Origin of the sequence: Micromonospora sp. WMMD882 (genome assembly GCF_027497255.1) — a bacterium.
Lineage (GTDB): Bacteria > Actinomycetota > Actinomycetes > Mycobacteriales > Micromonosporaceae > Micromonospora.
Map to the genome: position 1 here is coordinate 5,002,596 of NZ_CP114903.1, position 230,686 is coordinate 5,233,281.

Sequence of the window (230,686 nt, forward strand, 5' to 3'; positions counted from 1 at the left end):
GTCCGCCACCGGGGCACGGCGAGCCCGACCCGACGGCGCGGCTGCCGGCCGCTCCCGGCGGGCAGCGCGTCGGACAGCCGACGCCAGCCCGCCGCCACGTCCACGGCCAGGTCGACGTCCAGGGCCGCGCCGGTCAGCGCCGCGTCCGCCTGCACGGTGGCCAGCCTCGACCGGCACGTCGGGCAGTCGACGACGTGGGCGCGGTCGGTGTCGGCGACGCCGGCCGGTTCGTCGAGCAGCCGACGCAGCGTGCCGTCAGTGGGATGACGCATGACGGTTCAACTCCTCTCGCAGGGCGGATTCGGCGCGTCGTACGGTGGTGCCGACGCTGCCGGGGGAGAGGCCGAGGGCGGCGGCGACCTCGGCGTAGCTGAGGCCGCTGTGCCGCAGCACCAGGGCGACGGCCTGTCGGCGGGGGAGCCGGGCCAGCGCCGTGCGCACCCGGCGGCGTTCCTCCCGGGTCACCACGGCGTCGGCGACGTCGGGCGCCTCGATCCGGTCGTTGCCGGCGGCGCCCTCCCGCGAGGCGCGGCGTCTACCGGCCCGGAGGTGGTTCAGCGCGGTGTGCGCGGCGGCCACGGAGAGCCACCCGGATGCCGCCCCGGCCGGCACCGACGAGCGCCCGAACGTCAGGAACACCTCCTGGGCCACGTCCTCGGCCCCCTCGCGGGAACCGAGCACCCGGGCGGCGACCGCGACCACCCGGGGGTACGAGGTACGGAAGATCTGCTCCAGGTCGGCGCGGACGCCGTCGGGTCCTGACCGGGCCGGCGCCTCCGTCGCCGCGGTCGCGGCCGGTCCGGGCGGGTCTACGAGGTCCACGTCTTTCCCCACACCCTCTACAGCACCGCCGGAGCCCCGGATGTGACAACGGGCCGTCCCGCCGTCCGGTGGGGCGGGACGCGGTGGCCGCGGGGACCAGCCTCAGCCGTCGGGGCGGGTCTGCCGGTCCCTTCCGGCGGATCCGGTCCGACCGGTCACCCGTTCGGGTGGCTGCGGCGGTGAGATCCAGGTGACCAGGACCACCGAGATGATCATGAGGAGGAACCAGGAGGTGAGTTTCGCCAGCGAGACCGGATGCCAGCCGTCCACCTGGCTGGGGTAGAGCCAGGCCTGCGACCAGGTGGCGATGTTCTCCGCGAGCCAGATGAAGAACGCGACGAGCAGGAACGCCAGCAGCAGCGGCATCCGCCACCGGAACCGGAACACCCGGAAGTGCATCACACAGCGGCCGAACACCAGCGCGACGGCCCCGAGCAGCAGCCAACGGACGTCGTACACGTAGTGGTTGGTGAAGAAGTTGACGTAGACCGCCACGGCCACCAGCGCGGTCACCCACCGCCTCGGGTAGCGGGTGAACCGCAGGTCGAACAGCCGGTGCACCCGGACCAGGTACGAGCCGACCGCGGCGTACATGAAGCCGCTGAACAGCGGCACCCCGCCGAGCCGCAGCACCCCCTCGGACGCGTAGGTCCACGAGCCCACCTCGGTCTTGAACACCTCCATGGCGGTGCCCACCACATGGAACAGGAGCACCACCCGCAGCTCGCGCAGGGTTTCCAGCCGGGTGGTCACCATGGCGACCTGGATGGCCACCGCGGCGAGGGTCAGGGCGTCGTTGCGGGCCAGCGCCGCGTCGTCCGGGTACCACAGCCGGGCGGCGAGGATGACCGCCAGCATCGCCGCGCCGAACACGCACGCCCACGCCTGTTTGAGCCCGAACACCAGGAACTCGGTCAGCCAGCCGGCCGGCCCGCGTCGGGGCAGCCGGGCCAGGAGCGTCCGGAAACGGACGTCGATCGCGTGCTCGGCCGTGGTCAGGTCCGCCGGCCCCGCGGAAGGGGTACGCATCCGCCCGACGCTAGCCGGCCGGCGGGATCGCCGTGGTGAACGTTCTCATCTACCCTCGTGGGGCACAGTGGACACCAGTCGGTACGGAGGATCGAGGCGTTGACGAACGAGCGGCGGGTACCACCGGGGGTGGACACCACCCATCCCAGCATCGCCCGGGTGTACGACTACTACCTCGGCGGCAAGGACAACTTCGCGGTCGACCGGCAGGCGGCGCAGTTGGCGTTGCAGGTGACCCCGGACGGTCAGGAGGCCGGTCTGGCCTGCCGGGCCTTCCTCCGCCGGTCGGTCCGTTACCTGGCCGAGGAGGCCGGCATCCGGCAGTTCCTCGACCTCGGCTCGGGGTTGCCCACGCAGGGCAACGTGCACGAGATCGCCCACCTGACCGACCCGGACGCCCGGGTGGTCTACGTGGACAACGACCCGATGGCGGTGGCGCACGGCCGGGCCCTGCTGGCGGACGCCCGGACGACCACCGTGATCGCCGCCGACGTCCGTGAGCCGGAGCAGATCCTGGCCCACCCCGACGTACGGAAGATGATCGACTTCGACCAGCCGGTCGGGTTGCTGCTCCTGGCGATCCTGCACCACCTGCACGACGAGGACGACCCGGCGGGCGTCACCCGACGGCTCCTCGCCGCCCTCCCGTCCGGCAGCTACCTGGCGATCTCGCACTTCCACGACCCGGAGCAGGCGCAGCCCGAGGCGTCCCGGCGGGCGCGCGCGGTGGAGAAGGTCTTCAACGAGACCCTCGGCACCGGCCGGTGGCGCACCCGGCAGGAGATCATGACCTTCTTCGACGGGCTGGAGCTCGTGCCGCCGGGCCTGGTGCCGCTGGCCGAGTGGCACCCGGCCGGCGAGACGGACCCCCACCAGACCGACACGTACCACATCATCGCCGGCGGGGTGGCCCGCAAGCCCTGACCCGCCGCCCCCGCCCTCTGTGAGTACGTCTCACGACAGTTTTCTTGACGGGTCGGGGGGCGTCGGGTGGGCTGCCGACCATGACGGCGATCGTGGGGCTCGCGCAGGACGGCACGGTGCACATCGGCGGTGACAGCGCCGGGGTCAGCGGGCTGAGCCTGTCGGTGCGGGCCGACAGCAAGGTGTTCCACACCGGTCGGTACCTCTTCGGCTTCACCACCTCCTTCCGGATGGGTCAGCTCATCCGGTACTCCTTCGACCCGCCCAAACCGAAGAAGGGCGACCTGGCGGCGTTCATGTCCACCACGTTCGTCGACGCGCTGCGGGACTGCCTCAAGGCGGGCGGTTGGGCGCGCAAGGAGAACGACCGTGAGGAGGGCGGCACCTTCCTGGTCGGCGTACGCGGCCGGCTCTTCACCGTCTACGACGACTACCAGGTGGCCCAGGCCGCGGACGGGTTCGCCGCCGTGGGCTGCGGCGAGGACATCGCCCTCGGCGCGCTGTACGCCACCGCCGGCACCGGGCTGAAGCCGGGCCGGCGGGTCAAGGTGGCCCTGCGCGCCGCCGAACGGTTCAGCGCCGGGGTGCGGGGCCCCTTCGTCTGCCTCTCGCTGCGCCGCTGACGCCGACCGGGACGCGTCACCGGGTCGGGCTGGGCAGCGGCGGCGGCGGGTCGACGGCGATGCCGATGACCGTCGGCGCGGAGAGGTTCCCCGAGCTGTCGAACGCCCGCACCTCGAACAGGTACGTCCCGTACCCCCGGTACGCCCCGTACGCGAAGGTGCCGCCGACCTGGGTGACCGCCGAGACGGCGCCGGTCTGGACGACCCGGTACCCGGCGACGACGTAGTTGTCCCGCGAGGCGTCCCAGGTGAGGCGGTAGTGGCCGTCCTGGGGGCCGCTGAGCCGCAGGTTGGTCGGCGCGGTCGGCGGCTCGGTCTCCTGCGGCGCGCCGAGCTTGACGATCGCGAACGGGGACGAGTTGCCGGCGGCGTCGACCGCCCGGATGCCGAAGGTGAAGATCATCGGCGGGGGGACCGGCATCGTGTAGCTGGTGTCGGTGGTGGCGAACCGGCTGCCGTTGGAGAAGATCTCGTAGCCGGTCACGCCCCGGTCGTCGGTCGAGGCGTCCCAGTGCAGGGTGAGCGTCTGGCTGGTGTAGCTGGTGCGCGGGTTCCCCGGGACGGCGGGCGGGCTGACGTCCGGGCCGGGGTCGGTGCCGCCGGCGCACGGCCCGCCGTCGACCAGGCAGTTCTGCGGGACGGCGGCGCCGGCGGCGGTCCAGCCGAAGCTGGTCGACGCTCCGGCGGCGAGGCTGCCGTTCCACGCCAGGTTGGTGAAGACGTGCCGGGTGCCCACCCGGGTCAGGTTCGCGTTCCAGTGGCTGCCGACGCTGGTGCCGGCGGGCAGGTCGAACTCCACCCGCCAGGCGTTCGTCGCGGTCGACGTGTCGTTACGTACGGTGATCTTCCCGACGTAGCCGGAGGACCACTCGCTCTCCTTCTCGAAGGCCGCCACAGCGGCCCGGGCGGGCGCGGCCGGAAGCCCGACCGTCGCGCTGCCGAAGGCCGCCACCGCCACCAGACCGACCACGGCCGTCCGCCGTAGCAGCAACGTTCTCATGGGTGAATACATTAATGTATTTCAATGTCAAGGGCAATCGTGGTTTTCGGTGGCCCGGTCACGCCCCGGTGTAGGCGAACGCTGCCCAGTAGCGCGGGTCCCGGTAGGGGCACGGTCCACCGTCACCGCCCGGGACGGTGCCCGGCAGCAGCCCGGTCAGGTCGGCCGGGGTCGCGGTCCGCAACCAGCGTTGCGCCAAATTCAACGCGAGGGCCGGCTCGTGGCCGCCTCCGCGCCACTGCTGGTGGAACGCGGTCATCAGGTACGCGGTAGCCAGGTCGTCGACCCGCCAGGAGCTGGCGACCACCCCGGCGAAGCCGACCTGCAACAGCGCGGACGGCAGCCCGAGCACCTCGTTCGGCAACGCCGTCGCGGTCAGGTTGGTCTCGCAGGCGGAGAGCACCGCCAGACGTCGACGGCCCGGTCGCAGCGCCTGCCGCAACTCGCCCAGGGTGACCTCCCGGTCGGCGAAGTACAGCCGACTGTCCAGGATGGCCCGGGGCCTCGCCGAACCGTGACAGGCCAGGTGCCAGACGGTGTGCTCCTCGGCGGCGTCCCGGAACTCGGCCCAGGTGCAGTCGTGCCGGAGGGTCCCGTCCGGACTCCACCTACGGGTCACCTCGGTCGTCTCCCGGGCGACGTGCCACAGGTACGCCTCCGCCCCCGCGCCCCCGGGCACGTCGACGGCGAGCAGCCGGTCGGGCCCGGCCGACAGGTCCCGCGCCGTCTCCCGGCAGCGGCGCAGGCCCCGGGCGTTCGGCGCGTACCGGATCGCCGAGTGGTCCCCCGCGTGCCACCAGTCGGGATGGCCGTCGCCGAGCCCGGTCGCCCGGCCGGCGGCGTGCAACGGCAACATGCTCAGCAACCCGACCGGCACCAGGGTCACCGTCCGACCCCGGGCGAAGCCCAGCAGCAGGTCCCGCAGGCAGTGCTCCCACAGCTCGCCGAGCACGGCGGTCAGCGGATCGACCCAGGGACGCATCGGCGCGAGGTCGCGTGCCACGCCCCGGCCACGTCCCCCCTCCCGCCCGCCACCACCCTGGTTGTCGCCGCCGCGCGGAGCGCCGTCGCCGTCACCAGGTGCGTCGCCGTTGCTGTCGCCGTCACCAGGGCCGGGAAGCAGCGTGTCGACGAGCCCGGCGACCCGGGCCCGGTCGAACGTGGGCAGCATGACCAGCTGCGGGTCGTGCCGGGCGGCGACGACGAGGGCGTACCCGCCGCCCCGGGCCGCGGCGAGGTAGACGATCGCGCCGTCGCCGGTCACCGCGGTCACGTCGTCGTACGTGACGTCGAGCGCGAGCGGGTCGACGCCGGTCACCGCGGCCACCTCCCGGGCGACCGTCCGCGCCTGCGTCCAGGCCCGTCGCAGGCGGGGCCCCGGGGTCCGTTCCTGCTCGTCGAGTTCGGCAAGCGCGTTCCGGTACGCCTCGGCCAGCTCGGCCCGCCCGGCGGCCCGCAGCCGCTCCACCACGGCGGTGCCGTCCCGCCCGGTCACCTCGCTGAGCCCCACCGCCCGGCCGGTCTCCAGGGCGACGGCCGCCTCCCGGTACCGCCCGGCCCGGGCCAGCCAGTACCCGGCCTCCTCGGTGTGCTCCTGGGCGGCGGCGAGCACCCGCTGCTTCGCGCCGGGCCCGTACCGCGCGGCGGCGTCCAGCGGCACCAGACCCACCAGGTGCTGGTACGCGTCGGCCGCCAGTTCCTGGTCACCGGTGCCGACCGCCCACTCCGCCCAGGCGGCGGCCAACCGGGCCCGCTCGGTGGTGCTCCGTGGCGCATCGACCGCCCGCATCCAGGCCCGGTGCCGGTCGGCGATCGGGCGCTGCCCGCTCAGCGCGTCCCGGGTTGCCAGCGCGTCGTGCCGGACCACCTGGTCCTCCGCGCCCGGGTGGTGCCAGGGGCGGCACCGCCGGCGGGCCAACCGCACCGCCTCCCGCACGTCGGCCTCCCGCCGGCCGGCGGGACGGTCGGCACGCAGCGCCCGCCACAGCAGCAACCGGGCCAGGCTGGCGTCGGCGGCGGTGGCCCGTCGCCACCAGCGCAGCCCGAGTCGCCGCCCGGCGCGGCAGTCCGCGATCCCCGCGTTCAGCGCCGCCGGGTCGGCGAGCACCCGGAGCATGCCGAGGGTGGCGTACAGTTGCGGCCCCAGCCCTGGCCGGAGCGGATCGTCCCTCGTCTCGGTGGCCGTCTCCAACGCGGCCAGGGCGGCCGGCAGCTCCCCGGCCGCCGCGTGGCGGTGGGCGAGCAGCAGACGCCGCAGGTCCGACGTCTCCCCGGCCGCGGGCAACCGGCCGACCAGCGCGTCGAGCGGACCCGGATCGTCGTGCACCGTCAGGGCGGTGAGCGCCTCGACGGCGACGCCCGGCAGGCCGGCGGTCGGCAGACCGCCCCGGATCACGGCGTCCGACCGGCGGTTGTCGGCGATCACCGTCCGCGAGTGGCGCAGCGCGCGCTGCTCACGGATCCGCCGGAACCCCTCGTGGTGGGCGGGGTTGAGGACGTCCCGGATCCGGTCCGCGACGTCCCGCATGGCGGCGTTTACCGCCGCCTCCCGGGCGTGACCGACCGATGCCTCGTTCACCAACCACTCGATGCACACCGCCACGAAGACGCGGGCCTCGGTACGCTGCTCGTTGTCGTTCTCGACGTCCCGGGTCTCGACGAGCGGGTGCCATGCCAGCAGCTTCCGCGCCGCGCGGTCGAGGTCGCCGAAGGTCGCCGCGTTCGTCAGGATCATGCCCGTCGCGGTCACGGCGTACCAGTCCTCGCCGCGGTCCCGTTGCCGTCGTCGGGTCTGCCAGAAGGACCGCCAGGCGGCCTCCGCCGCCGGCCGGTCGCCCCGGAACCAGGCGTCCCGGTACGCCCACACGGGCAGACGCAACTCGGCGACGGTACGGCGACGCCAGTCGGGGGAGGCCAGGTCGTGCCGGTGCTTGTGCCCCTCGGCCTGGTGCGCCCAGGGCTGGTCGAACACCGGATCGGCCGGACGGTGGCACACCGCGCACGGGTGCGGCCACCACCGGGGCGCGGGAACATCCCCGGTGCCGCAGCCGTCGCGTCGGCACTCCCAGCCCACCACCACGGCCCCCGGCGGCGCGAGATAGCCGTAGGAGGTGCGGGGCGGGCGACGGCCGGGCACGCGACACCTCCGATGCGCTTCCATCCTGGTCGGTGTCCTCCTGACGGACGGGCTGTCCGTCAGGGCGGGGCATGGGATTCTTCAGGAGGGCCCGGCGGCCCCGATTCCCCCACGACATGCTGCGTCGGCTGGAGCTGCTGGGGCGGTTCACCCTCGACCCGCAGGGCAGTGGCATCGACGTCGACGACGCGATCTCCTGCATCATGCCGTTCTGGGAGGACGTCCGGGCGGACCGGGACGGCTTCCTCACCGACCTGCGCACCCTGACAGCTCCGGAACCGGAGGGGTTCGCGACGCTCGGCGCCGCCCACCTGGTCTGGGAGTTGGTCGGCGAGGAGGCGCTGCGCGTCCCCGCCGCCTGGCCGTTGATCGACGGGGGCATCGACTTCAAGCTCTCCCGTGGTCTGTCGACGGCCAGCCTCACCGGCTACGAGATGCAGCGGCTCGTCCAGCGGCGCATGGCGAACGACTGACCCACCGATCAGCCGTCCCTGTCGTCACCGGGCGGCCGGCGACCGGCTGCCCCACCCGCGCCGAGACAGCCGTAACGCACGCCCGGGTCAGTGCTCGTGGTCGAGGTCGTGCGCCGCGCGGATCGCGGCCGCCTCCTCCGGGCGGCCCGTCCCGTCCAGCGCCTGGGCCAGCAGCCAGGCGGCCTGCTTCGCCGGACGGGAGCCGGCGGGCAGCCCGCCGAGCGCCGGCCGCAGCACGCGTTCCGCCTCGGCGGGCCGGTCGAGCTGGAGCAACAGGTCGCCGGTGAGCACCTCCACCTGGGTCGCCTCGCCGAACGCCTCGATCGACCGGAGCCGGTCGGGCACCCCGGCCAGCCGGCCGAGCGCCACCTCCGGCCGACCCGCGTCGGAGAACACCCGGGCGCCCGCCTCGGCCGCCAAACCCACCTCGTACGTCACCGGCGGCGCCGGGTCCGGCTCGCCGGCGAGGGTCGCGGCGAGACCGTCCAGCACCTCGACCGTCCGCTCCGCCGCCGCGCCGTCACCGGACCAGAGCCAGGCGTACGTCTCCCGGCGGCGGGCCCGCAACTCGTCGACCGCCAGCCCGGCCAACCGGTACGCGTCGGCCGCCCCGGCGAACCGTCGCGCGGCCAGGGCGTCCCGGTCGGCGTCGTAGAGGACGTCGCCGGCCTCCTCCAGCACCCGGGCCCGGCGCGGCAGATTGTCCGGTCCGTCCAGATTCTCCGCGAGCTGCGCCAGCAGCGCCAACGCCGGCTCGATCTCACCCAGCCCCCGGTAGACGCCGGCCAGCAGATGCCGGCACCGGTCCGCCTCGGCCTGCGCGCCGAGCCGGTCCAGGCCCAGCACGGCCTCCTCCGCGACCTCGGCGGCCTCGCCCAGCCGGCCGGCGACCCGGTACGCGTTGGCCAGCTCCCAACGCAGGAAGGCGTCCCCCGGGGCGTCGCGCTCCACGCAGAGCGTCACCGCCTCGGCGAAGTCGTCGACCGCCTCGTCGGCGCGTCCGGCCGCCATCAGCGCCCGGGCCCGGGTCACCCGGGCCGGCACCAGCAGATCCTCCGGCGCCGCCCCGAGCGCCTCGTCGCCGGCCGCCACCGCCTCCGCCGGATCGTCCGTCGTCTGCGCGACCACCAGGCAGGCCGCCGTCAACAACTCCGCGACCCCCAGCTCGCGACCGAGGTGACGGGCCTGCTCCGCCGCTTCCCGGCACTCCGGCGCACGGTCCAGCTCGCCGAGGATCTGGGCCCGGTGCAGCGCCACCCGGGCCACCAGGTACGGGTCACCGCCCCCGTCGGTCGGCACCCGGTCCAGCGCGGCGAGCGCCTCCGTCCAGCGGCCCCCGTGCACCAGCGCCAGGGCGACCCGGTCGTGCGCGGCGGACCGCCGCTGGTCGTCCCCGATCCGGTCGAGCGCCTCGGCGGCGGCCGTCGCCAGCGTCAGCCCCTCCTCGACGTGCTCCTCCCCGCTCGCGGCGAGCAGCACGCCCAGCCGGCCGGCCAGCACCTGGGCCCGGACCTCGTCGCCCAGCTCCCGGTACGCGGCCAGCGCGGCCCGGCTGGCGGTGATCGCGGCCGGGACGTCGTCGGCGTCGCTCAGCTCGGCCGCGCGCAGCTCCAGTCGGCGCGCCGCCGTCGCCGGGGTCGCCTCGACCGCGCCGAACCGCCTGTCGTACGCGGCCAGCGCGGCGTGGAAGGTGACCTGGTCGTGCCGCCGCCAGCGCTGTTCGGCGAAGGCCAGCAGCTCGTCCGGCCCGGCGTCGGCGGGCACCTCGACCGACGCCCCGCCCGTGCCGGTGGCCGCCGCGCCGCTCGCCGCCGCGCCGCCCGACGTCGCCGGCCCGCCCGCGCCGGTGGCCGGCGCGCCGTCGGGCCCGTTTGCGGGCGTGGCGACGGCCGGGGCGACGGCCGTGACCGGGGCGACCGGGCGGCGGCGCAGACTCGCCGACAGCGGCAGGTGCGGGCCGGTCGGTCGGGCCGCGAGCCGGGCGGCGACCAGCTCGGACTGCCGGGTGCTGCCGTTGCGGGCGTCGAACCGGTCGGCCAGCCCGGTGGCGGTCGCCGCGAGCTCGTCGGCGAGCCGGGCCGCCGGGACGTCGACCGCCGGCCGGTCCCCGGCGGCCCGCCGGTACACGGCCGTCGCGCCGTCCACCTGGCGCAGGGCGGCCGACGCGGCGGCCGCGAAGTGCATGGCGGCGGCCGGTGACGGGGCCTGGTCCAGCCAGTCCAGGTGCCGCTCGACCAGCTCCAGGGCCTGGGGCGCGTTGCCGGTGACCGTCCGGAACTCGACGTGGTCGGCGATGTCCCACAGGTCGGCGAGGTTGCCGCGCTGCCGGCGGTACGCCTCCCGGTGCGCGGTCCGCGCCTCCTCGTGCCGCCCGGTGCGCAGGTACGGCGTCAGCAACGCGGTCAGGATCGTCTGCGGCTGCTCGGTGCAGCTCAACCGGCCGGCGAGCACCGGCTCGGCCAGGGCCACCGCCTCCTCGTGCCGTCCGGTGTCGGCCAGGTGGTTGACCTGGGTGGTGGGGTCGCAGCCGGCGCAGTCGGAGAGGTCGTCGCGCGGGGTGGTCTGCCACTGCGCGTACCAGTGCGCCGCCGCCTCGTCGTCACCGACGTGCGCGGCCACCAGGTACCGGTGCTTGTGGACGGTCTGCAGGCTGTGCCCGCCCGCGCGGTAGCGGCGTTCCATGTCGTCGAGCACCGCCAGCGTGCGGTCCAACGGCACCTCGGGCACCTTCAGCAGGCCGTTGACCATGTACTTGAAGTGCCAGAGCAGCATGCGGGCGTGCTGGGCGTGGTACGGCTGCGGATCCCGGTCGAACTCGGCCAGGCACCAGGAGAACGTCACGAACGACTTGGCCGGCTCGCCGCCGTACACGTAGCCGGTGGTCGCCTGCATCCGGGTGGCGAAGGCGAGCTCCCGGTCCTCGGCGGCGTCGACCCGCCGCAGGAGCTGCTCCAGCGCGGCGATCTGACCCGAGCCGTACGGCATGCCGCTGATCTCGCGCAGCACCCGCCACAGCTCCTCGTCGGTGCTGGACACCACTCACTCCCGTCCCGGTACGGCCCGGCCGAGCAGGCCGAGGAAGGAACTGTTCAGCAGCGCGGCGTCGGCCGCGCGGATCGGATGGTGCCCGAGCAGCAGCGCCTGCCCGTACAGGGCCTCGACGGCGAGCCCGACCAGCTCCGGGTCGGTGAGCGCGGTGACCCGGCGGACCAGCGGGTTGCGGTGGTTGAGCACCAGTTGCGGGCGGTCCGGCGGGGCGGACGCGGCCAGCGCGTCGAGCACCCCGCCCCACAGCTCGTCGGCCCGGTCCCGGCTGGCGGTGAGCTGGTCGTGGAACGCCGCCGACCGGCTGACCAGGTAGAGCGCCGGCAGCGACACCGGGTCGTACGCCCGGATCACCACCTCGCAGCCGGTCCGCTCCAGAGCGCGTTGGGCGGCGGCGCGGAACGGCCGCAGGGCCAGCTCGGTCGCCGGGTCGAGGGCGTCGAAACGGGTGGTCAGGTCGCTCGGCTCCAGCCGCTCGACGAGCACCGACCGGTCCACCGTGGGCAGTCGCTCGATCAGCTCGGTGTCGTACGTGTAGCCGGCGTTGACCACCGCCAGGTCCTGCGCGGCGGCGACCGCGGCCAACTGGCGGAACTCGTCCAGACTGGCGGCGTACCGGACCAGCCCGTGCCGCTGCCGGAACTCGGCCAGGGTCAGCGTGCCGACGTTGGTGTCCATCGGCCACCACTGGTCGACCAGCCGGAGCATCTCGTCGTCGTGCAACGCCAGCGCCTTCACGCCGAGGTGGTGCGCCTGGAGGAACCGGGCCAACCGGCGCGGATCGTGTTTCGCCAACCGCACCAGCCAGCCACGCACCTGGTCGCCGAGCGCCTCCCGGGTGGCGGCGAGCAGGCTGTCCTCGTAGAGCGACTCCCGGCTGGCGGTCGGCCGCAGCTCGCTGGTGTCCACCGCGCACTGCACGAAGAACGCCCACTCCGGCAGCAGCCCCTCGGCGTGCTCGGTGAGCAGCATCCGTTTGAGGTGCACCCGGTGACCGGCCCGGGCCGCCGGGTTCACCGCGTCGGGCCGGACGAACGCCACCCCGGTCAACCCGGCCGCCGGCACCGACAGCGGCAGCACGTCGAACGGGTCGAAGCCGAACGTCTCCCGCGCGTACCGGACCAGGGCGGGACGGTCCAGCGGCTCGCCGGGGCGGGTCGGCCAGGGCGGCGGACCGGCGCTGGTGACCACGTCGCCGACCCGGACGGTGACCGGCAGCAGCGCGCCGAAGAGCCGGGCCAGCCCGGTGACGGTCGGCGTGCTGAGCCACTGCCCGGAGTCGCGCCGAGGCACCAGCGTGACGGTGGTGCCCGGCTCGCCGCGGCCGGCGCCCGGCGGGGCCGGCTCGACGGTGTAGCGGCCGTCGGAGTGCCCCGTCCAGCGCACGGTGGGCTGGTCGCCGTGCCGGGTCAGCACCCGGATCTCGTCGGCCACCAGGAAGCAGGAGAGCAGGCCGATGCCGAACTGGCCGAGGAACTCGTGGCGGGAGAAGCCCAGCTCGTCCCGTTTGGAGCTGCGACCGATGGTGGCCAGCAGCTCGTGCACCTGCGCCTCGGTGAGGCCGATGCCGGTGTCGTGCACCCGCAGCGTCCCGTCACCGGTCAGCTCGGGTGGCTCGATGCGGACCAGCGCGGGGGCGTCGGGCTCGACCGCGCGCCGGGCGGTGATCGCGTCCACCGCGTTCTGCATCAGCTCCCGCACGTACACCCGTGGGCTGCCGTAAAGGTGATGACTGAGCAGGTCGACCACGCCACGGAGGTCGACCTGGAAGGTGTGATCCAAGCTTGCGTGCTCCCGGTCCGGATGGGTGCCCCACCGTACCCGGGCCCACCGACAACCCGCCTCCCCCTTTCCGGCGCGTCCGGGGCGTCCCCACGCCGGCCGGCCCGGTCGGACCCCCGGGCGGCTGTCGTGTCGTTCAGCCCGCGCCGAAACAGACGAACGCCGCGGCGGTCGCGTGCTCGGCCCCCGCGTCCGGCCCGGCCGCGAACGCCCGCTGGGCCCCGGCGAGCGCCACCGCCGGCCCCGCCCCGGCCCGCATCCGCCGTTGCAGGTCCAGCATCAGCGTGGTGGTCAGGTCGGCCGGCACCGGCAGCACCGTCGCGATCAGACTGCGGGCGCCCAACGCCAGCAGCACGGCGCTGAACCCCATCACCTCGTCGCCGGGCCGCACCCCGGAACGGCCCGAGTCGCACGCCGACAGCACCACGCAGCCCGGCGGGCTGGTCAGCCGCTCCAACTCGTACGCGGTCAACGGCCCGTCGGCCAGCTCCAGCGTGGAGAAGAGCGGATTGTCCGCCCGGAACCGGCCGTGCGCGGCGATGTGCGCCATCCCGGCCCCGTTCAACGCCCCGGTCACCGCGTCGGCGGTGGCGTCGGCCCCCAGGAACGAGCGGGAACCGGGCAGGACCGCGCCGAGCTGACGTACCTCGGTCTCGGCCGCGGGCAGCCGGGGCCCGGCCACCAGCACCGGCGGCCCGGCCGGCGACTCCCGGCGCGCGGCGCGCAGCCAGGCCGTCGCCGAGGGCGCCACGGTCACCGCCCGGCCCGCGCAGGTCGGCAGACCCGACCACGGTACGGCGTGCAGCGCGCCGATCGGCGCGAGCACCAGGGGACGGTCGCCGAGCAGCGGGCGTACCGGGTCGAAGAGCTGCGCGTCCAGGGCGGCGGCGGTGTGCGCGACCCCGGCCCGGGCGTCCACGCCGTCACCGGTGGTGACCAGCCGGCGCAACCCGAACCGGTGCAGCCGGGCGACCCGTACCGCCCCGTCCAGCGACCCCAGGTCGTGCAGCGTGGCCCGGCCGTCCCGGACCAGCACCGCTCGCAACCGGCTGCCGTGGGCGACCAGCTCCAGCAGCACGGCGTCGCCGAGCGCGGCGGACAGCGCCGACACCCGGGGCGGGGCGGGCGGCCCGTCCGTCCGGCCGGTGACCGCCGTGCCCGGCCCGCCGGCCACCCCCCGGGTCAGCTCCCGGATCCGCTGCTCCAGTCGGGCCTGGCTGCGCCGCAACGCCTGGGCCGGGTGCCCGGTCAGCAGCGCGTCCTCCAGCGCCGCGCTGACCATCCGCAACTCGGCCAGGGCGGTGGCCAGTCCCGGATCCGACGGCGGGGACACCGGCCGCATCCGCAGCGCGTTGGCCCGCCAGCGTTCCGCCCAGGCCAGCACCTGGTGCGCCGCGCCCCGCCGGACGGCGATGTCCAGCCCCTCGGCGGCCAGCTCGTGGCCGTACGCCCCGCTGTGCGCGCGTAGCTCGGTCGCGCCGAGCGAGGCCCGGTGCCCGTCCAGCACGGCCAGGCCGCGCCGCAGCGCCCGGGTCGCGCCGGGCAGGTCGCCGTCCAGCCGCAGCCGCAACGCCAGGGCGTGCCACCCCTGCGCGCGGCGGGGCGCGGTGCCCCGCCGCCGGGCCGCCGCCGCCACGGTGAGCAGCTCGGTGGCCCGCCCGGCCCGGCCCAGCGCGACGGCCAGCCGGGCCGCCTCGATCCGGGTGGTCAACGCCGGTCCGGGCCAGCCGGTCGCGTCGAGCTGGTCGGCGGTACGCGCCATCGCGGCGAGCAGGGCCGGCGACCGGTCCCCCCGGGCGTACCCGGCGCGCAGCTCGACGTGCCGGGCGAAGGTGGCCCAGGTGCGGCGGCCCTGCCGGCGGAACCGGGTCCGGGCCGCGGCGGCGGCCTCGGTGGCGGTGGCCAGGTCACCGGCGAGCAACGCCGCCCGGGCCTGCGCCAGCAGCGCCTCGGCCAGGTCCGAGGCCATGCCCCGGCGGCGCAGCTCGGCGACGGCGTCGGCGGCCACCCCGACCGCCTCGTCGATCAGCGGCACCGACAGCAGCAGCTCGAAGCGGTCCAGCAGCAGCGCCGGCCGGGGCACCGCGAGCCGACGGTACTCGGCGTCGACGGTCGCGAAGCAGCGCAACGCCCCGGCCACGTCCCCACGCTGGCCGGTGGCGATGCCGCTGTTCCAGCGGGCGTCGGCGGCGGCCAGGTCCAGCCCGAGCCGACCGAACGCGGCGGCTGCCCGGTGCAGGTCGTCGTCGGGGCCCCGCCCGGACCCCCGGTGCGCGTTGAGCAGCCCCCGGTTGTTGCGGGCCCGCGCCTCCAGCAGCAGGTCACCCTCGCGTTGGGCGATCTCCACCGCGACGTCGTAGTCCCGGACCGCCTCGTCGAAGCGGCCCCGGTAGTGCAGCACCACGCCCCGCTGCATCCGGGCCCGCCCCGCGTCCGCCCCGGTCAGCAGGGGCAGGGCCAGGGTCACCGCGCGCAGCGCGGCGGTGGTGCGGCCGGCGTTGGCGAGCACGTACCCGAGACTCATCCGGGCCAGCGCCCGCAGCCGGGGATCGTCGGCGGCCCGCACCGCCCGGCGCAGGTGCCGCAACGCGCCCGGCAGGTCGTTGAGCTCCCGCAGGGCCAGGCCGATCGCGCGTTCCGCGGTGGACCGCTCGGCGGCCTCCGCCGGGCCGGCGAGCACCTGACGGGCCAGGGTGATCGCCTCACGCGGATAACGCTGGACGGCGTCCAGAGCCCGCTGGGCGGGGCCGGCACCGGCAACGGCGCGCTCGGCCATGGGAGACAGAATCCCCCGCCGGGCGCTCCCCGGTCAACGGCCCGGTGCCGGTCTCGTCAGGTGAGGCCGATCGTGTCGTTGATCAACAATTGACACGGAACTATCTTCTGAAATAATCGTCCTGCTTGGATAGCGCTTCCGTGGCTGCTCCGGCCGTCGTCGGCCACGCATCTTCCACCTTCTGGAGGGCTGGTGTCGCCTGACCGCACCGCGCCACGTCCGCCTGGCCGGGTCTCTCGTCGCCGCCTCGTCGGCTGGTCCGCGATGGCCGCCGCCGCCCTGCCGCTCGGCGGGGCCGGGCGCGCGGTCGCCGCCACCACCCGCGAACCGGTCGCCGCCAGCACGGCGGACCCGGTCGCCGTCACGACGGCGGACCGTCCCGGGGCGACCGGCGCGGACCCGATCGAGGCGAGCTACCAGCAGGCGTTCCAGCAGGCGGTCGCCGCCGACCAGACCGTCCGCCAGCACACCGTACGCGGCCGGGAGTTCCTCTACCGCGCCCGGCAGCTCCTGGTGGCCCCGGCGGACTTCCCGCGGGTGCTGACCGTGCTGCGCTCCTGGGGCCACCCCGTCACCGAGGGCGTCGGCTTCGCCGGGGTGCGCCGGCTGCTCTTCACCCAGGAGACCGACGTCCCCGCCGTGGTGACCAAGCTCCGCAGCCCGCAGCAGTGGCCCGGCCAGCCGGTCCCCCTGGTGCAGCCGCACCACGTGCTCGTCGGCTTCGGCAACATCATGGGCAACCCGGGCGCGCCGCCCCTGGCCGCCCCGGCCCTGCCGGCCCCCGACCCGACCCGGCTCGGCGAGGGCGCCGGAGTGACCGTGGGCGTCTGCGACACCGGCATCTGGCGACGGGCCGGCGCCGTCCACCCGCAGTGGCTGGGCGGCAGCTACCTGCCCGAGACCGACGACGAGGACCCGCTCTACGTCAGCGGCAACCTGCTCGCCCTCCAGGGCGGCCACGGCACCTTCGTCGCCGGAGTCGTCCGGCAGGCCGCGCCCGGCGTCCGGTTCGACCCCGAGGCCGCGCTGAGCCCGACCGGCGTCGGCGACGAGCAGACCCTGACCGCCGCGCTGGCCCGCCTCGGCACGGGTACGGCGATCGTCAACCTCTCGCTGGGCTACTTCACGCAGGACGACCTCCCCCCGCTGCCGGTGGCCAACGCCCTTGCCGGGCTGCGCCCCCCGGTCGCCGTGGTCGCCGCCGCCGGCAACGCCGGCAGCGCCCGCAAGTCCTGGCCGGCCGCGCTGGACGGCGTCCTGGCCGTCGCGGCGGTGACCCGGGACGGCGCCGCCCTCACGCCCGCCGCCTACAGCAGCTTCGGCTCCTGGGTGGACGTCTGCGCCATCGGTGACCATGTCAGCACCTACGTCGACGGAGAGCTGCGGCTGCCCGGCCAGCCGGCCCTGCTGTTCAACGGGTTCGCGGCCTGGAGCGGCACCTCCTTCGCCACCGCCCACGTCTCCGGCCGGCTCGCCGCGCTGATGACCAGCACCGGCCTGGGCCCGGTCGCGGCCCGGGACGCGTTGGCCGCCGGGCCACGCTGGCACCCCGACTACGGTGTGCTGGTCGGATGAGGGCCCCCGGCGCGGCGGGGCGCGGACCGGTGCCGGAGCCCGGCCCCGGCGCCCTGGTCGGCGCCGCCGCCTCCGGCGACGAGGCGGCCTGGGCGGAGCTGGTCCGGCGGTACACTCCGCTCGTGTTGTCGGTGATCCGGGCGCACCACCTCGACCGGGCCGACGCCGCCGACGTCAACCAGACCGTCTGGCTGCGGCTGGTCGAGCAGTTGGGGCGGCTGCGCGAGTCCGACGCGCTACCGGCCTGGCTGGCGACCACCACCCGGCGCGAGTGCTGGCGGCTGCTGCGGCTCGGCCGGCGCACCCAGCCGTTCGACCCGCACGACGACTCGGTCGACGGGCACGTCGGCGTCTTCCTCCTGGTCGATCCGGCCGGGCCGGACGAGGACCTGCTGCGGGCGGAGCGACGGCAGGCGCTGCGGGACGCGTTCGCCCAGCTCCCGTCCCGCTGTCAGGAGCTGCTCGCGCTGCTCACCGCGGATCCGCCGGCCAGCTACCGGGAGATCGGCGAACGACTCGGCATGCCGACCGGAAGCGTCGGCCCCACCCAGGCCCGTTGTCTGGCGAAGCTACGCGACTGCCCGGCACTGGCCCAGTACGTCCGATCGTCCCCGGACAGGACGGAGGGGACCGGAGGTGAGCGTGATGGCGCAGTGGCCGCCCGCCGGTGACGACGCGCTGCTCGTCGAGCTGGGCGCCGCCCTGCACGACTCGGGGCCGGTGCCGGAGGAGTTCCTGAACGCGGCCCTCGCGGCGTTCAGTTGGCGCACCGTCGACGCCGAGCTCGCCGTGGCCGAGCTGACCTTCGACTCGGCCTGTGACCTGGAGCCCGCCGGGCTGATCCGGTCCGCCGGCACGGACCGGACGCTGACCTTCCGCACCGGCCGCGTGGTCGTCGAGATCGAGGTGACCGCGACCGGCGTCGTCGGGCAGATCTCCCCGGCCCGTGGTGGTCAGATCAGCGCCCGCACCGCCGCCGGCCGGTACGAGGAGGTCCCGGTGGACGCGGTGGGCTACTTCTCGATGGGCGTGCCGCCGACCGGCCCGGTGCAGTTCCGGGCCAGCACCGCCGAGTACGCGGTGGTCACCGACTGGGTCACCCTGCGCTGAGCCACCGACGAGCCCCGCCCCCGCGCGCCGGGGGCGGGGCTCCTCATTTCCCGGATGTAGCGGTGTCGCGGATGCGGGATGGCCCGATATCACCGAAAGCGGGGACGCTACTCGTGGACGGACGACGCGGAACGGAGGCCGCGGGTCCCGACGCGGCCTCCGTTCCTCCCCTCCACCCCGGGTCAGCGACGCGGCGCGACGACCGTCACGTTGTAGTGGACACCGCCGCGGTCAGCGAACTGGGCGCCGGTGCTGTCCGGGCCGAACTGCGCCACCCGGATGCCGATGGTCTCCTTGATCGGCGTGGTGGCGTTGAAGGTCAACGAGAACGGCAGCTTCTCCTTGGGCTGCAACGTCAGGTTGTCCAGTCGCGCGGTCGCCGGGTCGACGATCTCGATCTGGTACCGGCCCAGGTCACGGATGCTCTTACCGACCTTGCCGCCGGCCACCCAACGCTCGTAGAGCGCCGGCCCCAGGTTGGCGACGAGCCGACCACCGGCGGCGCGCAGCGGCGTGCCCACCTCGGTGAAGACGAGGGTGTTGCGGTTCGCCCGGTCCAGCGGGTTGCCGATCGTGTACGGCAGCGTCCGGCCGGACCCGCCGGCCTCCACCACCACCGTGTCGACGTTCCGCCACGCGATGTTGTTGTTGTACTGGGTGTTGACGCTGGTCTCCGGACCCTCGAAGTTGAACGGGTCGTTCGGGGAGACCCAGCGGGCCAGCAGGCAGAAGTGGCCGGGGCCGGGGACGTTGTCCCACGGGATGATCACCTTGGTGACGCCCGGGGAGACCGGGACGGTCTTCCAGCCGATCTCGTTCCAGTCGCTGTCCCACGCCGTGCCGGCGCCCGGGTTGGACCAGTAGACGTAGATCTGACCGGTCTCCGTGACGTTGGACCCGTACGGGCCGGGGTTGCGGAGGGTGACGAAGACGTAGTTCCGGGCCCCGACGATCGGCGAGTGGCCGGGCCAGGCGCACTCGACGGCCGTGTTGCAGACCTTGATGTCGGGGCTCATCCAGATGGTGGGGTTGCCGTGCGGCTCCAGACCGGTGTCGGTGTCGAAGTCCTTCATCCAGACGTCGGCCCGGACGGTGGCGCCGACGTCGGAGGTGTCGGCGGCGCTGGTCAGGGGGGCCGCGGCGGCCGCGGTGACCGACATCAGCGTCGCCAGGGCGGCGCCGGTGAGCAGGGCGAGGGTGGACCTACGTGCGCGGTGCGTCAGACGCGTGGACACTTTTCCTCCCGGAGATGGGGTCGCCGCGGGCCGCCGGGACGGTGGCGGTCGCGGATGGACACCCTTCCCGAGCGACATCGACAACGAAAAATACCTCTGCCGACCGGAGGTGTTGTCAGATAGTGGAAGTTGGCCGGAAAGCCCGCGAATCACGTCCGCGCGGCGAGCTTCCGGCAGGCGCCAGAGCAGCCGGCCCGGACGGTGTGCCGGCGGGGCGCTCTGTGCCGCCGCCGACCTGCGGCGACCCCGGCCAGGTCCGGGTCAGTCGTCGTCCGGCTCGGCCACCGGCTCGCCGCCCACGCAGCGCAGCTTCAGCTCGTGCTCGCCGCCCGGGCCGACGAAGCTCACCTCGACGTCGTCGTCCGGGCCCCGGTCGGCCTCACCGACCCGGTAACCCTGGGCGGGCGCCCAGGAGACCAGCCGTACGCCGGTCGGCCCGCACTCGGCCACCGCGGTCCCGCCGGCGCTCGCGAAGACCCGGCGCGCTCCCGCCCCGGCGCTCGGCGACCCGACGCCGGCGGAGGGCGTCGGAGCACCGGACGCCACCGGCCCGGACGGCGCTGCGGACGGCCCGGGGCTGGTCGGTGCCGGGCTGGCCAGGGCGCGTTCCACCTCGTCCTGACTGCGCACACCCCCGGGAGTGCCGGTGATGCTCTCCCCGACCAACCGGATCGCGGCCACCCCGACCAGGGTGACCAGCACGGCGGTGACCAGCCAGCCGGCCACGGCGAGAAGCGGACGACGCATGCCCCCGACTATCCCCGATCGATGGTTGGTCGCGGCACCGGACGACGCTAAGGGACGGTTAACGCGGCGGCCGACCCGGGCCGGTGCGGTTAGCCTGCACCGTGTGGCCCGGCTGCTGCTCGTCGAGGACGACCTGACCATCCGTACCCCGCTGGTCCGGGCGCTGCGGGACCGGGGGCACGCGGTGGCGTCCGCCTCGACCGCCCTGGACGGGCTGCGCGACGCCCTCGACAACCGCCCGGACCTGGTCGTGCTCGATCTCGGCCTGCCCGACCTCGACGGCCGGGAGCTGCTGCGGATGCTCCGCGCGGTCAGCCAGGTGCCGGTGATCGTGGCCACCGCCCGGGACGACGAGACGGAGATCGTCCGGGTCCTCGACGCGGGCGCCGACGACTACGTGGTGAAGCCGTTCACCGCCGCCCAGCTCGACGCCCGGATCCGGGCGGTGCTGCGCCGCGGGCCGGCCGGCGGCGGCGCGGACGATCCGACGCTGGTGGTGGGTGGGCTGCGGGTCGACCCCCGCGCCCGGCAGGTCACCCTGGACGGCGAGCCCGTCGAGCTGACCCCACGCGAGTTCGACCTGCTGCGTCACCTCGCCACCCGGCCCGGCGAGGTGGTCACCAAACGGGAGCTGCTGACCGAGGTCTGGCAGATCCCGTACGGCGGCGCGGACAAGACCGTCGACGTGCACCTGTCGTGGCTACGCCGCAAGCTCGGCGAGAACGCCCAGCAACCCCGCTACCTGCACACCGTACGGGGAGTGGGCGTCCGGCTCGACGCGCCGGGGAACCCGGGGTGAGAGCCCGACTGGCGCTGCTCGCCGCCGCGGTCAGCGTGCTCACCCTGGTCGCTTTCCTGGTGCCGCTGGCCTTGCTGGTCCGCGCGGTCGCCGCGGACCGGGCCACCGTCCGGGCCACCGCCGACGCGCAGAGCCTGGTCCCGGTGGTCGGCACGGCCGACCCGGCGACCATCCGGCTCACCGTGGAGCAGCTCGCCGTCGACTCGGGTCGCCCGGTCAGCGTCTTCCTGCCCGACGGCACGGTGCTCGGCACGCTCGCCCCCCGTACCCCGGCGGTGGCCCTGGCGGCGCGCGGGCAGAGCCTCACCGCGGAGTCCGCCGAGGGACGCGAGGTGGTGATCGCCGTCCAGGGCCGCGCCGACGGCACCGGAGTGATCCGGACGGTGGTGCCGCGCGCCGAGCTGTCCGCCGGGGTGGGCCGGGCCTGGCTGGTGCTGGCCCTGCTCGGGGTGGTGCTGGTGGTGATCGGGCTGGCGGTGGCCGACCGGCTGGCCCGGACCCTGGTCCGGCCGATCAGCGAGCTGTCCGTGGTGTCGCACCGGCTCGCCAACGCCGAGCTGGACGCCCGGGTGACGCCGGCCGGGCCGACCGAGCTACGCGAGGTGGCCGGCGCGCTCAACCACCTGGCGGGCCGGATCCAGGTGCTGCTCGCCCAGGAACGCGAGCAGGTGGCCGACCTGTCGCACCGGCTGCGGACCCCGCTCACCGCCCTGCGGCTGGAGGCCGAGTCGCTGCGCGACCCGCAGGACGCGGCCCGGATCGCCGCCGCGGTGGACGGCCTGGAGCGGGTGGTGACCGGGCTGATCCGGCAGGCCCGCCGGGACCGTACCGCGGCGGTCGGCCCGGTCGGCTGCGACGCGGCGGCGGTGCTCGCGGACCGGGTGGCGTTCTGGTCGGTGCTGGCCGAGGACACCGGCCGGGCGGTGCGCTGCGACCTGGCGGCCGGGCCGTTGCCGGTCGGCGTGCCCGCCGACGACCTGGCGGCGGCGGTCGACGCGCTGCTCGGCAACGTGTTCGCGCACACCCCGGACGGCACCCCGTTCACCGTCCGGCTGACCCGCGACGGGGAGCAGGCGGTGCTCGCCGTGACCGACCAGGGGCCGGGGATGCCGGCCGTCACGACGCCGGCCGGCACGGTGCGCCGGGGCGCCAGCGGGGCCGGCTCGACCGGGCTCGGTCTGGACATCGCCCGCCGGGTGGCGGAGGCCGGCGGGGGCCGGCTGGACCTGCGGGCCGGGCCCGGCGGTGGGGCCGAGGTGCTGCTCCGGCTCAGGTCGCCGTCCTGACCGCAGTGGTACCGACCGGCCGGAATGTCTTAACCGGGGCTTAGGGTCCGGGCAGCGCGCCACTATCCCGTTTCGTCTGATCCTGGCAGCCACAACCGAGGAAAGGTGAGCAAGATGAACCGCAAGACCCTGATCGTGGCGTCGGCGGGCGGCGTGGCGGCGCTCGCGCTGGTCGGTTCGGCCATCGGTGTCGCCGCCGCCGAGGAGCGGACCGGCCGGACCACGTTGGCCGCCGCCACCACGGCCCCGGCGGCCCCGACCACCACCCCGGACGACAGCGCCGCCGTGCCGACCAGCCCGGGAGCCACCGACGCCCCGACCACCGCCGCCCCGACCAGCGCCGCGCCGAGCGCGACCGGCTCGCCGTCCGGCGGCGTGGGCCCGGCCGCCGGTGACGCCGCTGTGGACCTGCAGCGGGCCGGTGAGATCGCCCTGGCCCGCGTCGGCGGCGGCGAGATCGTCGGGATCGAGGCCGAACGCGAGGATGGCCGGGACGTGTGGAGCGTGGAGATCGTCGACGGGCAGACCGAGCACGAGATCGACGTGGACCGCAAGGACGGCGCGGTGGTCAAGGCCGAGCAGGAGCCGGTCGACGATGACGATGACGATGACGACGACGGCGATGACGACGGCGATGACGACTGACCCGGGCCGGCACGCACCGGCCCGGCGTCGCGCTGGGGAACCGCCGGACCCGGTGGCTACGCCGGGTCGGTGACCCGCCGGGCCCGCTCGGCCCGCCGACGGATCCGCTGGTACGCGCCCGTCAGGCCCATCGCCCGGCGTACCTCGGTCACGGTCTGCCGCACCTCGTCGCGGGTCCGTTCGGTGCCCTCGACGATCAGGCGGTCGACCAGCCCACGCTCGGCAGCGAACCGGGCCCGGCGTTCCCGGATCGGGTCCAGGAAGTGGTTGACCGCGACGGCCAGCCGCTCCTTGACCTCGACGTCGCCGATCCGTCCGGCCCGGTAGCGGTCGGCCAGCTCGGCCACCTCGGCCCGGTCCGGGTTGAACACGTCGTGGTAGACGAAGACCGGGTTGCCGTCGACCCGACCCGGCACGTCGGCCCGGATCCGGTTCGGGTCGGTGTACATCCCCAGCACCTTGCGCCGGACCACGGCCGGCTCGTCGGCCAGGTCGATCGCGTTGCCCAGGCTCTTGCTCATCTTGGCCCGCCCGTCCGTGCCGACCAGCGCGGGCGTCTCGGCCTGGATCAGCTCCGGTACGGGGAAGACGTCCCCGTAGAGGTGGTTGAACCGGCGGGCGATCTCCCGGGTGACCTCGACGTGGGCCGCGTTGTCCTTGCCGACCGGCACCACCCCGGCGCGTACGCAGAGGATGTCCGCCGCCTGGAGGACCGGATAGCCGAGCAGCCCGTACGGCATCTCCTCCTTGCCGGCGGCCCGGGCCATCTCCTTGAGCGACGGCACCCGTTCCAGCCTCGGCACGGTGACCAGGTTCTGGAGGAGGGTGAACAGGTCACCGACCTCCGGCACGGCGGACTGGAGGTAGAACGTCGCCTGGTCCGGCTCGACCCCGGCGGCGAGGACGTCGAGGACCATCTCCCGGGCGTTGTCGGTGATCCGGGAGATGTCCTCCCGGGTGTTCCTGGTGGTGAGCATGTGCAGGTCGGCGATGATGAAGAAGCTCTCGTAACGCTTGTGCAGTCGGACCCGGTTGGCGATGCTGCCGACGTAGTGGCCGAGGTGCAGCCGCCCGGTCGGGCGGTCGCCGGTGAGCATCCGTGCAGCGGACATGGTGGGACGCCTTTCGTGTCGTACCGGTGGAAGGGCGCGCGGACGTGCGCGTCCCCGGGCGGTCCCGCCCGGGGGATCAGCAGGGTCGGCTCAGCGAGCCGGTTGCCATCGCGCGCCGTCGCGGAACCGCAGCCCGCGGGCACGAAGGAGGTCCAGGAGGCCGTCCCGGTCGTCGCCGGATCCGACCACCGGCACGTGCGGCACGACGTCGGCCGGAAGCTCGTCGCCCGTGTCGACGGCTTCCGGCGCGAGACTGCTCGCCCGGATCATGTGTCCACGGTAACCCCGGGGACCGCCGCCCGGGTGCCGGCGCGTGCCGGGAGGGCACCCGCCGGCCCGGCCGTTCCGGGGGTGCGGCCGCTCCGTCGGCGCGGCCGTTGCGGGACGCCGACGGTGGTGGCGTGCCGCCGAGGCTGGACGCGGGGTGAGGTGGCGGCGTCCGCTGGCATACTCGGCGGGCATGGTGCTGTCACGGGGCTGGGCCCTGTTCCTGGTCGGCGTCGGGGTGTGGACCTGGGCGATCTGGCCGAGGTTCGCCGTCGCGATCTGGAACGACCCGCGCTCCTGGGCCGGCGGGTCGGTCGGCGGGGGCGGAGGCACCGGCTTCCTGTGGATCCACGCGCTGCTGATCGCCGCTTCGTTGACCGTCGGTACGACCGTCGGGGTGCTCGGCGTCCGGGGCCTGCTCGCCGCCCGACGCTCCGGCCAGCGCCCGTGACCAGGCGGGATAGCAGGCCATCAACGATGTGACGCAGGCCGCTACCCACCCGATTTGACGTCCAAACCCTCGGACGCGTAACTTTCTCTCTGCCAGCGCGGAACGGACGAAACAGGGCAAAGGTCCTGGGAGGCCGGAGCGGGTGGTGTCGGGTGGTGTTCGGTTGGGTCGGCCTGGGGGTCGATTTGGCGGGGCGGAACTGGCCGGGTATGGTTGACGATCGGTAGGGAACCGGGCGTGCTTGCGGGTGACTGCGGCGGCCGGCCTGCCAAATCCGATGATCTCAGTGTGGTGGTTTGCTGCTGTCTGGGGTTGTGGGTGCTGAACCGGGTGAAGTCGGGTCAGATCGGGTCAGACCGGTTTGACGGGGTGGAAACGGTGAGGTAACGTAGTAGAAGTGCCCGGCGCGGGAGCGGCGGGGATGGGAACGGTTTGCCCCGGATGGGTCTCCACGGTGGTGGGGGTTGCTGATGGTGTGTGGTTGTTCTTTGAGAACTCAACAGGGTGCTTGATAAGCCAGTGCCAATTAGTTATACCGCCGTGCTGGCGCAGACCTTTGTGGTTTGTGTTGGTGGGGATTCCTTTGGCAACACTTTTTGTTGCCGGGATGGATTTTTCGACAGGTTTTTGTTGGAGAGTTTGATCCTGGCTCAGGACGAACGCTGGCGGCGTGCTTAACACATGCAAGTCGAGCGGAAAGGCCCTTCGGGGTACTCGAGCGGCGAACGGGTGAGTAACACGTGAGCAACCTGCCCCAGGCTTTGGGATAACCCTCGGAAACGGGGGCTAATACCGAATATGACCTTCGGTCGCATGATTGTTGGTGGAAAGTTTTTCGGCTTGGGATGGGCTCGCGGCCTATCAGCTTGTTGGTGGGGTGATGGCCTACCAAGGCGACGACGGGTAGCCGGCCTGAGAGGGCGACCGGCCACACTGGGACTGAGACACGGCCCAGACTCCTACGGGAGGCAGCAGTGGGGAATATTGCACAATGGGCGGAAGCCTGATGCAGCGACGCCGCGTGAGGGATGACGGCCTTCGGGTTGTAAACCTCTTTCAGCAGGGACGAAGCGCAAGTGACGGTACCTGCAGAAGAAGCACCGGCCAACTACGTGCCAGCAGCCGCGGTAAGACGTAGGGTGCGAGCGTTGTCCGGATTTATTGGGCGTAAAGAGCTCGTAGGCGGCTTGTCGCGTCGACTGTGAAAACCCGCGGCTCAACTGCGGGCCTGCAGTCGATACGGGCAGGCTAGAGTTCGGTAGGGGAGACTGGAATTCCTGGTGTAGCGGTGAAATGCGCAGATATCAGGAGGAACACCGGTGGCGAAGGCGGGTCTCTGGGCCGATACTGACGCTGAGGAGCGAAAGCGTGGGGAGCGAACAGGATTAGATACCCTGGTAGTCCACGCTGTAAACGTTGGGCGCTAGGTGTGGGGGGCCTCTCCGGTTTCCTGTGCCGCAGCTAACGCATTAAGCGCCCCGCCTGGGGAGTACGGCCGCAAGGCTAAAACTCAAAGGAATTGACGGGGGCCCGCACAAGCGGCGGAGCATGCGGATTAATTCGATGCAACGCGAAGAACCTTACCTGGGTTTGACATGGCCGCAAAACCTCCAGAGATGGGGGGTCCTTCGGGGGCGGTCACAGGTGGTGCATGGCTGTCGTCAGCTCGTGTCGTGAGATGTTGGGTTAAGTCCCGCAACGAGCGCAACCCTCGTTCGATGTTGCCAGCGCGTTATGGCGGGGACTCATCGAAGACTGCCGGGGTCAACTCGGAGGAAGGTGGGGATGACGTCAAGTCATCATGCCCCTTATGTCCAGGGCTTCACGCATGCTACAATGGCCGGTACAATGGGCTGCGATACCGTGAGGTGGAGCGAATCCCAAAAAGCCGGTCTCAGTTCGGATCGGGGTCTGCAACTCGACCCCGTGAAGTCGGAGTCGCTAGTAATCGCAGATCAGCAACGCTGCGGTGAATACGTTCCCGGGCCTTGTACACACCGCCCGTCACGTCACGAAAGTCGGCAACACCCGAAGCCGGTGGCCCAACCCTTGTGGAGGGAGCCGTCGAAGGTGGGGCTGGCGATTGGGACGAAGTCGTAACAAGGTAGCCGTACCGGAAGGTGCGGCTGGATCACCTCCTTTCTAAGGAGCACCATCCGGCGAAAGCTGGTATGGGGCCCGCGGCCTGCGAATGTTGGGTCGGGGTGCTCGAATGGCGGAGACACTGGTGAGTTTTTGCTGGGCAACGGCCTGAGATTCTAGTACAGCTGCCTTGTGGGGTGGTGGGAACGGGTTGATGGTGCGGCTTGGTGGGAATGTAGGGCACCCTGTTGGGTCCTGAAGGAACAACCCTGTGTGGTGGGTTTCTTCTGGATGTGACTGCCAGGCATGGCCTGGTTTCTCATACCGTCGGCGGTTGTCGGGTCTGGTGGGAGACTGTGGGTTGTGGGTTGGTCGTTTGTTGAGAATTGCACAGTGGACGCGAGCATCTTTGTGGTCAAGTTGTCAAGGGCGAACGGTGGATGCCTTGGCACCAGGAGCCGATGAAGGACGTGGGAGGCCGCGATAGGCCTGGGGGAGCTGTCAACCAAGCTGTGATCCCAGGGTGTCCGAATGGGGAAACCTGGCATCAGTCATGTGATGTCACCTGCACCTGAACACATAGGGTGTATGGGGGGAACGCGGGGAAGTGAAACATCTCAGTACCCGTAGGAAGAGAAAACAATTTAGTGATTCCGTGAGTAGTGGCGAGCGAAAGCGGATTTAGGCTAAACCGGTTGCGTGTGATACCTGTCAGGGGTTGCGTGGTCGGGGTTGTGGGACCCTGCTCAACATGCTGACACGTGTTGGAGAAGTTACAAAGTCAGTGGCTAGTCGAACAGTCTGGGAAGGCTGACCGTAGACGGTGATAGTCCGGTAGGTGAAAGTTGCTGACCTTCTGTGGGTGTTCCCGAGTAGCGGCGGACTCCTGAAATCTGCCGTGAATCTGCCAGGACCACCTGGTAAGCCTGAATACTTCCTGGTGACCGATAGCGGACGAGTACCGTGAGGGAATGGTGAAAAGTACCCCGGGAGGGGAGTGAAATAGTACCTGAAACCGTTCGCCTACAATCCGTCGGAGCCTTGCGGGGTGACGGCGTGCCTTTTGAAGAATGAGCCTGCGAGTTAGTGGCATGTGGCGAGGTTAACCCGTGTGGGGGAGCCGTAGCGAAAGCGAGTCTGAATAGGGCGTTTTAGTCGCATGCTCTAGACCCGAAGCGGAGTGATCTAGCCATGGGCAGGCTGAAGCGCGGGTAAGACCGTGTGGAGGGCCGAACCCACCAACGTTGAAAAGTTGGGGGATGACCTGTGGTTAGGGGTGAAAGGCCAATCAAACTCCGTGATAGCTGGTTCTCCCCGAAATGCATTTAGGTGCAGCGTCGTGTGTTTCTTGCCGGAGGTAGAGCACTGGATGGTCTAGGGGGCCCACAAGCTTACCGAAATCAGCCAAACTCCGAATGCCGGTAAGTGAGAGCGCGGCAGTGAGACTGCGGGGGATAAGCTTCGTAGTCGAGAGGGAAACAGCCCAGATCACCAGCTAAGGCCCCTAAGCGTGTGCTAAGTGGAAAAGGATGTGGGGTCGCATAGACAACCAGGAGGTTGGCTTAGAAGCAGCCACCCTTTAAAGAGTGCGTAATAGCTCACTGGTCAAGTGGTTCCGCGCCGACAATGTAGCGGGGCTCAAGCACACCGCCGAAGCTGTGGCATTCACATGGTACTTCGCGGCGCCTTGATGTGCCGTGCAGGTGTGTGGATGGGTAGGGGAGCGTCGTGCCGGGGGTGAAGCGACGGGGTGACCTAGTCGTGGACGCGGCACGAGTGAGAATGCAGGCATGAGTAGCGAATGAAGGGTGAGAAACCCTTCCGCCGGATGACCAAGGGTTCCAGGGCCAGGCTAATCCGCCCTGGGTGAGTCGGGACCTAAGGCGAGGCCGAGAGGCGTAGTCGATGGACAACGGGTTGATATTCCCGTACCCGCGAAGGAGCGCCCGTGATGAACCTCGTTGTGCTAACCATCCGAGCTGCAGGTGGTCTTCGGATCATGTGTGGTGAGCGTGGGAACCTGGCGGGTAGTAGTCAAGCGATGGGGTGACGCAGGAAGGTAGCTGAGCCCGGCCGGTGGTTGTGCCGGGGTAAGCGTGTAGGCCGTGCCATAGGCAAATCCGTGGCGCACAGGGCTGAGACGTGATGCCGAGCCGATTCAGGTGAAGTCAGTGATCCTATGCTGCCGAGAAAAGCCTCTAGCGAGTTCCGAGCGGCCCGTACCCCAAACCGACACAGGTGGTCAGGTAGAGAATACCGAGGCGATCGGGTGAACTGTGGTTAAGGAACTCGGCAAATTGCCCCCGTAACTTAGGGAGAAGGGGGGCCGGAGACGTGAAGCCCCGCGCGGGTGGAGCGTTGTATGGCCGCAGAGAGCAGGGGGAAGCGACTGTTTACTAAAAACACAGGTCCATGCGAAGAAGTAATTCGATGTATATGGACTGACGCCTGCCCGGTGCTGGAACGTTAAGGGGACCTGTTAGCTCTTCGGGGCGAAGCGGAGAACTTAAGCGCCAGTAAACGGCGGTGGTAACTATAACCATCCTAAGGTAGCGAAATTCCTTGTCGGGTAAGTTCCGACCTGCACGAATGGCGTAACGACTTCCCCACTGTCTCAACCACAGGCCCGGCGAAATTGCAGTACGAGTAAAGATGCTCGTTACGCGCGGCAGGACGGAAAGACCCCGGGACCTTTACTATAGCTTGACATTGGTATCCGAATTAGCTTGTGTAGGATAGGTGGGAGCCGGTGAAGTCCATACGCCAGTATGGGTGGAGGCAATCTTGAAATACCACTCTGGTTGATTTGGGTATCTAACTTCGGACCGTTATCCGGTTCAGGGACAGTGTCTGGTGGGTAGTTTAACTGGGGCGGTTGCCTCCTAAAGGGTAACGGAGGCGCCCAAAGGTTCCCTCAGCCTGGTTGGCAATCAGGTGTTGAGTGCAAGTGCACAAGGGAGCTTGACTGTGAGACTGACAGGTCGAGCAGGGACGAAAGTCGGGACTAGTGATCCGGCACTTGCGTGTGGAAGCGGTGTCGCTCAACGGATAAAAGGTACCCCGGGGATAACAGGCTGATCTTCCCCAAGAGTCCATATCGACGGGATGGTTTGGCACCTCGATGTCGGCTCGTCGCATCCTGGGGCTGTAGCAGGTCCCAAGGGTTGGGCTGTTCGCCCATTAAAGCGGTACGCGAGCTGGGTTTAGAACGTCGTGAGACAGTTCGGTCCCTATCCGCCGTGCGCGTAGGATACTTGAGAAGGGCTGTCCCTAGTACGAGAGGACCGGGACGGACGAACCTCTGGTGTGCCAGTTGTCCCGCCAGGGGCACGGCTGGTTGGCTACGTTCGGAAGGGATAACCGCTGAAAGCATCTAAGCGGGAAGCTCGCTTCAAGATGAGGTATCCCACCCTGGTGACAGGGGTAAGGCCCCCAGCTAGACGACTGGGTTGATAGGCCGGAGATGTAAGCTCGGTAACGGGTTCAGTCGACCGGTACTAATAGGCCGAGGACTTGACTACAAAGATTCTGCTCGCGTCCACTGTGCAACTCACGACAAACGAACACCACGCTCGTGTGTGTTTGATAAGTCGATAGTGTTACGGCGGTCATGGCGGAGGGGAAACGCCCGGTTACATTCCGAACCCGGAAGCTAAGCCCTCCAGCGCCGATGGTACTGCACTCGGGAGGGTGTGGGAGAGTAGGACACCGCCGGACAATCTTTCAACGAGGGTCACCCCAGCTGGGGTGACCCTCGTTGCGTTTCCCGGGGGAATTCTTCCGATCTTGCGGGGTATCTGCCTGGTGGTCCGACCGGACCGCCGACAGGCGGAGGCAGGAGAGAACCCTCATGAGAATCGGGATCATCGGCTCAGGGCACATCGGTGGCACCCTCACCCGACGGCTGACCGCCCTCGGGCACGAGGTGACCGTCGCCAACTCCCGGGGCCCCGAGTCGCTGCGTGACCTGGCCACGGAGACCGGCGCGGCAGCCGGGACCGTCGAACAGGCTGCCGCCGCCGACGATCTCGTGGTGCTGGCCGTACCGCTGGCCGCCGTACCGGCGCTGCCCGGCGACGCGTTCAGCGGTCGGGTCGTCGTCGACGCGAACAACTACTACCCCCAGCGGGACGGTGAGATCCCGGAGCTCGCCGACCGGAGCCTCACGTCGAGCCGGTGGACCGCCGACCGGCTGCCCGGCGCCCGGGTGGTGAAGACGTTCAACACCATCCAGGCGCAGCATCTGCTGGAGAACGGCCGCCCGGCCGGCGAGGCCGAGCGGATCGCGCTGCCCGTCGCCGCCGACGACGCGGACGCCAAACAGCTCGTGATGAATGTGGTCGAGTCGCTCGGCTTCGACCCGGTGGACGCCGGGACGTTGGACGAGAGCTGGCGGCAGCAGCCGGACACCGCCGTCTACGGCACCGACCGGGACGCCGACGGGGTGCGCCGCGGTCTGGCCGAGGCGCGCCCCTGAGGGGATGCGACAGGCAGGACGGGAACGCCCCCGCCGGCCGGGTGGCCGACGGGGGCGTCACGGCGCCGGCGGAGGTCAGGGTTGTGTCGGTCCGCAGACGAAGCGCGGCTCGGCCTGGTAGGTCCAACTGAACTTCTCCCGCTTGACCACCTGGCCGTTCTTGCGGATGACCCGGAAGGCGTCCTGGGTGAAGCCGTCGATGCCGTTGGTGGCGATGCAGGACGGGCCGGGCTCCAGGTGGATCACCTTCGGCCTGGTGATGTTGCGGCGTGGGCCGTACTCGGTTTTCACGCTGTCGTAGATCTTCGTGCTCCAGATGGAGACGGTCACCGAACTCGACGTGTACGAGGTGTCGATCATGACGCCGTACGGGGTGTCGTTGCGGAACTTGAAGTCGAGATTCGGGTAGAAGATCGTCGACTCGATCACCGCCGGGTACCGGCTGAACCAGTACGAGTGCGGCTTGTGCTCGACGTCCTCCAGACCGGCGTAGTAGGTGGCGTTGAACAGGGTGGTGGTGAACTGCGACGTGCCACCGCCGACGCCCGGCACCAGCTTGCCGTCGAGGATGACCGGGGCGTCGTGGTAGCCCTGCTGGTAGTTGCGTTCGCCGGTGTGGCCGTTCAGCGAGAACGTCTCCCCGGGTTGGACCACCGTGCCGTCCACGTCCTTGGCGATCTGCACGATGTTCTTGCTGCGCGGGGCGGACAGACCGCCGGTGAACCGGGTGGTGAAGCTGGAGACCTTCTCCTTGATGCCGAGCGTGCCGACCTTCTCGGTGGTCAGCTTCGCGTCGACCGGCTTGAGCTCGCCGGTGACGGTACGGTCGGTGGTCCTCGGCAGGACGGCGAGGAGGTCCCGGGCGAGCGCGGTGTCGTCGAGGCGCTGCCCGGGGCGGCTCGCGACGACCTTCGGCGTGCGGCCGACGACGGTCATCGTGGCGTCCTTCGGCTCGACCTCGATCGCGGCCAGCTTGCCGCCGAGGGCGGCGCGCAGCTTCTTAACGTCGAGTTTCGGGGTCAGCTTGCCGGCCTTGTCCACCGGGAAGCTGAGGCTGCGGGCGATCGCGCTCGGCGGGATGCTCACCGAGCCCCTGGCGGTGGTCAGTTTGACCGGCGCGGCGACCGCCGGCCCGGCCAGCTCGGCCACCAGGCGGTCGACCTCCTCGGCGCTGGTCGCCGGGTGCTTCTCGACCAGCGGCACGACGACCGGTTGGCCGCCGAGCCAGCCCGCCCGCAGCGCGTCGGCCGCGGTCTGGGCGTCCACCGTCAGGCTGGGGCGGGGGTGGACCTTCTTCGGCGTGGTGCCGCTGTAGGTGATCTTCGGCATGGTCATCTTCCGCCCCTGCGGGCCGACCGCCGGCTCCAGGGCGGCCGCCAACCGGACCGGATCCACCACCACGACCGGCTCGACCGACCGGGAGCCGAACAGCCGGCTGACCGGGGCGGCCTGCGCCTCGGCGGCTGCCGCGACGGTCGCGTCCACGTCCACCGTCAGCCCGACGTCGGCGGGCGTGAGCTGGACGGTCCGGTCGCCGACGCGTACCTCGACGGGGGTGGTGAGGGTCGCGGCCCGGCGCTCCAGCTCGGCGCGGAGCTCCCGGGCGGCGTCCTCCCGGCTCTTTCCGCCCACCTCGGTCCCGAGGACCGACGTGCCGCGGGGAATCTCACCGGCGTAGGTGTAGCCGCCGACGCCCGCGCCGACCGCGAGCACCGCGACGGCCACCCCGGCGGCGAGCGCCAGCCGGCCGCGCCGCCGGGCTCGGGGCGCCGGGGCCGGCGGCTGCGGCTGCGGCTGCGGCTGCGGCGCGGGACCGGGGGGTGGCGGCGCGTCGTCCACCGCGGGCCAGGTGACCGCGGTGACCTGGACGGTGGGCCGGTCGTCGCCGGGCGGGAGCTTGTCGCCGTACAGAGTCACTGGCAGAACCTCGATCGAACGTACCCGGGGAGAGGGGGACTCCCCGACGAACGACTACGTTAGCCAACGCGACCGGCTCCCCGGGAGTGCGCGTCGCGTCACCTCCGGGGAGCCGGGGGCGGCTCAGAGCCGGCCGAGCGCCTGACGCAGCGGATCGAGACCGAGCGCGCCCAGGTTGAGCGCCTCGCGGTGGAACTCCTTCAGGTCGAAGTCGGGCCCCTTGCGGATCTTCGCGTCGTCCCGGGCCTGGAGCCAGATCCGCTCCCCGACCTTGTACGAGGGGGCCTGCCCCGGCCAACCCAGGTAGCGGTTGAGCTCGAACCGCAGCATCTCGTCCGGCACCCGGCAGTGCGCGCGCATGAACTCCCAGCCCAGCTCCGGCGTCCAACGCTCGCCCGGGTGGAAGTCGAACGCGTTGCCCTTCGGGATCTCCAGCTCCAGGTGCATGCCGATGTCCACGATCACCCGGGCCGCCCGGAACGCCTGGCCGTCGAGCATGCCGAGCCGGTCACCCGGATCCTCCAGGTAGCCGAGCTCGTCCATCAGCCGCTCGGCGTACAGGGCCCAGCCCTCACCGTGCCCGGAGACCCAGCAGAGCAGCCGCTGCCAGCGGTTGAGCAGCTCCGCCCGGACGGCCGTCTGCGCCACCTGGAGGTGATGGCCGGGCACGCCCTCGTGGTAGACCGTGGTCACCTCGCGCCAGGTGGAGAAGTCGGTCATGCCCTGCGGCACCGCCCACCACATCCGCCCCGGGCGGGCGAAATCCTCGCTCGGGCCGGTGTAGTAGATGCCGCCGTCGCTGGTCGGGGCGAGGCAGCACTCCAGCCGGCGGACCTGCTCCGGGATGTCGAAGTGGGTCCCGTGCAGCTCGTCGACCGCCCGGTCGGAGAGCGCCTGCATCCAGTCCCGGAACGCCTCCTTGCCCCGGATGGTGCGCGCCGGGTCGGCGTCCAGCGCGGCCACCGCGTCGTCGATCGTCGCGCCGGGCCCGACGATCTGCGCGGACACCGTCCGCATGTCGGCCTCCAGCCGGGCCAGCTCCTCGAAACCCCACGCGTACGTCTCGTCCAGGTCGATCCGCGCGCCGAGGAAGTAACGGGACGCCAGCTCGTAGCGGTCCCGCCCGACGGCCTGCTTGTCGCGGCCCCGGGCGGCCAGCTCGTCGCGCAGGAACCGGCCGAACTCGGCGGTCGCCGCGGTGGCCGCCGACGCGCCCCGGCGCAGCTCCGCGCCGAGCGTGCCGTCGACCCCGAGCCGCTCGACCAGGCCGTGGAAGAAGTCGTCGCCGTCCGGGTCCGTCCAGATGTCGCACTGCTTGGCGACCTCGACGATCTGGACGCGGGACGAGACGTGGCCGGCGTCGGCGGCCCCGCGCAGCGTGGTCTTGTAGCTCTCCAGGGCGCCGGCGAACGCGTTGAGCCGGGTCGCGACGTTCGCCACCGCGTCGTCGCCGTCGGTCGGCATCAGGTCGAAGACCGAACGCAGCTCGTGCAGCCCGCTGGCGATCACGTTCAGCTCGCTGGTCTCCTCGCCGGCTTCGTAGCGGGCCAGGGAGAGCCCGAGGCGCTCCTGCATGGCCTCCTGGGCGGTCCGTTCCGCCGCCGACGCCGGCTCGGCGGCGTCCAGCTCGGCGAGGGTACGGCGGGTCAGCTCGGCGCGGGCGGCGTACCCGTCGGGCGACAGGTCGTCGAGCTGGTCGTCATGGCCGGCGATGCCGGCGTAGGTGGCGCCGGCCGGGTTGAGCGCTGCCCACTCCACCACGTACCGGTTCGCGAGGTCGTCGATTCGTCCCACGGGGGAACCCTACGTGAGCGTCGGCCTTTTCCGCGTGGCTCAGGGCAGCAGGTCGGCCGGGTCGAGATCGATCGGGAACGGCGCGTCCACCCGGAGCCGTTCCCCGTTGACCACCTTGGCGACCGGGACGTGCCCGCCGCCGTCGAGGGCGAAGAGCTCGACGGCGGCGCTGCGCAGCCGCCGGACGATGGTCACCCGCATGAAGTACGGCACGCCGCCCTCGGCGCAGCGGCGCGGCTTGTCGACGAAGTCCTGTCGGCGGCTGCCGGGGGAGACGAACTCCACCGCGAGGGCGCACAGCCGGGCCGGCACCCAACGGTCCTCCTCGTCGGTGGCCGGCAGGGTGTGCAGGATGGTCACGTCCGGCTGGATCCAGCGCTGCGGCCCGAAGGTGAGATTGACCTGCCCGTACACGTAGAAGCCGGCGGCTTCGGCAGCCGGCCCGAGTAGCCGGGCGAGTCTCATCTCGCCGAAGCTGTTGCTGCCAACTTCCGCAGGGGTCATGACCAGCCTTCCGTCGACGCACTCGTAGCGCACGGGGGGTAGCTCCGGGAGGGGGAGGTACCGGTCGGCGAGCTGGGTGGTCCAGCTCCCGGCGAAGTCGACGAGCGGGTCGAATTCCATCGGCATGGCCATTGGCGCCACCTCCTGTGCTGGTCAACGCCACCAATGGTAGGTGGGTCACGGTGACGCCGGACACGGTGACCGGGTGGTGCGCGGCCCCGCCGGTACGGCAGAGTGTCAGGAGTGATACCGCGCCTCACCCCTGACAAGCCGGCGCTGCGGAGCTGGCTGCCCGGCTTCGTGCTGCTCGCCGCGATCTGGGGCTCCAGTTTCCTGTTCATCAAGATCGGCGTACGGGAGCTGCACCCGCTGTACGTCACCCTCGGCCGGGCGGCCACCGGCGCGGCGACCCTGCTGGTGGTGCTCGCCGTGCTGCGTGACCGACTGCCCCGCGACCCGCGGCTCTGGCTGCACCTGAGCGTGGTGGCCGCGTTCGGCGTGGCCGTCCCGTTCACCCTCTTCGGGTACGGCGAGGAACGCATCCCGTCGCTGCTGGCGGGCATCTGGAACGCCACCACCCCGCTGGTCGCCCTGCCGATGGCGGTGCTGGTGTTCCGAACCGAGCGGCTGACCGTACGGCGGGCGGTCGGGTTGGGGCTGGGCTTCGTCGGGGTGCTGGTGGTGCTGGGCGTCTGGCAGGGCCTCGGTGGGGCCACCTTCACCGGGCAACTCCTCTGCTTCGGCGCCGCCGCCTGCTACGGCTTCTCCATCCCGTACCAGAAGCGGTTCGTCGCGGGCCGGGCCGAGTCGGGCCTGTCGCTGTCGGCGGCGCAGTTGCTGATCGCGACCGCCCAGCTCGCCGTGGTGGCGCCGTTGATCGCGGGAGCGCCGCCCGCGCCCACCGGGCTGTCGGTCGACGTGCTGGCCAGCGTGCTGGCCCTGGGCGCGTTCGGCACCGGACTGGCCTTCGTGATCAACCTGCGCAACATCCGGAAGATCGGGGCGAGCGCGGCGTCCACCGTGACGTACCTGATCCCGGTCTTCGCGGTGCTGGTCGGCGCGGTGGTCCTCGGCGAGACGCTGACCTGGCACCAGCCGGTCGGGGCGTCGATCGTGCTGCTCGGCGTGGCGGTGTCGCAGGGCTTCCCGCGCCGCCGCCGGCCCGGCGTCCGCGACGCCGGGCCGTCCGCCGCGCCCCCGACCCCCGATCCGACCCGCCGCCCGCCGGCCACCGGGGCCCGCGTCGAGCAACCCGCCCGACCCGGCCGGTGACGGCCCGACCGGTCCCGGGCGACGCAGCGCGCCCACGGACGTCCGTGCCGGCCGGAGGGTCACGGTCGGTGGTCGGCGTCGGCTCACGGTCGGTGGTCGGCGTCGGCGTGGGACGCCGTCCAGGCCAGCAGGTCGTCGGCCGGCCAGGTGTTCACCACCCGGTCGGCGGGCACCCCGCAGCGGGCCGCGCGCTCACACCCGAACCGCTGCCAGTCGAGCTGCCCGGGCGCGTGCGCGTCGGTGTTCACGGCGAACAGGCAACCGGCCTCCAACGCCCGCCGGATCAGCCGTTTCGGCGGATCCTGCCGCTCCGGACGGGAGTTGATCTCGACGGCCTTGCCGTGCTCGGCGCAGGCGGCGAAGACGGCGTCCGCGTCGAAGTCGCTCTCGGCCCGGGTACGCGGGCGACGCGCCCCGCCCCCGGACCCCCGCCCGCCGCGCCCCCGGTCGTCGCCGTCCTTCCCGGCGTGCGCCCGGTCGCCGGGCCCGGTCACCCCGGGCGGGCGGGCGGAGACCATCCGGCCGGTGCAGTGGCCGAGCACGTCCAGGTGCGGGTTGGCGATCGCGGTGAGCATCCGCCGGGTCATCCGGGCGCGCTCGTCGTTCAGGCCGCTGTGCACCGAGCCGACCACCACGTCCAGCCGGGCGAGCAGGTCGTCGTCCTGGTCGAGTGAGCCGTCGGCGAGGATGTCCACCTCGATCCCGGTGAGGATCCGGAAACCCTCCGGCAGCGCGTCGTTGAGCCGCGCCACGTGGTCGAGCTGGCGGCGCAGCCGGTCCGCGGTCAGCCCGCGCGCCACCCTCAGCCGCGGCGAGTGGTCGGTCAGCGCCAGGTACTCGTGCCCCAGCTCGACCGCCGCGAGCGCCATCTCCTCGATCGGCGAGCCGCCGTCGGACCAGTCCGAGTGGGTGTGACAGTCGCCGCGCAACGCCGCACGCAGGGCGGCGGCCCCGGCGTCCAGGTCGACGCCCTCGGTCGCCGTCAACCGGCGCAGGTAGACCGGCTCCTCGCCGGCCAGCGACTCGACGACGCAGCGGGCGGTGACGTCACCGACCCCGGACAGCTCGGTGAGCCGGCCGGACCGTGCCCGTTCGGCGACCTCGGTGGCGGGCAGCGCGCCGAGCGTGGCGGCGGCCGACCGGAAGGCGCGCACCCGGTAGGTGGCCTCGTTGGCCCGTTCCAGCAGGAACGCGATCCGACGCAGGTCGGCGATGGGATCCCGGCGGCTCACGGGTCGAACCTACGGCCCGGGACGGTCGGGCGCAGCCCGTCAGGCGTGCCGACTCCCCGGGTCCGCTCCGCCGCCCGCCGGTCCCCGCCGCCCGGGTCCGTTCCGCCGCCCGCCGCCCGGGTCCGTTCCGCCGCCCGGCGCGGGCACGCCGGTCCGGCCCGGCCGCCCGGCCCGCGAGCGGGTGGGGTGACCGGGCCGGGCACGGGTGGGTCTCCGTCGCGCCGGACGTCAGGAGCGTCAGGCGTGCGGGAGACGGAGCAGGGACTTGTCGCCGACGCCGAGGGTGCTCGGGCTGCCGCCGATGGCCGACCAGACCTCCAGCTTCACGGTGCCGTTGCGCAGGTTGCCGTGGCTGCCGGTGGCCGAGAACAGGCCCTGGTTCTGGGTGTAGTGCTCGTAGCCGGGAACCGGGTCGGTGGCGAAGTAGCGGTACGTCTCCACCCGTTCGAACGTGCCGTTGCCGGTCAGGTCGTACGAGACGCGGAGCTGCACCCCGTTGCCCACCGCCTGAGCGGCGTCGACGAACAGGTCGAAGGCGGTGGCGCCACCGGAGTAGTTCAGGTTCAGGCCGGTGGCGGTGAAGACGACCGGGTTGGTCGGGGTGCCGTCGTGGTTGCCGTTGGCGGCGGCGACCGTGACGGTGGCCGCGCCGCCGGCCGAGGCGAGACCGCCGCCGGGGAGCAGGTAGCGGGTCGGGGAACTCGGCGTGCCGGTCGGAGTCGGGGTCGGGGTGGGCGTCGGCGAGGCGGTCGGCGTGGGTGACGGCGTACCCGTCGGGGTGGGTGACGGGCTCGGGTTCACCCCGCCGGCGGCGTTGCCGCCGCTCCACGTGTACGCGCCGCTGGTGGCGGTCTTCCCGGCCGCGACGGTGAGCGTGGTCCCGTTGGAGAACCGGACGGTGATCGGCGCGGCGGTGATGTTGCTCGCCACGTAGGTGCGGGCGCCGTTACGGGTGAACACCGCCGCCAGCGGGTGGCTGGCGGTGACCGTGGTGTCCACGTTGCCGAGGGCCGCCAGGTTCCGGATCCAGTGGAAGGTGTGCGCCCGGCTCTCGCCCTCCTCGGGCGTGTAGCCGGGGTTGGCGCGCAGCTTGGTCAGCGCGGCGGCCGGGTCGCCGAGCGCCAGGAACTGCCAGTGGATGTCCTGCCACACGGTGGGCTCGCCGCCGTTGTTGCGGACCAGCTCGGCGTAGTTGGTGGAGTTGTACGCCGGGCGGTAGCCCATGTACAGGTGCCCGCCGGTGACGGGCAGCATGTTGATGCCCTGGATCATCTCCGGCTCGGCGCTGAACCAGGTGGCGTACGCGCCGCCGTCGCCCCAGACCATGCCGACCGTGGAGTGCCCGAACGCGGCCGGGAAGTTGTCGTTGTCGACGTCGAACCAGTACTGGTTGATCGCCGCCGCCTGGGTGGTGTACATCCAGACGCCCGCGTCCCGGACGGCGGTGTTGCCGGTGGCCTGGCCCCACTGGATCAGCGCGTTGGCGAAGTTCATCCCCTCGGACGAGGACTCCTGGTTGTTGCCGGACGCGAACGACCCGTGCCCGGAGGCCCAGTCGTGGCCGGCGTAGATGTCGAAGTCGCGCAGGTAGGGGAAGCGGGTGTCGGTGCGGACGTAGTTGTTCGCGTCCCGGATCAGCAGGTCGACCATACCGCCGTACTGGCTGTTGGTGGCCCACTGCGGGTCGAACTTGGCCAGGGTCGCGGCGGCGGCGATGTAGTAGCCGTAGTGGAAGTGGTGGTCGTTGAGCTCCTGGTCGGAGCCGTACGAGGCGGGGTAGCCGATGAGCGTGCCCCAGTTGCGGTCGTAGTAGAACAGCTTCGACGCCTCACCGGCCGAGGCGGTGAACCAGTCGTTGAGCGTGCCGCGGATGGCGTTGAGCGCGGCGGTACGGGTCTCGGTGTCCCCGACCAGGTCGGCGATCTCGGCGATCCGGGCCGCCCGGCCCAGGCCCTTGCCGGTCCAGTAGGTGTCGCCGCCGCGGATGTCCATCGGGTTGCCCCGGACGGCGGCCAGGTGGTTGCGCAGGGTGGTCAGGTCCTCGCCGCTGCCGGTGGCGACGGCGGGCAGCTCGGGCAGCACCCCGTGGAACTTCATCGAGGTCTGGAACTGGTTGACCCCGGTGAGGACCTTCATCCGGCCCCGGGCCGACGGGTAGGTCGGGGTGACCGGGGTGGCGCCGGTCAGCGACTTCCACTGGTGCGGGTAGAGGCTGACCACGGTGCGGTTGGCGCTGCCCTCCCGGTTGGTGGTGGTGAACGCGTACGTGGTGCGGACCGTCGCGGCGGCCTGGTCGTACACGTAGGACACCTGGGTGCCGGTGACGTGGGCGTGCGCGTACTGGCCGTAGGTGCTGGCCAGGGCGGACCGGGCCGCCGCGTCGCTGGTCTGCGGCAGCAGGGCCACCGAGAAGTAGCCCTTGCCGGCCAGGGTGGAGGTGATCCGACCGCCGCTGACCGTCCAGGCCGCCCCGGTCGGGGCGTACGCGACGTAGTCGTGGCCACGGACGGTGAAGCCGAGCGTGGCGCCGCTGTTCGACCAGACGGTGGGGCTGCCGGCGGTCATGTTGAGCAGCGCGTCGCCGCCGCCGGTCTGGAAGTACGCGAAGGGCAGGCCGTGGCCGATGGTGGCCCGCATGGTCCGGGCCCCGTCGGTCCAGTGCGGGCTGACCGTCCAGTCCGTCCAGCCGTCGACCTTGACGTTCGGCGCGCCGAGTCCGGCCACGCCGACCCGGAAGTCCTCCTGGTAGGGGTACTTGAACTCGCCGACGCCGGTGGCCGTGCCGGTGATGGTCGGGGTGGAGGTGGCCGAGAAGCCGAGGCCGTCGGTGTAGGTGTTGAACGAGATCGGGTGCGCGTGCAGGGGCTCGCTGAACGCGCAGTTGGTCTTCTTCCACAGCAGCGACGACCACCAGTCGTTGGTGGGCACCGGGCCGGTGGGGGCGTTGGCGGTGACGAACTGGCGCGGGTTGGTGGACATCTGTCCGCAGCCTGCGGGCAGCGGGCCGACCGGGTCGGTGGTGTAGCTGCCCGCGCCGACGGTGGCGGCCTGCGCGGTGCCGGTGACGGCCACGGTCAGCCCGCCGACGGCGACGGCCAGGGCGGTGGCGGCGGCCAGGGCCAGTGAACGGTGGGGGACGGGAGGTTTCATCGGGCCTCCATCGCGCGTCCGACGCCGGATTGATCCGGGTCGACGCCGCTTGTCGGAAAAGGGGGGTAAGGGAGTCGTGAGAGCGCTCTCTCGCTCGGACGTTAGCCGACAACGGAATCCTCGTCAATGTGTCGACGTGGTTAACCGACCCCGTCGGTCGAGGTGGGATCCGGTTTGCGGCACCCGGTCGGCCAGGGGCGGGAGCCGCCTCGCGGCGCCCAGCCGGTCAGCCGGCCGGGGACGGCGCCGCCGGACAGCCGTTCTTCCGATGCCATGCCCGCACCTCGGCGGCCGGCTCCCGGTTGACCCCCCGCCGCCACGCGTCGAGATACTTCGCCGGCCACACCACGCCCCGCCGGATCCACCAGCCGTCCCGCCCCGGACACGGAGGCGAGATGCCGAAGTGCAGATGACACACGTCGTTCGCGTTGCCCGTCCGCCCCACCAGGCCGAGCTGCTGCCCGGCCCGCACCCGCACCCCCGGGTCCACCCCGGTCGCCACCACGCTCAGGTGCGAACCGTAGTAGCGCACCCCGTCGTCACCGAGCACCGAAACCGACAACCCGCCGTTGTACGGCCCCTTCGGCCCGTCCCTCGTGAACCGGTCCACCCGGCTGACCTCGTGGACCACGCCGTCCGTCACCGACACCACCGGCTCACCGCAGTCGGCGAAGATGTCCGTCCCCGGGTACGCCGAATGGGTCGGGTGGTAGTCGGCCTTCGAGGCGCGTACCGGAAAGACGTGCGGCAGGCCGGCGCGCGGCGACGCCACGGCGGCCGACGGAGACGCCGCCGACGCGGACGGCGCGCCGGCCGGCGCCGGCTGGGCGGCCGACTCCGGCCCGCCCGGCGACGACCACGACGCCGCCGCCGACGGCCCGACGGCCGTCGGCCTGGACGTCGCGCACCCGCCGGCCACCAGAGCCGGGACGAGCAGCAGCAGAACCGGCCGCCGGCGGCCATACCCGATCAGTCGCGGCAACACCCGCCCATCCTGACAGACCACTACGGTGGAGAGGGGGCCGCCGGGCCCCACGAGGGAGGAGACCACGGCGATGACCTGGAATCCCGGCCCGCCGCCCCCGCCCGGCCCGGGCCACCTCGGCGGACGCGCCCCCTCCGGGCTGTTCCCCTCCGGCCGGCCGGCCCGCCCCACGTACCGGGAACCGCACCCGATCACCGGCGGCGCGGTCGCCGTCGGCGGCGCGACCGCCGCCGCCTGGCTGGCCTTCTTCGGGCTGCTCGGCGCGGACCTGCGCGGCTACCTCTGGTGGACGGCCGCCGCCGGGACGGCAGCCTGGCTCGGCGCGCTGGCGCTGGTCAGGTACGGCGACCGGGGAGTCGGCACCGGCGTCGCGATCGTCACCGCCGGAGGCTGGAGCATCGCCGCCGCCGTGCTGGCGTCACGCTGGGCGGCCACCGGCGACTGGCCGCTCTGGTGAGGACCGCCGCGACCCGACCTGCGGGCGCGGGAGCCTAGGCCTGGTTGCTGCGCCGGATCGACGACGAGCCGGTGGCAGGCGGCCCGACCCGGTGGACGGCGGTGGGTGTCTCCGGTGAGCGCTCGGTGCTCACCCCGCTGCGCAGTGAAGCGCGGCTTGACGAGCGTGGCAGGACGGTTCACTCTCGGTTTCATGGCCTGGACCACGCCGCGACCCGACCCCGAACGCAGTCGCCGTCGCCTCCAGCTTCTCGCGGAACTCGCCGGGGCCAGAGCGGTCCGGCAGCGGGAACGACCACAGCGGCAACGCAGTGAGCGGCTGCGCGAGCTCATCGCCACCCGCCGTCGGGTCACCGGCTGACCTCGACCGCCCGGCTCCCGGTCCGCCCGGCTCCCGGTCCGCGCGGCTCCCGGTCCGCGCGGCTCCCGGTCCGCGCGGCTCCCGGTCCGCCCGGTGGGGGCGCCGCCCGACGTGGCGGCCGTGCCGCAGGGCCGCTCGATTTTCCCCCGGATTGCGTCGTCCGCATCGGGGCGTTGACAGGTCTCCTGCCGATGAGACCGGATACCGTGCACGCGTAACGAGTCGGCACGCTGTGCTGAGCAGGTCAGGGGGGACAGTGTCGTACTTCGCTGCGGCCGTGGTGCGCGACGACGGTGGCTGGACCGCCGCGGAGGTGAGTCTGCGGGGCGTCACCGATCTCGACGAGGTGGCCGAACGCCTCCGCGACGTCGAGCCGGACGCCGAGCTGTCGCTGCTGTTCGTCGAGGCCGACGACACGTACCTGGTGGTCATGCGGCTCGACGACGGCGAGGACCTGCGGGTGTTCGGCTCCGATTCGGCGTACGCGGAGGAGTCCCGGCTCGGCTCCGTGCTGGTCGGCGACCTGAAGGCGCCCGACCTGGACGATCCCGGCGAGCCCCGCCGCGCCACCGGCGGCGACGAGGAGAGCGACCAGCCGGCGGTGGACCCGGAAGCCGACCCGGTCGGCGACGCCGACCTCCTCGCCGACCTGGGCATCCCCGCGCAACGCCTGGCCGCCCTCTGCGCCCGGGAGGGCATGCTCCCCGCCGACGTCACCGCCGAGGTGTGCCAGGTGCTCGGCTGCGTCGACGAGGTCGAGGAGCTCCGCGAGGTGTGAACGAGCCGTTTCCGGGCAGCGGGGGGCCGGCGGACGTCACCGATCCCGCCCTGGAGACCGTCCGGCCCGGCCAACCGACCCCCGGACGGACGGGCCGCGCCGGGCCGGGCGCGGACGAGCGGCTGATCGACCCGGACGGGGCCGGTCGCCGCCAGCGGCACGAGCGGTGGATGCGCCGCGCGCTGGAGGTCGCCGTCACGGGTCCCGACCTGCCCGTGGCGCCCGGCGGCGCGGCCGAGCCGGCCGCTGGTGGCGTCGACGTGCCGGTCGGCGCGGTGCTCTACGGCCCGGATGGCACCGAGCTGGCCGTGGGCCGCAACGAGCGGGAACTCACCGGCGACCCCACCGCGCACGCCGAGGTGCTCGCCCTGCGGCAGGCGGCGCGACGCCTCGGCCGCTGGCGGCTGGACGGTTGCACGCTCGTGGTGACCCTGGAACCGTGCACCATGTGCGCGGGCGCGCTGGTGCTGGCCCGGGTCGCCACCGTGGTCTTCGGCGCGTGGGAGCCCAAGACCGGCGCGGCCGGATCCCTCTGGGACGTGCTGCGCGACCGTCGGCTCAACCACCGTCCCGAGGTGTACGGCGGCGTCCTCGAAACCGAGTCCGCCGCTCTCCTCCGCGCGTTCTTCCGCTGACCGGTCCGGACGGCGGGCCGCCCGTCGTGGCGACCGTCGATATTTTTGGTCCTCTTCCTATGGTGGATCCAGGGGTTCGGCCGGTCGGGACGGACCCGACGGCGGCGAGAGGGGCCCGATGCGTCCTGAGGAAGAGCTCGAAGTGGCCCGCGACCTGGCCCGCCCACTCGTCGCCCGGTTCTCACCGGCCGAGGAGGGTGAGATCTTCGTCGTGCTGGGTGAGGCGTACCTCGCGGATCCTGTCGGCGTGACCCGGCCGGGCCGGAGCCCCGGGCCACTGGCCTTCGGACTCCCCGATGTGGTGGTGCTGCTGACCCCGATCGCCCTGACCGCGATGACCGAGGTGGTGCGCTACGTCGTGGAGGCGGGGCTGCGGCGCGGTCACCGGGCCACGGGTACGCTGGTCCGCCGGTTGTTCCGGCCGTCCGGCCAGGACCCGGCCGACTCCACCACCGACGCCGGCCCGGAGGAGCGTTCGTCCGCCGACGGGCCCCTGGAACTCACCGCCGCCGAGTGGAACGAGATCCACCGGATCGTCGAGCGGACGGCGGTCCAGGGCGGTGTGGCGCCTCCCCGGGCCGCGCTGATCGCCGACGCCGTGGTCGGGGCCGGTCGGCGGAAGGAATGAGCACGGCCGCGGTACCGGTCGGACCGGTCGGACCCACCGCCTTCGGCATCCGGTTCGTCCTGCTCATCGGGGCAGTGCTCGCCACCAGCCTGGTGCTCCTGTTCACCATCGAGGCGCACCTTCCCGGGCGCGCGCAGTCCGCCCTGGAGCAGGTGGCCGGCTGCGCCTCGGCCTTCGAGGCCGGTCAGTCGGCGGCCGGGGACGACCCGGTCCGTCGGCGCGATCTCGCGGCGGAGCAGCGGGCCTGTCTCCGGCCCGTCCTCACCGCCCAACTGGCCTTCGCCGGGGCCGGTCTGGGGCTGCTCGCCGGAGTCGTCGCCCTGGGCTACCTCACCCACCCCCGGTGGCTGGTCCGTCGGGGACGGCTGCGCCGGTTGTCCGCGACGACCTCTCCCCGAACCGTCACGGACCTCGACGAGCTGGCCGGGGTCGCGGGTCTCGTCCGCCCGCCCGAGTGGTGGCTGGCGCCGCGCCGGCGCACGACCAGCGGTCAGGTCTTCGGCCTCCCCGGCCGGCGGTACGTACGGCTCGACGCCGGCCTGCTGTTGTCCCGGGTCACCGATCCACCCGCGTTCCGGGCGGTGGTGCTGCACGAGCTGGCCCACCTGCGCAACGGTGACGTCGACCTGACCTACCTGACCATCTGGGTCTGGCGGGCGTTCGTCGCGGTCGTGGCCGCGCCGACCCTGGTGCTCCTGGTCCACCCGCTGCTGCTCGTCGACGCCACCCGGTGGAGCTGGCGGTCGACCATCCTGGGGGGCGGATCCAGGACCGCGTTGCTCGTGGTGCTGCTCACCCTCACCTGCCTGGTCTACGCGCTGCGCAACGCGGTGCTCCGGGGGCGGGAGCTGCACGCCGACGCGGTCGCCGCCCGACTCGACGGACCGACGGGCGGCCTGGTCCGGGTCCTGGCGAGTCTGCCGCCGGCCCGCCGTCTCGTCGACCGTTGGGGCACCCATCCGAGCGGGCCGGACCGGTGGCACGCGGTCCGGAACCCGGCGGTGCTGCTCCGGACCCGGCATGCCGAGCTGGTCGCTGTCGGGCTGCCGGTCGGTGTCCTCACCACCAACCTGAACCTGCTGTTCGGGCTCCGGCTCGGCGTGGACCCGATCCTGGGTCTGGGGCTACTGGGTCTGCCGGTCGGCGCCGTGCTCGCGGTGGGACTGACGCTGACGGTCTGGCGCTCCGCCGCCCACGCGTCAGTCGCCGGCCCGGACGTGGCGTCGGGCGTCCGGCGGTGGCCCGGGACGGGACAGGCGTCGCTGTGGTGGTCCGGGCCGCTGGTTCTGGTCGGCTCGTTCCTGGCCGGCGCCCTGCTGTCGGTGCAGCTGCGAGACGGCGGTATCGGACCGCCCGGTTCCGCCGGACCGGCGCACCGGCTGGCCAGCATGCTGGTGCTGGTCGCCGGCGGGATGCTGCTCGCGGCCTGGGCGACAGCGGTGTCCCGGGCCGCGTACGCCGCCGGGCCGCCACCGCGCTGGGCGCTGCCCGCCATCCTGGCCGTCGCCGCGCTGGTCGGGGGAAGCGCCGGCACAGTATGGCTGACCTACGGTCTCGGCGGCATCGACCTGCGTCCGATCCCGGGCGTCGCGCCGGCCACCGGCGCGGGTCCGACCTGGTACGCATACCTCGCCGCGATCGGTGGCGGTAGCCTCGACCAGCTCCACCGGCTGGTCTACCACCCGTTCGTGCTCCCGGCGGCGATCCTGGTGTGGCTCGTGCCGCTGCCGCTGCTGACCCGGCGGGCCGGCGGCCGTCCGGCCATCCGGCGGGCGGTCACCGTCGGTCTCGGCGGGGGCGCGCTGGCCACCGTGGTCGGCGTCCTGCTGCCGCTGGCCGCCCGGCTCGCCCTCCCCACCGAGGTACGACGGACACCTCCGACGGACCAGGCGGGCGCGCCCTTCGCCCAGGTCCTCGACGGCGTCACCCTGATGGCCGCCGTGCTGGTCGTCGCCGTGGTGACGACCGTGGTCGTGGCCGGTCGGGGGCCGGGCCGGCCGATCGTCGCCCCGCTCGCGGCGATGATCGTGGCGGTGGTGGCCGCCGGCGGCTTCTACACCGTGGTGACCCCCGTGCAGTGCGGGATCGACGTGTGGGCGGCCGGGACGCTGCCGGCGTACTGCTCGTCGTTGCCGACCGCGGCCCCCCTGGCCCGCACCACCGGTTGGGTGCTGGTGCAGGGCTTCGTGCTCGCCGTGCCGTTCCTGCTGACGGTCGCGCTGCTGCCCGGTCTCCGGGCGCGTTCCGCGCGGCCCGAGGCCAACGCCGCCGAACGGGACGAGCCGCGCTGGGCCCGTGCCGTACGGGCTCTGCCCGTCGCCGTCACCGCGCTCGTGGCCGCCTGGCTCTCGTGGCAGCTCCTGCCGGCCGCGTACGAGACGTGGCTGTGGAACACGTTCGGGTGACCGGCCCAGGGAAGGGGCGGTCAGGCGACGATGGTGTCCAGGGCGATCTCGACCATCTGGGAGAAGGTCTGTTGGCGTTCTTCGGCGGTGGTCCGCTCGCCGGTCTTGAGGTGGTCGCTGACGGTCAGGACGGTGAGGGCGCGGGCCTTGAACCGGGCGGCGATCGTGTAGAGGGCCGCCGACTCCATCTCCACCGCGAGCACGCCGTAGTCGGCGAGCCGGTCGTAGAGGTCCGGACGGTCGGTGTAGAAGGCGTCCGCCGCCAGGATCGGGCCGACCCGCATGTCGACGCCGCGCCGCTGGGCCACCTCCACCGAGGTACGCAGCAGCCCGAAGTCGGCCACCGGCGCGTAGTCGATCAGGCCGTCGAACCGGACGCGGTTCATGTTCGAGTCGGTGGCCGACCCGATCGCCGCGATCACGTCCCGCAGTCGCAGGTCCTCGGTGAGCGCCCCGCAGGAGCCGACCCGGATCAGGGATTTCACGCCGTACTCGTTGACCAGCTCGTGCGCGTAGATGGAGGCCGACGGCATGCCCATGCCGGAGCCCTGGACGGAGACGTCGACGCCGTTCCAGCGGCCGGTGAAGCCCAGCATGCCCCGGACCGTCGAGTAGCACTCGGCGTCCTCCAGGTAGGTCTCCGCGATCCACTTGGCCCGCAGCGGGTCGCCCGGCATCAGGACCCGCTCGGCGATCTCGCCCGGCTTCGCGCCGATGTGCGTACTCATGGCAGAGATCCTGCCAGGCCGGCTGGCGGGATACCGGTTCGGCGTCCGGGGCGGGGGTCCTGTAGCCTACTCGGCGGTGGCGTGTCCGAGTGGCCTAAGGAGCACGCCTCGAAAGCGTGTGAGGGTTTACGCCCTCCGCGGGTTCAAATCCCGCCGCCACCGCTCGTGCACAGCGAGAACGCCCGGTCGATCCGCGAGGATCGCGCCGGGCGTTCCGCTTTCGGTCACCACCGGGCAGCGGGACGAGGACCCGCCACGCGCGCCCGAGCCGACTGACCGGGGACTGCGGGACCGCCGGGTCGGCGTCTAGGCTGGCCCGGCGCGGGCGGCGGGGGCCGGTCGCAGGGCGGGGGTCGGGGTGCGGGTCAAGCAGGTCTCACGTCTCCTGATCACGGTGCTGCTGGGGACCGTGGTCGCTGTCGTGCCGCCGGTCGGTCCCGGCATGGCGGACGGCGGCAGCCCGGTCGGGCTGGGCATCGATTCGTACGCGGACCTGGTGGTCGACTCCGCGCACGGCCGGATCTTCGTCAGCTCCGGCCGCAATGGGTCCGGGGTGCGGGTGACGGACCTGTCCGGCGGCTCGCAGACGACGATCCCGGATCTGCCGGGCGCGGCCGGCATGGCGTTGAGCCCGGACGGTTCGACGCTGCACGTGGCGCTCATCGGCGCGGGCGTCATCGCGGCGATCGACACGACGACGCTCACCGAGACCCGTCGTCACAGCATCGGCTCGGGCACCTGCCCGACCTGGTTGACCCCGGCCGGCGGGAAGCTCTACTTCGGGTACGGCTGCGTGTTCGGCAAGGGCATGCTGGGCTCGCTGGACGTCAGCGGGCAGACGCCGGTGGTGGCCCTGGGCCTGCCGCTCGACCGGGTGCCCGTGTCGCCCCCGTTGCTGCGCAGCAGCCCGGCGGCCCCGAACCTCCTCGTCGTGGCGGACCGGTCCACCTCCTCGTCTCCGCTGTCGGGCTCACCGGCGGTGTACGACGTCTCGTCCGGCACGCCGGCCAGGGTGGCGGCGCTGTCCAGTGAGACGTGCAGCGGCCTCAACGACGTGGCGTTGACGTCCGACGCCGGCAGGGTGATCCTGGCCTGCAACTTCCTGACCGACCGGACGGCGCCCGCGACCGAGCACGCCGCCTTCGCGACGACGGATCTCTCGGCGGCGGGCCGGTATCCGTCCGGTTCGTGGCCGACGGCCGTGACCGCCTCCCCGGACGGCGCGTTCGTCGTCGTCGGCGCCACCGACCGCACCGGCGACCCGAAGGCGTCGGCGGTGCACGTCCGGCGGCCGGACGGGAGTCTGGTGCACCGGTACGACCTGCCGGCAGGGCGCTACCTGGAGCGGCAGGGCCTCGCCGTCACCGCCGACGGCAGCAGGCTCGTCGCGGTCACCACCGACGAGGGCGGGCGGCAGCCGGCGCTGCACGTGTTCACCGACTTCGACCTGTTCGGCGCTTCGCTGGCGCTCTCCGCGCCGTCGTCCATCGCGGCCGGTCCGGTCACGGTCAGCGGACGGCTCTCGTTCCACGGCGGTACGGTGTCGCATCCGCAGGTGCTCCAGGTGTCGAGGCGGGACTCCGCCGGCACCCGTCGCCTGCCGGACGTGACCACCGCCGCCGACGGCGCCTTCTCGCTGTCGGACCTGCCGACGGCCCCGTGGGCGAACACGTACACGGTCTCCCGGCCCGGTGACACGACGCACGCCGCCGTCAGCCGGTCGGTAACGGTCTCGGTGCTCCCGGTCGCCTCGTCGATCACGCTGACCGTGCGCCCGGCGAGCGCGCCCGGCGGGCGGCACATGATCACCGGTGTCCTGTCGTTCACCGACGCGGCGGTGTCGACGCCGTGGACGCTGCAACTGGTCCGGCAGGACTCCGCCGGCGCCCACGCCCTGCCCGCCGTCGTCACCGGCCCGACCGGCGCGTTCTCGTTTCCCGTCACCGACCCGTCGAGCACCTATGTGGTCACCTTTCCCGGCGACGCGGTCCGGCTGGGGTCGAGCCGGTCGGTGACGGTGCGGTTCGTCCGTACCCTCAAGGCGACCAGGGTCGGCGTTGGCCCGGCGGCGTTCCGCGCCCGCTTCGTCTGGTAAAGATCCGTTGCCGCCGGCATCGATCGGTGTCATCTTTGAACCCACGCCCGTGCTACCGAACGTCATGATCGGGGCACGCTCCGAGAGGGGTTCGACGCTGATGACCATGGCCCGCGAGGAGACCGTCACCCGACTTCGTCACCCCTTCCACGCCGACGCCGACGGGGTCACCCGGCCCCCCGGCCCGGAGAAACACCCCTACTACGGGCGCTTCGCCGCCTCCGGTTCCGGGGTGGTGCCGATCGTCCGTCAGGTCAACGGCGAGCCCGTGCCGGCATTGCTGATCTGCCGGTACGCGGACGTCAAGGAGGTGCTGCGCCGGCAGGACGTCTTCTCCCGGGCCGCCGCCCGGCACGCGGACCCGATCGACCTGACCGGGATCATGCTCGGCATGGACGGAGCCGAGCACGCCCGGATCCGCGGCACGGTGAAGGAGCACTTCACCCGGCCGGCGGTGCACGCCCTGGCCGCGCGCGTCGGAGCCGAGGCCGCCGCCCAGCTCGCCGCGATGGTCGCCCAAGGCCGGCCGGTCGACCTGCTCGGCGAGTTCGCGGTTCCGTTCACCCTGCACGCCATCTGTGACCTGCTGGGCCTGCCGCCCGCCGACCGGGCGCGGTTCCGTCGGTGGGGCGAGGCGTACCTGGCCGACAGCGAGCTGACCCGGGACGAGGCGGCCCGCGCCGCGCAGGAGATGGGCGCGTACCTCTGGGAGCAGATCGAGCGGCGGCGTGGCTGCCCGGCCGGCGACCTGCTCACCCAGATCGCCGAGGCCGCCGCCGCCGAGACGGTCGACACCCAGGTCAAGCTGCCGATGTCGCTGGTGGTGGGCGGTTGGGAGACCACCGCCAACTCCATCGCCACCTTCGTGCACGTGCTGCTGAGTCGGCCCTACCGGGGGTACGCGACGGCGTGGGGCTACCTGCGCGACCATCCGGGGAAGCTGGACGGGGCGGTCGGCGAGCTGGAACGCCTGTACTCCACCGCGAACGCCGACAACATGCCCCGTCGGGCGGTGGCGGACGTGACGCTGCCCAGCGGGGCCCGGCTGCGCGCCGGGGACGTCGTGATCCCGTCGCACGACGCGGCGAACCGCGACCCGGAGGTCTTCCCGGATCCGGAGCGGATGGATTTCGACCGGGACCCCAATCCGCATCTCTCCTTCGGGTACGGCCCGCACTACTGTCTGGGCGCGCACCTGGGCGCCCTGGAGGTGCGGATCGCCCTCGGGCTGCTTCTGCGTGAGCTGCCCGGACTGCGGCTGGCGGTGCCCGCCGAGCAGGTGCGCTGGCGGTCCGGGCATTCGATCCTCGGCCCGGAGGAGCTGCCGGTGCGGTGGTGACGACCGGTCAGCAGGGGCCGTAGCCCTCGTCGAAGAGGCGTTCGGCGTAGTCGGCGTACCCGGCGATGGTCTTGCGCACCGTCCGCCCGTCGTGCAGGAAGAGGTAGGCGCGGTCGCCGCGCCGGGCGAGCAGACCGTCGAACCGGTACGTCCCCTGCGGCGCGGTGAGCCGGGTCAGCGCGGGGAAGCGGGACGACACTTCGCTGACCGGCGTGCCGACGGTGATGCCTTCCGGGGTGCGGACCGGCGGGCTCACCCAGAGCAGCACCAGCCGGTCGTCGTAGAAGATCGGGCTGGCCGTGTCGTGTCCGGTCAGCGTCGGACCGCAGGACTCGGCGGACGTCCGCAGCATCCCGCGTTCGGTGAGCTCCTGCTCGGTGTCGCCGAACTCGACGCCGGGCAGCCCGGCGAGGTCGATCACCGCGTCGGTGGCCGGTTCCGCCGGCTCGACAGGTGGTTGTGGACGGACGCCGCTGCCGGCGACCGAGGCGGCCGTCAACAGCGCCGCGATGAACAAGAATTGCCGCAATGTCATGAAATCCCCCAGTCCCCAACGGAGCGGGGCCTGCGAGGTTGCTGCTCTGCGGCGTTTTGCCGGTATTCCCACTCTTCGGCCAGCTCGTCCCAATAATCGGCGGAGAGTCGACGACGTCCCTGCGCCAGCCAGCCCTCGTTGCTGCCCGCCTGGTGCAGGCCCAGCTCGGCGAAGGGATCGATCCACCGGCCGGGCTCCGCGCCGATCCGGGCCAGCGCGGCGTTGATCGGCCACCCCGCCCGGGGCCCGTCGAGGGCCGTGTCGGAGCAGGGCCCCCAGCTCACCGCGCCGTCCAGCCACACCACCGCCGCCTGGCGTCGGCCGCCGCCGGCGAACTCCGCCTCCAGGTACGCCACCGGAGCGTGCCGCGACCAGCGCGCCAGCAGGTCGCTCAACGCCGGGGAGAACACCAGGTGGAACGGGTGCTCCGGGGTCGGCGGCCCGGGGACGAAATCGGGCCGGGCGCCGGTCAGCTCCTCGACGAGTTGCGGGGTGACGGGCAACAGGGCGAAGTCCTGGCGGAGCGCGGCGAGGACCGCGTGATCGAGGTCGGTGGTCTGCTCCCCGAGCAGCTCGACGTCGGCCACGATCGCGCTGAGCTGGTAGCTCATCCGGTGCGCGGGCGGCCCGGCCCGCAGGCGTCGACAGTCACGCCGGCCATTGAACCGCATTTCGACGTACCCCGTGACCCAGCGTGAGGCACGCACGGAGCGGAAGGGCCGGACCATGGCCGGGTGGCGGCCGGGTGGCGGCCCGGTCGGGATGGCGGCGCGGGGTGAGGGCACGGGGTGGCGGCACGGGGTGGCGTGGCACGGGGTAAGGGGTGCCGGAGCGGGCGCTTTGGAGCTGCCCCGGCTGCGCTACCGCCGCCGGCGCGGGTGGGCCGACGAACGAGGCCGGCCGCGGGTGGGCCGACGAACGAGGCCGGCCGTGGGCGACCACGACCAGCCTCGCTGACGTCACCCGCTCAGCAGGTGGTGTTGCGGCCCGGCACCCAGCCGTCCTGGGACGGGGCCTCGGCGCCGTGGCCGTACAGCCAGACGTCGTCGTCGAGCGCCCAGACCTGGCCGTGCCAGCGGAACCCGCGCCCGGCGGTCAGGGTCCGCAGGACGTGGCTGTGCGGCGCGGCCCGCAGCCAGGTGTTCTCCTTCAGGTTGCAGACGATGCCCCACGCGTCGCTCGCCGAGGCCGGCGTGGCGACCGCCATCGAGCCGGCCAGAACGACGGTCATGGCCGTCATTACGTGCAGAAGTCGGCGTTTCACCGGTGTCCTTTCGGTGTGACCTATGACGATCTCCGATTGTGGTGGAGACCTTCCCGGGGCGGTACGGAGGCCTCCCCAACGCGTCAGCTCGACGTGAAACGCCTGGTGACCGTCACGCCGGGGTCCGCACCGCGACGACGACGGTCTTCGAGGCCGTCCGGCCGTCGACGGTCGTCGCCGTGAGCTTCACCGGGTAGTCGCCGTCGGCGGCGTACTGGTGGGTGGGCTCGTAGCTGGTCGACGTCGTGCCGTCACCGAACTCCCACAGGTACGACATCGGGCCGGTGCGCCCGGGGTCGGCCGACAGGTTGCCGAAGCTGACGACGTCGTGGACGGTGGGGTTGGGGGTCCGGACGACGAAGTCCGCCACCGGGTCCGGCGCGACCGCCAGGTCGAAACCGACCTTCCCGTTGGACGGCTCCGCGGTGCAGCACCCGCTCTCGGTGACCTGGAAGTGGTACGTCGTGCCCGCCTCGGCCCGGAAGGTGAGCCGGGACGAGCAGCCGATCGGGGTCAGGTCGGTAAGCGACGTGCCGGTGTGGACGACCACGCCGCCCCAGTAGTTCATCGACGCGGTGAGCGACCGGGTGACCGTCGGGGTGTACGAGAACCAGACCGTCTTCCTCATCGGGCCGCAGGAGGCGGTGGGCTCGCCGGCCTCCATGCTCGCGGCGTCCAGAGCCGCCAGGTACGAGAAGGGCACCCGTCCGATGGTGGTCGCGTCGGCGAAGTTGTCGTTCGCGGGCGCGGTCGCCTCGTCGACGGACAGCTTCAGCCGGCCCACCTCGTCGTCGAAGTACGCGACGACCAGGAGGTAGTAGGTGGTGCCGGCGGTCGCCGGGAAGGTGATCCGGGAGTTGATCCGGTCCCTTCCGTCGTCGTAGTCGTAGTTGCAGGCCTGCTGGGTCAGCGCCCCCCGGGCGCCGGTCCAGGCGGAGAGCACCGTCGAGTACCCGCTCCCGGCGGTGGTCGCCCGGATCAGCATGTCCCGGTCCGGGGTGAAGGCGAACCAGACCGACCGGTTGGCGTGGCACCCCTGCGGGTCGCTCGGGTCGGCGGTCGCGGCCTTGGTGGCCTGGGCCGTGCTGAACGGCAGGCTGCTGATCGTCGTGGCGTTGGCGAAGTCGTCGTTGGAAGGCGCCGCGAAGGCTGCTGCCGGCCGGACGCCGACCAGAGCCACCAGAACGGCCAGGGCTACGGCACATCGGATCAGCACCCGTTCGACCATGAGCTCTCCTCGTCGTGATCCTATGTGGACGGACATGAGCGTAGCAATACGACCACTGAAAGTGATGGCCGTTGAGGGTCGTTCGTGTTCCGGCGAACGGCGGATACCGCCGACCCCCACCTACGGCTACGGCGTGCCCTGCCCTGCCCGGCACCCCTTGATCGACTCCAGATCCAGGATGTGGGGCTGTCAAAGCAGCCCCAGGGGCTCCACTTCCAGGAAGTGAAGTCAGGCAGGGACGCCGGACGCCGCCGTGCGGGTGTTCGGCCACGACAGGCCGGACCCTGGCCCACCCCGTACCGGGGTATCCCCTCCCACCTGGCTCCACAGCGTGACGCCCTGCTCCGGACCGTCTCCCTACCGTCTGCCCCGTCACCACGGACGAGACGGAGGGAGACGGACGGATGCCCCACAGGAGCACCACCAGGTCCAGGCCCGGGACTGCCACCATCGCCCCGGCCAGCGAGTTCACGCCCCTGCTGCACGCCGTACGGGAACGGGGACTGCTCGGCCGGCGCACCGGCTGGTACGCGCGAACCATCGTGACCAACGCGCTCGGCCTGGCCGCCGTCGTCGCCGCCATGGCGGTGATCGGCGACTCGTGGTGGGTGCTCGGGCTCGCTCCCGTCCTGGCCGTCCTCACCGCCCGGACGGCGTTCGTCGGACACGACGCGGGCCACGCCCAGATCAGCGGCGACCGGGCCACCAACCGCCGCATCGGGCTCGTCCACGGCAACCTGCTGCTCGGCATGAGCTACGCCTGGTGGAACGACAAACACAACCGCCACCACGCCAACCCCAACCACGTCGACAAGGACCCGGACGTCGTCGCGGACGTCCTCGTCTTCACCGGCCGGCAGGCCGCCGACCGCACCGGCTTCCGGGCCTGGCTGACCCGCCGCCAGGCGTGGCTGTTCTTCCCGCTCACCCTCCTCGAAGGGCTCGCCCTGAAAGTGAACGGGATCCGGTACCTGCGCCGGCAGACCGGCCGCGAACGCCTGGTGGAGGGCACGCTCATCGTGGCCCACCTGGTCGGCTACGTCACCCTGCTGCTGACCACCATGCCGCCCGCGCACGCCCTCGCCTTCGCCGCCATCCACCAGGCCCTGTTCGGGCTGCACCTGGGCCTGGCCTTCGCGCCCAACCACAAGGGGATGGAGATGCCCGACCCGGACGGCGAGAAGTGGGGACACCTGCGCCGCCAGGTGCTCACCTCCCGCAACGTGCGGGGTGGCGTCCTCACCGACTGGTTCCTCGGCGGCCTGAACTACCAGATCGAGCACCACCTGTTCCCCAGCATGCCCCGCCCGCACCTGAGGCTCGCGCAGCCTTTGGTGCGGGCCCACTGCCGCGACCTGGGCATCCCGTACGCGGAGACCGGCCCGGTCGACTCCTACCGGCAGGCGCTGCGGCACCTGCACGAGGTCGGAGAGCCGCTGCGCGACCCGTCGCCCGTAGGGTGAGGCCCATGACCTCGACGGTGGGGGAGCGCGGGCGCGCGCTGCTCGCGGGGGCGTCCCGCCGGTGGGTACGGCCGCTGCCGTGGGTGGTGGCGTTCGCGCTGTCCGTCTCCCTGCTGCCCGTCACCATCCACGTGCTCAGCGTCGACTACGGCCTGAACGGCGGCGTCGCGAGCGGGCTGGCCGTCGCGCAGACCGCGCCGCTGCTGCTGGCCGTCGTCCGCCCGCTGCCGGCCTGGTACGTGATCCTCGGCGCGGACGTGGTCGGGGCGCTCCTCGTGCTCGCCGTCGGCTTCGACGAGCAACACGTCTGGCCGTTCCCGCCCCCGCAGATCGTCGGGTACGTCGGCCTCTGCCTCGCGCTGGGCCTGCGCGAGCCGCGCCGGACCCTGCTGCGGGTGTGGCTGGCGACGGTGGCCGCCGGCGTCGGCCTGGGCCTCGTCGCGCCCGGCGGCACGGGCAGCAGCACCCTGATGGTCATCCTCGGCGGCGTCGCGCTGCTGCTCGCCGGAGCGCTCCGCGAGTGGTACGACGTGCAGCGCGAACTGACCGAACAGAAGACCATCAGCGAGACCGAGCGTGGTCGGCGCACCCTGCTGGAGGAACGCGCCCGGATCGCCCGTGAGCTGCACGACGTCGTCGCGCACCATATGTCCGTGATCACCGTGCAGGCCGACACCGCCGCGTACCGCCTGCCCGGGCTGCCGCCGGACGTGCGGGACGAGTTCACGTCGATCGCGACCACCGCCCGCCAGTCGCTCGGTGAGATGCGGCGGCTCCTCGGCGTACTGCGGAACGAGGAGACGCAGGGCGAGCTCGCCCCCCAGCCGGACCTGACGCGGCTCGGCAAACTGGTGGAGGCGACGGCGCGGGCCGGCGTACCGGTGGAGTTCACCCCCGGCGGCGCTGACGTGCCCGAGGCGCACGGGCTCGCCGCGTACCGCATCGTCCAGGAGGCCCTGGCCAACGTCGTACGGCACGCGCCCGGCGCGCCGACCCGGGTGTCGGTGACGGCGGACGGGGAGCTGCTCACCGTCCTCGTCGTCAACGGGCCGTCGCCCGTGCCGCCCGCCGCGCCGCTGGAGGTGGGCGACACCGGGCACGGCCTGGTCGGCATGCGTGAGCGGGTACGCATCCTCGGCGGCGCCCTCGACGCGGGGCCGCTGCCGGACGGCGGGTTCCGGGTCGCCGCCCGACTGCCCCTGACCGTTCCGCTTGACGTTCCCCTGGACGGGAGGGACCGCACGTGACGACGCGCGTGATCATCGTGGACGACCAGGCGATGGTGCGGGCCGGCTTCGCCGCGCTGCTCGCCGCCCAGACCGACATCGACGTGGTGGGCGAGGCCCCCGACGGCGCGCAGGGCGTCGACCTCAGCCGCCGCACCCGCCCCGACGTGGTGCTGATGGACGTCCGGATGCCCGAGATGGACGGCCTGGAGGCGACCCGCCGGCTGCTGTCGCCCCCGCCGGGCGTGGCGCACCGGCCGCGCGTGCTGATGCTCACCACGTTCGACATCGACGACTACGTCTACGAGGCGCTGCGGGCCGGCGCGAGCGGATTTCTGCTCAAGGACGCGCCGCCGGTCGACCTCATCGCCGCCGTACGCATCGTGGCCGCCGGCGACGCGCTGCTCGCCCCGTCGGTGACCCGCCGGCTCATCGCCGACTTCGTCCGGCAGCGACCGGTGACCCGGGGACGGCCCGCGCTGCGGCTCAAGGCCCTGACCGAACGCGAGACCGAGGTGCTCGTCCTGGTGGCGCGCGGCCGGTCCAACGCGGAGATCGCGGAGACGCTGATCCTGGCCGAGCAGACGGTGAAGACGCACGTGAGCAGGATCTTCACCAAGCTCGACCTGCGCGACCGCGCCCAGGCGGTGGTGTTCGCGTACGAGTCGGGCCTGGTCGCCCCGGGCGAGTAGACCCCCAACTTCTCCGGGCGGCTGGCGGCTACTCCTCGTCGGCCCTGGGACGGATCAAACGGTCCCGCCCGTACCGAGACCCTCTGGGACCCAGCCCACCACTTCGGTGCCACCGGGAGGAAGCCTTGACAACCGCCGACCGAAACCGAGACCAACAGCGCAAACGCCCGGTCGATCCGTACGGATCGACCGGGCGTTTGCGCTGTTCCCGAGCGGTGGCGGCCTGATTTGAACCCGCAGAAGGCGTACATCCCTCACATGCTTTCGTTGTCTGTCTACCAGCGTCCGACAACGAACAACCGCGTCTGGCCAGTAGGGATGCAGACCTGTTGCAGCCCCAAGCGAACGGTCAGGTACGTCTACGAACTAGACTGCAATCGAGACGAGTGGCCATGGCGAAGCGGCACGTAGGGCCCACTCCGCGTTCGGCAGCGATTCCACACGATGAGCCCAGAGGCAGGGCAGCTGGCAGCCCGGCCTGGTCCAACAGAACCCGACTAATGCGCGGCATACTCTAACGTCAGATAGCTATCAGCGGCATAGAATCCTACTTCGAACCACCGGAAAAAACCCTCATGGCCAAGCAGTGGGAATTCGCCTTGCCAGTCCGGCACAAAGCAGACAGGGGCGTACCACGAAAGCTCTCCAATTGACAAATTTACTTGAGTCATGAATCCGGTATAAAGATGCGAGCCAGCATAGAATGGCGTAACTGGATCACAGTCGCCAAGATCGATTCCCAGCAGCTCGGCCACGCTTGCATCAAATCGGTTATGTATCGCACCCGAATCAACGAGGCATAAGAAATTCGTGTTAGAAATTCCTTCAATCGTAACCGGCACAACGGGACGTGGATATTGGTCGGGCAATACGAAGTAGTCGAACTTCACAGACGGTCAGACCGTCCGTTTCCGATGGGGACCGGAAATGTTAGATCCACCGTCAAATTATTATCGCGTAGATACTTTATCACTTCGGCCGGAGTGTTCCCCGAATAAACAACTACCGATCCTCGAACCGCGACCCACTTACCGCGGTAGGCGCGAAGGCCCTGGCCAAGGGTCCGCAGATCAACGTTCCCGGCAGGTCGCGGCGAATCAGAATGGCTCTCACCAGACCTCCGCGCGGAATACTGTGCAACCACAGAGGTTTGCAGTGCCCAATCCCAGTCAACCCCGCCCTTCCCGGCACCAGAACGCCGGGCAGCACCTAAGGGAACGCCGCTCCAACCCTTGTTTCCAACAACAGGAGATCGCCGCACACTCCCACCGGGAGTCGACTCCCGCGCCACACTGGACCAGGACTTTTCGGGTCGAGAACTTCTATTCCAGTTCATTCACTCCCCCTCCTGAGCCCGCTTCCCGAAGTGGTCGTCACGCAAATGTTCCAGTTTTTCAATTAACGATTGTACATCAGACGGCCAGAGTTGTACACGGAGTCGAGTGACATCACTTGAGTCTGGCTTGCCGGAGATACTTATCCGACCGGCGGACATGTAGGCGATGACAGAGGTTGGATTGCCCTCTGCGTCATGTATCAACTTGTACCTAAACGACGTTAGGGGCGGAACTATCGCAAAGGACTTTTCGCGCCAAAGGGTAGCCAAGTTGGGCATTCCGCTCCGGAGATGGGTAACCCTGGACACAGCTTCGCCAGCCAAGTCCTCTTCATGTTCGGATGCCCACTCGCGGATAACTTCCTCGGGCGCATACTCAAATGCAAAGAAGAGGATCTGGTCGAGATTGTCAATCAGATCTTCAGCATCATCCAAGCCCGTTACCGCGAGGTCGCATCCATCCCCTACAACCTGGAGAGCCCTATACGGAAAATCTTCATGTAGCGCTAGCGCTATGGCATGCTTCCCAACAGCACTATCCACCTTTCGCACGAATTCCTCGAACGCGGCTCGGGGAACTGTCAACGGCGTAAAGAAGTTCGACACGCTTACTAGAGTAGACCGTAGACGCCTCGCAGGCACAGAGGTTGGGCGTGTAGAAGCTAGGTCACCTCATGTGCTCAGGCCGTGCGACAGGTACGCTGGGTACAAGCAGGTCGAGATATTCGGGCCAGCCGTAGGTCTCCATCTGATCGGCCAGCCTGGTCATGCCATCACGTCACACCGGTCGTTCCCCGCTCCGATGGCCGAGTTATCGCGTAGACACGCTGGCGGCTGATCCCGCTCCAGCCGCATCCGGATCTCGTGCGCACCCATCAGCCTTACCCCTCGGCCGTTCCTCTCTCCTTGACGTAGACGCCGGCACCGGGGAGCGAATCGGTGAGGCCGTTCATCTTCAAGATCAGGAAGACTCGGTCGGCGACGAAGCTGGAGACCTCGTACTCCTCGCAGAGTTGAGCGCGGCTGGGCAGTCGGGAGCCCGGTGGAAACTCCCCGGACGTGATTCGCCTGGTCAGGTCTTCGGCAACGCGTTGGTAGGCGTACTGCGGTGGCACTGGTCGGTTCCTCTCACGGTCGGCACCTGAGAGTGAACCACCCATGGACAGAGCTTGACTATCAATGGAAAGCCATGGCAGGTTTGTCGACAGGTCCTCACGGTCGGCAAGCCAGCGGGGACTGAGGGTGAGATCCCGGCTGCGGGAACTGCGCTGACAGCAGCCGGGGTCTGCCCGGGGGCCTTCCAGCGCCCACCACGGATCCGCTCTCCTCCTGACCTACAGTCGAAAGGCAGGTTCCCGTGAAAGACCTCATCGGACGACTCTTCGGCTGGCGTACCGTCCGGCATCGGCCTCCCGACGGCGTTCCCTACCGGTCCCGGCACTGTCTGCCGCTCTACCCGGCGCAGGTCCGCGACCGCCGGTTCCGGCGGACCCGGCTGGGCCGGCGGGGTCTGGACCCGGAGGACGTGCGGCGTTTCCTCGACCGGGTGGCCCTGGAGTTGGCCGCCGCGCAGGAGGCCGCCGATCGGGCCCGCCGGGAGACCGCGCACGTCAAGGACGCGCTGCGACGGTGGCAGTCCGAGCAGGCCCGCATCCGCAACAGCCGCGCCCTGTACCGGTGAACGTCGCCGAGCTGCCGATCGGGCGGCGGGTGGCGCACTGGCGGGCCCGGCGACGCATGACGCAGCAGATGTTGGCCGACCGGCTCGGCAAGTCCAAGAGCTGGGTCGACAAGGTCGAACGGGGCGTCCGCGCCCTCGACCGGCTGACGGTGGTCCGGGAGGTGGCCGAGGCGCTCCGCGTCGACCCGGCGGTGCTGCTCGGCCGGTCCCTGCCGCCGGCCGCCGAGGGGGACGCCACCACCGCCGGGCGTCACCAGGTCGACGCGGTCCGGGCCGCCCTCGCCCGCTACGACTTCACCCCACCCGGACGTATTCACCAGCCGACGGTGCCGGTCACCGAGCTGCGCCGACGGGTGGGGCACGCCTGGTTGACGTACCAGCACGCGCACTACCCGCAACTGCTGCGGATACTGCCGGGCCTGCTCCGGGACGTGCAGCGCGCCCACGCCGCGCAGCCGGAACGCCCGGCGGACCTGCTGGTGCAGGTGTACCGGGCCACCTCGTCGGTGCTGGTCAAGCTCGGGCAGGCCGAGCTGGCCTGGCTGGCCGCCGACCGGGCGCTGACGGTGGCCGCCGGTGATCCGCTGCTCGCCGCCGTCGCCGCGATCCCGCTCGCTCAGTCGTTACGGGCGCTGGGCGGGGACCGGCTGGCGTTGGCGGTGGCGCTCGCCGCCGGCCACTCGATCGCCGCCCCGAGGCCGGAGGACAGCACGCCGGGGGAGTTGTCGGTGCTCGGGACGTTGCTGCTCCAGGCGGCGTTGGCGGCGGCCAGCCGGGGCGACCCGTCCGGCGTGCAGGAACTCACCGACCAGGCGGCCGGGATCGCCGAGCTGGTCGGGGACGGTCACGACCACCACTGGACGTGCTTCGGCCGTACCGCCGTCGAGTTGGCCCGGATCGCGGCGGCGGTCGAACTCGGCGACGCCGCAGGCGCGATCAGCCGACACGAGAAGATCACCGGCGAGGACCAGTGGGTACGGCTGCCGGCCGAACGTCGCGCCGCGTACCTGGTGGACGCCGCGCGGGCGTACCTCCAGGTCGGTGAGCTGGCCGCTGCCGGCCGGCTGCTGCTGGACGCCGACCGGGTCGCGCCGGCCGAGATCCGGTCCCGGCCTGCCGCGCGTACGGTGATCGCCGCCGTGGCGCGCGGCGGACCGGCCACCGCCGGTGTCGCGCACCTGGCCAGCGTGCTCGGGATCGCCTGATGAAGCGGCGTTTCCTGATCGAGCTGCCGGTGCTCGCCGAGGACCTGGACACCGCCGCCCGGGTCGCCCGGGTCGTGGCCCGTTCGTTGAGCTTCCACCGCCTGGTCGAGTGCGACGAGGTCACCGTCACCGCCGCCGACCATCCGACGGTACGGCAGGAAGCCTTCTGCCCGCGTCGACTGCCCACCGGCCGCCGCTGCCTGCTGCGCCCTGGGCATGACGCCCCCTGCGCCCGACGCCTGCCCCGCTGACCCGGGTCGACCCTGCTCCGGCGGTCCAGATCCAGGATGTGGGGGTGTCCGCCCGACGCGAAGGCCCCTTATCCAGGAAGTGGAGTGGATCAAGAAACGGAAAGGCCGGCCCCGTCGGGGCCGGCCGTGACACGAGCGGAGGATACGAGATTCGAACTCGTGAGGGTGTTAACCCAACACGCTTTCCAAGCGTGCGCCCTAGGCCTCTAGGCGAATCCTCCGCCGAACAGAGTACAGGTCCCGTCCGGCTCGTCCACCCCACCACCCCCTGAAGATCGTCACAGGGTCGGGTAGGCTGAGGCTACCTCCCGTGCGGCGGTATCTCGTGAACCTCCCCAGGGCCGGAAGGCAGCAAGGATAAGCGAGCTCTGCCGGGTGCACGGGAGGCCTTTTCGTCTCCGGGCACCGGTAGCCTCCTGCGGGTCAGCCAGGTCACGGGCCTGCGGGTCAGGTCGGGGCCGGGTCACGGCGGGGTGGGTGGTCACCTGCGGCGGGCCGGCGCAGAATGGCTCGGTCGAGAGGAGGCGGGACGGGTGGCACTGGCGCTCTACCGCAAGTACCGGCCGCGCACGTTCGCGGAGGTCATCGGGCAGGAGCACGTGACCGAGCCGCTGTCGCAGGCGCTGCGCAGCGGGCGGCTCAACCACGCGTACCTCTTCTCCGGGCCGCGCGGCTGCGGCAAGACCTCAAGCGCCCGGATCCTGGCCCGCTCGCTCAACTGCGAGCAGGGCCCCACCCCGGAGCCGTGCGGGCAGTGCGGCTCCTGCCGGTCGCTGGGCGGCGACGGGGCCGGCTCGATCGACGTCATCGAGATCGACGCGGCCAGCCACGGCGGCGTCGACGACGCCCGTGAGCTGCGCGAGAAGGCGTTCTTCGCGCCGGCCAACAGCCGCTTCAAGATCTACGTCATCGACGAGGCGCACATGGTCTCGTCGGCCGGCTTCAACGCCCTGCTCAAGCTGGTCGAGGAGCCTCCGGAGTACGTCAAGTTCATCTTCGCCACCACCGAGCCGGAGAAGGTCCTCGGCACCATCAAGTCGCGGACCCACCACTACCCGTTCCGGCTGATCCCGCCGAAGACGCTCCGGCCGTACCTGGAGCAGTTGTGCCAGGCGGAGGGGGTCACCGTCGATCCGGCGGTGTTCCCGCTGGTGGTCCGGGCCGGCGGTGGCAGCGCCCGGGACAGCCTCTCCGTGCTCGACCAGTTGATCGCCGGGGCCGGGCCGGAGGGCGTCAGCTACGCCCGCGCCGCCGCGCTGCTCGGCGTCACCGACGCCGGCCTGATCGACGAGATGTGCGACGCGCTCGCCGCCGGGGACGGCGCGGCGGCGTACGCCACCGTCGACCGGGTGGCCGAGGCCGGACACGACCCCCGCCGGTTCGCCTCCGACCTGCTCGAACGCCTCCGTGACCTGATCGTGCTCCAGCAGGTCCCGGACGCCGCCGACAAGGGCCTGATCGACGGCCCCGCCGACCAGATCGAACGGATGACCGCGCAGGCGCAGCGGCTCGGCCCGGCGACGCTGTCCCGCTGCGCGGACATCGTGCACAACGGCCTGGTCGAGATGCGCGGCACCACCGCGCCCCGGCTGCTGCTGGAGCTGGTCTGCGCCCGGATGCTGCTGCCCGGTGCCGACGACAGCGCCGGTGGCCTGCTGCAACGCCTGGAGCGGATGGAACGCCGCCTCACCCTGGGCGTTCCGGCCGTCGCCGCCGACTCCGCGCCGGTCGCCACCCCGGTCGCCCCCACCGCGGTCGCCCCCACCGCGCGGGTCGCCACCGCGCCGGTCGCCGCCACCCCGCCAGCGGTACGCGCCGAGCCCGCGCCGGCCCCGGTGACTCCCGCCGTGCCGCCGGAATCGGCGGTGGAGCGGGCCGCCGGGCCGCAGGCGGGACCGGACCGGGGTGTCGCGTCCGGCGCTGGACCGGACCGGGGTGTCGGGCCGGGGGCGGGACCGGTCCGGAACGCCGCCGCGGCCCAGCAGTCGACGTCGACCGAGCCGCGCCGGGTGCCGCCGCCGGAGGCGGTCATGCCCGATCCGGCGACGCCCGCCCCGCCCCGCCCCGACGCGCCCGTGCCGTCCGGCGCCCTCGACGCGGTCTCCGTACGCCGGGTCTGGGGTGACGTGGTCGGCAAGGTCAACCGGACCCACAAGAAGATCGCCGCGCTGATGCGGGACGCGGTCGTCCGGGACCTGGACGGCGACACCCTGGTGCTGACCGTGAAGTCGTCGGTGCTGGCCCGGATGCTTACCGATCACGCGCAGGTGCTCGCCGACGCCCTCTACGAGGAGTTGGGCGGGCGCTGGCAGATCCGTTGCGAGGTCGCCGGGCAGCGGTCCGGCGTGTCGTCGCCCGGCGGGGCGCGTCCGGCCGCCGCCCCGGCCCGTCCGCCGTCGGCCGCCGCCCCGGCCCCGCCACCGGCGTCCGCCGCTCCGGCCCCGTCCCCGGTCACGGCTCCGCCACCGGCGTCCGCCGCCCCGGCTCCGGCCCGGCCGGCGGCCACCCCGTCGAGCGTTCCCGGGCGGTCGGCGCCGGGGGAAGGATCGGCGGGTACGACGGCGAACGGGTCGGCCGACGTGTCCGACGACTGGCCCGAGCCGGCCCGGCCGGGTGGGAGCGTCACCACCAGCCCACCTGCCCCCTCGACACCGGACGCGTCGACCCCGGACGTGTCGACCCCGACCCCCGGGACCGCCACCGCCGTCCGGTCGGCCCTGCCCCGGCCCGCCGACAGCCCGGCGGCCCGACCCGCCGCGCCCACCCGGTCAGCCGGCGGCGCGCAGGTGAGCAGCGCGATCGCCGCCGCCCGTGCCGCCGCGCGGGGGAACCGGAGCGACCCGGCCGGGCGGGGTGACCTCGCCGGGCGGGGTGACCAGGCCGGGCGGCGGACCGCCGACAGCGAGTTCGCCGGGGAGCCACCGTACGACCCGGACTACGACGGTCCGCTGCGCGGCGGCGGCCGGACGGTCGGCACGCCGCAGCCGGCCGCGCCGAGCTTCGAGGGCTTCCACCCGGGGGACGAGCCGCTCGACGAGGTTGTCGACGAGCGGGCCGCCCGGCGGTCCAGCGAGGAGCAGGCGGCGCAATTGCTCCGCGAGGTCTTCGGCGCGGAGAAGATCGACGAGGTCGACGCGCGGTAGGCATCGACGAGGTCGATGCCCGCTAGGCCAAGTGGTGGTCGTTCACGTTGGGTGACCCTACGCGGGGTGGTCCTCTTCTCGGCGCGCCCTTTGCTCTGCACCCGGCTCCGCACCACCATTGCTGAGCAGGAGCTGCGGCAGAGCGGCGGCAGAGCGGCGGCGGTCGGGGCGGGAAGCTGCTGTTCACCGAGAGTGTCTGGTGCGTGGAAGGGTGCAGAGCAAAGGGGCGGAGGGGGTGGTTATCGGCCTGGATCGCGCCCAGGGTGAGCGCCGCGCGGCTGCCGGCATTCGAAGCGCACGGCGCCCCCTGGCGTGGCGCCGGTCAGGGGAGCCAGGCGGGCAGGCCGTGCGGGTGCCCCTCGGCGAGTCGCCGGGTCGGGCCGTCGCCGAGCCGGGCCAGCAGGCGGCAGCGGGGGCTGCGGGTCGGGTCCCGATCCGGGTACGGCTCGTACGCCAGGTACGCGACGGGGGCCTCCGCCCCGGCCAGGCGCTCGAGTTCGGCGTCCACCCGGGCCCACTCCTGCGCCGGGACGTACTGCTGCACCACCGAGTGCCAGACGACGGTCAGCGTCCCCGGGGTCGGCCGGATGCCGGCGAGGAAGTCGGCGGCCCCCGCCGTGACCACCGTCGCCGGCACCTGCCCGGCCACTTCCAGCGCCCCGGCCAGTCGGGCGGCCCGTTCGGTGTGCTCGGGCCAGACGTACGCCCGCAGCGTGAGCGCGCCGTCCGGGTCGGTCGGGTCGAGCGGTCGGGGGTCGCAGCCGAGCCGTTCCACCACGGTCAGCTCCGGGTACGCCGCGCCGGCCGCCCGCAGCCAGTCGGGCGGCGCGCCCCGCCAGGCGTCGGGGAGGCGCACCGGGGAGTCGACGGGCCCCCAGGCGAACCCGGGCGACTCCACCCGGAACCGGTCGGCGCGGAGGTTCAGCCCGGCGCTGGCGCCCAGCTCGACCAGGCGCACCGGCAGGTCACCCAGCTCGGTGACGGCGTGCAGCAGGCCGGCGATGAGCAGGCTGGCCCGGCCGACCTCGTTGGTCTGCGGTGGGCGGCGCAACCAGCCGCGCAGGGTGGCCGACTCCGCGTCGACCACGGCCCGGAACGCGGCCCAGCGGGCGTCCTCGTCACCGGGTCGGCACGTGCCGCCCGCGCTGGGGTAGTAGCGGGCCAGCTCCGGGGCGCGGCCGGCGAGGACGAGCGCGTGCACCCCGCCGAGCAGGCGCAACGGCAGCACTCCGGTGGTCGGCGTGTCCGCGTACTCCTTCAGGAGGGTGCCGCACGGCCCACCGGCGCGGATGTCGGCGGCGGCCCGGCGCAGCAGGTCGGCGTACCCGTCGGCGGCCATCTGCGCGCAGGCGTCGGCCTCCTCGTCCAGGTCCTGTGCCACCTGGTCCATGGACATCCGCCGCCTCCCCCGATCGACTCCGCTGATCCTCCGCCGGGACCTGCCGGCAGGGAAGCACCGCGCGGGGCGAGCCTGCTCACAGCGGATAGGCTGACGGCGGCCGAGTTGGACGAGCGCGAGAGGGAGTCATCCGTGCGCCCAGGTGGACAGCCGAACATGCAGCAGATGCTGAAGCAGGCGCAGAAGATGCAGCAGCAGATCGCCCAGGCCCAGGCGGAGCTGGCCGAGGCGGAGCTGACCGGCACCGCCGGCGGCGGGCTGGTCACCGCGACCGTCTCCGGCTCCGGCGAGCTGAAGTCGATCAGGATCGACCCGAAGGCGGTCGACCCGGAGGACGTGGAGACCCTGGAGGACCTGGTCGTCGCGGCCGTGCACAACGCCGCCGAGGCGGCCCGCGAGCTGACCGAGCAGAAGATGGGCCCGGTCGCGGGCGGTATGGGCGGCCTCGGCCTGCCCGGTTTCTGAGCCTGACCGCATGTACGAGGGTGCCATCCAGGATCTGATCGACGAGCTGGGGCGGCTGCCGGGCGTGGGCCCGAAGAGCGCCCAGCGGATCGCGTTCCACGTGCTGTCCGCCGATCCGGCGGACGTCAACCGGCTGGCCGGCGCGCTGCGCAAGGTCAAGGATCTGGTGCGGTTCTGCACGAGCTGCTACAACGTCGCCGAGAGCGAGCAGTGCCGGATCTGCCGCGACCCGCGCCGCACCGACGAGGTGCTCTGCGTGGTCGAGGAGCCCAAGGACGTGGTGGCGATCGAGCGGACCGGCGAGTTCCGGGGCCGCTACCACGTGCTCGGTGGGGCGATCAACCCGTTGGAGGGGATCGGCCCGGACAGCCTGCGCGTCCGGGAGCTGATGGCCCGGCTCGGCGGCGGGTCGGTCCGGGAGCTGATCCTGGCCACCGACCCGAACACCGAGGGTGAGGCGACCGCGACGTACCTGGCCCTGCTGGTGAAGCCGATGGGGATCGCGGTGACCCGGCTGGCCAGCGGTCTGCCGGTCGGCGGTGACCTGGAGTACGCCGACGAGATCACCCTGGGCCGGGCGTTCGAGGGACGGCGCGCGGTCTGACATGCGCGGGGTCGAGTCGACGGTCGATGTAACAAATTCGCATAGCTGAACCGGGGCGAACCAGGACCATTTCGGGCGGAAAACAGGGTCCTTCCGCGCTGGCCGCAGTGACAAAGACACGATCCGGTACCAACAGCTTCGTCAATAGTTTCGGGGAACTCCGAACGGAGGCTAAGGTCACCGCCAGCGGTGACCCCGGTCACCAGGTTGTCCGTACCCCTTAGGACGAGGTGAAGCACCCATGCGTGCACCCAGGTCGAAGGCCGCGCTGGCGGCCGTTGCGGCCGCGGCCCTCGCGGTCGCAGGCTGCGCCGAGAGCGACCGTGGCGAGGATTCCGGCGGCAGCAAGAAGGACACCCTCATCTTCGGCGTAGCCGGGGACCCGAAGGTGCTCGACCCGAGCTTCGCCAGCGACGGCGAGTCGCTGCGGGTGTCGCGGCAGATCTTCGAGACCCTGGTGACCCCCGAGGAGGGCGGCACCAAGCCCACCCCGGGTCTGGCCGAGTCCTGGACGCCGGACGCCACCGGCACGGTGTGGACGTTCAAGCTCCGCTCCGGGGTGAAGTTCCACGACGGCACCGACTTCAACGCCGAGGCCGTCTGCGTCAACTTCGACCGCTGGTACAACGCCAAGGGCCTCATGCAGAGCCCGGACGTGACCGCGTACTGGCAGGACGTGATGGGCGGCTTCGCCAAGAACGAGAGCCCAGACCTGGGCGAGAGCCTCTTCAAGTCCTGCACCGCCAAGGACGCCGGCACCGTCGACCTGGCCTTCACCCGGGTGTCCAGCAAGGTCCCGGCCGCGCTGATGCTGCCGTCGTTCTCCATGCACAGCCCGAAGGCGCTGGAGCAGTACGACGCCAGCAACGTCACCGGCACCGCCGAGGACATCAAGTACCCGGCGTACGCGATGGAGCACCCGACCGGCACCGGGCCGTTCAAGTTCAAGGCGTGGGACGTCGCCAACAAGACGCTCACCATCGAGCGCAACGACGACTACTACGGCGGCAAGGCCAAGCTGAAGACGATCATCTACAAGACGATCTCCGACGAGAACGCCCGCAAGCAGGCGCTGCGCTCCGGCGACATCCAGGCGTACGACCTGGTCGGCCCGGCCGACGTCGAGCCGCTCAAGGGTGAGGGCTTCAACGTCCTGACCCGCCCGGCGTTCAACATCCTCTACCTGGCGATCAACCAGAAGGGGAACCCGAAGCTGGCCGACCTGAAGGTCCGGCAGGCCATCGCGCACGCCCTGAACCGGCAGGCGCTCGTCGACTCGAAGCTGCCCCCGGGCGCGAAGGTCGCCGAGAACTTCTTCCCGGAGACCGTCGAGGGCTGGAACGGCGACGTCACCAAGTACGACTACAACCCGGAGAAGGCCAAGACGCTGCTGGCCGAGGCCGGCGCGACCAACCTGACCCTGCGGTTCCACTACCCGACCGAGGTCACCCGGCCGTACATGCCGAACCCGAAGGACATCTTCGAGCTGCTCTCGGCGGACCTGAAGGCGGTCGGCATCACCGTCGAGCCGATCCCGCTGAAGTGGAGCCCGGACTACCTCAACGCCACCACCTCCGGCGCCGCCCACGACATCCACTTCCTGGGCTGGACCGGTGACTACGGCGACGGCTACAACTTCATCGGCACCTTCTTCGACCGGCCCAAGGACGAGTGGGGCTTCAACAACCCGGCGCTGTTCGAGAAGTTCAAGAAGGCCGACAGCACCGCCGACATCGCCGCCCGCACCGCGCTCTACAAGGAGCTCAACGCGGACATCATGAGCTTCCTCCCGGGTGTGCCGATCTCGCACTCGCCGCCGGCGATCGTGTTCGGCAAGGACGTGACGGGCATCCAGGCGAGCCCGCTCACCGACGAGCGGTTCGAGACCGCCGAGTTCAAGTCCTGATCTGAGACAACAAGTACGGGCGGGCGTCGACCTCGACGCCCGCCCGTACTTCCCGCACTCTCCTTCGAGGACGCCGTGTTCCGGTTCGTCGTCAGACGCCTGCTCCAGCTCGTACCCACGCTGTTCGGGCTCTCCATCCTGTTGTTCATCTGGCTGCGCCGGTTGCCCGGCGGCCCCGAGACCGCCATCCTCGGCGAGCGGGGCACCCCCGAGATGCGTGCCGCGATCCGCCGCAACCTCGGTCTCGACGAACCGATCATGGTGCAGTACGGCCGGTTCATCCGCCGGATGATCCGCCTCGACCTGGGCACCTCCACCGCCACCAAGCGGGAGGTCACCACCGAGTTCATCCAGCGCTTCCCGGGCACCGTCGAGCTGACCGTGATGGCCCTGGTCATCGCGATCGGCGTCGGCATCCCGCTGGGCTACCTGGCCGCCCGCCGCCGCGGCCGGCTGCTGGACCACCTCTCCGTCGGCGGCTCGCTGATCGGCATCTGCATCCCGGTCTTCTTCCTGGCGTACGTGCTCAAGGCGATCTTCGCGGAGAACCTCGGCTGGTTCCCGTCCAGCGGCCGGCAGGACCCGACGATCGAAGCCACCCGGATCACCAACTTCTTCGTTCTGGACGGGCTGATGACCCGCGAGTGGGACGCCGCCGCCGACGCGATCTGGCACCTGGTGCTGCCCGGTCTCGCGTTGGCGAGCATCCCGCTGGCGATCATCGTGCGGATCACCCGGGCCAGCGTCCTGGAGGTGCTCGGCGAGGACTTCGTCCGTACCGCCGAGGCCAAGGGGCTGACCGAGAACGTGGTCCGCCGGCGGCACGTGCTGCGCAACGCCATGCTGCCGGTGGCCACCTCGATCGGTCTGCTCGCCGGTGGTCTGCTCTCCGGGGCGGTGCTCACCGAGACCGTCTTCGCGTTCAGCGGCATCGGCGCGTTCGTCGCGGAGTCGATCAGCCAGCGTGACTACCCCGTCCTCATGGGCTTCATCCTGATCATCGCGGTGGTGTACGTGCTGGTGAACCTGATCGTCGACCTCTCCTACAGCCTGATCGACCCGAGGGTGAGGGTGCGATGACGATCACCCCGGGCAGGAAGCGCGAGAAGATCGACCGGCTCGCCGAGCTCGCCGCCGCCCGCGACGACGAGCGTGGGGTGAGCCTCTGGCAGGAGGCGTTCCGGCGGCTGCGCCGCAACCCCGCCGCCATCGTCGGCGCGGTCATCCTGACGCTGTTCGTCCTGGTCGCCGTGGTCGGGCCGTTCTTCGTGCCGTACGGGCCGACCGACTCGATCGGCATCCGCGAGGGCCTGGTGAAGTCCGGGCAGGGCATCATCCCCGGCCCGAGCGGCGACCACTGGTTCGGCTTCGACCACCAGGGCCGGGACGTGTTCAGCCGGATGGTCGTCGGGGCCCGGCAGACCCTGCTCGTCGGGGTGGTCTCCACCCTCATCGGGCTCGCGGTCGGCGCGCTGATCGGCGGCGTCGCCGGGGCCGCGGCCGGGCTGGGCGGACGCTGGGGCCGGTGGGTCGACAGCGCCCTGATGCGCTTCGTCGACATGCTGCTGGCCCTGCCGAGCCTGCTGCTCGCGGTGAGCGTCGCGGCCCTGCTCGGGGCCAGCCTGACCACCGTGATGATCGCGGTGGGCGTGGTGTCGGTGCCGGTCTTCGCCCGACTGCTGCGCGGCTCGATGATCTCCCAGTCGAACAGCGACTACGTGCTGGCGGCCACCTCGCTCGGGGTACGCAGGTCGAAGATCGCCCTGACCCACGTGGTGCCGAACTCGCTCGCCCCGGTGATCGTCCAGGCCACGCTGACGCTGGCGACCGCGATCATCGAGGCCGCCGCGTTGTCCTTCCTCGGCCTCGGCAACCCGGACTCGACGATCCCCGAGTGGGGGGTGATGCTCGCCGACGCGCAGCCGTACCTGGGCATCCGGCCGGCGTTGGCGATCTACCCGGCGGTCGGCATCATCGTCACCGCGCTCGGGTTCACCCTGCTCGGCGAGGCGCTGCGTGAGGCCCTCGACCCGAAGCTGCGGAAGTAGGGAGGGGGCTGACATGGCACTGCTCGACGTGGACGACCTGTCCGTGACGTTCGCCCGGCGCGGTCAGCGCACGGTGCACGCCGTGGACGGGGTCTCCTTCTCGGTCGACGCCGGCGAGGTGGTCGGCCTGGTCGGCGAGTCCGGCTGCGGCAAGAGCGTCACCTCGTTGGCGATCATGGGCCTGCTGCCGAAGCAGCCCGGCACCCGGGTCGGCGGCCGGGCGGTCTTCGACGGCACCGACCTGCTCCGGCTCGACGACCGCTCCCGGCGGGACATCCGGGGCCGGGACATCGCGATGATCTTCCAGGATCCGCTCTCCTCACTGAACCCGGTCATCCCGATCGGGGTCCAGGTGACCGAGGTGCTCACCCGGCACCGCGGCATGAAGGGGGACGCGGCGGCGAAGGAGGCCGCCGCGCTGCTCGACCGGGTCGGCATCCCCGACCCGAAGCGGCGGCTCAAGGAGTACCCGCACCAGCTCTCCGGCGGGATGCGCCAGCGCGCCCTGATCGCCATGGCGGTGGCCTGCGAGCCCCGGCTGCTGATCGCCGACGAGCCCACCACCGCCCTGGACGTCACCATCCAGGCGCAGATCCTGGAGCTGCTCAAGGATCTGGTCCGGGACTCCGGCACCGCCCTGGTGATGATCACGCACGACCTGGGGGTGGTGGCCGGCATGTGCGACACCATCAACGTGCTCTACGGCGGCCGGGTGGTGGAGACCGCCCGCCGACGTCCGCTGTTCGCCCAGCCCCGGCACCCGTACACGGTGGGGTTGCTCGGCTCGGTGCCCCGCCTGGACGCCGGCCGGGGCGAGCGGCTGACCCCGATCCCCGGCTCGGTCCGTGACCTGCTGCCCTGGCCGGAGGGGTGCGCGTTCGCGCCGCGCTGCGCACGGCGGACGGACGACTGCCTGGGTGCGCCGCCGGAACTGGTGCTCGCCCACGACGGGCGCAGCTACCGCTGCGTCAACCCGGCCCCGACGGCGGGGGCCGGCGACGCGGCCGTCCCGGCGTCGGGCGGCCCGCCCGCGCCCGTCCCCGCCCCCCGTGAGGAGGACAAGGCGTGACCGACCACGAGATCCTCGTCGAGGTACGCGACCTGAAGGTGCACTTCCCGATCACCCGGGGAGTGCTCTTCGACCGGGTCGTCGGGCACGTCAAGGCCGTCGACGGGGTGGACCTGGACATCCCCCGTGGCCGGACGTACGGGCTGGTGGGCGAGTCCGGCTGCGGCAAGTCCACGCTGGGCCGGGCCCTGCTCCAGCTCACCCCGCCCACCGGCGGGAAGGTCACCTTCGACGGCATCGACCTGACCCGGATGCCGCCGAACAAGCTGCGCGGCATGCGCCGCCGGATGCAGATGATCTTCCAGGACCCGATGTCGAGCCTGGACCCCCGGCAGAACGTCGAGTCGATCCTCACCGAGGGCCTCCAGGCGCACGGCATCGGCGACAGCCGCGACGACCGCCGCCGGACCATCGGCGAGACCCTGGACGCGGTGGGGCTGCCCCGCTGGGCGCTGTCCCGTTACCCGCACGAGTTCTCCGGCGGGCAGCGGCAGCGCATCGGCATCGCCCGCGCGCTGGTGCTCGGGCCGGAGCTGATCGTCGCCGACGAGCCGGTCTCCGCCCTGGACGTCTCGATCCAGGCGCAGGTGGTCAACCTGCTCGACGAGCTCCAGGAGAACCTCGGCCTGACCTACCTGGTGATCGCCCACGACCTCGCGGTGGTACGGCACATCTCCGACGTGGTCGGCGTCATGTACCTGGGCGCGCTGGTCGAGGAGGCCCCGAGCGACCGGCTGTACCAGGAGCCACTGCACCCGTACACGAAGGCGCTGATGTCGGCGGTGCCGGTGCCCGACCCGGAGGTGGAGGACCGTCGGGAACGCATCCTGCTCACCGGCGACCTGCCCTCGCCGGCCAACCCGCCGTCCGGTTGCCGCTTCCACACCCGGTGCCCCTGGGCCCAACCGACCCGGTGCGCGGACGAACGCCCGGTGTTGCGCCCGATCGGCCGCAGCCGGGTCGCCTGCCACTGGGCCGAGCGGATCGCCAGCGGCGAGCTACGCCCGCACTCGGTCGACGCGCAGGTGGTCCGTCCCGCCGACGCGGGCGACGACCCGCACGCCGTCGCCGCCCCCACCGAGCCCGGCTCGTACGTCTGAGGCGTCAGGAAGGGCCTCTCAGGTACCGGCAGGGGCCCTTCCTGACGGCCGGCTCAGCCCTCTCGGGGCGCCCGTCAGCCCTCGGGGCGGTGCAGCAGCCCGACGGCTATCGCGTGCACGGCGTCGAGCGCCGACGGGTCCGGCAGCGTCGCCCGGCCGCCGGTCACCGTGTACCACTCGTCGGCCTCCCGGTACTGCACCCGGAGGGTGACCTGGTCGGCGGTGAGCTCGGTGCGCAGGGTCAGCTCCCCGGTCACCACGCCCACCTCGTCGGTCATCACCCCGCCGGGCCCGGGCACGATGTCACTGCTCCGCGCCTCCGGACCCCCCGACCCGGGCTGCCCGCTCACCTGCACTCCTCCAGCATGTCCGCCAACGCGGCCTTCTCGGCGCTGGTCACCGTCAGCCGCCAGTGGTGCTTGACCGCCACCCAGTTCTCGGCGTACCCGCACCAGTGCGAGCGGTTGGCCGGCTTCCACTGCGACGGATCCTGGTCACCCTTTGCCCGGTTGGAGGACGCGGAGACCGCGATGAGCTGCGGCCGGCTCAGGTCGTTGGCGAACTCGCCGCGTTCCGCGTCGCCCCACTCGTCCGCGCCGGAGCGCCACGCGTTCGCCAGCGGCACCACGTGGTCGATGTCCACGTCGGACGGATCGGTGAAGGTGCGGTCGTCGTACACGCTCTTCCACCGGCCGGCGACCACGTTGCAGCCGGAGAGCTTGATGTCGCTGCCGTCGCGTTCCAGCACGGTGTCCCGTACGTCGCAGTTCTTGCCGGTGTCCCGCCAGTGCGGGAACTTGTCGCGGCTGTAGCCGCGCATCGACCCGGCGGTCGCCACGGTCAACGTCTCCAGTTGCGCCGCGGCGTCACCCCCGGTCGACGGGGAGGGCGCGACCTCCGTCTGGTCGACGGGGGCGCAGCCGACGGCGAGGGCGAGCAGCGCGGCGAGCGCCGCCGCCGCGCGGGCGCGGGGTCCTGATCGGGTAGGTGCAGACGACACCCCTCCAGCTTGCGGGGTTTTCCGGTTTCCGCACGGCAAGCCGGCCGGGTTTCGGCGTTTCGTGGCAACTCTCATATCGCGGGGGGCAGATTAAGGACCATGACGACACCCGCTCCCGCCCTGCGCACCGGCACCGCCGCCGGACGCGGCACGCTGCTGGCCGCGATCCTCGCCTCCGGGATGGTCTTCCTGGACTCGACGGTGGTGAACGTGGCCCTGCCCCGGCTCGGCGCGGAGCTCGGGGCCACCGTGGCCGACCTACAGTGGACGATCAACGGGTACCTGCTGATGCTGGCCGCGTTCGTGCTGCTCGGCGGGGCGCTGGGGGACCGCTTCGGCCGACGGCGGATCTTCCTCGTCGGGGTGGTCTGGTTCACCGTCGCCTCGGTGCTGTGCGGCATCGCCCTGGGCACCGGCTGGCTGATCGTCGCCCGGGTGCTCCAGGGCGCGGGCGGGGCGCTGCTCACCCCGGGCTCGCTCTCGCTGCTCCAGGCCAGCTTCCACCCGGACGACCGGGGAAAGGCCATCGGCGCATGGGCCGGGCTCTCCGGCGTCTCCACCGCGCTCGGGCCGCTCGTCGGCGGCTGGCTCATCGACGCCCTCTCCTGGCGGTGGATCTTCTTCATCAACGTGCTCTTCGCCGTCCCGGTGGTGCTGGCCACGCTGCGTTGGGTGCCGGAGAGCCGGGACGAGACCGTCACCCGCAGCGGCCGGCGGTTCGACATCCTCGGCGCGCTGCTCGGCGCGCTCGCCCTGGCCGGCGTCACGTACGCCCTGATCGACGCCCCGGCCCGTGGGGTCGGCTCGCTCCCGGTGCTGGCCTCGGCGCTGGTCGGGGCGCTCGCGGCGGTGGCCTTCGTGCTGGTCGAGCGGCGGCGCGGGGAGAGCGCGATGCTGCCCACCGGGCTGTTCCGCAGTCGACTCTTCTCGGCGCTGAACGTCTTCACCGTGGTGGTCTACGCGGCGCTCGGCGGCTTCACCTTCTTTCTCGCGGTCTACCTGCAGAACGCCGTCGGCTGGTCGGCGCTGATGACCGGGCTGGCCACCCTGCCGCTGACCGTGCTGCTGCTGGTCGGCTCGGCGCGGGCCGGCGCGCTCGCCGCGCGGATCGGCCCCCGCCTGCCGCTGACGGTGGGGCCGGTGGTGGCCGCCGCCGGGCTGCTCCTGCTGCGCCGGGTCGGCCCCGGCGCGTCGTACTGGGTGGACGTGCTGCCCGGGGTGACCCTGTTCGGTCTCGGGCTGACCCTGGTGGTGGCGCCGCTGACCGCGTCGGTGCTGGCCGCCGTGGACGACCGGTTCGCCGGGGTGGCCAGCGGTTTCAACAACGCCGCCTCCCGGGTGGGCGGGCTGCTGGCGGTGGCCGCGCTGCCGCTGCTGGTCGGGCTGAGCGGCACCGGGTACGAACAGGCCGGGGAGCTGACCCACGCGTACCGGGGGGCGCTGCTGTGGTGCGCGGGTCTGCTGCTGGCGGGGGCGCTGCTGGCCGCCACCTCGGCCCGCCGGGCGGAGGCGCCCCGGGAACGGTGAGTCGGGTCCGGCAGGGGCGGGAGATCGTCCCACCCCTGCCGAACCTGGCGGGTGTCAGGAGCGGGCGCGGTTGACGGCGCTGGTGACCGCCTTCACCGAGGCGGTGACGATGTTGGCGTCCATGCCGACCCCCCACACCGTCCGGCCGTCGATGTCGCACTCCACGTACGCGGCGGCCTGCGCGTCGCCGCCGGAGGAGAGCGCGTGCTCGTGGTAGTCGAGCACCCGTACCGTCACGTGCACCGACTGGAGCGCGTTGACGTACGCGTCGATCGGGCCGTTGCCGACCGCGGCGAGCGCGTGCGGCGTCCCGCCGACCTCGACGGCGGCCTCGATCTCGACCTTGCCGTCGGCGGTGCCGATGGTGTAGTCGGTCAGCGACACCGCCGGGGTGGCCTGGTGGTCGACCAGGTAGTGGCGGGCGAAGATCTCCCACATGGTGGCCGGGTCGACCTCGCCGCCGGCGTGGTCGGTGACCTGCTGGACCACCCCGGAGAACTCGATCTGGAGGCGGCGGGGCAGGTCGAGCTGGTGTTCGCTCTTCATGATGTACGCGACGCCGCCCTTGCCGGACTGCGAGTTGACCCGGATCACCGCCTCGTACGTACGGCCCAGGTCCTTCGGGTCGACCGGCAGGTACGGCACCGCCCAGGTGAACTCGTCGACGGGCGTCCCGGCCGCCGCCGCGTCGGCGTGCAGCGCGTCGAAGCCCTTCTTGATGGCGTCCTGGTGGGAGCCGGAGAACGCGGTGTAGACCAGGTCGCCCGCGTACGGGTGGCGTTCGTGCACCGGGAGCTGGTTGCAGTACTCGACGGCCCGCTTGATCTCGTCGATCCGGGAGAAGTCGATCTGCGGGTCGATGCCCTGGGAGAAGAGGTTCAGCCCCAGCGTGACCAGGTCGACGTTGCCGGTCCGTTCGCCGTTGCCGAACAGGCAGCCCTCGATCCGGTCGGCGCCGGCCAGCAGGCCCAGCTCGGCGGCGGCCACGCCGGTGCCCCGGTCGTTGTGCGGGTGCAGGCTGAGCACCAGGCTGTCCCGCCGGGGCAGGTTGCGGTGCATCCACTCGATCGAGTCGGCGTAGACGTTCGGGGTGGCCATCTCCACCGTCGCCGGCAGGTTGATGATCAGCGGCCGGGTCGGGGTCGGGTCGACCGCCTCGATCACCGCCGCGCAGACCTCCAGCGCGTAGTCCAGCTCGGTGCCGGTGTACGACTCGGGGGAGTACTCGTAGAAGATGTCGGTGTCCGGGGTGTGGATCTCGGCGTACTTCTGGCACAGCCGGGCGCCCTGGGTGGCGATGTCGGTGATGCCGGCCCTGTCCAGCCCGAAGACCACCCGGCGCTGGAGCGTCGAGGTGGAGTTGTAGAAGTGCACGATCGCCCGCTTCGCGCCGCGCAGCGACTCGAAGGTGCGCTCGATCAGGTGCTCCCGGCACTGGGTCAGCACCTGGATGGTGACGTCGTCGGGGATCAGATCCTGCTCGATGAGCTGCCGGACGAAGTCGTAGTCGGTCTGGCTGGCCGACGGGAAACCGACCTCGATCTCCTTGTAGCCCATCTGGACCAGGAGCTGGAACATCCGGCGCTTGCGCTCCGGGGACATCGGGTCGATCAGGGCCTGGTTGCCGTCGCGCAGGTCGACCGCGCACCAACGCGGCGCGGCCTCGACCTGCCGGCCCGGCCACCGGCGGTCCGGCAGGTCGATCCGGAACTGCTGCTGGTACGGCTGGTAGCGGCGGTACGGCATCCGGCTGGGCTGCTGCCGGGCGATCGGATCGTCCGCGACCGGGGTGGCGTCGGTCGCCCCGCTCCCGGTGGTGGCCCCGACCCCGGTGGGGTCGGTGGGCGGAACGGTGGTGCCGGCGGGCTGGGCCATGGCGAAGACTCCTGATGATCATGTGACGTCAGCGTCGGGGGTCGGCGGCGGTGCCGACGGAGCAGGGGCGACCTGGGTCGGCCCGGACGAGAACCGGTGTGCTGGACGGCGCGCGTGCGTCAGCCCCGCGACGAGGTGCCGGCCGGATGGGCCTCGTCGCGGCAGCGAAGGAGGAGAATCGCCCGCCACATGATATTGGTGACCCTACGTGATCACCACGCCGCGCGGAAACTACCGTCCGGAGTTTGGGACGGCGAGGGTGGCCACGCAGCTCAGCCGGCATTCAGGGAGTGGCCGACGGGTCCACCGGTGGCGCCGACGGGTCCCCGGCGTCGCCGTCGGCGGGCGGGGTGGCCGGCGGCGGCGCGGCCGGGTCGAGCGGCTCGCCCTCGACCACCGGCCCGGGAAGCCGCACGGTGGCCGGGGCGGGGCCGGGTGGCCCGGCCAGCCGCAGGGTGCCCAGGGCGGCCCGGACGGCGGTGGGCGTCCCGTCCGGGCCGTAGCAGTAGATCCCGACGTCGAGCGGCGGGTTCAGCGAGGCCGACGTGGACTCGACCGAGTAGCAGGCGCCGGTGGTCTCCGGCAGCGGCCGGCTGACCGACACCGCCAGCGGGGCCTGCCGGTCGGTGAGCACGTCCAGCCAGTCGGTGAAGGGGTGCTGCACCCGGGGGTCGAGGCCGCGCGGGAGCGTGTCGTCCGGGTCGCCGAGGCGTACGCAGGTGGCCGGTTCGGGGCGGGCGGCGGAGGGCAGGGCGCACTGGAACAGCCCGTCGGCGGTGGCGGCCAGCGCGACGTCCACCGTGCCACCGAGCGCCCAGCCCGGCACGTCCACCCGCCAGGTGCCGTCGTTGGCGCTGGTCACCGTGATCGTCCGGGTCGGGCCGCCCGCGTCGGCCAGGGTGTAGCGGGCGGTCAGGTGGCGGTCCTGGGCCGCCGCGGCGAGCGCGGCCAGCTCGTCCCGTGCGCCGTCCGCCCCGGTCGCGGTGGGGTTGCCGCCCGGCGGCTCCGGTGGGTCCGGTGGCGAGTCGTCGGCGGCGCAGCCGGCGAGCGGGCCGCCGACGGCGAGCAGGAGCGGGACGGTCAGCGCGAGCAGGCCGGTCGGCCGGCGGCGCGCGGCGCGGAGGTGGACACCGGTAGGCACCCGCCCATTCTCCGGTCCGCCGGGGTCGCCGGGGGTCCGGGTGGCCGCCGCCGGGCCGGCGTGTCGCCGGTGTGACGGGGGGTGTCGGCGGACGCCGGGATGCGGTAGCGTGCCCCGCCGGGACGCGGTGTCGGTCGCGTCACGGTGCGTGGTCAGGGCCGCTCCCGGGCCGGATCGTGGGATCACCTGACCCGCCGGACAGGGCCGCCCGATACCCTGGGGTGGTCTGACCCGCGCCGCCGGCCACTGGACCGGCGGCGTCGGCACGCTCAGGGCTGCTGCTGGGAGGGAGTGCGCCGTCGTGGCACTCGTGGTGCAGAAGTACGGCGGGTCCTCCGTCGCCAACGCGGAGCGGATCAAGCGGGTGGCGGAACGGATCGTCGCCGCCCGCAAGGCCGGTGACGACGTGGTCGTCGTGGTCTCCGCGATGGGGGACACCACCGACGAGCTGCTCGACCTGGCGAACCAGGTGAGCCCGCTGCCGCCGGGCCGCGAGCTGGACATGCTGCTCACCGCCGGGGAGCGGATCTCCATGGCGTTGCTCGCCATGGCCATCCACAACCTGGGGTACGAAGCCCGCTCGTTCACCGGCTCGCAGGCCGGGGTGCTCACCACCTCGGTGCACGGCCGGGCGCGGATCATCGACGTCACGCCGGGGCGGCTCAAGGGCGCGCTGGACGAGGGCGCGGTGGTGATCGTCGCCGGGTTCCAGGGCGTCTCCCAGGACACCAAGGACGTCACCACGCTGGGCCGGGGCGGCTCGGACACCACCGCGGTGGCGCTGGCCGCCGCGCTGCACGCCGACGTCTGCGAGATCTACACCGACGTCGACGGGGTGTTCACCGCGGACCCGCGGATCGTCCCGAACGCCCGGCACATCCGGCAGATCACCTACGAGGAGATGCTGGAGCTGGCCGCCTGCGGGGCGAAGGTCCTGCACCTGCGCAGCGTGGAGTACGCCCGCCGGGCGGGCCTGCCGATCCACGTCCGTTCGTCATACTCGACCAACACCGGCACCATGGTCACCGGATCGATGGAGGACCTTCCTGTGGAGCAAGCACTGATCACCGGGGTCGCCCACGACCGCAGCGAAGCCAAGATCACGATCGTCGGGGTGCCGGACGAGCCGGGCGCGGCCGGCCGGATCTTCGACACGGTGGCCGGCGCCGAGATCAACATCGACATGATCGTGCAGAACGTCTCCACCGAGGGCACCGGGCGGACGGACATCTCCTTCACCCTGCCCAAGACCGACGGCCCCACCGCGATGGCCGCCCTCAGCAAGATCCAGGAGCAGGTCAAGTTCAAGGGCCTGCTCTACGACGACCACGTGGGCAAGGTGTCGCTGATCGGCGCCGGCATGCGGTCGCACCCCGGCGTTGCCGCCGGCTTCTTCGCCGCCCTCGGCGCGGCCGGGGTCAACATCGAGATGATCTCCACCTCCGAGATCCGGGTCTCCGTGGTCTGCCGGGACACCGACCTCGACGTGGCCGTCCGCGCCATCCACGACACCTTCGAGCTGGGCGGCGACGAAGAAGCCGTGGTCTACGCGGGAACGGGGCGGTAGCGCCGATGCCGGCGCTGCCCACCCTGGCCGTGGTCGGGGCGACCGGTGCCGTCGGCACCGTGGTGTGCGAGCTGCTCTCCGCCCGGAAGAACGTCTGGGGGGAGATCCGCCTGATCGCCTCGGCCCGCTCGGTCGGCCGACGGCTGCGCTGCCGGGGCGAGGAGCTCGTCGTCCAGGCCCTGACCCCGGAGGCGTTCGACGGCGTCGACGTCGCCATGTTCGACGTGCCGGACGAGATCTCCGCCGAGTGGGCGCCGGTCGCGGTGGGCCGGGGCGCGGTCGCGGTCGACAACTCCGGCGCGTTCCGGATGGACCGCGACGTCCCGCTGGTGGTGCCCGAGATCAACCCCGACCAGGTGCGCAACCGGCCCAAGGGCATCATCGCCAACGCCAACTGCACCACCCTCGCGATGATCGTCGCGGTCGCGCCGCTGCACCGCGAGTACGGCCTGCGTGAGCTGGTGCTCGCCTCGTACCAGGCGGTCTCCGGGGCGGGCCAGGCCGGCGTGGACATCCTGCACGACCAGCTCGGCAAGATCGCCGGGGACCGGACGCTCGGCTCCCGGCCGGGCAACGTACGGCAGGCCGTCGGGGACGACCTCGGCCCGTTCCCCGCGCCGCTGGCGTTGAACGTGGTCCCCTGGGCCGGCTCGTCCGCCGACGCCGGCTGGTCGTCCGAGGAGATCAAGCTGCGCAACGAGTCGCGCAAGATCCTCGGGCTGCCCGACCTGAAGGTCTCCGCCACCTGCGTCCGGGTGCCGGTGGTGACCGGCCACTCGGTGGCCGTACACGCGGTCTTCGCCGCCGAGGTGGACGCCGAGGGCGCCCGCGAGGCGCTGCGCAACGCGCCCGGCGTGATCGTCGTCGACGATCCGGACGCCGGTGAGTTCCCGATGCCGATCGACGCGGTCGGCACCGACCCGTCCTGGGTGGGCCGGATCCGCCGCGCGCTGGACGACCCGCGCGCCCTGGACCTCTTCGTCACCGGCGACAACCTGCGCAAGGGCGCCGCCCTGAACACCGCGCAGATCGCCGAGCTGCTCGCCGCCGAGCTCCGCGCCCGCTGAGGCTCTCAGGCGGGGGCGAGGCGGACGCCGTCGCAGGCTCTCAGGCGGGGGCGAGGCGGACGCCGTCGCGGCCGGCCCGCTTGACCGCGTAGAGAGCCTGGTCGGCGCGGCGCAGCGTCGACTCGGACGACTCGCCGGGCTGGGGCAGGGCCACGCCGACGCTGATCGTCCGGCCGGTCTCCCGGGCCGCCTGGGCGAGCCGCCCGGCGATGCGGACCGCCTCGTCCGGGCGGCTCACCTCGATGACCGCCACGAACTCGTCCCCGCCCACCCGGTACAGCTCGTCGCCCTGCCGCAGCGCCGCCTGCAACGCCCGGGCCAGGGTGACCAGCACCCGGTCGCCGGCCTGGTGGCCGTACGTGTCGTTGACGCTCTTGAAACCGTCCACGTCGATGGCGAGCAGGGCGGTCCGGCCCGGTACGGCGGCGGCGATCCGCCGGCCGAACGGGCCGGTGTGCCCCAGCCCGGTGAGCGGGTCGGAGCTGGCCTGCTCGCGTAGCCGGGCCAGGGTGCGCAGCCGGTCCAGGCAGGTCCACGCCTGGTTGGCGAGCAACTCGATCAGGTTGACCGTGGTCGGGTCCGGCCGCAGCAGCCGCTCGTCGGCGACCAGCAGCATGCCACCGGTGTCCGGCGGCCCGACCGGCACGGTGATCAGGGTGCGCACCCCGGCGCGCGCCAGCGGTAGATGGTCCGAGATCGGCGGGTGGCCCGGCTCACCGAGGGTGTAGCCGGGGCCGTACCGGTGGGCGCGGCTCATCAACCGGCCGAGCGGCCCCGGCCCGGCCTCGACCAGCTCGGCGCGGAGCCGGGACTCCAGCTCGCCCGGCACGCGCGGCGGGGCCCCGAGCCGGGGACCGTCGACGTCGGGCAGCACCAGCACGGCGGCGGAGAGCCCGGAGACGTCCCGGGCGGCGCAGATCGCCGCGGTCAGCAGGTCCCACTCGGTGGGGGCCGAGCTGAACGCGGCGGCGTGCCGCAGCATCTTCTCGCTGCGGCTCTCCGCCGGGGGGCCGCCGAGCGCCATGATCCGCGCGCCGAGCCGGGTGGCGATCCGGTCGGCGGCCGCCCGCCAGGGGCCCAGCTCCACCGGCTCGGACCACTGGAGGTCGAGGACGCCGAGCGGCCGGCCGGCCGGGTCGGTCACCGGCACGCAGATCTCGGCGGTCACGTCCGGCCGGACCGGCAGGTAGTCCGGATCGTCGGCGACCCGGGCCACGGTGGCCCCGACGCCCGAGGCGTAGACCCGCCCGACGATCCCCGTCTTCGGGGGCACGGTGGCGTACACCTGCCAGGAGCCGGTGGCGGCGACGCACCGCAGCCGGTCGTGGACCTGGAGCAGGACGGAGATCGTCGCCGGGGCGTACCGGGACAGAGTGTCGACGGTCCACTGGCAGGCTTCGACGGCGGTCGACGCCATGGGCAGGCGTACCGTCACGTCACGGATGACTCGATCCAGATCCACGCAGGCGTCGTTCCAGGTCAGGACGGGTCCGGCGGGTCCGGACCCCGCGAGCAAGCCTACCCACGCCGCCGATGGGCCCGACGTGCTCGTACACATGTTCCATCCACAGGGTGTGGACGACGGCTGTGGACGACGGTCGGCGCGGTGGCCCGGGTCGACGGGTGGACGCCGGCCCGGGCCACCACCGAAACCGTCCACATGAGAGGATCGTCGTCGACGCCGGTCCGGTCACCTGGTCGTGCTGTTGCGGTGGCGGTGGCCGTGAAATCGTGCGTAAGAAGCCGCCCGACGTGGTCGCGGTGCGTCGATGCCGCCTGCCTGCGCAATTTCCCCGGATCACCCGTTCGGCTTCTGCCGGCGCGGCCGACGGCAGTTACCTCGACTGTCGATCGGGTGCCTCTCGATCACTGGTGGAGCCCGGCCGGTCGTTGCTCACCCGTGCCGACCTGCGTCATCACCCTCAGTGTATAGGCATGCGCCGATCGACTGAGGCGCATGGTCCGTTCGGTCGTGGTTGATCAACCGCCCAGTCGTTACTTGCCCGTGCAGCTTTCTGAACGCCACATGTGGTATCACCATCGATAGCCTCAGGCATTCTTCACGGAAACGTGGGAGCCCGTGCCGTCGGTTTGCCCGGCGGCCTTTCGGAATGTGGGGGAATCGTGAGCAGCAACCTGAAGGGCGGAGACCTTCCCATCAACCGGCGCTTCCCGTCGGCGGGGCGCTGGGCGCTCCTCGACCGGGCCGACCGCGACCGGCGCGGCGCCGGCGACCCGAGCGCGTTCGACGGCAGCGGCGACGCCGCCGTCCAGAACCCGGCCCGACCCGACTGCGGGTCGGGCGGCAGCTACGCGTACCGCTGACCAACCGGAAACCCACCGTCGCGCCGGCTCTGACGGGAGGCCGGCGGGGCGGTCCGGAGCGGTGCCGTCGCCGGCGTCGGCCGGCTGTGGTGGCATGCCGGCGTCGGCCGGCTGTGGTGGCCGCCGGTGACCCTGATCGATCCGCTCCGGCGACCCGTCAGCCGGTAGGGCGTGCCGGCGCCCGCCGGAGCGGATCGTGACCGGTCGACCGAACCCGGCCGGGATGAGAGGCTGTCGGACGGCAGGACGCCGCCCCCGGGCGGCGACCCGCGATCGACCCTGCAACGGTACGGATCAGGAGCCCGGACGACTCATCGCCGGCTCCCACGCACCGACCCTCACGAGGAGTTCCATGTCCGTCTCCGGGATGCGTCGCCGGGCCGCGATCGGTCTGGCCGTGATCTCCGCGGCCGCGTTCAGCGCGATCGCCGCGACCCCCACCCAGGCCCACCGACCGGGGCCCAAGCCGGTCGACGTCAAGCTGCTCGCCCTCAACGACTTCCACGGCAACCTGGAACCGCCGTCCGGCTCCAGCGGCACCATCGCCGGGCAGCCCGCGGGCGGCGCGGAATACCTGGCCACCCACCTCAGGGAGCTGAGCCAGGAGGCCAGGAAGAAGAACACCATCACGGTCGCCGCCGGTGACCTGATCGGCGCGTCGCCGCTGCTGTCCGCCGCGTTCCACGACGAGCCGACCATCGAGGCGCTGTCGATGGCCGGGCTGGACTACGCCAGCGTCGGCAACCACGAGTTCGACGAGGGCCCGGCCGAGCTGCTCCGGATCCAGAACGGCGGCTGCCACCCGGTCGACGGCTGCGCCGCCGGCGCCCGGTACAAGGGGGCCGGTTTCCAGTACCTGTCGGCCAACGCCTTCAAGACCTCCAACGGCCAGCCGCTGCTGCCGCCGTACGCCGTCCACAAGGTCGACGGGGTCAAGGTCGGCTTCATCGGCATGACGCTGGAGGGCACCCCGGACATCGTCAGCAAGGAGGGCACCGCCGGTCTGACCTTCGGCGACGAGGCGGACACCGCCAACCGGTACGCGCGCGAGCTGCGCCGCAAGGGCGTCGAGACGATCGTGGTGCTGCTGCACGAGGGCGGCAACCAGGCCGGCGCCGGCGGCATCAACGACTGCGTCGACTTCAGCGGCCCGGTGGTGGACATCGCCAACCGGATGGACCCGTCGATCGACGTGGTCGTCAGCGGGCACACCCACCAGGCGTACAACTGTGAGATCGGCGGCAAGCTGGTCACCAGCGCCAGCTCGTTCGGTCGGCTGGTCACCGACATCGACCTGAAGATCGACAGGCGTACCGGCGACGTGCTGAGCATGCGGGCGGAGAACGTCGTGGTCACCCGGGACGTCACCAAGGACCCGAAGCAGACCGCGCTGATCGACCGCTACAAGAAGATCCTCGGCCCGGTCGCCGGCCAGGTCGTCGGCACCACCAGCGCGCCGCTGACCCGCGCCCAGGAGACCCTCTTCGGTACGACGCTGGGCGAGTCCACCATGGGCAACGTGATCGCCGACGCGCAGCTCGCCGCCACCGACAACGAGCAGAACGCGGTCGCCGCCTTCATGAACCCGGGCGGGGTACGCGCCGATCTGGACGCCGGGCAGGTCACCTACGAGGAGGCGTTCACGGTCCAGCCGTTCGCCAACAACCTCACCACCCTCGACCTGACCGGGGCGCAGCTCTACTGCGTGCTGGAGCAGCAGTTCACCGTCGGGCGCACGCTCTACCCGTCCGGGTCGGTCCGTTACACGGTGAACCCGGCCGGGACCACCGCGCCGGTCGCCGACCCGTGCGCGGGTAGCCGGGTCGTGCCGGGCAGCCTGACCATCGGTGGTACGGCGGTCACCGCCGACGCCACCTACCGGATCACGGTGAACAGCTTCCTGGCCGGCGGCGGGGACGGCTTCAGCGTGCTGGCGCAGGGCACCAACCGGGTCACCGGCATGATCGATCTGGACGCCCTGATCGTGTACCTCAAGGCGAGCTCGCCGATCGCCGCGCCGGCGCTGGACCGCATCGCGGTCGCCTGACGGCTCACCACCGGCCGACCCTGGTCGATCCGGACCGGCCCCGGAGCTCCGGCTCCGGGGCCGGTCTGCTTTCGGGCCGGTCTGCTGCTGGGCCGGTCCGGCTCTTGGGGCGGTCTGCGCCTGGGCCCATGCTCCCGGCGGCCGGGCCGATCGGTCGGTCACCCTCGGTGACGTGGGGCGGGTGGAGGTGGAGCAGATGGACCCTTTGGAGCTGCCCCGGATATGGGGCACAGCCGCTCGGCCTGGTCGGTCTGGTCGGTCTGGTCGGTTTGGTCTGGTCGGGTCGGTCTGGTCGAATCGATCTGGTCGGGTCGGACGGGTCGGGCGGTCTGGTCGGTCCGGTCTGGTCGGGCCGGTCTCAGTCTGGCTGGGCGGAGGGGACGACCGGCGGATCCCAGTCGGCGTACCGGGCCATCGACCGCAACGCGACGCGTGGTGGCGTCAGGCGCAGCACGGCGTTCCGCAGGCCCACCGCGACGGGGTCGCGTAGTTGCTGACCGAACCGGCCGACCTGGAACGCGGCCCGGGCGACCGCCTGGGAGCGGGGACGCCGCTGGGCGTCGTACGCGACGAGGGCCGCCACCACGTCGGCCGTCGGGGCGCACGCGGCGGCGAGGACGACGGCGTCCTCAATGGCCTGGTTCGCCCCCTGCCCCAGGTTCGGGGTCATCGCGTGCGCCGCGTCACCGAGCAGCGCGACGGCGCCCACCCGGTACGACGGCAGCGGAGTGCCGAGATGGTGGATGTCGGTACGGATGACCGCCTCGGCCCGGGTCGCGTCCAGCAACGCCGGAACGGGATGGTGCCACGTGCCGAACAGCGCCCGCACCAACCGCGCCTCGTCACCGGTGGGGGACGCCCGACCGGCCTCGGCGTTCACCGCGGCGAACCAGTACACCCGGCCGTCGCCGAGCGGCACCATGCCGAACTCGGCGCCCCGGCCCCAACTGACTGCGGTGGCCAGGTCGCCACGCCACGGCTGGTCGGTGACTCCACGCCAGGCGGTCGACCCCGCGTACGCCGGTGGCGGGGCATCCGGCCACAGCCGGGCCCGTACGACGCTGTCGATGCCGTCGGCCGCGACGACCAGATCCGGTACGACGGAGGCGTGCCGGCCGTCGTGCCGGTAGGTCACCCGTGGCGGCGGCCCAGACGTGACGTCCACCACCTCGGCGCCGGTGACGATCCGGTCCGCCGGCAGCGCCGCGCGCAGGAGCCGGTGCAGCGTGACCCGGTGGATGCCCAGCGCCGCCGTGCCCAGGGCCCGGCTCATCGCCGCGCCGTCCACACGGGAGAGCCACCGCCCGGACGCGGTACGGAGGCCCCCCGGGGCGTCGACGTGCCCGGCGTCGCGCACCGCGTCGCCGACGCCCAGCGCGTCCAGCCCCCGCAGCCCGTTGGCCATCAGGGTCAGGCCGGCGCCGACCTCGCCGAACCGCGGGGCCTGCTCCAGCACCAGCACGTCCCACCCGCGTCGGCGCAGGCCGATCGCGGCACACAGGCCACCGATGCCGGCCCCGATCACCACGGCGCTCGCGTCACCCACAGCGTCCTCCCGGGCCACGGACATGGAGCACCAGACTACGTATCCGCCGCGCGGCGGGGTTTCCACGGGCGGCGCCGCCGCCGGGCTTCCAGGGGCGGCGTCGCCCGCGAGATGGCTCGTCGTGCCCGCGCCCGGCTACCACCCCTCCCGTACGGTGTCACGCGCGGCGCTGGCCCGGACCGTCCCGCCGGTGGGCATCGGCCCCGCGAGCCGTCCGCCTGGTACCCGACGATGGCGTCGGCCGGAGGTGACCGCCGCTCGGCCACAGGCCGCCGTCGTGCGGGAACGCGGTTTCCGGGCGGGCCGCCGGAACCCTCCGTGGACATTGACAAGCGCCACTGGGCAAACTACGTTCGGATCGACCAGAGAAGGTTCGTGCGCTCGCTGGCGGAGCTCGCCCGCGTGCCTGCGATGGGCAGCGGAGCCGGCCGGCTCCACCGGACCGGCCACCACGGAGGGCAACCGTGGGCCCCGCTGGGTCGGCGCTCACGTGCCGTCGGCCGTCCGCCTCGCGCCCGCCGCGACCGGTGGGCGTGACCGCCGGCCCGATGTCGTTGTGAGCGCTAACATCGCCGGCCCGGGTGGCACCCCGTCAGCGCCGGGCTAGCGCAGCACCTGGCTCACGGCTGAGTGGCCGGCTGACGTGCCGCCCCGATGCCCGCCGCCAGCGTGTCGACGCCTCTCCGGCCGTCACCCGCTGTCAGGTATCCCACGTCCTGCCGGGCGCGGCTCCTACCTGCGCGGCCAACCAGACGCCTTCGCGCTCGACCGGAGGCGCCGGCCGTCCTCCCACCCCAGGAGAAGCTTGATGAGAAGACTCAGAGTGAAACACGCTGCCGCGCTGTCGGCCGGCGCGGTGCTGCTGGCGTCGGCGGCGGTCGCCACGGCGCTGCCGGCCGGGGCCGCCGCGGCGGGCTGCTCGGTCAGGTACACCGTGCCGTCGCAGTGGCAGGGCGGCTTCGGCGGTGACGTCGCCATCACCAACCTCGGCGACCCGGTCTCCAGTTGGACCCTCACCTGGTCCTACAGCGCCGGCCAACGGGTCACCGAGGCGTGGAACGCGACGGTGACCCAGAGCGGCGCGACGGTCACCGCCCGGAACGTCAGCTACAACGGGTCCATCCCGACCAACGGCACCACCTCGTTCGGCTTCAACGGCTCGTGGAGCGGCAGCAACCCCGCCCCGACCAGCTTCGCGCTGAACGGGGTGACCTGCACCGGGGGCGTCGCGCCGACCACCGGCCCCACCACCGCGCCGCCGACCACCCCACCGCCGACCACCCCGCCGCCCACCACGCCGCCGCCCACCACGCCGGCGGACATCACGGTGAACAGCGCCGCCAGGTACCAGACGATCGACGGATTCGGGGCCGCGCAGTCGATCTGGGGCAGCGCCTGGTCGACCGCGGAGACCCAGACCCTGGTCGGGACCGGCCCCAACCAGTTGGGGCTGTCCATCGTGCGCACCGGTCTCTCGCCGGTCTCCAGCGAATGGTCGATCCATGTGAACTCGCTGAAGACGGCCAAGTCGTACGGGTCGGGGGTGAAGATCCTCGCCTCGCCGTGGACCGCGCCGGCGTCGTACAAAACGAACAACAGCCGGACCAACGGCGGCAAACTGAAGACCGACTACTACGACGACTACGCCAACCACCTCAACAGCTACGTCCAGTACATGCGCAACCAGGGCGTGACCGTCGACGTCACCTCCGTGCAGAACGAGCCGGACTGGCACCCGGACTACGACTCGATGGACTGGAGCGGCACCGAGCTGCGCACCTGGGTACGCGACCAGGGCGCGAAGGTGCAGAACACCAAGCTGATGGTCGCCGAGGCGGTGAACCTCAACTACAACTACACCGACCCGACCCTGAACGACAGCGCCGCCCGCAACAACATCGGCTACATCGGCGGCCACCTGTACGGCACCGAGGAGTCCGGCCGGCTGAAGCCCTACCCGCTGGCCGAGCAGCACAACAAGCCGGTGTGGATGACCGAGTGGAACCTGCACGCCGCCGACGGCAACGGCTCCAACATCTGGGGCAACCCGGCCAACCAGACCGTGTGGAACGAAACCCTCGACGACATCATGCGTACGGTGCACAGGTCGATGGAAGCGAACTGGAGCGCGTACGTCTGGTGGTACGGAAAGCGCTACTACTCCTTCATCGGTGACGGGGAAGCGGCGTACGGCACCACCGCCGGTGCCCCGCTCAAGCGCGGGTACGCGTTCTCGCAGTACTCGAAGTACGTCCGTCCCGGCTACCAGCGGGTCGCGCTGACCAAGAGCTCCAAGGCGTCGCCGCTGGAGGTCACCGCGTACCAGGGCGACGGGAAGATCACGCTGGTGATCCTGAACCGGTCGACCAGCGCGGTGAACAACGCCGTCATCCAGGTGCCGCAGAACGTCACCAGGGCGGAGCACTACCTGACCTCGCTGAACGCCAACGCGGCCGGCCAGACCGTCGGCGTGAACGGGGGCCAGGCCACCGTCAGCGTCGGCGCGCGCAGCATCTCCACGGTCGTGCTGACCCTCTGAGGCACAGCTGACAAAAGGCCCTGAGCAGTGTCCCCACTGCTCAGGGCCTTTCCTCGGTCGGGGTGGCCGGATTCGAACCGACGACCTCTTCGTCCCGAACGAAGCGCGCTACCAAGCTGCGCTACACCCCGAGGCGTGCGGACAAATACTAGCCCACCCGCCCCGATGGTCAAACTCGGTACCCCCCGCCTCCGTCGCCCCTGGTAGCGGTCGTGTCAGCCGGTAGCACGGACGGGGCAGTTCGACACTCTCCCGCCACCACCCCTCCCGCCCCCTCCTCGTCGATCCAGGGGAGATTGTCGTTCGAGGAGATCAACTAACGACGATTTGCCCTAGGTCGACGCGCCGGGGCGGGTCGGGGTGGAGGCGAGGGGTGGGCAGGGGAGGGGTGGGGGAGGGGGTCAGCGGGGGGTGAGGGTGAGGATGGTGGCTTCGGGGCGGCAGGCGAAGCGGATCGGGGCGGTGGGGTGGGTGCCCAGGCCGGCGGAGACGTGCAGCCAGGCGTCCGAGCCCGGCCAGCGGTGCAGGCCCTTCGCCATCGAGCGGGGCAGCTCGCAGTTGGTGACCAGGGCGCCGACCCCCGGCACGCAGACCTGCCCGCCGTGGGTGTGCCCGGCCAGCAGCAGCTCGAAGCCGTCGGCGGCCATCTCGTCCAGCACCCGAGGCTCGGGGGAGTGCGTCAGGGCGATGGCGAGGTCGGCGGTCCCGGCGACCGGCCCGGCCACGCTGGCGTAGTCGTCCCGCTCGATGTGCGGGTCGTCCACCCCGACCAGCTCGACCAGCCGACCGCCGGCCTTGAGCGTGGTACGCGCGTTGTTCAGGTCGGCCCAGCCGGCCCCGGTGAACACCGAGCGCAGCTCCTCGTACGGCAGGGTGACGCCCTCGCGGTACTCCCGGTCGGGCAGGAAGTAGGTGAACGGGTTCTTCCAGACCGGGCCGGTGTAGTCGTTGGAGCCGAAGACGAAGGCGCCGGGGTGGTCGAGCAGCGGCTGGAGCGCCCGCAGCACCCCGGGCACCGCGCCCGGGTGGGCCATGTTGTCGCCGGTCACCACGACCAGGTCCGGGTCCAGCGCCGCCAGCGAGGCCACCCAGCGCTGCTTGCGGTCCTGGTCGGGGGTCATGTGCAGGTCGGACAGGTGCAGGATGCGCAGCGGCTCGGCGTCGGCCGGCAGCACTGGCACGTCGTACCGGCGGAGGGTGAACAGGTTGCGCTCGACGAGCGAGGCGTACGCCAGGGTGGCGCCGCCGAGGGCGGCGGCGCCGGCCGCGAGCCGGAATAGTGTGCGCTTTCGCATGGCGTTCAGGGTAGTTTGACCGACCATGAGCACGCTTAAGGACCGCCTGACCACCGACATGCGGGCCGCCCTCAAGGCCCGGGACGAGCTGACCACCTCCACGCTGCGGATGGCCCTGGCCGCCGTCGGGAACGCCGAGGTCGCCGGGAGGGCCAAGCGTGAGCTGACCGACGACGAGGTGCTGGCCGTGCTGACCAGGGAGGCGAAGAAGCGCCGTGAGGCGGCTGCCGCGTTCGCCGACGCCGGCCGCGCCGACCAGTCGGCCAAGGAGACCGCCGAGGGCGAGGTGCTGGAGCGGTACCTGCCGAAGCAGCTCTCCGACGCGGAGCTGGCCGAGCTGGTAGCGGGGGCGCTCGCCGCGGGCGGCTTCAGCGGCCGGGGGCAGATGGGTCCGGCGATGAAGGCGGCCCAGGCCGCGGTGGCCGGCCGGGCCGAGGGTGGTCGGGTGGCCGGCGAGGTACGCCGTCAGCTCGCCGTCTGACCCGGTCCAGCCCACGACCGGCGGCGAACGCGGGAGGCCCGCCCCGGGTGAAGGCGGGAGGCCCGCCCCGCGCCGGACGGCCGGCGGGTGAACGCGGGAAGGCCCCGCCCGGTACGCGGTCAGCGCGCTGGGCGGGGCCTTCCCCGTCGACGGGGGCGGTCAGCCGGGGCGGTTGGTGGGGCCGCCGCTGGGCGGCGTGTCACCGGGGTTGCCGGCGGCGGTGCCGTTGCTGAGCTGGATGGTGACCACTCCGCCCTTGATGGTGCGGCCGTCGGGGCTGGTGCCGGCGACGCTGCCCGCCGGGCAGTTCGAGTTGATCCGGATGTCGCTGACGGTCACCTGGAACCCGGCGCCCTTGAGCCGGCTGCGGGCGGTGTCGACCGACTCGCACCTGACCCGGGGGATGCTGCGCTGGTCACCGGTGATGATCTTGCCGCTGGGCGGGGTGAAGTTGATCCGTTCCTTGCCCTTCATGGCGTCGCGCAGCGTCTCGTACACCGGCGGGTTGATGCCGTCCTTCTGGTTGTGCTTCATCTTGACGTTGGTCTGCGGCCAGTCCGGGTCGGCCATGATGCCGGCGACCGCGTACTGCTTGGTCATCGCGACCAGCGAGGCGGTCTTCTCGGAGTCGGTGGTGCCGGACTTGCCGGAGACCGGCGCGTCCACGATGCCCTTCACGTTGCCCGCGGTGGCGCCGGTGCACCTGGTGGTCGGGGAACGGTCGCCGAGCGGGCAGCGGCCGGCGTCGACGGCGGCCCGGGCCACCTCGGTGCTGACCACCTGCTTGCAGCGCGGGTTGGCGATGTCCAGGGTCTTGTTGTCCGGTCCGGTGATCTTCTGCACCGGGATCGGCTCGCAGTACTTGCCGTCCGCGGCGAGCGTGGCGTACGAGTTCGCCAGCTCCAGCGGGGTGGTCTGTGAGACGCCCAGCGTGAACGCGCCCCACTGGTTGGCGGCCTCGTCGGTGGCGGAGAGGTCCAGGTCCTCCTGGGACCGGAAGGTGATGCCGAGCTTCTGCGCGACCTTCACCACGTTCTTCGCGCCCACCTGCTGCTGGAGCGGGACGAAGTAGGTGTTCACCGAGCGGCCGAAGGCGCCCCACATGTTGTGCGGGCCGGCCATGCTCTCCACCGAGTTGGTGGGGCAGTAGAAGTGCGTGCCCTCGCAGGCGGCCGGCGAGCTGCGGCTGATGATGTACTCGGACTTGAACTGCTTCGGCGAATTGATCATGTACTGGAGGGGGATGCCCTTCTCCAGCGCGGCCACGATGGTGAACATCTTGAACGTCGAGCCGGCCTGGTAGCCGGTGATGCCGTCACCGCCGGTGAGCAGCGGGTTCACCGTGTTCGGGTAGTTGCCCCGCTTGCCGGTCTTGCGTTGCTTCGGGTCGCTGTGCGGCTTGTTGACCGGCTTCTTCGGGTCGTCCAGTTTGAAGTTCCGGTTGACCGCCAGCGCCCGGACCCGGCCGCTGCCCGGCTCGACCACCGCGACCATCGCGGCCTCCTTGCTGGTGATCGGCTTGGCCTTGCGCACCGCCTTGTCCGCGCCCCGCTGCGCCTGCACGTCGAGGCTGGTCACGATGGTGTAGCCGCCGCTCTTGAGTCGCCGCTCCCGGTCGTACGTGGTGGAGCCGAACTCCTCCTGCTGGAGCCACCAGCGGTAGAAGTAGTCGCAGAAGAAGCCCCAGCTGATCTCCTTGCTCTGCACGCAGCCGTTCGGCGCGCGCTTGCCCTTGACCACCAGCTTGACCGCCTTGGCCTGGTCCGCCTCGGCCTGGGTGATGGCCCCGGTCTTCACCATGTTGTTGATGACGTAGTTACGCCGGTCCACGGCGAGCGGGTAACCGCTGGGGGTGGTGGGGTCGAAACTCGTCGGGGCCTTCACCATGCCGGCGAGCATGGCCGCCTCGTCGACGCTGAGCTTGCTCGGCGTCTTGCCGAAGTAGACCTGACTGGCGGCGAAGATGCCGTACGCGCCGTTGCCGAAGGCGGCGATGTTGAGGTAGCGCTCCATGATCTCGTCCTTGGAGAACTTCTTCTCCACCTGGACGGCGTACTGCATCTCACGGATCTTGCGGGCGCTGGTGTCCTCGGTCGCGGCGACCACGTCGGCCGGGTGGCTGGCCGAGTACGCGATGGCGAGCCGGACGTACTGCATGGTGAGCGTGGAGGCGCCCTGCTGGGACGCGGCCCCGGAGCTGTTGTTGACGAACGCCCGGGCGACGCCCTTGAAGTCGACGCCATTGTGCTTGTAGAACTGGTGGTCCTCGGCGGCGACGATGGCCTGCCGCATGACCGGGGCGACGTCCTTGAGCCGCACGTCCCGACGGTTCTCGTCGTAGAGGCTGGCCACCGGGGTCTTGCCGTCGCTGGCGAGCAGGTAGGTGATCTGCGGGGCCCGCTTGACGGTCAGGTCCGGCGGCAGCTTGCCCAGTGTCTCCGCCCCCGCCTTGGCGGCCAGCCCGGACATCGCCACCGCGGGGAAGGCCGCGGCCGCCACCACCACCCCGGCCAGCAGGCCGCAGATCAGTAGCGATGCGGCGTTGGTCAGCACATTGTGGTCACGTTTCCGCATCCAGGTCACCTCGACAGCGTACGCGAGTAGGGATTGGACAGCTCACGGGCGGGTTTCCCCCATTTCCTGCGCGCGCTGCCCTCGTTGTGCTAAACGCACCACCCCCGGTACGCGGTTGCGGGGAAGCGCCGCCGAGTGTCTCCCGTCCGGCCCGACGGCCGCAGGGTTTTCTCGTACCGGAGCCGGGTATGCGGCGCGGCGTACGCCCAGGAAGCCTGGAGTGTCCGGAATGATGGATTTGGCCGACAACGTTGCGTAATCGACTGACTACGGAGCATGATGTAGGCGGCGACATCGCCACATGTCGTCCGTGCCGCCTTGGGGAAGGTCCGGCACGGGTGACCGGGGGAAATCCGGCTGATCCGCACGAGGTCGGTAGGTACTGCAAGGGGGGACGACTACAGATGGGCATGATTGCTGACTGGCCGTCGCTGGCGGCGTGTCAGAACGGAGACCCGGACGCGCTGTTCGTACAGGGCGCTGAACAGAACGTGGCGAAGCGGATCTGCCGGAGCTGCCCCGTCCGGTACGAGTGCCTGGCCGACGCGCTCGACAACCGCATCGAGTTCGGCGTGTGGGGCGGCATGACCGAGCGGGAACGCCGGGCGCTGCTGCGCCGGCACCCGCAGGTGACGAGCTGGCGCAAGATGTTCGAGGCCGCGATGAGGAAGAACGCCAAGGAGAGGGCGGCCGGCAAGGACAAGATCCTGGTCAACGCCGGCTGACCCGGCCGACGCCGGGCCCGCTCGACCGCCGTGCCCGCCCGGTGACCGTCAGGCCCGGCTGATCGCCGCGCCGATCGTCCGCAGCCCGTCGACGTCGTGCACGTCGACGGGCTGCGCCGTGACCGCCACCGTGGGCACCGCCGGGAACGCCTCGGTGAACGACGCGGCCACCTGCTGCTCGCGGGCCGCCTGCTGGAGCAGGGCGGCGTGGGCCCGCAGCACGTCCACGGTGGCCTGGTGGCCGCCCAGCCCGGCCAACCGGTCCGCGGCGGCCAGACTCTCCTCGGCGTCGGGCGAGTCGACCGCCGGCCGGTGCACCCGGTTGACCACCAGGCCGGCCAGCGGCATCCGCTCCTCCCGCAGCCGCCCGGCGAAGTAGGCGGCCTCCCGGACCGCGTCCGGCTCCGGCGCCGCGACCAGCAGGAACGCCGTCTCCCGCGCCTGGAGGATCCGGTACGTCTGCTCCGCGCGCTGCCGGAAGCCGCCGAACATCGAGTCCAACGCGGCGACGAAACCGGACAGGTCAGTCAGCAACTGCGCGCCGAGGACCTTCTGCACCACCTTCGAGAACATCCCGAAGGAGGCGGTCACCAGGCTGAACATGCTGCGTCCCCCGCTGCGGGCCGGGGCCAGCAGCAGCCGGAGCATCCGCCCGTCGAGGAACCGGGACAGCCGGGCCGGCGCGTCGAGGAAATCCAGCGCCGAGCGGGACGGCGGGGTGTCCACCACGATCAGGTCCCACTCGCCCCGGGCGTGCAACTGCCCGAGCTTCTCCATCGCCATGTACTCCTGCGTGCCGGCGAAGGTCGAGCTCATCGCCTGGTAGAAGGGGTTGGCGAAGATCTCCGCCGCCTTCGTCGGATCGGTGTGCTGGAGCACCACGTCGTCGAAGGTGCGCTTCATGTCGAGCATCATCGCGAACAGCTCGCCGCCGCTGGCCTCGACGTCGATCCCCTTGACCTGCCGGGGGGTGTTGTCCAGCTCGGTCAGGCCGAGCGACTGGGCCAGCCGCCGGGCCGGGTCGATGGTGAGCACCACCGTACGTCGGCCGTGCCGTTCCGCCGCGCGCAACGCCAGCGCCGCCGCGGTGGTCGTCTTGCCCACGCCGCCGGCGCCGCAGCAGACGACGATCCGCACGCCGGGGTCGGCGAGGATCTGGTCGACGTCCAGCGGCGGCGCGTCTTCGGCAGGCACCGATCGAGCGTATCGGGAGCGCGGGGCTCTCTGCCGCCGTGCCGGGGCAGGTGTGAGTCAATCCGCCCGGACGAGCGCGCCGGCCAGCACGTCCAGGCCGGCCCGGTCCACCCCGGCGGGCAGCAGCGGCAACTCGGTCAGCGGCGACCCCAGCTCGACCAGCTCCGCGCGGAGCGTCTCCTCCAGCTCCCGCCGGACGACCTGGTCGACCGCCTCGGCGTGCAGCCCGGCGACCGTCGCCCGGTCCGCCGGCAACCCGGCGGCGAGCAGGCCGCGCCGCAACTCGGCCTGGCCGGTGGCCCGGCCCGAGGGCAGCGCGGGCCGGGCGCCGTTGACGACGATCCGCCCGACCGGGAAACCCAGCGAGGTCAGCTCGGCGATGGCGTCCAGCGTCTCCTGGACCGGCATCTCCTCCAGCAGGGTGACCACGTGCACCGCGGTCGTCGGGGAGCGGAGCAGGGCGGCCACCCCCTCGCTCTGGGTCTTGATCGGGCCGACCTTCGCCAACCGGGCGGTCTCGGCGGTGACGTTCAGGAACCGCCCGATCCGGCCGGTCGGCGGGGCGTCCAGCACCACCGCGTCGTACACCCGACGCTGGCCGGCGGTGCGGCTGGTCGCCTCCTTCACCTTCCCGGTGAGCAGGACGTCCCGCAGGCCGGGGGCGATGGTGGTGGCGAAGTCGATCGCGCCGAGCTTGCGCAGCGCCCGGCCGGCCGCGCCCAGCTTGTAGAACATGTCGAGGTACTCCAGCAGCGCCTCCTCGGCGTCCACCGCGAGCGCCCGCACCTCCCCGCCGCCCGGGGCGTCGGTCAGGTGCCGTTCCTCGTACGGCAGCGGGCCGACGCCGAAGAGCTGGGCGATGCCCTGCCGCCCCTCGACCTCCACCAGCAGGGTGCGCCGGCCGCCGGCGGCCAGGCCGAGGGCCAGCGCGGCGGCCACGCTGGTCTTGCCGGTGCCCCCCTTGCCGGTGACCACGTGCAGGCGGGCCGGCCATCCGGGGTCGGCCGGTTCGGTGGACTGGTGGGCTGCTCGCACCCGTCGAGCCTAACCAGCGACCCCGGTCAGGCGACCTCGCAGACCCACCAACCGGTCTTCTGCACCACGGTGAAACGCAACTGCTGGTCGGCGACCTTCTCGTCCTCGGTGGTCACGGTCACCGTGGTGGTCACCGTGGCGCGCTCGCCGGTCTGGTTGTCGACCGCCGGCTTGCTCCACTTGAACTTGGCGTTGCGGTGCTCGTCGGCGTACTTCTCGAGCTCGGTGATCTTGGCCGCGATCCGCTCCCGGTCCCGGGCGGAGGAACAGACCAGCTCGGTCGCCCGTTTCGCGTCCCGCTCCTGGTAGACGGCGGTGAGGAAGTCCTGGACCGCGGTGGCCGGCTCCGCCGCGCCCTCGCCGGTCTCGGTGTCGCGCAGCAGGAAGAACGCGGCGGTGCCGCCGCCACCGCAGAGCACCAGGGTGACCACCAGCGCCAGCACGGCGATCAGCGGGCCACGCCGCCGCTTCGGCGCGGCCGGCGCCGGCTGGGACCCGGCCGGCCCGAGGGATCCGTACGGGCCCGGCGGCGGGCCGGCGGGACCGGCCGGACCGTACGAGCCCGGTGGGGCGCCGGCGGGACCCGGCGGGCCGTACGACGCCGGTGGGGCGCTGGCCGGGCCGGGCGGACCGGAGGAGCCGGGCGGGCCGTACGGGGTGGATGGCGGGTCGGCGGGAACCTCGGGGCCGGTCGGGCCGGCGGGACCAGGCGGGCCGAACGGCGGACCGCTCGGCGGTGGGAACGGGCCACCCTGGGGCGGTTGGGTCATCGTCTCCCCCGAACTGTGGTCTGCGGTCACCGGCCTGGCGACGCTTGTGTGAGCGCGACGGGCGCGGCAGCGCCCCGCCCGCCCGTGAGGGTAGCGGGCGTCGCGTCGACGTGGGTGTCGGTGCCGGTCGGGGCCACCGCCCCGCTCGCCGCGCCGTTGGTCCGGCCCGGCGGCGGCGACGAGTCGGATCCGCCGGAGGAGAAGATCATGCCGGACGGTATCCGGTACCGGACCGCAACGGTGTCGCATATATGACTTTGAGTGATGATCTGGGCGCGTCCGGTTGCCGATGTCGGCTTTCGTCCCTACGTTCGGGCGCGGTGCGGGGGCCGGGTACAGGGCGCAGGACGCCCACCCCGGAAAGCGGCAGATGGCACACGTACGATGCCCGGAGGCAGCGCATGCGCGACGCGGAGAACAGCCCCCGCACCCAGTTTCCCGACAGTGGCCGGCGGTCGCCGCGCCGGGGGGCGGACGGCGATCCGGCCCCGGCCGCGCCCTGCAACGAACGACCGTACCGGCGCTGGGCGGAGCCGGTCGAGTCACCGGCGACGGCGGCGCGGTCGTGGCCGGTCGACCGGGGCCGGGACGACGAGGAGCCCGAGACCGGGTACGTCATCCACCTGCCGGTCCGGGTGCTGGACCTGGCGGCGGCCACCGCGCTGGCCGGTCGGGTGGCCGACTCGCTCGGTTTCCTGCCCGAGCTGGACGCCGGCGAGACCACCGTCTCCACCGCCGACGACCAGAACAACCACCACCGGGTCTTCTGCGACCTGCTCCTGCCCGACCGGTCGCGCTGCCCCCAGCGCCACGGCCACCCGGGCCCGTGCGGCGAGACGCCCGCCGCCGAGCCGCGCCCCGTGCCCCGGCCGACGGCCGGGTCGTAGGCTGTCGGCGGAACATCCACCCCACGACACGGGAGCCCGGCAACGATGCAGAAGTGGGAGTACTCCACCGTCCCGCTGCTGGTCCACGCGACCAAGCAGATCCTCGACAACTGGGGAGAGGACGGGTGGGAGCTCGTCTCGGTGATCCCCGGCCCCAACCCGGAGCAGCTCGTCGCGTACCTCAAGCGACCCAAGGCGTGAGCGGGGTGAGCGGGGCCCGGGCGAAGCTCGCCGAGCTGGGCCTCGAACTGCCCGAGGTGGTCCCCCCGGTCGCCAGCTACGTGCCGGCGGTGCAGTCCGGGCAGACCGTCTACGTCTCCGGTCAGCTCCCGATGGCCGGGGGGAAGCTCCTGGCCACCGGCAAGGTCGGCGACGGGGTCTCCGCCGACCAGGCCAAGGACCTCGCCCGGCGCTGCGCGCTCAACGCGCTCGCCGCGATCGACGCGCTGGTCGGGCTGGAGAGCGTGGTCAAGGTCGTGAAGCTGACCGGCTTCGTCGCCTCGGCTCCCGGCTTCACCGGGCAGCCCGGCGTGATCAACGGCGCTTCCGACCTGTTCGGCGCGGTCTTCGGCGAGGCCGGCCGGCACGCCCGCAGCGCGGTCGGCGTGGCGGAGCTGCCGCTGGACGCCCCGGTCGAGGTCGAGGTCGTCGTCGAGGTCGGCTGAGCCGACCGGCCCGGGGCGGCTTCCAAGATCGCGGGAAGTCGCCGTCCGGGCCGTACGATCGCAGCCATGACGGGGCACATGACGACACCGGCGGCCGCGCTCGCGGACACGCTGCCGGAGTGGGTGACGTTGCTGCGCGCGCCGAACCCCGGCCCGATGACCCTGGACGGCACCAACACCTGGATCCTGGGCACGCCGGACGGCCCGGGCCGGATCGTGGTCGATCCGGGTCCCGCCGACGAGGGGCACCTGGCCCGGATCGCCGCCCACGCGCCGATCCGACTCGTGTTGATCACCCACGGGCACCCGGACCACACCGAGGGCGCGGCCCGGCTCGCCGAGCTGCTCGGCGGCGCGCCGGTGCGGGCCGTCGACCCGGCGCACTGCCACGCCGCCCCGCCGCTGGCCGAAGCGGACCTGTCCACCGGTGACGACCTGCGGATCGAGCTGCTGTCGACCCCCGGGCACACCGCCGACTCGGTCTGCTTCCTGGTCGGGCGGGGCGACGGTCAGGTGGTGCTGACCGGGGACACCATCCTCGGCCGGGGCACCACCGTGGTCGCCCACCCCGACGGCGACCTGACCGACTACCTGGCCAGCCTGAGCCGGCTGGCCGCGTACCGGGGCGTCCCGGCGCTGCCGGGACACGGCCCGGCGCTGGCCGACTGCGGGGCGGCCGCCGGGTTCTACCTGGCCCACCGCCACGCCCGGCTCGACCAGGTCCGGCAGGCGGTGGCCGCCGGGGCGACCACCCCGGCCGAGGTGGTCGCCGCGGTCTACGCCGACGTGGACCGGACGCTGTGGTGGGCGGCCGAGCTGTCGGTCCGCGCCCAGCTCGCGCACCTCGACCGCGAGCGTCCCGGGGTCGACCCTGACGAGCCGCGGACAGGTCGGCCGTGACCTGCCCGGTGTGTGGCACCGTCGCCGTCCCGGGGGCGCGGTTCTGCCACAACTGCGGGGCCGCCCTGCCGGCCGCGGCGACCCTCCCGGCCGCCGAGCGCCGGGTGGTCACCGTCCTCTTCGGTGACCTCTCCGACTTCACCTCCTGGTCGGAGGACCTCGACCCGGAGCGGGTCGGCGCGGTCACCGACCGGGTGCTCGCCGCGCTGGCGGGCGCGGTGAAGACCTTCGGCGGGCACGTCGACAAGCTGACCGGCGACGGGATCATGGCGGTCTTCGGCGCGCCGGTGGCCCACGAGGACGACGCCGAGCGGGCCGTCCGGGCCGCGTTGTCCATGCAGCGGGCGGTCCGCCGGGTGCTCGACGACGAACGCGGCGGCGGCGCGCCGCTGGGCCTGCGGGTCGGGTTGAACACCGGGGACGTGATCGCCGGCATCCAGGCCGCCATCGAGTACACGGTCATCGGGGACACCGTGAACACCGCCGCCCGGCTGGCCGACGCCGCCGCCGTCGGCGCCGTGTACGCGGGTCCGCGTACCTCCGCCGCGACCCGGCACGTCACCTCCTGGCGGGCGTTGCGCCCGCTGCGGCTCAAGGGCAAACGCGAGCCGGTCGAGGCGTACGAGCTGCTCGGCCTCCTGGACGCCCCGGGCACCCGCTCCGGTCTCGGTGACGAGGCGCCCTTCGTCGGCCGGGAGGCCGAGGTCGGCCGGGTCGCCGGCCGGCTCGCCGAGGTGATCGACCGGGGTGAGCCGGGGGTGCTGCTGATGACCGCCGAGGCGGGCATCGGCAAGTCCCGGTTCGCCGCCGAGGTGGAACGCCTCGCCGCCGGGTACGACGTCGGGCCCGGCCGGTACGCCGCGCACACCGGCGCGCGGGTGCTGTCGGTGCGCTGCGCGGCCTTCGGTGAGCGCCGCCGGTTCGCGCCGCTGGCCGACCTGGTGCGGGCCGCGGTCGGGTTGCCCGGCGACGACACCGCGACGGCGATGACCCGGCCGGCCGTGGAGGAACGCCTGCGCCGGCTCGGGCAGCGGCTGGCCCGGCTGCGCCCCGCCCCGCCGCCGCTGGCCACCGACCAGTTGCTGGCCCTGCTCGGCTACGTCGACCTGCCCGGCGCGCACGGCGGCCCGGCCGACGACGCCGAGTGGAACGGCGCCAACCCGTCCCCGGACGCCGAGGCGGCGCCGGCGGCCGTGGCCGCGCTGCTGAGCGCGCTGGCCGCCGAGGCTCCGCTGGTGATGGTCGTCGACGACCTGCACGACGCCACCGGGGACACCATCGGCGCGCTGGGGGTGACCCTGTCCCGGCTGACCGGGCCGGTGCTGGTGCTGCTGCTCGGCCGACCGGAGCTGGTCCGCAGGGCCGGGGCGCTGACCCGGCTGGCCGACGCCGAGGTGCACGCGCTGCCGCCGCTACGCGGAGCGGACGCCTCCCGGCTGCTCACCACGTACCTCGGCGGGGGGAAGCTGCCCCAGCCGGACACCGACCGGCTGCTCGCCACCGCCCAGGGCAACCCGTTCTACCTGGCCGAGCTGGTGACCCTGCTGATGGAGCGGGGCGCGCTGACCGCCGGGGCGGAGCGGGACGCCACCGGCGCGGCCACCTGGCGGCTGGCGCCGGGCTCGCTGGGCAGCCGGCTGCTCTCCCGGGACCTCGCCGCCGTCCTGGCGGCCCGGATCGACGCCCTGCCCGCCGAGGCGCGCTCGGTGCTGCGGGACGCCGCGGTGGTCGGCGACACCGTGCCGGCCGGCACCCTGGAGGCGCTGCGCGAGCGCCGGACCGGGCGGGACGGCCGACCGGCGGCGGTGGTGGCGGTGGAGCTGGACCGGGCCGTGGAGGAGCTGCTGCAACGCCGGATGCTGCACCGGACCCGGACCGGGTGGTCCTTCGCCACCCCGCTGATGCGTGAGGCCGCGTACGCCGGGGTCAGCAAGGCCGACGCGGCGGACCGGCACGCCGCGCTGGTCCGCTGGGCCGCGGCGGTCGGCGACGACGCGGCGCCCGTGCCCGCGCCGCCGGCCGGGTTCACCGAGGCCGCCCGGGACGCGTTCGTGGCCGAGCACGCCGAGCGGGCCACCGCGCTGGCCGACGCGGTCAAGCTGCGGCCGGACGCGCCGGCCCGGACGGTGGCCCCGCTGGGGGTCGACGCGCTCGGCCGGGCTGCCCGCCGCTCGCTGTCCGCCGGGGAGCCGGCGCTGGCCGTCGAGTACGCCGAACGCGCCGCCGAGCTGGCCCGGGACGGGCTGCCGGTGGCCGACCGCCTGGTGCACGCCCGGGCGCTGCTCCAGATCGGACGGGCCACCGACGCGTTGGCCTCCGCCGAGAAGCTCGCCGCGAACGCGGCCGACGACGGGGCGACCCGGGCCAGCGCGCTGCTGCTCGCCGGGCAGGCGTACCAGAACCTGGGTGACCTGGGCCGGGCGGTGGCGAGCTGGCAGGAGGCGTTGCAGGTGGCCGCCGCCGCCGAGCTGCCCACCCTGCGTGCCTCGGCGATGCGGCGGCTCGGGATGGCGGACTTCGTCAGCGGCCGGCTCGGTCAGGCGAGCAGCCGGCTGGCCGCCGCGTACCAGGTCAGCCTGGCCGCGCAGGACCCACGCGGGCAGGCGTGGTCGTTGCAGAACCTGGCCTGGGTGACCACCACCCGGGGCGACTTCGCCGGCACCGACGCCGTGCTCGGCCGGGCCGCGCGGCTCTTCGCCGAGCTGAAGGACCCGTACGGGCGGGCCTGGCTGCGTGGGACGACCGCGTTCGCCCGGCTGCTCGCCGGGCGGCTCGGCGAGGCGTGCCGGTTGGCGCGGATCTTCCTGCCGTTCGGGGAGCGCATCGGCGAGGCGTGGGCGGTGGGCACGCTCCGGGCGGTCGACGCGTTCGCCGCCGCCGAGTTGGGCGAGCTCGCCGACGCGGACCGGTCGGCGCGGCGCGCGTACCGGGACTTCGTGGCCGCCTCGGACGACTGGGGACGCGGCTTCGCGCTGGTCGTGCGGGGCGTGGTGGCGCGCGGGCTGGGCGAGCCGGAGCACGCCGCCGACCTGCTCTCCGACGCGCTCAGGCAGGCGGAGCGGACGGCGCATCCGCTGCTCACCGGGATGGCCGGCACGTTGCGCGGGTTCGTGGCGCTGGAGCTGGGCGACGGCGCGGTCGCCGAGCGGTACGCGCGGACGGTGCTGGCCGCGGTGGAGCCGCACAACCCGCAGGCGCCGGCCCAGGTGGGGCCCCGGGTGCTGCTGGCGATGGCCCGGCTGGCGGCGGGTGACCCGGGCACCGCGGTGGGGTTGCTCGCCCCGGTCGCCACCGCGGTCAACGCCCCCTCGCTGCTGTTCTCGCGCCGGCAGACCGTGGCCCGGTACGCCGAGGCGCTGCTCGCCCTCGGTCAGATCGAGCAGGCGCTGGACTGGGCCCGGCGGGCGGTGGCCGCGCCGGCCGAGGACGTGCGCAGCCAGGTGGTCGCGCAGCGGGTGCTGGCCGAGACGTCGCTCGCGGCCGGCCGGCCGGTCGAGGCGTTGGCCGCCGCCGACGAGGCGGTCCGCCTGGCGTACGCCACGGAGCAGCGCGGCGAGCGGGCCGCCGCCGACGCCCTGCGGGCCCGGCTGACCGCTCCCGCAGGTTAGGAAGGGCGCCTTGTTACCGCCCGGTGTAGCGGAAGGGTCCCTTCCTTGCGCGTGCGGCGGCGGCTAGCGTGTGGGTTTTCCGGCACAGGAGGACCGTTCATGAGGCTGCCACGTTCCGCCGCCGGCTGGACCGTCGCGGTCTTCGGCGGGCTGGCCCTGACCATGGGCGCGCTCGGGTTGCTCTGGCCGGCGGGCCTGCTGGGGCTGATGGGGCTGACCGTGCCGACCGGCCGGGCGCCCGGCGACCACACCGGCGCCTTCCTGCTCGCCTCCTCGATGGCGGCGTTCAACATGGGGGTCTACTACCTGCTCGCGGCGGTCACCGACTGGCGGGCGTTCTTCCGGTTCTCGGTGGTGTTCCGGCTGGTCACGGTCGTCGTGTTCGTGATCGCGGTGGTCGCGGAGATCGCCCCGGGCCGGTTTCTCGGGGTGGCGGCCTGGGAGGGGCTGGGGGCGTTGGCGACCGCGCTCGGCCTGCGTCACGACGCCCGGGCGGTGACCCCGGCGGCGGCCGGTGGACCGGTGTCATCGACGCCGGTCACGGGTGCGGGCCGCTGAGCTGCCGGACGAGTTGGGTATTTTCGAAGCTGTGACCGCCACCCCGTCCGGCGCCCTGCCGAAGCCCATCGTGCCCGGTCTGACGGATCTGGAGGTTTTCGCCCGGGGTGGTTACGCCACCGTCTACCGGGCGGTGCAGATCTCCGTCGGGCGTGAGGTCGCGGTCAAGGTGGAGAACCGCACCCTGGACAGCGAACACGACCAGGCCCGCTTCCTGCGCGAGGCGCGGGCCGCCGGCCGGATGTCGTCCCACCCGCACGTGGTGGACCTCTTCGACGTCGGGGTGACCGTCGACCAGCACCCGTACCTGATCATGGAGTTGTGCGACGGCTCGTACGCCGAGCGGATGCGGACCTCCCCGCTCGGCCCGGCCGAGGCCCGGGACCTTGGCGTCAAGATCGCCGACGCGTTGGCGCACTCGCACGCCGCCGGGGTGCTGCACCGGGACGTGAAACCGGCGAACATCCTCCACTCGCACTTCAACTCGGCGGTGCTGGCCGACTTCGGGCTGGCCGTGCTGGGCGAGATGCGGGACCCGACGGTCACCATGGAGGTGCTGACCCCGGCGTACGCGCCGCCGGAGATGTTCAGCCACAGCCCGCCCTCGCCGGCGGTGGACGTCTACGCCCTGTGCGCCACCCTCTACGCGGTCATGCACGGCCGGCCGCCGCGCTGGCACGCCGAACGCAACCCCAGCCTGGTCACCGTGCTGGAGATGTTCAACCGGCCCATCCCCGACCTGCCCGGGGTGCCCGACGAGCTGCTCGACGTGCTCCGGCTGGGCATGTCGAACGAGCCCGCCGCCCGTCCCTCCGCTCTGGAGCTGCGGAACCTGCTGGCCCGGCTGCCGCTCGGCCCGGCCGACCCGGGGCCCACCGTCGACCCCGGCCCGCCGGTGACGCCGCCGTGGTCGGCCGACGGCTCACCGGCGCCGCCGTGGTCGGCCGACGGCCCGCCCTGGCGCGCCGACGCCTCCGGTTCGTCCGGTCGGGACGACCCGGCCGTGCCCCGGCCGCCGGCGCAGGACGGCCACCCGACCGTGCCGGCCCCGACGCGCCGCCGTCGTCGCTGGTTCCTCGGCGGGGCGGGGGCGCTCGCGCTCGTCGCGTCGGCCGGCCTCGGAGCCTGGATCGGCGGCCCGCCACGCGAGCCGGAGCCCGGACCGTCCACCGGCGTGGTGGCGGGCGTGCTGCCCGGCTGCGTGGACGGGGCCACCGAGCTGCCCGCGGGCGGCCGGTGCGCGGACGGGCTCAGGTGCTTCGGGCCGGTCCGGGTGCGGGGCGTGCGGGCCGAGGCCACCGAGGTGCGGTGCGACGGCCGGCACACCTGGGAGAGCTACGCCGAGGGTGACCTGCCCGCCGACCTGGTCGGCGCGGACCACGCGGCCGTGAAGGCCGACCCGGTGGTCCGCCAGGTGTGCAGCGCGACGACGTTCCGGCTGACCAGCGGCCTGTCGTACGCGGCCGGGTGGAATCTGGAGGTGCTGCCGCCGGCTCCCGCCGACGCCGCGCCGACGTACCGCTGCCTGGCCGGCCGGGGGGTCGACGGCCTGGCGGCGCCGACCCTGAGCCTGCGCTGAGCCGGCGCGGCGGGCCCCGGCGGTCGCGCCGTCACTGCTCCGGCCGGCGGTAGCGTTCCCGCAGCGCCGCCACCATGCGTGGGTCGTCGAACGTCTCCAGGGTGTCCGCGTCGATGCTGTGCGGGCGGTCCTGCGGTTGGCGCGCGGGCTCCGGGCCGCCGGGCGGGCCGCCGGGCGGCTGGTGGCGGGCCGTGTCGACCGCGACCATCGCGACCATCGTGAACAGGACGACCAGCAGGGCGAGGGCCACGCCGAGGAAATCGGCCCGCCGCAGCACCACCAGGGCGACCAGCAGGGCCGCCGCCACGATGGCGGCGACCACCGCCAGGAGCCGGGCACGGGACCGGGGGAGACGCGTCACCCGTCCAGCATGGTCGGCCGACCGCCGCTGTCAACCGTTCGGCCACTGTCAACTCGCCGCCGCCGTCGACCGGACGTCGGAGGACGCGTGGCGACCAGACGTTCGTTGCCGCCGTTGCATAGAGTGACGGCTGGGTCGCTCCAGTCGCGACCGTCCCGTCCCACCAGCGGAAGGATCCCGCATGCGACGAACCGCCCGATCCCGAACCGCAGCAGGCATCGCCGGAATCATGCTCGCCGGCCTCGCGATCGGCCCGGCCACCGCCGTGCCGGTCACCCCCGACACCCCGGCCGGGCCGGGCCCCACCGAGCGGACCAGCCCGGTCGAGGCCCGCCGGGTCGACCGGGTGCCGACGCCCCGGATCGACTGGACGCCGTGCCACGGGTACGCCGAGTGCGCGACCGTCCGGCTGCCCCTGGACTACGACCAGCCGGACGGGCCGACCACCGAGGTCGCCGTGCTGCGGGTCAAGGCCCGCGACCAGCAGCGGCGGATCGGCAGTCTCTTCGTCAACCCGGGCGGCCCCGGCGGGGCGGGCACCGAGATGGCCCTCGTCGCGCCGTTCTTCCTCGGTGACGACGTGCTGGACCGCTTCGACGTGGTCGGCGTCGACCCGCGCGGGGTGGGCGGCAGCGAGCAGATCCGCTGCTTCACCTCCGTCGAGGAGCAGGCCCGCAAGCTCGCCGGCCTCAACGTGGCCTTCCCCTGGACGAAGGCCGAGGAGCAGGCGTACGTGGCGTCGTCCCGGGCGGCCGGCCGGGCCTGCTCCACCACCGGGCAGCCGCTCAGCGGCGCGATGTCGACCGCCCAGGTCGCCCGGGACATGGACGTGCTGCGTCGCGCGGTCGGTGACCGCAAGCTCAGCTACCTCGGCTTCAGCTACGGCTCCGCCCTCGGGCAGCAGTACGCGAACATGTTCCCGGACCGGTTCCGGGCGCTGGTGATCGACGGGGTGCTCGGCCCCCGGGAGTGGGTCGGCAAGCCGAACTCGGCCGCCACCACCCAGGAGGACCGGCTGCGCAGCGGCGAGGGCGCGTACCGGGCGCTGCGTGAGGTGCTGGCCCGGTGCGCGAAGGCCGGCGCGGCGGGCTGCCCGCTCGGCGGTGGCGACCCGGCGGCCAGCTTCGACCTGGTGGCGCAGCGGTTGCGGGCGAAGCCCGTGGTGATCGAGGACCCGGACGCCGGGCCGGTCACCTTCCGGTACTCCGACTTCGTCGCCAACGCCCTGATCATGCTCTACAGTCCGGCCGGCTACGAGCCGCTGGTGGCGATGGTCGCCGACCTGCTCGTGCTGACCGACCCGGACGCCACGAAGGCCCGCCGCGGCACGGTCTCGGCGGCCCTGCTCGACCGGGTCGCGCGGGCCCGCGCCCAGGTCGCCCGGTACGACGACGACTACGTCAACGGGCTGGAGACGTTCCTCGGGGTGGACTGCACCGACGCGTACCACCCGGGTGACGCGATGCTCTGGCCGGCGTTCGCCGACCGGGCCGACCGGCGGGACCCGTACTTCGGTCGGTTGTGGAGCTGGGTCAGCTCGCCGTGCGCCCGCGACACGTGGACGGTGCGTGACGAGGACGCCTACCTCGGGCCGTTCGACAGGCGTACCGGGGCGCCGGTGCTGGTGGTCGGCAACTACTGGGACCCGTCGACCAACTACCAGGGCGCGGTGAGCGCCGCCCGGAGCCTGCCGAACAGCCGACTGCTCAGCAGCGACAGTTGGGGGCACACCGCGTACGGCACCTCGGTCTGCGTGACCGGCGCGGTCGACAGGTACCTGCTGACCGGGACGCCCCCGGCCGAGGGGACGGTCTGTGTCGGTGACCTCCAACCGTTCGCCACGGCGTCGACCGGACCGGCGGCCACCCTGCGCGCCAACCCGGCCGACGGTCTGGTCGGGCGGGGCCGGCCCGGCCGGGGCGGGCCGAAGCGGCTGCCGCCGGTGGTCGCCCCGCCGCTCGGCTGACGGTCCGGGCGTCGGCGCGGGACGGCTGGTCCCGCGCCGACGTCGCCTGCCGCGCCCCGGGCTGAGCCGTCAGTACGAGCGGTCCTGGCCGAGCACGTGCTGGGCGACGAAGTTGAGGATCATCTCCCGGCTGACCGGGGCGATCCGGCTGGCCCGTACCGCGCCGAGCAGGGTGGCGACGCCGTACTCGGTGGTCAGGCCCGCGCCGCCGTGTGCCTGCACGGCGGTGTCCACGGCCAGCGCGGCGGCCTCCGCGGCGGCGTACTTGGCCATGTTGCCGGCGACCCCGGCGTCGGCGTCCCGGCCGGCGTCGTACCGGGCCGCCGCCTGGTAGACCATCAGCCGGGCCAGCTCCACCTGGATGGCCGCGTGCGCCAGCGGATGCGACACCCCCTGGTGCGAGCCGATGCTGCGGCCACCCCAGACGGTACGGGCACGGGCGTACCCGGACGCGCGCTCGATCGCGTACCGGCCGGTGCCGACGCTCATCGCGGCGACCGTGATCCGTTCCGGGTTGAGCCCGGCGAACAGCGCCGGCAGCCCGGCGTCGGGCGAGCCGCCGACCAGCGCGTCGGCCGGCAGCCGCACGTCGTCGAGGTAGAGCAGGAACTGCTGCTCCGGGGAGACGACCTCCATGTCCAGTCTGGACATGGTCAGCCCGGCCGCGTCGGTCGGCACCAGGAACAGCGCCGGCTGGAGCTTGCCGGAGGCGGCGTCGGCGGTGCGCGCGACCACCAGCACGTGCCCCGCCTCGTCGACGCCGGAGATGTAGCACTTGCGGCCGGAGAGCAGCCAGTCGTCGCCGTCGCGGCGGGCCACCGTGGCCAGCCGGTGGAAGTTCGACCCGGCCTCCGGCTCGGTGATCGCGAAGGCGATCTTCTGGGAGCCGTCGGCCAGGCCGGGCAGGTGACGGGCGCGCTGCTCCTCGGTGCCGTGCCGGGCGAGCACGGTGCCGGCGATGGCGGGGGAGACCACGAGCAGCAGCAGCGGGCAGCCGGCCGCGGCCAGCTCCTCGCAGACGATCGCCAGCTCGGTGATGCCGCCGCCTCCGCCGCCGTACGCGGTGGGGATGTTGACGCCGAGGTAGCCGAGCCGGCCGGCTTCCGCCCACAGCTCGGTGGTGTGCTCGCCGGCCTTCGCCTTCCCGACGAAGTACCGGTGACCGTACCGTCGGCCCAGCGCCCGCGCCGCGGCCCGGAGCTGCTCCTGCTCGTCGGTGAGGTCGAAGACGGTCATCGGTCCTCCTCGGGGTTCACCACCGCCAGCACGGCGCCGGTGTCGACCTGGTCGCCGGGCGGCGCCGGCAGGGCGGCGACCACCCCGTCGACCGGGGCGAGCACCTGGTGTTCCAGCTTCATCGCCTCCAGGGTCAGCAGCGGCTCGCCGGCGCGGACCCGCTGCCCGACGGTGACGTGCACCCGGGTCACCGCGCCGGGCAGCGGCGCGACCAGGGAACCGGCGGCCAGCCCGCGCCGCGGGTCGGGGAAGCGCGGCAGCCCGGTCAGGGTCGTCGCCCCGTCCGGGCCGTCCACGAAGACCGTCGACCCCACCCGGTGTACGCGCCACCCGCGGCGCACCCCGTCGACGTCCAGCGTCACCCGGTCCGGGGTGGCCGCCACCAGCGCGACGGCGCGTCCGAGCGGCGGGTCGGTGGCGCATTCGGCGAGTCCGCCCGTCCGGTCCAGCCGGTAGCGGACCTCGACCTCGCCGCCGTCCCGGTCGGTGAACCGGGCGACCTGCGGGAACGCCGGCACGTTGCGCCACCCCGACGGCAGCGAGCGCAGCGCCGGGGCGGCGGCCCGGCGGGCGGCGGCCGAGGCGAGCGCGGCGGCCAGCGCGGCCACCGGCACGTCGGCGTCGGCCAGCAGCGGGGCGAACACCTCCGGGTGCCGGTCCAGGAAACCGGTGTCGACCGGCCCGGCGGTGAACGCGGGACTGCGCAGCACCCGGACCAGCAGGTCCCGGTTGGTGGTGACGCCGTGCAGCTCGGCGCGGGCCAGCGCGCCGGCCAGCAGCCGGGCCGCCTCGGCCCGGGTCGGCCCCCAGGCGACCAGCTTCGCCAGCATCGAGTCGTAGTGCACGCCCACCGTCGAGCCGGCCGTCACCCCCGAGTCCAGGCGCAGCCCGGTGGTCGGGGCGAAGCCACCGGTCACCCCGGGCACGGTGAACCGGCGCAGCACGCCGGTGGCCGGTCGCCAGTCGTGGGCCGGGTCCTCGGCGCACAGCCGTACCTCGATGGCGTGGCCGGTCGGCGGCGGGGTCGCCGCCAGCGGCGTCGGCCCGCCCTCGGCGACCAGCAGTTGCAGCCTGACCAGGTCCAGGCCGGTGACCGCCTCGGTGACCGGGTGCTCCACCTGGAGCCGGGTGTTCATCTCCAGGAAGAAGAACTCCCCGGACGGGGCGAGCAGGAACTCGACGGTGCCCGCCCCGACGTAGCCGACCGCCCGGCCGGCGGCCACCGCCGCCGCGTGCAGCCGCTCCCGCAGCTCCGGCGGGAGCGCCGCCGGGGCCTCCTCGACGATCTTCTGGTGCCGGCGCTGGATCGAGCAGTCCCGTTCGCCGAGGGCCAGCACCGTGCCGCGCGTGTCGCCGAGGATCTGCACCTCGACGTGCCGGCCGCGCTCGACGTACCGCTCCACGAAGACCGTGCCGTCGCCGAACGCGCCGGCCGCCTCCCGCCCGGCGGAGGCCACCGCGTCGGCCAGCCCGGCGGCGTCCCGGACGATCCGCATGCCCCGGCCGCCGCCCCCGGCGGACGCCTTGACCAGCACCGGGAAGTCGGTGACCTGGTCGGCGTCGGTCCAGGTGGGCAGCATCGGCACGCCCGCGTCGGCGAGCAGCGCCTTGGCCGCCAGCTTGTCGCCCATCGCGGCGATCGCCGCGGGTGGCGGCCCGACCCAGGTCAGCCCGGCGTCGACCACCGCCGCCGCGAACCCGGCGTGCTCGGCGAGGAACCCGTAACCCGGGTGGACGGCGTCCGCGCCGCAGCGCCGGGCCGCGTCCAGGATCAGGTCTATCCGCAGGTACGTCTCGGCCGGCGCGTTCCCGGGCAGGCGTACCGCGTGGTCGGCCTCGGCGACGAACGGCGCGTCGGCGTCCGCGTCGGAGTGCACGGCGACGGTCTCGACGCCCAGCGCCCGGCAGGCGGCGAAGACCCGGCGGGCGATCTCGCCCCGGTTGGCGACGAGCAGTCTGGTGATCATCGGTGATATCCCCTCGCGCTCACCTGCTACATCCGGAAGACGCCGAAGCCGTCGCCGCCCCGCACCGGCGCGTTGTGGACCGCCGAGAGACAGAGACCGAGGACGGTCCGGGTGTCCCGCGGGTCGATCACCCCGTCGTCGTAGAGCCGGCCGGACAGGAACAGCGCCGCCGACTGCGACTCGATCTGCTGCTCGACCATCGCCCGCATCGCGGCGTCGGAGTCCTCGTCGTAGTCGCGTCCCCGGGCGGCGGCGGCCTGCCGGGCCACGATGGACAGCACCCCGGCCAACTGCGCCGGCCCCATCACCGCCGACTTCGCGTTCGGCCAGGTGAACAGGAAACGCGGGTCGTACGCCCGGCCGCACATGCCGTAGTTGCCGGCCCCGTACGACGCGCCGAGGTTGACCGTCAGGTGCGGCACCGTCGAGTTCGACACCGCGTTGATCATCATCGCGCCGTGCTTGATGATGCCGCCCTGCTCGTACTCGGCGCCGACCATGTAGCCGGTGGTGTTCTGGAGGAACACCAGCGGGGTGTCGGTGGCGTTGGCGAGCTGGATGAACTGGGTCGCCTTCTGCGCCTCCGCGCTGAACAGCACGCCCCGGGCGTTGGCCAGCACCCCGACCGGGTACCCGTGCAGCTCGCCCCAGCCGGTGACCAGCGCCGTGCCGTACGCCGGCTTGAACTCGTCGAACTCGCTGCCGTCGAGCACCCGGGCGAGCACCTCGCGCAGGTCGAACGGCACCTTCAGGTCGGCGCTGACGATGCCGAGCAGCTCCTCCGGGTCGTACCTCGGCGGCTCGGGCGTCGGGTCGCGCGGCGGCGGGCCCGACTTGCGCCGGTTCAGCCGGCGTACGCACCGCCGGGCCAGCCGGATGGCGTCCGGCTCGTCCTCGGCCAGGAAGTCGGCCAGGCCGGACGTGCCGGCGTGCATCGCCGCGCCGCCCAGCGACTCGTCGTCGGCGTCCTCACCGGTGGCCATCTTCACCAGCGGCGGCCCGGCCAGGTACACCTGCGACCGGTCGCGGATCATGATGGTCTGGTCCGACATGCCCGGGATGTACGCGCCGCCGGCGGTGGCGTTGCCGAACACCACGCTGACGGTGGGGATCTTCGCGGCGGAGAGCCGGGTCAGGTCCCGGAACACCCGGCCACCCGGGATGAAGATCTCCGCCTGGGTGGGCAGGTCCGCGCCGGCCGACTCGACCAGGTTCACCATCGGCAGCCGGTTCGCGTACGCGATCTCGCCGGCCCGCCGGGTCTTCGCCAGCGACCACGGGTTGACCGCGCCGCCGCGCACCGTCGGGTCGTTGGCGAGGATCAGGCACTCCACGCCCTCGACCACCCCGACGCCGGTCACCACGCTCGCCCCGACCGGGAAGTCCGTGCCGTACCCGGCCACCGGCGACAGCTCCAGGAACGGGCTGTCCGGGTCGAGCAGCAGCTCGATGCGCTCCCGGGGCAGCAGCCTGCCGCGCCCGTGGTGCCGGGCCACGTACTTCCCGCCGCCGCCCGCGCGGGCCTGGTCGAGCGCCGCCTCCAGCTCGGCCAGCCGCTCCAGCAGGGCGGCCCGGTTCGCCCGGTGGGCGGCCGAGGTCGGGTCGACCGCGCTGCGCAACACGGTCACCGTCGGTCACCGCCCGCGCGGCCAGCTTCCCGCGCCGCCGCCGGCCCCCTGGGCAGCGTCACGGGCAGGTCGACGATCCGGGCGCGCAGCAGCTCACCGAGCGCCTTGGCCTGCGGGTCGAACCGGGTGGAGGCGGCCACCCCCGCGCCGAGCAGCCCCCGGAGCACGAAGTTCACCGCCCGCAGGTTCGGCAGCTCGTAGCGTTCCACGGGCAGGTCGGCGGTCTCCGGCAGCAGCTCGCGGAGCCGTTCGACGGTGAGCCAGCCGCGCAGCCAGCCGTACGTCTCGTCGCCGCGCGCCCACACGCCGAGGTTGGCGTCCCCGCCCTTGTCGCCCGACCGGGCCCCCACCACCTCGCCCAGCGCGCCCCGCCGCGTCGGTCCGCCCGCAGGCGAGGAAGGGCCCCCTGCTGACGCCGGGGGTACCGGAGAACTTCCTTCCCTGCGCCTGGGGGGCGGGACGGCGAGGCGCTCGCCGGTGGGCAGGACGGCGACGTGGTCCACCGCGTCCTGCGGGACGGTGTCGACGCTGAACACCCCGTACGGGACGGCGTCCCCCGGCGGCGTCGTCACCGTGCAGCCCGGGTACGAGGCCAGGGCCAGCTCCACCGCGGCGGCCGAGAAGGCCCGCCCGGCCCGCGCCCGGTCGCCGTCGCGCAGGTGTACGTGCAGCAGCGCGCTCGCCGTCTCGGTGTCCGTCGCGTCGACGTGGTCGGTGCGGGCCAGCCGGAACTCCAGCCCCTCCGGGCCGACCGCCGCCGCCACCTGCTCCCGTACCAGCGCCGCCTTGGCCGGGACGTCCAGTCCACAGAGGACGAACGTCATCGAGTTGCGGAAGCCGCCGAGGGTGGTCACGCCGACCTTCAGGGTGCCCGGCGGTGGCGCGCCCCGCACGCCGTCGACGCGTACCCGGTCGGGGCCGTCCGGGGTGAGGGTGACCGTGTCGAGCCGGGTCGTCACGTCCGGCCCGAGGTACGCCGGCCCGTCGACCTCGTACAGGAGCTGAGCGGTGACTGTCTCCACGGTGACCGCCCCGCCGGTGCCCGGGTGCTTGGTGAGCACCGACGAGCCGTCCGGGCGCAGCTCGACGACCGGGAAGCCGGGGCGCCGGCCGCCGTCCGGCAGCTCGGTGAAGAAGCTGAAGTTCCCGCCGGTCACCTGCGCCCCGCACTCGATCAGGTGGCCGGCGACGGTGGCGCCGGCGAGCGCGTCCAGGTCGTCGTGGCCCCAGCCGTACCGGGCGATCCCGGGGCCGACCACCAGCGAGGCGTCGGTGACCCGGCCGGTGACCACCACGTCCGCCCCGGCCCGTAGGCACGCCGCGATGCCGAACCCGCCCAGGTACGCGTTCGCGGTCAACGCGCCCGGCCGGGTCAGCGCGTCGCCTTCGACGTACCCGATCCGGACGGTGAGGCCGAGCCGGTCGGCGAGCGACCCGATCGCGGCGGCCAACCCGGCGGGGTTCAGGCCACCGGCGTTGGTGACGATCGTGACGCCGCGTTCCAGCGCGACGCCGAGGGTGTCCTCGAGCTGCCCGAGGAAGGTCCTCGCGTAGCCGAGGGCGGGGTCGCGCTGCCGGTCCCGGCCGAGGATGAGCATGGTCAGCTCGGCGAGGTAGTCGCCGGTCAGCACGTCCAGCTCACCGCCGGTGAGCATCTCCCGCCAGGCGTCGAACCGGTCTCCGTAGAAACCGGACGCGTTGCCGATGCGGATCACGCGGGTACCTCCGTCGGGCGGTCAGGGGGTGGGCAGGGCGGCGAGCTGGCGTTTCCAGGTGGTCAGCAGGGCGGCCCGGCGGGCCGAGTCGTCGGTGAGCAGGTTCGCCACGCCGAGCCCGCGCAGCAGGTCGAGGGTGGCCTGCACGGTTTCCCGTACGCCGGGGCGGCGCTCGTCGACGCCGAGCAGCGCCACGGTGAGCCGGTGCATCTCCCGGCCGACCTTCGCCTCCAACGGCACCAGCGCGGCGCGCAGCTCCGGGTCGGTGCGGGCGGCCACCCACAGCTCCAGGGCGGCGACGAAGAGCGGGCCGGTGAAGGCGGTGGCGAGCATGTCGACGACCCGGTCGAGGCGTCGCGGGCCGGCGGGCAGGGCCTCCGCCTCGGCGCGCAGCTCGGCGGCGCGCCGCTCGGTCAGGTGCGCGACGGCGGCGGTGACCAGGGCGGCCCGGGTGGGGTAGTGGTGCAACTGGGCGCCCCGGGAGACCCCGGCGCGGGCCGCGACGACCGTGGTGGTGGTGCCGGACCAGCCGCGTTCGACCAGGCAGTCGACGGTGGCCTGCAGCAGGCGGGCCCGGGTGGCGCGGCTGCGCTCCTGCTGGGGTACGCGACCGGGGGCGGTGGACACCCGACAAGCGTGCCGGCGCGGAAACAAACAGTCAAGCCTGACTTTTTCTGTGGACGGCCCGGGCAGAACGGCGGGGTCGGTCCGACGCTGGGCGACCGGACGGACCCGGGGGGTGACGACAGGAGTGGATCTTGTCGGGCTTTCGCCGGCTGCGCTGCTCTTGCCGGGCTCGCCGGCAGTTGCCCAGGTCCTCCGCCGAAGGTCTGGATTGAGCGGCGAGTCAGTGTTTGATATTCAAATATTCCGATGGGAACGTGCTCTGAGCTGCCCGTCCGTACGCTGAGCCGCAACCAAGCGGTCAGCATCAATGCGGGGGAACAGATGATGCATGCGTCTTCACGGCGCCTGGGAAAGCCGCGCCTGACACCACGGGCGCTCGCCGTCGGATCACTCGCCCTCGGCGCGCTCGTCGTGCCCTCGGCCCCGGCGTCCGCTGCGGACTGTCGCGCGGCCGTCGACGACCGGGCGGCGGCGATCGAGCTGGCGGCCCGGTGCGACCAGCGGGTGGAGATCCTCGCCGCGCGCACCGAGACGACCCAGGTCTTCGCCAACCCGGACGGCACCGGCGTCGTCGAGGAGTACGCCCAGCCACAGCGGGTCCGGCGGGCCGACGGCACCTGGACCGCGCCCGACCCGACCCTGGTCACCAACCCGGACGGCAGCCTGTCACCCCGGGCCGCCACCTTCTCGCTCCGGATCTCGGGTGGGGGCGCGGGCCCGCTGGTGCGGGCCAGCCGGGACAGCGACCAGGTCAGCCTCTCCTGGCCCGACGGCCCGCTGCCGACGCCCGTCGTCTCCGGGGCCCGGGCCACCTACCGCGAGGTGTATCCGGGCGTCGACCTGGTGGTGACGGCGGTGCGCACCGGGTTCAGCGAGGTGCTGGTCGTCAAGGACCGCGCCGCCGCCGCGAACCCGGCGCTGCGCGAGGTGGCGTTCGGCACGGAGCTGACCGGGCTCCGGTGGCAGGACGACGGCGACAACCTGGTGGCCGTCGACGCCGAGGGACGCCCGGCGCTCGGCGCGTCGGCGCCGAAGATGTGGGACTCCACCACCGACCCGGGCGGCGCGGCCCGGGGCGCGACGGCGGCCGAGCGCGTCCCCTCCGGTGAGCGGCTGCGCAGCAGCGTCGACGGCCCGGCCGTCGGCTCGCGTACCGCGGACATGCCCGTCGACCTCGACGCGGACCGGGTGGAGATCACCCCGGACCGGGCGCTGCTGGAGGACCCGGCCACGGTCTACCCGGTCTACCTCGACCCGACGATCACCTACACGTCGTGGACGATGATCAACAAGCAGTACCCGTCCCAGTCCTACTGGAGCTACGACAAGAAGGACTGCCCCGGCACCTACACCGGGGAGTGCGCCAAGGTCGGCTACTCCGACTGGGACCCGGGCAACCCGGTCACGTACCGGTCGATGTGGCAGTTCCCCACCTCGGCCTTCCGGGGCAAGCAGGTGCTGGGCGCCCAGTTCACCCTCGACCTGCTGTACTCCTGGGAGTGCGGCAAGAGCGTCACCGAGCTGGAGCGGATCAACACCACCCTGTCGTCGAGCACGACCTGGAGCAACAACTCGGACAACTGGCCGGGCACCAACACGGCCACCGTGTCCAACGAGTCGTGTGACGGGGCGCGGGTGCCGACGGAGTTCGCGATCACGTCACTGGTCAGGGACCTCGCGGGCGGCAGCGCGACGTACGTGACGCTGGGCCTGAAAGCCGGCTCGGAGAGCAGCCACGCCGGCTGGAAGAAGTACGACGCGGACACCGCCCGGCTCGTCGTCACCACGAACACCGTGCCGGGCGTGCCGACCACCCCCACGGTGGACGCCAAGGCCTGCGTGGTCGGCGCGGGCCGTCCGTACACCTCCACCGCGACGCCGACCCTGCGCGCCCGCGTCGCCGACGGCGACGGCAACTCGCTGACCGCCTCCTTCGAATGGGCGCGGATCCGCTACAACGGCACCTACGGTCCGGTCTCCGACCCCCGTACCCAGAGCAGCGTGCCGTCCGGGACGGTGGCGCAGGTCGACCTGCCGGCCGGGGTGCTCGACAAGGGCGACGAGATGGTCGGCGCCGGGGACTGGGACGGCGACGGCGTGGTCGACGTGCTCGGCCGTGACCCCAACGGCGTGCTGTACGTGTTCCCCGGCAAGGGGCAGACGCTCACCTCGCGCGCCGTCATCGGCAGCGGCTGGAGCGGCTACACGATCGCCGGCGTCGGCGACTGGGACCGGGACGGCCACCAGGACATCGTCGCCCGGCAGAACAACACCGACGAGCTGTGGCTCTACCCGGGGCAGAGCAGACGCGTCGGCTCCACCGAGACCCGCACCCTGATCGGCGCGTCCTTCGGCGGCTACGCCTTCGCCGGGATCGGCGACTGGGACCGGGACGGCCACCAGGACCTGCTCGCCCGGGACTCGGCCGGCGTGCTGTGGCTCTACCCCGGCCAGAGCACCCGGGGCGCCGCCAACCAGCCCCGGGTCAACCTGGGCAGCGGCTGGACCAGTTACACGTACTTCGGGGTGGTCGACTACGACCGGGACGGCGCGCCGGACCTCGTCGCCAAGGACCCGTCCGGCGCGCTGTGGCTCTACCTCGGCAGCGGGGCCCGCGCCTCGTACGGGGGCAGCCCCTACCGGCACCAGATCGGCAGCGGCTGGACGTCGTACTCCGGGCTGACCCTGCCGGACCTCAGCGGCGACGGCAAACCCGACGTGATCGCCGAGCACGACGGCAAGAACTGGTACGTCTACCCGGGCCCCGGCGCCCGTGCCTCCCTCGGCTCCCGGTACACCGCCGGCACGGTCGGCCTCTCCGACGGCGCGTACGCCTTCCGGGTCAACGCGTCGGACGCCCACGCCACCAGCGGCTACACCGGTTGGTGCGAGTTCGAGGTGGACCAGACCAACCCGGAGCCCCCGGCGGTCACCTCCGACACGTACCACGCCGGGTCGGTCGGCTGCCCGCCGGCCGGTTGCGGGGCCGTCGGCCAGACCGGCTCGTTCACCTTCGCCAGCGTCTCGCCCGACGTGGTCTCGTACAAGTGGGGCTTCTCCGACCCGCCCGCCACGACGGTGGGCGCGCCGACGGCCGGAGCGCCGGTGACGGTGCAGTGGACGCCCCCGTCGGGCGGGGCGAAGACCCTGTACGTGCAGGCGGTCGACCGGGCCGGTCGGTTCAGCCAACGTACCCACCAGTTCGTGGTGGCCGCGCCGACCCCGGCGCTGGCCCGTTGGCGACTCGCCGAGCCGGCCGGGTCGACCACGCTCGTCGACGACACCGGCCACGGGCGGCACGCCACGCTCACCGCCGGCACGCTCGGCGTGCCGGGCCGGATCGTGGGTGGCGACACCGCGCTGCGCCTGACCGGCGCCGGCCAGGCGAGCACCGCCACCCCGGTCCTCGCCGACACCAGCCGCAGTTTCTCGGTGGCCGCCTGGGTGAAGCTCGGTGACAAGAGCGTCAAACGCACGATCGTCAGCCAGGGCGGCACGCACAACGCGGCCTTCGTGCTGGAGTACCTGAGCTCGGCGGACACCTGGAAGTTCACGGTCACCTCCGCGGACAGCGGCACGCCCGCCTACCACGGCGCGAGCTCGGCCGCCGGGACCCCCCGGGTGGGCGTCTGGACCCATCTGGTCGGCACGTTCGACTCGACGGCCGGGGAACTCCGGCTGTACGTCAACGGGGTCCTCGCCGGCACCGCCACCGGCGCGTCCACCTGGGACGCCAACGGTCCCACCCGGATCGGTGGGCCGCTGCCCGGCCTGTGGTCGGGTGAGCTGGCGCAGGTGCAGCTCTGGAACCGGGTGCTCGCCGGCAGCGAGGCCGCCGCCCTGGTCGACCCGGTGACGGACTCGCTGGTCGGCCGCTGGGACCTGGAGGACATCGGTCCCGGGCCCAGCTTCGACGGGTCGAACTACGCCCACGACCTGTCCTTCCACGGCGGCGCGGAGATCCCGCCCAGCGGATCCGGGCACACCGGCACCGGCCTGCAACTGGACGGCGTGGACGCGTACGCCGAGACCGACGGGCCGGTGCTGAACACCGACCAGTCGTTCACCGTGTCGGCCTGGGCGCGGCTGCCCGTGGGCGTGACCGGCAACCGCACCGTGCTCGCCCAGCGGGGCGCGGTGGAGAGCGGGATCTTCGTCAAGTACGAGGCCACCGACGGTCGCTGGCACTGCGTGTACGGGGACACCGACCACACCACCGCCACCGGCGCGTACGTCGGCTCGAACAACCTGGCCGCCGAGGGCGTCTGGACCCACCTCACCTGCGTCTACGACGCGCAGGCCGCGACGCTGACGCTGTACGTCGACCGGATCGCGCAGCGGACCGTCGGCGTCGTCAACCGCTGGCACGCGAACGGCCCGCTGATGCTGGGTCGGGTGCAGTGGCGGGCCGGGATGTTCGAGCACTGGTCCGGGGCGATCGACGAGGTGCGCGTCTACCAGGGCGTCGTCCGGGACCTCAACCGCATCCCGTAGCCCGGACCGCCGGCCGGGGCCACCCGCCCCGGCCGGCCCACCCCACCGCGGAGACGTCGTCTCCGTCCCCACCGCGGAGACGTCGTCTCCGTGGCCACCCGTCGCGGGGGACCGCCTCCGCGCCCGGATCCATCATCACCGTCATCGGGGAGGACAACTGTGTCTGGACGGGACCGCATCCGGTCAGGAAGACCGCGCGGGACGTGGACACGCCGGCCGTTCGCGGCCGGCCTGGTCGGTGGCCTGGCCGCCGCGACGTTCCTGTACGTGCCACCGGCGCTGGCGAAACCCTACGAGCCGGGCCGGGTCCAGCGGGAGACCATGGTCGGCGGCCGGTCCGCCGCCCCGGTCACAGTGGCCGCCGAGCGGACCGGACGGCCGTTCACCGGCGCCGCCCCACGTTGGCCGGCCGGCAAGGTGGTCGACGTCGACCTGACCACCGGCGCGGGCGGTGGCCCCGGCCGGGCCGCCGCGGCCGACGGTCTGCCCGTGCGGGTGGGCGTGCCGAGCGCCCCGGCGGCGGCGGCCGACCGGGTGGCGACGGCTCCGGGCCGGGTCCGGGTCACGTCGTTCAGCCGGGAGGCGACCTCGGCGGCCGGGGTGGACGGCGTGCTGCTGCGCGTCTCCCGGGCCGACGGTCAGGTGGCCGGCGCCGACGCCGACGTCACCGTGGACTACTCCGGGTTCCGCTGGGCGTACGGCGGCGACTGGGCCGGGCGGCTGCGGCTGCGGGAGCTGCCCGAATGCGCGCTGGTCACGCCGGACGCGCCGGGCTGCGCGGCGCGGGAGGTGCCGAGCCGCAACGACCTGCGGGCCGGCACGGTCAGCGCGACGGTCGGGTTGACCGGCTGGACCCCGCGCACCGAACGGGGCCGGCTGGCCGGTGACGGCTCCGGCCTGGTGGCCGGGGCTGGCACGCTGGTGGCGCTGACCGCCGGCGCGGAGAGCCCGGCTGGTGACTTCAAGGCCACCTCCCTCGCCCCGGCGGCGACCTGGACGGCCGGCGGCAACTCCGGTGACTTCAGTTGGACGTACCCGCTGCGCACCCCGCCGGGGCTCGGCGGGCCGACGCCGAACATCGACCTGGCCTACTCCTCGTCCGGCGTGGACGGCCGGATGGTGGCGGCCAACAACCAGCCGTCCTGGATCGGGGAGGGGTTCGACTGGTCCCCCGGGTACGTCGAGCGGCGGTACACCACCTGCTCCGAGGACATGGGCCCGGGAGCGAACAACACCAAGAAGACCGGTGACCAGTGCTGGGACACCGACAACGCCACACTGGTCCTGGGCAGCCGGGCCGGCGAGCTGATCCGGCACAGCCCGACCAGCGCCCGGTGGCACCTGCGTAACGACGACGGCACCTACGTCGAGCGTCGTACCGGCGGCGGCAACGGCGACGACGACGGCGAGTGGTGGGTGGTCACCACCCCGGACGGCGTGCAGTACTGGTTCGGCGGCCGGGCCGGCTCGAAGTCGACGCTCACCGTGCCGGTCTACGGCAACCACGACGACGAGCCGTGCCACGCCTCGTCCTTCGCCTCCTCGCGCTGCGACCAGGCGTGGCGCTGGCAGCTCGACCACGTGGTCGACCGGCACGGCAACACGATGGACCTCTTCTACGCGAAGGAGACCAACAAGTACGGCCGTAACGGCTCGACCTCCGACCCGACCGGGTACGACCGGTCCGGCCACCTGACGAAGATCGAGTACGGCACCCGGACCGGCGGCGCCGGCAGCGCCCCGATGCAGGTGCTCTTCGAGGTCGGCGACCGCTGCCTGTCCGGCTGCGCCACCCGGGACGCCACGCACTGGCCGGACGTGCCCTGGGACCAGGACTGCACGGGTGACACCTGCGACTCGACCGCGCCCACCTTCTGGTCCACCAAGCGGCTCGCCAGCGTGACCACCCGGGTCTGGGACGCGACGACCGTCCGCTACCGGGACGTGGAACGCTGGACGTTCACCCACTCGTTCCCCGACCCGGTGGACAGTCAGCCGGGCGGACTGTGGCTGGAGAAGATCTCCCACCAGGGGCTCGTCGGGGCCACCACCGACCTGCCCGACATCACCTTCGTCGGGGTCGCGCTGGCCAACCGGGTGGACACGCTCAACGACCAGTACCCGGCGATGAAGCGGTTCCGGATCAAGACGGTCAACACCGAGACCGGCGGGAAACTGGACGTCACCTACAGCGACCCGCAGTGCGTCAAGGGCACCCGGGTGCCGGACCGCGACAACCTGCACGCGAACACGCTGCGCTGCTACCCGGTCAAGTGGACGCCCGGCGGCCACGACGACCCGATCCACGACTACTTCCACAAGTACCTGGTCACCGACGTGGTCGAGGCGGACCTCGCGGGCTCCTCCACCCGGGTCCGCACCCACTACGACTACCTCGGCGACCCGGCGTGGCACTACACCGACGACGACGGTCTGATCGACAAGAAGTACAAGACCTGGTCGGTCTGGCGGGGCTACGGGCAGGTCGACGTGGTCAAGGGCGACCCCGGGGAGCAGACCCTGACGAGCACCCGCTACTTCCGGGGCATGCACGGCGACAAGACGCCCTCCGGCACCCGGTCGGTCAGCCTCCCCGCGATCGGCGTCGGCAACGTGCCGGCCGCCCCCGACGAGGACGCGTACTCCGGAATGGTCCGCGAGACGATCACCCATGACGGGCCGGACGGCGCCGAGGTCCAGGCCACGGTGAACGAGCCGTGGCAGTCCGCGCCGACCGCCAGCCGTACGGTGAACGGCTTCACCGTGCACGCCCGGCACACCGGCACGGCCGCCGAGCACACCCGGACCGCCCTCGACGGCGGCCGCGCGCCCCGGACCACCACCAAGCGGACCACGTTCGACGGGTACGGGATGCCCAGCCGGATCGAGAACCGGGGCGACAACGCCGTCCCCGACGACCAGCGGTGTGAGCTGGTCGACTACGCCCGGAACACGTCGCCGGGCGGCTGGATGCTCGACCGGGTGTCCCGCACCCGGGAGTTCGCCGTCGACTGCGCCCGGGTCACCGCCGGCGGACTGACCGACGACGACGTCATCGAGGACGAGAAGACGTCGTACGACCAGCTCGCCTGGAACGCCGCGCCCACCCGGGGCCTGGTGAGCAGGGTCGAGACGATCGACGCCTGGAACGGCGGCAACCCCACCTACCGGGCCGCCCGGCGGGCCACCTACGACGCGTACGGTCGGGTCGGGGAGTCCTGGGACCTGCGGGGCAACCGGACCCGGACCTCCTACACCCCGGCGTCCGGCGGACCGGTCACCGCCGTCACCGAGACCAACCAGCTCGACTGGGTCAACCACCGGACCATGGAACCGGCCTGGCAACTTCCGCTGACCACGACCGACGCCAACGGCCGGCAGGTCGGCTACGCGTACGACGGCCTGGGCCGGCTGACCTCGGTCTGGTTCCCCGGCCGGGACCGGGCCGCCCAGACCGCGAACCTGGTGTTCGACTACCTGGTCCGCGCCGACGGGCCGCTGGTCGTCACCACGAAACGCCTCACCCCGGCCGGGAGCTACCACGTCTCCCACCAGTTCTACGACAACCTGGTCCGGCTGTTGCAGACCCAGGAACCGGACGGCGCGGGCGGCGCGGGGGCCGTGGTCAGCAGCACCTTCTACGACTCCGCCGGCCGCGCGTTCAAGACCCACGAGCAGTACCTGGCCTGCAAGCGGATCAGCCCCACCCGGTGCGACCCGGTCGCGCCGAGCACCAACCTGTTCCAGCCCACCGACGTCATCCCGGCGCAGAAGGTGAGCCACTACGACGGCGCGGGGCGGGAGACCGCGCTCGTGCACCAGGTCGACGCCGCGCCGGCCAGCCCGGGCGGCACCGAGAAGTGGCGCACCACCACCGCCTACGGCGGCGACCGCTCCGACGTCACCCCACCGGCCGGCGGGGTGGTCACCTCCACGCTCACCGACGCGCACGGCAACCTGACCGAGCTGCGCTACTACCACTCCGGCGTGCCGGCGGGCAGCAGCTCCGGGTACGACCGGACCAGGTACACGTACAACCGCAAGAGCCTGCTCGCCGGGGTCACCGACCCGGCCGGGCAGGTCTGGGCCTACACGTACGACCTGCTGGGCCGACAGACGAAGGCGGTCGACCCGGACAAGGGCACCATCGAGACCACCTACACGCAGTACGGCGAGGTCGAGACCACCAAGGACGGGCGGGGTGTCACCCTGGCCTACACGTACGACCCGCTGGGCCGTAAGGAGTCCCTGCGGGACGGCTCGGTCACCGGACCGAAGCGGGCCGAGTGGTTCTACGACACCCTCGGCAACGGGGTCTCGGTCAAGGGTCAACTCGTCAGGACGATCCGGCACGTCGGCGCCGACCAGTACGTCAAGGAGAACCTCGGCTACACCGTCGACTACCAACCGACCAGCCTGAGGTACACCATCCCGACCGCGGAGACCGGCCTGGCCGGCAGCTACTCCTACGTCTACACGTACCACCAGGACGGCTCGGAGAAGACGACCCGGCTGCCGGCGCTCGGCAATCTCGGCCTGGAGACGCTGACCCGCGACTACGACGCCCGGGGACGGGCGAACACGCTGGCGACCAGCATCGGCGCGAGTTACGTCACCGGCACCGACTACACCAGCTTCGACGAGCTCGGCGCGATCCACCTGCGGAACAACGGCGGCCGTCTCGCCGACATCGTCCGCACCTACGAGAAGGACACCCGGCGGCTGGCGCAGATCTGGACCACCCGGCAGAACGCGCCGACCACCGTCGCCGACGTCCGGTTCGAGTACGACCCGGCGGGCAACGTCGAGGAGATCACCGACCGGACGGCCGGTGACACCCAGTGCTTCACGACCGACCACCTCCGGCAGTTGACCGGGGCGTGGACGCCGGCCGGCGGGGACTGCGACGTCGCCCCGACGGTCGCCGGGCTGGGCGGGCCGGCGAAGTACTGGCACTCCTACACGTACGACGCGGTGGGCAACCGGCGGCAGCTCGTGGAACGGGCCACGCCGACCGGCACCCGGACCACCACGTACACCCCCCAGGCCGGTCGGCACCGGCTGGCCGGGACCTCCACCGTCGACGACACCGGAACGAAGACCGCCAGCTACGGCTACGACGCGTCGGGCAACACCATCACCCGGCCCACCGCCGCCGGCGGCGTCCAGAACCTGACCTGGGACGCGGAGGGACGCCTGGCGAGCAGCCAGGACGCCACCGGAACCACGTCGTACGTGTACGACGTGGACGGCACCCGGCTGGTCCGTCGCGACCCCGCCGGCCGGACCCTCTACCTGCCGGGCCAGGAACTGCGCTACGACGCCGCCACCGGCGCGAAGACCTGCGTCCGGTACTACAGCCACGCGGGCGAGACCGTGGCGATGCGGACGGGCGCCGGGGTCACCTGGCTGGTGAGTGACCATCACGGCACCGCCCAGGTGGCGTTCGACGCGGTCAACCAGAACGTGGCGACCCGCCGGGAGACCCCGTTCGGGCTGCCCCGTGGTTCCACCGGTGTCTGGCCGACCGGGATGGACAAGGGCTTCGTCGGCGGCACCCGGGACAACACCGGCCTGACCCATCTCGGCGCCCGGGAGTACGACCCGCTGATCGGCCGGTTCGTCTCGGTCGACCCGATCATCGACGTCAAGGACGCCCAGCAGATGCACGGGTACGCGTACGCGGCGAACGCGCCGGTCACCACGAACGACCCGGACGGCCTGCTGCCCGGCTGGATGCAGAAGGCCGCCCAGCGGATCGACAACGCGCGGGCCAACGTGGCGAACGTCGCCAAGCAGGTCAGCGACAACGTGGTGAAGGGCGTGGTCGACAACGCCGGCATGATCTCCGCGGTCACCGGCGTGGCGGCGGTGGCCTGCATGGTCATCCCGGGCGCGCAGGTGCTCGCGCCGGCCCTGGCCGCCGTGTCGGCGGTGACCGGGGCCATCGACACCGCCAAGTCCTGCGCGAAGGGCGACGCGTTGGACTGCGGGCTGGGGGTGGCGGGCATGATCCCCGGCGCCCGGACCCTGACCCTCGGGGTGAAGGGGCTGCACCGGGCCCGGAAGGCCAACGCCGGGATCAAGAACGCCGAGGAGCTGATCGACGTCAACAAGAACCTCCGGGGCACCCCCGGGTTCAAGGACATGGACCGGGCGCTGCGCCGGGAGCTGCGGGACGCCCGGGAAGCGGCCCCCTACTGGCGGGAGTACTCCAGCGCGCACCTGAACCCGTGGAGCAAGTCGGGGCTCGCCGAGCACCGGGGTTGGAACTGGTACGAGCGGGTGGTGCTCACCGAGAACTCCTTCTGGGAGGGCTACAAGCTCGGCTGGTACGCCCCGGGCGAGGACTACGGCGACGCCAGCCGCCAGGGACGGCGCACCTCCACCTCGAAGGGCAAGTCGTCCTCCTCCGGTCGTTCCTCCGGCAGGTCACACTCCAACGCCGGCGCGGCCTCCGGTGGCGGCGAGGCGGCCGGCACGTCCGGCGCCAGCTACTGGCGGGGTATCTGAGCCTGTCCCGGTCCGGCTGCCGCGCGCCGCGCGTGGCAGCCGGACCGGGGCCGGTCGGGGCCGCGCCGCCCGGCGGCCGTGCCGCACACTGATCAGCGACGACGCTCGGCCCGGGAGAGGGGAACAGGTGGCGCAACCCAAGGCGAGGAGCAGGCTGCGGCCCGGCTACTGGCGGCGGCACCCGATGCTGGGCGTGCTCGCCGCGACCCTCTGGATCGTGGTCTCCGGCGCGTTCGGCGTGGCCGCCCTGGACGACTACCGGAAGGTGGACGGTCAGGGCCGGACGGCGACCGGCACCGTGGTCAGCCTCTCCGAGCGGACCTCCAGGATGACCGTCCGGTTCACCACCAGTGACGGCCGGACGGTCGACGGCTTCGTCAGCCGCCCGGACCCCGCCCCGCAGGTCGGTGACCAGGTCGCCATCCGGTACGACCCGGATGATCCGGCGGGCAACTCCTACCGCGCCGACGACCTGCCCAGCCCGCGGGGCGCCCTGCTGTGGTTCGCCGTCGGCCTGGTGCCCGGCCTGGTCGTCCTGCTCAACCTGCGCCGGAACTGGGCCCGGTTCGCCGGGGCGGCCGAGGCGTGGCGGCGTGCCGACCGGCGGCGGTGAGCTGCCGGGCGCCGGGGCCCGACCGGCGGAACCGGTACGTGACCGGACGATGCGTGACCCGGGTCGGCTGGCCGTCCTGTTGGCGGCGCCGGCCCTCGCCCTCTTCGTCACCTGGGGCGAGCCGCAGGCCTGGCGGACCGGCCTGCGGCAGCTCCGCCGGGACGCCCGCGACCGGCCCCGGGACGTCGCCACCGCGACGGCCGCCACGCTGGTCCGCGCCGCCTCCTGGTTCTACCTGACGGTGGCCTCGATCGTGTTGATCGTCGTCGCCCGGTCCGGTGGCCCGGCCCCACCGGCAGTCACCTCGGTCGCCGTCCACCTGGCCATGTTCACCACCGGGGCCACCGTCGCCGCGCTGGGCCGGCTCTACCTCACGATGAACGTGGGGGAGCGGCCGTTTCCCGTCGCCGGGGTGGGCCCGGTGACCGTCGACGACCGGACCGCCCGGCTGCTGCGCCGGGCGGTCACGCCGTCGTGGCTGGACGCCGGCTTCGCGCTCTGGTTCGCGGTCGAGGTCGGCGGGGCCGTCCTGGGTTGACGGCCGGGCGGGGGTCAGACCGGGCCCGGCGGAGCCGGGGGCTCAGACCCGGGCCCGGCGGGCCAGCCGCTCCGGGTCGAGGATGATGATGCTCTTGCCGTCCAGCCGCAGCCAGCCGCGCGAGGCGAAGTCGGCCAGCGCCTTGTTGACCGTCTCCCGGGAGGCGCCGACGAGCTGGGCGATCTCCTCCTGGGTCAGGTCGTGGGTCACCCGCAGCACGCCGCCGTCGCGGGTGCCGAAGCGGCCGGCCATCTGGAGCAGGTTCTTCGCGACGCGACCGGGCACGTCGGTGAATATCAGGTCGGCCAGCGAGTCGTTCGTCCGGCGCAGCCTGCGGGCCAGCACCCGGAGCAGTTGCTCGGCGATCTCCGGCCGGTTGTTCAGCCAGGGCCGCAGCGCCTGCTTGCGCAGCCGGACCAGCCGGGTGTCGGTCACCGCGGTGGCCGTCGCCGTACGCGGACCGGGGTCGAACAGCGACAGCTCGCCGACCATGTCCGACGGGCCCATCACGGCGATCAGGTTCTGCCGGCCGTCGGCGGCCCGCCGCCCCACCTTGATCTTGCCGGACAGCAGGATGTAGAGACTGTCGCCCGGCTCGCCCTCGTTGAACACGACCTCGCCCTTGCGGACCTCGATCGTCTCCATCTCCTTGGCGAGCGCCTCCGCAGCCTCGGGATCCACCCCCTGGAAGATCCCGCTACGGGCCAGTACCTCGTCCATCCCGCACCTCCGCCTGCGCGTGCCGTCCATCGGCCGGGTCCGTCGTCCGCTGATCCCGCGCGCGAGGCCAGTCTAGGCGCACGTGAGCAGGAATCAGAGGCGCACCCCTGGAAACTTGATCGTTGGATGTAACGGGACGGACCTGATCAGAGGCTATGATCCACCGTTTCGTCCGGTCGGCCGGGCGCCCCCGACCGGGCACGCCGTAGGGTCGCCGCATGCTCAGCGAGCCCTTCCTGACGAGCCGCGTCGAGGACGGCCACGACCTGCCGCTGCTCTGCTGGCGGGCCGCCCGGCCACTGCGCGCGGTCAGCTCCGCGCCGCTCGGCGGCGGCCTCGGGCCGCGCAACTGGGTGGTGAACGCGACGGTGCCGATGTCGTACCGCCGGGACGACCCGGCCGACCACCTCGCCGAGCTGGCCGACCGGCTCGGTCTGACCGGCCCCGGCGTCGGGTTGCTGACCGGCGTCGACGTCGCCGAGGTGGTGACCGCCGACGACGGCGGGGTCCGGGTCTGGGCGACCGTCGGACTCGGCGTCCCGGTGGACGCCGCGGCCCCGGCCGGCCCCACCGGGTGGTCCCCGACCGCCGATCCCGGCGTCCCGGTGGCGCCCCGGGTCGGCACGGTCAACATCGTCGTCCTGACACCGGTCCGGCTCGCCGACGCCGCCCTGGTCAACGCGGTGGCCACCGCGACGGAGGCGAAGACGCAGGCGATCCGGGAGCTCGGCCGGCCCGGCACCGGGACCCCGACCGACGCGGTCACCGTGCTCTGCCCGCCGGCCGGGCCGGTCGAGCCGTACGGCGGACCGCGGTCGCGGTGGGGTGGGCGGCTCGCCCGCGCGGTGCACGCCGCCGTCCTCGCCGGCGCGGACGGTCACGACGTGGCCTGGTCGGACCGGCCCGCCTGATGAGCCGGCCCGCCTGATGAGCCGGCCCGGGGCGTGGGCCGGCCCGGTCTGGCGTCGGATCGGTGGGCGGCGTTTTCAGCCGATCGGCCGTCGCCCGGACGCGTTCGCGGCCGGTAGCGTCCCGGGTGATGTCCGCCGCCGCCTGCCGCCCCGCCCACCGCGCCCGCCACCGCCAGGTGGCCGCGCTGGGCGCGCTCCTCACCCTGACCCTCCTCGTCACCGCCGGCTGCACCGGCTCGACGACGGACGACGGCCCGGCCTGGCAGCCGGCCCGGCCGAGCGGCGCCGCCTCCGCCTCGGCCGCCCCGGGTGACCCGCCCGAGGCGGAGAAGAAGGTCGTCTCGCTCTCCGCCACCGGCGACATCATCATGGGCAACGCCCCGAACCGGCTGCCGCCCAACGGCGGCCGGGGCTTCTTCGACGGGGTGCGGGACGCGCTCGCGGCCGACCTGGTGATGGGCAACCTTGAAGAGCCGTTGACCGTCGACACCGGGACGGGCAAGTGCGGCGCGAACTCCACCCGCTGCTTCCAGTTCCGGGCCCCGCCGGAGTACGCCGCCCACCTCAAGGACGCCGGCTTCCACCTGCTCAACCAGGCCAACAACCACGGGTACGACTACGGGCCGGCCGGCTACGAGAACACCCAGGAGGCGCTGGAGGAGCACGGGCTGGAGCACACCGGCGCGCCCGACCAGATCACCGTGGTCGACGTCAAGGGCGTCAAGGTGGCCGTGGCCGGTTTCTCCTCGTACGTCTGGTCGAACAGCCTGGTCGACATCGAGGAGGCCGAGCAGGTCGTCGAGAAGGCCGCCACCATGGCCGACCTGGTCGTCGTGCAGGTGCACATGGGCGCCGAGGGCTCGGAGAAGACCCGGGTGAAGCCGGGCACCGAGATGTTCCTCGGCGAGAACCGGGGCGATCCGGTCAAGTTCTCCCACGCGATGATCGACGCCGGCGCCGACCTGATCGTCGGGCACGGCCCGCACGTGCTCCGGGGCATGGAGTTCTACCAGGGGCGACTGATCGCGTACAGCCTCGGCAACTTCGCCGGCGGCGGCAACTCGCTCAGCAACAACGGCCGGCTGGGCTGGGGTGGCGTGCTGAAGGTGTCGCTCTCCGCCGACGGCAGCTTCGTCGAGGGGTCGTTCGCCTCGACGTACATGAACGGGATCGGCAAGCCGGTCACCGACCCGGACGACCGGGGCCTCGGCCTGCTCAAGCAGCTCAGCGGCCAGGACTTCCCGAAGACCGGGGCCACGTTCGGCGCGGACGGCGCGATCTCGGCCCCCGGGGCGGGCTGAGCCGCCCGACGCGACCCGGCCGGGCACCGACGCGACCGGGCCTCGGCCCGACGTAGGCTGGCCGGCGTGACCACTAGCTCCCCCGGGGTCGTGGAGACCGACCTCGGCCGTAAGCGCCGGGCCCGGCGGATCGGCCGAGCGCTCACCGAGGCCCACCCCGACGCGCACTGCGAACTCGACCACTCCACCGCGCTCGAACTCGCCGTGGCGACCATCCTCTCCGCCCAGTGCACCGACAAGAAGGTCAACGAGGTCACTCCGAAGCTCTTCGCCCGGTACCCGGGCGCGGCCGACTACGCCGGCGCGGACCGTGGCGAGATGGAGGAGCTGATCCGGCCCACCGGCTTCTACCGCAACAAGACCACCTCGCTGATCCGGCTGGGTCAGGCGCTCGTCGAGCGGTACGACGGCCAGGTCCCCGCCCGGCTGGCCGACCTGGTGACCCTGCCCGGGATGGGGCGCAAGACCGCGAACGTGATCCTCGGCAACGCCTTCGGCGTCCCGGGCATCACCGTCGACACGCACTTCCAGCGGCTGACGCACCGCTGGCGGCTGACCACCGAGTCCGACCCGGTCAAGATCGAGCACGCGATCGGGGCGCTGTTCGAGAAGCGTGACTGGACGATGCTCTCGCACCGGGTGATCTTCCACGGCCGGCGGGTCTGCCACGCCCGCAAACCGGCCTGCGGGGCGTGCCCGCTGGCGAAGCTCTGCCCCTCGTACGGCGCCGGGCCGACCGAGGCGGCGATGGCGGCGAAGCTGCTCAAGGGGCCACGGGCCCGGGATCTCGCCGTCGCCGCCGGCGTCGACCCGGACCTGGTACCCGCCCAGGCGGTCGCCGCGGAGGCGCCGTGACCCGCCGGCTCGCCGCCACCCTGCTCGTCCCGTTGCTGCTGGTCGTGGCCGGCTGCACGGCCGGGGAAGCGGACCGGGTCGCGCCGTCTGGTCCGCCGGCCCCGCCGTCGCCGTTCACCGACTGCGCGGCCCTGACCGGTCCCCCCGGCGGGACGTCCCCGGGCTCGTCCGCCGCCGCCGGCTCGCCGGCTCCCGCTGGTACGCCTGCTCCGCCCGGACCGTCCGCCGGTCCGGCCGGTGGGGCGACGTCCGCCGGGGCGTTGCTGCCGGACCTGCGGTTCGCCTGTTTCACCGGGGGCGCGGAGGTGGCCCTGCGGGAGCTGCGCGGGCCGGCCGTGCTGAACCTGTGGGCCTCCTGGTGCGGGCCCTGCCGCAGGGAGCTGCCCGCCTTCCAGCGGCTCGCCGAACGGTCGGCCGGGCGGCTGCACGTGGTCGGCGTGAACACCCGCGACGACCGGCCCCGGGCCGTCTCGGTGGGCGCGGACTTCGGCGTGACCTTCCCGTCGCTTGTCGACACCGACCAGCGGTTGCAGCGGGAGCTCGCCCCGAACGTCCTGCCGGTGAGCGTCTTCGTCGACGCGCAGGGCCGGATCCGGCACCAGGACGTCTCGGGAGCGCTCGACGACGCCCGCCTGGCCGAGCTGGTCCGCCGGCACCTCGGGCTGGAGGTGCCGGCGTGACCGGACGCCGCCTCCCGCCGCCCTGGCTGGGCCCGCTGCTCGGGCGGCTCGACACCGCCCGGGCGGCGGACTTCTCCACGTTGCCCGTGCCGACCAGCGGCGGGCGGGAGAGCGCGGTGCTGGTGCTGTTCGGCGAGGAGCCGGACGTCGGACCGGACGTCCTCGTCCTGCAGCGGGCCGCCACCCTGCGCAACCACGCCGGTCAGCCGGCCTTCCCCGGCGGCGCCACCGACCCCGGTGACACCGACGCCACCGCGACCGCGCTGCGGGAGGCCAACGAGGAGGTCGGCCTCGACCCGGAGAGCGTCACCGTCCTGGCCCACCTGCCGAAGCTGTGGATCCCGATCAGCGACTTCCTGGTCACCCCGGTCCTCGGCTGGTGGCACCGTCCGCACCCGGTGCACCCCCGGGAGCCGGCCGAGGTGGCGCACGTGGCCCGGCTGCCCGTCGCCGAGCTGGTCGACCCGGCGAACCGGCTGCGGGTACGCCATCCGAGCGGCTGGATCGGCCCGGCGTTCGCCGCGCGCGGCATGCTCGTCTGGGGTTTCACCGCGGGCGTGCTCGCCGCCGTCCTGGAGATGGGTGGCTGGGCCCGGCCCTGGCCCCGGGACCGGGTGGTGGACCTGCCGCCGACGAACGCCGTCCCGGCCCCCTCGGCCGGCACCGACCCCGCCGACGAGCTGACCGGCAACTGACCGGGCCGGCCCGGCGACCGACCAGGCCGGGCGGCGGACGTGTGGACGCCGGCCGGCGGGCCGGTCACGACGGTTGTCGTCGCCGCTGTCCGGCGCCCGTACGCTGGACGGGTGTCGGTTGTTGATCTCGTGCTGCTGCTGCTCATGCTGGTGTTCGCGATAAGCGGATACCGACAGGGGTTCGTCATCGGAGCGCTGTCCTTCACCGGCTTCTTCCTGGGCGCGCTGCTCGGGCTCCAGGTCGGGCCGCTGCTGGCCCAGCGGTTCACCGACAACGTCACCCGGGTGATCATCGCGTTGGTGGCGGTGTTCGGGTTGGCGGTGCTCGGGCAGGCCCTGGCCGGCTGGCTCGGCTCGCACCTGCGGCACGCGATCACCAGCCGGATCGGTCGCCGGGTCGACGACGTCGGCGGCGCGTTCGTCTCGTTGTTCGCGGTGATCATGGTGGCCTGGCTGGTCGCCGTGCCGCTCGGCTCGTCGTCGCTGCCCTGGCTGGCCGCCTCGGTACGCAACAGCGCGCTGCTCACCGTGGTCGACCGGGTGATGCCGGACCGCGCGCAGCAGCTCTCCACCGCGCTGCGGGACACCGTCGACACCAACGGCTTCCCGGACGTCTTCGGTGACCTCGCCCCCACCCGGGCCCGGCAGGTGTCACCGCCCGACCCGGCGCTCGCCGGCTCCCAGGTCGTCGCCAACGGGCAGCGGTCCGTGGTGAAGGTGCTCGGCTCCGCGCCGAGCTGCGGCCGGCGCATCGAGGGCTCCGGCTTCGTCTACGCCGAGAACCGGGTGATGACGAACGCGCACGTGGTCGCCGGCACCCGTACCGTCTCGGTGGAGCTGGGCGGTGACCGGTACGACGGCCGGGTGGTGGTCTACGACCCGGACCGGGACCTCGCCGTGCTCTACGTGCCCGACCTGCCCGGCCCGCCGATGCGGTTCGCGGCCAGGTCGGCGGCGAGCGGGGCGGACGCGATCGTCCTGGGCTTCCCGCTCGACGGCCCGTACGACGCGCAGTCGGCCCGGGTGCGTGACGTCGACCGGATCACCGGGCCGGACATCTACGCCTCCGGCGACGTCACCCGGGAGGTCTACACCATCCGCGCGTTGGTCCGCAGCGGCAACTCCGGCGGCCCGCTGGTCGCGCCGAACGGCCTGGTGCTGGGGGTGATCTTCGCGGCGGCGGCGGACGACCCGAACACCGGCTTCGCGGTGACCGCCGAGGAGGCCCGCCCGGTGGCGCTGGCCGGGGCGGAACGGACCCGGGGCGTCGAGACCGGCGACTGCACCTGAGCCGGGCCGGGGGAGGGGTCTGGTGAGGTCGCCCCTCCCCGGCTCCGGGGGCCCGGGTCAGCCCAGGAACTTGTCCAGCGCGGCCTCGATCGCGCCGGTGTCCGGCGAGGCGTACGCCTTCATGGTGTTCTTGTTGTAGGTCACGAACGACGGGCAGCGCACCGCCGGCGCGTTGATCGTGCCGCCGTCGCCGATCTTCTGCGCGGTCTTCGCCGCGTAGAAGGTGAGCTGGTACCGCGACGACACGTAGTCGACCGAGACGACCTTGTCGGAGCTGTCCTTGAGCTGGCACTTGCGGCCGGTGCCCTCGCTGCCCTCCACGAACTTGAGGCAGCCGACCACGCTGACCTCGTCGAACTCGTCACTCTTGGCGTAGTACGACTTACCGTAACCGGTGGACCGCAGCAGCCAGCTCGACGGCCGCTCCACCGAGTTGTAGAAGGTGTACGCCTTCGACCCGGCCGGAGCGCTGTACGCCTTGGCGTTGAGGATCGGGCTGCCCTCGCAGACCGCCTCGAAGTCACTGGAGTACCGCGCGGTGACCGCGTTGTTGTTCTGCGGGGCGTCGTCGCCCCCGGGCGCCGGGGCGCTGGTCGAGGGGGTGGCGCCCGGCTCGGTCTCGCCGCCGCCGGGAGCCGGGGCGGTGGCGACCGGCGGCGCCGGCTCGTCGTCGTCACCAGCGGCCACCAGCACGCCGACGCCGACGCCGCAGAGCGCCAGCAGAGCCACGGTGGCGGCGCCGACGCCGAGCCCGATGATCAGGCCGCGGTTCTTCTTCGGCGGCGGCACCGGGGCGGCGAACTGCGGCGGCGGGGGATAACCCTGCTGGTGCCCGTAGCCGTACGGGTCCGGCTGGCCGGAGATCGGCTGCCCGGGCGGCCCCCACGGCTGCCCGGAGATCGGCTGCCCGGGAGCCGGCTGGCCCGGCGGCGGCCCCCAGGGCTGCCCGGCGTTCGGATCGGACGGTCCTCCGTACGGAGGGTGACTGTCGCTCATCTCTAGCCCTATCGCTTCGGCGGTGCGGTGGCGCATGGGATCAGAGATCACGATAAACAGCTATGCAAACTGCCTGTTCAGCGGCGTCAGCTCTGGTTGGAGCGCGGACAGGCGGGCCTGAACTGAGGTTAAGGGCGCCGTTGGCGCAGAGTGGAGACGTGGCCACCCACAGTGAAATGGTCTGGACCGTCCGTCGGTCAGCGGCGGGCCGGACGGCGGAACCGGCGGACCAGCAGGACCACGGCGGTGACCAGCGCCACTACCGCCGCCACACCGGCCCAGAGCCGGGCCGGGCCGGTGACCTCCGCCCCACCCGCGGCGCGGGCCCGCCACCCGTCCCCGCGTCCCGTGCCGGTCAGACCGAGCCGGTCCGCCTCGGCCTCCGGGGCGTCGGTCGAGCCCGGCGCCCGCCCGAAGCCGACCTCGCCCGGTGAGGACCGGTCGTCCAACGGGTTGCGGGTCACCGCGGGCACGTCCCGGGTGAGCGCCGCGACCGGGTCGACCCGCCCGAAGCCGAACGTGTCGTCCCGGCCGGCGGGGCCGATGTCCCGCGCGGTGCCGATCAGCCGGTTGACCACCTCACCGGCGGAGAGCTGCGGGAAACGGGCCCGCACCAGCGCGGCGGCGGCGGTCACCAGAGGCGCCGCGAAACTCGTCCCCTGCACCCGCCAGTAGCCGCCGGGACGGGCCCCGACCAGCCCGGTGGCCGGCGCGGTCAGCACCGTCTCCGGCCCGCTTATCGAACCGGACCAGAGGGTGTCGGTGTCCCGCTCCAGGCCGGCCACCGCGATCACCCCCGGCTCCCGGGCCGGGTACCAGGCGCGACCGTTCGGCGAGACGGCCAGGTTGCCGGTGCAGGCGACCACCACCACGTCCCGGGCGAAGGCGTAGTCCAGCGCCGCGGCCAGGGCCGGGCTGTCGCCACTGCCGCCGAGGGAGAGGTTGATGACCCGGGCCCCGTGGTCGACCGCCCACCGGACGCCCTTGGCGACGATCAGGGCGTCGTCGTAGCGGTTCTCCGCGTCGAGCACCCGGACCGGCAGGATCTTCGCGTCGGGCGCGAGCCCCACCGCGCCGCGTCTGTCGTCCCGCCGGCCGGCGATCAGCGCCGCGACGGTGGTGCCGTGCCCGACCGGGTCGGGACGACCCGCGGCGTCCGGGGTCACCAGGTCGAGGCCGGGGAGCACCTGACCGGCCAGGTCCGGGTGGGAGGCGTCCACCCCGGAGTCGATCACCGCGACGGTGACCCCGCGCCCGGTGGACGTCCGCCAGGCGGTCTCCGCGTCCAGCGCGTCGAGCTGCCACTGGTCGTTGCGTACCTGGTCGGCGCGGGTCGGAGCGTACAGCGGCTCGACCGTGACCGGCTCCCGACGGACCGGGACCACCCGGCCCGGGGCCGTGACCGTGGCGGTGAGCGAGACCGGGGCCGGGGCCGACCAGGCCACCGGTGGGGCCGCGACGGCCGGTGGGGCCGCGACGGCCGGTGGCGGCGCGAGCGGAACGGCGGTCGCGGCGACGGCGAGCAGCGTACGGCCGATCCGTCGCCGGGCCCCGGCGACCCGTCTCCCCGGCACCGCAGTCACATCCTCAGCCCGTCCGTCGCACCGGATCCATGATGCTCGGAGGTTACCCGGTCATCCGCTCCTGTTTGGTTAAACGTCGAAAAGTGGGGTCACGTCGGCGGGAGATGGGCGAGCTGCACCAGCCGGACCCCCTCACGCCGGGTGACCAGCCGACCCCGGCCGGGCGGCAACGGGCCGGGGCGGACCGGACCGACCAGCGCCCCCTCGTCCGGGCTGCCGCTCATCACCAGCCCGGCCGAGGCGAGCTCCCGCAGCCGCTGCACGATCGGCTCGTACTGGGACCGGCCCGCGCCACCCGAACGGCGCACCAGCACCAGGTGCAGGCCCACGTCCCGGGCCTGGGGCAGGTGGTCCTCCAGGGCCCGCAACGGGTTGACCGGACCGGTGGCGACCAGGTCGTAGTCGTCCACCAGCACGAACAGCTCCGGCCCCGTCCACCAGGACCGCTGCCGCAACTGGGCGGCCGTCACCTCCGGGCCGGGCTTGCGGCGTTCCATGTACCCGGCCACCGACTCGATCAGCTCGGCGGTGCCGGACGCCGCCGTGCCGTACCCGATCAGGTGTTCCGACTCGATCGCGCCGAGCAGGCTGCGCCGGTAGTCCACCAGGATGATCCGGGCCTGCTCCGGGGTGAACCGGCGGGTGATCGAGGTGGCCAGGGCGCGCAGGAACGACGACTTGCCGCACTCGGCGTCCCCGAACACCACGAAGTGCGGCTCGCTGGCGAAGTCCAGCAGCACCGGCCGCAGGTCCGACTCCGCGATGCCCACCGGGATCCGCAGCCCGGTCGACGCCGACAGGTCCAGCTCCGCGTACGGCAGCACCGGCGGCAGCAGCCGCACCGCCGGGGCGGCCGGCCCCGGCCACGCCCCGGCCACCGCCTTCACCAGGTCGCCGGTGTCCCCGCCGGTGGCGGCCAACCGGGGCACGGCGGTCAGGAAGTGCAGCTTCTCGGCCGTGATGCCCCGGCCCGCCCGGCCCTCCGGCACGTTCATCGCCGCCTGCCGCCCGACCGCCGAGTCGGACGGGTCACCGAGACGCAGCTCCAGCCGGGAACCGAACAGGTCCCGGATCGCCGGCCGGAAGTCCAGCCAGCGGATCGCGCTCACCACCACGTGCACGCCGTACGCGAGCCCCCGGGCGGCCAGGTCGGTGACCGGCCCCTCCAGGTCGTCGAACTCGCCGCGCACCACGCCCCAGCCGTCCACCACCAGGAAGACGTCCCCGAACGGGTCGGGCGTCGACTGCCCGGCGGCGACCAGCGCCGCCCGCCGCTGCCGGTAGGCGGCCATCGACTCCACGCCCGCCTCGGCGAAGCGCTGCTCCCGCTCGGCCAGCAACGAGGTCAGTTCCCCGACCGCGCGCCGGACCGCCGTCGGGTCGGCCCGGCCGGCCACCCCGCCGACGTGCGGCAGGTCGCGCAACGCGCCCAGCCCGCCGCCGCCGAAGTCCAGGCAGTACACCTGCACCTCGTACGGGGTGTGGGTGAGCGCGAGCGCGCAGACCAACGTACGCAGCAGGTCCGACTTGCCGCTGCGCGGCTGCCCGACCACGGCGACGTGCCCGGCCGCCCCGTCCAAGGCCAGCCACAGCAGGTCCCGCCGCTGGTCGGCGGGGCGGTCGACGAGCGCCACCGGCACCTGGAGCGCGCCGTGCAGCTCCGGGTTGCCGAAGGTCAGGCCGCGCGCCGGGTCGACGCCCACCGGGCCGAGCAGGTCGTCCAGGGCCGGCGAGGCGTCCAACGGCGGCAACCACACCTGGTGCGCCGGCGGCCCCTGCCCGGCGAGCCGACCGACCAGCACGTCCAGCAGGCTCTCGCCGCCGGTGGGCTCCTCGGCGGGCCGGGCCGGCCTGGCGACCGGCTCGGGCGCGGGCACGAAGTGGGTGGAGAACTCCAGCAGCCGGGGCGCGCCGGCCGGGCCACCGCCCACGCCGGGCCCGCGCCGCCGGGCCGGCCCGGAGACGTACGCGGCCTTGAACCGGACCAGCGGCTCGGCGCCGAAACGCAGGTAACCGTGCCCGGGGGAGCGGGGCAGGTCGTGCGCGTCGGGCACGCCGAGCACCGTCCGGGACTCCAGCGCGGAGAAGGTCCGCAACCCGATCCGGTACGACAGGTGGGTGTCCAACCCGCGCAGCCGACCCTCCTCCAGTCGCTGCGAGGCCAGCAGCAGGTGCACCCCCAGCGAGCGGCCCAACCGGCCGATCTGCACGAACAGGTCGATGAAGTCCGGCTTGTGGAACAGCAGCTCGGAGAACTCGTCGCAGATCACCAGCAGGGACGGCAGCGGCGCGAGCGGGGTACCCGCCGCCCGGGCCCGCTCGTAGTCCCGCAGGCTGGCGAAGTTCCCGGCCCGCCGCAGCAGCTCCTGCCGGCGGGTCAGCTCGCCGTTGAGCGCGTCGGCCATCCGGTCGACGAGCGGCAGCGCGTCCGCCAGGTTGGTGATCACCGCGGCGGTGTGCGGCAGCCTGTCGAACGAGGCGAAGGTGGCCCCGCCCTTGAAGTCGACCAGGACGAAGTTGAGCGCCTCCGAGCTGTGCGTGGCGGCCAACCCCAGCACCAGGGTGCGCAGCAGCTCCGACTTGCCGGAGCCGGTCGCCCCGATCAGCAGGCCGTGCGGGCCCATGCCGTCCTGCGCGGACTCCTTAAGGTCCAGCTCGATCGCCCCGCCGTCGACGCCCACCCCGATCGGCGCCCGCAGCCGGTCCCGGGGGGCGCGGGGCGCCCAGCCCTGCTCGGCCGCGAAGTTCTCCGGGTCACCGAGGCCCAGCAGCTCGGGCAGCCCCAGCTCGGCCCGCGACGGCGCGTCCGACCCCTGCACGGCGCTGGCCAGCCGCAGCGGCGCCAACCGGCGGGCCACCGCCTCGGCGTCGGTGACCGCGAGCTGGTCGGGAACGCCGACCTCGGCGTGACCGTCCGCCGCGTACGAGCGCAACCGCCCGTCGCGGACCTCAAGCACCAGGGTCGTCCGGTCGAGCAGCCGTGGCGGCGGGGTGTGCAGGTCGACCACGGTGACCGCGTCGATGCCGCCGTCGGAGACGAGGTGGGTGGCGCCGGTCAGGTCCGCGCCGTCGAGCACCACCACCACGTGCGGCCCGTCCGTGGCCGGCCCGGCCGGGCTGAACCGGGACCGGTTGCCCAGCACGTCGCCGAGGAGCTGCTCCAGCTCGACGGCCGCGCTGGCCACCAGCCGGACCGGCCCCAGCGCGTCGGCGCGGCCGGGATGGTGGGCGTGCGGCAGCCACTTGACCCACTCCCAGGCGGCCCGCCGCTCCGGGCCGGCGCACACCGCGACGAGCAGCTCGTCCGGGGCGTGGAAGACGGCGAGCTGGGTGAGCATCGCCCGGGCCAGCGCCTGCGCCGCCGGTGAGCCGCCCACCGGTCCGGGCGGCCCGTCCGAACCGCCGGGGAGGCCGTCCGGCAGCGTCGCCGACCGGCCGGGGACGCCGTCCGGTGGCGTCGCCGACCCGCCGTCGGGGCCGCGCAGGAACACCCGGGCGAAGCTGCGCAGCGAGAGCGCCACCGGCAGCTCCGGCACCACCGAGTACGCGTCCAGGAACCGGCGCAACGCGCCGGCCGTCATCGGCTCCAGCTCCTCCAGCGGCCGGGTGGTGGGCGGCGCCAGCGGGGTCGCCAGGGTCTGCGGCCCGAGCGCCACCCGGACCACCGCGAAATCCGGGTCGCTGGGCCGCCGCTCCCACACCCGGTGACTGTCGACCGTGGACCACAGCCCGGCCGGGTCGGGATGCCGGTAGAACAGGCCGGCGCGCTGCCGGGCGGCGTTCTGCCGGACCTGGCGGCGCAGCACCGCCAGGTGCCGCAGGTACTCCCGCCGGGCGGCCATCATCTCCGACTTCTTCGGCATGCCGGCGGCGCTGCCCCACGAGGTGACCAGCATGGCCAGCGACGACAGCCCGAACATGCCGCCGACCACGTAGGAGTACGCGCCGCCGCCCCGGCCGAACATCATCGCCATCGCCACCGTGCCGCCGAGCATCGGCAGGACCATCAGCATCTGCTGCCACCGGCCGCCGGTGACCTCCGGGATCTCCGGCGGGGCCTCGACGGGCAGCTCACCGACCGGGATCTCCGGCGCCGGTCGACGCGGCGGTCGCTTGATGACGACAGTGGACAACCCGTCCTCCCCCCGGCGCTCGGCCACCCGAGCCCGGCCCATGGTAGGTAAAGTGCTGCCGTCCGCGCGTCCCGCCGGCTGAAGTGGAGAGACGTCGATGACCACCGGGCTGGCCCGCGTCACGATCAGCGCCCCGCAGCGGCGGTTGGACGTGGCCCTGCCGGAGCAGGTCCCGCTCGCCGAGCTGCTCCCCGAGGTGCTCCGGCACGCTGGCGAGGGACTGGCCGACGACGGGGAACGCCACGGCGGCTGGCTGCTGCGCCGCTCCGACGGCGCGGTGCTGGCCACCGGTCAGGCGCTGCTCGCCCAGGGGGTCCGCGACGGGGAGATCCTGCACCTGGTGCCGGCCCGCGCCCACTGGCCGGAGCTGGAGTACGACGACGTCGTCGAGGCGATCGCCGACGGGGCCCGCCGCCGGGGGACCGCCTGGTCACCGCCGGCCACCCGGGCCGCCGCGCTGGCCGGGGCCGGCGTGCCGCTGGCCGTCGGACTGGTCGCGCTGCTGGCCGGCGGCCCCGACCACCCGGGCGACTGGCTGGTCGCGGCCGTGCTGGCCGGCCTGCTCGCGGTGGCCGGCGGCGTCGCCTCGCGGGCGTACGGGGACGGCCCGGCCGGCGCCACCCTCGGCGGGTACGCCCTGCCGTACGCCTTCGCGGCGGGCGCGCTGCTGGTCAGCTCCGGCGACCCGGTGGGCCCGCTCGGGCCGGCGCGCTGGCTGGGCGCGCCCGAGCTGCTGGCCGGCTCGGTGGCCCTGCTCCTGGTGGCGGCGCTCGGCCTGCTCGGGGTCGCCGCCCGGCTGCGGGTCTTCGTGGCCGGCGCGACCGTCGGGCTGGCCGGCGCGGCGACCGCCCTGCTCGGGCTGCTCCTCACCCCCGCCGGCAGCGCGGCGGTGCTGCTCAGCCTCCTGGCTTTCGTGGTCGGCGCGCTGCCCCTGCTGGCCATCCGGCTGGGCAAGGTGCCGCTGCCGCCGATCACGTTGCCGACCGACGCGGACACCGCGCCCGGCGCCGGGGTCCGTGACCTGCCGGACGCCGACCGGGTGCACGCGGCCGTGGCCCGCACCGAGGAGACGCTGACCGGGATGCTGCTCGGGCACGCGGTGCTGGCGGTCGCCGCTAGCGTCGTGCTCACCGTGACCGGTGGGGTCGCCGGCCGGATCCTGGTCGCGGTCACCGCGACGGTGCTGCTGCTGCGGGCCCGACTGTTCGTGGCGGTACGGCAGCGGGTGCCCGCCGTGGCGGCCGGGCTGACCGGGCTCGGCGTGCTCGGCGTGGCGCTCGTCGAGGGGGCCGGCCCGGCCACCCTCCTCGGGCTGGTCGCCGCCGCCGCGGCGCTCGCCCTGCTCACCGTGGCCGCCGGCGCCACCTACGCGCAGCGCCCCGTCTCGCCGTACCTGGGTCGGGTGGCCGACCTGGTCGACACGCTGCTGGTGGTGTCGATGGTGCCGGTGGCGTGCGCGGTGCTCGACCTGTACGACCGGGCCCGGGGGCTGCTCGGCTGAGCGGCCCCCGGGCCCGGGTCGTCACGTGGTCAGTGCGGGGACTCGCCCCGCGCCTCGGCCTCCTGGTGCCGCCGGTACGACGCCCGGATCTCCGCCTCGGCCTCCGTCCGGCCGACCCAGGTCGCGCCCTCGACCGACTTGCCGGGCTCCAGGTCCTTGTACACCTCGAAGAAGTGCTGGATCTCCAGTCGGTCGAACTCGCCCAGGTGGTGGATGTCGCGCAGATGCTCCTGCCGCGGGTCCTCGTAGGGCACGCAGAGGACCTTGTCGTCGCCGCCCTTCTCGTCCGTCATCCGGAACATGCCGATGGTGCGGCACCGGATCAGGCAGCCTGGGAAGGTCGGCTCGGGGACGAGCACCAGGGCGTCCAGCGGGTCGCCGTCCTCGCCCAGGGTGCCCTCGATGAACCCGTAGTCGGCCGGATACTGGGTGGACGTGAAGAGCGTGCGGTCCAGCCTGATCCGGCCGGTCGCGTGGTCCACCTCGTACTTGTTGCGGTGACCCTTGGGGATCTCAACCGTGACGTCGAAATCCATCTCACGCTCCCTACGTTTGCCGACGCTGGCTACCGAACAGTGACGGCACCCGGACAGGCGAAGCGCACCCGCCGGCGTCGGGCGCCGCATAGTCTTCGGACCGAAGTAGTGTCGCCCAAGCCGTTTTCAGTGGGGGAGGAGGGGGCTGTGGGGAGGGAAGACTCACACTACCGCCCGGAGGGCGACCGCGCGTCGGGGAAACCCGCGCCGGTCACCGGGCGGGTGGTGGTGCCCGGCGCGCAGGGGCCGGGGAGGACGCCGGGGGTCACCGGGGAACCACCGCGCCAGGTCGGGTCGTCGGGCGGGCAGCCTCCGCCGCCGGTCTACCGTCCGCCGGCGCGTGCCGGCCAGCCGGGCGGCCCGGACGCCGCGCCGCCATCCGGCGAGCCGACCGCGCCCACCGCTGCGTCCGGCCGTGAGTTCTTCGCCGCGGAGCCGCCGCCGGCGGCGACGCCCCCGGACGAGCCGGTCACGCCGGCCCCCCGACGCCGGCGGACCCTGCTGGTCGCCCTGGCCGGCGTGCTGCTGGTGATCGCGGGCGCCGGGCTGGTGGTGGTCCGGCCCGGCCCGGTCGCCGGCTGGCTCGGCGACGACGACACCGGCCGCGCCGCCCCCCGACCGTCGGAGCCCGCGCCCGTGCCGGTGCTGGCCGGGCCGTCCACGGCGGTTCCCGTGCCCACCCCCGCCGGCCTGGCCGCCGCCCTGGACCCACTGCTGCGGGCGGCCGCCCTGGGCAGCCGGGTCAACGTCTCGGTGACCGACGTCGGCACCGGTCAGGAGCTGTACGGCCGGGGCGCGGACGACGCCACCGTCCCGGCCTCGGTCACCAAGCTGGTCACCGGGGTGACCGTGCTGGCCGCGCGCGGCCCGGCGTACCGGATCGCCACCCGGGCGGTGGCCGGGGCGGCCCCCGGCGAGGTGGTGATCGTCGGTGGCGGTGACCCGACGCTGGCCGTCGACGGCAACGGCTACTACCCCGGCGCGGCCCGCCTGGACGACCTCGCCGGGCAGGTCCGGCAGGCGCTCGGCGGGGTGGCCCCGACCAGGGTGACGGTCGACTCCACGCTCTTCCCCGGCCCGGTCTTCGAGCCCGGCTGGGACGCCGACATCCCCACCGGCGGGTACGGCGGCGCGGTCACCGCGCTGATGACCGACGGCGCCCGGCGGGACCCGGACGCCGGCCCGAAGGCGGCGGCCCGTTTCCCGGACCCCGACCTGGCGGCCGGGCGGGCGTTCGCCCGGCTGCTCGGCGTGCCGGCGGACGCCAAGGTGACCCGGGGCGCCGCCCCGGCCGGCGCCGCCGGCGCCAGCCCCGGCGCGGCCCCCGCCCCCGGCGTCGAGCTGGGTCGGGTGGAGTCGCCGCCGATGATCCGACTGGTCGACATGATGATCAGCCACAGCGACAACCTGGTCGCCGAGGCGCTGGCCCGGCAGGTGGCGCTGGCCCGCGACAAACCCGGGTCGTTCGTCGGCGCGGGGGCCGCGATGGACCAGGTGGCGGCCGAGCTGGGGCTGCCCGCCGACGAGCTGGCCCTGGCCGACGGCAGCGGGCTGTCCCGCGCCAACCGGATCAGCCCGTCCCTGCTCACCGACCTGATCGCGCTCGCCGGTGACGGCCGGCGTCCGGAGCTGGCCGGGATCTTCGGCGGGCTGCCGGTCGGCGGCTGGTCCGGCACCCTCGACGACCGGTACACGGCGGCGGCGACCCGGGCCGGCGCCGGCATGGTCCGGGCCAAGACCGGAACCCTGACCGGCGTGCACGCCATCGCCGGGTTGGTCACCACGGTCGACGGCCGGCTGTTGAGCTTCGCCGTCCTCACCGACCGCGCGCCGGCCGGCTCGCCCGACCCCGCCCGGCTGGCGCTCGACCGGATCGGCGCGACCCTCGCCACCTGCGGCTGCCGCTGACCTTCCGGTCCGCGAGGCGGGGCCCGGGTGTGCGGGCGCGGGTACGGTGGGACGCATGGCGCAGTTCGTGGACTGGGATCTGGCCGCCGCCACCGCGGGGGCCCTGGGCAAGTCGGGGCCCCGGGTCTCGTACACCGAGGCCACCGAGGTGGTCGGTGAGCTGCGACGGCTGACCGACGAGGCGGCGGGGCACGTGGCCGCGTACACCGGGCTGCGCTCGCAGGTCGCGCACCCGCCGGTGCGGGTGGTGGACCGCCGGGACTGGGCGGCCACCAACATCGCCGGCCTGCGCGAGGTGATCAACCCGTTGGTCGACCGGTTCTCCGGCGACAAGCAGCCGGGCGCGTTCACCGAGGCGATCGGCTCCCGGCTGACCGGGGTGCAGGCCGGCACGGTGCTGGCCTACCTCTCCGGCCGGGTGCTCGGCCAGTACGAGGTCTTCTCCGCCGACCCGGGCCAGTTGCTGCTCGTCGCGCCGAACATCGTCGAGGTGGAACGGAAGCTGGCGGCCGACCCACGGGACTTCCGCCTCTGGGTGTGCCTGCACGAGGTGACCCACCGGACGCAGTTCACCGCCGTCCCGTGGATGCGCGCCTACTTCCTCGGCGAGGTGCAGGCGTTCGTGGACGCCTCGCAGGGCGGTGAGCACCTGGTGGAGCGGCTCCGGCGGGGCGTGGCGACGCTCGCCGACGCGGTCCGGGACCCGCAGAGCCGGGCCAGCGTGCTGGACATCGTCCAGACCCCGGCGCAGCGTGCCGTGCTCGACCGGCTGACCGCGCTGATGACCCTGCTGGAGGGGCACGCCGAGTTCGTCATGGACGGCGTCGGGCCGGAGGTCATCCCCAGCGTGGAGCGCATCCGCGCCGGGTTCAACCGCCGCCGGGAGGCGGGCAACCCGGTGGAGAAGGCGATCCGCCGGCTGCTCGGCGTGGACGTCAAGATGCGCCAGTACGCCGAGGGCCGCAAGTTCGTGCACGGCGTGGTCGAACGGGTCGGCATGGCCGGCTTCAACCGGATCTTCGCGTCCCCGCTGACCCTGCCCCGCCTGGACGAGCTGGGCGATCCGGACGCCTGGGTGGCGCGGGTGCACGGCCCGGCCGGGCCGCTGCCGACGGCCGACTGACCGCCACCAGGTGGGCACGCTCGCCCCGGCGGTGGCGGCGGTCCGGATCGCCGTCCGTCGGGCGTTGACCGGACTGGCCGGCGACGGGCCGGTCCTCGTCGCCTGCTCGGGCGGGGCCGACTCGCTGGCGTTGGCCGCCGCCACCGCGTTCGTCGCCCCCCGACTGGGCCGGCCGGCCGGGCTGGTCACCATCGACCACGGACTCCAGGCCGGATCCGCCGAGCGGGCCGCCGCGGTGGCCCGCTGGGCCGGGCAGGCGGGCCTCGCGCCGGTCGAGGTGGTACGGGTACGCGTCGACGGGCCCGGCGGTCCCGAGGCGGCGGCCCGGGACGCCCGCTACCGGGCGCTGGTCGCGGCGGCCCACCGGCACGCGGCGGCGGCCCTGCTGACCGCGCACACCCGGGACGACCAGGCCGAGACGGTGCTGCTCGCCCTGGCCCGGGGCGCGGGGCCACGTGGGCTGGCCGGGATGCCGTCGCGTCGGGATCTCGACCGGGTGCCGCTGCTGCGTCCGCTGCTCGACGTCGGCCGGGAGCAGACCCGGGCGGCGTGCCTGGCGCTGGGCCTCGTCGCGTGGCAGGACCCGCACAACGTCGACCCCTCGTACGCCCGGGCCCGGGTCCGGGCCGACGTGCTGCCGGCGCTGGTCCGCGCGCTCGGGCCGGCGGTGCTGGACAATCTCGCCCGGACGGCCCGACTGGTGGCCGCCGACAACGCCGCGCTCGACGAGCTGGCCGCCGTCGCGCTGGCCGCCGCGAGGACGCCGACCGTGGGGCCGGTCTCGGCGGCAGGCGGGGGGCCGACCGTGGGGCCGGTCGGGGAGCCGGCCGTGGCGGCGGAAGACGAGCCGACCGCGGGGCCGGCCGGGGCCCCGCCCGGGGGGTCGGGTGGCGGGTTGGCCGTGGCGGCGCTGGTCGGGCTCGCGCCCGCGCTGCGTACCCGGGTGCTGCATGCCTGGGCCCGGGAGCTGGGCGCGTCGCCGGCGGCGCTGTCGCACCGCCACGTCGCCGCGCTGGACGCGCTGGTGACCGACTGGCGGGGGCAGGGCGCCGTGCACCTGCCCGGCGGGCGGCGCGTCGTCCGCCGGGACGGCCGCCTCGGGGCGCTCTGAGTCGTCGGCGCGGCCCGCCGGCCGGCGGGCCCGACCGGGTCGGTGGTCAAGGGGCGGCCCGGCCAGGCCGGTGGGTTGGGCGCGGCCGGGCCGGTGGGTGGGGTCAGCCGGGGAGGAGGGCCCGGTCCCGGAAGGTGGCCCGGTAGGCGGCCGGGGTCGCGCCGACCCGGCGGGTGAAGTGGTGCCGCAGGGCGGCGCCGTCGCCGAAACCGGCCTGCTCGGCCACCGTCTCCACCGGGAGCCGGGTCTCCTCCAGCAGCCGCCGGGCCAGCAGCACCCGCTGGTTGGTCAACCAGTCGTGCGGGGTGGTGCCGGTCTCGGCCCGGAACCGGCGGGCGAAGGTACGCGACGCCATACCGGCCCGGGCGGCCAGCTCGTCCACGGTCAGCGGGCGGTCCAGGTGCCCCATCAGCCAGCTCAGCACCGGCTCCAGGGTGGCCGCCTCCGGCGCCTGGGGGATCGGGGCCTCGACGTACTGCGCCTGCCCGCCGTCGCGGTGCGGGGGCATCACCATCCGGCGGGCCAGCCGGGTGGCCACGGCGGAGCCGTGCTCCTGCCGGACCAGGTGCAGGCAGGCGTCGATGCCGGCGGTGGTGCCGGCGCTGGTGAGCAGCGGGCCGTCCGCAACGTAGAGCGAGTTGCCGCGGACCCGGGCGAGGGGGTGGCGGCGTTGCAGCTCGTCGACGTGCCGCCAGTGGGTGGTGCACTCGCGGCCGTCGAGCAGCCCGGCCTGACCGAGCACGAACGCGCCGGAGCAGACGCTCAACACCCGCGTCCCGCGCGCGGCGGCCCGGCGGAGCGCGTCCAGCACCCGGGGCGGGACCTCGGCGCTGCTGTGGTACGCCGGCACGGCCACCAGGTCGGCCTCCTCCACCGGGGCCAGGTCGGCGTGCGGGGTCACCTGGAAACCTGACGCGCTGCGCACCGGCGCCCCGTCGACCGAGCACACGGTGAACCGGTAGCCGGGGAACCCGTCGGCGGTCCGGTCGGTGCCGAACACCTCGCAGAGCACCCCGAGCTCGAAGGCGGCGACCGGGTCGAGGGCGATCACGGCGACATTTCGCAGCATGTGACCACGGTAGCCGAAGGTGGCAGCTTTTCGAGGTCGGGTGGCTTTCCTGCCACTGTTCGGCCGTCCCGGTCCGGCGCAGACTGGATCCGTCCGGTGCGCACCGGCGGCGACAACGACCATCGACCGGAAAGCGGACGCCGCCATGGAACTCGTTCTGCTCCTGCTCTTCTTCCTCGCCCTCGCGGTCGCCTCGATGCTCGGGCTGACCGCCGACAGTCGGGACTCGGCCGACTGGAAGCCCACCGACGACGGCCGCCGCTGGCGGTCCCGGGCCTGCTGACGCCGTACCCCCAGGGTCACCCCACGGTGGCGGTCCGGCGGACCGGGCCGGTCGGCGGGGATCGGCCACAAACCGACGGCCCCGCCGACGCCAGCCCGGCGGCGTACGGCAGGCTAGGGGCATGGCTGACGGCTCCTGGTACGACGCCGACATCGACCACGTGATCATTTCGGAGGCACAGATCCGCGAAAAGACCGCGGAGCTGGCCAAACAGGTCTCGGCGGACTACGTCGAGATCGAGGACGGGCTGCTGCTGGTCTGCGTGCTCAAGGGCGCGGTCATGTTCATGGCCGACTTCGCCCGGGCCCTCGGCCGACACGGGCCCCCCGCCGAGCTGGACTTCATGGCCATCTCCTCGTACGGCCAGGGCACCACCTCCTCCGGCGTGGTGCGGATCCTCAAGGACCTCGACCGGGACATCGCCGGTCGGCACGTGGTGGTGGTCGAGGACATCGTCGACTCCGGGCTGACCCTCTCCTGGCTGCTGCGTTACCTGGAGTCCCGCTCGGCGGCGAGCGTCGAGGTGGTGGCCCTGTTCCGCAAGCCCGACGCGGTCAAGGTCGAGGTGCCGGTGAAGTACGTCGGCTTCGACATCCCGACCGAGTTCGTCGTCGGGTACGGCCTCGACTTCGCCGAGCGCTACCGCGAGCTGCCCTACGTCGGCGTGCTCAAGCCGCAGGTCTACGGCCGCTCCTGAGCCGGCCGGGCCGCGCCGGTCGGTCCCCGGGCATCGAGCCGACGTACAGCGGACTTTCAGGTAGTCGGACTACGGTGAGGGTCCGGTGACGTGGGCGTGAACCCGCGCGGGCCAGCCCAGGTCCGGTCGCGGTGCCGACGTCGCGCCGGTACTCACCCGGCCCGGGTGGGTGGTGGGGGGCTGGCGGAGCCGGTCGTCACGCGCTGTCATGTCGGCGGTGCGTGACTGCGGCCCTCGCAAGCTCACTCGTCGCCCGCACGGTGTACCGTCGAATGACCGTGACGCGGTGATTCAGCGTCTCGGGGTCGAGGCCGGCCCGGACGGCGGCCCCGGCCGCCGCCTCGGCGGCGAAAAGCCATCAGACGGTCAGGACGTCGATCAGGAGGATCCGGGCGTTTCGGCGCTCGACAACAGTATGGAACGTACGCGTTTCTTCCGCCGCCCGGTGGTCTGGATCATCCTGGTGATCGCCGGCGCGATTCTGCTCAGCCAGCTGTTCACCGGCGGGCCGAGCTACCACAGGGTCGACACGTCGGTCGCGCTCGACCGGCTCAACACCGCCCAGATCGAGAAGGTGGTCTTCCAGGACAAGGAGCAGACGCTCCGGATCGACCTGAAGGACGAAGCCGAGTTCGGCGACACCACCACCGACAAGATCGAGGCGCAGTTCCCGTACGAGGTCGGCGACCAGGTCTGGGACCAGGCGCAGGCGGCCAAGGCGGCCAACCGGGTCTCCGGCCCGGTGGACACCGAGGTCTCCTCGGACAGCGTCCTGGTCACCCTGCTGGTCAACCTGCTGCCGATCGCCCTGCTCGTGCTCCTGCTGCTGTTCTTCATGTCGCAGATGCAGGGCGGCGGTTCCCGGGTGCTCAACTTCGGCAAGTCCAAGGCAAAGATGATCACCAAGGACACGCCGAAGACCACGTTCGCCGACGTGGCCGGGTCCGAGGAGGCCGTCGAGGAGCTGCACGAGATCAAGGACTTCCTCCAGAACCCGGCGAAGTACCAGGCGCTCGGGGCGAAGATCCCCAAGGGCGTCCTGCTCTTCGGCCCCCCCGGCACCGGTAAGACGCTGCTCGCCCGGGCCGTCGCCGGCGAGGCCGGGGTGCCGTTCTACTCCATCTCCGGCTCCGATTTCGTCGAGATGTTCGTCGGTGTCGGCGCGAGCCGGGTCCGCGACCTGTTCGAGCAGGCCAAGGCGAACGCCCCGGCGATCGTCTTCGTCGACGAGATCGACGCCGTCGGCCGGCACCGGGGCGCCGGCATGGGCGGCGGCCACGACGAGCGTGAGCAGACCCTCAACCAGCTCCTCGTCGAGATGGACGGCTTCGACACCAAGGGCGGGGTCATCCTGATCGCCGCCACCAACCGGCCGGACATCCTCGACCCGGCGCTGCTGCGCCCGGGCCGGTTCGACCGGCAGATCCCGGTGGACGCCCCCGACATGGAGGGCCGCAAGGCGATCCTGCGGGTGCACGCCAAGGGCAAGCCGTTCGCCCCCGACGTCGACCTCGACTCGGTGGCCCGGCGTACCCCCGGCTTCAGCGGCGCCGACCTGGCCAACGTGATCAACGAGGCGGCCCTGCTCACCGCCCGTAAGGACGAGCGGGCGATCACCAACGACTCCCTCGAGGAGTCGATCGACCGGGTCGTCGCCGGCCCGCAGCGCCGGACCCGGGTGATGGGCGACCAGGAGAAGAAGATCACCGCGTACCACGAGGGTGGGCACGCGCTGGTCGCCTGGGCGCTGCCGCACGCCGCGCCGGTGCACAAGGTGACCATCCTGTCCCGGGGCCGGTCGCTGGGACACACCCTGGTGCTCCCCACCGAGGACAAGTACACCCAGACCCGGGCCGAGATGATCGACACGCTCGCGTACGCGCTGGGCGGCCGGGCCGCCGAGGAGCTCGTCTTCCACGAGCCGACCACCGGCGCCGGCAACGACATCGAGAAGGCCACCCAGCTCGCCCGCGCGATGATCACGCAGTACGGCATGAGCTCCAAGCTCGGCGCGATCAAGTACGGCACCAGCGGCGACGAGCCGTTCCTCGGCCGCAACATGGGCCACGAACGGGACTACTCCGACTCCGTGGCCGCCGAGATCGACAGCGAGATGCGGGCCCTGATCGAGCTGGCGCACGACGAGGCCTGGGAGATCCTGGTCGAGTACCGGGACGTCCTGGACAACATGGTCCTCGAACTCATCGAGAAGGAGACCCTGTCCACCGCCGACATGGCCCGGATCTGCGCCCGGGTGGTGAAGCGTCCGCCGATGGCCCCCTACAACGGCTTCGGCAAGCGGCAGCCCTCCACCGAGCCGCCGGTGCTCACCCCCGCCGAGAAGGACGCCCTCAAGGCGCAGGCCCAGGCCGACGGCGCGCAGGCGGCGGTCGGCGGCGGTTCCGCCAACCACTCGGACGGCACACACTGAGCGCGGAGTCGGCGGCCAGCCCCGAACGGGGGCTGGCCGCCTCCTCCACGGAACCCGACGGTGACGACGGACTGGACTACCTCGCCGCTCGCCTGATCAACGGCAGGCTCAGCGGTCGCCCGGTGGAGGAGACCGTCGACCTCGACCGGATCGAGAAGGCCGTACGCGAGATCCTGATCGCGGTCGGCGAGGACCCGGACCGCGACGGCCTCGTACAGACCCCGGCCCGGGTGGCCCGGGCGTACGCGGAGCTCTTCGCCGGCCTACGGGTCGACCCCAGGCAGGTGCTCAACACCACCTTCGAGGCCCACCACGAGGAGCTGGTGCTGGTCCGGGACATCGACGTGATGAGCCTGTGCGAGCACCACCTGCTCCCCTTCCGGGGCAGCGCCCACATCGGCTACATCCCCGGCCCGGACGGACGGATCACCGGCCTGTCCAAGCTCGCCCGCCTGGTCGAGGTCTACGCCCGTCGCCCCCAGGTGCAGGAACGGCTCACCTCCCAGATCGCCGACCTGCTGATGGAGCGCCTCGCGCCCCGGGGCGTGATCGTGGTGCTGGAGTGCGAGCACATGTGCATGGCCATGCGGGGCATCCAGAAGTCCGGCGCGCAGACCATCACCTCGGCCGTCCGGGGCACCCTGCAACGGGACGCCAAATCCCGGGCCGAAGCGATGGCCCTGATCCTGCCACGCTGACCCGTCAACCGGCCGCGCCGAACAGCAGGATCCCGGCGGCGGTCAGCACCGCCGGAAGACCGCACACCAGCACGCCGAGCCAGCGGCTGCGGTCCCGGCGGTCGTCCACCCCGGTCGGCCGACGGAACGCGCCCACCACGGTCGACCGCCCCAGGAGCAGCGCAACCGCGGCCACCGGCAGCCCGAGCAACGCCGCGAGCACGCCACCAGCGCCGTCGACCCCGACCAACCCGAGGACGATCGCCTGCGCCACCGGCGCGAGCAGCGCCAACACCCCGCAGACCAACAGGTCACGCACGCCCGTCCACCCCGCCGACCGGAACGCTCGCCGGGCGTCGAGGATCCCCTCCGCCGTGTCCGCGCACTGCCGGGCCGTCCGCAGCTCCGCCAGCACCGCCGCCGGGCCAGCCGTCATCGACCGGGCCGACGCGCTCACCTCCGGCGGTGACGGCACCAGGGACATCGCCGGTACGCCCAGCTCACGCAGCCGCGACTGCTGGTGGACCAACCGGGCGCGTACGACGTCCAACTCGTCCCGCGCGGCCCGGACGGAACGGGCCTGCTCGCCGGCGGCGAGCGACGAGCCACGGCGTATCCCGTCGAGCTGACGGGCCGCGGCCAGGTACTCGGTCCACGCCGTGGCCCCCTGGCCGTGGGCGGACGACCCCGTCGGCTCCCCGGTTCCGCCGGTCCGCCCGGCTTCTCCGCCCGTGCCGGCCACCCCGGACGCGCTGACGTCTCCGCTCATGCCGGCTGCCCCGGTCGCACCTGTTCCTCCGGCCGTGCCTGCTTCTGCGGTCGTGCCGGCTCCCCGGGCGGTGCTGGCGTCCCGGACCGTGGCTGCCGCTTCGGCGCCTTCTGCTTCGGTGGCGCCGGCCTCCCCGGTCGTGCCTGCTGGTCCGGTGGCGCCGGCGTCTCCGGGGTCGCCGGCTTCTCAGGTGCTGCCTGCTGGTCCGGTGGCGCCGGTGGCTCTGGGGTCGCCGGATCCCGGTGGTTGGCGAACGGCACCAGCACCCGCCCCGGCCCGCCCGGCGAATCCCAGCACAGCGCCCGGCCCGGCCGGGGCGACCAGTGCACGGCGCGGCCGACCACCGGCGTCAACTGACTGCCCGGCACGTCGACCACGACCAACGTGGCCAACCTGGTGACGTCGTCCTCCCGGTCGAGCAGCGCGCCGAGCGACGAAGCCGACCGCCACCAGCCCAGCAGATGCCGACCGGCCGTCGGGCCGGCGCGCAGCAGAGCGCGCAGCGGCTCGTCCGGAACCCCACCCGGACCATCCGCCCCGAACACCACCAGGTAGGCGGGACGGTCGTCGCGGAACGCGGTAAGCAACCCGGCCAGGTCGACCGTCTCGACGTCCTGCCGGTCGGCCAACTCGACGGCGAGATCTCCGGCGACACCGGCCGCGCTGGCCGTCAGCGCGGCCACCACGAACCGGGCCGTACCCGGCCGGTGGTGCGCCGCGACACTCCGGGCAGCGGTCACCAGCATGCCGGTCGCCTCCGAGCCGGTGCCCAACACCACCAGATTCCGGCCGGACGCCGGGACGAGGGGCACCGACACCGTGGTCCGGAACACGTCCACCGCCCGGCCGAGCAGCGCCGCCGGAGGACGGCTCGGGTCCGCGAGGGCGGCCCGGTGACACGGATCGTTGTCCAGTACCGGGCGGGCGTAGCCGGCGAAGACCACCGGCGGGGACGAATCCGTCGGCCGGGCCGCCCAGAGCCGGCGTCGCAGGCCGGTCAGCGCCGCCGGATCGTCCAACGGATCCGGGAACCGCACCATCCGCTCGTGCCCACGCGTCGCGCCACGCGGACCGCCGAGACCACCCGCCGTGTTGATCACCGCGCTGCCCAGGGCCAGCCCGGCGGCAGCATCGTTCGTCGGCTCCAGCACCGCGGCGCCGCCCGGCAACGCCACCCGCACCGGGAACTGACCGAGCACCGAGTCACGGCCCGTCGCCCCGTCCCGGCCCGTCGCCCCGGAGCGACCCGCGGCACCGTCCCGGGCGGTGGACGCCAACCCGAGATCCCCGTCGCCACACAGGATCAGATGAACCCCGTACGAGCGTCCGAGCCGGGCCAACGCCTCCAACCGGCAGGCCAGATCGACGGCGAGCCGGTCCCGCTGCGACGGACGGTGCCCCGGATCGGTCGCCCGGAACAGCAACGGAAGATTGTCGACCACGCAGACGATCCGGGGCAGCGGCTGATGCTGCCGCAACTCGGCGAAACGTTGCCCACCGGCCCGTTGGCCGGCCTCCTCACGCCGACGTGCCTCGGCCTCCAGATGACCCAGGAGATCCTGCACGTACTCCCGGTCGGCGGCGAGCGCGGCCGTTCTGACCTGCGGAACCCACGACCGGTCCCGCCGGGTCTGCAGGAACTCGGTGAACGACTCGCTGTCGGCCATGTCGACCAGGTGCAGGACCAACTCGTCCGGGCCGTACCGGGTGGCGAGACCGAAGAGCACGTTGGTCAGGAAATCCACCCGACCGCTGCCCGGTCGACCACTGACCAACCAGTGCGGGGTCAGCTCGGTCAGCCCCAGGGTCACCGACCGCCCGTCCGCGTCCCCGACCACCGTGGAAAGTCCTTCGGCGGAACTGGCCGACCAGAGCGGCGTCTCCGCGTCCGGCAACAGCGTGGCCAGGGTGAGGTGCGCGCCGGCCGCGACCCGGCGGGCCAGCCGACGGCAGACCGAGTCGACCAGCTCGACAGGCGGGTCCGTCTCGGGCAGGACCGGAGAGTTCAGGCCCACCGGCGGCGCCGCGCCCGGCCCGGCGAACGACGTCCCGGGCGGATCGCCCAGCAGCGCGTACCCGTCACGGATCGTGAGGGTCGTACCGTACGGGAGGGGGGTAGCGCCGGAGAGGCCGGCCTCGACTCCAGCAGCGTCCGCCGGCCCCACCCGGGCTCCGACGGCGTGGTCGGGGCCCGCCGTGGCGTCCCTGGTTAACGTACGGTCGACGGCGGACCGGGGGGCGGGGGGCGCCGCCGACCCGGAAGCGGAACGTCGACGCGCACGCGACGGCGCCGACCCGCCGGCGCCGGTCGGAGCCGTGACGCCGGGCGGGGCCGTGACGCCGGGCGGAGCGGTGCCGGCGGTGGCGGAAGCCACCGAGGTGAGAGCGGGGGTGGACGCGTCGACGACGGACGCGGACCCCGAAGTGATCGCCCCGGCCGCAGTGGGCGGGCCCGGCCAGCCGACGACGACGAGATGCAGACCCGAGTGATGGCCGCACCGCGCCAACGCCCTGACCCGCGTCAACTCGTCCGGGCCGGTCCCCTCCGGCCACCGGGCGACGACGAGCAGCATCCGCCGATCGTGTCGACGCTGCCCGGTGACCCCGGCCGCGACCCACTGCTCGGCCTCGTCCAGCACCCACCGCAGACCGGTCAGATCGGTGGCTGGCGGCGGCAGCAGACCGGCGTCCGCCAACGCCGCGAACGGCGCGAACGTCCCGCTTGACGGAGCGGTCGCCGACGTGCCCGGCGAACCGACGCCCCGGCCGCCGGCCCGCTCCTCGTCCCCGGCGGGAGGCGTCGAAACCGGGACCGCGCGGACGCCGCGCCCCGGTCCTCCCAGGCCCCTTCCGGAGGACGTCCGATCGTCCTCCCGGCCGGCGACGGTCGGGGCGTCGTCCAGGCGGGCGCTGGCGCGGTCGTCGTCCGTGCCGTCGCGAGCCGGGTCGATGCCGGCGCCGTAGGCGGTCGGGTCGTCGCCGGTATCGGCGGTGGTCGCGCCGTCGGCGCCGGTGCTCGTCGGGCCGTCGATGATCGTCGGGTCGTCGGTGGTCGGGGCGCCAGCCCCGTCGACTGCGCGCACCAGCAGCGCGCCGGCCGGCGCGGCGGCCAGCAGCCGTAGCAGCACCGCACGGAGCAGGCCGGACACCTGAGGGTCGCCGGCATCGGCGTCGATGGCCAGGTGGCCGGTGTCGAACAGGGGCACCAGGGCGGGAAAACGCGCGTCGTCCAGCGGGACGGCCGTGCCGACCCGGACGAAGGCGGGTACCCGGTCGGAGGCTGGCACGTCCAGCGTGAGCGTGTCCAGAGCGTCCCCCGCCCAGCCCGGCGCCAGCACCTCCGCGGCACGGCGCAGCCGGTCGGCCAGCTCGTGTTGCCGGCGCTGATCGGCAGGAGCCGGTCGGGTGTCTTCGAGCAGGCCGGCGGCGGCGGTCGCCACGGCGGCGGCCCGGCGGTGCAGGGCGGCGGCGCGGCTGGTACGACCCCTCATGTCGGCCACCGGCGCCACCTCTCTTCCCGACAGACCCTCCCGAGCAGAGACGGTATCCCAGGCGGATGTGGTGTTCCGGGAAGCGCGGCGGCGCGCGCGCCGAGATGTGACGAACGTCGTCGATCCGGCGAAGTCGGACAAGTCAACCACCCCGTCGGCCGGATCCGGGCATTGGGTACGGAGCCGCCAACCGATAGCCTCAGGGGGTGGAATCAGTGCAGCCCTCCGCCGGTTCCCAGGTGTCCCGCGTCCCGGTGCAGCGGGCCCCCTCCGAGCAGCCGGCGCCACCCCCGGGCCAGCCGGCTCCGGTGCCACCACGCCGTCGCCTTCGGACGGCGCTTACGGTGGCGGGGGTGTCGCTCGCGGTGCTTCTGCTCAGTGGAGCGGTGACCGTGTTCGTCCTCTACGACCGCGCCAGCGCCCCCGACCGCACCTCCCCCGACGTCGTGGTGGTGAAGTATCTGCAAAACTTTCTGGTTGATCGTAACGATGCGCGCGCTGATTTGCTCACGTGCGACGGAGTGGAAGGCCTGGCTGCGATCGAGCAGTTCCGCAAAGATCTGATTGATCGAGAACGAGCGTTAAATGTGTCGGTTTCAATCAATATTGAAGGATTGCTCGTCTTGGAGGCGACAGAGTCGACTGCCGTGGTAACTGCGGTCATAAGAAGAAGTGCTCTGATCGACGGAGTACAGCAGAGCCTGACCGACCGGTGGCGTTTCGACCTTCAAGAGTTGGACGGCTGGCGTATCTGCACCGCGATCAAATCCTGAATCCTCTACTCGGTCCAGAGCAGGTGAGCGGGCACTTCGATGGTGCTCGGGAGGGCACCGCGCCAGGCCCAGCGGTACCAGTCCAGCTCTGCCATTACCCGGAGGTGGATGTCCCCGTCGCTGCCCGGGTACGGCTCGCTGACCGCGCGCAGGTCACGGCGTTCCGCCGGTCCCACCACCTGTACCACCCGGCGGCCGGTGACCGGGCCAGCCTCGACGACCGGCGTCGGCCGTGGAGGCGTCGGGCCGCCCGGGAAGACCGGTCGAGTGTCGGGCGAGGTGCCGGTGGTCGGGCGGTGCCCCAACTTCTCCACCCAGATCTGCTCGATCGGCACCAGCGGCGCGAACATCTCCACCAGCTCGGACTCGGCTCGGTACCACTCCCCTTCGGGGAGGACCGGGACGTAGGTCCGGCTGTTCTGCGTCACCCGCTGGTCGGCCCGCAGATCACCCCGCCAGCCCGTACCGGGCAGCCCGACCACGACCCGCCGGCCGCGCAACTCCACCTGCCCGGTCGCAGGCACCAACTGCACCGGCCGGGGCGGAAGCGGTGCCCAGGCCTGCGGCGCGACGAACGGGCCGGGCCGGTGGCCGGTCACCTCGACGGACGCCTCACGCCGCGCCCTTCAACGGCGCGCCCCGTTCCTTCATGAACGGCACCGGGTTCACCGCCCCGCGACTGGTCCGGTCTTCGTTGACGTGCACCTCGAAGTGCAGGTGCGGGCCGGAGGAGTTGCCGCTGCTGCCCACCTCGCCGATGACGTCGCCCGCCTTCACCAGTTGACCGGAGGCGACCCGGGGCTGCTTCACCATGTGACAGTAGCGGGTGACGTACCCGCCGGCGTGCAGCATGTCGACGAACCAGCCGCAGCCGCCCTTGTTCGGCCAGCCGTCGACGTTGCAGCTCAGCCGGCCCCGGTTGTCCGGGTCGCACCGCGACACCAGGACCCGCCCGCTGGCGGCGGCCCGGATCAGCGTGCCCTTGGGGGCCGCGATGTCGACGCCGTTATGCCGGGGGCGTTCGGCCGTCCGGAAACCGGACCCGACACCGCCGGGGATGGGCGCCGTCCACCCCGACGCGGCGATCTCCCCACTGGCCGCGGCGTCACAGACCGCCCTGCCGGAAATCTGCACCGTCCGGGCGGCTCCGCCGGCCAGCGCGTCCACGATCCGGCTGGCCAGCTCCTCGTGTTTGGCGTACGCGTCGGGAAAGGCGCTGATCTGCACCTTCTGCGCGGCGCGGGTCAGCGGCAGTTGCTGCCAGTTGTCGACCTTGACGAGTTTCTCGTAGAACTTCCGGGCCGCGTAGGCGGGATCCATCCGTTGCCGTGCCGTACCCCAGCCGGCCCGCTGCTGGAACAGGCCCAGTGAGTCGTGATCCCAACCGACGCCTTCGTTGGGAATGTCCTTGGAGCCGGCGACGGTCGGGTTCGCCAGATTGCGCAACCCGGACTCCTGCATCGCGGTGGCCACCGCGATGACCCAGGCCCGGGCAGGTAGACCCATGTCCTGGCCGACCTTGATGATTACTGCCGCGTTGCGTAGCTGCCGGTCACCGTACCGACTGAACCGTGGCATGTCGCCGGTCACGTCGACGCTGTTCTCGGTGCCGCAGCTCAACGCGCCCGCGTTGACCACCTGCTCGGTCTCGCCACCGAGTTCGGTGAGGAGGAAGGCGCCGGCCCCACCGGTGCAGCAGAGCAGCGCCAGCGCCGCGGTGAGCGCCGCTGCCAGCGCACCGACCCTGACCTTGCGGCGGGGAGACACGGATCCCCCGGTGAGACCGCTCATGCCCGCTCCCAGTCCACCACGTCAACCAGCCAGCGTCCTTCGGACGCCACGAGTTCCAGTCGGAGTCGACCGGTGTCCAGCGGAACCGACGCTTCGACGAACGACTCGGTGCGCGGCCGTAGCGTCGACGGCCCGGTGGCCCGCTCGGCCGGCACGGCAGCCGGCTCCGCCCCGTCCATCTTGTCCAGCAGGCCGGGCGTCGCGAACGGGCGCAGAGTCGACAGCCACTCCTCGCTGGTCGCCCCCCGACCGCCGAGCCAGGCGCTGACGAAGCGATCGGTGACCTGCTCCGGCGGATCGGCCCCCGGGCTGGTCACCGGGGACGGAGGCGCGGCCGTGGCGATCGCGCCGTCGTCACCGAAGTTCGGGTCGACGGTCGTGATCGGCTCGTCGGGTCGGTTGCTGAGTCCGGCCCCGGGGTCGAGCGGGCCGGCGACCAGCCGGGCGGCTCCGATGACCCCGAGGACCAGCACGGCGATACCCAGCGCGACGCCCACCCGGGATCTCAGCACCCGGGTCAGCAGGAACTCGACCGCCCGTCGCACCACCATCACCTCGTCTCGGTGCGCACCCGCGCCTCGGTACGCACCCGCGGGGCCGACGGCTCAGGAGCCCGGCCCGGAGTGGATCCCGGCCGGTAGATCACGAAGGACGGGCTCTCCTCGGGTACGTCCGGCTCCGTCCAGGTGGCCGGTTGCCGCCTACGCGGCCGCGGCACGGCTGCCGGACGCCCGGTGCGGTCCGGCGGCTCGGTCCCGACGGTGGTCTCGTCCGGTCGTTCGTGACCATCCGGACGTTTCCGGTTCTCCAGTCGCGGCTCGGCCCGCCGTGCCGGGGCGTGCGCGGGATCCTCCAACCGGGCCTCGGGTCGGAGACGTCCCGGTTCGGCCACCACACCCCGCTTCCGGTCTGCCGGCGACTCCCGGCGAGCTGTCTCGGACTCCTCGATCCGGGCTGCGGTGCGTACGTCCCGGAAGAGCTTCCGGTGCCAGGACGCCCCGGCCGCCTCGCCGCCTTCCTTTCCGCCGAGCTGGGTGATCCGGCGGTACGGCCGCAGCAACAACCAGCCGACCACGCCGCAGAGCCACACCAGCACCACCTGGAGCCAGCCGGGAAGTGTGGGAGTGTTCATGATCAGGTCGACTGCGAAGAGGTAGATCGCTGCCCCGGTGCCGAAGATGGCGATGTTGAACACCGCCGCGACCACGGCGTTGCCGAGGCGGCGAAGACCGGCGCTGGCCGGCCGCATCAGGCCGATGGTGCCGAGAATCGGCGCCGCGATCACCGCCCACCGGAAGATCAGGAAGCCGAGCAGCACCAGCAGGGAGGCGGTCAGGTCGAACATCGCGAAGAGCACTGCAGCGAGGACCCCGATGAAGCCGGCCCCGATTCGGTCCATGTCTCGAATCCCTTGCAGGTACTCGTACGCTTCCGGATCTTCGGTCTTGATCTGCTCGGCGACCTTCCTCCATTGCTGCTGTTTGGCTTCGATAACGGTCGTCCGGGTGGCTGGGTTGGCTCGGATGGACTGAACTTCTCCCCAGGTCAACGAGCGAGAGTCGTAGAGAGCTGGACCGTACTTCTTGGCGGTTTCGCTATCGGCTGAGCCGAGTAGACCGCGCAGCCAGTTCCGGTACAGCATGGTCTCGGTAACGGTGTCGCTTGCCCTTGTGGCCGGAGGGCGGAGATCTTTGCACTTGTTGGGGTCAGGGTCGATGCATCGCCCAGGAGCAGGTTCCTTCGACTGAGGTCCAACCGCATCGTGTACGACACCCAGCGTCGTCACCAGCGTTCCATCGGCAATATTGGCAGATTTGACTGGCCATGCTGCCAGCGCGGTCACTGCGACCATTACGAGCAGTGCCCAACCGGCGGTGGTCATCGCATTGCTCAGATCTGACTGGCGAGATCGCCACAGGAGGTATAGGCCGACAACGCAGAGGGTGACGATGCCGAAGACGCTGAAAACTTTCTCGTAGACAGCCTTTGTGGCCTGGTCCACCAGTGGGTCGGCCCAGCCCCACATGGCCTGTGGGCCCCAAGCTCGTTCGCGTAGGGCGTTCGACGCACCAATGATGGCCGTCGCGATCATAAATTCGCCGTTAGCGACGGTAGTGGTGAACTTGTAGTCAGGGTGGAGGATGCCCGAGGCGCAACCACCGTCTACGTCGTAGGTGGAATAGCCATAGCCGGCATAGCCGTAAAGACTATAACGGCCCGCAACGCCGCCGGCGGTGTCTGCGCTGGGTGCGCTCGCAAACCAGCCAGCCAAACCAGCATCAGGCGCGCCTGGGGTTGGCGGCGACAAGCATGCGGCTCGCGCGGCGGTAACGTCCTCCAGCTTGGCGACGCAGGCGCGGAAGTCGGCCTGCCATTCCTGCGTGGTGCATAGCTCCGCCCGCGCCTGGGCCACCGGGGGTGGAGCCGCCGCCGCTCCGACCGCGGGCCAGACGATCGTGGCCACCGCGAGTACGCCGACGGTGAGGAGGAGTGCCGCGATCCGTGCCGGGGCCCTCGCCACCATGTCACGCCTCCAGGTCCGACAGGATGCTCGGTAGGTTCGCGGCGTTCGGGCTGGCCGCGGGGGTGGTGTCGAGGTGTTCCAGCAGCCCGTCGACGTACGAGACGTCTACCCGGACCTTCTGCACCCGGCCGTCCACGTCCCGCATGACGAACTCGCGGAACCCGAGTCGGGCGGCGGACGACGCGTCGGCGGCCGACAGGGACGCCAGGGTCGCCTCGTAGCCGTCGTCGACCGGCACCCGGAGCAGCCGGAGCGCCTCGGAGGCGATCTCGGCGTCCTCGGCGATCCGCCCGACGAAGACGGTGGAGACGAGGTTCTGTACGTCCAGGCCGAGAATGTCGCGGGGGTTCTGTGAGGCGACCAGCGCGGCGAGGTTCCACTTCCGGGAGTCCCGGGCGAGCCGGACCAGGAACGACCGGCCGGAGCGCCAGCCCTCCATGAAGTGCGCCTCGTCGAGGCCGACCAGTTTCCGCGACGACATGGAACCGCCGTAGCAGCGGCGTACGGCCAGCCGGTGCGCGGTGTGCAGCATCGGCAGGGCCAGGGACTCCTCAGCGGACCAGTACTCCCGTTCGATCTTGAGGTCGGGCAGTCGTAGCCCGGCCATGGTGATCACGGTGAGCGCGGCGTCCGCGCCGAGCAGACCCTCCTGCGGCCGGCCGAAGAACAGCAGAGCCAGCGGCATCTCGGCGGTGTCCAGCAGGAGGTTCGCCAGCTCCCGGCCGGCGTCGTCGTCGAGCTGCCCCAGGCAGGCGACCACGTCGTCCAGGGTGGACGTCTCCTCGGCGGGCACCTGGCGCACGGCGTGCCGGAACAGGGTGGCGGTGGACGCCTCCCGGGCCACCTGCGGCGGCACCAGCATCATGCAGATGTCCTGTACCAGCATGCGCCGTTCGGCCCGGGCGTTGGAGACCGCGATCTCGAACTCCCGGTCGCCGGCCGCCCCGCTGGCGAACTCCGTCCGCAGTGGCGTCGGGATCAGCGAGTACGGCGCGAGCGTGCCGTGCTCGGAGCCGGTCAGGTTCAACACCCGGGAGTACGGTCGCAGCTCGGGCATCTGGCAGAGCCGGGCCAACGGGCCGGACGGGTCGAGCAGGGTCACCTGGACGCCCCGCCGGGCGGCGAGGTAGCCGAGCGCGCCCAGCAGGGTCGACTTGCCGCCACCGGGCTCGGCGACGAAGACCGCGAGGCCGGAGCGTTCCCGTACCTCCATCGGGAAGTGCAGGTCGAGGAAGACCGGTCGGCGGCAGGTGCCGGCGGTCCGGCCGATCAGGTCACCACGCCGGTCACCGACCGTGGAGGCGGCCTGTGGCAGGGCGGCGGCGAGCAGGTTGACAGGCATCCGGCGGACGTAGCCGGTGTTGGCGATGGGTTCGCCGGGGATGAACTCCCGGGCCAGCCAGTCCTGGTTCTTGGGGTGCTGCAACGAGATGCGTAGCTCCCGGGAGTAGAGCTGGATCAGCCGGCGGGCCCGTTCCAGGCACTCCTCCCGGGTCCGGCCACCGACGGCGATCCGGTGCCAGCCGTGCGCGCGCGCCGAGTCGACCGGCAGCCCGGTAGTCATCTCGTCACCGATCACCAGCGCCCGCTTGGCGAGCCGTTCCAGCTCGGGCGGGGCGTCGATGCCGTGCTCGGCGTAGTCGAGCTGCTGTGAGCGGATCATCCGTAGCCGGTGCTCCAGGTTACGGAAGGAGTCACCGGAGCCGAGGATGTCGACCCGGGTGGAGATCTCCATCGGCCAGGGCAGTCGTTCGTGGAAGTGCAGCCACGGCTCGTGCTTCTCGGGGATCTCCAGCGGCTCCATCCGGCCCACGGCGAGCACGGCGACGTGCCGTTCCTCGCCGGTCATCCGGTTGACCAGCTTGACCGTGGAGCCGTACGGGGTGCGGTACCGCTCGACCTGCTCGGTGAGGGCGAGCAGGTCGCCGCGTTCCCAGTGCCCGTTGGTGACCGGGGAGAGCTGCCCGGGCGGCGCCATGCAGAGCGCGACCGAGCGGTAGAGCAGCCATTCCAGCTCACCGGAGGTGACCCGGCGACCGCGCATGCCGAACGCGGCGAGCACCTCGTCGAACTGCTCGACCGTCCGACCGAGCTTGCGCCGTTCGCCGTCGGCGGTGCCCCGCCCGAAGGCGCGCAGCAGCCGTTCGGTCAGGGAGTCGCCGAGCGACCGCCGGGCGAAGGTGACCCCGAGGTAGGTCTGCCCTTCGGCGTGGTTCACCGAGAGCAGGTGCCGTTGGGCGGCGACGAGGTGGTCGCTCCATCCGGCGGTGCCCGGCACGTCGGGCAGCGGGCTCGGGGTGTACGAGTCGATGGTGCGCGCCCACTCGTCGGCGGGGAACGGCCGGGTGGTGCGGCGCAGGTGCAGCCGGAAGCCGGCGAGGCCGGCGTACTGCTCGGAGATCGCGGAGAGCAGCGCCTCGCGTTCGGCGTCCGGGCGGAAGGCCCAGCGCACCTCGGGGAGCCAGTACCAGGCGGTGACCGTGTTGGGGGTGAAGGTGAGGTGCCCGGCGATCTCGGTGATGGCCAGTTCGACGGACGGGTCCCGGTCGCCGAACTTGATCTTCGGTGGCCGGATCCGGGTGGGCTGGGTGGGCTTGGCGGATCGCTCCCGCCTGCCGTCGGTCGAGCGTTGCCGGGGCGGCACCCGCCGGCGCGTCGCCGGCTCGGGTTCTTCCCCGTCGTCGTGGTGGGTCGGCGGGGGCGGGGTGGGCTCGACCGGTGGTCGGGCGTACGGCAGCCGTTCGCCGACCTGTTCCGGCACCCGTGGCGGTGCGGCGGCCTCCGGGTCGGCCAACGCGGCGGGACCGGCCGACCAGGCCTGCGCCGCCGGTTCACCGACCGGGGCCGGAGCCGGGGCCGACGCCGGGGGCGGGGCCGGAGCCGAGGCCGGGGGCGGGGTCGAGGCCGGGGCGATGACCGCGGGGGGAAGGGGTGAGGCCGGCGGGCGGGGCGCCGGGGCGCCCGGCGAGGGCCGGGTGGGCGCCGGCTCGACACCCGGAGCAGACCGGCCCAGGGGTGGCTCGGCGGGGCGGTCGGCGCCCGGCCCGGGGCCGGGTCGGGCCGGGGCCGGGTGGGGGCGGACGGGGGTCGGCTCGGTGACCGGGCCGGACCGGGAGGCCGTCGGCTCCACGGGGGCCGGCGCCGGCTGGTGCGGGATCGGCAGCGGGTCACGCCCGGGTCGGCGCAGGGGCGCGATCGGCTGCCGGTTGCCGCCCGGCCGGGTGCCGCCGAAGAGGTCGAGGAAGGGGGAGTCGATGTCCGGGCTGTCCGGCGCAGTGGCCGGCGTGGTCGGCTCTGGGCCGGCCGGGGCGGGGCGGCCCCGGGCCGGTCGGGGCGCCTGGAAGACGCCGACCCCGCCGTGCCCGGGCGAGGTGACCAGCGCCGGGTCGAGGCTCATCTCGTCACCCGGCCCCGGGTCGGGGTAGTCGAACGAGCGCGCACGGTGACCGCGCGGGGCGGCGTGCTGCCCTGCCGGGTGCGAAGGCCCCGGCGTCGCTGCGCGGCTCATGCGATCGCCTCACCCGGATCACTCGACCGTTCGATCGGCGTACGACCGGTCATGCCAGCTCCTCCCGGATCCTGATCCGGCTGCCGACCAGACGTGGGTCGCGGAACTCGGCGGCCGGCTCCCGGGTCCGTCGCCAGTCGGTCAGCGCGGTGCGGATCACCATGCGCGCCGGCCGGTCCGGGTCGACGTACCGGAAGATGAACGAGGTCGTCACGATGGCGAGCGCGATCTCCCAGGCCGGAAAGAGCTCGACCTGCAGCGTGAACAACCAGTGGATGAACATGTAGAGGGGGACGAGCAGGATGAACAGGCCGTACTGCGCGTACGGCAGGTGAACGGGAAGGGTGTATCCCGGCGGGCCGAGGTAGACCAGGCGGGCCCGGTAGATGTCGTCGTCGGTGCGCAGCCGCATCTCTACCGGGCCTATTCGAAGATCAGGTCGATCAGGTAGTCACCGACGAAGAAGAGCGTGGCGGCTCCGGCGATGAAGGCCAACCCGATGATCGCGATGGCCGAGCTGGTCAGCACCTTCGACACCTCGCCGCGACTGGCCCGGCCGATGAAGATGACGCCGAGCACGGCGAGGAGGATCGGTGCGATCTTGCTGGCGAAGAAGGTGACGACACCGTCGGTGTCGATCCCCTTGGGGGCCGGCTCGGCGAGCGGGGTCGACGCCAGGGCGTGGAGCAGCGTGCCGACACCTGTCGACACCGTCTCCACGAGCGCTGTGGCGATCACTTGAACCTCCCCATGACGCGGCCGGCGGAGCCGCGGCGTTACGTGAGTGAACCTGACGGGAATGCTGCTCGACGCGTCGTCACTGACGCTGCGTCGCCCCGAACGCCACCCAAGGTGGCGGATTGTGGGCTTTTCCTCCCGCTTTGGCCCCCCTTCGAGCTCCGACGGTCTCGGTGCCGAAGCAATTCCAAAGCGTACGGGCCGCCCCCCTCTGGAACAAGCGGCGAGGGGTATGCCCGTTTCCGCCCCGGCGTCCGATCGTACACGTGTTCCAATACGCACGTCAGGGCCGTGCCGGTCGCCCCCGGGCCGACCCGGGCCGACGCCCCGACGGGTACGGTGCACCGGTGACCGACCTGGTAGGCGCGGACGACCCCGTGGTGATGGGCGTCCTCAACGTCACGCCCGACTCGTTCTCCGACGGCGGCCGGTACGCGGACCTGGCCGCCGCGGTCCGGCACGGCACGCGGCTGCACGCCAGCGGGGCGCACCTGGTCGACGTGGGCGGTGAGTCCACCCGGCCCGGCGCGGACCGGGTCGACGCCGACACCGAGGCGGCCCGGGTGCTGCCGGTGGTCCGGGAGCTCACCGCCGCCGGAGTGCCGGTCAGTATCGACACCACCCGGGCCCGGGTCGCCGAGGCGGCGCTGGACGCCGGCGCCGCGGTGGTCAACGACGTCTCCGGTGGCCTGGCCGACCCGGACATGGCCCGGGTGGTCCGGGACGCCGGCCGCCCCTGGGTGCTGATGCACTGGCGTGGCCACTCCCGGGGCATGCGCGACCTGGCGACGTACGGCGACGTGGTGACCGACGTACGGACCGAGCTGGCCCGGCGGATCGACGACGCGCTCGCGGCCGGGGTGGCGGCCGACCGGATCGTCGTCGACCCCGGTCTGGGCTTCGCGAAGACCGCCGACCACAACTGGGAGCTCACCCGGCGGCTGCCCGAGCTGCTGAGCCTCGGCTTCCCGCTGCTGTTCGCCGCGAGCCGCAAGTCGTACCTGGGACGGCTGCTCGCCGGCCCGGACGGCGAGCCGCGCCCCACCGACGGACGGGAGGCGGCCACCATCGCCACCAGCCTGCTCGCCGTGGCGGCCGGGGCCTGGGGGGTACGGGTGCACGACGTGCGGGGCACCGTCGACGCGCTCGCGGTCTGGCGGGCCAGCGGCCGGCCCCGCCTCGCGGGCCGACCGACCTTGGCCGGGTTTCCGGCCGACGCGGCACGGGGTCCGGCGCGGCCGGACCGGATCGGGGAACGGGCATGAGCGACCGGATCGTCCTCACCGGACTGCGGGCCCGGGGCCGGCACGGCGTCTACGACTTCGAACGCGAGCAGGGTCAGGATTTCGTGGTCGACGTGGCCCTCGACCTGGATCTCGCGCCCGCGGCGCGTTCGGACGAGGTGACCGACACCGTCCACTACGGCGAGCTCGCCGACCGGCTGGTGGCGGTGGTGACCGGCGAGCCGGTCAACCTGATCGAGACGCTCGCGGACCGGCTGCTCGACGTGTGCCTGGTCGACCCGCGGGTGACCGCGGCCACGGTGACCGTGCACAAGCCCGAGGCGCCCGTCCCGCACGCCTTCACCGACGTGGCGGTGACCATGACCCGGACGCGTGCCCGGTGACCCGGGCCGTGCTCTCGCTGGGCAGCAACCTCGGCGACCGGCTGGCCCACCTGCGTACCGCGGTCGAGGAGCTCGGCGATCTGGTCCGGGTGGTCTCCGGGGTGTACGAGACGCCCCCGTGGGGCGACGCCGACCAGCCGACGTACCTGAACGCGGCGCTGCTGGCCGAGGACCCGACCGGGACCGCCCGGGACTGGCTCGACCGGGCCCGCGCGGCCGAGCGGGCGGCGGGCCGTACCCGGGATCCGGGGCGGCGCTTCGGCCCGCGGACGCTCGACGTGGACGTGGTGGCGGTCTGGGCCGACGACGGCACGCCGGTGCTCAGTGACGATCCCGAGCTCACCCTGCCGCACCCCCGGGCCCACCTGCGGGCCTTCGTGCTGCGGCCGTGGATCGACATCCAGCCGTACGGGCGACTGCCGGGGCACGGTTGGCTGACCGACCTGCTGACCGCCGACCCGGTCGCCGGGGACGCCCTGGAACTGCGTGCCCGACCGGATCTGACGTTAGAGTCGACGTCATGACCCATCGGAGCCGGGTGGCATGAGCCCGCCGCAGTCCCCGTCGCCCCGCGGTCCGGGGCCCGACCGTGACCGGATGGGCCCGACCCGCCCCGCCTCGCTGGTGGTGGCCGGGCTCGCCGCGGCCGCTCTGGCCTGGCTGCTGATCAGCTTCCTCTACCAGTCGATGCCGGCGCTGCCCTGGCTGCCGGTGGTCACCCTGGCCGGTCTGGCCGTCATCGAGGCGTACGCGGCGGTCAACACCAAGGGCCGGATCGAGCGCAGGCCCGGCCGGGATCCGGTGAACCCGCTGGTGGTGGCCCGGTTCGTGGTCCTGGCCAAGGCGTCCGCCCTGGCCGGGGCGATCTTCGCCGGGTTCTACGCCGGGGTGGCCGGCTGGCTGTTCGTGGAGCGCACCACCCGGGCGGCGGTCGCCGACCGGGTTCCCGCGCTCGGCGGTTTGGCCGCCTCGTTGACGCTGGTGGCGGCGGCTCTCTGGCTGGAACGGTCCTGCCGGGTGCCGAAACGGCCCGAGGACGAACGGGAGTCCGACGACCGGGACGACCCCCGAAGCTATTGACGAACCGTTGCGTCACGCATTGATCACGGCGTTACCTCTTCGCCCCGGGCCGCGGGTACGGTGCGTGCGACCGGGCAGTCGAGGCCGACCGGGGCCACGCTGCGCAAGCGGTTAGCCGCGGCCTGGGACGGGCGGCCCGGCCCACCGCGCGCGCCGGGCCGGGTGGGCCACCGTGGGAGGCGTGCGTGGGGTACGAGCCGGGCCGGGGTGAGTCCGTCCACCGGGAGCAGTCGGGTACGACCGTCGCGACCGCCGTGCCCGACGAGACGCTCGATGGCGAGCCGGGGCCCGACCGGGTCGCCGTGCACGTCGCCTGGGAGGGGGCGCTCGCGGCCAAGGTCGTCGTCCTGGGCCTGCTGCTCTGGTTGCAGAGCCCGCAGGAGTTGCGCGGCAACAGCCTGCGTGAGCTGCTCGTCGGCGTGGTGGGTCTGGGGCTGCTGGCGCTCGCGGCCGGCGTGAGCCTGCGCACCGCGGCGCCGAATCTGGCGATCGGCCCGGTCGCGGTCGCCGGCGCGCTGCACTTCGCCGAGCAGGGCGACCGTGGGGTGGTCGAGTCGGTCCTCCCGGCGCTCGTGGTCGCCACCGTCGGTGGTCTGGCGGTCGCGCTGTTCGTGGTGCTGCTGCACGTGCCGGCCTGGGCGGCCAGCCTGGCCGCCGTCGCGGCGGTGGTGGTCTACATCGACCAGCGGTCACTGCCGGTCACCGTGCAGGCCGACTACGACCCGCGGACCGGCGCCTACTACCTCTTCGCCGGCTTCGCCGCCGTCGCCGTCCTCGGGGGACTCTTCGGCGCGATCAGGTCGGTCCGCCGGCTGGTGGGCCGGTTCCGGCCGGTAGACGACCCGGCCCGGCGGCGCGGCGTGGGGGCCGCGATCGTCACCGCCGGCGCGCTCACCGTCTCCACCGTGCTGGCCATGCTGGCCGGCGTGCTGCTCGCCGCGAACGGGTCCGGCCGGGTGGTCCCCGACGCCGGCCTGGACTGGACGGCGCTCGCGGTGGGCATGGCGCTGCTCGGTGGCACCAGCGCGTTCGGCCGTCGGGGCGGGGTGAGCGGAACCCTGCTGGTGGTGGTGCTGGTCAATCTCCTCTTCGTCTACACCGAGGCGGCCGGTCACCAGGTCAACCGGTGGGGGATCGCCGGCGCCGCCATCGGCCTCGGCCTGGTCGTCACCAGGTTGGTCGAGACGTACGGGCGGCCCCGGCCGACGGCGGAGGGGCGGGCGGAGACCGGCCCGCCCGGGGACGCCTCGATCAGCGCGGGCTGGACGCTGCCCCGGGCCGGGACGCCGGCCGCCTGGCCACCGGCCATGCCGGCACGCTCCACCGAGGAACCCACCGACCCGTGGGGGCGGTGGGACGGCGAACGTGACAGGCGACGCGACGACTCCCGCTGAGTGACTCGGCGGGCCGACGCTGATCTCGCCCGTTACGCTCGCCGCATGACGGACGCATCAGCCCCGGCCCCGGACGGCCGCTCCTTCGCCGAGCTGGACGCGCTCTCCACCGAGGAGCTCCGACAGCAGGCGTTCACGCTGGCCAGGGAACGTCACGACGTGAGGTTCTTCTGGTCGGTCCTGCGGCACCTGCCCAACGCCGACGAGGCGGCGGCGCTGGACGGCGCGCCGAACTCGGTCGGTCCGACCCTCGACGAGGCCGCGGCCCTGTGGCGGGAGCTGACCGGGCACGGGTACGAAGAGTCCGCGCCGCTGCTGCGGGCGGCCTTCATCGACTACCTGATGAAGCACTGAGCCCGACGAAGCACTGAGCCCGACCGACGACTGGGCCGACCGGGCCGGACCCGGACTGCTCGGCCAGGCGGGCGCCCCTGGCCGGGTTTGCCCGGCCACGGCGGCGGGGACTGGACGCGACATGCCGTCGACCAGCCGCACCGGAACCGACCGCCAGCGCAGCACCGCGACCGGTACGGGCACCCTCGCCGCGCTGGTCCTGGTCGCTGTCTGTGGCAGCTCCGGCTACACCCGGTGGGCCGAACGGAGCGCCGACCCGAACTCGGCCAGCGGCTGGTTCCTGCGCCTGCTGGCCTGGCCCTCCTGGCGGTTGGATCCGGCCGCGCCGGTCGAGACCCTGTTCACCGACGGGCTGCGCGCCCTGCTGCTGGTCGGGTTCACCGCGGTGCTGCTCTACCTGCTGCCCGGCCCGCAGGCCAGCCCGGCCAGCGGTCTGCTCAGCCAGTTCTTCTCCGGCTGGGGCGCGTACGTCTTCGCGGCCGGGTTCGCGGCCGTGCTCGGCACCCTGTTCGGCGGCGATCCGTCGCTGTTCGCCGCCGTGCAGGCGGCCGGCACCGCGGCGGCGTACGGCCTCTTCGCCGGCTGGATCGTCGGCGTCGCCAGCCTCGGCGGCCGGGCCTGAGCCGGCCCCGGCGGCCGGGCCTGAGCCGGCCCGACCCGGGCCGGGCGGGAGCCCTGGCTGATCCGGTCAGTCGGTGGGGCGGTCCAGGTCGAGCAGGTGCTGCCGGGTCAGCGTGCCGACCGGCCCGTCGTCGTCCACCACCACCGCCCGGTCGGCGGCCGAGGTGAGCAGGAGGGCCAGCGCGTCGTACGCCGAACCGCCCAACCGGACCTGCGGCAACCCGGCCGGGTCGGCGGCGGCCAGCGGCCGAAGGTCCGCCCGGGTGACCGGGGTGACGACGAGCCGGCGGATGCCCCGGTCGGCCCCGACGAACTCCTGCACGAACGTCGACGCCGGCTCGCTCAGCAGCCGGGCCGGGGTGTCGTACTGCTCCAGCCGCCCGCCCTGGGAGAGCACCGCGATCCGGTCGCCGAGCCGGACCGCCTCGTCCAGGTCGTGGGTGACCAGCACGATCGTCTTGCGCACCTCGGCCTGCAACCGGAGGAACTCCTCCTGCAACCTGCCCCGGGCGATCGGGTCGACGGCCGAGAACGGCTCGTCCATCAGCAGCACCACCGGGTCGGCGGCCAGCGCCCGGGCCACCCCGACCCGCTGCCGTTGCCCGCCGGAGAGCTCGTGCGGGTAACGCCGGCCGAACTGCCCCGGGTCGAGCCCGACCAGCTCCAGCAACTCGTCCACCCGTCGCCGGGTGCGCTCGGACGACCAGCCGAGCAGCCCGGGCACCGTCCCGACGTTGGCCCGTACGGTCTGGTGCGGAAACAGACCGACGTTCTGGATGACGTACCCGATCCGGCGGCGTAGCCGTACCGGGTCGACCGTGGTGACGTCCTCCTCGCCGATCCGGATCCGGCCGGAGGTCGGCTCGACCAACCGGTTGATCATCCGCAGCACGGTGGACTTTCCGCAGCCGGACGGGCCGATCAGGACGGTCAGCTCACCGGCGCGCACGGCCAGGCTGAGGTCACGTACCGCCTCGGTGCCGTCCGGGTAACGCTTGCCGATGCCCTCCAGGGTGATCGACGCGGCGCCGGGTCGGCCGCCGGGGCCGGCGCCGGCGGCCGTACCGGGCTCGGAATCCGGGGTAACGTCCACGCATGTCCTTCCGCCTGAGCTACCGGGCCGATCCGGGTAACCCGTGGTTCTCCTGGCAGTACGTGCGGGACAACTCTGACACGATCGTCGCCGCGTTGGGGGAGCACGTCTCGCTGACCGCCCGCGCGGTGGTGATCGCCGCGCTGGTGGCCCTGCCGTTGGCGGTGCTGGCCCACTGGTACCGGCCACTCACCGGCCCGATTCTCGCATTTACCGGTGTGCTGTACACCGTCCCGTCGTTGGCGTTGTTCGCGTTCCTCGCGCCCTACCTCGGGATCGGGGCGGTGACGGTGCTCAGCGTGGTCGCGCTGTACGCGCTGCTGGTGATCGTCCGCAACGCGCTGGCGGGGCTGGCCCAGGTGCCGGCCGAGGTCCGGGAGGCGGCCGAGGGCATGGGGTACGGCCGCTGGGGCCGGCTGACCCGCGTGGAGCTGCCGCTGGCGCTGCCCGGCATCCTCACCGGGCTGCGGCTGGCCACCGTCTCGACGGTCGCGCTGGTGACGGTCGGGGTGGTGGTCGGGCGGGGCGGGCTGGGCCAGCTCATCTTCGCCGGCTTCCAGAACAACTTCTACAAGGCGCAGATCATGACCGGCACGCTGCTCTGCGTGCTGCTGGCGCTCCTGCTCGACCTGCTGCTGGCCGGGCTGGGCCGGCTGCTCACCCCCTGGCTGCGGAGGAGGCACCCGTGAGCGTGATCGAGCAGGCGGTGCTCTGGCTGAACGATCCGCTCAACTGGACCAACCCGGGCGGGGTGCTGGACCGGCTGACCGAGCACCTGACCATGTCGGCGGCGGCCGTCGCGCTGGGCTGCCTGCTGGCCTGGCCGGTCGGGCTGTGGCTCGGGCACACCGGCCGGGGCGGCGGCCTGGTGGTGCTGGTCTCCAACGTCTCGCTCGCCGTGCCGACGCTGGCCCTGCTGACCATCCTCCCGTTGACCTTTCTCGGGTTCGGTCAGCCCTCGGTGGTGGTGGCGCTGGCCGTCTTCGCCGTGCCGCCGCTGCTCGCGAACGCGTACACCGGGATCCGGCAGGCCGACCCGGAGGCCCGGGACGCCGCGCGGGGGATGGGTCTGTCCGGTTGGCAGGTGTTGCGTCGGGTGGAGATGCCGCTGGCGGTGCCGTACCTCGCGGCGGGGTTCCGGACCGCGGCCGTGCAGGTGGTGGCGACCGCCGCGCTGGCCTCGTTCGTCAACGGCGGCGGGTTGGGGCAGATCATCCGGGCCGGCTTCGGGTTGGACATCGCCGCCGGCGGCGGCCAGATCATCGCGGGCGGGCTGCTCGTGGCCGGGCTGGCGATCCTCGTCGAGCTGGTGCTGGCGGTGGTCGAACGCCTGGTCACCCCGCGTCCGCTGCGCCGCGCCCGGCGTCGGGCGGCGCGTCGTGCGGCGAGCGCGGTGGCCGGCGACTGAGCCGTCGCGTCGGGCCCGGCGACCGGTGTCCGAGCCGTCGCGGGGCCGACGGCGGGCGGTGGCCGGTGGGATTCCCCTCACGTTCGGGTGACGATCCGGCGACAACCGGCTTCCCGAGTTGTCACTTCCGCTCCGGAACATGTTTCGTGGACCTTCCGTGAGGAAGTCTCGGACGGTTCCGCGAGGATGTCTCGTGGGATTCCCGCGACTTGATCGCGGCGGACAGCGGGCGACCGGACGATCGCCCGTCGGACACGCGGCCGGCCCCGCCGGGGTCGCGCCGGGACACGGGAGGCGGGCAGATGCGCGCACGTACTCGACTCATGATCGGCGCGGTGGGGGCCCTCGCCGCCGCCGGGTTCCTCACCGGCTGCGGCGACGCCGGCTCCTCGGGCACCGAGGCGCCGGAGGCGGGGGCCTCGGGCGCCGGCTGCGCCCCGGTCGCCGGGGACCAGCTCGTCGTGCTGGACGACGACAAGAAGCTCCAGGACACCGACAACGTCATTCCGGCGATCAACGCGAAGGCGGCGACCCCGCCGCTGGTCGCCGCGCTCGACAAGGTCTCCGCCGCGCTCGACACGCCGAAGCTGATCGAGCTGAACAAGGCCGTCGACGTGGACCGGAAGACGCCGAAGGTCGCCGCCGGCGAGTTCGCCGCCGCGAACGACCTCACCGCCGGCATCGCCAAGGGGCCGGGCGGCCCGATCGTGGTCGGCGCCGCCAACTTCAGCGAGAGCGAGACCCTCGCCGAGCTGTACGCGATCACGCTCACCGCCGCCGGCTACGAGGTGCGGGTGCAGCAGATCGGCAGCCGCGAGCTGTACGAGCCGGCCCTGGAGAAGGGCGAGATCCAGGTGGTCCCGGAGTACGCCGCCACCCTGGCCGAGTTCCTGAACACCAAGACCAACGGGCAGGACGCCCAGCCGGTCTCCTCGCCCGAACTGGACAAGACGGTCGCGGCGCTCAAGGCCGTCGGGGAGAGGTCCGGCCTGGCCTTCGGCGCCCCCTCGGCCGCCCAGGACCAGAACGCCTTCGCCGTCACCAGGGCCTTCGCCGACAAGTACGGGGTGAGCACCCTCACCCAGCTCGCCGAGAAGTGCTCCGGGGCGGACACCGTCCTGGCCGGCCCGCCGGAGTGCCCGCAGCGGCCGAAGTGCCAGGCCGGTCTGGTCGAGGTGTACGACTTCAAGGCCGGCTCGTTCAGCTCCCTGGACGCGGGCGGCCCGCAGACGAAGAACGCCCTGAAGACCGGCACCGCCAGCGTCGGTCTGGTCCTCTCGTCGGACGCCTCGCTCGCCGTGAACTGACCCGGGCGTCCGCGTCCACCGCGCCCGAACCAGGGCCGACGACGCCCGACGACGCGCCCGGAGCGAAGTCCGACGGCGCCAGGAACAAGGTCGCCGACTTCCGGCGGCGCCCGGAACGAACGCCGACGGCGTACCGTTTCGGGCACCGTCGGCCTTTTTCCGCGGCCGGTGCGCTCGGTAAGCTACGCACCCATGCCCTCCCCGGTGCTCTCCGATGACAAGCGCGCGCTGCCGAGGTCGACGCTCCTCTTCTGGGGCGGTGTGGCGCTCGCCGCCCTCGCGGCGCTGCTGCTGCTGGTCGCGGACGGCAACGGCACCCTGCGGATCGCCGCGGTGCTCGCGCTCGGCTCGGTGGTGGCTATCGGGCTGTCGATCACCCTCCGTCCGGACAACGCCGCCGTCACCCGGGAACTTCTCGACGAGGTGGAGGAGCTACGGGCGGAGATCACCGCGGTCAGCCGGTCGCAGCAGCAGGCCGCCGAGTCGGCGTACCGGGGCGGAGCAGTGGTGGCGACGGCCGCGCCGCGCCGCGAAGCGGACGATCCACCGGTGGCCGACCGGGTGGCGCACGGGTCGGGTCGGGCCCGGGTGCCGGCCGCCGGGCCCCCGGGTCGCTCCGACGAGCCGACCCCGTTCCGGTCCGCCGACGCCGCCGAGCCGTTCCGGGCGACCCAGACCGCCGAGCCCTATCAGGCCGCCGAGCCGTTCCGGACGGTTGATGCCGCCGAGCCTTATGGGCCGGCGGAGGGCCCTGAGGCGTACCGGGCGGCGGAGGGCCCTGAGTCGTACGGGCGTGCGGACAGCCCGGAGCGCGACCGCTGGGCAGCCGAGGAGCCCGCGCCCCGCCGTGCCGCGGTCGGCCAGTGGCGCGGGGCGGAGGAACTACCCGGGGAGGACCGGCGCGGGGCCGGCGTGGACGACTCCCGCCGCTGGGCGGAGGAACCGTCGGGTGGCGGACGACGGCGGGACGACGTGTCCGGTGGCCGCCGTCGCCGGCCCGACCCGGAGGAAGACTCCCGTCCGGAGGACCGGCCCGCCGGCCGCCGCCCCGCCCAGACCCGGCCCGCCGGCCGCCGTTCTGCCGAGGAACAGCCCGGCCGCCGCTCTGCCGAGGAGCAGCCCGGTCGACGACGGATCCCGGAGGAACGGTCCGGCGGGCGACGCCGGCAGGACGACCAGCCCGGCGGGCGGCGTCGACCACCCGAGACCGACGAGGAGCGGTTCGACGTCCACCGGGAGGACGACGGGGACCGCGACCACTACCGCGCCCGCCGCCGGCACGACGACGAGGAGGAACCGGGCCGCCGATCGCGTCCGGCCGCCCGGTACGCCGCCGAACGGCCGCCCCCGGGGGTGTACGGCGCGTCGTCCCGGCACGACGAGCCCGAGGGACGCCAAGGCCCGGCTCCGGGGCCCGAGTTGCCGCCCCGACCGGTCGGCGTGGTCCGGCACACCGAGACGGTGCACGTGACGACCCGACACACCATCGTCGACGGCGCCGCCCCGGAGCCGGTGCCCGGCAACGTCTACGGGCGGTGGACGCCGCCGCCGGAGGAGCAGCCCTGGCCGGCGTCCGGGCAGGCGGCGGCCGACCACTGGGACGGGTACCCGCCCCGACCGGACGCCCGTTCCCGGTCCGGCCGTCCCCGGGAGTCGACCTGGCCGGCGCCGGAGCGGGACGACCGACACTCGCCGGGTGGCTGGGCCGGGCCGGAGGAGACCCGGGAGCACGCGCCGTGGCCGGAGCCGGGCCGGTACGGTCGGCCTGCCGCCGGCCCGGACCGCTCCGACGACGACCGGGGTTGGGACGCCCCGGACGAGCGCCCGGGGCGGGGCCGGCAGTACCCGGCGCAGGAGGACGGCGGGCAACGCTGGTCCGACGTCCGGGCCGGGGACCGGTGGGCCGCGGTGCGGGCCGACGAGCACGGCCGTGAGCTGCGGATGGGTGAGCGTCGCGCCGAGGTGCGCGCCGACGGGGCCGGCACCGAGCTGCGGGTGGAGGACCGCTGGGCGACGGTACGGCAGGACGATCCCCGGCGGGACCACCGGGACGCCGGCGGGTCGCGGTCCGATTCCGGTCACCCGGACCGGGGCGCCCGCTGGACGGAGCCGCACCACGCGCTGCCTCCGGGTGGCGTGCCGGTGCCGGAGGCGTGGCGTACGCCCCGGCAGCACCAGCCGGTCGACGACTGGTCGGCGGGTCGGGGCGGGGGCCCGGAGCCCGAGCCGGACGGCTACCCGCCGCGCCGGGCCGAGGGTTACCCGCCGCGCGGGGCCGGGGATCATGCGCCGCGCGCCCGCGAGGGCCGTCCGCCGCGCGGGCCGGAGGGCCACCCCGACCGCTGGCGCTGACCGGCCCGACGGTCCGGCGTCCGTCACCCGCGCGACCAGCCGGGGAACCCGGCCGGCGCGCCGGTCACTTGTCGATGTCGCCGACCACGAAGAACATCGAGCCGAGGATGGCGATCAGGTCGGGCACCAGGCACCCGGGCAGCAGGGTCGCCAGCGCCTGCACGTTCGCGTACGAGGCGGTGCGCAGCTTGAGCCGCCACGGCGTCTTCTCGCCCCGCGAGACCAGGTAGTAGCCGTTGATGCCGAGCGGGTTCTCGGTCCAGGCGTAGGTGTGCCCCTCGGGGGCCTTGACCACCTTCGGCAGCCGGGTGTTGACCGGCCCGGTGAGCCGGTCGACCCGGTCCAGGCACTGCCGGGCGAGGTCGAGGGAGACGCGTACCTGGTCGAGCAGCACGTCGAAGCGGGCGTGGCAGTCCCCGGTGGTGCGGGTGACCACCGGCACGTCCAGCTCGCCGTAGGCGAGGTACGGCTCGTCGCGGCGCAGGTCGAGGTCGAGGCCGGAGGCGCGGGCGACGGGCCCGGACGCCCCGTACGCGGCGGCGTCGGCGGCGGAGAGCACCCCGACCCCGACGGTACGGGCCAGGAAGATCTCGTTACGCCGGATCAGGAGGTCCAGGTCGGGCAGGCGACGGCGTACCTCGTCGATGGCGGCGCGGGCCCGACCGGTCCAGCCGGCCGGCACCTCTTCCTTGAGGCCGCCGATCCGGTTGAACATGTAGTGGATCCGGCCGCCGGAGACCTCCTCCATGACCGCCTGGAGGGTTTCCCGTTCCCGGAAGGCGTAGAACATCGGGGTGATCGCGCCGATCTCCAGCGGGTACGAGCCGAGGAACATCAGGTGGTTGAGCACCCGGTTCAGCTCGGCCAGCGCGGTACGCAGCCAGACGGCCCGCTCCGGCACCTCCAACCCCATCAGCCGCTCGACGGCCAGCACCACGCCCAGCTCGTTGGCGAAGGCGGACAGCCAGTCGTGCCGGTTGGCCAGCACGATGATCTGCCGGTAGTCGCGGACCTCGAAGAGCTTCTCCGCGCCCCGGTGCATGTACCCGATGACCGGGTCGCAGGAGACCACCCGTTCGCCGTCGAGGACCAGTTTCAACCGGAGCACCCCGTGGGTGGACGGGTGCTGCGGGCCGATGTTGAGCACCATGTCCGCGGTGTCCAACCCGGTCCCGGTGCCGACGGTCAGCTCACGCAGGCTCCCGGCGTCGGTGGTCATGCCCGTCATCGTGCCACGTTCACCGCCGCTCGAAGGTGGTCGGCCCGGCGGAGCGAGGTGGGTTCCGGTCGGGGGTCGCCGGGCCTGGGCCGCCGCCGGCCGAACCGGCCACCGTGAGCGGCGGTGGCATGCCCACCGGTTGCAGCAGCCACCAGTGCCCACCGAGCCCGGCCGGGTCGGTCAGCTCGGCGACCTCGGACGCGGTGGCGAGCGCGTGCAGGTAACCGGCCGGGTCGGCGTGGGCCAGCGTCAGCGGCGGTCGTCCGCCGTCGGCCCCGAGCGCGCGCAGCGCCTCCCGCTGCCGGAGCAGCGCGTACGGTGTGTCGCGCGCCGGCCCGCCGCCACGAGCCTGGCCGGCGGCGGCCGTCCCCCCGGCTCCGGCGGCGATCGCGCCGGCGGTGGCGACGGCGTCGATGGCGACGTGCGCGGTCAGGTCGCGGGAGCCGTCCGGCGTCGGCGGCGTCTGCCGGCCGTCGCGGTACCCGGTGAGCGTCCCGTCGACCGGGCGGCTGGTCCGCAGGTGCCCGTAGTCCACGGCCAGGGCCAGCCCCCGGTCCACCGCCCGGACGGCGTCCGCCCAGGCGACGTCCCGGGGCCGGCCGATCTCGGCCCGGGCGCCCGGCGTCGGGTCCGGCCACCAGGCGGCGAGCCATTCGGCGTCGGCCGGCTCGACCGGCCCGCCCACCGACTCCCGCCCGGCCGGGTCGACCAGGACGGTCCGCCAGCCGTCGTCGCCGGCCACCGCCACGTCCAGGGGTACGTTGTCCAGCCACTCCGTCGCCACCAGCAGCCCGGTGATCCGCTGCGGCAGCCGGTCCCGCCAGCCGATCGGCGTGGGCAGGCCCGGCGGACGGGCCGCCAACTCGACCCCGGTCAGCCGGAGCCGGTCGAGCAGCGCCGGCCGGCCGCCGCCATCACCCGCCGGTCGGGCGACGACCAGCCGGGCCAGGGTGGTCAGCAGCTCGCCACGCCCCGCGCCGACGTCCACCACGTCCAGCCGGTCGGGGTGGCCGAGGGCGGCGTCGACCCGTTCGACCAGGCGCAGCAGGGCCGTCCCGAACGCCGGGGACGCGTGCACGCTGGTCCGGAAGTGCGCGGCCGGTCCCGCCCCGGCGACGAAGAACCCACCGGGGCCGTAGAGGGCGCCGGTCATCGCCGCCCGCCAACCGACGCTCATCAGTTCATCCCGGGTTCAGCTCGTGTCACCGTGCCGACCCTACGGTGAGGCGGTATGCGACGACTCCTGATCCCCGCCCTGGCGGTGACTCCCCTGCTGGTGGCCGGAACGACGGTGGTCGCCGCGCCGGCGGCGGCCCACCGGGCCGGCCTGCTCACGTCCGTCCGCGCCGTGACCGAGACGCCGTCGCTGTTCGACGACGGGGCGGGCGGTGACGCCGACGCCGACGACCCGGCGATCTGGCTGCACCCGACCGACCGGGCACGGAGCCTGGTCGTCCTCACCGCCAAGAACGGTGGCCTGCGGGTCTACGACCTGGCGGCCCGGGAACGGCAGGCGGTCCCCGCCCCGCCCGCGCCGGGGCCGGCCGACGAGGCGGGCCGGTTCAACAACGTCGACCTGGTCACCAACTTCCGCCTGGCGGGGCGGACGGTGGACCTGGCCGTGGTCACCGACCGGGGTCGGGACCAGCTCCGGTTCTACCGGATCGACCCGGTCACCCGGTCGCTCACCGACGTCACCGCCGCGCGCGTGCCGTACGCGTTCAGCGCCGACCAGGCCGAGGTCAACGAGCAGCGCACCGCGTACGGCCTGGGCGTGCACACCGGACCGGACGGCGTGTCGTACGCGGTGGTGAGCCGCCGGAGCACACCGGAGGTGGGTGTCTTCCGGATCGTGGCCCAGGGGGACCGGGTCGGTTACCTGCCGGTGGACCGGTTGGCCCTGCCGTCGACGTTCACCCTGCCGGACGGCCGGCCCTGGTCGCCGTGCGCCGACCCGGGTGACGGGCCGCAGGTGGAGGGGACGGTGGTGGACCCGGCCACCGGCACGGTGTACCTGGCCCAGGAGACGGTGGGGCTGTGGCGGGTGTCACTGCGGGGCGGCCGGTTCGCCGGTACCCCCCAGGTGGTGGAACACACCCGCGAGTTCGGCATCCCGGCGGTCTTCGACGTCGAGGAGGACGACTGCGTGGTCGACTACGCCGCCGACCCGGGTTTCGGCGGCCGGATCGCCGCCGACGTGGAGGGGCTGACCATCTACCGGACCGGCCGGTTCACCGGCGCCCTCGTGGTCTCCAGTCAGGGCGACGACACCTTCTACACGTACGACCGGCGGAGCAACCGGCCGACGGGGCGGTTCGCGGTGGTCGACGGCCCGGTGGACGGGGCGCAGGAGTGCGACGGCGCGGCGGTGGTGTCCACCCCGCTGCCCGGGTACCCCGGGGGTCTGCTGGTGGTGCACGACGGGCAGAACACCCCGACTGTGCCGGACGGGGACGGCGAGCCCCGACCGGCGACGAACGTGAAGTTCCTCGACGCCGGATTCCTCCGCGCGACCCGTTGACCACCGGACGGGGCCGACCCCGCGCACGGCCCCGTCCGGTGCCGGTGAAGGTTTTCACATGACCTGGGTCCGTCGATGATCGCGGCGCATACTTGCGCTTGACCGGTACCCAGCATCGAGGACTGGATCACCCACATGAGCGCATCGTCGCGCCCGCGTCCGGCCGCCCCCGTCGGGGCCGCCGGCTCACCGGGCCGCTCCGCAGCCGTTTCCCGCAGCCTCACCGTCGGTGTGCTCGGCGCCGGCCGGGTGGGCGCCGTGCTGGGCGCGGCGCTCGCCGCCGCCGGGCACCGGGTGGCCGCCGTGTCCGGCGGCGGCTCGACCGGCTCTGCCGCCACGGTTTCGGTCTCCGCCACCACCTCGGTCACCGTGTCCACCGCCACCGCCACCGCTTCCGCGGCGCGGGCCGCGCTGCTGCTGCCGGAGGCGCCCCGCCGCCCGGCGGTCGAGGTCGCCCGGGCCGCCACCGACCTGCTGCTGGTCGCGGTCCCCGACGACGCGCTCGCCGGCGTGATGGCCGGGCTCGCCGGGGCGGGCGCGCTGCGCCCCGGCCAGGTGGTCGCGCACACCTCCGGCGCGCACGGGCTGGCCGTGCTCGCCCCGGCCGTCGCGGCGGGGGCCCGGCCGCTCGCGCTGCACCCCGCGATGACCTTCACCGGTACGCCCGACGACCTGGACCGCCTGCCCGGCGTCTCGTACGGGGTGACCGCCCCGGCGGAGCTGCGCGCGCTGGCCGCCCGGTTGGTCACCGACCTGGGGGGCGTGCCGGAGTGGATCCCGGAGGCGGAGCGCCCGCTCTACCACGCGGCCCTGGCGCACGGCGCGAACCATCTGGTCACCCTGGTCAACGAGGCGGCCGACCGGCTGCGTGACGCCGGGGTGGACGAGCCGGCCCGGGTGCTCGCCCCGCTGCTGCGGGCCGCCCTGGCCAACGCGCTGCGGCTCGGCGACGACGCGCTGACCGGCCCGGTGTCCCGGGGCGACGCCGGCACCGTGGCCCGCCACCTCGACCGGTTGACCGCCACCGCGCCCGACTCGGTCGAGGCGTACCTGGCTCTGGCCCGGCGGACCGCCGACCGGGCGATCGCGGCCGGGCGGCTCCGCCCGGCCGACGCGGAGCCGTTGCTCGGCGTGCTGGACGTCGCGCGCCGGGAGGCGGCCGCGAACCGGGAGGTGATGGCATGACCGACGTGGCGCACACCCGCGCCGAGCTGGCCGCGCTGCGGGCCGGGCTGACCGGCACGGTCGGCGTGGTGATGACCATGGGCGCGTTGCACGACGGGCACGAGGCGCTGCTGCGCGCCGCCCGGGAGCAGGCCGACCACGTGCTGGTGACGATCTTCGTCAACCCGCTCCAGTTCGGCCCGAACGAGGACTTCGACAGGTACCCGCGCACCCTGGACGCGGACCTGGCGGTCTGCCGGCGGGCCGGCGCGGACGCGGTCTTCGCCCCGTCGGTGGCGGAGATGTACCCGGGCGGGCAGCCGACGGTCCGGCTCGACCCGGGGCCGCCCGGCGCCGAGCTGGAGGGCGAGAGCCGACCCGGCTTCTTCCACGGCGTGCTCACCGTCGTCCTGAAGCTGCTCCAGCTCACCCGGCCCGACGTGGCCTTCTTCGGCGAGAAGGACTACCAGCAGCTCACCCTGGTCCGGCGGATGGTCCGGGACCTCGACGTGCCGGTCCGGATCGTCGGGGTGCCCACCGTCCGGGAGCCGGACGGGCTGGCCCTGTCCAGCCGTAACCGGTACCTCTCACCGACCGAACGGAAGGCCGCCCTGGCCCTGTCCGCCGCGCTGTCGGCGGGCGACGAGGCGGCCCGGGACGGCTGCTCCGCGCAGGACGTGCTGGCCACCGCGCACGTCACGTTCGACCTGGCCGCCGGGGCGGACGCGAGGCTGGACTACCTCGCGCTCACCGACCCGGAGCTGGAGCCCGGGCCGGGCCCCGGCCCGGCCCGGCTGCTGATCGCCGCCCGGGTCGGAGCCACCAGACTCATCGACAACGTGGAGATCCGGCTCGGTCCCCGGTGACCATCCCACCCGGGCCGACCGGCCCGGGTCGAACCGCGAGAGGCGTATCCGATGTACCGCACGATGCTCAAGTCGAAGATCCACCGGGCCACGGTGACCCAGGCCGACCTGCACTACGTCGGCTCGGTCACCGTCGACCAGGATCTCCTCGACGCCGCCGACCTGCTCCCCGGCGAGCAGGTGGCGATCGTGGACATCACCAACGGCGCGCGGCTGGAGACGTACGTGATCCCGGGCGTGCGGGGCAGTGGCGTGATCGGCATCAACGGGGCCGCCGCGCACCTGGTGCACCCCGGTGACCTCGTCATCCTCATCTCGTACGGGCAGATGGACGACGTCGAGGCGCGCACGTACCAGCCCCGGGTGGTGCACGTGGACGCCGACAACCGGGTGATCGAGTTGAACGCGGACGCGGCCGGGGTGGCCCCGGGCATGGTGGGCGACCCGGTACGCGGGGACCTGCTGGCCGCCCGCTGAGGCGCGACCCCGTCGGCGCGGGCGTCCGGTTTCGGCCTGCCCCTGCGGTCTGTTACCGGAGGGTCATTTCTGGTTACCCTTACCGCGCGCCGTCGGGGCGACGGCCGTTGGCTGGGGGAGGCCACGATGGGCCGTACGGGAAGAGGGCTGGCGGCGGCTTTGCTGACGGTCGCCCTGCTGGCGTCGACCGGCTGCGCCGGCTCCGACGGCCTCGACGGTGACCTGGTCGACGACTGGCGGCCGATGGCCGCGCCGGGGCCGTTCGTCCCGCCCGCCGGGGTCTGCCAGGTGGCCGACTTCGCCGACGTGGTCACCCTCGCCGCGTTCGCGCCGGTGGACTGCGGCGTCCCGCACCGGCTGGAGGTGGCGCACGTCGGCACGTTCCCGCCGGCCGTGACGGCCCCACCGGCGGTGGACTCGGCGGCGATGCGGGAGGCGTTCGCCACCTGCGACACCCGGGCCTCGCAGTACGTGGGGGACGAGTGGCGGGTGGGTCGGCTGCGGCTGGGGGTGGCGTTGCCGTCGAAGCCGGCGTGGGCGGCCGGGGCCCGCTGGTACCGCTGCGACCTGACCGAGCTGGACACCGTCGAGCAGGCGGCCCGGACGGTGCTGCGCTCGGGCAGCCTGCGGGACGCGTTGAAGGGCGCCTCGCCGCTGCGGCTGGGCTGCCACGACGCGCAGACCGCCCGGCAGTTGGGCGTGCAGCGGCTGGTCCCGGTGGACTGCGCGAAGGCGCACGACGCCGAGTTCGCCGGGGTGTGGAAGGCGCCGGACCGACCGTACCCGGGCAAGCCCGCCGACTGGGCCCCGGTCTACACCGGCTGCCGGTCGGCCCTGGCCCGGTACGCCGGGCTGCCGGTCGACGACTACCTGCGGTTCCGTACCGACGTGGTGGTCCGTCCGCCCGCGCCGACCCGGTGGAAGGTCGGCGACCGGGGGGTCCGCTGCTACCTGTGGCTCAGCGACCGTACGGTGACCCGTTCCCTCAAGGGCGCCGGCCCGGCCGCCCTGCCCATCCGTTCCCGCTGATCCCGCCCGGCGGCAGGCGTCGGGCCCCCGGTTGCCCACGGTCGGGCCTGCCGGGAGGGCGGGTCGGGAAGGTGCTCTTGCCGACATTCGGGCAGCCCGGACCGGCCCCGGCGGTGCGTCGGCCGGGGCGGCGCGGTTGACTGTGCTCATGGAGCTGTCGACCGTCGAGCTGCCCCGGCTTCCGCACCTGCTGGCCGCGCCCGCGCCCGGCTGGGTGGAGACCACCGACGTGATCGTGGTGGGGTCCGGGGTCGCCGGGCTGACCGCCGCGCTGCACCTGCGGGAGGCGGGGCTGCACGTCACCGTGGTCACCAAGGTCAACATCGACGAGGGCTCGACCCGCTGGGCGCAGGGCGGCATCGCCGCCGTGCTCGACCCGGCGGACACCCCGGCCGCCCACGCGTACGACACCGAGGTCGCCGGGGTGGGGCTCTGCGACCCGACGGCGGTGCGGGTGCTGGTGGAGGAGGGCCCGGCCCGGCTGCGGGAGCTGATGCGGATCGGGGCGGAGTTCGACAGGCGCCCGGACGGCTCGCTGATGCTGACCCGGGAGGGCGGGCACCGGGCGGACCGGATCGTGCACGCCGGCGGCGACGCCACCGGCGCCGAGGTGCAGCGCGCCCTGCACGCCGCGGTCCGCCGTGACCCGTGGATCCGGCTGGTCGAGCACGCCCTGGTGCTGGACCTGCTGCGGGCCGCCGGCGACGGCCCGGACGGGCTGGGCCCGGCCTGCGGCATCACCCTGCACGTGCTCGGCGAGGGCAGCGAGGACGGCGTCGGGGCGCTGCTGGCCCGCGCGGTGGTGCTGGCCACCGGCGGGATGGGGCAGGTCTTCTCGGCGACCACCAACCCGGCCGTGTCGACCGGGGACGGCGTGGCGCTGGCGCTGCGGGCCGGCGCGGCCGTCACCGACGTGGAGTTCGTCCAGTTCCATCCGACCGCGCTGATCGTGCCGGAGCCCACCCGGGTGCCCGGGGCCGGGCACGCCCAGCAGCCGCTGGTCTCCGAGGCGCTGCGGGGTGAGGGCGCGCACCTGGTCGACGCGGACGGCAAGCGGTTCATGGTCGGGCAGCACGAGCTGGCCGAGCTGGCTCCCCGGGACGTGGTCGCCAAGGGCATCCACCGGGTGCTGCTGGCCACCGGCGCGGACCACGTCCACCTGGACGCCCGGCACCTGGGCGGCGAGCGGCTGGCCCGTCGGTTCCCGACCATCGTGGCGTCCTGCCTGGCCATCGGGGTGGACCCGGCGACCGACCTGATCCCGGTGGCCCCGGCCGCCCACTACGCGTCCGGCGGCGTCCGCACCGACCTGCGCGGTCGGACCACCATCCCCGGCCTGTACGCGTGCGGCGAGGTCGCCTGCACGGGCGTGCACGGCGCGAACCGGCTGGCCAGCAACTCTCTGCTGGAGGGGCTGGTGTTCTCCCGCCGGATCGCCGAGGACATCGCCCGGGGGCTGCCGGAGCAGGTCCAGCCCGCGCCGACCGGGGCGTGGGTCGGCGGTGGCGGCTGGGTGGTGTCGCCGGAGGCGACGCCGGCGTTGCAGCGGGCGATGACCCGGGGCGCCGGGGTGCTCCGGTCGGCCGCCACCCTGGCCGGGACGGCCGCGGCGCTGACCGGGGTCGGCGCTGGCCGGGCCGAGCCGGGGACGCCGAGCTGGGAGGCGACGAACCTGGTCACCGTGGCGTCGGCGCTGGTCGCCGCCGCGTACGCCCGCCGGGAGACCCGTGGCTGCCACTGGCGGGAGGACTTCCCGACCGCCGACGGATCCTGGCGTGGCCACCTGGTCGGCTCGATCGGGTCGGCCGGCGGGCTGACGCACCGGTGGGAGGAGTCGCCGGATCCGGCGGACGCGCCCGTCCGGGGCGCCCGACAGGGGGAGGGAACAGCGTGAGGGAACAGACACGGCAGGCGCTGCGGGAGGCCGACCTGGACCCGGCCGAGGTGCGACGGGTCGTCGGGACCGCCCTGCTGGAGGACCTCGGGCCGACGTACCGGGACGTCACCAGCCTGGCCACCATCCCGGCCGGGCAGACCGACACGGCCGACCTGGTGGCCCGGGCGGACGGCGTGGTCGCCGGCCTGGCCGTGGCCGCGGCGGTCTTCGAGATGGTCGACGCGGTGAGCGACACGGCGGGCGACGGCCGGCGGGACGCGTCGGGCGGCACGGGGGGCCACGCGGGGACCGGCGGCGGCCGTACGGTCGAGGTGTCGCTGGTCGCGGTCGACGGCGCGCGGGTGGCCCGCGGCGACGTGCTGGCCACGGTGACCGGCCCGACCCGCGCCCTGCTGACCGCCGAGCGGACGGCGCTGAACCTGCTCTGCCGGATGTCCGGCGTGGCCACCCACACCCGGGCCTGGGCGGACGCGCTCGCCGGCACGAAGGCGATGGTGCTGGACACCCGGAAGACCACCCCGGGTCTGCGCGCCCTGGAGAAGTACGCGGTCCGGGCCGGCGGCGGCACCAACAAGCGGATGGGTCTGTACGACGTCGCGATGATCAAGGACAACCACAAGTACGCGGCCGGCGGGATCGCCGCCGCCTACCACCGGGTCCGGGCGGCGTTCCCGCAGGTGCCGGTGCAGGTGGAGGTGGACACCCTGGCCGAGGCGGTGGAGGCGGTGGAGGCCGGCGCGGACTTCCTCCTGCTGGACAACATGACCCCGGCAACGCTGGCCGAGGTGGTGGCCGCGGTCGGGGACCGGGCCGAGCTGGAGGCGACCGGCGGGCTGACCCTGGAGGTGGCGCCCGCGTACGCGGCCACCGGCGTCGACTACCTCTCGGTGGGCGCGCTGACCCACTCCTCGCCGATCCTGGACATCGCCCTCGACCTGCGTTCCCGGTAGCGCCGCTCCGGCCGGCGGCCCGGTCGGCGTGTCGTCGGCCGGAGCGTCGACGCGCTCGCCGCCCGCGTCCGCTCCGGCGGCGTTGTCTAGGCTGCGTTCGTGCTGCTCTGCATCGACATCGGAAACACCAACACCGTGCTGGCGACCTTCGACGGCGACAAGCTGGCGCACTCCTGGCGGGTGAAGACCGACGCCCGGTCCACCGCCGACGAGCTGGGCCTGATGTTCCGGGGGCTGCTGGCCGGCGACGCCGTGGAGATCACCGGGGTGGCCGCCTGTTCCACCGTGCCGGCCGCGCTGCGCTCGCTGCGGACGATGCTGGCCCGCTACTACGGCGACCTGCCCAGCGTGGTCGTGGAGCCCGGGGTGCGCACGGGGGTGCAGCTCGCCATCGACAACCCGAAGGAGGTCGGCGCGGACCGGGTGGTGAACACCCTGGCCGCGCACACCCTCTACGGCGGCCCGTCGATCGTGGTCGACTTCGGCACCACCACCAACTTCGACGTGATCAGCGCCCGGGGCGAGTTCCTCGGCGGGGCGTTCGCGCCGGGCATCGAGATCTCCTTCGACGCGCTCGCCGCGCGCGCCGCCCAGCTCCGCAAGGTGGAGGCGGCCCGGCCCCGGTCGGTGATCGGCAAGAACACCGTGGAGTGCCTGCAGTCCGGGCTCTACTTCGGGTTCGCCGGTCAGGTGGACCGGATCGTCGAGCGGATGACGGAGGAGATCGGCGAGGTGAAGGCGGTCATCGCCACCGGCGGACTGGCCGCCCTGGTGATCAAGGAGTGCCGCACCATCACCCACCACGAGCCCATGATCACCCTGATCGGTCTGCGTCTGGTCTACGAGCGCAACCTCTGAGGGCGCGGGACGGGCCGCCCCGCCGCAGGCCGCGCGGGAAGGGTACGGCCGGGTAATCGGCTGCTGGGGGCCGCAGGGCCTTGAGTACGCTCTGCCGTGAACCCACCCGATTTCTCCGCTGAGGAAGCATGCCGTGAGCGAGCAGAACCCCGTGCCGATCGACCCCGCCGACGACCTTCCCGAGCAGATGAAGGTCCGCCGGGAGAAGCGCGACCGGCTGCTCGCCGACGGCGTCGAGCCGTACCCGGTGGGCTACCCGCGGACCACCACCCTGGCCGCCGTCCGCGCCACCTACGCCGAGCTGCCCACCGACACCGCCAGCGGCGACACCGTGTCGGTCACCGGCCGGGTGATCTTCGTACGGAACACCGGCAAGCTCTGCTTCGCCACCCTGCGGGACGGTGACGGCACCGAGTTGCAGGCGATGCTCTCGCTGGACCGGGTCGGCGCGGAGCGGCTGGAGGACTGGAAGCGCCTGGTCGACCTGGGCGACCACGTCGGCGTCACCGGCGAGGTGATCACCAGCCGGCGGGGCGAGTTGTCGGTGCTGGCCGAGACGTGGGCGGTCACCGCCAAGGCGCTGCGCCCGCTGCCGGTGGCGCACAAGCCGCTCAGCGAGGAGGCCCGGGTCCGCCAGCGGTACGTCGACCTGATCGTCCGGCCGCAGGCGCGCCAGATGGTACGCACCCGGGCCGCCACGGTGCGTAGTCTCCGGGACGGTCTGCACGAGCAGGGCTTCATCGAGGTGGAGACGCCGATGCTGCAGCTCCTGCACGGTGGCGCCACGGCCCGGCCATTCGTGACGCACAGCAATGCATTGAGCACGGATCTCTATCTGCGAATCGCCCCGGAACTGTTTCTCAAGCGGGCCGTGGTCGGGGGCGTCGACCGGGTCTTCGAGATCAACCGCAACTTCCGTAATGAGGGCATCGACTCTTCGCACTCGCCCGAGTTCGCCATGCTGGAGGCGTACGAGGCGTACGGCGACTACGACACGATGGCCGAGCTGACCCGGAATCTGGTGCAGCGGGCGGCGATCGCCGTCGCCGGGTCGACCACGGTGACGCACGCCGACGGCCGGGAGTTCGACCTGGGCGGCCAGTGGCGCTCGGTCACCCTCTTCGGGGTCCTTTCCGAAGCGCTCGGCGAGGAGGTCACCGTCCGCACCGACCGGGCCCGGCTGGTCGAGTACGCGGACAAGGTCGGTGTCTCCGTCGACCCGAAGTGGGGGCCCGGCAAGCTCGCCGAGGAGCTCTTCGAGGAGCTGGTGGTGCCGGGGCTGACCGAGCCGACCTTCGTGCGCGACTACCCGGAGGAGACCAGCCCGCTGACCCGGGCCCATCGCGACGAGCCGGGCCTGGCCGAGAAGTGGGACCTCTACGTCCTCGGCTTCGAGCTGGCCACCGCGTACTCCGAGCTGGTCGACCCGGTGGTGCAGCGGGAGCGGCTGGTGGCCCAGGCGTCGCTCGCCGCCCGCGGCGACGACGAGGCGATGCGGCTGGACGAGGACTTCCTCCGGGCCATGGAGTACGGAATGCCGCCGGCCGGGGGCATGGGAATGGGAATCGACCGGCTGTTGATGGCCCTGACCGGCCTGGGAATTCGGGAAACGATCCTGTTCCCCTTGGTCCGGCCGGAGTAGTTCCCCCGGCGCCGCCCGGAGTAGCGAGCCTACCCGTTCCGGGGAATCCACGGCCCTCGAATCGCTCGTCCTATTGACGAGCGCAGCATCGCGCCCGCTATTGTGCTCTTGTTAGCAGGCGAACCTGCTCGAAAGGAATGGCACGTGGCCAAGCAGATCATTCACAAGCTGGTCGATGACCTGGACGGCGGAGACGCCGACGAGACCGTCAAGTTCGCGCTCGACGGCGTTCAGTACGAGATCGACCTCTCCAACAAGAACGCCGAGAAATTGCGGGACCTATTCGCCCCGTACGTGGCGGCCGGCTCGAAGGTCGGTCGAGGCGGCGTGGTGGTCGGTGGTCGGGCCGCGCGCGGCCGGGGCGGCGCCACCGCGGACCGGGCCCAGAACAAGGCGATCCGGGACTGGGCGAAGGGTCAGGGTCGGGAGATCTCCGACCGGGGGCGTATCCCGCAGGAGATCGTCGACGAGTTCCACGCGAAGGCCGGTCACTGACGCCGACCGTCGCGACGAGTCACCCGACGTCGGCCCGGGGCGCCCGCTCCGGGCCGACGTCGTTCCACCTCACCCGCCGGCCGGCTGCGGCTCCACCGCCGGCGGCTTCGGCCCGTCCCCGGGCGGCTTCGGCCCGTTCCCGGGCGGTCGCGGTCCGCCCGCCGGCAACTTCACCTCGCCCGCCGGGCGGCCCCGGCCCGCCCGCCGGTGGCGCTGCCCGCCCGCCGGTGGCGCTGCCCACCCGGGGAATGAGGTCGCCGGGGCGGGCGTTGTCCACAGCCGGTGAAGGAGTTGTCCACAGCCGGTGAAGGAGTTGTCCACAGCCTGTGGAGGGCTGTCCGGGGCGCTGTCGGCCCGTCCACCGACCAACGGAATTTCGCTCTGCGCGTACACGCCGGGGCCCCGGAACACCTCCTGAGCGTGGACGGTTGGGTAAAACGACGCGAACCGGGCCCCGCCCGGAGACACACGACCTCAGCGGAGTCGGTCCGCGGCGATAGAGTAATGAGGCAAGGACGCCCACCCCGGTCGTCCGCGCACCGGCCCCGCCAAGATCTTGGCTATCAAGGCGCACGGCACGTGAGGAGCACGAGGGCATGTTCGAGCGGTTCACCGACCGAGCGCGACGGGTTGTCGTCCTGGCCCAAGAAGAGGCCCGGATGCTCAACCACAACTACATCGGTACGGAACACATCCTGCTGGGCCTCATCCACGAGGGTGAGGGCGTCGCGGCGAAGGCCCTGGAGAGCCTCGGCATCTCCCTGGAGGGCGTCCGTCAGCAGGTCGAGGAGATCATCGGCCAGGGTCAGCAGGCGCCGAGCGGGCACATCCCGTTCACGCCGCGGGCCAAGAAGGTGCTGGAGCTGTCGCTGCGCGAAGCGCTCCAGCTCGGCCACAACTACATCGGCACCGAGCACATCCTGCTCGGCCTCATCCGCGAGGGCGAGGGCGTCGCCGCCCAGGTGCTGGTCAAGCTCGGCGCCGACCTCAACCGGGTCCGCCAGCAGGTGATCCAGCTCCTCTCCGGCTACCAGGGCAAGGAGCCGGCCGCCGCGGGCACCGCCACCGGTGAGGCCGCGCCGTCGACCAGCCTGGTGCTGGACCAGTTCGGCCGGAATCTCACCCAGGCCGCCCGCGAGGGCAAGCTCGACCCGGTGATCGGGCGCGAGAAGGAAATCGAGCGGGTCATGCAGGTGCTCTCCCGCCGGACGAAGAACAACCCGGTCCTGATCGGTGAGCCCGGTGTGGGCAAGACCGCCGTGGTGGAGGGCCTGTCCCAGAAGATCATCAAGGGCGAGGTGCCCGAGACGCTGAAGGACAAGCAGCTCTACACCCTCGACCTGGGCGCGCTGGTCGCCGGCTCCCGCTACCGGGGTGACTTCGAGGAGCGCCTGAAGAAGGTCCTCAAGGAGATCCGCACCCGCGGCGACATCATCCTCTTCATCGACGAGATCCACACCCTGGTGGGCGCGGGCGCCGCCGAGGGCGCGATCGACGCCGCCAGCATCCTCAAGCCGATGCTGGCCCGGGGTGAGCTGCAGACCATCGGCGCCACCACCCTCGACGAGTACCGCAAGCACCTGGAGAAGGACGCCGCGCTGGAGCGTCGGTTCCAGCCGATCCAGGTGGGTGAGCCCTCGCTGGCCCACACCATCGAGATCCTCAAGGGCCTGCGGGACCGCTACGAGGCGCACCACCGGGTGAGCATCACCGACGCCGCGCTGGTCGCCGCCGCCACGCTCGCCGACCGGTACATCTCCGACCGCTTCCTGCCGGACAAGGCGATCGACCTGATCGACGAGGCCGGGGCCCGGATGCGGATCCGTCGGATGACCGCGCCGCCGGACCTGCGCGACTTCGACGAGCGGATCGCCCAGGTCCGCCGGGACAAGGAGTCCGCGATCGACGCGCAGGACTTCGAGCGCGCCGCGCAGCTCCGCGACAAGGAGAAGCAGCTCCTCGGCCAGAAGGCCCAGCGGGAGAAGGAGTGGAAGGCCGGCGACCTGGACGTCGTCAGCGAGGTCGACGACGAGCAGATCGCCGAGGTCCTCGGCAACTGGACGGGCATCCCGGTCTACAAGCTGACCGAGGAGGAGACCTCGCGCCTGCTGCGCATGGAGGACGAGCTGCACAAGCGCGTCATCGGCCAGGAGGACGCGGTCAAGGCGGTCTCTAAGGCGATCCGGCGGACCCGGGCCGGCCTGAAGGACCCGAAGCGCCCGTCCGGCTCGTTCATCTTCGCCGGCCCGTCCGGTGTCGGTAAGACCGAGTTGTCCAAGGCGCTCGCCGAGTTCCTCTTCGGCAGCGAGGACGCGCTGATCCAGCTCGACATGTCCGAGTTCCACGACCGGTACACCGTCTCCCGGCTCGTCGGCGCTCCTCCCGGCTACGTCGGCTACGACGAGGGCGGGCAGCTCACCGAAAAGGTGCGGCGTCGGCCGTTCTCGGTGGTCCTCTTCGACGAGATCGAGAAGGCCCACCCGGACGTGTTCAACACGCTGCTCCAGATCCTGGAGGACGGCCGGCTCACCGACGGCCAGGGTCGGATCGTCGACTTCAAGAACACCGTCATCATCCTGACCACCAACCTCGGCACCCGGGACGTGGCCAAGGCGGTGTCGCTGGGCTTCCAGGCGTCGGAGGACTCCGAGTCCAACTACGACCGGATGAAGCAGAAGGTCAACGACGAGCTGAAGCAGCACTTCCGGCCCGAGTTCCTCAACCGGATCGACGACACCATCGTCTTCCACCAGCTCCGCCAGAACGAGATCCTCCAGATCGTGGACATCATGATCGCCCGGATCGAGACCCAGCTCCGCAACAAGGACATGGGTCTGGAGCTCACCGACAACGCCAAGAAGTACCTGGCGAAGAAGGGCTTCGACCCGGTGCTCGGGGCGCGTCCGCTGCGTCGCACGATCCAGCGCGACATCGAGGACAACCTCTCCGAGCGGATCCTGTTCAACGAGCTGACCCCTGGTCAGATCGTGGTGGTGGACTGCGAGGGCGACCCGGAGGACATCGACAAGTCCAAGCTCGTGTTCCGGGGCGCGGACCGGCCGGTGGACGTGCCGGACGCCGTGCCGGCCGACCTGGGCGGCACCGCCGCCACGGGCGCCGACGAGGCGGCGTAACCCCTCGACGGTCGACGACAACGGGTGGGGCCCGACGGCTGACAGCCGCCGGGCCCCACCCGTCTGCGCTCACTCGACTCACGGACGCGCGCCCCGCTGACCGGCGGCGCGACGTTCACCTGGATGTGGGGGCATCCTCCCCGCCCGACACCCCCACATCCAGGAAACGGTGGCACCCGCTTCGGCGGGGCGGGGCGGGGCGGGGCGGGGTAGGCGGGGCGGGCGGCTCAGGGGAGTGGGGTGGCCTGGGGTGGGGCGTCGCCGCGCAGGCGGTAGGCGGCCTCGCCGACCGGCTCCACCAGACCGTCGGTGACCAGGGCGGCCAGCGCCCGGGAACGCTGCACGTCGTCCGCCCACACCTGGTCCAACCGGAGCCGGGTCACCGGGCCGGTCGCCTCCCGCAGCACCGCCAGCAGCAGTCCACGTACCTGACGGTCGGTGCCCGCGTACCGCTGGGGGCGGCGGGTCGGCCCGGTCGGGGCGGACCGTCCGGAGGCCCGCCAGGCGCACACCGACTCCACCGGGCAGTCCGCGCAGCGCGGTGACCGGGCAGTGCACACCACCGCGCTCAGCTCCATGAACGCCGCGCTGGCCAGCGCCGCGGCGGCCGGCTCGACGGGCAGCAGCTCCTCGGTGGCGACCAGGTCGGCCGGTCGGGTGGTGGGGCCGGCGTCAGGCTCACCGGCCACCGCGCGGGCCACCACCCGTCGGACGTTCGTGTCGACCACCGGATGCCGCTGCCCGTACGCGAAGGCCGCCACCGCCCGCGCCGTGTACGTGCCGACGCCAGGCAGGGCGAGCAACTGGTCGAGCCGTTCGGGCACCTCTCCGCCGTGGCGTTCGACGAGCGCCACGGCGCACTCGTGCAGCCGTACCGCCCGGCGGGGGTAGCCGAGCCGCCCCCACATCCGGATCGCGTCCGCGGGGCTCTCGGCGGCCAGCGCGGCCGGCACCGGCCAGCGGGCCAGCCAGGCCTCCCAGGCCGGCAGCACCCGGACCACCGGGGTCTGCTGGAGCATGACCTCGCTGACCAGGATCGCCCACGGGCTGGTCCCCGGCTTGCGCCACGGCAGGTCCCGGGCGTTCTCCTCGTACCACCGGCTGATCCGGCCGGCGAAACTGTGCTCTGTCATCGCGCCGCTGATGATGCCATGTCCGCAATGTCCCGCAGCGTGGGCGGTCCGGGTGGCCCGGCGCGGAGCCGAACCGCAGGTCGGGGAGAATGCCGGCATGAACGAGCTGGCGATCACCGTCATCGGCCGGGACCGTCCGGGCATCGTGGCCGATGTCGCGGAGGTGCTCTCCGGGCTCGGGGCGAACCTGACCGACTCCACCATGACGCGGCTGCGTGGGCACTTCGCGATGACGCTGGTCTGTGTCGGCCCGGCCGCCGCCGAGGTCGAGGCCGCGCTCGCGGCGTTGTCCGCCGACGGCCAGCTCCTGGCGACGGTACGCGAGGTCGTCGCGGACGGGGCCACGACCACCGGCGGCGAGCCGTACGTGGTGGCGGTGCACGGCGGGGACCGGCTCGGCATCGTCGCGTCGATGACCCGGGTGCTGGCCGACGCCGGTGGCAACGTCACCGACCTGACGACCCGGCTGACCGGGGACCTCTACGTCGTGGTGGCCGAGGTCGACCTGCCGCCGGGCGCCGCCGAGATGGTCCGGGAACGACTGACCCGTACCGCCGCCGACCTGGGTGTCGGGGTCACTCTCCGGCCGGCCGACCCGGACCTGCTGTGACCGCCCAGGACGTCGGCCTGGCCGGCTGGACACCGGAGGCGCTGCCCGTACCCGGCGCGGTGCGGCCGGTGGTGGCCGCCCCGCACGGCGTGCTCGGCCGGGCCGGCGACGAGGTCGACCCGACCGCCGAGGAGGTGGTCCGGCTCGCCGCCGACCTGGTGGCCACGATGCGGGTGTCGCCCGGCTGCGTCGGGCTGGCGGCGCCGCAGGTCGGTGTGGGCGCCCAGGTCTTCGCGGTGGACGTGACCGGCCATCCCAAGGCGGTGACGGCGCACGGCCCGTTCGTGCTCTGCAACGCGCGGGTGGTGGAGGCCAGCCGGTGGAAGGTCGGCCGGGAGGGCTGCATGTCGGTGCCCGATCTCACCGGTGACGTCAAGCGGGCCAGCCGGCTGGTGGTGGAGGGGCTGCTGCCCGGTTCCGGTCGTCGGGTCCGGCTGACCACCGACGCGTTCGAGGCCCGCGCCCTCCAGCACGAGATCGACCACTGTGCCGGGTTGCTCTTCCTGGACCGGGTGGCCGGCGCGCACGCCGTCTACCAACGCAAGGTGTATCTCTGACGGCCGGAAAGGTTGGCGCAGTGAGCCGTTCTCGCTCCGGCGCGTCGTGCCCGGTGGGCGCCCGTAACGCCGCTACCGTGGGGGCATCATGCGTCTGACGGTTGGCCCTCTGCCGCCCGCCGTGTACTGGCGGCGTCGTGCCGTCGTACTTGGAGCGGGGATCCTCTTCCTCATCGTCGTGCTGTACTCGTGCACCGGGTCGCGCGACGACACCGCGGCTCCGGAGCAGCCGGGGCCGAGCCGGTCGGCGGGTGACCCCTCGCCGAGTGGTTCGGTGCTGACTCCGCAGTCAGGCGCTCCGCCGTCGCCCGTCGTGCCGGACGGAGGCGGTCCGGGGGGCGCCGGTGAGCCGTCCGCGACCGGCGCCGCGCCGCCGGCCGCCGGTGGTCCGGGTGGCGCCGGTCCGGGTGGTGGTGGCCCGGGGTCGGGTGGCACTGCCGCGCCGGGCAGCGACGACGGTGGCTGCGCCGACGCCGAGATCTCGGTGACGCCGGTGGCGTTGCCCGCATCGGTCTCCCCGGGCGCTCCGGTCGACCTGCTTCTCAAGATCAAGAACATTTCGGACCGGACGTGCAGCCGGGACGTCGGCGCGGACCTCCAGGAGCTCTTCGTCAAGGTCGGCGCGGAGAAGATCTGGTCCTCGGACACCTGCGGTACGGCGAAGGGGTCGGACGTGCAGTCCTTCACCCCCGGCTTCGAGCGCTCCTACACGGTGACCTGGAACGGCAGGGACGCCAGCAAGTGCGCCAGCGGGGAGGCCAGCGGCCCGGCGGTCGCGCCCGGCGCGTACCAGGTCTTCGGCCGGCTCGGCACCAAGCTCAGCGCCCCGACGAAGCTGACCATCACCGGCTGAACCGCGCCCACGGCAGCGCCGACCGGGTCGAGGGGGCGGACGCCGGGGGCGAGGGCAGGTCTAGACGTACCGCTCCAGGATCGACGCCTCGGCGAGCCGGGACAGGCCCTCCCGGACGCCGCGGGCGCGGGCGTCGCCGACGCCGTCGACGGCCTGGAGGTCCTCCACGGTCGCGCCGAGCAGCCGCTGGAGGCTGCCGAAGTGCAGCACCAGCCGGTCGACGATGGCCACCGGCAGCCGGGGCACCTTGGCCAGCAGCCGGAAGCCGCGCGGGCTGACCGCCGAGTCCAGCGCGTCGGACGCGCCCGGGTAACCGATGGCCTTGGCCACCGCCACCAGGTCGATCAGCTCGGTGGCGCCGAGGAGATCCAGCTCGACCAGGGCTTCGTCCAGGGTGCGGGACTTGCGCCCGGCGGGGAGGTAGTCCCGGATGACCAACGTGCGGTCGGCGTCCACACCGGCCATCAGCTCGTCCAACTGGAGAGCGAGCAGCCGGCCGTCGGTGCCCAGCTCGACCACGTAACCGGCGATCTCGTCGGCGATCCGACGGACCATCTCCAGCCGCTGCACCACCGCCACCGCGTCACGTACGGTGACCAGATCCTCGATCTCCAGCGCGGAGAGGGTGCCGGAGACCTCGTCCAGCCGGAGCTTGTAGCGCTCCAGCGTGGCGAGAGCCTGGTTGGCCCGGGACAGGATCGCGGCCGAATCGTCAAGCACGTGGCGCTGGCCGTTGACGTAGAGGCTGATGATCCGCATGGACTGACTGACCGAGATGACCGGGTAGCCGGTCTGCCGGGCCACCCGCTCGGCGGTGCGGTGCCGGGTGCCGGACTCCTCCGTCGGGATGGTCGGGTCGGGCATCAGGTGCACCGCCGCCCGGACGATCCGGGTGCCGTCGCTGGACAGCACCACCGCACCGTCCATCTTGCAGAGCTCGCGGACCCGGGTGGCGGAGAACTCCACGTCGAGCGGGAAGCCGCCGGTGCACAGGGTCTCGACGACCTTGTCGTACCCCAGCACGATCAACGCTCCGGTGCGGCCCCGCAGGATGCGCTCCAGGCCGTCGCGCAGCGCGGTGCCGGGCGCCATCAGGGCGAGATTGGCCCGGAGCGGGTCACCGGCCCCGCCGGTGGTGACGCCGCCGGTCACGCTGACGCTGATCGGTCGGGCCGGCGAGCCCAGCGCGCCACCGCGGGCGTGCGGGGTCGCGCCGGCTGGCTTGGTGGCATCGCGGTCGGTCGGCACGCGGACAGTCTACGGACTGGCATGCGTTCGGTGCTGCCGTGGTTACTGTGATGTGTCACCTGCCCGACACCCCTTTCACCTGCGGCGGCGCGCCCTGCGACCGGCCGGTCACTCCGCCGAGGCGCGGGCCGCGGCCTGCAACGCCGACCGTACGTCAGCGACCTCGACCACGCGCATGCCCTCCGGGGCGGTGACGCCGGACGCGTCCGGCCCGCAACCGGTGGGCACCAGGGCCAGCCGGAAACCCAGCCGGGCCGCCTCGGCCAGCCGGCGGGGGACCGCCCCCACCCGGCGCACCTCGCCGGTCAACCCGACCTCGCCGATCGCCACCAGGTGCGGGGCGATGGCCAGGTTGAGCCCACCGGAGGCCACCGCCAGCGCCACCGCCAGGTCGGCGGCCGGCTCGACCACCCGGATGCCGCCGACGGTCGCCGCGAAGACCTCCCGGTCGTGCAGGGTCAGCCGCTCGGCGCGCCGCTGGAGCACGGCGAGGACCATCGCCAGCCGGGCGCCGTCCAGCCCCGAGACCGTACGCCTCGGCGAGCCGGCCACCGTCGCCCCGATCAACGCCTGGACCTCGGTGACCAGGGCCCGCCGCCCCTCCATCGCCACCGTCACGCAGGTGCCCGGCACGGGCTCGGCGTAGCGGGTCAGGAACAGCCCGGACGGGTCGGCGAGGCTGCTGATGCCCCGCTCGTGCATCTCGAAGCAGCCGACCTCGTCGGCCGCGCCGAAGCGGTTCTTCACGCCGCGGACCAGCCGCAGCGAGGAGTGCTTGTCGCCCTCGAAGTGCAGCACCACGTCGACCAGGTGCTCCAGCACCCGGGGGCCGGCGACCTGGCCGTCCTTGGTGACGTGACCGACCAGGACGGTGGCGATGCCGCGATCCTTGGCCACCGACACCAGCGCGGCGGTGACCGCCCGGACCTGGGTCACCCCGCCGGGCACGCCGTCGGTGCCGGGGGTGGAGATGGTCTGCACCGAGTCGAGCACCAGCAGGCCCGGCTTGACCGCGTCGAGGTGCCCGAGCACCGCGCCGAGGTCGCTCTCGGCGGCCAGGTAGAGCTGGTCGTGCAGGGCGTCCATCCGCTCGGCCCGCAGCCGCACCTGGCTGACCGACTCCTCGCCGCTGACCACCAGGGACGGGCTGCCCGCCCCGGCCGCCCACTGCTGGGCGACGTCGAGCAGCAGGGTGGACTTGCCGACACCCGGCTCGCCGGCGAGCAGCACCACCGCGCCCGGCACCAGGCCGCCGCCGAGGACCCGGTCGAGCTCGGCGACGCCGGTCGGCCGGGCCTTCGCCGGGGCGGCGCTGATGGTGGCGATCGGGCGGGCCGGCTCGGCCGGCGCCCGGGAGCTGACCACCCGCCCGGAAACCGTCGGGCCGGTGACCGTGCGCTCCACCACCGAGCCCCACTCGCCGCACTCCGGGCAGCGCCCGACCCATTTCGGCGGCTGGTGGCCGCAGGCGTCGCACTCGTACGCCGGGCGTGGCTCGCGGGCCGCCCGGGATCGGGCGGGACCGGCCGCGCCGCGCGGGGTCGCTCGGGAGGTCGTCACACCGCGACGCTAGCCAACCCGTACGACGAAAACACCGCCGGCGTGGGGTTGACCACGCCGGCGGTGTCGTCGGTGTCCGGGGGAGGGCCGCGTCAGTGGCCGTCCTCCTCGCCGCCCTCGCCGCCGTGCCGCTCGATGATCGGCGACGGCGGGGCCTGCGGCGACAGCGGCACGCCGACCGGGGCCGGGGTGCTGATCCGCTTGCCGCCGAAGTCGAAGACCAGCTCCACCTGCTGCCCGGCCCGCAGGTCCTCGTTGAGGCCGACGAGCTGGAGGAACCGGCCGCCCTGCTGGTTGAGCTGGGCGTACCCGAACGGGGGCAGCTCCACGACGGGCGGGACGCCGGCGGGGGCCGTCTCGGTGGGCGTCGGGCTCGCCGTCCCGGTCGCGCCCGGGCTGGCGGTGTCGGTGGGCGTCGCGCCAGGGCTGGCCGGGTCGGTGGGCGTCGCGCCCGGGCTGGCGGTGTCGGTCGGGCTCGGGCCGGCCGTCTCCGACGGGGTGGCCGAGGCGGACCCGTCCGGGGTGGCGGACGGCGATGCGCCCGCGCCGGCCAGCACGACCTGCCGGGCGCTCTCGGTGCTGACGGTCACCCGCACCGCCTCCGGCGTCTCGTTGTAGAGCACCACGCTGAGCGGGGCGGTGCCCCCGGCCGGGTAGCCCTCGCTGCCCGGGAAGTCGACCACCAGGCCACGGACCAGGTAGGCGCCGTCCGGGGTGCCGGTGTTCACGCCCTGGACCGACGCCTCCTTCATGGCGGTCTCGGCGACCTGCCCGGCGCCACAGCCGGACACCAGCAGCGTCGCTGCCGCCGTGCCGGCCAGCAGCACGGCCGCCCGTCGGGAGCCCCTGATCGAGCGCGTCACGTCGGTCCTCCTCGTTGCGATCCCCACCCGGGGCGTACGCCCGGTGCGGTGGCCATACCCGCGCAGACCGCGGTCCAGCGTAGTTGGGGCTGATCGAGGCCCGCACGGCGACCCGGCAAAGCCCGCCGCAGGAGGCGTCACACGACCCGACCGCTCGCCACCAGCAGCACCACGTCGACCACCGCGATCAGCAGCACCGCCCGGAAGGCGGCCGGGTGCCGGCCACCGGCGCGGGCCGCGCGGCGTCCGACGTACCAGCTCAGCGGCGGGACCAGGGCGGCGGCGACGATCGCCGCGAGCCCGGCCCAGGACGGCGGCCCGGCTGGCCCGAGGGCCAGCGCGACGGTGGCGGCGAGCAGCAGCGCGGCGGCCGCCGCCGCGCTGCCGGTCGCGCCCAGCCGGTGCGGCAGCCCGCGTACCCCGGTGCGGGCGTCGTCGGTCAGGTCGGGCAGCACGTTGGCGAAGTGCGCGCCGGCGCCGAGCAGCGCTCCGGCGGCCACCAGCCAGCCCGGCGGGGTGGGCGCGCCGGGCAGGGCCAGCACCACGAACGCGGGCAGCGCGCCGAAGGAGACCGCGTACGGCAGCACCGAGACCGGGCTGGACTTCAACGGCCAGTTGTAGAGCAGGGCGGAGAGCAGGGCGACGGTGAGGCACGCCGCGGCGGCCGGGTTGGTGGTCGACGCCAGCGCGGGGCAGGCCACCGCGGCCACCACCGTGCCGACGGTCAGCGCCCGACGGCTGACCGTCCCGGTCACCACCGGTTTGTCGGCCCGGCCGACCAGCGCGTCCCGGCCGGCGTCGAGGAGGTCGTTGGACCAGCCGACGGCGAGTTGGCTGGCGAGCACGCTGGCGGCCACCGTGGCGACCCCCGCCGGGTCGTGCCCCACCCCCAGGGCGAGCAGCCCGGCGACCACGGTCACCGCGAGGGCAGGTTCCGGATGGCTCGCCTTGACCAGCCCTAACACCGTTCGCCGCATAACGGAAGTCTGGTCGTTACCGGCTGGTCGTGCCACGCTCGTTCCATGCGAGACGGTTCGCCGCCCGTGCCCACCCGCCCGCGTGTCCTGCCGCCCAACGACCCCCGCCAGTACGACGACCTGGCCGGCGAGTGGTGGCGGCCGGACGGGGCCTTCGCCCTGCTGCAGTGGCTCGCCGAGGCACGCGCCGCGCTGGTGCCCCCGGCCCGCCGCGACGGCGCGCTCCTGGTCGACCTGGGCTGCGGGGGTGGCCTGCTCGCCCCGTACCTGGCCGGCAAGGGCTACCGGCACGTCGGGGTGGACCTGACCCGGTCCGCGTTGGAGCAGGCCGCCGCGCACGGCGTCACAGTGGTCAACGCCGACGCCACGGCGGTGCCCCTGGCGGACGGCTGCGCCGACGTGGTCGCCGCCGGTGAGCTGCTCGAACACGTGCCCGACTGGCGGCGGGTGGTGGCCGAGGCGTGCCGGCTGCTGCGTCCCGGCGGCCTGCTCGTGCTGGACACCCTGAACGACACCGCGCTGAGCCGGCTGGTCGCCGTCCGGATCGGCGAGCGACTGCCGGCGGTGCCGCGCGGGATCCACGACCCGGCCCTCTTCGTGGACGCCGGGGAACTCGTCCGCGAGTGCGCCCGGCACGGCGTCACGTTGCGGGTGCGCGGCGTCCGCCCGGCGGTCGGCGGACTGGTCGGCTGGCTGGTCCGGCGGGCCGTGCCCGGGATGGCGGCCCGCGCCGACCACCGGCCCGGCCGCCGCCGGATCGTCCCGACCCGTTCCGTCGCCGTGCTCTACCAGGGACGCGGGACGCGGAACGGCTAGCGCGCGGGACGTGGAACGGGTAGTCGGCCGGGCGGCGGGTAAAGGGGACGCCAGGACGGACGGTCCGGGACGACCCGGTGCCTCGTTGGTCTACAGCAGTGACGCTCGACGAGAGGTGGGACCATGGCCGTGCCGGTGATCGCGGGTCTCGGTACGGCGCAACCGCCGTCCGCGACCCAGGACGAACTCTGGGACGGCTTCTTCGCCCGGCACTACGCCGACGGCCCGCTCGCGCTGGCCGAGCGGATCTTCACGAACTCCGGGGTGACCCGGCGGCAGGCGGCGGTGAACCCGCTGATCGAGGACGTCTCCGACTGGCCCACCGAGCGGCGGATGCGCCGCTACCAGGTGGAGGCGCTGCCGTTGGGCAAGGAGGCGGTCGGCCGGGCGTTGACCTCGGCCGGGCTGGCCGCCAGCGACATCGGTCTCTTCGTGGTCTGTTCCTGCACCGGTTACGCCACCCCGGGGCTGGACATCATGCTCGCCCGGGACCTCGGCATGGCCCCGGACACCCAGCGCATGTTCGTCGGCCACATGGGCTGTTACGCGGCGCTGCCCGGGCTCGGCGCGGCCGGCGACTTCGTCACCGCCCGGGGCCGTCCCGCGCTGCTGCTCTGCGCCGAGCTGACCAGCCTGCACATCCAGCCGGCCACGGCCCGGGCGGACACCCAGCAGATCGTGTCGCACGCGCTCTTCTCCGACGCCGCGGTCGCCGCCGTGCTGGTTCCCGGCGGCCCCGGGTACGCGCTGCGTGAGGTCGCCGCGGTGACGGACACCTCCACCGCCGACCACATGACGTGGGAGGTCACCGACACCGGCTTCCGGATGGGACTCTCCCCGAAGGTGCCGCAGGTGCTGTCCGCGCACGTGGCAGGGCTGGTGGACGCGTTGCTGGCCCGGCACGGGGGCGACCGGTCCGGGGTGGACGGTTGGGCGGTGCACCCGGGCGGGCCGCGCATCCTCAACGTGACCGAACGGGAGCTGGGCCTGCCGCCGTCGGCGTTGGACGACTCCCGGGCGACGTTGGCCGAGCACGGCAACTGCTCGTCGACCACGGTGCTGCTGATCCTCGACCGGATGCTGCGCCGGCCCACCCCGCCGGAGCGGATCGTCATGCTGGCCTTCGGTCCCGGCCTGACCCTCTACGCGACTCTGCTGGACCGCCGGGGGTGAGCGGTCCCGGCGTTACGCTCGATCGATGACCCCCTCCGCCGAGAGCCGGCCCGGCACGCCGCTGCTGGCCGGGCTGACCGTGCTCGCGTCGCTCCTCGGCGGCTGGTGGTGGACGGCCGCCGACCCGCGCGCCGACGCCGGGGCCGAGAACGTCCCGGCCGTGGGGGAGGTGCTGGCCGGGCCGTTCGCCCGCCCCGACCCGGCCCGGCTGGCCGCCGCCCGCCGGGCCGCCTCGTCCTACCACGGCGGTGGGCCGGACCGACCGTCCCGTCCCGACCCCGTGTCGGTGGCCGAGCCCCGTCCCGGCCGGACGGCGGTGGTCGACCCGTCGTCGGGGGGGTCGACCGGGCGACGCTGGGGCGGTCTGGCGCGGGTGCTGACCGATCCGGAGGCCGACGCGTCCCGGCTGGGCACCGTGCTGTGGCGGGAGGACGACCGGTTGCTCACCGCCGACGCCCCGGAGGCGAGCCGGCAGGTCACCGGCGCCCCCGACGTCCGGTACCTGCTGTTGGCGCGTTGTGCGGGCCCGGGAGAGGTGACGGTCGCGGTGCACGAGGGCGGGATCGGCCGGAGTTGGCAGCCGGTCCGGTGTGACGGCGCTCTCCTGATGCAGATGGTGGAGGCGACCGGCGGCCCGTTGACCGTGCGGTTCTCCCACTCGGCGGACGGCGTGGTGGAGCTCGACGCGGTCCTGCTCCGCCAGGGCTGACGTTGCGGCCCCGGCCAGGGCTGACGTCCCGGTCAGTCGGCCAGGTGGACCAGGTCCCGCCGGTAGTCCTCGGTCGAGCCGACCGTCGGCACCACCCGTACGACGGTGCCGGCGCGGTCGACCAGCAGCAGGCTCACCGTGCCGGGGACGGGGGCGGCGCCGATCAGGGCGCGTAGCCCGCCGGCCGGGTCGGCGAGCCGCCGCACGCCGGGCGCGACCGGGTCCGGGGCGACCGTACGGCCGCCGGTCACGGTGACCACCCGGACCCCCGGTGGCGCCGCGACCACCGCCTCGGCCACCCGCTCCGGGCAGGCGCACGCGTCCACCAGCACGATCGCCGCCGGCAGCAGGCCGCGCAGCGGCACCGGCGCCTGGGCGTCGTCGACCAGGTCGAGCGCCGGCAACGGGCGACCGACCGGGCCGGTCGGGCCGACCGGCGGGGCGGCCGTCGGGACGGTGGGCCGGCTCGACCGGTCGGTGCGCGGCCAGGTGACGGTCACCAGCCCGGCGAGGGTGGTCAACACCGCCACGGCCAGCACCAGCAGCGGCAGGGCCAGCCGGGACGACAGCCGTCGACGGTGCGGACGGCGCGCGGCGCGCAGCTCACGGCGTACCTGCTCGGCCTCGGCGGCGAGCGCGGAGGCGTCGTCCGGCACGACCAGCCGGCCCCACTCGGGCGGCAGGTCGGGCAGGCCGTCCGAGGCTCCGTGGCCATCAGGGTCAGGCATGCCCATCGGACCTCCGCGTGCCGGGTGGGTGAGGGGAGCAACGGCGCTTCTCCAGCGTCCTCCACCAGCCGCTGGATGGCTACATCCGGGCGTGTCTTCGAACGGGCCGGTACCATGGAACGAGTGCATCCCCCTGGAACCCGCCCCCTGCGGGACAGCCTTGCGGCGGATGATCCGAAAACACCCGCACCGAGGCCCACGCCGGGACGTGTTCCACTTGTCACGGAGCGTGTTCGAATCATCGGTTTGACCGCCTGTCAAGCCGAAGAAATCCCTCTCACATGGCCCCTGAGCTGCGCTTACGGTCAGGACTGCGGTGAGACATCGGTGCCTGAGCGTGTTACCCTAGACACAGCGAAAGGGGTTTCGAACCTATGGTTTTCAGTGTCGGCGAGACCGTTGTTTACCCCCACCACGGGGCCGCACTCATCGAGGCAATCGAGACTCGGGTCATCAAGGGAGAGCCTAAGCAGTACCTCGTCCTGAGGGTTGCGCAGGGTGACCTCACGGTCCGGGTGCCCGCTGAGAACGCCGAGATCGTGGGCGTGCGCGAGGTGGTCGGCGAAGAGGGCCTGGGCAAGGTCTTCGACGTCCTCCGCGCTCCGCACACCGAGGAGCCGACCAACTGGTCGCGGCGTTACAAGGCGAATCTGGAGAAGCTGGCCTCCGGTAACCCGCTGAAGGTGGCCGAGGTGGTCCGCGACCTGTGGCGGCGGGAGCGGGAGCGGGGCCTCTCCGCGGGCGAGAAGCGGATGCTCGCCAAGGCCCGCGACATTCTGGTCGGCGAGGTCGCGCTGGCCGAGAAGAGCACCAAGGACGAGGCGGAGACGCTGCTCGACAAGGTTCTGACCGAGGCCTAGTTCCACGGCATCGTCGTACCCACCCTGTAGCAGATGAAAAACGAGGACCGCGACGTGACCGCGCAGCTCAATCCGCGCGGTGACGTCGCGGTCCTTGTTCCTGCGGCCGGCGCCGGCGTCCGGCTCGGTCCCGGCGCTCCCAAGGCGCTGCGGCTGCTCGCCGGGGAGCCGCTGCTCGTGCACGCGGTCCGCCGGATCGCCGCCGCGCCGTCGGTGCGCGCCGTCGTGGTGGCCGCCCCGGCGGGCGACGTGCCCTTCGTCCGGGAGCTGCTCGCGGCGGTCGCCCCGGTCACCGTGGTGGCGGGTGGCGCGCAACGACAGGATTCGGTCGCCGCCGCGTTGGCCGCCGTGCCGGACGGCGCCGAGATCGTCCTGGTGCACGACGCCGCCCGGGCCCTGGTCCCGGCCGCCCTCGTCGAGTCGGTGGCGGCGGCGGTACGTGCCGGGCACGCCGCGGTCGTCCCGGCGCTCCCGGTGGTGGACACCATCAAGGAGGTCTCGACCGACGAGGTGGTGCGCGGCACGGTCGACCGCTCCGCGCTGCGTGCCGTGCAGACCCCGCAGGGCTTCCGTCGGGCGGTGCTGGCCGCCGCGCACGCCGCCGCGGCCGACCCGTTGACCGACGACGCGGGCCTGGTCGAGAAGCAGGGCGTGCCGGTGCTCTGCGTGCCCGGCTCGGAGTACGCCCTGAAGATCACCCGACCGTTCGACCTGACGCTGGCCGAGCACCTGCTGGCCGTGGGCGCCTGACGCGTACCCTGGCTCCATGATCGTTCCCCGGGTGGCCGTCGGTACCGACATCCACGCGTTCGCCCCCGGTCGGCCCTGCTGGCTGGCCGGGTTGCACTGGCCGGGCGAGGTCGGGCTGGCCGGGCACTCCGACGCCGACGTGGTCGCGCACGCGGCCTGCAACGCGCTGCTGTCCGCAGCCGACCTGGGCGACCTGGGCGCCAACTACGGCGTCTCCGAGCCCGAGTGGGCCGGCGCGTCCGGGGTGGCCCTGCTCACCGAGAGCGCCCGCCGGGTCCGTGCCGCCGGCTTCGAGATCGGCAACGTCTCCGTACAGGTGATCGGCGACCGTCCGAAGATCGGCCCGCGCCGCGCCGAGGCCCAGCAGGTCCTCTCCGTGGCGGTCGGCGCCCCGGTGACCGTCTCGGCCGCCACCACCGACGGGCTCGGTTTCCCGGGCCGGGGCGAGGGGCTGACCGGCATCGCGGTGGCCCTGGTCTACCCGGTCACGGACGGTCGGGAGTGACCCCGGAGCCGTCGGAGACGACCCCGGGGCCCGAGCCGACCGAGAGCTACCTCCAGCGCGCCCAACTCCTCGCCGAGCTGGGCCGGTACGACGAGGCGGCCGGTGAGCTGACCCACGTGCTCGCCCGGGATCCGGCGCACGTCCCCGCGTCGACGATGCTGGCCCGGCTGCACCTGGCGGCCGACCGGCCCGCCGCGGCGCTCGACGCGGCACAGACCGCCGTGGCCGCCGCCCCCGGCACGGTCGAGCCGCTGGTCACCCGGGCGCTGGCCCTGATCGACCTACGGGAGTTCGCGCCGGCAGCCCGGACCGCCGACGAGATCCTGGCGCTCGGCCCCGACGACGCGTACGCCCAGCGCAGCGCGGCGGCGATCCTGGCCGAGGCGCGCAACGGGCAGCCGGCGCTGAACGCGGCCTGGCGGGGGGTGGAGCTGGCCCCGGAGCAGCCGCAGGCCCACCTGGTGCTCGGTCTGGTCGCCGCCCGGCTGGGGCTGTTCAGCCTGGCCGAGCGGGCCTACGCCGAGGCGCTGCGCCTCGATCCGGAGCTGGCCGAGGCCCGGCACGACATCGGCGTGCTCCGGTTGGAGCAGCGCCGCTACGCCGAGGCGCTGGAACACCTCGCCGAGGCCGCCGCGATCGGCCCTCGACCGGTCGAGCCGGGCCGGGACGGGGCCGGTCAGGGCGGTCCGGCCCGGATCGATCCGCGCCGGACCATCTCCGGCGAGCTGCGTCGACTGATCGCGTACGGCGCCGGCTGGTGCCTGGTGGCCACCGTGACGGTCGCCTGTCTGGCCGCCAGCGGCGGATGGTCGCGGGTGTTCGCGGCGGTCGCCGCGCTCGGCGCGGCGCTGGTGGTCTGGCGGTACGCGGCGAAGTTGCCCGGCCTGACCCGGACCGTCCTGCCGGAGCTGTTGCGCACCGACCGGACGCTGGCCCTGGCGGTGTACGCGGTGGTCGCCGCGCCCGCCCTGATCCTGCTCTACGCGCTGGTCGGCACGCCGTGGCCACTGGTGCTGGCGATCGTGCTGGCGGCGATCGCGGAACTCGCCGCGTTCTCCCGCCCGGTCCGCTGACCCCCTTCCACCGCGACCCGCCGGCCCGCGCCGGCCTGGCGGGGGTCGGGGGCGGCCGGTCAGGGGCGGCGGGCCCAGGTCCAGGCGTAGCCCGGGTCCTCGCACTCCGCCGCCGCGTCGCAGAGGTCCAGCGGACGGAAGGTGTCCACCATCACCGCCAGCTCGTCGAAGAAGTCGACCCCGATGGCACGCTCGGCGGCCCCGGGCTGCGGGCCGTGGGTGAACCCGGACGGGTGCAGCGAGATCGAGCCCTGCTCGATGCCGGAGCCGCGCCGGGCCTCGTAGTTGCCGCCGGTGTAGAAGAGCATCTCGTCCGAGTCGACGTTGTGGTGGTGGTACGGCACCGGGATGGCGTCCGGGTGGTAGTCGACCTTGCGGGGCACGAAGGAGCAGATCACGAAGTTCGGCCCCTGGAAGGTCTGGTGCACCGGCGGCGGCTGGTGGATCCGGCCGGTGATCGGCTCGAAGTCGTGGATGGACAACGCCCACGGGTACATGTGCCCGTCCCAGCCGACCACGTCGAACGGGTGGTGCGCGTAGACGTACCTGGTCCAGCCCCGACGGTGCCGGACCAGCACCTCCACCTCCTCGCCGTCGACCAGCAGCGGCGTGTCCGGTCCACGGACGTCGCGTTCGCAGTACGGCGAGTGCTCGAGGAACTGGCCGCGTACCGAGAGGTAACGCTTGGGCGGGCCGACGTGCCCGGCCGCCTCGACGGCCAGCAGCCGGGCCGGCTGGTCGCCGGTCGGCACGAGGCGGTGGATGGTCGAGGTCGGGACGATCACGTAGTCGCCGGCGACCACGTCGAGCGTCCCGAAGGTGGACTCCACCCGCAGCGCGCCGGACTCGACGTAGAGGCAGTGGTCGCCGGTGGCGTCCCGGAACAGCGGGGACGGCCGGTCGGCGACCACGTACGCGATCCGGACGTCGTCGTTGGCGAGCAGGTACCGCCGGCCGAACACCGGGTCGGCGGGGCCGCCGTCGAGCTTGTGGGTGCGCAGGTGGCGGGGCTTGAGCGGCAGGTTCGGCGCGCGGGTGACCGCTGGCGGGGTGAACTCGTCGGCGGCGACGATCGCGGTGGGCGCGTGCCGGTGGTAGAGCAGGGACGAGTCGGAGGAGAAGCCCTCCTGCCCCATCAGCTCCTCGGTGTACAGGCTGCCGTCGGGCTGACGGAACTGGGTGTGCCGCTTGCGGGGCACGTCTCCGACGCTGCGGTAGTACGGCATGTCGCCCTCCCGGGGTCGCTCACCGGCGAAGGCGTCCGACGGGGTCGCTCACCGGCCGAAGGCGTCCGATAATCGGACGCTGTTGTCCGTTACTTGTAGCGTCCCGTAGATTCTTGTCTCGTGTCAACGCAGGTGCCCCGGCTGCTCGCCGGTCTCGTCGACGACGCCGCCGTCTTCCCGCCCGGCAGCGCCACCCTGCCCGACGCCCTCGCCGCCCACCGCCGGCACCGCGCCTCCTGGTACGCCGACCTGGTCGGCCCGCTGCTCGTACCGGCGTCGGCCCTGCCCGACCTGGCCCGCCTCCTCGACACCGAGACGCCGGGCACGCCCGAGACGCCGGGCACGCCCGGCGCGCCGGCCGCGGAGCCCGCGCCCCTGGAGATCGGCGTGATCGGCGACGTGCCGCTGGCCCGGCTCGGCGCGGCCTGCGCGGCGGCCGACCCCCGGCTGCGGATCCGCCAGGTGGAGGCGGCCGTCGCCCGGCGGGGCGAGGACCCGCTGCCCGGCCTCGCCGAGCTGACCGGGCTGGCCACCGGGTGGACCGCCGCCGGCCGGCCCGACGTGTACGCCGAGATCCCGCTCGCCTGGGGGCTGCTCGGCGCGCTGGACCGGCTCGCCGAGCAGCGCGCCGGCGGCCTCCGGATCGCGGCGAAGTTCCGCACCGGCGGGCTGGCCGCCGAGCTCTTCCCCACCCCGGGCGAGCTGGCCACCGTGCTCTGCGCCTGCCGGGACCGGCAGCTCCCCTTCAAGCTGACCGCCGGGCTGCACCACGCCACCCGCGCCGTCGACCCGGAGACCGGCTTCACCCACCACGGTTTCGTCAACGTGCTGGCGGCGGTCCGGGTCGCGGCCGAGGGCGGGCCGGTGGACGCCGTCGCCGAGGTGCTGACCACCGTCGACCCGCGCCCCCTGCTCCAGTGGACCGCCCCCGGGCGGGACGGGCCGCGCCCGCTCTGGATCGGTTTCGGATCGTGCAGCATCGGAGAACCCCTGACCGACCTGGTCCGGTTGGGGCTGGTGGACGGAGGCTACTCGCAATGAGCGCGACGAGCTGGGTGCCGGGCGCCGACGGCTCCCCGTACGGGGTGACGAACCTGCCGTACGGGGTGTTCCGGCGGGACGGCCAGCCGCCCCGGATCGGCGTACGCGTCGCCGACCTGGTGTTCGACCTGGCCGCCGCCGAGCAGGCCGATCTGGTGCTGGCCGCCGGGGCGTTCGGCAGCCCCACGCTCAACGACTTCATGGCGCTCGGCCGTCCCCAGTGGACGGCGGTCCGGCAGCGGCTGGTCGAGCTGCTCACCGACCCGGAGCACCGGCCCGCCGTGACGCCGCTGCTGACGCCGTTGGCCGAGGTGGAGCTGGCGCTGCCGTTCGAGGTGGCCGACTACGTCGACTTCTACTCCTCCGAACACCACGCCGCCAACGTCGGGCAGATCTTCCGGCCCGGGCAGCCGCCGCTGCTGCCCAACTGGAAGCACCTGCCGATCGGTTACCACGGCCGGGCCGGCACGGTGGTCGTCTCCGGCACCCCGGTGACGCGTCCCTGCGGTCAGCGGGCCACCCCGGACGGCCCGGTGTTCGGCCCCTCCGTACGCCTCGACATCGAGGCCGAGGTGGGGTTCGTGGTGGGCGTGCCGTCCCCGCTGGGGCGCCGGGTCTCCGTCGCCGACTTCGCCGACCACGTGTTCGGTGTGGTGCTGGTCAACGACTGGTCCGCCCGGGACGTCCAGGCGTGGGAGTACCAACCCCTCGGCCCGTTCCTCGGCAAGTCCTTCGCCACCTCGGTGTCGGCCTGGGTGACCCCGCTGGACGCGCTCGCCGAGGCGTTCGTGCCGGCCCCCGAGCAGGACCCGGCCGTGCTCGACTACCTGCGCGCCGTACCCCATCAGGGGTTGGACCTGCGGCTGGCGGTGGAGTGGAACGGCGAGCGGGTCACCGAGCCGCCGTTCGCCGGCATGTACTGGACGCCGGCCCAGCAGCTCGCCCACCTGACCGCCAACGGGGCGTCGCTGCGCACCGGCGACCTGTACGCCTCCGGCACGGTCTCCGGGCCCCGACGGGACCAGGTCGGCTCGTTCCTGGAGCTGACCTGGGGCGGGGCGGAGCCGGTCAGGATCGGCGGCGACGACCGCGCCTTCCTCGTCGACGGGGACACCGTCACCGTCACGGCCACCGCGCCCGGCCCGGACGGCGGCGTGGTCGCCCTCGGGGAGGTCACCGGCACCATCCACCCGGCTCGTTGACTCTCTGTGGCCGCGATCGCACTGTCTGTCCGGTAGCGCGGCGACCCTGCGCCGTTGAGCGTCCCGGAACGCGTCGCCCGCGACGGGCGGCGGCAAGTCGTGGGACGTCCCACCGCACAGGGAGGTAGCGAGGATGAACGATCTCGTCGGCGCCATCTGGCGCAAGAGCAGCCGCTCCAACGATCAGGGTCTCTGCGTGGAGGTGGCGGACAACCTCGTCGGCTCCCTCGGCGTGGTCGGCATCCGCGATTCCAAGGACCTCACCGGTCCGGCGCTCGCGGTCAGCCCGCTCGGGTGGTCGGCGTTCGTCACCGCCCTGCGGTCCGGCCAGATGCGGCCCTGACCCACCGCCCCGTCGCCGCTGGTCGGCGGCGGGCGCAGCGGAGCTGACCGAGGGCTCCGTCACTCCCGGCCGGAGTGACGGGGCCCTCGATCGTTGTGGCGGCGCGGACCGCCGGCTGCCCGTACCGTGAACGGCACGGGAGGTGCCATGTCCACGGTGTCGGTGACGGATTTCGTCGACGCCCCCGCCGAGCAGGTGTGGCGGCTGCTCACCGAGCTGCCCGCCCGCGCCGACCGGCTCACCGCCGCCGATGCGGTGGAGGTGCTGACCCCCGGCCCGTTCGCCGCCGGAACGTCCTGGCGGGAGACCCGCGTCCGGCCCGACGGCGGCCGGCTGACCGAGGAGTACGTGGTCGGCGCGGTCGAGCCGCCGCACCGGCTGGTGCTCAGCTCCCCCGGGATCGGCGTCGACTACCGGATCACCTGGACCCTGCGGCCGGCACGCCGGCACGGCCGGCCCGGCACCGCCGTCACCGTCGCGCAGGAGGCGGTGCCGAACGCCCCGTACGGGCGGGTGCTCGCCCTGCTCTTCGGCGGCCTGGCCGCCCGTACGGTGGAAGGGGCGCTGCGCCGGGACCTCGCCGACCTGGCCGCCGCCGTCGGTCGGTGAACGGCCCACCTCGAAGCCCCGACGCCACCGACCCTGGGTAGGGTGCCGGGCGGAGGTGCGCCCATGGTGATCCGCAAGGACCGGCGACGACGGGTGGTCGGCGTGGTCGCCGTGCTGCTCGTGGCCGGGCTGGCCGGGGCCACGGTCCACCGGGTGCTCGCCCCGGCCGAGGTGGTCACCGTCGCGCGCGGGGAGCTACCCGCGGTGGCGTCCCCGGCCAGCGGGCCGATCGGCCGGTTCGCCACCGCCCCGCTGCTCGTCGACGGGCGGCTGCGGGTGTACGCCACCACCCGGCAGGTCTGGGCGGACGCGCCGGTCGACGACCGCCAACGCAACACCCCGTACTGGTCGTACCGGCGCTGGCCGGCGCAGCTCAGCGGGGTGGTGACCGGCGGGGCCACGGTGGTGAGCCGCTGGTCCGACGGCCAGTTGGTGGCGTTGCACGCGCACACCGGCCGGATCGCCTGGCGGGCCGCGGCGCCGGCCCCGCCGGACGGCTACACCGGGCGACGCACCGGCGCGTCGACCGTCTGGACGCCGGTCGGGCTGCACACCGCGACCACCCCGGACGGACGGCCCGTGGTGGTGACCGTCGGCGACCGCCAGGCGCAGGGCAGCGAGCTCACCACCGGGCGGCGGCTCTGGCGGGTGGATCTCGACCCGGGCTGCCGTACCGCCATCGGCACCACCGTCACCGGCCGCCTCGCCACCCTGGACCGCTGCGCGGACGGCACCGTCGTCGAGTTCCGGGACGCCGCCACGGGCGCGGTGGTCGAGCGCTGGCGTCCGCCGGGCGCGGCAGCGGCGTCGGTCGTCACGCCCACCGGATGCGCCACCGCCCGTTCGGCCTGCGGCGGTCTGCGCGTCGCCGAGCCGGAGACCACCGGGGCGGACCCCGCCGACGGCCGGGGCTGGCTGGTCGACACCGGGTCGCCGGTCGCCGCCCCCGGCCTCGACCGGACCGGCGCGGTGCTCGCCGGGCCGGCCGGCGTGGCGGTGACCGCCGGCGTGGTCACCGGACGGTCCGCCCGCACCGGCGACGAGCTGTGGCGGCGCACCGACCTGGGCCCCGGGGTCCGGGTGCTGGGCGCCCAGCCCGGCCGGGTGCACCTGCTCACCGAGGAGAAGGACCTGGTCACCCTGGACCCGGCGACCGGCGTGCTGCGGTCCCGGTTCCGGTTGACCGTCGGCCGGGACGGCACCGGCTGGACGCCCGGCCTCGCCTACGCGGCCGACGGTTACCTGGCGGTGGAACGGCTCCGCACCCCGGTCGACGTCGGGGCCGACGACCACCGGTACTACCCGATGGCCGAGCCGGTGGTCCTCGCCGCGACCTGACCGCCGGCGCGCCGCGCGGCGGCGGCCAGGTCGACGCGGGCGAGCCGGCCGGCGGTCAGGCCAGCACGGCGTCGGCCGCCGCCAGGAACGCGTCGTTCTCGGCCGGGGCGCCGATGGTGACCCGCACCCCGTCACCGGCGAACGGCCGGACGATCACCCCGCGCGCCTCGCACGCCTGCCCGAACGCCACCGACCGGTCGCCCAGCGGCAGCCAGACGAAGTTGGCCTGACTGGTCGGCACGTCCGGGACGTGCTTGCGCAGCGCCTCGGTGACCCGGTCCCGCTCGGCGACCACCAGGGCGCACCGGCGTTCCATCTCCTCGGCCTGGGCGAGCGCGGCCAACGCGCCGGCCTGCGCGGCGGCGCTGGCCGAGAAGGGGGTCACCACCTTGCGGATCGCGGCGGCCACCACCGGCTGGGCGACCAGGAAACCGATCCGCAGCCCGGCCAGGCCCCACGCCTTCGAGAGGGTACGCAGCACCACCACGTTCGGCCGGTCGGCGAGCGTGAGCCCGTCCGGCACGTCGGGGTCGGTGACGAACTCCCGGTACGCCTCGTCGATCACCACGAGCACGTCGTCCGGCACGGTGTCCAGGAAGCGTTCCAGCTCGGCCCGACGCAGGAACGTGCCGGTGGGGTTGTTCGGGTTGCAGACCAGGATCATCCGGGTCCGGTCGGTCACCGCCGCGGCCATCGCGGCCAGGTCGTGCCCGTGGTCCGGGCCGTTGGGCACCCGCACGCTGGTCGCCCCGCTGGTCGCCGCGATGATCGGGTACGCCTCGAAGGAGCGCCACGAGTAGACCAGCTCGTCCCCGGGCAGGCAGGTGGCCCGGACCAGGTGCTCGGCCAACGCCACCGACCCGCAGCCGGTGGCGACCCGCTCCGGGTCCACGCCGTACCGCTCGGCCAGGGCGGCGCGCAGCGCGACCACGCCCATGTCCGGATACCGGTGCGCCCCGGCGGCGGCCTCGGCGACCGCCTCCACCACGCCGGGCAGCGGCCCGTACGGCACCTCGTTGCTGGCCAATTTGACGGCCTCCGGGATGCCCAGCTCGCGGGCCAGGTCGGCGGGGCTGCGGCCGGGCACGTAGTTGGGCAGCGCGTCGAGGTCGGCGCGGGTGAGCCGCAGGGGCGGCTGCTGACGTCCGGTGTCGGTCATTCGGATTCTCCCGGGGGGCGGGCACGGTCGTGCGGTTCTTCGCGGGCGGGGGTGGTGACGCGCGGCACCTGGACCACGACGGTCTGGGCGCGCTTGTCGTGCAGGGCCTGACGCATCGGCTGGTCGAACAGGGGCGAGAGCGCGTCGATCAACTGGAGCAGCAGACCGAGGCCGCAGCAGTACCAGAGCAGGGTGGGTAGACCGAGGGTGTTCCAGCGGCGGAACGAGCGCCCGAAGCCGAGCGGCTGGTCACCGGCGAGCGGCACCGCCCGGATCCCCATCACCCGCTTGCCGAAGGTCTGCCCGCCGTTGGCCATCGCCGGCACCTCGTAGGCGAACCACAGGGCGGTGGCGAGCAGCAGGATCACCACCTGGAGGCTGCCCGCCTGGTCACTGGGCTGCGGCAGTGGCTCGGTCGGGTTGGCCGTGCCACTGGACCAGCGGGCGGCGATCTCGCGCCAGACCGGCGACATCTCCTTGGCGAACTGCCAGACGAACCAGCCGTTCACCACCGCGTTCAGCACGAAGACGATGCCGAAGTCGATCAGGCGGGCCAGGAAGCGCGCCCCGTACCCGGCCAGTGGCAGACCGTGCGGGCGCGGCGGCGGGGCCGGATGCCCGCCGTACGGCCAGCCCGGCGGGTACCCGGGCGGCGCGGCATACCCGGGGGGCGGCGGCCCGTACCCGGGCGGTGGCTGCTGTCCGGGTGGTGGCTGCTGTCCGGGTGGCTGCCCGTACCCGGGCGGGGGTTGCTGTCCGGGTGGGAACTGCTGTCCGGGTGGATGTTGAAGTGGGCCGCCCGACGGCCAGCCGGGGCCGGGCTGGCCGCCCGCCCCGGGACCCCAGCCGGGCTGACCCGCGCCGGGCTGACCCCAGCCGGGGTGGGTCGGGCCGGGCTGACCCGCGCCGGGGTGGCCCGCGCCGGGGTGGCCCCAGCCGGGGTGGGTCGGGCCGGGCGGGGGCGGGGCGCCGTACCCGGGACCGGGGGCCGGCGAGGTCGGGCCCGGCAGGCCGGTGGCGCCGGGAGTGGCGGCCCCGGACACCGGCGTGCCCTGCTGCGTCGCGCCACCGGCCGCGGCCCCCGAGGTCGGGGAGTCGGTGGGGGAGGGCGGCGGCTCGGCCGGCGGCGGCCCGTCCGGCGGGGTGGCGTCGGCCGGTATCGGCGCGCCGATCCACCCCCCGCCGTCCCACCAACGCTGGGTCTCGGGGTCGGCAGGGTCGACGTACCAGCCGGGTTGCACGCTCACGCAGCTACCTTAACGACGCCTTCCCCGCCGGCCCGCCCGCCGGCTGTCCGCACCGGCCACCGACACGCCCTGATTCGTACGCTTACACCATCGAAGTCCCTTTTCAGGCCACCCGGGGCGACGTCCCGCCGTTCCCTGCGCCCCGCAAGATCGTGCTGTTCGTGGGCAGAATTGACGATCTTGCCCGCAGCGGCGGCGCGGCGCGAGCGGGTGGGATGGTTGGTCAGTCGGTTTCGACTGGTGCTTCGCCGAACACGGTGAAGCTGACCACCCAGTACGCGACGTAGAGGGCGAGCAGCACGAATCCGTGCCAGCGCCGCAGTCGGCGGGTGTAGAGGAAGTAGCCGGCGAGCGCGGTCATCCCGGTCAGCGCCGGGAGGTGCCAGGAGAGCACCTCGTCGTCGACGACGATGCTGCCACCGGCGAGCAGGATGATGCCGAGTTTGCCGGTCACTCCGAAGACGACACTGCCGATGACGTTGCCGATGCCGAGATCGGGGGCGCCGCGCCGGGTGGGCTCGACGGTCAGGAGCACGTCTTCGAGGGTGAGGACGAGGGTGGCGATGGTGGCCCCGAACAGGGCCCCCTGGATCTCGAACCCCTCCAGGATGCCTTCCGTGCCGATGCTCGTCATCGTCGCGCCGACGACGAGGCCGACCAGCGCGACGACGGCCAGCCCGATCGCGGCCCAGCCGGAGAGCGGGCGGGCCCTGCCGAACGGCATCGTCGCGGCGAGGGGCGGACCGCCCGGGGGCGCGTCGGGCCGGTCACCAGCGCCGCCGAGCTTCCGGAGGGGCCCGTCACCAGCGCCGCCGAGCTTCCGGAGGGGCCGGTCACCGGCGCTGCGGAGTTCCCGGACGGTCACGTACCCGAGGAAGAGCGCGAACAGCAGCAGGAGCAGCACGCCGTACAGCGGGGTGAGGGGCCCGAACACGACGAAGGGGATCATCGCCAGCGGCGCGACTACGAACAGCGCGATGTACCGGCGCGGGATTTCCGTCCTGGTCGGCGAGATGATCGCGGCGAGCGCGAGCACCACTCCGATCATCGAGATCGACGTGCCGAACACGGTGCCGAGCGCGACGTCGCTGAGATCCTCGATGTTGAGCGCCACTCCGAAGGCGACGTCGTCGAACTCGATTCCGGTGAAGATGATCGCGAGCAGGAAGACGGAGACGCGCAGCCCGGACGCGGCGCCGACGAGGTAGGAGATCAGTTTCTCCGCGCTGTAGATCAGGAGCGCGGCGCCGACGACGAAGAGGAGTATCGACGACAAGGTACCGGGCGCCCCTTTCCCACGGTGGTCGGCCAGGTGGACGCGCGGCGTTCACCTGGCCGACGACAGCCACTCGTCGGCTCGATGCATAATCGTTTCACATCGATACCGAAAGGGGCTAGCGCAGCGGAGCCTCAAATGCGCTGGGAAGGGTTTCCCTCGTATGGGAATTGCGCTATCCGGTACTGCTCAGAGGTTGCCGCGCCTTTCCTGCTCACGCTCGATGGCCTCGAAGAGGGCCTTGAAGTTGCCCTTGCCGAAGCCGAGCGAGCCGTGCCGTTCGATCAGCTCGAAGAAGACTGTCGGTCGGTCCTGCACCGGCTTGGTGAAGATCTGGAGCAGGTAGCCGTCCTCGTCCCGGTCGACCAGGATCTTGCGGGCCTTCAGCTCCTCGATCGGCACCCGTACCTCGCCGATCCGGGCGCGCAGCTCCGGGTCGTCGTAGTAGGAGTCCGGCGTGTCCAGGAACTCGACGCCGGCCGCCCGCATCGCGTCCACGCTGGCCAGGATGTCGTTGGTGGCCACCGCGATGTGCTGCGCCCCCGGGCCCTGGTAGAACTCCAGGTACTCGTCGATCTGCGACTTCTTGCGGGCGACGGCCGGCTCGTTCAGGGGGAACTTCACCTTGCGGGTGCCGTTGGCGACGACCTTGCTCATCAGCGCGGAATAGTCGGTGGCGATGTCGTCGCCGATGAACTCCGCCATGTTGGTGAAGCCCATCACCCGCCGGTAGAAGTCGACCCATTCGTCCATCCGGCCCAACTCGACGTTGCCGACCACGTGGTCGACCGCCTGGAAGAACCGCTTCGGCTGGAGGCCGGCGTCGATCATGGGCTGCCGGTCGACGATCGGCCGCCGGGCCACGAAGCCGGGCAGGAACGGGCCGGTGTAGCGGGACCTGTCGACCAGGGTGTGCCGGGTGTCGCCGTACGCGGCGATGCTCGCCATCCGGACGGTGCCGTGCTCGTCGGTGACGTCGTGCGGCTCCAGCAGGCCGGTCGCGCCCTGGCCGGTGGCGTGCGCGTACGCCGCGTCGACGTCGGGGACCTCCAGCGCGATGTCGGAGACGCCGTCGCTGTGCTTGGCGACCAGGGCGGCGTCCGGCGCGTCGGGGCGGACCGCGCCGCGGAGCACGAACCGGGCCGAACCGCTGGTCAGCACGTACTCGGCGTAGTCCCGGTGGCCCTGCTCCGGCCCCCGGTACGCCACGCAGGTCATGCCGAAGGCGGTGGAGTAGTAGTGCGCCGCCTGCTTGGCGTTGCCGACCAGGAAGGCGACGTGGTCGAGTCCCCGGACCGGGAACGGGTCGTGGCTGGTGTCGTGCGCGACAGCGCCGACGAGCGCGTCGACGTCGACCTCTTCGGTCGACTGGGGTCGGTCGATCGCCTGGGTCATCGTGGACTCCCTCCGGTTCGGTGCCTCTTCCGCGAGGATCGCGGCCCGGACGCGGGTGGGCAACAGTCAGCTCCGACCCTGGTCAGGTTGCACATTTGGTACGGTTCCCACCCGTGAGCACTGGGCAGGATGTACAGCTCGACCGACTCGACGTCAGGCTCGTCGAGCTGCTCGCCGCCGAGCCACGGATCGGGGTGCTGGAGTGTTCCCGCCGGCTCGGCGTGGCCCGGGGCACCGTGCAGGCACGGCTGGACAAGCTGGTCGACCGGGGCGTGGTGACCGGGTTCGGGCCGGACATCTCCCCGGCCGCCATCGGGTTCGCGGTGACCTCGTTCGTCACCCTGGAGATCAGCCAGCGGCAGGGGCACGATCCGGTGACCGCGCATCTCGCCGCGATCCCCGAGGTGCTGGAGGCGCACACCATCACCGGCGCCAGTGACGTGCTCTGCCGCATCGTGGCCCGGTCGAACGCCGACCTCCAGCGGGTCATCGACCAGATCGTCGCGCACCCCGGGATCTCCCGGGCGTCGACGATCATCGCGTTGGCCGAGCAGCTTCCGTACCGGGTGCTGCCGCTGGTCCGCTCGGCGGTGACGGAAGGCCGGGAGCAGCCGGCGGCACGGGAGCAGCCGGCGGCGGGAGCCCGGGAGCGGTCGGGGGTGGCACGGGAGCAGCCGGCGGGGCGGGAGCGTCCGGGTCGGCCCCGCTGAGGGCGTCGCCGAGCGGGGTGCGGGTGTAGCGGACGTCGCGGCCGGCGCGGGTCCGGGTGACCAGGCCGGCGCCCCGCAGCACCGCCAGGTGGCCACCGACGCTGCCCAGCGGCAGGTCGAGCTGCCGGACGAGCTGACTGGTGGTGGCCGGGGCGGCCAGCGCCCGCAGCACCGTCGCCCGGGAGCGGCCGAGCAGCCGGTCCAGCGCGTCCGGCGGGCGGTCCGGCTCGGGCGGGCCGAGCAGGTCGGCCACGCCGGAGGCCGGGTACACCAGCGCGAACGGCCACGGCGGCTCGACATAGTTGATCATCGTGCCGAACACGGTCGGCACGAACAGCAGCCCCCGGCCGCCCAGCGAGTACGTGCCCGGGTCCCGGTCGGCCACCACGATCGTGCCCAGCGGGCCACCCGGCTCCCAGCTCAGCCGGGGATCGAGGCCGGCGACCGCGGCGCCCCAGCCGTACGTGACCAGACGTCCGGCGCGCTGGACGAGGTCCCGTTCCAGGATGGTGCGCAGCCGGGGCCAGTCCGGCTCGACCAGGGTCGTCCAGACCGCCTCGATCGCGTCCGCCACCCGGTCCACCATGTCCGGCGCGGCGTAGATCCGCTGCGCGTACGCCGGCGGGGTGGGCAGCCCGGCCAGGTTGCGGGCCAGCTCGGCCCGGGCCTGCGCCAGCGGGGTGGCCCGGACCACGGCCAGCTCGTCGGCGAAGCTGCGCCCGACGCCGTCCGGCGGCGGCTGGACGAAGTCGGCGTTGTACCCGCGGCGGCGCAGCAGGGCCAGCAGCGCGCCCACCGCCGGCACGTGCCGGCGCAACCGTTCGTACGTCGGGCGGACCCGCGCCGTCCACGGGGCGAGCCCCGGCGGGCTGTGCTGCCCGGCGCACGCCCGCAGCGCCGACATCGCCTCGCCGAGCGGGGAGATGGCGTACCGGCTCGCCGCGATGTCCGCCGGGCTAACCTGAATGCGCACGTCAGGCCCTACCTTTCGGGTACGGACGAAAGGATAGAACGTCCGGCGGAACCCGACCAGGATCACCGGTCGTGACCACTGCCCGCACCGCCCCGGCCCCCGAGCGGCCGGCCACCTTCCGGGACGTCTTCGCCGTCGCCGAGTTCCGGGCGCTCTTCGCCGGCTTCGGGATCTTCCTGATCGGCGAGACGGTCAAGATGCTCGCCCTGTCCGTGCTCGTCTACGAGCGCACCGGCTCCGGGCTGATCGCCGCGCTGGCGTACGTCACCGGCTTCCTGCCGTACGCGGTCGGTGGGGTGTTCCTGCTCGCCCTCGCCGACCGCTGGCCGCCGCGCGCCCTGATGGTCGGCTACGACCTGCTGCGGCTGGCCCTGGTGGTGGTGCTCGCCGCCGGCGTGCTACCCCCGGCCGGCATGCTCGGGCTGGTCTTCGTCGTCGGCCTGTTCGGGCCGGTCAGCAGCGCCGCCCGCACCGCCCTGCTGCCGGAGATCCTGCACGGCGACGCGTACGTGCTGGGCCGGTCGCTGTTCACCGTGCTCTCCGGCGGCACCCAGGTCGTCGGGTTCGCCGTCGGCGGGCTGCTGCTCGGCCTGGTCGGCCCGTACGGCGCGCTCTGGCTGACCGCCGTCACCTGCGCGATCTCCGCCCTGCTGATCCGGCTCGGCCTGCGTCGCCGGCCCCGCCGCGACCGTGGGTCGGCCGGCCCGGTCCGGGAGACCTGGCGGGGCAACCGGGAACTGCTCGCCGACCGGCGGGTCCGGGGACTGCTGCTGGCCCAGTGGCTGCCCGGCTCGATGCTGGTCGGGGCCGAGGCGGTCGCCGTGCCGTACGCCGCCGAACTGGGTCCCGGGGCCAGCGCCGGCGTGCTGCTGATGGCCGGCGCGTTCGGGATGCTCCTCGGTGACCTGGTGGTGGGCCGGTTCGTCGCCCCCGCCGCCCGGGAACGGCTCGGCCCGTGGCTGGCGCTGCTGCTCGGCGTGCCGATGCTGGTGTTCCTGCTGCGACCCGGTCTGGCCGTCGCCGCCGTGCTGTTCGGGGTGGCCGCCGCCGGCTTCGCCTACCAGCTCGGTCTGGCCCGCCGGTTCCTCGACGCCGTCCCGCCGACCCGGCGCGGCCAGGCGTTCGGGCTGGTCAGCACCGGACTGATGGCCACCCAGGGGCTCGCCGCGGCGGGCGCGGGCGCGCTCAGCGAGCTGACCGGCCCGGCCGTGGCGATGGCCGCCGCCGGCGTCGCCTCCCTCGCCTGCACCCTCCTGCTGTGGCGGGTGCTGAAGGCCGGGAAGGAGCCGCCCGGCAGGTAGCGGGGACGCGACACGGCCGTACGGGTGGCGCGGAAGCGGTGTGGATCTGGCTACGGTGTCCGGTGTGGCTCGGGAAGGCGGTCGATGCGTCGGCTGCTACGTGGTTCTGGCGGTGATCGCGTTGGTGGCGCTCACCGTCAGTGGCGTGTGGAACCCGTGGCCCGGCCTGTGGGACGCGGTCAACCGCAGCCAGCCGATCTCCGAGCCGGACGTGACCTGGCAGCGGCGCATCGGCGGCACGCCGAAGAGCGTCACCATCGCCGGGGACGCCGTCGTGGTCGAGCAACGGACCCGGGTGGAGGGCCGCAGCCTCGCCACCGGCGCGCCGTTGTGGGAACGCAAGGCGGACTGGGCGGCGGTCGCCGGGGGTGGCCGCGACTCCGTGGTCGCGGTGGGCAAGCTCCTGGTCAAGGGGTACGAGCTGCTCGACCCGACCACCGGCGCGGCGCTCCGCCGCGACGAGGCGGCGGTGGGCGTCTGGACGTACCGGAACCTCCTGCTGGACGCCCGCTGCGCGCAGGCCACCGACTGCACGGTGAGCGCCTGGGACCCGCGCGGGACCCGGCCCCTCTGGACGGCGTTCCTGCCCGGCGTGGAGAGCGGGTTCTTCGCCGACAACCCGGACCTGCTCGGCACCCGACGGCTGGGCGGGCACCGGATCGACCCCGGCGCGGCCGGCCCCGAGCCGGTGCCCGCCCTGCTCGGGTTCCCGGTCGACGGCCGGGTGCACGTGCTGGAGACGGCGACCGGGCGGGTGGTGCGCGACGTCGAGCCCGCCCGGGAGGAACGCCTGGTCACCGTGGGTGGGCGGCTGCTGCGGATCGCTGCCCGATCCCAGGACGGCACGTGCTACTTCAGCATCTCCGGGCAGGACGTCGCCACCGGCCGGGAGGTGTGGCGGCGGGACGGACTCAACCTGCGGACCGCCGACAACGCCGGCTGCGTCCAGCGGGAGGACCCGCAGGGCGCGCGGAACGTGGTGGTCGGGGTGGCCCCGGACGCCCGCGAGACGGTGGTCGACGCGTACGACGGACGGCTGCTCTGGGTGGGCGTGGTGGGGGAGAAGCTGCTCGCCGTCGACGACCGGCACGTGCTGGCCCGGACGAAGGACAGACGCTCGGTCGTCGGGCGGGAGTTGGGCGGTGACCGCCCCCGGTGGAGCCGGAAGGTCGGCGAGAAGGTGTCCGGGGCGCTCACCCCGTACGCGGTGGTGCTCAGCGAGGACGGCCCGTCCCGGATCGTCGCCGTCGACCCGCGCGACGGCAGGGCGCTGGCGAACCTCCGTACCTCGGCGAACGTGCTGGCCGTGGGGCCGGCCGGCATGGTGGTCGGCGAGGGCCGGGAGATCGGGTACGTCAGGTTCGCCGGCGCGGCCGGCGGCGGGCCGCCCGACGGTGGGGCGCGCCCACCGGGCGGCGTCGACGGCGGCGGCTCGCGGCCGGGCGACGGCCCGGGCGGTGACCCGGGTGGCGGACCCGCCCCGGTGGAGAGCTGCGGCCCGAAACGTGCGGGCTGCCCGGACCCGCCCGGCAAGGACGGTTGACTGAGAGCGGTGTCGCACGACTCACCCGGCGGGTAGGACGGGCCGACCGTACTGCCCTAGGCTTTCCGCTCATGAGCAGTGCCGCCGCGTTCACCTACGCCCCCTTGCTCCCGGTCGGTCCCGATCAGACGGAGTACCGCCTGGTCACCGACGAGGGGGTCGACGTCGTCAACGGTCCGGGTGGCCGGCGGTTCCTCACCGTCGAGCAGTCCGCGCTCACCGCGTTGACCGCCGAGGCGATGCACGACATCGCGCACTTCCTGCGCCCGGCCCACCTGGCCCAGTTGCGGTCGATCATCGACGATCCGGCGGCGTCGCCGAACGACCGGTTCGTCGCCCTGGACCTGCTGCGCAACGCCAACATCGCGGCCGGCGGCGTGCTGCCCATGTGCCAGGACACCGGCACCGCGATCGTGATGGGCAAGCGTGGCCGGCACGTGCTCACCGACGGCGCGGACGCGGAGGCGATCTCGCGGGGCGTGTACCAGGCGTACACAAAACTGAACCTGCGCTACTCGCAGCTCGCCCCGCTGACCATGTGGGAGGAGCGCAACACCGGCAGCAACCTGCCGGCCCAGGTCGACCTGTACGCCGAGGACCCGGACGGCCACCCGGACGCGTACAAGTTCCTGTTCATGGCCAAGGGCGGCGGCTCGGCCAACAAGTCGTACCTCTACCAGGAGACCAAGGCGCTGCTGAACCCGACCCGGATGATGCGGTTCCTGGAGGAGAAGCTGCGGCTGATCGGCACCTCGGCCTGCCCGCCGTACCACCTGGCCGTCGTCGTCGGCGGCACCTCCGCCGAGTACGCGCTGAAGACCGCCAAGTACGCCTCCGCGAAGTACCTCGACGCGCTGCCCACCGAGGGGTCGATGGCCGCGCACGGCTTCCGTGACCTGGAGTTGGAGGCCGAGGTCCTGGAGCTGACCCGCAACTTCGGCATCGGCGCGCAGTTCGGCGGGCGGTACTTCTGCCACGACGTGCGGGTGGTCCGACTGCCCCGGCACGGCGCGTCCTGCCCGGTGGCGATCGCGGTGTCCTGCTCGGCGGACCGGCAGGCGGTCGCCAAGATCACCCCGTCGGGCGTGTGGCTGGAGCGGCTGGAAACCGACCCGGCCCGCTTCCTGCCCGAGGTCACCGACGAGACCCTGGACACCGAGCAGGTCGTCCGGGTGGACCTGAACCGCCCGATGGCCGAGATCCGCGCCGAGCTGTCCAAGTACCCGGTGAAGACCCGGCTGTCGCTGACCGGCCCGCTGGTCGTCGCCCGGGACATCGCCCACGCCAAGATCGCCGAGCGGTTGGACGCGGGCGAGCCGATGCCGCAGTACCTGCGCGACCACGCCGTCTACTACGCCGGCCCGGCGAAGACCCCCGAGGGGTACGCGTCCGGCTCGTTCGGCCCGACCACCGCCGGCCGGATGGACGCGTACGTGGAGAAGTTCCAGGCGGCCGGCGGCTCGCTGGTCATGCTGGCCAAGGGCAACCGGTCCGCCCAGGTGACCCGCTCCTGCCACCAGCACGGCGGCTTCTACCTCGGCTCGATCGGCGGCCCGGCGGCCCGGCTCGCCCAGGACTGCATCAGGCACGTGGAGGTCCTCGAATACCCCGAGCTGGGCATGGAGGCGGTCTGGAAGATCGAGGTGGAGGACTTCCCGGCGTTCATCGTGGTGGACGACAAGGGCGAGGACTTCTTCGCCGAGGTCACCAAGCCCGTCCTCACCATCGGCGCCCGCCGCTGACCGCCGCAGACCCGGTTCACGCCCCTGACGCTGTGGGAGCCGCTTGACGTGCCGGTCCTGGGCGTCCGGCGCCGCGTCGGCTCTGCGGGAGGGGTGTGCTCGCCGCTGCCTTTGGAGCTGCCCCGGATCCGGGGCAGCTCCAAAGGCGAGCAATCCATGCCTCTTCTCTCCGGCGACACCCTTGACCGAGGCCGCTCGCTAGAAGTACGTCCGAAGCTCGTGGGCAAGTGGGTCGGTTTCGGCAAGGAGATGGACGTGAACACCGGCCCGTGGGAGCTGGTGTTCCGGGACGCGAACACGAACAAGGCGACGCTGGCGACCTACGACCGCCGACCTGAGCCGGAGTAGACCTGCGACGATCCGGCGGGCGGGGCAGGATGGAGGGCGTGACGACTCCTGAGGACGTGGGCTACCGGATCGAACGCGACTCGATGGGCGAGGTGGAGGTGCCCGCCGACGCACTGTGGCGGGCCCAGACCCAGCGGGCCGTGCAGAACTTCCCGATCTCCGGGCGCGGCATCGAGTCCGCCCAGATCCGCGCGCTGGCCCAGATCAAGGGCGCGGCGGCCCAGGTCAACGCCGAGCTGGGCGTGCTCGACGCCGAGGTGGCGACGGCGATCGCCACCGCCGCCGCGCACGTCGCCGACGGCGGGTACGACGACCAGTTCCCGATCGACGTGTTCCAGACCGGCTCGGGCACCTCGTCGAACATGAACACCAACGAGGTGATCGCCACCCTGGCCACCCGCGAGCTGGGCCGGGACGTGCACCCGAACGACGACGTCAACGCCTCGCAGTCCAGCAACGACGTGTTCCCGTCCTCGATCCACCTGGCGGCCACCCACGCGGTCGTCCACGACCTGCTGCCCGCGCTGACCCACCTCGCCGGAGCGCTGGAGGCCAAAGCCGCCGAGTTCGAGACGGTGGTCAAGGCCGGGCGGACCCACCTGATGGACGCCACCCCGGTCACCCTCGGCCAGGAGTTCGGCGGCTACGCCGCGCAGATCCGGTACGGCGTCGAGCGGCTGGAGTCGGCCCTGCCCCGGCTGGCCGAGCTGCCGCTGGGCGGCACCGCCGTCGGCACCGGCATCAACACCCCGCTGGGCTTCGCCGCCGCCGTGATCGGGAAGCTGCGCGAGTCGACCGGGCTGCCGGTGAGCGAGGCGCGCAACCACTTCGAGGCGCAGGGCGCGCGGGACGCGCTGGTGGAGACCTCCGGCCAGCTCCGTACCGTCGCGGTCGGCTTCTACAAGATCGCCAACGACGTACGCTGGATGGGGTCCGGCCCCCGCGCCGGCCTGCGCGAGCTGCGCATCCCCGACCTCCAGCCCGGGTCGTCGATCATGCCGGGCAAGGTGAACCCGGTGGTCGCCGAGGCGGTCCGGCAGGTCTGCGCCCAGGTGGTCGGCAACGACGCCACGGTCGCCTTCGCCGGCTCGCAGGGCGACTTCGAGCTGAACGTGATGCTGCCGGTGATGGCCCGCAACCTGCTGGAGTCGATCCGACTGCTGGCCGCGTCCGCCCGGCTGTTCGCCGACCGCTGCGTGGCCGACCTGGCCGCGAACGCCGACGTGTGCCTGGCGTACGCGGAGGGCTCGCCGTCGATCGTCACCCCGCTCAACCGCCACCTCGGGTACGACGAGGCCGCCTCGATCGCCAAGGAGGCCCTGGCCAAGGAGCTCTCGATCCGGGAGGTGGTGCTCGCCCGGGGCCACGTGGACAGCGGCAAGCTCACCGAGGACCAGCTCGACGAGGCGCTGGACGTGCTTCGGATGACCCACCCCTGACCGGCCGACCATGACGTCTCCGCTCGACGAGGCGGTGCTGGCCCGGCTCGACCGGGACCGCAACGTCTGGCTCTGCACCCTGCGCTCCGACGGCTCCCCGCACGTCACCCCGGTCTGGTTCGTCCACCGGCAGGATCGGTGGTGGATCTGCACCGGCGCCGGCAACCGCAAGCTCCGCAACGTCGGCACCGATCCACGCGTCTCGCTGGCGCTGGAGGACGGCGACGCGCCGGTGGTCGCGGAGGGCGCCGTCACCGTGCTCCGGGACTCCTTCCCGGCCGAGGTCGTCACGGCCTTCCGCGACAAGTACGGCTGGGACGTGACCGGCCCGGACCAGCCGCCGGGCGGCAACGTCCTGCTCCAGGTCACCGTCACCCGCTGGCTGCTCGCCGGCGTCGCGCGCTGAGGCGTCCCACCCGTCGGGCGGCGGTCCGGCCAGCGGGGCGCGGCAGAAATGCGTGGCCCGGTCAGCCAGGGCAACGGCATCATGCCACCATGACCGAGGCGGACACCCCGGACGGGACCGTGCTGGACACCGGGCGGCTGCGGCTGCGCCGGTTCACCCCGGCCGACCTCGACCACCTGGTGGAGTTGGACGCCGACCCGGAGGTCATGCGGTACCTGACCAACGGCCGACCCACCCCGGCCACCGTGGTCCGGGACGAGCTGCTGCCCCGCGTCCTCGCCGAGTACGACAGGACGCCGGGCCTCGGCCGATGGGCCGCTGTCAGCCGCGCCGACGGCGACTTCCTCGGCTGGTTCGCGCTCGACCCGCCGCCCGGTGACGACCCGACCGAGGCCGAGCTGGGCTACCGGCTCCGCCGGGCGGCCTGGGGGCGGGGGCTCGCCACCGAGGGCGCCCGCGCCCTGGTCCGGTACGCCTTCGACCAGCTCGGACTGCGCCGGGTCCGGGCCGAGACCATGGCGGTGAACGTCCGCTCCCGCCGCGTCCTGGAGCGGGCCGGCCTGCGGCTCGTCCGCACGTTCCACCTCACCTGGGACGACCCGATCCCCGGCACCGAGCACGGCGAGGTCGAGTACGAGATCCTCCGCCCCGAATGACGGGAGGCGCCGCTTTCGTGGTCAGCGTGGTGGTGTTCGACGCCGACGAGACGCTCGTGGACCTGCGACCGGCGGTGACCGGCGCGCTGGTGGCCGTACTGGAGGAGATGCGGCGGGTGAACCCGGCGGCGGCCGAGGTCGGGCTCGCGGAGCTGGAGGCGGACTGGGATGAGGCGTTCGGCGCGCGCCGTGCCGAGCCCGTGACGCGACTCCGGCGGGCCGCGTTGGCCCGGTCGCTGGCGCGGGTCGGGCTGGCCGACGACGTGGATCGCTTCGCCGAGCTGTTCTTCGCTCGACGGTTCGCGCTGACCCGGCCCTACCCGGACGTGCTGCCCGCGCTCGCCGCGCTGCGACCACGGGTCACCCTCGGTTACGCCACCAACGGCAACAGCCGGGCGGAACGCTGCGGCCTGGCCGGCGCGTTCGCCTTCGAGGTGTACGCGCACCAGAACGGCCTGCCGAAGAAGCCCGCGCCGGAGTTCTTCGCGGCGGTGGTCGCGGCGGCCGGAGTGCTCCCGTCCGAGGTGCTGCACGTGGGGGACTCGCCCGCCCTCGACGTGGCGGCCGCCCAGCGGGCCGGGCTGCGCGCGGCCTGGCTGAACCGGCGCGGCGAGACGTGCCCGGTGGAGGTGACCCCGGACGCGACGGTCTCCACGTTGACCCAGTTGGTGGAGCTGATCGACCGGTCGGCGTGACGACCGCGGTAATCGCATCAATGTGTGGCTTCCTCTAGCGAAGATCAGGGACGATGCGGTCTGATGGCTGCCACGTCCCTCAACGAGAGGATCTGATGTGGTGAGCAAGCGCTTCACCGCCGGCGCCGTGGCTACCGCGACGGCGCTGGCACTTACGGTCACCGGCCCGACCGGTCCGGCCGGCGCCGAGCAGACCGCTGCCCGGACCTTCACCGTGGTCGCCGAGGAGGGGGTCACCGCAGACGCGGCGATCGCGGCGATCCGGGCGGCCGGCGGCTCGGTCGTGTCCCGCACCGACGAGGTCGGCATCTTCCAGGTCAGCAGCGACCGGGCCGACTTCGCCGCCAAGGCCAACGCCACCGGCGCCCTGCTCGGCGTGAGTGAGCGGAAGGCCATCGGGCGCAAGCCCAAGCTGGACCGGGTCGAGCAGGAACACCTGCTGGCCGCGACGAGGAAGGCGGCGAAGAAGCCCGCCAAGCACAAGGGCTTGGACCCGCTGGACGACAAGCTGTGGGGCCTGGAGATGATCCGGGCCGACAAGTCCCGCAAGATCGAACCCGGTGACCGCCGGGTGAAGGTCGGCATCCTCGACACCGGTGTCGACGCCGGCAACCCCGACATCGCGCCCAACTTCGACTGGTCGCTGTCCCGCAACTTCGCTCCCGACCTGGTGGACGTGGACGGGCCGTGCGAGGTGGCGAGCTGCGTCGACCCGGTCGGCACCGACGACAACGGGCACGGCACCCACGTCGCCGGCACGATCGGCGCGGCGGCCAACGGGTTCGGCATCTCCGGGGTCGCCCCGAACGTCTCGCTGGTCGAGCTCAAGGGCGGCCAGGACTCCGGCTACTTCTTCCTCGACCCGGTGGTCAACTCGCTGGTGCACGCGGCCAACAGCGGCCTCGACGTGGTCAACATGTCGTTCTACGTGGACCCGTGGCTCTTCAACTGCACGGCCAACCCGGCCGACGCGCCGGAGGACCAGGCCGCGCAGCGGGCGACCATCGCGGCGATGAAGCGGGCTCTGACCTACGCGCACCGCAAGGGCGTCACCCTGGTCGGCGCGCTCGGCAACAACAACGAGGACCTCGGCGCCCCGCGTGCCGACGACTCCAGCCCGAACTACGGCCGCGACCCGTACCTGCGGCCGATCGACAACGAGAGCTGCTGGAACCTGCCCACCGAGG

The 230,686-nt window shown here is 73.4% G+C and carries 187 protein-coding genes, 3 tRNA genes, 3 rRNA genes, 1 other RNA gene and 3 pseudogenes (2 of these 197 only partly in view); 121 read left to right on the forward strand and 76 right to left on the reverse strand.

What is annotated here, in order from left to right; translation table 11 throughout:
* From O7606_RS21410 to O7606_RS21420, 3 genes are all read right to left on the reverse strand, one after another.
* Positions 1-272 carry the 5' portion of a hypothetical protein gene (locus O7606_RS21410; RefSeq protein WP_281595817.1) on the reverse strand. The gene continues 820 nt to the left of window position 1, outside the view, so only the first 272 of its 1,092 coding nucleotides appear in the window; its start codon is at positions 270-272; the stop codon falls past the left edge of the window.
* Positions 256-822 (reverse strand): sigma-70 family RNA polymerase sigma factor, encoded by a 567-nt coding sequence (locus tag O7606_RS21415; protein ID WP_281595818.1) that lies wholly within the window; start codon positions 820-822, stop codon positions 256-258. Before O7606_RS21415 ends, O7606_RS21410 begins: the two co-directional genes overlap by 17 nt.
* A 102-nt stretch (positions 823-924) precedes the next feature.
* Positions 925-1,851, reverse strand: a complete 927-nt coding sequence (locus O7606_RS21420) for a DUF817 domain-containing protein (protein WP_281595819.1) — start codon at positions 1,849-1,851, stop codon at positions 925-927.
* Positions 1,852-1,950: 99 nt separating this feature from the next.
* Between O7606_RS21420 and O7606_RS21425 the strand changes: the two genes are divergently transcribed.
* Positions 1,951-2,775, forward strand: a complete 825-nt coding sequence (locus tag O7606_RS21425) for an SAM-dependent methyltransferase (protein ID WP_281595820.1) — start codon at positions 1,951-1,953, stop codon at positions 2,773-2,775.
* 80 nt (positions 2,776-2,855) lie between these two features.
* A complete protein-coding gene (locus O7606_RS21430) occupies positions 2,856-3,398 on the forward strand; it encodes a hypothetical protein (protein ID WP_281595821.1) in 543 nt (180 codons plus the stop codon).
* Between the two features lie 16 nt (positions 3,399-3,414).
* Here O7606_RS21430 and O7606_RS21435 read toward each other — a convergent pair whose 3' ends face one another.
* Both O7606_RS21435 and O7606_RS21440 read right to left on the reverse strand, forming a co-directional pair.
* Positions 3,415-4,398, reverse strand: a complete 984-nt coding sequence (locus O7606_RS21435; RefSeq protein ID WP_281595822.1) for a cellulose binding domain-containing protein — start codon at positions 4,396-4,398, stop codon at positions 3,415-3,417.
* 58 nt (positions 4,399-4,456) lie between these two features.
* A complete protein-coding gene (locus O7606_RS21440; protein ID WP_281595823.1) occupies positions 4,457-7,534 on the reverse strand; it encodes a CHAT domain-containing protein in 3,078 nt (1,025 codons plus the stop codon).
* Positions 7,535-7,650: 116 nt separating this feature from the next.
* On the opposite strand from O7606_RS21440, the gene O7606_RS21445 reads away from it, so the two are divergent.
* On the forward strand, positions 7,651-8,007 hold the full coding sequence (locus tag O7606_RS21445) for a hypothetical protein (protein ID WP_281595824.1): 357 nt from the start codon (positions 7,651-7,653) through the stop codon (positions 8,005-8,007).
* 87 nt (positions 8,008-8,094) lie between these two features.
* Here O7606_RS21445 and O7606_RS21450 read toward each other — a convergent pair whose 3' ends face one another.
* The 3 genes from O7606_RS21450 to O7606_RS21460 all read right to left on the reverse strand — a co-directional run bounded on the left by O7606_RS21450 (position 8,095) and on the right by O7606_RS21460 (position 15,610).
* On the reverse strand, positions 8,095-11,043 hold the full coding sequence (locus tag O7606_RS21450; protein ID WP_281595825.1) for a hypothetical protein: 2,949 nt from the start codon (positions 11,041-11,043) through the stop codon (positions 8,095-8,097).
* 3 nt (positions 11,044-11,046) lie between these two features.
* Complete coding sequence (locus O7606_RS21455; protein ID WP_281595826.1) at positions 11,047-12,834, reverse strand: HSP90 family protein; 1,788 nt, start codon at positions 12,832-12,834, stop codon at positions 11,047-11,049.
* 136 nt (positions 12,835-12,970) lie between these two features.
* Complete coding sequence (locus O7606_RS21460) at positions 12,971-15,610, reverse strand: CHAT domain-containing tetratricopeptide repeat protein (protein WP_281595827.1); 2,640 nt, start codon at positions 15,608-15,610, stop codon at positions 12,971-12,973.
* 192 nt (positions 15,611-15,802) lie between these two features.
* Here O7606_RS21460 and O7606_RS21465 point away from each other — a divergent pair, with 192 nt between their 5' ends.
* The 3 genes from O7606_RS21465 to O7606_RS21475 are packed head-to-tail and all read left to right on the forward strand — an operon-like array spanning position 15,803 to position 18,295.
* Positions 15,803-17,185, forward strand: coding sequence for a S8 family serine peptidase (locus O7606_RS21465; RefSeq protein ID WP_281595828.1), 1,383 nt, complete (start codon positions 15,803-15,805; stop codon positions 17,183-17,185).
* On the forward strand, positions 17,182-17,856 hold the full coding sequence (locus O7606_RS21470) for a sigma-70 family RNA polymerase sigma factor (RefSeq protein WP_281595829.1): 675 nt from the start codon (positions 17,182-17,184) through the stop codon (positions 17,854-17,856). Before O7606_RS21465 ends, O7606_RS21470 begins: the two co-directional genes overlap by 4 nt.
* Positions 17,831-18,295: a hypothetical protein gene (locus O7606_RS21475; RefSeq protein WP_281595830.1), complete on the forward strand. Its 465-nt coding sequence runs from the start codon at positions 17,831-17,833 to the stop codon at positions 18,293-18,295. Before O7606_RS21470 ends, O7606_RS21475 begins: the two co-directional genes overlap by 26 nt.
* 182 nt (positions 18,296-18,477) lie before the next feature.
* Here the strand turns inward: O7606_RS21475 and O7606_RS21480 are convergent, their stop codons facing one another.
* On the reverse strand, positions 18,478-19,530 hold the full coding sequence (locus O7606_RS21480; protein WP_281595832.1) for a hypothetical protein: 1,053 nt from the start codon (positions 19,528-19,530) through the stop codon (positions 18,478-18,480).
* Between the two features lie 261 nt (positions 19,531-19,791).
* The gene (locus O7606_RS21485; RefSeq protein ID WP_281595833.1) at positions 19,792-20,277 is read right to left on the reverse strand and encodes a septum formation initiator; all 486 of its coding nucleotides are present in this window, start codon (positions 20,275-20,277) and stop codon (positions 19,792-19,794) included.
* Positions 20,278-20,380: 103 nt separating this feature from the next.
* Between O7606_RS21485 and O7606_RS21490 the strand changes: the two genes are divergently transcribed.
* From O7606_RS21490 to O7606_RS21500, 3 genes are all read left to right on the forward strand, one after another.
* Positions 20,381-21,076, forward strand: coding sequence for a response regulator transcription factor (locus O7606_RS21490; RefSeq protein WP_281595834.1), 696 nt, complete (start codon positions 20,381-20,383; stop codon positions 21,074-21,076).
* Positions 21,073-22,362 carry a HAMP domain-containing sensor histidine kinase gene (locus O7606_RS21495; protein ID WP_281595835.1) on the forward strand — a complete coding sequence of 430 codons (1,290 nt, stop codon included), beginning with the start codon at positions 21,073-21,075 and terminating at the stop codon, positions 22,360-22,362. The genes O7606_RS21490 and O7606_RS21495 overlap by 4 nt, the downstream gene beginning before the upstream one ends.
* Before the next feature lie 114 nt (positions 22,363-22,476).
* Positions 22,477-23,007 carry a PepSY domain-containing protein gene (locus tag O7606_RS21500; RefSeq protein ID WP_281595836.1) on the forward strand — a complete coding sequence of 177 codons (531 nt, stop codon included), beginning with the start codon at positions 22,477-22,479 and terminating at the stop codon, positions 23,005-23,007.
* Between the two features lie 56 nt (positions 23,008-23,063).
* On the opposite strand, the gene trpS is transcribed toward O7606_RS21500, so the two are convergent.
* Together trpS and O7606_RS21510 are read right to left on the reverse strand one after the other, a co-directional pair.
* Entirely contained in the window at positions 23,064-24,119 is a 1,056-nt protein-coding gene (gene trpS, locus O7606_RS21505) for a tryptophan--tRNA ligase (protein ID WP_281595837.1), read from the reverse strand.
* 90 nt (positions 24,120-24,209) lie between these two features.
* Positions 24,210-24,389 (reverse strand): hypothetical protein, encoded by a 180-nt coding sequence (locus O7606_RS21510; protein WP_281595838.1) that lies wholly within the window; start codon positions 24,387-24,389, stop codon positions 24,210-24,212.
* A gap of 190 nt (positions 24,390-24,579) precedes the next feature.
* Here O7606_RS21510 and O7606_RS21515 point away from each other — a divergent pair, with 190 nt between their 5' ends.
* The 5 genes from O7606_RS21515 (at position 24,580) to O7606_RS21535 (ending at position 31,396) form a co-directional block, all read left to right on the forward strand.
* Positions 24,580-24,837 (forward strand): hypothetical protein, encoded by a 258-nt coding sequence (locus tag O7606_RS21515; RefSeq protein WP_281595839.1) that lies wholly within the window; start codon positions 24,580-24,582, stop codon positions 24,835-24,837.
* A 627-nt stretch (positions 24,838-25,464) separates the two neighbouring features.
* Positions 25,465-26,979, forward strand: a 16S ribosomal RNA gene (locus O7606_RS21520).
* 353 nt (positions 26,980-27,332) lie between these two features.
* A 23S ribosomal RNA gene (locus O7606_RS21525) occupies positions 27,333-30,440 on the forward strand.
* A 79-nt stretch (positions 30,441-30,519) separates the two neighbouring features.
* Positions 30,520-30,636, forward strand: a 5S ribosomal RNA gene (gene rrf, locus O7606_RS21530).
* Together the 16S, 23S and 5S rRNA genes form the textbook arrangement of a ribosomal RNA operon.
* Positions 30,637-30,676: 40 nt before the next feature.
* Positions 30,677-31,396: an NAD(P)-binding domain-containing protein gene (locus tag O7606_RS21535; protein WP_281595840.1), complete on the forward strand. Its 720-nt coding sequence runs from the start codon at positions 30,677-30,679 to the stop codon at positions 31,394-31,396.
* 75 nt (positions 31,397-31,471) lie between these two features.
* Here the strand turns inward: O7606_RS21535 and O7606_RS21540 are convergent, their stop codons facing one another.
* The 3 genes from O7606_RS21540 to O7606_RS21550 all read right to left on the reverse strand — a co-directional run bounded on the left by O7606_RS21540 (position 31,472) and on the right by O7606_RS21550 (position 35,743).
* On the reverse strand, positions 31,472-33,319 hold the full coding sequence (locus O7606_RS21540; protein WP_281599791.1) for a VanW family protein: 1,848 nt from the start codon (positions 33,317-33,319) through the stop codon (positions 31,472-31,474).
* A gap of 117 nt (positions 33,320-33,436) precedes the next feature.
* Positions 33,437-35,107, reverse strand: a complete 1,671-nt coding sequence (locus O7606_RS21545; RefSeq protein ID WP_281595841.1) for a DUF885 domain-containing protein — start codon at positions 35,105-35,107, stop codon at positions 33,437-33,439.
* A gap of 39 nt (positions 35,108-35,146) precedes the next feature.
* Positions 35,147-35,743: a Uma2 family endonuclease gene (locus O7606_RS21550; RefSeq protein ID WP_281595842.1), complete on the reverse strand. Its 597-nt coding sequence runs from the start codon at positions 35,741-35,743 to the stop codon at positions 35,147-35,149.
* A gap of 111 nt (positions 35,744-35,854) precedes the next feature.
* Between O7606_RS21550 and O7606_RS21555 the strand changes: the two genes are divergently transcribed.
* The gene (locus O7606_RS21555) at positions 35,855-36,883 is read left to right on the forward strand and encodes a DMT family transporter (RefSeq protein WP_281595843.1); all 1,029 of its coding nucleotides are present in this window, start codon (positions 35,855-35,857) and stop codon (positions 36,881-36,883) included.
* Positions 36,884-36,966: 83 nt separating this feature from the next.
* Here O7606_RS21555 and O7606_RS21560 read toward each other — a convergent pair whose 3' ends face one another.
* The 3 genes from O7606_RS21560 to O7606_RS21570 form a co-directional block, all read right to left on the reverse strand.
* Entirely contained in the window at positions 36,967-38,115 is a 1,149-nt protein-coding gene (locus tag O7606_RS21560) for a PHP domain-containing protein (protein WP_281595844.1), read from the reverse strand.
* A gap of 237 nt (positions 38,116-38,352) precedes the next feature.
* Positions 38,353-41,265, reverse strand: coding sequence for a glycosyl hydrolase (locus tag O7606_RS21565; protein WP_281595845.1), 2,913 nt, complete (start codon positions 41,263-41,265; stop codon positions 38,353-38,355).
* 226 nt (positions 41,266-41,491) lie between these two features.
* Positions 41,492-42,247, reverse strand: a complete 756-nt coding sequence (locus tag O7606_RS21570) for a M23 family metallopeptidase (protein ID WP_281599792.1) — start codon at positions 42,245-42,247, stop codon at positions 41,492-41,494.
* 73 nt (positions 42,248-42,320) lie between these two features.
* Here O7606_RS21570 and O7606_RS21575 point away from each other — a divergent pair, with 73 nt between their 5' ends.
* The 6 genes from O7606_RS21575 (at position 42,321) to O7606_RS21600 (ending at position 47,513) form a co-directional block, all read left to right on the forward strand.
* The gene (locus O7606_RS21575) at positions 42,321-42,707 is read left to right on the forward strand and encodes a hypothetical protein (RefSeq protein ID WP_281595846.1); all 387 of its coding nucleotides are present in this window, start codon (positions 42,321-42,323) and stop codon (positions 42,705-42,707) included.
* A 192-nt stretch (positions 42,708-42,899) separates the two neighbouring features.
* The gene (locus tag O7606_RS21580) at positions 42,900-43,067 is read left to right on the forward strand and encodes a hypothetical protein (protein WP_281595847.1); all 168 of its coding nucleotides are present in this window, start codon (positions 42,900-42,902) and stop codon (positions 43,065-43,067) included.
* A gap of 256 nt (positions 43,068-43,323) precedes the next feature.
* Positions 43,324-43,845: a tRNA adenosine deaminase-associated protein gene (locus O7606_RS21585; protein WP_281595848.1), complete on the forward strand. Its 522-nt coding sequence runs from the start codon at positions 43,324-43,326 to the stop codon at positions 43,843-43,845.
* Between the two features lie 170 nt (positions 43,846-44,015).
* A complete protein-coding gene (locus tag O7606_RS21590) occupies positions 44,016-44,480 on the forward strand; it encodes a nucleoside deaminase (RefSeq protein WP_281599793.1) in 465 nt (154 codons plus the stop codon).
* Between the two features lie 118 nt (positions 44,481-44,598).
* Entirely contained in the window at positions 44,599-45,108 is a 510-nt protein-coding gene (locus O7606_RS21595; RefSeq protein WP_281595849.1) for a hypothetical protein, read from the forward strand.
* Positions 45,105-47,513, forward strand: coding sequence for a M48 family metalloprotease (locus O7606_RS21600; protein ID WP_281595850.1), 2,409 nt, complete (start codon positions 45,105-45,107; stop codon positions 47,511-47,513). The genes O7606_RS21595 and O7606_RS21600 overlap by 4 nt, the downstream gene beginning before the upstream one ends.
* 20 nt (positions 47,514-47,533) lie before the next feature.
* Here O7606_RS21600 and deoD read toward each other — a convergent pair whose 3' ends face one another.
* The gene (gene deoD, locus O7606_RS21605; protein WP_281595851.1) at positions 47,534-48,241 is read right to left on the reverse strand and encodes a purine-nucleoside phosphorylase; all 708 of its coding nucleotides are present in this window, start codon (positions 48,239-48,241) and stop codon (positions 47,534-47,536) included.
* Between the two features lie 75 nt (positions 48,242-48,316).
* Here deoD and O7606_RS21610 point away from each other — a divergent pair.
* The 3 genes from O7606_RS21610 (at position 48,317) to O7606_RS21620 (ending at position 51,675) form a co-directional block, all read left to right on the forward strand.
* A tRNA-Ser gene (locus O7606_RS21610) sits at positions 48,317-48,403 on the forward strand.
* 232 nt (positions 48,404-48,635) lie between these two features.
* Positions 48,636-50,336, forward strand: coding sequence for a hypothetical protein (locus O7606_RS21615; RefSeq protein WP_281595852.1), 1,701 nt, complete (start codon positions 48,636-48,638; stop codon positions 50,334-50,336).
* 100 nt (positions 50,337-50,436) lie between these two features.
* Positions 50,437-51,675, forward strand: a complete 1,239-nt coding sequence (locus O7606_RS21620) for a cytochrome P450 (protein WP_281595853.1) — start codon at positions 50,437-50,439, stop codon at positions 51,673-51,675.
* A 7-nt stretch (positions 51,676-51,682) separates the two neighbouring features.
* On the opposite strand, the gene O7606_RS21625 is transcribed toward O7606_RS21620, so the two are convergent.
* The 4 genes from O7606_RS21625 to O7606_RS21640 all read right to left on the reverse strand — a co-directional run bounded on the left by O7606_RS21625 (position 51,683) and on the right by O7606_RS21640 (position 54,702).
* Complete coding sequence (locus O7606_RS21625; protein ID WP_348651172.1) at positions 51,683-52,174, reverse strand: hypothetical protein; 492 nt, start codon at positions 52,172-52,174, stop codon at positions 51,683-51,685.
* A 32-nt stretch (positions 52,175-52,206) separates the two neighbouring features.
* Positions 52,207-52,821 (reverse strand): hypothetical protein, encoded by a 615-nt coding sequence (locus O7606_RS21630; RefSeq protein ID WP_281599794.1) that lies wholly within the window; start codon positions 52,819-52,821, stop codon positions 52,207-52,209.
* A 356-nt stretch (positions 52,822-53,177) separates the two neighbouring features.
* Complete coding sequence (locus O7606_RS21635) at positions 53,178-53,441, reverse strand: hypothetical protein (RefSeq protein WP_281595855.1); 264 nt, start codon at positions 53,439-53,441, stop codon at positions 53,178-53,180.
* 145 nt (positions 53,442-53,586) lie between these two features.
* Positions 53,587-54,702 carry a PKD domain-containing protein gene (locus O7606_RS21640; protein WP_281595856.1) on the reverse strand — a complete coding sequence of 372 codons (1,116 nt, stop codon included), beginning with the start codon at positions 54,700-54,702 and terminating at the stop codon, positions 53,587-53,589.
* A 404-nt stretch (positions 54,703-55,106) separates the two neighbouring features.
* On the opposite strand from O7606_RS21640, the gene O7606_RS21645 reads away from it, so the two are divergent.
* Genes O7606_RS21645 through O7606_RS21655 form a run of 3 tightly spaced genes read left to right on the forward strand, consistent with a single transcriptional unit; the run spans position 55,107 to position 58,083 of the window.
* Positions 55,107-56,165, forward strand: coding sequence for an acyl-CoA desaturase (locus O7606_RS21645; RefSeq protein ID WP_281595857.1), 1,059 nt, complete (start codon positions 55,107-55,109; stop codon positions 56,163-56,165).
* 5 nt (positions 56,166-56,170) lie between these two features.
* A complete protein-coding gene (locus tag O7606_RS21650; RefSeq protein ID WP_281595858.1) occupies positions 56,171-57,412 on the forward strand; it encodes a histidine kinase in 1,242 nt (413 codons plus the stop codon).
* On the forward strand, positions 57,409-58,083 hold the full coding sequence (locus O7606_RS21655; RefSeq protein WP_281595859.1) for a response regulator transcription factor: 675 nt from the start codon (positions 57,409-57,411) through the stop codon (positions 58,081-58,083). The genes O7606_RS21650 and O7606_RS21655 overlap by 4 nt, the downstream gene beginning before the upstream one ends.
* A 497-nt stretch (positions 58,084-58,580) precedes the next feature.
* Here the strand turns inward: O7606_RS21655 and O7606_RS21660 are convergent, their stop codons facing one another.
* The 3 genes from O7606_RS21660 to O7606_RS21670 all read right to left on the reverse strand — a co-directional run bounded on the left by O7606_RS21660 (position 58,581) and on the right by O7606_RS21670 (position 60,579).
* Positions 58,581-58,973: a retropepsin-like aspartic protease gene (locus tag O7606_RS21660; protein WP_281595860.1), complete on the reverse strand. Its 393-nt coding sequence runs from the start codon at positions 58,971-58,973 to the stop codon at positions 58,581-58,583.
* Between the two features lie 446 nt (positions 58,974-59,419).
* Positions 59,420-60,025 (reverse strand): hypothetical protein, encoded by a 606-nt coding sequence (locus O7606_RS21665; protein WP_281595861.1) that lies wholly within the window; start codon positions 60,023-60,025, stop codon positions 59,420-59,422.
* A gap of 275 nt (positions 60,026-60,300) precedes the next feature.
* On the reverse strand, positions 60,301-60,579 hold the full coding sequence (locus tag O7606_RS21670) for a winged helix-turn-helix domain-containing protein (RefSeq protein WP_281595862.1): 279 nt from the start codon (positions 60,577-60,579) through the stop codon (positions 60,301-60,303).
* 197 nt (positions 60,580-60,776) lie between these two features.
* On the opposite strand from O7606_RS21670, the gene O7606_RS21675 reads away from it, so the two are divergent.
* The 3 genes from O7606_RS21675 to O7606_RS21685 are packed head-to-tail and all read left to right on the forward strand — an operon-like array spanning position 60,777 to position 62,556.
* Positions 60,777-61,100 carry a DivIVA domain-containing protein gene (locus tag O7606_RS21675; RefSeq protein ID WP_281595863.1) on the forward strand — a complete coding sequence of 108 codons (324 nt, stop codon included), beginning with the start codon at positions 60,777-60,779 and terminating at the stop codon, positions 61,098-61,100.
* The gene (locus O7606_RS21680) at positions 61,097-62,305 is read left to right on the forward strand and encodes a helix-turn-helix domain-containing protein (RefSeq protein ID WP_281595864.1); all 1,209 of its coding nucleotides are present in this window, start codon (positions 61,097-61,099) and stop codon (positions 62,303-62,305) included. The genes O7606_RS21675 and O7606_RS21680 overlap by 4 nt, the downstream gene beginning before the upstream one ends.
* Positions 62,305-62,556, forward strand: coding sequence for a hypothetical protein (locus O7606_RS21685; RefSeq protein WP_281595865.1), 252 nt, complete (start codon positions 62,305-62,307; stop codon positions 62,554-62,556). Before O7606_RS21680 ends, O7606_RS21685 begins: the two co-directional genes overlap by 1 nt.
* A gap of 136 nt (positions 62,557-62,692) precedes the next feature.
* Here O7606_RS21685 and O7606_RS21690 read toward each other — a convergent pair.
* Positions 62,693-62,777 (reverse strand) — tRNA-Ser (locus O7606_RS21690).
* An 81-nt stretch (positions 62,778-62,858) separates the two neighbouring features.
* On the opposite strand from O7606_RS21690, the gene ffs reads away from it, so the two are divergent.
* Both ffs and O7606_RS21700 read left to right on the forward strand, forming a co-directional pair.
* Positions 62,859-62,948, forward strand: an RNA gene (gene ffs / locus O7606_RS21695) — signal recognition particle sRNA small type.
* 141 nt (positions 62,949-63,089) lie between these two features.
* Positions 63,090-65,699, forward strand: coding sequence for a DNA polymerase III subunit gamma and tau (locus tag O7606_RS21700; protein ID WP_281595866.1), 2,610 nt, complete (start codon positions 63,090-63,092; stop codon positions 65,697-65,699).
* Between the two features lie 322 nt (positions 65,700-66,021).
* On the opposite strand, the gene O7606_RS21705 is transcribed toward O7606_RS21700, so the two are convergent.
* Positions 66,022-67,095, reverse strand: a complete 1,074-nt coding sequence (locus O7606_RS21705) for a DUF2332 domain-containing protein (protein WP_281595867.1) — start codon at positions 67,093-67,095, stop codon at positions 66,022-66,024.
* 159 nt (positions 67,096-67,254) lie between these two features.
* On the opposite strand from O7606_RS21705, the gene O7606_RS21710 reads away from it, so the two are divergent.
* The 7 genes from O7606_RS21710 (at position 67,255) to O7606_RS21740 (ending at position 74,290) form a co-directional block, all read left to right on the forward strand.
* Positions 67,255-67,563: a YbaB/EbfC family nucleoid-associated protein gene (locus O7606_RS21710; protein WP_281599795.1), complete on the forward strand. Its 309-nt coding sequence runs from the start codon at positions 67,255-67,257 to the stop codon at positions 67,561-67,563.
* Positions 67,564-67,573: 10 nt separating this feature from the next.
* Complete coding sequence (gene recR, locus O7606_RS21715; RefSeq protein WP_281595868.1) at positions 67,574-68,167, forward strand: recombination mediator RecR; 594 nt, start codon at positions 67,574-67,576, stop codon at positions 68,165-68,167.
* A gap of 241 nt (positions 68,168-68,408) precedes the next feature.
* Positions 68,409-70,073: an ABC transporter substrate-binding protein gene (locus O7606_RS21720; protein ID WP_281595869.1), complete on the forward strand. Its 1,665-nt coding sequence runs from the start codon at positions 68,409-68,411 to the stop codon at positions 70,071-70,073.
* Between the two features lie 75 nt (positions 70,074-70,148).
* Positions 70,149-71,153 carry an ABC transporter permease gene (locus O7606_RS21725; protein ID WP_281595870.1) on the forward strand — a complete coding sequence of 335 codons (1,005 nt, stop codon included), beginning with the start codon at positions 70,149-70,151 and terminating at the stop codon, positions 71,151-71,153.
* The gene (locus tag O7606_RS21730) at positions 71,150-72,121 is read left to right on the forward strand and encodes an ABC transporter permease (RefSeq protein ID WP_281595871.1); all 972 of its coding nucleotides are present in this window, start codon (positions 71,150-71,152) and stop codon (positions 72,119-72,121) included. Before O7606_RS21725 ends, O7606_RS21730 begins: the two co-directional genes overlap by 4 nt.
* 13 nt (positions 72,122-72,134) lie before the next feature.
* Complete coding sequence (locus O7606_RS21735; protein WP_281595872.1) at positions 72,135-73,190, forward strand: ABC transporter ATP-binding protein; 1,056 nt, start codon at positions 72,135-72,137, stop codon at positions 73,188-73,190.
* On the forward strand, positions 73,187-74,290 hold the full coding sequence (locus O7606_RS21740; RefSeq protein ID WP_281595873.1) for an oligopeptide/dipeptide ABC transporter ATP-binding protein: 1,104 nt from the start codon (positions 73,187-73,189) through the stop codon (positions 74,288-74,290). The genes O7606_RS21735 and O7606_RS21740 overlap by 4 nt, the downstream gene beginning before the upstream one ends.
* A gap of 74 nt (positions 74,291-74,364) precedes the next feature.
* On the opposite strand, the gene O7606_RS27670 is transcribed toward O7606_RS21740, so the two are convergent.
* Positions 74,365-74,745, reverse strand: a complete 381-nt coding sequence (locus O7606_RS27670; protein ID WP_348651173.1) for a hypothetical protein — start codon at positions 74,743-74,745, stop codon at positions 74,365-74,367.
* Positions 74,637-75,290, reverse strand: coding sequence for an HNH endonuclease family protein (locus O7606_RS21750; protein ID WP_281595874.1), 654 nt, complete (start codon positions 75,288-75,290; stop codon positions 74,637-74,639). Before O7606_RS21750 ends, O7606_RS27670 begins: the two co-directional genes overlap by 109 nt.
* A 99-nt stretch (positions 75,291-75,389) precedes the next feature.
* Between O7606_RS21750 and O7606_RS21755 the strand changes: the two genes are divergently transcribed.
* The gene (locus O7606_RS21755) at positions 75,390-76,817 is read left to right on the forward strand and encodes an MFS transporter (protein WP_281595875.1); all 1,428 of its coding nucleotides are present in this window, start codon (positions 75,390-75,392) and stop codon (positions 76,815-76,817) included.
* Between the two features lie 54 nt (positions 76,818-76,871).
* Here the strand turns inward: O7606_RS21755 and leuA are convergent, their stop codons facing one another.
* Positions 76,872-78,563, reverse strand: coding sequence for a 2-isopropylmalate synthase (gene leuA, locus O7606_RS21760; protein ID WP_281599797.1), 1,692 nt, complete (start codon positions 78,561-78,563; stop codon positions 76,872-76,874).
* Between the two features lie 412 nt (positions 78,564-78,975).
* Positions 78,976-79,833: a hypothetical protein gene (locus O7606_RS21765; RefSeq protein ID WP_281595876.1), complete on the reverse strand. Its 858-nt coding sequence runs from the start codon at positions 79,831-79,833 to the stop codon at positions 78,976-78,978.
* Positions 79,834-80,134: 301 nt separating this feature from the next.
* On the opposite strand from O7606_RS21765, the gene O7606_RS21770 reads away from it, so the two are divergent.
* Complete coding sequence (locus O7606_RS21770) at positions 80,135-81,400, forward strand: aspartate kinase (RefSeq protein ID WP_281595877.1); 1,266 nt, start codon at positions 80,135-80,137, stop codon at positions 81,398-81,400.
* A gap of 5 nt (positions 81,401-81,405) precedes the next feature.
* Positions 81,406-82,467 (forward strand): aspartate-semialdehyde dehydrogenase, encoded by a 1,062-nt coding sequence (locus O7606_RS21775; protein WP_281595878.1) that lies wholly within the window; start codon positions 81,406-81,408, stop codon positions 82,465-82,467.
* Positions 82,468-82,507: 40 nt separating this feature from the next.
* Here the strand turns inward: O7606_RS21775 and O7606_RS21780 are convergent, their stop codons facing one another.
* Positions 82,508-83,929 carry a diguanylate cyclase gene (locus O7606_RS21780; RefSeq protein WP_281595879.1) on the reverse strand — a complete coding sequence of 474 codons (1,422 nt, stop codon included), beginning with the start codon at positions 83,927-83,929 and terminating at the stop codon, positions 82,508-82,510.
* 662 nt (positions 83,930-84,591) lie between these two features.
* Between O7606_RS21780 and O7606_RS21785 the strand changes: the two genes are divergently transcribed.
* Positions 84,592-84,792, forward strand: a complete 201-nt coding sequence (locus O7606_RS21785) for a hypothetical protein (RefSeq protein ID WP_281595880.1) — start codon at positions 84,592-84,594, stop codon at positions 84,790-84,792.
* A gap of 352 nt (positions 84,793-85,144) precedes the next feature.
* Positions 85,145-86,839: a bifunctional metallophosphatase/5'-nucleotidase gene (locus tag O7606_RS21790; RefSeq protein WP_281595881.1), complete on the forward strand. Its 1,695-nt coding sequence runs from the start codon at positions 85,145-85,147 to the stop codon at positions 86,837-86,839.
* A 358-nt stretch (positions 86,840-87,197) separates the two neighbouring features.
* On the opposite strand, the gene O7606_RS21795 is transcribed toward O7606_RS21790, so the two are convergent.
* A complete protein-coding gene (locus O7606_RS21795) occupies positions 87,198-88,385 on the reverse strand; it encodes an FAD-dependent oxidoreductase (protein WP_281595882.1) in 1,188 nt (395 codons plus the stop codon).
* A gap of 808 nt (positions 88,386-89,193) precedes the next feature.
* Between O7606_RS21795 and O7606_RS21800 the strand changes: the two genes are divergently transcribed.
* Positions 89,194-90,924: a cellulose binding domain-containing protein gene (locus O7606_RS21800; RefSeq protein WP_281595883.1), complete on the forward strand. Its 1,731-nt coding sequence runs from the start codon at positions 89,194-89,196 to the stop codon at positions 90,922-90,924.
* A gap of 57 nt (positions 90,925-90,981) precedes the next feature.
* Here the strand turns inward: O7606_RS21800 and O7606_RS21805 are convergent.
* Together O7606_RS21805 and O7606_RS21810 are read right to left on the reverse strand one after the other, a co-directional pair.
* Positions 90,982-91,055, reverse strand: a tRNA-Pro gene (locus O7606_RS21805).
* A 270-nt stretch (positions 91,056-91,325) separates the two neighbouring features.
* The gene (locus tag O7606_RS21810; protein ID WP_281595884.1) at positions 91,326-92,219 is read right to left on the reverse strand and encodes a metallophosphoesterase; all 894 of its coding nucleotides are present in this window, start codon (positions 92,217-92,219) and stop codon (positions 91,326-91,328) included.
* A gap of 25 nt (positions 92,220-92,244) precedes the next feature.
* Between O7606_RS21810 and O7606_RS21815 the strand changes: the two genes are divergently transcribed.
* A complete protein-coding gene (locus O7606_RS21815) occupies positions 92,245-92,700 on the forward strand; it encodes a GatB/YqeY domain-containing protein (protein ID WP_281595885.1) in 456 nt (151 codons plus the stop codon).
* A gap of 159 nt (positions 92,701-92,859) precedes the next feature.
* Here O7606_RS21815 and O7606_RS21820 read toward each other — a convergent pair whose 3' ends face one another.
* Positions 92,860-95,274, reverse strand: coding sequence for a transglycosylase domain-containing protein (locus O7606_RS21820; protein ID WP_281595886.1), 2,415 nt, complete (start codon positions 95,272-95,274; stop codon positions 92,860-92,862).
* 404 nt (positions 95,275-95,678) lie between these two features.
* Here O7606_RS21820 and O7606_RS21825 point away from each other — a divergent pair, with 404 nt between their 5' ends.
* The gene (locus O7606_RS21825; protein ID WP_281595887.1) at positions 95,679-95,999 is read left to right on the forward strand and encodes a WhiB family transcriptional regulator; all 321 of its coding nucleotides are present in this window, start codon (positions 95,679-95,681) and stop codon (positions 95,997-95,999) included.
* Positions 96,000-96,047: 48 nt separating this feature from the next.
* On the opposite strand, the gene O7606_RS21830 is transcribed toward O7606_RS21825, so the two are convergent.
* Genes O7606_RS21830 through O7606_RS21840 form a run of 3 tightly spaced genes read right to left on the reverse strand, consistent with a single transcriptional unit; the run spans position 96,048 to position 98,998 of the window.
* Entirely contained in the window at positions 96,048-97,193 is a 1,146-nt protein-coding gene (locus O7606_RS21830; protein ID WP_281595888.1) for an ArsA-related P-loop ATPase, read from the reverse strand.
* A 57-nt stretch (positions 97,194-97,250) separates the two neighbouring features.
* On the reverse strand, positions 97,251-98,228 hold the full coding sequence (locus O7606_RS21835) for an ArsA-related P-loop ATPase (protein WP_281595889.1): 978 nt from the start codon (positions 98,226-98,228) through the stop codon (positions 97,251-97,253).
* A 26-nt stretch (positions 98,229-98,254) separates the two neighbouring features.
* Positions 98,255-98,998 carry a hypothetical protein gene (locus O7606_RS21840; protein WP_281595890.1) on the reverse strand — a complete coding sequence of 248 codons (744 nt, stop codon included), beginning with the start codon at positions 98,996-98,998 and terminating at the stop codon, positions 98,255-98,257.
* 401 nt (positions 98,999-99,399) lie between these two features.
* Here O7606_RS21840 and O7606_RS21845 point away from each other — a divergent pair, with 401 nt between their 5' ends.
* The 7 genes from O7606_RS21845 (at position 99,400) to O7606_RS21875 (ending at position 107,195) form a co-directional block, all read left to right on the forward strand.
* Positions 99,400-99,885 (forward strand): hypothetical protein, encoded by a 486-nt coding sequence (locus O7606_RS21845; protein ID WP_281595891.1) that lies wholly within the window; start codon positions 99,400-99,402, stop codon positions 99,883-99,885.
* A 45-nt stretch (positions 99,886-99,930) separates the two neighbouring features.
* A complete protein-coding gene (locus O7606_RS21850; protein ID WP_281595892.1) occupies positions 99,931-100,086 on the forward strand; it encodes a DUF4177 domain-containing protein in 156 nt (51 codons plus the stop codon).
* Positions 100,087-100,091: 5 nt separating this feature from the next.
* A complete protein-coding gene (locus O7606_RS21855; RefSeq protein ID WP_281599799.1) occupies positions 100,092-100,550 on the forward strand; it encodes a RidA family protein in 459 nt (152 codons plus the stop codon).
* A gap of 66 nt (positions 100,551-100,616) precedes the next feature.
* Complete coding sequence (locus O7606_RS21860) at positions 100,617-101,450, forward strand: MBL fold metallo-hydrolase (RefSeq protein WP_281595893.1); 834 nt, start codon at positions 100,617-100,619, stop codon at positions 101,448-101,450.
* Entirely contained in the window at positions 101,447-105,058 is a 3,612-nt protein-coding gene (locus O7606_RS21865; protein ID WP_281595894.1) for an adenylate/guanylate cyclase domain-containing protein, read from the forward strand. Before O7606_RS21860 ends, O7606_RS21865 begins: the two co-directional genes overlap by 4 nt.
* 99 nt (positions 105,059-105,157) lie before the next feature.
* Positions 105,158-105,616, forward strand: coding sequence for a hypothetical protein (locus O7606_RS21870; RefSeq protein ID WP_281595895.1), 459 nt, complete (start codon positions 105,158-105,160; stop codon positions 105,614-105,616).
* A gap of 31 nt (positions 105,617-105,647) precedes the next feature.
* Complete coding sequence (locus O7606_RS21875; protein ID WP_281595896.1) at positions 105,648-107,195, forward strand: serine/threonine protein kinase; 1,548 nt, start codon at positions 105,648-105,650, stop codon at positions 107,193-107,195.
* Between the two features lie 31 nt (positions 107,196-107,226).
* Here the strand turns inward: O7606_RS21875 and O7606_RS21880 are convergent, their stop codons facing one another.
* Positions 107,227-107,556: a hypothetical protein gene (locus tag O7606_RS21880; RefSeq protein ID WP_281595897.1), complete on the reverse strand. Its 330-nt coding sequence runs from the start codon at positions 107,554-107,556 to the stop codon at positions 107,227-107,229.
* A 181-nt stretch (positions 107,557-107,737) separates the two neighbouring features.
* Between O7606_RS21880 and O7606_RS21885 the strand changes: the two genes are divergently transcribed.
* The gene (locus tag O7606_RS21885; protein ID WP_281595898.1) at positions 107,738-109,522 is read left to right on the forward strand and encodes an alpha/beta hydrolase; all 1,785 of its coding nucleotides are present in this window, start codon (positions 107,738-107,740) and stop codon (positions 109,520-109,522) included.
* A 69-nt stretch (positions 109,523-109,591) separates the two neighbouring features.
* On the opposite strand, the gene O7606_RS21890 is transcribed toward O7606_RS21885, so the two are convergent.
* Genes O7606_RS21890 through O7606_RS21910 form a run of 5 tightly spaced genes read right to left on the reverse strand, consistent with a single transcriptional unit; the run spans position 109,592 to position 116,695 of the window.
* Positions 109,592-110,758 (reverse strand): acyl-CoA dehydrogenase family protein, encoded by a 1,167-nt coding sequence (locus tag O7606_RS21890; protein WP_281595899.1) that lies wholly within the window; start codon positions 110,756-110,758, stop codon positions 109,592-109,594.
* On the reverse strand, positions 110,755-112,725 hold the full coding sequence (locus O7606_RS21895; RefSeq protein WP_281595900.1) for a biotin carboxylase N-terminal domain-containing protein: 1,971 nt from the start codon (positions 112,723-112,725) through the stop codon (positions 110,755-110,757). The genes O7606_RS21890 and O7606_RS21895 overlap by 4 nt, the downstream gene beginning before the upstream one ends.
* A gap of 26 nt (positions 112,726-112,751) precedes the next feature.
* Entirely contained in the window at positions 112,752-114,353 is a 1,602-nt protein-coding gene (locus O7606_RS21900; protein WP_281595901.1) for a carboxyl transferase domain-containing protein, read from the reverse strand.
* Positions 114,350-116,068 carry an acyclic terpene utilization AtuA family protein gene (locus tag O7606_RS21905; RefSeq protein ID WP_281595902.1) on the reverse strand — a complete coding sequence of 573 codons (1,719 nt, stop codon included), beginning with the start codon at positions 116,066-116,068 and terminating at the stop codon, positions 114,350-114,352. The genes O7606_RS21900 and O7606_RS21905 overlap by 4 nt, the downstream gene beginning before the upstream one ends.
* Before the next feature lie 21 nt (positions 116,069-116,089).
* Positions 116,090-116,695, reverse strand: coding sequence for a TetR/AcrR family transcriptional regulator (locus O7606_RS21910; protein WP_281595903.1), 606 nt, complete (start codon positions 116,693-116,695; stop codon positions 116,090-116,092).
* 411 nt (positions 116,696-117,106) lie between these two features.
* Between O7606_RS21910 and O7606_RS21915 the strand changes: the two genes are divergently transcribed.
* The 4 genes from O7606_RS21915 to O7606_RS21930 all read left to right on the forward strand — a co-directional run bounded on the left by O7606_RS21915 (position 117,107) and on the right by O7606_RS21930 (position 128,853).
* On the forward strand, positions 117,107-121,189 hold the full coding sequence (locus O7606_RS21915) for a LamG-like jellyroll fold domain-containing protein (protein ID WP_281595904.1): 4,083 nt from the start codon (positions 117,107-117,109) through the stop codon (positions 121,187-121,189).
* A gap of 159 nt (positions 121,190-121,348) precedes the next feature.
* On the forward strand, positions 121,349-127,702 hold the full coding sequence (locus O7606_RS21920) for an RHS repeat-associated core domain-containing protein (protein ID WP_281595905.1): 6,354 nt from the start codon (positions 121,349-121,351) through the stop codon (positions 127,700-127,702).
* A 127-nt stretch (positions 127,703-127,829) separates the two neighbouring features.
* Positions 127,830-128,315, forward strand: a complete 486-nt coding sequence (locus tag O7606_RS21925; RefSeq protein ID WP_281595906.1) for a DUF3592 domain-containing protein — start codon at positions 127,830-127,832, stop codon at positions 128,313-128,315.
* Entirely contained in the window at positions 128,296-128,853 is a 558-nt protein-coding gene (locus O7606_RS21930; RefSeq protein ID WP_281595907.1) for a hypothetical protein, read from the forward strand. Before O7606_RS21925 ends, O7606_RS21930 begins: the two co-directional genes overlap by 20 nt.
* A gap of 42 nt (positions 128,854-128,895) precedes the next feature.
* Here O7606_RS21930 and O7606_RS21935 read toward each other — a convergent pair whose 3' ends face one another.
* The gene (locus O7606_RS21935; protein ID WP_007073398.1) at positions 128,896-129,573 is read right to left on the reverse strand and encodes a Crp/Fnr family transcriptional regulator; all 678 of its coding nucleotides are present in this window, start codon (positions 129,571-129,573) and stop codon (positions 128,896-128,898) included.
* A gap of 218 nt (positions 129,574-129,791) precedes the next feature.
* Here O7606_RS21935 and O7606_RS21940 point away from each other — a divergent pair, with 218 nt between their 5' ends.
* From O7606_RS21940 to O7606_RS21965, 6 genes are all read left to right on the forward strand, one after another.
* The gene (locus tag O7606_RS21940; RefSeq protein WP_281595908.1) at positions 129,792-130,484 is read left to right on the forward strand and encodes an adenosylcobinamide amidohydrolase; all 693 of its coding nucleotides are present in this window, start codon (positions 129,792-129,794) and stop codon (positions 130,482-130,484) included.
* Between the two features lie 128 nt (positions 130,485-130,612).
* Positions 130,613-131,785 (forward strand): CapA family protein, encoded by a 1,173-nt coding sequence (locus tag O7606_RS21945; protein WP_281595909.1) that lies wholly within the window; start codon positions 130,613-130,615, stop codon positions 131,783-131,785.
* A 66-nt stretch (positions 131,786-131,851) separates the two neighbouring features.
* Complete coding sequence (nth, locus tag O7606_RS21950) at positions 131,852-132,640, forward strand: endonuclease III (RefSeq protein ID WP_281595910.1); 789 nt, start codon at positions 131,852-131,854, stop codon at positions 132,638-132,640.
* Positions 132,637-133,320 carry a TlpA disulfide reductase family protein gene (locus O7606_RS21955; protein ID WP_281595911.1) on the forward strand — a complete coding sequence of 228 codons (684 nt, stop codon included), beginning with the start codon at positions 132,637-132,639 and terminating at the stop codon, positions 133,318-133,320. The genes nth and O7606_RS21955 overlap by 4 nt, the downstream gene beginning before the upstream one ends.
* Positions 133,317-134,015, forward strand: a complete 699-nt coding sequence (locus O7606_RS21960; RefSeq protein WP_281595912.1) for a CoA pyrophosphatase — start codon at positions 133,317-133,319, stop codon at positions 134,013-134,015. Before O7606_RS21955 ends, O7606_RS21960 begins: the two co-directional genes overlap by 4 nt.
* A gap of 111 nt (positions 134,016-134,126) precedes the next feature.
* Complete coding sequence (locus tag O7606_RS21965) at positions 134,127-135,305, forward strand: MarP family serine protease (protein WP_281595913.1); 1,179 nt, start codon at positions 134,127-134,129, stop codon at positions 135,303-135,305.
* 57 nt (positions 135,306-135,362) lie between these two features.
* On the opposite strand, the gene O7606_RS21970 is transcribed toward O7606_RS21965, so the two are convergent.
* The 3 genes from O7606_RS21970 to eccCa all read right to left on the reverse strand — a co-directional run bounded on the left by O7606_RS21970 (position 135,363) and on the right by eccCa (position 142,017).
* Complete coding sequence (locus tag O7606_RS21970; RefSeq protein ID WP_281595914.1) at positions 135,363-136,301, reverse strand: hypothetical protein; 939 nt, start codon at positions 136,299-136,301, stop codon at positions 135,363-135,365.
* Between the two features lie 197 nt (positions 136,302-136,498).
* A complete protein-coding gene (mycP, locus tag O7606_RS21975) occupies positions 136,499-137,875 on the reverse strand; it encodes a type VII secretion-associated serine protease mycosin (RefSeq protein ID WP_281595915.1) in 1,377 nt (458 codons plus the stop codon).
* Between the two features lie 98 nt (positions 137,876-137,973).
* The gene (gene eccCa, locus O7606_RS21980; protein ID WP_281599801.1) at positions 137,974-142,017 is read right to left on the reverse strand and encodes a type VII secretion protein EccCa; all 4,044 of its coding nucleotides are present in this window, start codon (positions 142,015-142,017) and stop codon (positions 137,974-137,976) included.
* Positions 142,018-142,114: 97 nt separating this feature from the next.
* Here eccCa and eccD point away from each other — a divergent pair, with 97 nt between their 5' ends.
* Positions 142,115-143,518, forward strand: a complete 1,404-nt coding sequence (eccD, locus tag O7606_RS21985; RefSeq protein ID WP_281595916.1) for a type VII secretion integral membrane protein EccD — start codon at positions 142,115-142,117, stop codon at positions 143,516-143,518.
* A gap of 29 nt (positions 143,519-143,547) precedes the next feature.
* On the opposite strand, the gene O7606_RS21990 is transcribed toward eccD, so the two are convergent.
* Positions 143,548-144,054, reverse strand: coding sequence for an inorganic diphosphatase (locus O7606_RS21990; RefSeq protein ID WP_281595917.1), 507 nt, complete (start codon positions 144,052-144,054; stop codon positions 143,548-143,550).
* A 498-nt stretch (positions 144,055-144,552) separates the two neighbouring features.
* Between O7606_RS21990 and dacB the strand changes: the two genes are divergently transcribed.
* From dacB to tilS, 3 genes are read left to right on the forward strand one after another with little or no spacing between them, the layout of a single operon-like run.
* On the forward strand, positions 144,553-145,962 hold the full coding sequence (dacB, locus tag O7606_RS21995) for a D-alanyl-D-alanine carboxypeptidase/D-alanyl-D-alanine-endopeptidase (RefSeq protein ID WP_281599802.1): 1,410 nt from the start codon (positions 144,553-144,555) through the stop codon (positions 145,960-145,962).
* Positions 145,963-146,017: 55 nt separating this feature from the next.
* On the forward strand, positions 146,018-147,085 hold the full coding sequence (locus O7606_RS22000; RefSeq protein ID WP_281595918.1) for a zinc-dependent metalloprotease: 1,068 nt from the start codon (positions 146,018-146,020) through the stop codon (positions 147,083-147,085).
* Between the two features lie 10 nt (positions 147,086-147,095).
* On the forward strand, positions 147,096-148,196 hold the full coding sequence (gene tilS / locus O7606_RS22005; RefSeq protein ID WP_281595919.1) for a tRNA lysidine(34) synthetase TilS: 1,101 nt from the start codon (positions 147,096-147,098) through the stop codon (positions 148,194-148,196).
* Between the two features lie 103 nt (positions 148,197-148,299).
* Here tilS and O7606_RS22010 read toward each other — a convergent pair whose 3' ends face one another.
* Positions 148,300-149,265: a helix-turn-helix domain-containing protein gene (locus tag O7606_RS22010; RefSeq protein ID WP_281595920.1), complete on the reverse strand. Its 966-nt coding sequence runs from the start codon at positions 149,263-149,265 to the stop codon at positions 148,300-148,302.
* 145 nt (positions 149,266-149,410) lie between these two features.
* Here O7606_RS22010 and O7606_RS22015 point away from each other — a divergent pair, with 145 nt between their 5' ends.
* The 4 genes from O7606_RS22015 (at position 149,411) to folE (ending at position 153,374) form a co-directional block, all read left to right on the forward strand.
* Complete coding sequence (locus O7606_RS22015; RefSeq protein ID WP_281595921.1) at positions 149,411-149,548, forward strand: hypothetical protein; 138 nt, start codon at positions 149,411-149,413, stop codon at positions 149,546-149,548.
* A gap of 121 nt (positions 149,549-149,669) precedes the next feature.
* Positions 149,670-150,245 carry a hypoxanthine phosphoribosyltransferase gene (hpt, locus tag O7606_RS22020; protein ID WP_281595922.1) on the forward strand — a complete coding sequence of 192 codons (576 nt, stop codon included), beginning with the start codon at positions 149,670-149,672 and terminating at the stop codon, positions 150,243-150,245.
* 415 nt (positions 150,246-150,660) lie between these two features.
* Entirely contained in the window at positions 150,661-152,676 is a 2,016-nt protein-coding gene (gene ftsH, locus O7606_RS22025) for an ATP-dependent zinc metalloprotease FtsH (RefSeq protein WP_281595923.1), read from the forward strand.
* Positions 152,677-152,708: 32 nt separating this feature from the next.
* Complete coding sequence (folE, locus tag O7606_RS22030) at positions 152,709-153,374, forward strand: GTP cyclohydrolase I FolE (protein WP_281599803.1); 666 nt, start codon at positions 152,709-152,711, stop codon at positions 153,372-153,374.
* Between the two features lie 4 nt (positions 153,375-153,378).
* On the opposite strand, the gene O7606_RS22035 is transcribed toward folE, so the two are convergent.
* Positions 153,379-154,122, reverse strand: coding sequence for a hypothetical protein (locus O7606_RS22035; protein ID WP_281595924.1), 744 nt, complete (start codon positions 154,120-154,122; stop codon positions 153,379-153,381).
* A 350-nt stretch (positions 154,123-154,472) separates the two neighbouring features.
* Positions 154,473-157,613: pseudogene (locus O7606_RS22040) on the reverse strand (FtsK/SpoIIIE domain-containing protein); the annotation flags it as partial.
* Between the two features lie 353 nt (positions 157,614-157,966).
* Here O7606_RS22040 and O7606_RS22045 point away from each other — a divergent pair.
* Positions 157,967-158,386, forward strand: a complete 420-nt coding sequence (locus O7606_RS22045) for a hypothetical protein (RefSeq protein WP_281595926.1) — start codon at positions 157,967-157,969, stop codon at positions 158,384-158,386.
* Positions 158,387-158,391: 5 nt separating this feature from the next.
* Here the strand turns inward: O7606_RS22045 and O7606_RS22050 are convergent, their stop codons facing one another.
* From O7606_RS22050 to O7606_RS22080, 7 genes are read right to left on the reverse strand one after another with little or no spacing between them, the layout of a single operon-like run.
* Positions 158,392-158,985 (reverse strand): hypothetical protein, encoded by a 594-nt coding sequence (locus tag O7606_RS22050; protein ID WP_281595927.1) that lies wholly within the window; start codon positions 158,983-158,985, stop codon positions 158,392-158,394.
* 13 nt (positions 158,986-158,998) lie between these two features.
* On the reverse strand, positions 158,999-160,177 hold the full coding sequence (locus O7606_RS22055; protein WP_281595928.1) for a M23 family metallopeptidase: 1,179 nt from the start codon (positions 160,175-160,177) through the stop codon (positions 158,999-159,001).
* Complete coding sequence (locus O7606_RS22060; RefSeq protein ID WP_281595929.1) at positions 160,174-160,731, reverse strand: hypothetical protein; 558 nt, start codon at positions 160,729-160,731, stop codon at positions 160,174-160,176. Before O7606_RS22060 ends, O7606_RS22055 begins: the two co-directional genes overlap by 4 nt.
* The gene (locus O7606_RS22065) at positions 160,728-162,698 is read right to left on the reverse strand and encodes an MFS transporter (RefSeq protein WP_281599804.1); all 1,971 of its coding nucleotides are present in this window, start codon (positions 162,696-162,698) and stop codon (positions 160,728-160,730) included. The genes O7606_RS22060 and O7606_RS22065 overlap by 4 nt, the downstream gene beginning before the upstream one ends.
* Positions 162,699-162,702: 4 nt before the next feature.
* Positions 162,703-166,209 carry an ATP-binding protein gene (locus O7606_RS22070; RefSeq protein ID WP_281595930.1) on the reverse strand — a complete coding sequence of 1,169 codons (3,507 nt, stop codon included), beginning with the start codon at positions 166,207-166,209 and terminating at the stop codon, positions 162,703-162,705.
* Positions 166,210-166,258: 49 nt separating this feature from the next.
* The gene (locus tag O7606_RS22075; protein ID WP_281595931.1) at positions 166,259-166,621 is read right to left on the reverse strand and encodes a hypothetical protein; all 363 of its coding nucleotides are present in this window, start codon (positions 166,619-166,621) and stop codon (positions 166,259-166,261) included.
* 11 nt (positions 166,622-166,632) lie between these two features.
* Positions 166,633-166,947 (reverse strand): hypothetical protein, encoded by a 315-nt coding sequence (locus O7606_RS22080; RefSeq protein WP_281595932.1) that lies wholly within the window; start codon positions 166,945-166,947, stop codon positions 166,633-166,635.
* Positions 166,948-167,294: 347 nt separating this feature from the next.
* Here O7606_RS22080 and folP point away from each other — a divergent pair, with 347 nt between their 5' ends.
* From folP to O7606_RS22115, 7 genes are all read left to right on the forward strand, one after another.
* Entirely contained in the window at positions 167,295-168,212 is a 918-nt protein-coding gene (gene folP, locus O7606_RS22085) for a dihydropteroate synthase (protein ID WP_281595933.1), read from the forward strand.
* Positions 168,209-168,574, forward strand: a complete 366-nt coding sequence (gene folB, locus O7606_RS22090) for a dihydroneopterin aldolase (RefSeq protein ID WP_281595934.1) — start codon at positions 168,209-168,211, stop codon at positions 168,572-168,574. The genes folP and folB overlap by 4 nt, the downstream gene beginning before the upstream one ends.
* Positions 168,571-169,098 carry a 2-amino-4-hydroxy-6-hydroxymethyldihydropteridine diphosphokinase gene (gene folK, locus O7606_RS22095; protein WP_281595935.1) on the forward strand — a complete coding sequence of 176 codons (528 nt, stop codon included), beginning with the start codon at positions 168,571-168,573 and terminating at the stop codon, positions 169,096-169,098. The genes folB and folK overlap by 4 nt, the downstream gene beginning before the upstream one ends.
* 19 nt (positions 169,099-169,117) lie before the next feature.
* Entirely contained in the window at positions 169,118-169,654 is a 537-nt protein-coding gene (locus O7606_RS22100; RefSeq protein WP_281595936.1) for a DUF3180 domain-containing protein, read from the forward strand.
* 185 nt (positions 169,655-169,839) lie between these two features.
* Positions 169,840-171,048 (forward strand): ABC transporter permease, encoded by a 1,209-nt coding sequence (locus O7606_RS22105; protein ID WP_281595937.1) that lies wholly within the window; start codon positions 169,840-169,842, stop codon positions 171,046-171,048.
* Between the two features lie 45 nt (positions 171,049-171,093).
* Positions 171,094-171,402 (forward strand): hypothetical protein, encoded by a 309-nt coding sequence (locus tag O7606_RS22110; RefSeq protein WP_281595938.1) that lies wholly within the window; start codon positions 171,094-171,096, stop codon positions 171,400-171,402.
* Between the two features lie 121 nt (positions 171,403-171,523).
* Positions 171,524-172,024, forward strand: coding sequence for a hypothetical protein (locus O7606_RS22115; protein ID WP_281595939.1), 501 nt, complete (start codon positions 171,524-171,526; stop codon positions 172,022-172,024).
* Positions 172,025-172,090: 66 nt separating this feature from the next.
* Here the strand turns inward: O7606_RS22115 and O7606_RS22120 are convergent, their stop codons facing one another.
* On the reverse strand, positions 172,091-173,041 hold the full coding sequence (locus tag O7606_RS22120) for an ATP-binding cassette domain-containing protein (RefSeq protein WP_281599806.1): 951 nt from the start codon (positions 173,039-173,041) through the stop codon (positions 172,091-172,093).
* A gap of 77 nt (positions 173,042-173,118) precedes the next feature.
* On the opposite strand from O7606_RS22120, the gene O7606_RS22125 reads away from it, so the two are divergent.
* The 4 genes from O7606_RS22125 to O7606_RS22140 all read left to right on the forward strand — a co-directional run bounded on the left by O7606_RS22125 (position 173,119) and on the right by O7606_RS22140 (position 178,183).
* The gene (locus O7606_RS22125; protein WP_281595940.1) at positions 173,119-173,805 is read left to right on the forward strand and encodes an ABC transporter permease; all 687 of its coding nucleotides are present in this window, start codon (positions 173,119-173,121) and stop codon (positions 173,803-173,805) included.
* Positions 173,802-174,524: an ABC transporter permease subunit gene (locus O7606_RS22130; RefSeq protein ID WP_281595941.1), complete on the forward strand. Its 723-nt coding sequence runs from the start codon at positions 173,802-173,804 to the stop codon at positions 174,522-174,524. The genes O7606_RS22125 and O7606_RS22130 overlap by 4 nt, the downstream gene beginning before the upstream one ends.
* 209 nt (positions 174,525-174,733) lie before the next feature.
* Positions 174,734-175,831 (forward strand): glycine betaine ABC transporter substrate-binding protein, encoded by a 1,098-nt coding sequence (locus tag O7606_RS22135; protein ID WP_348651118.1) that lies wholly within the window; start codon positions 174,734-174,736, stop codon positions 175,829-175,831.
* Between the two features lie 192 nt (positions 175,832-176,023).
* Positions 176,024-178,183, forward strand: a complete 2,160-nt coding sequence (locus O7606_RS22140) for a hypothetical protein (protein WP_281595943.1) — start codon at positions 176,024-176,026, stop codon at positions 178,181-178,183.
* Positions 178,184-178,247: 64 nt separating this feature from the next.
* On the opposite strand, the gene O7606_RS22145 is transcribed toward O7606_RS22140, so the two are convergent.
* Both O7606_RS22145 and O7606_RS22150 read right to left on the reverse strand, forming a co-directional pair.
* Complete coding sequence (locus tag O7606_RS22145; RefSeq protein ID WP_281595945.1) at positions 178,248-179,411, reverse strand: NADH-quinone oxidoreductase subunit D; 1,164 nt, start codon at positions 179,409-179,411, stop codon at positions 178,248-178,250.
* A gap of 10 nt (positions 179,412-179,421) precedes the next feature.
* Positions 179,422-180,579 (reverse strand): SAM-dependent methyltransferase, encoded by a 1,158-nt coding sequence (locus tag O7606_RS22150; RefSeq protein WP_281595946.1) that lies wholly within the window; start codon positions 180,577-180,579, stop codon positions 179,422-179,424.
* 54 nt (positions 180,580-180,633) lie between these two features.
* On the opposite strand from O7606_RS22150, the gene O7606_RS22155 reads away from it, so the two are divergent.
* From O7606_RS22155 to O7606_RS22205, 11 genes are all read left to right on the forward strand, one after another.
* The gene (locus O7606_RS22155) at positions 180,634-181,923 is read left to right on the forward strand and encodes a phytase (protein WP_281595947.1); all 1,290 of its coding nucleotides are present in this window, start codon (positions 180,634-180,636) and stop codon (positions 181,921-181,923) included.
* Positions 181,924-182,058: 135 nt separating this feature from the next.
* Complete coding sequence (locus O7606_RS22160) at positions 182,059-183,108, forward strand: DUF2520 domain-containing protein (protein WP_281595948.1); 1,050 nt, start codon at positions 182,059-182,061, stop codon at positions 183,106-183,108.
* The gene (panC, locus tag O7606_RS22165; protein ID WP_281595949.1) at positions 183,105-183,953 is read left to right on the forward strand and encodes a pantoate--beta-alanine ligase; all 849 of its coding nucleotides are present in this window, start codon (positions 183,105-183,107) and stop codon (positions 183,951-183,953) included. The genes O7606_RS22160 and panC overlap by 4 nt, the downstream gene beginning before the upstream one ends.
* A gap of 51 nt (positions 183,954-184,004) precedes the next feature.
* Positions 184,005-184,430 carry an aspartate 1-decarboxylase gene (gene panD, locus O7606_RS22170; RefSeq protein ID WP_281595950.1) on the forward strand — a complete coding sequence of 142 codons (426 nt, stop codon included), beginning with the start codon at positions 184,005-184,007 and terminating at the stop codon, positions 184,428-184,430.
* Between the two features lie 126 nt (positions 184,431-184,556).
* Positions 184,557-185,459: a septum formation family protein gene (locus tag O7606_RS22175; protein WP_281595951.1), complete on the forward strand. Its 903-nt coding sequence runs from the start codon at positions 184,557-184,559 to the stop codon at positions 185,457-185,459.
* A 148-nt stretch (positions 185,460-185,607) separates the two neighbouring features.
* Complete coding sequence (locus O7606_RS22180; protein WP_281595952.1) at positions 185,608-187,353, forward strand: L-aspartate oxidase; 1,746 nt, start codon at positions 185,608-185,610, stop codon at positions 187,351-187,353.
* Positions 187,350-188,306: a carboxylating nicotinate-nucleotide diphosphorylase gene (nadC, locus tag O7606_RS22185; protein WP_281595953.1), complete on the forward strand. Its 957-nt coding sequence runs from the start codon at positions 187,350-187,352 to the stop codon at positions 188,304-188,306. Before O7606_RS22180 ends, nadC begins: the two co-directional genes overlap by 4 nt.
* 99 nt (positions 188,307-188,405) lie before the next feature.
* Positions 188,406-189,164 carry a type III pantothenate kinase gene (locus tag O7606_RS22190; protein WP_281595954.1) on the forward strand — a complete coding sequence of 253 codons (759 nt, stop codon included), beginning with the start codon at positions 188,406-188,408 and terminating at the stop codon, positions 189,162-189,164.
* A gap of 133 nt (positions 189,165-189,297) precedes the next feature.
* Entirely contained in the window at positions 189,298-190,806 is a 1,509-nt protein-coding gene (gene lysS, locus O7606_RS22195; RefSeq protein ID WP_281595955.1) for a lysine--tRNA ligase, read from the forward strand.
* Positions 190,807-190,950: 144 nt separating this feature from the next.
* Positions 190,951-191,301, forward strand: a complete 351-nt coding sequence (locus O7606_RS22200; RefSeq protein ID WP_275032425.1) for an Lsr2 family protein — start codon at positions 190,951-190,953, stop codon at positions 191,299-191,301.
* 596 nt (positions 191,302-191,897) lie between these two features.
* On the forward strand, positions 191,898-194,435 hold the full coding sequence (locus O7606_RS22205; protein ID WP_281595956.1) for an ATP-dependent Clp protease ATP-binding subunit: 2,538 nt from the start codon (positions 191,898-191,900) through the stop codon (positions 194,433-194,435).
* A 227-nt stretch (positions 194,436-194,662) separates the two neighbouring features.
* Here O7606_RS22205 and O7606_RS22210 read toward each other — a convergent pair whose 3' ends face one another.
* Complete coding sequence (locus tag O7606_RS22210) at positions 194,663-195,568, reverse strand: A/G-specific adenine glycosylase (protein ID WP_281595957.1); 906 nt, start codon at positions 195,566-195,568, stop codon at positions 194,663-194,665.
* 97 nt (positions 195,569-195,665) lie between these two features.
* On the opposite strand from O7606_RS22210, the gene O7606_RS22215 reads away from it, so the two are divergent.
* From O7606_RS22215 to O7606_RS22225, 3 genes are all read left to right on the forward strand, one after another.
* A complete protein-coding gene (locus O7606_RS22215; protein WP_281595958.1) occupies positions 195,666-196,178 on the forward strand; it encodes an ACT domain-containing protein in 513 nt (170 codons plus the stop codon).
* A complete protein-coding gene (locus tag O7606_RS22220) occupies positions 196,175-196,735 on the forward strand; it encodes a peptide deformylase (RefSeq protein WP_281595959.1) in 561 nt (186 codons plus the stop codon). Before O7606_RS22215 ends, O7606_RS22220 begins: the two co-directional genes overlap by 4 nt.
* An 88-nt stretch (positions 196,736-196,823) precedes the next feature.
* Positions 196,824-197,588 (forward strand): hypothetical protein, encoded by a 765-nt coding sequence (locus O7606_RS22225; protein WP_281595960.1) that lies wholly within the window; start codon positions 196,824-196,826, stop codon positions 197,586-197,588.
* A gap of 60 nt (positions 197,589-197,648) precedes the next feature.
* Here O7606_RS22225 and disA read toward each other — a convergent pair whose 3' ends face one another.
* From disA to O7606_RS22245, 4 genes are all read right to left on the reverse strand, one after another.
* Positions 197,649-198,836 carry a DNA integrity scanning diadenylate cyclase DisA gene (disA, locus tag O7606_RS22230; RefSeq protein ID WP_281595961.1) on the reverse strand — a complete coding sequence of 396 codons (1,188 nt, stop codon included), beginning with the start codon at positions 198,834-198,836 and terminating at the stop codon, positions 197,649-197,651.
* 108 nt (positions 198,837-198,944) lie between these two features.
* On the reverse strand, positions 198,945-200,396 hold the full coding sequence (gene radA, locus O7606_RS22235; protein ID WP_281595962.1) for a DNA repair protein RadA: 1,452 nt from the start codon (positions 200,394-200,396) through the stop codon (positions 198,945-198,947).
* Between the two features lie 92 nt (positions 200,397-200,488).
* Positions 200,489-201,259 (reverse strand): hypothetical protein, encoded by a 771-nt coding sequence (locus O7606_RS22240; protein ID WP_281595963.1) that lies wholly within the window; start codon positions 201,257-201,259, stop codon positions 200,489-200,491.
* Positions 201,260-201,396: 137 nt separating this feature from the next.
* Positions 201,397-202,236 (reverse strand): UbiA family prenyltransferase, encoded by an 840-nt coding sequence (locus O7606_RS22245; protein WP_281595964.1) that lies wholly within the window; start codon positions 202,234-202,236, stop codon positions 201,397-201,399.
* A gap of 45 nt (positions 202,237-202,281) precedes the next feature.
* Here O7606_RS22245 and O7606_RS22250 point away from each other — a divergent pair, with 45 nt between their 5' ends.
* The 3 genes from O7606_RS22250 (at position 202,282) to O7606_RS22260 (ending at position 204,934) form a co-directional block, all read left to right on the forward strand.
* Positions 202,282-203,052 carry a methyltransferase domain-containing protein gene (locus O7606_RS22250; RefSeq protein WP_281595966.1) on the forward strand — a complete coding sequence of 257 codons (771 nt, stop codon included), beginning with the start codon at positions 202,282-202,284 and terminating at the stop codon, positions 203,050-203,052.
* Positions 203,053-203,175: 123 nt separating this feature from the next.
* Positions 203,176-204,225 carry a type III polyketide synthase gene (locus O7606_RS22255; protein WP_281595967.1) on the forward strand — a complete coding sequence of 350 codons (1,050 nt, stop codon included), beginning with the start codon at positions 203,176-203,178 and terminating at the stop codon, positions 204,223-204,225.
* Positions 204,226-204,250: 25 nt separating this feature from the next.
* Positions 204,251-204,934, forward strand: coding sequence for a hypothetical protein (locus tag O7606_RS22260; RefSeq protein WP_281595968.1), 684 nt, complete (start codon positions 204,251-204,253; stop codon positions 204,932-204,934).
* A gap of 32 nt (positions 204,935-204,966) precedes the next feature.
* On the opposite strand, the gene O7606_RS22265 is transcribed toward O7606_RS22260, so the two are convergent.
* Positions 204,967-205,668, reverse strand: a complete 702-nt coding sequence (locus tag O7606_RS22265; protein WP_281595969.1) for a hypothetical protein — start codon at positions 205,666-205,668, stop codon at positions 204,967-204,969.
* 368 nt (positions 205,669-206,036) lie between these two features.
* Here O7606_RS22265 and O7606_RS22270 point away from each other — a divergent pair, with 368 nt between their 5' ends.
* From O7606_RS22270 to O7606_RS22285, 4 genes are read left to right on the forward strand one after another with little or no spacing between them, the layout of a single operon-like run.
* Complete coding sequence (locus O7606_RS22270; protein WP_007073334.1) at positions 206,037-206,522, forward strand: CarD family transcriptional regulator; 486 nt, start codon at positions 206,037-206,039, stop codon at positions 206,520-206,522.
* 54 nt (positions 206,523-206,576) lie between these two features.
* Positions 206,577-207,272 carry a 2-C-methyl-D-erythritol 4-phosphate cytidylyltransferase gene (gene ispD / locus O7606_RS22275; protein WP_281599808.1) on the forward strand — a complete coding sequence of 232 codons (696 nt, stop codon included), beginning with the start codon at positions 206,577-206,579 and terminating at the stop codon, positions 207,270-207,272.
* 16 nt (positions 207,273-207,288) lie between these two features.
* Entirely contained in the window at positions 207,289-207,777 is a 489-nt protein-coding gene (gene ispF / locus O7606_RS22280; protein ID WP_281595970.1) for a 2-C-methyl-D-erythritol 2,4-cyclodiphosphate synthase, read from the forward strand.
* A complete protein-coding gene (locus O7606_RS22285) occupies positions 207,774-208,850 on the forward strand; it encodes a tetratricopeptide repeat protein (protein WP_281595971.1) in 1,077 nt (358 codons plus the stop codon). Before ispF ends, O7606_RS22285 begins: the two co-directional genes overlap by 4 nt.
* Positions 208,851-208,909: 59 nt before the next feature.
* Here O7606_RS22285 and O7606_RS22290 read toward each other — a convergent pair whose 3' ends face one another.
* A complete protein-coding gene (locus O7606_RS22290) occupies positions 208,910-210,076 on the reverse strand; it encodes a cupin domain-containing protein (protein ID WP_281595972.1) in 1,167 nt (388 codons plus the stop codon).
* 120 nt (positions 210,077-210,196) lie between these two features.
* Here O7606_RS22290 and O7606_RS22295 point away from each other — a divergent pair, with 120 nt between their 5' ends.
* The 5 genes from O7606_RS22295 (at position 210,197) to O7606_RS22315 (ending at position 214,609) form a co-directional block, all read left to right on the forward strand.
* Positions 210,197-211,117 carry a hypothetical protein gene (locus O7606_RS22295; protein ID WP_281595973.1) on the forward strand — a complete coding sequence of 307 codons (921 nt, stop codon included), beginning with the start codon at positions 210,197-210,199 and terminating at the stop codon, positions 211,115-211,117.
* Positions 211,114-212,319 (forward strand): fumarylacetoacetase, encoded by a 1,206-nt coding sequence (gene fahA, locus O7606_RS22300; RefSeq protein ID WP_281595974.1) that lies wholly within the window; start codon positions 211,114-211,116, stop codon positions 212,317-212,319. Before O7606_RS22295 ends, fahA begins: the two co-directional genes overlap by 4 nt.
* 133 nt (positions 212,320-212,452) lie before the next feature.
* Positions 212,453-212,662: a DUF397 domain-containing protein gene (locus O7606_RS22305; protein WP_281595975.1), complete on the forward strand. Its 210-nt coding sequence runs from the start codon at positions 212,453-212,455 to the stop codon at positions 212,660-212,662.
* A gap of 147 nt (positions 212,663-212,809) precedes the next feature.
* Positions 212,810-213,271, forward strand: coding sequence for an SRPBCC family protein (locus O7606_RS22310; protein ID WP_281595976.1), 462 nt, complete (start codon positions 212,810-212,812; stop codon positions 213,269-213,271).
* A 63-nt stretch (positions 213,272-213,334) separates the two neighbouring features.
* Complete coding sequence (locus tag O7606_RS22315; protein WP_281595977.1) at positions 213,335-214,609, forward strand: PQQ-binding-like beta-propeller repeat protein; 1,275 nt, start codon at positions 213,335-213,337, stop codon at positions 214,607-214,609.
* Between the two features lie 55 nt (positions 214,610-214,664).
* On the opposite strand, the gene hisC is transcribed toward O7606_RS22315, so the two are convergent.
* The 4 genes from hisC to hppD all read right to left on the reverse strand — a co-directional run bounded on the left by hisC (position 214,665) and on the right by hppD (position 219,686).
* Complete coding sequence (gene hisC / locus O7606_RS22320) at positions 214,665-215,768, reverse strand: histidinol-phosphate transaminase (RefSeq protein ID WP_281595978.1); 1,104 nt, start codon at positions 215,766-215,768, stop codon at positions 214,665-214,667.
* Entirely contained in the window at positions 215,765-217,015 is a 1,251-nt protein-coding gene (locus O7606_RS22325) for an RDD family protein (RefSeq protein WP_281595979.1), read from the reverse strand. The genes hisC and O7606_RS22325 overlap by 4 nt, the downstream gene beginning before the upstream one ends.
* Positions 217,016-217,238: 223 nt before the next feature.
* Positions 217,239-218,291, reverse strand: a complete 1,053-nt coding sequence (locus O7606_RS22330) for a hypothetical protein (RefSeq protein ID WP_281595980.1) — start codon at positions 218,289-218,291, stop codon at positions 217,239-217,241.
* A gap of 189 nt (positions 218,292-218,480) precedes the next feature.
* Positions 218,481-219,686 carry a 4-hydroxyphenylpyruvate dioxygenase gene (gene hppD / locus O7606_RS22335; protein WP_281595981.1) on the reverse strand — a complete coding sequence of 402 codons (1,206 nt, stop codon included), beginning with the start codon at positions 219,684-219,686 and terminating at the stop codon, positions 218,481-218,483.
* Positions 219,687-219,799: 113 nt separating this feature from the next.
* Between hppD and O7606_RS22340 the strand changes: the two genes are divergently transcribed.
* Positions 219,800-220,396 carry an Lrp/AsnC family transcriptional regulator gene (locus tag O7606_RS22340; protein ID WP_281595982.1) on the forward strand — a complete coding sequence of 199 codons (597 nt, stop codon included), beginning with the start codon at positions 219,800-219,802 and terminating at the stop codon, positions 220,394-220,396.
* Here the strand turns inward: O7606_RS22340 and O7606_RS22345 are convergent.
* Positions 220,392-221,369, reverse strand: a pseudogene (locus O7606_RS22345) (helix-turn-helix domain-containing protein); the annotation flags it as partial. The gene O7606_RS22340 and the pseudogene O7606_RS22345 sit on opposite strands and share 5 nt — an antisense overlap.
* A gap of 71 nt (positions 221,370-221,440) precedes the next feature.
* Here O7606_RS22345 and O7606_RS22350 point away from each other — a divergent pair.
* The 9 genes and pseudogenes from O7606_RS22350 to O7606_RS22390 form a co-directional block, all read left to right on the forward strand.
* Positions 221,441-222,670 (forward strand): MFS transporter, encoded by a 1,230-nt coding sequence (locus O7606_RS22350; RefSeq protein WP_281595983.1) that lies wholly within the window; start codon positions 221,441-221,443, stop codon positions 222,668-222,670.
* Positions 222,671-222,785: 115 nt separating this feature from the next.
* Entirely contained in the window at positions 222,786-224,213 is a 1,428-nt protein-coding gene (locus O7606_RS22355) for a PQQ-binding-like beta-propeller repeat protein (protein ID WP_281599809.1), read from the forward strand.
* A gap of 71 nt (positions 224,214-224,284) precedes the next feature.
* Complete coding sequence (locus tag O7606_RS22360) at positions 224,285-225,955, forward strand: fumarate hydratase (RefSeq protein WP_281595984.1); 1,671 nt, start codon at positions 224,285-224,287, stop codon at positions 225,953-225,955.
* Positions 225,956-226,171: 216 nt separating this feature from the next.
* Positions 226,172-226,303: pseudogene (locus O7606_RS22365) on the forward strand (XRE family transcriptional regulator); the annotation flags it as partial.
* A 29-nt stretch (positions 226,304-226,332) separates the two neighbouring features.
* Positions 226,333-227,742, forward strand: a complete 1,410-nt coding sequence (locus O7606_RS22370; protein ID WP_281595985.1) for a class II fumarate hydratase — start codon at positions 226,333-226,335, stop codon at positions 227,740-227,742.
* 10 nt (positions 227,743-227,752) lie between these two features.
* Complete coding sequence (locus tag O7606_RS22375) at positions 227,753-228,148, forward strand: pyridoxamine 5'-phosphate oxidase family protein (protein WP_281595986.1); 396 nt, start codon at positions 227,753-227,755, stop codon at positions 228,146-228,148.
* Positions 228,149-228,237: 89 nt separating this feature from the next.
* Entirely contained in the window at positions 228,238-228,804 is a 567-nt protein-coding gene (locus O7606_RS22380) for a GNAT family N-acetyltransferase (RefSeq protein ID WP_281595987.1), read from the forward strand.
* A gap of 17 nt (positions 228,805-228,821) precedes the next feature.
* Positions 228,822-229,499, forward strand: coding sequence for an HAD family hydrolase (locus O7606_RS22385; RefSeq protein ID WP_281599810.1), 678 nt, complete (start codon positions 228,822-228,824; stop codon positions 229,497-229,499).
* A gap of 100 nt (positions 229,500-229,599) precedes the next feature.
* A protein-coding gene (locus O7606_RS22390) for a S8 family serine peptidase (protein WP_281595988.1) crosses the window boundary here: on the forward strand, positions 229,600-230,686 show its 5' portion. Its footprint extends 599 nt past the window's final position; the window shows 1,087 of its 1,686 coding nt (coding positions 1-1,087); its start codon is at positions 229,600-229,602; its stop codon lies beyond the right edge, outside the window.

Excerpts from the sequence above, each read along its gene's own strand:
- O7606_RS22180 (WP_281595952.1), top strand. The coding sequence starts at position 185,608 with ATGGAGCTGTCGACCGTCGAGCTGCCCCGGCTTCCGCACCTGCTGGCC.
- O7606_RS21845 (WP_281595891.1), top strand. The coding sequence starts at position 99,400 with ATGCGCGACGCGGAGAACAGCCCCCGCACCCAGTTTCCCGACAGTGGC.
- hppD (WP_281595981.1), bottom strand. The coding sequence starts at position 219,686 with ATGACCCAGGCGATCGACCGACCCCAGTCGACCGAAGAGGTCGACGTC.
- O7606_RS22175 (WP_281595951.1), top strand. The coding sequence starts at position 184,557 with ATGGGCCGTACGGGAAGAGGGCTGGCGGCGGCTTTGCTGACGGTCGCC.
- O7606_RS21885 (WP_281595898.1), top strand. The coding sequence starts at position 107,738 with ATGCGACGAACCGCCCGATCCCGAACCGCAGCAGGCATCGCCGGAATC.
- O7606_RS21825 (WP_281595887.1), top strand. The coding sequence starts at position 95,679 with ATGGGCATGATTGCTGACTGGCCGTCGCTGGCGGCGTGTCAGAACGGA.
- O7606_RS21500 (WP_281595836.1), top strand. The coding sequence starts at position 22,477 with ATGAACCGCAAGACCCTGATCGTGGCGTCGGCGGGCGGCGTGGCGGCG.
- eccD (WP_281595916.1), top strand. The coding sequence starts at position 142,115 with ATGACCACCGGGCTGGCCCGCGTCACGATCAGCGCCCCGCAGCGGCGG.
- O7606_RS22075 (WP_281595931.1), bottom strand. The coding sequence starts at position 166,621 with ATGCGGCTGCGCACCGACGACGACATCTACCGGGCCCGCCTGGTCTAC.
- O7606_RS22370 (WP_281595985.1), top strand. The coding sequence starts at position 226,333 with ATGGAGGGCGTGACGACTCCTGAGGACGTGGGCTACCGGATCGAACGC.
- leuA (WP_281599797.1), bottom strand. The coding sequence starts at position 78,563 with ATGCCGTACCGCCGCTACCAGCCGTACCAGCAGCAGTTCCGGATCGAC.
- O7606_RS21550 (WP_281595842.1), bottom strand. The coding sequence starts at position 35,743 with ATGGCCATGCCGATGGAATTCGACCCGCTCGTCGACTTCGCCGGGAGC.
- O7606_RS21640 (WP_281595856.1), bottom strand. The coding sequence starts at position 54,702 with ATGGTCGAACGGGTGCTGATCCGATGTGCCGTAGCCCTGGCCGTTCTG.
- panC (WP_281595949.1), top strand. The coding sequence starts at position 183,105 with ATGACCGACGTGGCGCACACCCGCGCCGAGCTGGCCGCGCTGCGGGCC.
- O7606_RS21470 (WP_281595829.1), top strand. The coding sequence starts at position 17,182 with ATGAGGGCCCCCGGCGCGGCGGGGCGCGGACCGGTGCCGGAGCCCGGC.
- O7606_RS21435 (WP_281595822.1), bottom strand. The coding sequence starts at position 4,398 with ATGAGAACGTTGCTGCTACGGCGGACGGCCGTGGTCGGTCTGGTGGCG.
- folB (WP_281595934.1), top strand. The coding sequence starts at position 168,209 with ATGAGCGACCGGATCGTCCTCACCGGACTGCGGGCCCGGGGCCGGCAC.
- O7606_RS21420 (WP_281595819.1), bottom strand. The coding sequence starts at position 1,851 with ATGCGTACCCCTTCCGCGGGGCCGGCGGACCTGACCACGGCCGAGCAC.
- O7606_RS21970 (WP_281595914.1), bottom strand. The coding sequence starts at position 136,301 with ATGAGCGACAGTCACCCTCCGTACGGAGGACCGTCCGATCCGAACGCC.
- O7606_RS21850 (WP_281595892.1), top strand. The coding sequence starts at position 99,931 with ATGCAGAAGTGGGAGTACTCCACCGTCCCGCTGCTGGTCCACGCGACC.
- O7606_RS21870 (WP_281595895.1), top strand. The coding sequence starts at position 105,158 with ATGAGGCTGCCACGTTCCGCCGCCGGCTGGACCGTCGCGGTCTTCGGC.
- O7606_RS22115 (WP_281595939.1), top strand. The coding sequence starts at position 171,524 with ATGCCGTCGACCAGCCGCACCGGAACCGACCGCCAGCGCAGCACCGCG.
- O7606_RS21485 (WP_281595833.1), bottom strand. The coding sequence starts at position 20,277 with ATGCGTCGTCCGCTTCTCGCCGTGGCCGGCTGGCTGGTCACCGCCGTG.
- O7606_RS21755 (WP_281595875.1), top strand. The coding sequence starts at position 75,390 with ATGACGACACCCGCTCCCGCCCTGCGCACCGGCACCGCCGCCGGACGC.
- panD (WP_281595950.1), top strand. The coding sequence starts at position 184,005 with ATGTACCGCACGATGCTCAAGTCGAAGATCCACCGGGCCACGGTGACC.
- O7606_RS21815 (WP_281595885.1), top strand. The coding sequence starts at position 92,245 with ATGAGCACGCTTAAGGACCGCCTGACCACCGACATGCGGGCCGCCCTC.
- O7606_RS22250 (WP_281595966.1), top strand. The coding sequence starts at position 202,282 with ATGCGAGACGGTTCGCCGCCCGTGCCCACCCGCCCGCGTGTCCTGCCG.
- O7606_RS21810 (WP_281595884.1), bottom strand. The coding sequence starts at position 92,219 with ATGCGAAAGCGCACACTATTCCGGCTCGCGGCCGGCGCCGCCGCCCTC.
- O7606_RS22010 (WP_281595920.1), bottom strand. The coding sequence starts at position 149,265 with ATGCTGCGAAATGTCGCCGTGATCGCCCTCGACCCGGTCGCCGCCTTC.
- O7606_RS22290 (WP_281595972.1), bottom strand. The coding sequence starts at position 210,076 with ATGCCGTACTACCGCAGCGTCGGAGACGTGCCCCGCAAGCGGCACACC.
- O7606_RS21720 (WP_281595869.1), top strand. The coding sequence starts at position 68,409 with ATGCGTGCACCCAGGTCGAAGGCCGCGCTGGCGGCCGTTGCGGCCGCG.
- O7606_RS21775 (WP_281595878.1), top strand. The coding sequence starts at position 81,406 with ATGCCGGCGCTGCCCACCCTGGCCGTGGTCGGGGCGACCGGTGCCGTC.
- O7606_RS22150 (WP_281595946.1), bottom strand. The coding sequence starts at position 180,579 with ATGAGCGTCGGTTGGCGGGCGGCGATGACCGGCGCCCTCTACGGCCCC.
- O7606_RS22035 (WP_281595924.1), bottom strand. The coding sequence starts at position 154,122 with ATGAGCGGAGACGTCAGCGCGTCCGGGGTGGCCGGCACGGGCGGAGAA.
- O7606_RS21790 (WP_281595881.1), top strand. The coding sequence starts at position 85,145 with ATGTCCGTCTCCGGGATGCGTCGCCGGGCCGCGATCGGTCTGGCCGTG.
- O7606_RS21705 (WP_281595867.1), bottom strand. The coding sequence starts at position 67,095 with ATGTCCATGGACCAGGTGGCACAGGACCTGGACGAGGAGGCCGACGCC.
- hisC (WP_281595978.1), bottom strand. The coding sequence starts at position 215,768 with ATGACCGACACCGGACGTCAGCAGCCGCCCCTGCGGCTCACCCGCGCC.
- O7606_RS22260 (WP_281595968.1), top strand. The coding sequence starts at position 204,251 with ATGACCCCCTCCGCCGAGAGCCGGCCCGGCACGCCGCTGCTGGCCGGG.
- O7606_RS21445 (WP_281595824.1), top strand. The coding sequence starts at position 7,651 with ATGCTGCGTCGGCTGGAGCTGCTGGGGCGGTTCACCCTCGACCCGCAG.
- O7606_RS22100 (WP_281595936.1), top strand. The coding sequence starts at position 169,118 with ATGAGCCCGCCGCAGTCCCCGTCGCCCCGCGGTCCGGGGCCCGACCGT.
- O7606_RS22155 (WP_281595947.1), top strand. The coding sequence starts at position 180,634 with ATGCGACGACTCCTGATCCCCGCCCTGGCGGTGACTCCCCTGCTGGTG.
- O7606_RS22110 (WP_281595938.1), top strand. The coding sequence starts at position 171,094 with ATGACGGACGCATCAGCCCCGGCCCCGGACGGCCGCTCCTTCGCCGAG.
- O7606_RS21990 (WP_281595917.1), bottom strand. The coding sequence starts at position 144,054 with ATGGATTTCGACGTCACGGTTGAGATCCCCAAGGGTCACCGCAACAAG.
- O7606_RS22160 (WP_281595948.1), top strand. The coding sequence starts at position 182,059 with ATGAGCGCATCGTCGCGCCCGCGTCCGGCCGCCCCCGTCGGGGCCGCC.
- O7606_RS21430 (WP_281595821.1), top strand. The coding sequence starts at position 2,856 with ATGACGGCGATCGTGGGGCTCGCGCAGGACGGCACGGTGCACATCGGC.
- O7606_RS22145 (WP_281595945.1), bottom strand. The coding sequence starts at position 179,411 with ATGACGGGCATGACCACCGACGCCGGGAGCCTGCGTGAGCTGACCGTC.
- O7606_RS22225 (WP_281595960.1), top strand. The coding sequence starts at position 196,824 with ATGCGTCTGACGGTTGGCCCTCTGCCGCCCGCCGTGTACTGGCGGCGT.
- O7606_RS21580 (WP_281595847.1), top strand. The coding sequence starts at position 42,900 with ATGGCCTGGACCACGCCGCGACCCGACCCCGAACGCAGTCGCCGTCGC.
- O7606_RS22360 (WP_281595984.1), top strand. The coding sequence starts at position 224,285 with ATGAGCAGTGCCGCCGCGTTCACCTACGCCCCCTTGCTCCCGGTCGGT.
- O7606_RS22265 (WP_281595969.1), bottom strand. The coding sequence starts at position 205,668 with ATGGGCATGCCTGACCCTGATGGCCACGGAGCCTCGGACGGCCTGCCC.
- ispF (WP_281595970.1), top strand. The coding sequence starts at position 207,289 with ATGATCGTTCCCCGGGTGGCCGTCGGTACCGACATCCACGCGTTCGCC.
- O7606_RS21475 (WP_281595830.1), top strand. The coding sequence starts at position 17,831 with ATGGCGCAGTGGCCGCCCGCCGGTGACGACGCGCTGCTCGTCGAGCTG.
- O7606_RS22305 (WP_281595975.1), top strand. The coding sequence starts at position 212,453 with ATGAACGATCTCGTCGGCGCCATCTGGCGCAAGAGCAGCCGCTCCAAC.
- O7606_RS21860 (WP_281595893.1), top strand. The coding sequence starts at position 100,617 with ATGACGGGGCACATGACGACACCGGCGGCCGCGCTCGCGGACACGCTG.
- O7606_RS22140 (WP_281595943.1), top strand. The coding sequence starts at position 176,024 with ATGCCCTCCCCGGTGCTCTCCGATGACAAGCGCGCGCTGCCGAGGTCG.
- recR (WP_281595868.1), top strand. The coding sequence starts at position 67,574 with ATGTACGAGGGTGCCATCCAGGATCTGATCGACGAGCTGGGGCGGCTG.
- O7606_RS22070 (WP_281595930.1), bottom strand. The coding sequence starts at position 166,209 with ATGAGCCGCGCAGCGACGCCGGGGCCTTCGCACCCGGCAGGGCAGCAC.
- O7606_RS21730 (WP_281595871.1), top strand. The coding sequence starts at position 71,150 with ATGACGATCACCCCGGGCAGGAAGCGCGAGAAGATCGACCGGCTCGCC.
- O7606_RS21600 (WP_281595850.1), top strand. The coding sequence starts at position 45,105 with ATGAGCACGGCCGCGGTACCGGTCGGACCGGTCGGACCCACCGCCTTC.
- O7606_RS21685 (WP_281595865.1), top strand. The coding sequence starts at position 62,305 with ATGAAGCGGCGTTTCCTGATCGAGCTGCCGGTGCTCGCCGAGGACCTG.
- O7606_RS22255 (WP_281595967.1), top strand. The coding sequence starts at position 203,176 with ATGGCCGTGCCGGTGATCGCGGGTCTCGGTACGGCGCAACCGCCGTCC.
- O7606_RS21945 (WP_281595909.1), top strand. The coding sequence starts at position 130,613 with ATGTCCGCCGCCGCCTGCCGCCCCGCCCACCGCGCCCGCCACCGCCAG.
- O7606_RS21510 (WP_281595838.1), bottom strand. The coding sequence starts at position 24,389 with ATGATCCGGGCGAGCAGTCTCGCGCCGGAAGCCGTCGACACGGGCGAC.
- O7606_RS22055 (WP_281595928.1), bottom strand. The coding sequence starts at position 160,177 with ATGAGCGGTCTCACCGGGGGATCCGTGTCTCCCCGCCGCAAGGTCAGG.
- O7606_RS22000 (WP_281595918.1), top strand. The coding sequence starts at position 146,018 with ATGGCGCAGTTCGTGGACTGGGATCTGGCCGCCGCCACCGCGGGGGCC.
- O7606_RS21840 (WP_281595890.1), bottom strand. The coding sequence starts at position 98,998 with ATGACCCAACCGCCCCAGGGTGGCCCGTTCCCACCGCCGAGCGGTCCG.
- O7606_RS21935 (WP_007073398.1), bottom strand. The coding sequence starts at position 129,573 with ATGGACGAGGTACTGGCCCGTAGCGGGATCTTCCAGGGGGTGGATCCC.
- O7606_RS21575 (WP_281595846.1), top strand. The coding sequence starts at position 42,321 with ATGACCTGGAATCCCGGCCCGCCGCCCCCGCCCGGCCCGGGCCACCTC.
- O7606_RS21895 (WP_281595900.1), bottom strand. The coding sequence starts at position 112,725 with ATGATCACCAGACTGCTCGTCGCCAACCGGGGCGAGATCGCCCGCCGG.
- O7606_RS22380 (WP_281595987.1), top strand. The coding sequence starts at position 228,238 with ATGACCGAGGCGGACACCCCGGACGGGACCGTGCTGGACACCGGGCGG.
- fahA (WP_281595974.1), top strand. The coding sequence starts at position 211,114 with ATGAGCGCGACGAGCTGGGTGCCGGGCGCCGACGGCTCCCCGTACGGG.
- O7606_RS21710 (WP_281599795.1), top strand. The coding sequence starts at position 67,255 with ATGCAGCAGATGCTGAAGCAGGCGCAGAAGATGCAGCAGCAGATCGCC.
- O7606_RS22310 (WP_281595976.1), top strand. The coding sequence starts at position 212,810 with ATGTCCACGGTGTCGGTGACGGATTTCGTCGACGCCCCCGCCGAGCAG.
- O7606_RS21635 (WP_281595855.1), bottom strand. The coding sequence starts at position 53,441 with ATGACCGTCGTTCTGGCCGGCTCGATGGCGGTCGCCACGCCGGCCTCG.
- O7606_RS22015 (WP_281595921.1), top strand. The coding sequence starts at position 149,411 with ATGGAACTCGTTCTGCTCCTGCTCTTCTTCCTCGCCCTCGCGGTCGCC.
- trpS (WP_281595837.1), bottom strand. The coding sequence starts at position 24,119 with ATGTCCGCTGCACGGATGCTCACCGGCGACCGCCCGACCGGGCGGCTG.
- O7606_RS21890 (WP_281595899.1), bottom strand. The coding sequence starts at position 110,758 with ATGACCGTCTTCGACCTCACCGACGAGCAGGAGCAGCTCCGGGCCGCG.
- O7606_RS22125 (WP_281595940.1), top strand. The coding sequence starts at position 173,119 with ATGTCCTTCCGCCTGAGCTACCGGGCCGATCCGGGTAACCCGTGGTTC.
- O7606_RS21590 (WP_281599793.1), top strand. The coding sequence starts at position 44,016 with ATGCGCCGCGCGCTGGAGGTCGCCGTCACGGGTCCCGACCTGCCCGTG.
- O7606_RS21565 (WP_281595845.1), bottom strand. The coding sequence starts at position 41,265 with ATGAAACCTCCCGTCCCCCACCGTTCACTGGCCCTGGCCGCCGCCACC.
- O7606_RS21670 (WP_281595862.1), bottom strand. The coding sequence starts at position 60,579 with ATGGGTGGTTCACTCTCAGGTGCCGACCGTGAGAGGAACCGACCAGTG.
- O7606_RS22245 (WP_281595964.1), bottom strand. The coding sequence starts at position 202,236 with ATGCGGCGAACGGTGTTAGGGCTGGTCAAGGCGAGCCATCCGGAACCT.
- deoD (WP_281595851.1), bottom strand. The coding sequence starts at position 48,241 with ATGAGTACGCACATCGGCGCGAAGCCGGGCGAGATCGCCGAGCGGGTC.
- O7606_RS21645 (WP_281595857.1), top strand. The coding sequence starts at position 55,107 with ATGCCCCACAGGAGCACCACCAGGTCCAGGCCCGGGACTGCCACCATC.
- O7606_RS21620 (WP_281595853.1), top strand. The coding sequence starts at position 50,437 with ATGACCATGGCCCGCGAGGAGACCGTCACCCGACTTCGTCACCCCTTC.
- O7606_RS21940 (WP_281595908.1), top strand. The coding sequence starts at position 129,792 with ATGCTCAGCGAGCCCTTCCTGACGAGCCGCGTCGAGGACGGCCACGAC.
- O7606_RS22270 (WP_007073334.1), top strand. The coding sequence starts at position 206,037 with ATGGTTTTCAGTGTCGGCGAGACCGTTGTTTACCCCCACCACGGGGCC.
- O7606_RS21595 (WP_281595849.1), top strand. The coding sequence starts at position 44,599 with ATGCGTCCTGAGGAAGAGCTCGAAGTGGCCCGCGACCTGGCCCGCCCA.
- O7606_RS21650 (WP_281595858.1), top strand. The coding sequence starts at position 56,171 with ATGACCTCGACGGTGGGGGAGCGCGGGCGCGCGCTGCTCGCGGGGGCG.
- O7606_RS21460 (WP_281595827.1), bottom strand. The coding sequence starts at position 15,610 with ATGGCCGAGCGCGCCGTTGCCGGTGCCGGCCCCGCCCAGCGGGCTCTG.
- O7606_RS21630 (WP_281599794.1), bottom strand. The coding sequence starts at position 52,821 with ATGAGCTACCAGCTCAGCGCGATCGTGGCCGACGTCGAGCTGCTCGGG.
- ftsH (WP_281595923.1), top strand. The coding sequence starts at position 150,661 with ATGGAACGTACGCGTTTCTTCCGCCGCCCGGTGGTCTGGATCATCCTG.
- O7606_RS21515 (WP_281595839.1), top strand. The coding sequence starts at position 24,580 with ATGGTGCTGTCACGGGGCTGGGCCCTGTTCCTGGTCGGCGTCGGGGTG.
- hpt (WP_281595922.1), top strand. The coding sequence starts at position 149,670 with ATGGCTGACGGCTCCTGGTACGACGCCGACATCGACCACGTGATCATT.
- O7606_RS22375 (WP_281595986.1), top strand. The coding sequence starts at position 227,753 with ATGACGTCTCCGCTCGACGAGGCGGTGCTGGCCCGGCTCGACCGGGAC.
- O7606_RS22205 (WP_281595956.1), top strand. The coding sequence starts at position 191,898 with ATGTTCGAGCGGTTCACCGACCGAGCGCGACGGGTTGTCGTCCTGGCC.
- O7606_RS21735 (WP_281595872.1), top strand. The coding sequence starts at position 72,135 with ATGGCACTGCTCGACGTGGACGACCTGTCCGTGACGTTCGCCCGGCGC.
- O7606_RS21800 (WP_281595883.1), top strand. The coding sequence starts at position 89,194 with ATGAGAAGACTCAGAGTGAAACACGCTGCCGCGCTGTCGGCCGGCGCG.
- O7606_RS22210 (WP_281595957.1), bottom strand. The coding sequence starts at position 195,568 with ATGACAGAGCACAGTTTCGCCGGCCGGATCAGCCGGTGGTACGAGGAG.
- O7606_RS22215 (WP_281595958.1), top strand. The coding sequence starts at position 195,666 with ATGAACGAGCTGGCGATCACCGTCATCGGCCGGGACCGTCCGGGCATC.
- O7606_RS21820 (WP_281595886.1), bottom strand. The coding sequence starts at position 95,274 with ATGCGGAAACGTGACCACAATGTGCTGACCAACGCCGCATCGCTACTG.
- O7606_RS22315 (WP_281595977.1), top strand. The coding sequence starts at position 213,335 with ATGGTGATCCGCAAGGACCGGCGACGACGGGTGGTCGGCGTGGTCGCC.